The following is a 230,686-nucleotide window of genomic DNA, read 5'->3' on the forward strand; positions in this document are numbered from 1 at the left end:
TTTATTATGAAAAGCATCCGTTTGTTTCAAAATAAAGAAGCTATCCTATAAGTAAGTGAAACCAACTTATAGGATAGCTCTTTTTTCGTAATTCATCACACGTCGAAAAGCCGAAATCCGGGCTCGGATTTCGGTTTTGTTTCTATAAAAGAAACCGTTGTTCCTCCAACATTGCCAAATACAGCTCATCTCCAAAGAGAAAATCTTAAAAGCATTATTTTTTTAATGCATAATAATTATCTAAATTGAATTTCGACATAATGAAAGTTCCTGTTGGCGTTAAAAGTTGTGACATAGATTGTATGACCTGCGGTAATTTCGCTGGCTCAATAGGATGTGATAACAAAATGTACTGGAATTTTTCATCTGTAAATACCTCATGTAACTTGTCATACTCAGCAGAAGTTGTAGGAGCTACCCTATTTGCAAGAGCTGCTGCTTTTTCATTAATTTCCGCTCCGAATAAAGAAACTGCCTGATAACACCCTTTCATTTTTAATAAAGTGGCACCACATCCAGCTCCTATATGAAGAATATTTACTTTATCAGGTGCAAATCGCTCTAAAATCGCTAGTAAATCACAATGAATGTATAAACTTTCACCATAAAATCCCCATTTTTCATACAATTTTATATTATTCGCATGTAAACAAACAGAAAATTTAACACTATCTTCTTTCCATGAGACACTTCCGTAGTGATGAATAAATGTATCTTTACATAAATACAATTTATATCCTTTTTCAAACATTCTTAGTGACAAATCATCATCTTCATAATTCCCCGGTGTAAATCGTTCATCTAATAATCCAACTTCATCTAACACTGATTTTTTTATAAGCATACAGAATCCGATTAATTTCATACGTTCTTCCCATTTATCTTTATCACTTTGATTATATAAAGTTGCAAACTTCTGCATTCCTTCAATATCTTTATAAAAAGTTTGTATAGCAGTATAGTAAGCGGCATTATTAGTTACGGGCCCTACCGCTCCAGCATCCTTACTTTCATATAAACACCGAATTAAGTTGCTTAGCCAATTTTCAGTTACGACCACATCATTATTCAATAATAGAATATTGTCACCTTTTGCCTCTTTAATTCCCTGATTGCATCCCTTTGGAAAACCCATATTCTCCGCATTTTCCACTAGCATAATATCCGATTGTTTTTGTAACCATTCTACAGTACCATCTGTTGACGCGTTGTCCACAACTATTAACTCATACTCTTGTTCCACTGTATAAGTTCTAATACTTTGGATGCATTCTTTTGTATACTGTAATTGATTATGAGTCAATATAATTATACTTGTGAGCATGAATCAAACTCCTCTCAGCAGCCAAAATGATTATCTAGTATTATTAAATATTATTTTTCCGATAAACTATCAAAATATTTTCTATTATATTCAATGCTCGGATTATTAGGTATGAACAGTGCAGCTTGTTCGTTATGATAAATTGCCTTTTCATATTCTTTTATTCGATCATAACAAATACATAGTTGAATATGCGGCAACCATGTATGACACTCTTCTCGGACAAACGGCGAATCCTTTGGCCTGGGCCCGTCAATTGCTGCATGGTACCAATATATCGCTTTAGAATATTCCCCTTGTTGCAAAAATACACGTCCTAAGTGGCAACAAAGTTCTCCTCTAGGCGTGTCATACGTAAATGATTGCAAACAAGACTGTATAGATTTTTTTAAGTCCCCCAATTCTAAATAACATTCGGCTCTTTTTAAACAAGCTTGAATGTTATCTTCAACCCAACCCTTTTCTTCATCTAAAAACCTAGAATACCCCTTAACAGCCTTATCAAATAATCTGTGATCCTTACATTCATTTGCATAATAGTACACATCGCGGGGGCTAAACTCTTTTCCACTCTCAAGATGTTTTTCATATATTTTCAAATTACGATTAGTATATGCTTTTTCTTTTTTATGACTTACCCCTACGTCACTATTTATAAGATTTCCATACACCTCTAAATATTCATGAACAAATCCATACCATTGAAAATTTTTACTTCTGTTGACTAATCGATATCTCCTTAAAGAATGTGTTGGATTTCCTTCTATATCAAAAGTTAAATAATATTTCATAGATACTGCATCCGTACTACGATCTAACGTATGTTTTAACTGCAACAATTTCTTTATATCTTCCGTATCTATTATGTCATCTGCGTCTAGCCAAAGAATATATTCTTTTGTAGCTTTAGAAAACGCAAAATTTCGTGCCGCTGAAAAATCTTCAATCCATTGAAAATCATAAACTTTCGCGTCGTACTTCTTCACAATTTCTTTTGTAGCATCTGTGGAACCTGTATCTACAATAATAATTTCATCCACAACACTTTTAACCGATTCTAAGCATTTTGATATAGTTTGTTCTTCATCTTTTACAATCATGCATAAACTAATAGTAATGGAGTTTTCCATCATATCCCCCCTATCCTTTTGATGTATATGTTTGGAGAGAAATTTATATTTCTTTTGCTTCAAAATTGAGTTTTCATTTTACAAAAGAAACATAATGAGGCGGTGCAGTGAAATTGGATAGGGGAATTTCACTCGAAGATTGCAAATCAATGAAAAAAACCGAAGCCTGAGCAAGACTTCGGTTCTTTATATAGAGAATACATAATTTCGATTCCTTTTTACTCCGCACCTTCCGCGGTCGCAATATCATTCTCTAAGTTTTCTCTTGATAATTCGGCTGCCATAAAATCAGCTGTTTCAGGAAGTGCTAAATGCATATGAGCTTTTTGACAAATTTGGATCGTACAGTTTTCTACAACATAGTCGAAAACATGTCCTCCCCCGCTTCTTTCATCATCAATGTAATGTAAGTGGAAACCAGCTACACCAATACCTTGCGCGTAATCTGGTGTCCAAAATCCAGCTAGCGTACCTTCTGTATCTTTAAATGAAAAGATCGGTTGTGATTTCGTCACTTCAACGAGCGGCGTATACGGTTTTTCTTGTCTTGGAACAGTTCTCGTTCTTACTTCACGGAACGTTCCATCCATTCGAATACCATAAAATAAGTTTTTACTTGGCATTAACTCATGTAATAATGCTTCCACTTCTTCACGATTCATCGGACGCTCTACCGTATAACTCATTTCTTTTTCAAAAAACGTTACAGTCGCAAAAGGTGTTGTTTCTTCCGGTTCTACTTTTTCCGCTGAACCGTCTGAACGTAAATGGTAAAACTCATTATCAAATGCAATCATTTCACCATCTAATTGATCAAATGTGCCGATGCCAAAATCACCACGTTCTTTCAATTCCTCAAAGTTAATAACACCATCATATATACCATCTAATAGCGCAAGCATTGTAGATGTTTGATATACTTCATTATTCGTTTTCGTTCTTTTTGCATCAATATCAATTAATTGCGCAACAGTCATCTCACTCATGCCCCCATCAGTTTAATTGGTTTGGTAATAATTTTTCGCTTAATTTAATGTTGTCACGGTAGTCAATTGGAATATCAATAATGACAGGACCTTCTGCTTCTAACGCTTCTCTCAATACACCTTCTAATTCGTCTGGTGTATTGACACGAAGACCTATTGCTCCGAAACTTTCTGCATATTTCACAAGATCAACATCGCCAAACTCTGTAGCTGATGTTCTACCGTATTTCATCATTTGTTGGAACGCAACCATATCATATGTACCGTCTCTCCAAACGAGATGTACAACCGGTGCATTTAAACGTACCGCTGTTTCTAACTCCATCGAAGAGAATAAGAAACCACCATCACCTGACACTGAAACAACTTTTTTACCCGGCTCAACTAAAGTAGCTGCAATTGCCCAAGGAAGTGCAACACCTAACGTTTGCATACCGTTACTAAATAATAGTCTACGTGGTTCATAAGAACGGAAACATCTTGCCATCCAAATAGAATGGGAACCGATGTCACATGTAACGGTTGTATCGTCACTAATTAAAGAACGAAGTGTACGAATGACTTGAAGTGGATGCGTAACACCTTCTGAAGCACGATTTGGAACTTCTGCTTGCTCTGATAATTTCGAGCGTAATCGTTCTAAAACTGCTTCAGATTTCGTATTTAATACAAGCTTCGGTAATTTCTCCGCAATGCTATTTACAGTTAAAGCGATATCGCCAATTAATTCACGCTCTGGTTGGTAATCATGGTCGATATCTGCTTGGTGATCATCAAGGTGAATAATTGTTCTATCGCCAAGTTTATTCCAGAATTTCGGATCATACTCAATTGGGTCATAGCCGATAGATAAAACAAAATCCGCTTCTTCTAGTAAAATATCACCTGGTTGGTTACGGAATAATCCAACGCGGCCGAAGAAATGATCTTCTAACTCACGTGAAATTGCACCAGCTGCTTGATACGTTTCAACAACAGGAAGTTCTGTACCAGCAATTAACTCACGAACTGCTTTCGTTACTTCATTGGTGCTTGCTCTCATACCGAGTAAAATAACTGGTAATTTTGCTGATTTTATTTTTTCTACTACGTATTCAATATGATTTGTGGGAGCGATTCCAAGCTGTGGCTTAGAAAGCGCACCGATAGATTCTACTGTCGTTTCCGCAGTCATAACGTCTTGCGGAAGACTTACAAGTGTTGCTCCTGGATTTGTAGAAGTAGCACTTCGAAATGCATTAGTAAGTGCTTCTGGTACATTATCAGGATGCTCGACTTCTACGCTATATTTAGTGATTGGTTCGAATAATGCAGCATTATCCATAGATTGATGCGTACGTTTTAATCGATCTGTACGCGGAACTGCACCAGCTAAAGCAACAACGGGATCACTCTCCGCATTCGCAGTAACAAGACCTGTCGCTAAATTTGATGTCCCTGGTCCTGAAGTTACAAGACATACGCCCGGTTTCCCTGTTAATCTACCAATAGCAGCTGCCATAAATGCTGCATTTTGTTCATGACGACAAACAATTAACTCTGGTCCTCTTTCTTGCAGTACATCAAATACAGAATCAATCTTCGCTCCTGGAATACCGAAAACATGTGTAACACCTTGTTTAATTAAACAATCAACAACAAGATCTGCTCCTTTTGTTTTTGTTTTCACGTCGTTTGCTTTTACACCTGTACTCAAACTAATCATCCCTTTATTTTATAATGTGTGTAATAAAGATTTTTAATTTCACCTAGTTAATTAACGTAGTGAAGTATTGTTTATCATTATATTACAAATGCATTATTTTTCCAACGATATGAATTTGACAGTTTTTTGACAACCTCTAAGGAATACGCTTACAACCCTTTGTTTATCCTAAAATAATATTTTTATATCTCCTCTAAAAATGCACGAAAAAATTCCATCTAATCACAGTATTAATAAGATTATAGTACCTTGCAAAGAACACTACTAAATGATATATTTGTAAATATTGGAATACCCAGTAATTGGAACGCACCTTATAATTCGTATCCCCCTTTTCAAAAGATAGGATTCTCAGCTGTAATTCATCATTTTATAAAGGAAAGTGATTGTTATGAACAAAAGTGAATTTTTGGAACAACTTAGTTCTTCCCTACAGAATATGCCTAGTTTAGAAAAGAAAGATATTATTTCAGAGTATGAAACTCATTTTATCAGTGCTAAACAGGATGGGAAATCTGAAGAAGAAATTTCCAGGAAACTAGGAGACCCTAAAACTATTGCTAAAGAACTTAATGTTTCCTATGCAATACAAAACGCGGACAATAAACGAAGCTTCAAAAATATGATAACCGCACTATTTTCTGTTATGAGCTTAAGTTTTTTAAACTTTATATTTATCATTATCGCCTTTTTCTTATTACTCTTTCTATTACCGATTCTTCTAGCACTTATCATTGCCACTCCATTCTTAATCATTTCACCTATTTTATTAATAGGGTTAGGCTTTTTTAAAGGATTTCATCAAATTAGTTATTCCGATGTTTACAATGTGTTCATTGCTTTTTGCAGCGGTTTACTCATATCCGTCATATCTTACCAAATGGTAAAACATCTATACGTAACTTTAGTAAAGTATTTGAAATGGAATATAGCTATTTTACAAAGATAATAATGAATGTAAAAGGAGATTAAAATGAAAAAATATACTTTATATCTACTCATGTTACTTACAATTTTATTTCTATCAGCTTGTTCAAATAGTGCACAACATAAGGAAGAAAACGATGTACAATCTATTAAAGATGTAACGATTAAAATTCCAGAAACTATATTCACTTCCTCAAAAAAGAATGAAACGATTAACGAAGACGAAATGAAACAAAATATAAAAACGTATTTAAATTATAGCGGAGAGTTATACGAAAACATCGTTCCACTTTCGTCAGCCATGTCTGACGAGAATGTCACTGAATCCGACCGAGAGAAATTAAAAAAACTAATAAATTTAGCGAAACAAAATGATGCGAATTTCCATGATTTTATTAGTAACAATACGATCCCTGATGATTACAAAAAACCTTCGAAAGAAATGTATGAATTCATTTCAGCATCTACGGCACTTTCAGTAGAACTAGAGCACGAATTAGACAAAATCGCGCAAGATGGTAACTTATTCAAAACTGATTTTTCTTTTACAAAACGCTTTGAGAAAGTTAATGGTAGGAAGCAAAAAGAAATTGAAAAGTTTTTGAAAGAAAAAAATATTAGAACTGAGTATTTCAACAAGTAATTATATATGTAAAAGAGAAATTGAAAGATACATCATATATTCCCGTCAAAAATAGTCACTAACACATGGCTATTTCGGCGGGGATTTTTTTGTGGAAGGACTATCAAATTCCCCACAAAAAAAACGCCCCCATACTAGGAGCGTCTTCCTTCATTACGCTTGTTGCGCATTATATAATTCTTCAAGTGGCTTCATGATGATTTTGTTAACGTCAGTGATAACGATGTTTAGGCGTTGCTCTGTTTCCATTAACTTTGTAATTTTAGCATCTTGTTGAATGCGAGCTACAACTTCTTGTGCTTTTTGGTTGTCTTCTTCAGTGATTTCTTGGCCTTGCATCATTTTTTGTTGTAAGCCAAGTTGCATCGTGCGGAACTCTTCGAATAAGTTCTTTGACTCTGCATCTCCTTGTACTGCTGCGTAGCTTGCTTTTAATGTTTGGAAATCTTCGTTTTCAGCGATTGTTTTTTGTAATTCATATGCAACATCATGAATGTTTTTTGTCATTTTATTTTTCCTCCTTTAGAAGGCTAGCGCTTTTCGCTCACACTGCCTTTTAAGTGCATTTACATACGCACCTCTTCTTACCATATCAAACTATGCATGAGATGGGAAGAAATTTCACTTTTATTTCTATACACCCATCTTTATTACTTAAGGAACAAGAGTAACAAGCCTTGAATAAATCCAATTGTCCCCCCTAATAACGCCCCTAAATATGTAATCATTTTTAACTCATTTTTTGTAATGGACAATACGAGATCTTCTAGTCTCTCTGTTGAAAATGTAGATACTTCCTGCTGGACAATTTCCGCAAGCTGTAGATTTCCCAATATACTTCCCACATTTTCTGTCCCCCACTTCAAGCCTTTCTCTACTACGCTAGGGACCACTTTTTCAACGATTGTTTCTCGAACTGGCTCACATACTTGCTGAACAGACTGATTTAAAAATCTACTCACTGTTTCCTCTACTTTAACCGCTGACAATATGGAGTTCACAATCATTTCTTTCTCTACGAACGTTTCTAATTCTTTTACGTCTCTTCCTTTTAACTTTTCCCACTCTTTTTGCAGTACATCAGTTAACAGACGCTCTGTTCCATCTTGTCCTAAAAACTTAATGACTTCCGGCTGCACGCGATCAACTAAACTTACATTCCCTAAAAACATACCAACTAAGTTAAGCAGCGTTCCCCTGGAAGCGAAAAAGTCATCAATCATTTTTGAAAGGCGTTCCTTTCCTTCTTCACTTTCCAAAAAGCTAATTCCTCTTTTTAAAATAAAAGATGCTACATTCGGAATCGCATTCTCTACTTTTTCATGAACAGAATGAGGTAACGCCTGTTCCCATGTATATGTATAGTACTCTGCTAAAAATGCATGAATTTTTTCTGTAATAACATGTTCGATTTTCCCGATCGCCTCTTCTTCTACATGTTCTAAATTCCATTTTTCTAACATATCCCGTAACGACTGTTCATTTGTAATTACTTTATCAACTTCCACTTGTGTCCAGCGAATTAAACTGGTTTGAAACTCTTTATTTGTTAGTTTTTTTCCGATTCCTTCTGGTGTTAACAAATGGTCTACAACCATTTTACCTAATTGAACAGCAAGCTCATCGCGGCGCTTCGGAATTAATCCTGGCGTAAATGGAACCTGAAACTTCCCAATATAAATCGGACGATGAGGACGAAATAACATTTTTATCGCTAAATGATTTGTGTATCCTCCAATAATTGCCCCGAGCCCTGTCGTTATTAACATATTTAACCATATATTCATCACAATCAACCTTTCACTTCTCCAAAACTATAGCATATCATCATACGGACAAAAGTATAATGGTATAAAAACGTATTTGCAATATATAGCTTCGCCTATAATGCAAACATCTTATTACTAAAGGAGTGATTTCGTTGGTTCTTGGTCTTTTAACTTCCGGGCTCCATCACGAGCAAACGTATTACACCGAAATCGCTAAGCGAGCTCGTCTTTATCATAACGTCGTTGCCCAATTCACACCGTTTAGCATTGATTCAAAGACAGATCTTGTTTCTGGTCTTATTTACGATACAGATACAGGAAATTGGATAGATCAAACCTTTCCCATTCCTTCATATATATATGATCGTTGTCATTTCAAAGAGGATGAGGAATTCCAACAAGCAAATGCGATTATTCATTCATTACACAAACGTTCTTCCACTACCTTTTTAAACAACACACTTATTAACCCAAGCGATTTACACAATCTTTTTCTTACTAATAAACGTCTTTCCCCTTACGTACCAAAAATAATAAAAGGAACAGTACAAGGAATTTTTAAATTACTACTAGAAACAAGAGATATTATTATAAGACCAATCAATATACACTCCAATGAAAATTTATATCGGGCCACTTACAAAAATAAAACATTTCATATCGATACAATAAATGAACAACATCATACTTCTATTCAATTCAAACGAACAGATAAATTTATATCATGGTGCAAATCGAACATACACTCATTCCGTTATATGATTCATCCAATGTTACAACCTCCAAATCAACTATCATATCCGATTCATATTCGAACCATTATGCAAAAAAATAAAGAACAGAATTGGAAAGTGCTCGGTCAATTTATACAAAAATCTTCATTCCCAGCACAATTTTTACTTTCAGCAACAGAACGTTCTATGTTACATCCATTTTCTAAAATTAAATATTTACTTTCTCCAACTGGCGTTCAATTATTAAAAGATGCTTTACATGATGTTGTAAATGAAGTGTTTAAAACACTCGATCAGTCCTATTCTTCATTATTTGAACTAGAGCTTTCTACCATTATGGATCAAAAAGGTGCCATTTGGCTTATGTACGTCAATACGATGCCATCTTACGATGTTTATACTAGGTACAACGACGAACTGGCTGAACAAATTTTTCATGGTCCATTAAAGTTTAGCCGATTTACACCATAACGAAAGGAGGAAATCCCCGTTGAAAGAGCACATATATACATTAAGTATTTCAGATGAGCATCCAAATAGTATTACTTTACCTTACGTTTTTTCTATTACACCACCAATTACATCCTTTTTCTTTGGCTTACGTTATATTACATGTGAGAATATTAAAATTCATTATTCATTCACGCGAGAAATTATTATTGGCGAACAGATTGCAGCCGATCTTTTACTACCGCATTCAGCAACAATCCATGCCTTCTTACACAATCAAACCATTGTTTTCGGCCCATTAATCGGGATTTTCACAACTGGCTTTAACGATGATTCTAATTCTCCTTTAGGAAGTCGTTCCATCTCTCTCAGTGAGTTATTAACACCACCATTCACATTGCAGCCATTTGTATTTGTCTTTGGCATTCAACATATAAACTGGGAAGAGGAAACAATTGAAGGGTACTTCTTTCAAGAAGGAAAATGGGTAAAAAACAAAGTCCCTTTACCAAATGTCATTTACGACCGATTACCAAATCGGCAAGCAGAAAATTACAAACCTATCGTAAGAGCAAAAAAACGTTTAGAAAGCGACTATGCGATTCCGTGGTTTAATCCGGGATTTTTCAATAAATGGGAAGTGCATCAACTTTTAATGAAAGAAGATTCAATTAAACCATTCTTACCAAATACAGAAGTATTTCAACATTTTGAACAAGTAGAACGACTTCTCGGTACGTATAAGTACATTTATATGAAACCAATACACGGTAGCTTCGGAAGAAATATTCATCAAATACTCTATTCTCAAACTGATAATTGCTACTATTGTCGTTATCGTGAAAATGAACAAAACAAACTAAGAAAGTATCAATCATTAGAAGCCCTTCTTAACCATGTGTTAAAAGGACATGATTTAAAAAAGTTTATCGTACAACAAGGTATCTCACTGCTCCGATTCGAAGGGCAACCCGTCGATTTTCGCATTCATACAAATAAAAACCATTTTGGTAATTGGGTAGTCAGTGCAATCGTCGCAAAAATCGCCGGCAAAGGTAGCTTAACAACTCATGTAAATAGCGGCGGTGATACGAAATTACTTCAGGAACTATTTCCTGATTCAACAAAGCAAGTTCAAATTGAAAATAAACTAAAACAAACAGCCTTACAAATCAGTTATGCACTTGATGGGCAAGTAACCGGGAACATTGGAGAAATTGGTTTTGACATTGGTTTAGACACCACGGAAAACCCGTGGCTATTTGAAGCAAATTCTAAACCGGGGCGAACTGTATTCCAAGATGAAAAGTTAAAAGAACAAAGTGAACTTACGCGCCAATTATTTTATGAATATGCCATCTATTTAACTGAACACTCTTTGCGCGACACGAAAGAAAAAATGTCACAAATAAAATCAGGTCCTTCGTCACATACCGAAAACATCCCTTCCCCTATGATTAACTCACAAATACAAAAACAAAAACTTCCACCTCCTTCATAAGGTGGAAGTTTTTTATTTAAACGAGCTTCACTACAACTTCTGTTTCCACATTACATACTCCGCAATAAAAAACATGATTGCAATACTCCTGTGAATTATTATGTGTTAAACCGTCTACTGCACTTAATAATTCTTGATCCATATATGCACTGTAATCGTCTATGTAATCTACAGTTTTCCCATAATCTTGGAGTATACCTTGGCAATTTTGACAAGAATATGTTTGTGATTCTAGCGCGTTGCAAAGCGGGCAAATTCCCATCATGATTCCTCCATACGTTATCGTTTAAAAACAATTAAAAAGCCCTTTTTTTAGATTGAAGAGAGCATCTAGCCGTGCATAGACGCGGTCAGTTCCTTTTTCTGCCCCATCCTGGGTTAAAACAGAACTATGTAGTTGCTCCCGATTTAATTTTCATTTTACTAAACTGGAATTTGTCTCACTTTAACAAATCATAAGTTAAGTAAGCCAAGCTGGTTATACAAAGAAAAAAACGCATATGATTTCGCTCTTAGTTTAGCCTTCTTTCTTAAAAATACAACGATTACTCTTATTTCATAATTTACGAAATGATGAAATATTTTTTACAAAATTTACAAATTATTTTTTTGTATATCTTTCTAGGTAACATCCATACTATGAGTACAAACTTAATTACCGATGGATTAGCGCCAAACGGGGCGATAATCTGGTTCAAATCCAGCTAGTCCAACCAAAAAAATTTTTATAACTCTAAGGAGGATATATTCCTATGGCAAACCAAAGTTCTTACAATCAATTAGTAGTACCAGGTGCAACAGCAGCAATCGATCAAATGAAGTACGAAATCGCTCAAGAATTTGGTGTACAATTAGGAGCAGATTCTACGGCTCGCGCTAACGGTTCTGTTGGTGGAGAAATTACAAAACGTTTAGTTGCAATGGCTGAGCAAAGCCTTGGCGGATTCCAAAAATAAATATATATGGCAAAAAGGTCTCAGGGCATATGCCCTGAGACCTTCCTTAATTTACTGCAACATTTGTAAAAACTTCTTCGTTCGTTCTTCTTTTGGATTTGTAAATACATCTTCCGGTGTACCTTGTTCGACAACGACACCGCCATCCATGAAAATAACACGGTTCGCAATTTGATGAGCAAAGCGCATTTCATGCGTTACAATGACCATCGTCATTCCTTCTTTAGCAAGTTCTTTCATAACCTTTAAAACTTCTTGAACTAGCTCAGGATCAAGTGCTGACGTTGGCTCATCAAATAGTAAAACTTCCGGCTCCATCGCAAGCGCACGAGCGATTCCAACGCGCTGTTGTTGTCCACCTGATAATTGGAACGGATATAAGTCTACTTTATCCGCAAGACCAACTTTTTCAAGGAAATAGTTTGCTTTTTTCTTCGCTTCTTCTTTCCCCATCTTTTTCACTGTAACGAGCCCTTCCATTACATTGTGAATTGCTGTTAAATGAGGAAATAGATTATGGTGTTGGAATACCATACCTGTTTGCGTACGAAGATTTACAATATCTTTCTTCGATACTTTTTGAGAGAAATCGAGCTCTTTATTGCCGATGCGAATGTTACCAGCGTTCGGCGTTTCTAACACGTTGAGACAACGTAAGAATGTCGTTTTACCAGATCCAGATGGCCCGATAATAACAACCACTTCGCCCTTCTCAACTGATAAGTCTATATGTTTTAATACGGTATTATCTCCGAAACTTTTTTGTAAATGTTGAATTGAAATCATAAAAACAAAAACTCCTTTTATGAAAGGGTTATTTTAGAGTATAACGTTCTGAACGTTTTTCTAATATTTGTTGCACGATAGATAATAAGAAGCAAATTACCCAATAAATTAGACCTGCTTCAAAATAAACAATTAAAAACTCATAGTTCATTGCCGCAATTTCCTGCGCTTTTCGGAACATTTCTGTTACTAAAATTAACGACGCTAATGACGTATCCTTCACTAAACTAATAAATGTATTCGAAAGCGGCGGAATTGATACGCGTGTTGCTTGTGGTAAAATAACACGTTTTAACGCTTGCGGGTATGTCATCCCAATTGTGTAAGCTGCTTCCCACTGTCCTTTCGGGATTGAAAGGATAGAAGCACGAATAATTTCAGATGCATACGCACCTACATTTAATGAAAATCCAATAACTGCTGCTGTATATGGCTCAACTTCAATATTAAGAGTTGGAAGACCATAGAAAATAATAAATAACTGTACAAGAAGTGGCGTTCCGCGAATGATAGATACATAGATACGAGCAATCCATTGTAAAATACGACTACCTGAAATACGTGCGAGCGCTGTTAACGTCGCAAGTATAATACCGATAATAAATGTAATAAGCGTTAACGGAATTGTCGTAAAGACAGCTTCCTTCAGCATAGGCGCGAAGGAAGTCTGCATAATATCTATCCAAGTAGACAATCGATCTGACATCAATGCGCTACTTAGATACATTTTCACCGAACCATTTTTTCGTTATTTTATCGTACGTACCATCTTTTTTCATATCTTCTAACGCTTTATTTACTTCTTGTACAAGTTTGTCGCTACCTTTACGGAATAAGAATCCACTTTGTGACGCTTCTTTTTCTGTATCTACAATTTTAATTTTTGCATCTTTTTTCGTTTCTAAATAGTTTAACACTGATAATTTATCATTGATTGTGAAATCAACGCGGCCAGAACTTAATAATTCTGCTGCTTGGCTAAATCCTTCTACACCTGTGATTTCCGCACCATTTTTCTTAGCAATATCTGCGTAGTTACTTGTTAAAGATTGTGCTGCTTTTAATCCTTTTACGTCAGCAAATGTAGCAGGTTTATCTTTATCTTTCGCAATAACTAATGCTGCTGAAGAAGAAATATATGGACTAGAGAAGTCATATTTCTTTTGGCGATCTTCACGAATACCAACTTCGTTCGCAACCATGTCGAAACGTTTTGCATCTATTCCTGCAAGTAAGCTATCCCATTGTGTTTCTTTAAATACAGGCTTTACACCTAAACGTTTTGCAACTTCTTCTGCTAATTCAACGTCAAACCCAGTTAATTTATCGTTTGTATCGTGGAACGTAAATGGTGGATATGTACCTTCTGTACCAATTACAAGCTCACCGCTTTGTTTTATCTTCTGTAATGCATCTTGATTAGCTGTATCTTTTTTCTCTTCTTTACCGCAGCCCGCTACAATCCCAATCGCTAATGTAGTTACTGCAAGCACTGAAAATAATTTTTTCATGATAGTAGTCCTCCAAGTATTCTGATAGGAATTTAAAAACTATATTGATTGTATGCAATTTCGAACAATTTTTCAATGAAAATGTTCTTATTTAGTTTAACCTTTTTCTTCATAATCAAACAAAATGGAAAAATAGCGCTACATACAAAAAATAAGTAACATTTTTTAATATAGCATTTATAAAGAAAAAGGTAAAACAATACCTACTTATTTATAAGTTTTTCAGCCGGTGAAATATATTAACTTCTAAGCGGACAATCCGATCAAAAAAGAACTTGCGAAAATCGCAAGTTCTTCTAAAAATTAAGCACTCTGGTTTCCTTCCATTTGCGTTTTATACATATCGTAATAACGCCCGCGCTTTTTCATTAATTCATCATGGGAACCTTTTTCCAAAATCGTTCCTCTATCAAGCACAATAATTTGATCAGCGCTCTTAATTGTTGAAAGACGATGAGCGATAATAAACGTCGTTCGTCCTTTCTTCACAACTTCTAGCGCTTGTTGAATCATCGCTTCTGTTTCTGTATCAATACTGGAAGTCGCTTCATCTAAAATTAAAATAGCAGGATCAAAAGCAAGTGCCCTAGCAAACGATATAAGCTGACGTTCTCCGGTTGAAAGTGTACTTCCTTTCTCCGTAATTTTTTCATCTATATTGTTCGCAAACCTTTCCGCACCAACATCACGTAACGCCTTTACGATGCGATCTTTTGAAATTTTTTCATTTTCTAAGCTTACATTGGATGCCACTGTCCCGCTAAATAAAAACGGATCTTGCAATACAATTCCCATATGTTCACGTGTTGCTTGTTTCGGCATCTCTGTTACATCGTGACCATCAATCGTAAGCTTCCCTTTTTGAAATTCATAAAACTGAAAGAGCACATTCATAATGGAACTTTTTCCTGATCCAGTATGACCGACAAGTGCCACTGTCTCCCCTTGTTTCGCTTCAAAAGAAATATTTTTTAATACTTCATCTTTTCCATTGTAAGAAAACGAAACATTATCGAATTTCACATTTCCGGTTAAGCGAGGCATACGTTCTTCTTCTACTGCCTCTCCCTTTTCCTCTAGCAATTCAAAGACGCGCTCTGATGCAACACGCGATTGCTCTAAGTTAGCCAGTTGGTTCACCATGTTCGTAATTGGCGAGAACAATCTCGTTAAATAATCGACGAAAGCATACAGTATCCCTAGAGAAAGGAGGCCAGAAGCACTTAATGAAGCACCACCGAAATACCAAATTACACCTGTAAAAGCGATGTTTCTTAATACAGACACTAAGTTATGCGAAGTTGCTGCATTTAAATTTAAAATTTTATTTTGATATTTAAAATAATCACCATTTAACTCTTCAAATTCCTTCTTCGTTTCATGTTCTTGACGAAATGCTTGAATAATTGGCATCCCTTGAATTGATTCATTCACTGTTCCGTTAATATCCGATAAACGCGAACGCATTTTATGATTGTATACAGACGCATACTTTCTATACATAATCGCCCAAACAATTAAAATTGGGATGATGAGTAAGCATAGTGCCGCCAGTTTTACATCAAGTAAAAATAGCGCAGCGAAAATCCCGATAATATAGATGATACTAGAGACGAATGTCGCAAGCACTGTTACATATAAATCACGAATCGCTTCTGTATCATTCGTTACACGCGATACAATTTTCCCTGCTGGTAAATGGTCAAAATAACGAATTGGCAACGTTTGAATATGGGAAAAGACGTCTTCCCTCATAATTTGAATAATTTTGTTTGCCGCCTTCTGTAAGAAGAACTGCTTTCCGTATGCAAATAATGATACGACTACTAATAAAGCGAAATATCCACCGCCAAGTAGTAATAACCTATTTATTTCTGGTTTATAAAACGCAAATACTTCTTCTTTCGTTAAGGCTTTCGATTTATACACTTGCACTGCCTTACCACTTTGTACTGTAAGCACATCACCCTTAACAGAACGAGTTCCTTCAAGCGTTATTTTATTCGGTACAAAATAGTACTGAAAACCAACTTGAATCACTCGGACTTCTTTCCCTTTTTGCTCACCTTGTTCAAAGCGATCACTTCGCTTATAAAAGGCGCCATTATATGAAACAGCATCCTCACTCTTTTCTGTTTCATACCAGGGTCTCTCTATTCCAACGATATGCTCATCGATCATCGTTTTTGCGACGAAAGGACCCGCGAGTTCTGCAATAACGAAAACAAATAGCATCGCCATCGCTGCAAAAATCGGCCCTTTTACTTTCATCGCGTATTGAAACAATCGTTTTGAAACACTCATATTTTCACCCCACTATCCGTACTTTCACTTTCACCTTGTTGTCTTTCGAACTGCTCTGCATACCAGCCCCCATTTCGAACGAGCGCTTCATGCGAACCTTCTTCAATAACCTCACCGTTATCCATAACGAGAATCCAATCAGCATGCTGCACTGCTGACAAACGATGCGTTGTTATAATCGTCGTCTTCCCGCTTCTTTCTGTTCGTATATTTTCAATAATTGCTGCTTCCGTACGAGCATCAACAGCTGATAAAGAATCGTCCAAAATTAAAATTTCCGGATTTTGAATAACAGCCCTTGCAATTGAAATCCTTTGCTTTTGCCCACCTGATAAAGAAACACCTTTCTCCCCAACAAGCGTTTCTAAACCTTCCGGTAAAAACTCTAAATCTTTTTTAAACGCAGCTATTTCAATCGCTTTTTCAAGCTCTTCTTCAGTCGCTTCTCTATTTCCAAATAAAATATTTTCCTTCGCTGTTTTTGAGAATAAAATGTGTTCCTGAGGTACATACCCAATCCAGCCAAGTACGTTATCATTCGGAATTTTATCTAGCTTCACATCAGAAACTGCAATATCCCCTTCTCCAAGTGGATATTGACGAAGAAGCTGACGAACGAGCGTCGTTTTCCCGCTTCCTGTCTTCCCAACAACTCCAAGTGTCTCTCCTTGTTTTAAAGAGAACGAAACATTTTTCAAATTCGTTTCATTTGATGAAGGATATGAAAAAGTAACGTTATCAAACTGAATGTAATCTGGCTCTTGTACAACCTTTGGATCTTTCGGATTCTTTACATCCGGTTCATAAGCTAACGTTTCATTTACACGGTCGAGCGACGCATTTCCTCTTTGCATAACATTAATCAATTCACCAATTGCAAACATCGGCCAAATCATCATCCCTAAATAGACGTTAAAAGAAACGAGCTCACCAAGTGTCACCTTTGATTGGAATACGAGATATGCACCGTACACTAAACCAATTAAATAGCTAAGACCGACGAGCATTTTTACAGTTGGCTGGAATAATGCATCGATTCTTGCTACTCTCATATTTTTCTCGTATACGTCATCTCCTAAATGATGAAACCTTTCTTGATCAGCGTTCTCCTGTACATACGCACGAATAACGCGTACACCCGCAATTGATTCAAGTACTTTATCGTTCATATCCCCGAACGCATCTTGCGCGACTGTAAATCTTTCATGCAACTTCTTTCCGTATCTATTCATCGCATACGCCATAATCGGAAGCGGTATAAGCGCAGCAAATGTTAACTGCCAACTAATTGAAAAGCCCATCATACAAACGATTGTAAGCATATATAGACTAGAATCAACGAGCGTTAATATACCAAAACCAGCTGTCATGGAGATTGCTTTTAAATCATTTGTCGCTCTCGCCATTAAATCGCCAGTACGATTTTTTTGATAAAACGTCGGTGTCATCTTAAGTAAATGCCCCATAAATTTTGAACGCATCGTTTTCTCAAGTACGAACGCACCGCCAAATAGTTGGTGCTGCCAAATGAAAGTAAGCACATACCCACCAATCGTTACCCCAAGTAAAATAAAAATATATTGCATAATCGCCTCATTCGTTAAGGCTCCCGTTTTAATATTATCAATTGTAATTCCTAACACTTTCGGTGGAATTACCTCTATCACGTTTACAATTAAAAGTACCCCAATTGCGATACTATACCTTTTCCAATGCTCTCTAAAAAACCAGCTTAACTTTAGTAATACTGAAAACAATATAACCTCCCCTTTCTCGTTCCCGTTTGATTCACATTTCTTTACCCGCTATCCAAACCCATCACATTTACATTTCGTAAGCCATACAATTTCATCACATTTTTCCACCTTCCAAATTCTAATTTTTTATAGTAACAAGGAAAACAAACAAAAAAAAGCATACCGCCGCTTGACGATATGCAATAGAATGCATAAAAGCGTACGTTACGATATACGCAACGTACGCTTCTCATAAGACAAAAAGGTCCTATATATCCGCACGGGTTGCGTAATGATATGAATGTTTTCCGCCATTTAACAGAGCTAACCCCATTACATTTACGATTACAATCATTACGCACACCCCCTTCATTTATTTTCCATTTATAATCTTACAACTTTATTGAGTATTCTGTCAATTATTTTTTTCGCTTTAGAATAAAATAATCTTTTATCACAAAAAATAAAAGTGATGCATTCTACTTATAATTCAGTTTGAAATAAGAGAATCTTCTGTAAGAAAGGGCATACAAAACAAAAAAATAGTAAGAAATCGTTTTCACAAACATTTCATTTGAAAAATATTATCAAACCACCTACAATCACCTTATACTCACTCTTACAAGTTGCTATTTTAGGAGGACTAATCATGACAACTAGCAATACGTACAAATTTTATTTAAACGGAGAATGGAGAGAAAGCTCTTCAGGTCAAACAATCGACATTCCATCTCCATACTTACACGAAGTAATTGGGCAAGTACAAGCAATTACTCAAGGAGAAGTAGATGAAGCAATTGCATCTGCAAAAGAAGCTCAAAAATCATGGGCTGAAGCTTCTCTACAAGATCGCGCAAAATATTTATATAAATGGGCTGATGAGCTCGTAAATATGCAAGATGAAATTGCCGATATCATTATGAAAGAAGTCGGTAAAGGCTATAAAGATGCGCAAAAAGAAGTCGTTCGTACAGCTGACTTAATTCGTTACACAGTTGACGAAGCACTTCACATGCACGGTGAAAGCATGATGGGTGATAGCTTCCCTGGTGGATCTAAATCTAAACTTGCGATTATTCAGCGCGCACCACTTGGTGTTGTATTAGCAATTGCACCATTTAACTACCCAGTAAACTTATCTGCTGCAAAACTTGCACCAGCACTTATTATGGGTAACGCTGTTATCTTCAAACCAGCAACTCAAGGTGCAATTAGCGGTGTTAAAATGGTTGAAGCACTTCATAAAGCAGGCCTACCAAAAGGTCTTGTAAACGTAGCTACAGGACGCGGTTCTGTAATTGGTGACTACTTAGTAGAACATCCTGGCGTAAATATGGTATCGTTCACAGGTGGTACAAATACAGGTAAACATTTAGCGAAAAAAGCTGCGATGATTCCACTTGTATTAGAACTTGGTGGTAAAGATCCTGGTATCGTTTGTGAAGATGCAGACTTACAAGAAGCTGCAAAGCATATCGTAAGCGGTGCATTCTCTTACTCAGGTCAACGTTGTACAGCTATTAAGCGTGTACTTGTACATGAAAATGTAGCAGACGAACTAGCTGGTTTATTAAAAGAGCAAGTAGCTGAACTATCAGTTGGATCTCCAGAACAAAACAGCACAATCGTTCCATTAATCGACGACAAATCTGCTGACTTCGTTCAAGGTTTAATTGACGATGCTGCTGAAAAAGGTGCAACAATCGTTATCGGTAACAAACGTGAGCGCAACCTAATTTATCCAACATTAATCGACAACGTAACAGAAGAAATGAAAGTTGCTTGGGAAGAGCCATTTGGCCCAATCCTTCCAATCATCCGTGTTTCTTCTGACGAACAAGCGATTGAAATTGCTAACAAATCAGAGTTCGGTCTGCAAGCAAGTGTCTTCACAAAAGATATTAACAAAGCATTTGCAATTGCTAACAAAATCGACACTGGTTCTGTTCAAATTAACGGACGCACAGAGCGCGGCCCTGACCACTTCCCATTCATCGGTGTAAAAGGTTCAGGTATGGGCGCACAAGGTATTCGTAAGAGCCTTGAGTCTATGACTCGTCAAAAAGTAACTGTATTAAACTTAGTTTAATCTTATATGTAGCAGCTGATTTAATATTTAGGTCAGCTGCTTTTTAGTTAAAACCCTCCGGGACCTAATAACGAATTCTTCTCTATAATCTGATTATTACTATATCCATTGACGTATAAAAATACATTTGTTACTCTTAAACATGTTAATTTAATACATAAATCCTCATTCGTATCTCGGTGAGGTAGAGGTTGCAGTCATTAAGAGTATCATTTCAGGAGATGTAGTGGCATTGATGAAGAAATGAGAAAGGAATGATTGCCGAAGTAAGTCGTGTCCACCATACACGCTTGCTGGGTCTGCATTTAATAAGTGCAGAACTGTCACAAACGTTTCGTTTGTGGAGAGCTATCGAGAGGTATGTCGTGGGTTTCTTATAAGATAGAAAGCATGTAACGGCAAATTACGTGCTTTTTTTGTTTTGTTTGGACCTTCTCTTCCTTATCAGGAAGACATACATATCTCCTCGCTTGACTTGGTTATACTAACTTTGGAGGTATTTTCTATGCAACAAAAAAAATGGGGCTTTTGGGTACTAACAGCTTTCGTTGTCGGTAACATGGTTGGCGCTGGTATTTTCATGGTACCAAGTACGTTGGCACAAACAGCTAGCCCACTCGGTGTCACTTTAGCTTGGTTAACAACAGGGTTTGGTGTTTTAATGCTAGCTCTTGTTTTCGGTAATTTAGCAATTCGTCGTCCTGATTTAACGACAGGACCACAAAGTCATGCATATGCTTTATTCTCAACACCAAAAAGAAAGAAAATGGCTGGTTTCAGCATGGTATGGGGATATTGGGTTGCAAACTGGGCAAGTAACGTTGCCATTATTACATCTTTCGCGGGATATTTATCGCTCTTCTTCCCAATTATGAAAGATACACGACTACTATTTTCAATTGGCTCTTTCAATATAGAAGTTGGAAAACTAATTACATTTACTATTTGTTCCATCTTACTTTGGGGAACACATTTAATTTTAACAAACGGTGTAAGCGGAGCTGGGAAGCTAAACTTCTTAGCAACAACAACGAAAGTGACTGGATTCCTTCTATTCATCGTCGTTACGTTATTTGCGTTCGAAGCTTCAAAATTTGGACAATGGTACACACCAATGATCGATAAAGAAGGCGTATCACACGGTCTACTTTCACAAGTAAACTTAGCTGCTCTTACAACACTTTGGGCATTTATCGGGATTGAATCAGCCGTTCTTTTATCAAACCGAGCTACCTCTCCAAAAACGGTAAAACGCGCAACTGTTGCAGGATTACTTATCACAGTTGCAATTTACTTAGGAATTACAATTTTAACAATGGGTGTACTTCACGTTGATAAATTACAAGCTTCTGAACGTCCATTAGCAGATGCATTAAACGCTGCAATGGGTCATGGCGGCGGGAAACTTATGGCATTACTTGCTCTTACTTCCCTATTCGGTTCAATATTAGGCTGGATTTTATTAAGCTCAGAAGTACCTTATCAAGCAGCAAAAGAAGGTTTCTTCCCTTCCTTCTTCGCAAAAACGAATAAAAAAGGAAGTCCAATTCATTCACTACGATTAACAAACATTATGTCGCAAGTGTTCTTATTCTCAACATTATCAGGTACAATTGCGGAAGCTTATACATTCGTTATTACCGTATCAACACTGGCCTACCTCATTCCATATCTCGTTTCACCAATCTTCCAGTTAAAACTAGTCGCAACTGGTGAAACATATAAGAATGAAATGGGTTCAAGAATTATGGATGGTGTAGTTGCAGTTATCGCACTTTGCTATGCACTATGGGTTATTAAAACCGGCGCATCCGATATAAAAACATTTCTTCTCGGAATTGGTTTATTCGGGATTGGCTTTGCCTTCTATCCATTAATGAATCGTGATCAGAAAAAAAATAAAGAAAAGAAAAACGAGCAAGTTGCGTAACGCAATTTGCTCGTTTTTTACTTTATAAAACATATATAATAGAAAAAAGAGGTGAAAAACACGTCAATCGAATCACTATGGAGCTCTCGCTTTCAACAACATATTCAAAATGCCATCACATACTTTGCACGTATGATTAACGGTTTACTATATAGCTTCATCTTCGTCTCATGTGTAGGTGCATATTATTACGCTAAGTTTCTTAAAACGGATCCTTCTAAAGGAATATCTTTATTACTCATCACGATCGTACTTACACTCATTATAACGAGATGCCAAGTTCGCACATTTATTCAAAAACCGGACGCTGTCTATTTACTTGCATTAGAAGAGAAATTAACATCTTATTTTAAAAAATCTCTTCTATATAATTACATCATTCAGCTTTTCCCGCTTATATTTACGTTCCTTGTTATCGTACCGCTTGCCATGCAATCATTACAACTAACCGTACCTTTCTTATGTACAATCTTTATAATTTTAATGATTCTAAAGGGCTGGAACATATACATACATTGGATGTGGCGTGATAGTTATGAAAAAAGCATATGGTTTATCATTCGCATTGCTTGTAACGCCCTGATCATTTACATGCTGTTTTATACTGCAAATGTGATCGTGTTAGGCGGACTACTCTTACTTCTTGCTTTCCTGCTTCTATACACGAAGAAACAACCTACAAAACGAATACCGTGGGATTACATAATCGAACAAGAAGAAAAAATGGACGTTCGTTTCTATCAATTTGCTAGCATTTTCACCGATGTTCCGCAACTGAATAAGCAAGTAAATAAAAGAAAATGGCTTACAAATTGGATTGAACCTTTATTACATAAAAAACGAGCTACTTTCTTCTATTTACATACACTAGCATTTTTACGCGGTAATGATTATTTCGGTATATATATTCGCTTAGGGTTGATCGGTGCTTTCGCTCTATATTTTATTCCGAATATATATGTAAAAGGTGCTTTCGCTTATATCGTCCTATATATGATTTCTATGCAGCTTCGTTCTCTGTGGAAATATTTTTCGGGAAATATTATTGTAGCATTATATCCAATTGATACTGAAAAACGAATGAATCAATTTCTCCGCTTAATCTTTATATTGCTAAGCATTCAACTCATTGTATTTTCAAGTATTATACTCATTGCTACAGGGCAATTTTCACATAGTCTTATCATTATGATTATCGGGTTAATCTGGATCAAATTTATTATTGTACCAAAAACGAAGCAACGCGTTTCTTCGTTTTAACGAAAAGAATTATCTTAAAAGCCAAGGAGAAAATAAATTATCTCCTTGGCTTTTTTATTTTTCTTCCTCAAACAAGAATCATTGAAACAACCGATATTTTATGATTTTTACATACAAAAACGATAATACATGTTTACGTCCTAATAAAAAGGGTAGTTATTAAATTAACAGGGCAAAGGAACTGGAGGGAATGAAAAAATATGAATTAAAGTTTCACTTTATAAAAGGCGTTGCTCAAGGACGATTCTGGAACCGATTATATAATATAAGGAGCTGATTGCAATGAGTAAAAAAATTGCTATTTTAATAACGGATTATTTCGAGGACACAGAATACACAGAGCCAGTAGAAGCTTTTAATCAAAAGGGATACGAATTAACAACTATTGAAATGGAAAAAGGTAAAACGGTACACGGTAAACAAGGAAAAAGTGAAGTCGTAATTGATAAAAGTATTGATGATGTTTCTCCAGAGAACTTTGATGCCCTCTTTATACCAGGCGGATTTTCCCCAGATATACTTCGTGCAGATGAACGTTTTGTTCGCTTTAGCAAAGCATTTATGGATGCGAAAAAACCTGTTTTTGCTATTTGTCACGGCCCCCAATTACTCATCACTGCACAAGCACTTGAAGGACGCGATGTGACTGGATATAAATCCATTGCGGTCGATTTGAAAAATGCCGGTGGAAATTTTCATGATAAAGAAGTGGTTGTATGCCAAAATCAGCTAGTAACAAGTAGACAACCAGAGGACATCCCAGTGTTTATTGAAGAATCATTGCGTATATTAGGATAGTTATTATAGGTTAACCAAAGTAGCTAAATAACTACTTTGGTTAACCTTTTTATTTGTAAAAAACAAAATTAACACCATATGAAACATTTCTTCATCTTTAATGATTTTTTGAGACAGCCTCTTTTCTCGTCCTAAAATTTATAATCACTTTTCATAGGCATTTCTCATATAGTGAAAATGACTATACAATTCCTATCCATACGTTAATAATGATTTCGCACATATAAATAAAAAAGATAGGAGCTCTATTATGAACAACAATCCGCCTGCAACGCCCCAAAACAACTCAGAAGAAAATAGCCGTGACATTAAATTACAAACATTACGAGTCATCGGACTCATCGTCCTTATTAGTGGTTATATCCTCGTCGCTCTCTCAGAAGTAGGTGAGCTGAAAACCTTATTAACAAACCCTAACGCCAATCCTGATTTAGCTGAAGTTGATCCGTTTTAAAAATTATATAAAAAGCGAGTCCCAGTATAACTGGTTCGCTTTTATATAGTTTCATCCAATCTGAGAAACATTTCCTTCATTCTGATACCTCTCTTTCCCTATCGCCTTCATAAATAATAAAATACTGCTCATGCCCCAAGATGCAATAAATGAACCTCTTACTTCATTTGGTACCATATGTGCCAGAATAGATTGACATACTGGCACATACATCATCTCTCCTACAGTTTAGAAAAGCCCTGCGATTAATAAGATCCATAAACTATAGCTCACTCCGAGTATTGTAAATCCAATTGTATAAATGAATAAGCCTACATATTATGACTGTAATTATTGAATGACTTCTTCTAAATGGTTCTTCAAGTTCTCTAAATACTTCTCAACAGTAGGATTTTTCACCACATCATAACAAGCAAAACTCTTTAACGGACTCATACCAAGAAACTTCTGCACACGATGTAAATGACTAAGTGCTGATTCTAAACTTTCTCCTTCAAAGAACTTCGTCTTATCTCCGAATGCTTTTTCAGGTGCATTCCAAGTTGTAGAAAACATATACTGCTTCTCTTTTAATAAACCACCTGTTCCATATTCATCTGCACCTTTAAAGAACAAACCGTATTCATACACTTCATCCATATATGTTTTAAATAATCCCGGTACACTAAACCAGTAAATAGGTGTTTGATAAATTACAACATCAGCCCATAGAAATTTATCTTGTTCTTCTTTCATACTATATCCATCTTGAATCGTCGTTGTTTTCACATAATGATTCTCACTTAATACAGTTATCATATAATCAACTAACGTTCTATTTAATCGACCTTCTTTCGTACCGTATTTTTCATGTCCATTTATAATAAATATATTTTTCATCACTTTTCTCTCCCTTATTTTATTCCTCAGCTATTAACCCAAGTTGTTGTTTCAGCGTAAGATTATCTTCTAAATGCCAATCTTCCGTTATCTTGCCATCCTTCACATGCAAAATATCAATTGCAAAAAAATTGATTTTCTTATCATTATGAGTTCCTGTAAAAGAAAGACGAGCTGTTACTTTATCACCAACGACTAATAAATCTTCAATCTCGCAATGTATATCAGGAACTACTTTACGAAAGTTTTGCGCCGCAAGCTTTAATCCTTCAGTGCCTTGTGGTCGACCTTTCGGCAGTGTGTTATCGAAAAAATTTTCAGTAACCGTCTGCGGAATAAGCTCCTCTTTACCTGTATCCCAAAATGCATAAAAACGCTGGGCTGCATGAACCATTTCTGTCGCTTCCTTTTTACTTAATGAAGAATCAATTGTCATTGCTTTTGGCTTCGGCATTTCTTTTAATAACTGAATTTCAGTTTTTTGCTCACCACTACATGCTACAAGCACAATACAAATGACAAAAAAACTAAGAAACATAAACAACTTTTTCATACCCATGGAAATCACCTCCTCTTCATACAAACCCTTTGTATTTCGTATTGCTATTGTATATGCATTAACTTCCTTTATGGAAGTAGTGATATTTTTTTCATATAGTTACCAAAAAGATAGTTTTGTGATACGATAAGGCAAATTCATTCAAAAAATTTTTATGGAGGCTATTTCCATGAGCAATATAGATCCAGTTGTATTAACGAAAGGTTTACCTGGTATACCTTGTCCTATCGCTAAAACGCTTGACGTAATTAGTACAAAATGGACATTTTTAATTATTCGAGACCTTCTTATCGAAGGAACGTTACGATTTAGTGATTTACAAAAATCAATGGACGGGATTAGCCCGAAAACATTATCGCTTCGACTAAAAGAATTAGAAGCACAAGGGATTATAACGAGAAAAGTATATCCAGAAGTTCCGCCTCGTGTAGAATACACATTAACGGATAAAGGAAAGCAATTAGAAGGGATTTTTATTGAATTAAAGCGATTTGGATTAAGTTTGTAAAGTGTAGTTTTTGTAAATATGTATAATTTCATAAAGTTTATGAGGAAATGAGAGTATACTTTGGTATTGTGTAATAAAGATAAAGCCCACCTACGGAAATAGGTGGGCTTTTTAATGTATAAAGAAAAGACACGCTAAGGGGGCTTTCTTCTGACTTGGTTTAAGTTTTTTATATAAATTCCAAGTTAATTTATGATTCCAATAAAAGGATAAAAAAACTATAATCCCCAATCGCACACTTCATGAAGTTTCCATTTTTCACAAGTTAATTACATCAAAAAAATGTACAGACAACTATATTTGTATTTTAACCCCATTAATTTCAATATTTGGTTGTAGGGTAAATAAATAGAAATAGAAATAGAAAAATAAAACAAAGCGTTATGTCGTAGGAGGAATTTATTATGAAGAAAAAGATTTTTAAAGGTACAGCATTTGCTGTAGCAGCAACTATTTTATCAGGTACTATTGCAACTTCTGCTAGTCCAGCGGTAGAAGGTAAGAAGTTTAATGCATGACAAGTTTGTTATAGTATTAGCTATTCTAATCTGTATAGTTTTCTATTTTGGTGTTGATTATTTATTGAGTTTAAACACTCCAATAGCAATTATTATTGCAGGATTAGTTATTTTATTTTGGTTTATTATAATGTTTATGACACGCAAAAAATAGATTAATAGCAATTAATGGTCTTGTATTAATGTATAAACCTGACAAACTCCCTTTAGATATCTAAAGGGAGTTTGTCAAATCTATATTTTGTTGTATTTACTTTTTATTCTTTTCTTTAATTTTTTCGACCTCATTTTTTACATCCTCAGATACGGCCACATCTATATTCCCTTTATATTCCTTGTATTCTTGGAATAATATGTTTGCATTTTGGTTAAATGTCATCAGAGTTCCACTAGGAGATTCAGTTTGTTCCTTTTAAGCAGATACAGCAGCTTTATCTTTACGGAAGATACCCATTAATCCGCCAATTAATAATAATACTCCTGGCAATAAGTAAAATATAGAGATACAAACAAATCCACCAATAGCAGCAACAGTCATCATGATACCGCCAACTTTTGCTTTGTTTCTTACCATAACAGAGCCAACGATTCCTAAGATTGATAGGCCTACGGCACCCCATCCCAATCCGATAATCGTATTTGCGCCTTCAGCTTCGAAAGCTGCCCCATACCGCCGATCAGTAAAGCGATAAATGCACAAATAATACCAAAAATCCCACCAATAAGTCCTAATACAAATTCAGCTGTTCTTTTCAATTTAGTGCTCCTTTAAAGTTTATTCTACTTTTAATTTAATTTCTTTACCCATCATACCGCCGCGAGCTTTTAATACTAAGCCTTGTGCGTCAGCAGGGACGTCAAAGATGATTTTTCCTGTTTGAGTTAGTCCAGGATTAAGTTGTTTTAAGAAGAAATCAGATTTACCACCATTTCCAATATCATAAGCCGTCTGAGCTTGTGTAGAGTATGTAAATTCGCGGTCTTGATTGTCCATTAATTTGAAACTATTAGCGTCAACAGTAATTGCATCTTTTTGATTGTTTGTAATAGAAATTTCAACTACTTTAAACACGCCTTGTGCATTTTCTTTTAAATATTCGCCACCAACAGAATCTATTGATTCAACAGAACCTACAGCGATTTTAACTTTAGAAGAATCCCCTTCTTTAGAAAGTTCCTTTTTAGGCTCCTCTTTCTTAGGTTCTTCCTTCTTTTTAGGTTGTTCTTTTTTTGGTTCTTCCTTTTTCACTTCTTCTTTTTTAGGCTCTTCTTTCACCTCTGTAGAAGCTTGTTGGGTTGTTTCTTTCACTTTTGATTTTTCTTCTTTATCTTTTGATGGTATTAATATCATTGCTAACACAAGGCATACAATCGAACTAATAATAAGTTTCGCCTTAGGTTTTTTCTTGAAAATAGCAATTATAAATAATACAAACAGAACAATTGCAGCTAGAAAAATCAGTACTGCTAGTGTTTCCATATTCAATCCGCCTTTTCTGATAATTTTCGGTCAAAATGTAAGATTTCCGAGTTTATCATAGCAAACAATCCATCGCGATATTGTCATATTTTGTCGAATGAAAATAAAAAAGTGAGCCGAAGCTCTCATTGATTGATTTGGTGAATTATGTAAAACCCCACTTTTGTTCAATAGAAAACTCTTCTTCTACAATGCACTTAAATCAGAACGTTTCTCGATTATCTCTAAAAACCCCTTACAATGGTAAGGGGTTTTTCATTACTCACTACATTACTTCGCAAAACTTTGAGCTAGTTGTTTCTCTCTCCACATAAATGTAATGCCGAGACCAACGATTAAAACAACACCTGAAAATGCATATGGATAATTAATGTTTATATCAAATAATATTCCGCCCATCGCTGGTCCTGCGATATTTCCTAAACTCGTATACGTTGAGTTCATACCAGCAACGAATCCTTGCTCTTTTCCAGCTGCTTTTGATAAAAACGTCGTTAAAGCTGGACGAAGTAAATCAAATGCTAGGAAAATAAAGCAAGTAACGAGAAGTACAATCCAATAATTAAAGACTACAGTTGAGACGAATGCTAATACTGCACCTACAATTAAACATATTTGAATTAATACTTTCTCACCGAACATGTCAACCAATTTGCCAAACATAAATACTTGCACAACTACCCCAAAGATGGAGCTAATCGTAATAATTGCAGCAATATCTTTCGGTGTAAAACCAAATTTATGATCAGAAAACAAACTAAAAACAGTTTCATATGCTGATAATCCAAATGCGAGTACAAATACAATAATAAATGCGATTGCATACATTGGATTTAATGATTTCTTTAAATCTCCGATAAAGCTGGATTCTTTCGTATTAGCAGAAATCTCTGCAAGTTCTTCTTTCGTTAACGGCTCTTTCAAAATAAATATAGAAATCACGCATGCTATAAAGGCAATAATGGCTGCGACAAAGAATGGTACACGTATACCATATTCTGCAATAAACCCACCAATTCCAGGTCCTATAATAAATCCGGTACTAATAGCGGCTGAAAGATATCCCATCGCCTTTGGACGTTCTTGAATAGAAGTAATATCAGCAACATATGCCGTAACACCCGGCATAATAAACGCGGCACTAATCCCGCCTAACACCCTCGCTGCATAAAGCATCCACACATCTGTACCTAATCCAAAAAGAAGCTCTGAAACACCAAAAATAAATAATCCAATGATTATCATTTTCTTCCTACCGTAAAGATCGACCCAACGACCCGTAATAGGTGAAGTAATAAGCTGAGCCATTGCAAATACTGCAACGAGATAGCCCATCGTCTTTCCTGTTAAATTCATATCATTCATAAAGGATGGCATAACCGGAATGATTAATCCAATCCCTAAAAAAGCGATAAATATATTACTCAAAAGAATGATCAATACCATCTTTTGTTCTTTTATCGGTTTCTTCAATTTTTAACACCTCTTCCCGTAAGTTCCTCTCAAAAATAATGCCCAAGAAACTTTTTCTTTATCCTGCTATTTGTGGGCTAATAATGAGTGAAGATGCCCCTACTCATTAGAATTTCACTCTATCCTTCCACACATACATAGATACAGGGTGAATGACTATCATTCAGTTTCCCGCAGAAATGAACCTACCTTTTCAGACAGGTTCACCTTACTATTTCTTTATATGTAGTGCGTGTGTTAAAAAATCTAGTACTTCTGCCTTTTGTAGCTCGACTTGCTCATCATCTTTATGATCATATAAATAAACTTGTTCCGCTGCTGATTCAACAAGAGCGATAAATAACTTCGCTGTTCTCTCTGCATGAACCGAATCACGAATTTCACCAGCTTCTTTTGCTTCACTTAAAAATTCACTTAGCCACATATAAAGAGGCTCATATACAGCTTCCCATTCTTTTATATGTTCAGTAGATGCAAGGCCCGCATACATTAATGCTTGTATTTCACGATATTCAGCTATAAAGTTAAACACTGCATCTATTACTTGCGCAACTTTACTTGAAAAAGGTGCATCGTTCTGTACTTTTTCTTTCACTGCAAGTATCATCTTCTCAACCATCACTTCTGCTATTGCAGGCATAACAGATAACTTAGAAGGAAAATATAAATAGAAAGTTCCTTGTGCAATGCCAGCCAATTTTACGATATCAGAAATCTTCGTTTTTTCAACGCCCTTTTCCTGAAACACCTCAATAGCTGCATAGACAATTTTTTCTTTTTTATTCATCATCTAAACCCTTTCACACGCGTATTGAATGACTGTCACTCATTTTATAAAATAACTAGCTGTACTGTCAATCATCGTGCACTTTTCATAATAAAAATCTCCCAACAAATCGTTAGGAGATTTAACTTTAATATCCTTTTCTTATGAAAGAGCCTTTAATCCCGTAACTCCACATACAATAAGAGCTACACTAATCAAACGTGCCTTACTTTTTGATTCACCAAACAGAAACATATTTAATAAAACAGCTCCTGCTGTTCCAATGCCAATCCAAACCGCATAAGCTACACTTACTTGTAAGAACAAGAAAGATGTGTATAAAAATGCGAAGGAAGTTGCAAATCCACCTATATAAATCGCTCCATTTGCTAACGTCTTATCTTTACTATACATTTTAAGGCCTATCACACCGACTATTTCACTAATTGCAGCACAAAATACGAAAAACCAACCCATTTTTAAGCAGCTCCTTCCATAGTTTCTTCCGCGGTTTCTTCTTTATTATCAGCCAATTTTAAACCGATAACGCCCGCTACGACCATCACGATAAAGAATAGTTTTCCTACACTGAAACTGCCGCCGAAAAGGAATACATCCATTAGGAAAGTACCTACCGTACCAGCTCCGGCAAACACAGCATATACAGTCCCTGTTGCAAGATGTTCGCACGCTTTCGATAGGAAGTAAAAATCAACAGCGATAACTCCTACAATAATGACCCAATGCCACCAAGTATGAGCTGTATTAAAACCAAACACCCAAAAGACTTCAAAAATACATGTTAATATGACATATAACCAAGCTTTATTTTTCATATCTCTCACCTTCTATCATTTACTGACTGACCGTCAGTCATTTTTAATTTAAAAATATAATCTCACGCTAACTACTATTTAAAAAACCAATATCATCCTCATTTATCCTTATATTTGTTCCGTTATTAAGCTAACTACATATAAAAGTTGCTTATCTACACCCTTCCACAGAAAAAATGACTGAATGTCATTCATAAATATTCTACATGACCAATTGATAAAGTGTCAACACCCGGATTCTATTAACCAAAAAATATTTTAAATTTCTTAAATTCACATGAATATTTCTTAATAATCTGTCAATAATGGTAGTAACATAATATTTTCTCCATTCCCCCCTTGGAGATCCCTTTGAATCGAGCAGTTGCTTTTAGCTAACTGCTCTTTTTTAATTTATCGGCACATTATAATAAAATACTCATAGATAAATTCCAAAACAAAAACCTGTACTCCCTTTTCAACATGCAACAAAGAACGAAATATTTTGTACGCTATTTACTTTTCAACGAGTCTTTGTATGCAATAATTTTATTTTCGAGCATCTTCTCTGTAATTTCTAAGTTTTCTCTTTGAGTTCGAATAGATTTTTTATGATTTTCTAACAGTTGTAAACGAGCTTCGGTTGTATGCTCTCCTTCTAAATATAATCTAGCATATTCTCTTATTTTCGCTATCGGCATTTGCGTTTGTTTTAATTTCATTACAAACTGCAACCACTTTATATGTGACTCTTCATACAATCTATTCCCATTTGCATCGCGATTTGCAATTAATATGTTCTCCTTTTCATAATAACGTAATGTATGTGTGCTCACTCCTAATAATTTAGCTACCTCGCTAATTGTGTACATAACCATACTCCCTCCGCACGCCATTTACTCTCATATATTTTACTGCCTTATCCAAATTATAAAAAACATTTGACTTAGAGTATACTCTAACAAATACAATCTAACCATGATAAATTAATTTGAATTTAGGAGGCTTTTATATGAAATATACTGTTATTACTGGTGCTAGTTCAGGAATTGGCTATGAATCCGCTTTAGCCTTTGCATCTCGCGGAAAAAACTTAATACTTGTAGCTCGAAGACAAGCAGAATTAGAAGAATTAAAATTGAAAATTAACGAAATGCATCCGGAATTGGATGTTGTCATTCGAAGAACTGATTTATCCGTCACTGAAAATGTTTATAAACTTTATGAAAGTCTACAAAGTTTTCAAATTGAAACGTGGATTAACAACGCAGGTTTTGGTAATTTCGCCTCAATTGCTGAACAAAATTTAAACAAGATAGAAACGATGTTGCATGTAAATATAGAAGCACTAACAATACTATCTTCCCTTTTCGTTCGAGATTATTCAATGACCGAAGGAACACAGCTTATTAACGTTTCATCAGGCGGTGGATACACGATTGTTGCCAATGCTGTTACGTATTGCGCTACGAAATTTTATGTAAGTGCATTTACAGAAGGATTATCACACGAACTGAAAGAACAAGGTGCAAAACTACAAGCAAAAGTTTTAGCTCCTGGTGCAACTGAAACAGAATTTGCGAAACGTTCATTTAATATTGATGAGTTCCAATATGATGGTGTTGTACCGAAATTTCATACTGCAAAACAAATGGCACAATTTATGCTCGATCTTTATGATAGCGATAAAGTTGTAGGACTTGTCGATGGTTCTACTTATAACTATGAGCTTAAAAATCCCATTTTTAATTTTGCAGTAAGACAAACGAATTCAAATTCTTAACAACATCTCATTTCTGATTAAAATATAGATACCCACTATTTCTTAAATAATAGTGGGCCTTTTTTCTCTCTAAAAATTTCATCCAACATACCGTATCATCGCCACCTCATCACAATAATTGACTTTTGGACAATGTCTACAATCAACCCATACTTTCTCTGGCAGCAATTCTTTATTTACAAAATCAAATCCACACTTTTGAAAAAATACTGTTTCATACGTTAAAGAAATCACTCTTTTTACATTTATTTTCGTCGCTTCCTCCATCACATGACTCACGAGCATACGCCCTATCCCTTTTCCTGCATATGTATGCGAAACTACTAACGATCGTACTTCTGCAAGATCCTCTCCTAACACATGTAAACCAGCAACTCCAACGACTTCCTCTCCTTCTTTCATAACATATAAACATTGTAAATATTGATAGAGAGACAAAAGAGAACGCGGCAAAACAACTCCTTCTTTTGCATACATTTCAATGAGATTATAAATTTCTTTCACATCACTTGTAACCGCATTAAAGATTTTCATATTATATCCCCTTGCCCCAAGCATTAATATTTATAACAATGAATGAATTTTAATTCATAATTTCATATAATAATACATCTCTCTTTTCTCTCCGTCAATCACTTTTCTGAATTTTACATAAACAAAAAACCAAGCAACTTAATCGATGCTCGGTTCCTCATTTCGTATCGGCAATACCGTCGAATATTTAATTTCACGAAGTGCTAAACTCGTCTGTATCCGTGTAATCCCTAATTTATTTAGTTTCCTAATAAAAAGCTCTAGTTCCTTACGATCACGATTCGCAACTTTTAATAAATAATCATACTCTCCTGTTAAACAGTGACATTCTAACACTTCAGGCATAGATTCTAATTCTCGTTCTAACACTTCCAGCTTTTCATACTGATGAATATTCGTACTCATAAAAATGAAACATAATAAATCAAATCCAAGCTTTTCTTGATTTAAAATTGCTACTTGCTTATCAATAAAACCTTCCCCATCTAACCTTTTTATTCGTGCATGCATCGCAGCTGGAGATAAATTAACACGGCGTGCAAGCTCTGCATTACTTACTTGTGATTCTTTCTGCAATATATCTAAAATTTTCACATCCAAATCATCAAGCACTTTAATAACAGATGACTCCATCAAAATTCCCCCTTTTTTCTTACCGACGATTATTCGAAGAAACATCTCATAACTTATATAAAACTGAATGTTTTTCTGTAAATAAGATTTCTAACGAAACATTTTATCGAGTTTTTACCATTATACAAAAGAATATATTAGACAATAAAGAAAAATGCTAAAATTACTTACAGTTCATTCTTATTTCAACAAAGGGGTTTTTAGCATGCCTTATTTTTATGTCTTTTTACTATTATTAACAAGCTTATTATGGGGAGGAAATTTTGTCGTTGGGAAATCACTCGTCGATCATGCGTCTCCTATGACACTGACAAGTTTAAGATGGATGATTGCGATTGTTTGTTTATTACCACTCGTATGGTTTAAAGAGAAGAAAATTATTCCACCGCGTGCTGCTATAATCCCGTTAGTAATTATGGGAATTACAGGCGTCGCTCTTTTCAACATTTTTCAATTTTTAGCATTAGAAAAAACATCCGCAACGAATGTAGGTCTTATTTCTACATTGAACGCTATTTCAATTGCATTATTTTCTGTGCTGTTTCTAAAAGAAAAAGTAAATATGCTTCAAATTCTTTCTATGATTCTTTCATTTTTTGGGGTCATCCTCGTTCTTTTAAAGGGAAACTTTGCTCTTTTATTTTCACTACATTTTAATAGCGGAGATTTATGGATGATGGCGGCAGTATGTATTTGGGGTATTTATTCTGTTTCTAGTAAATGGGCGACAAAAACAGTTACACCGCTAATGGCGACGTTATATTCTGGTATTTTCGGCGTCATTTTATTGCTTCCATTTAACATAGGCAACTTCACTGTTTCCAATATTAATTCTTCCTTCATAACATCACTTTTATATACAGGACTCGTTTCAACGGTCCTTTGTATGGTATTTTGGAACATTGGTGTACAGAAATTAGGAGCTACTACATCGGGCGTTTTTCTAAATTTCAATCCAATTTTCACAGCTATTTTAGCATTTATTTTCCTTGGAGAAGAACTAACATGGATTCAAATTTTCGGTACAATCATCGTCGTGACAGGGTGCTATTTATTCTCTCATTTTAAAACTGTTTCTCCTCAGACGACTAGAGCTTTAGTACGAAAGCATTCTTAATGAAAAAGCATCGCCACCAGAGTGGCGATGTTTTTATTTACCTTTCATTTCTTTCACATACTGTTTTTCTTCTTCTGGCGATAAACGTTCTGTTGCCTTTCCGGTATCACCACCTTGAATTTCCCACAAAAAGTTATGCTCCTCAACCGTCTGTGAAAAATCCCCTTTCTCCCAGCGCTCTAAAGTAGAAAGTAGCTTTGATTTATATTTAAAATTAGTACTGCTTTCTACTGCGTTCTTCGCACTACTAATTTCCTTATTTGTCATTTCGATAAATCCCCATTTCTCAGAGGATTTCACTTTTTGATGTACCATCCTATGCATTGTAGAAATAATTTCATCTTCACTAGCTTGTTGCTTCTCTTCCTTTGCTTTCTTCCCTTGTTGCCCCGTTACATTTTGTGCTTTCAGACTCTTCTCTTCTTCTTCTATATAATTAAGAAGTTTCGTAACACCGAATACAGCTCCTATCGCAATTACAATCATTGTAATTGTCCCTATAATCCATTTTTTCATATTATGTATTCCCCATTCCCCTAATAATTACATAAACAAATGGAATCGCCTGCGCACAGCCGATTCCATTTGTTTCCTTATTTCATTTTAAACCTTCATCGCTTCTCGTACAATGTAACTGTCCACATATTGTTTAAATTTCACGATTTTTCCATTTTCAAGCTGCCATACATGAACAAATTCCGCCTCAAATGATTTTCCCGTCTCTTTATAAACTCCTGAGTAAACACCTTCAGCAATAATCACATCTTTTCCGTTTACTTCATGGTACGTATTTACACTCGCTTTATAATCATCCCATTCTGATCCTAAACGACTAAATACATTTTCCATTATAGCTTCTGTACCTATATACGTTCCGCCGTACGGAAAACCTGCTGCCTCTGTCCACTCTACTTTTTCAGAGAGAGCTTCCGCTAAATGTTTTGCATTTGAAGAAGATGGTCCTTCATATGTGCTTCGAACAATTTCTAAATTTGTTTTTTGCTTCATTATTTTTTCACCCCAAACGCGTTTGCCGCTAAAACAAGTCCAATTTCTAACGCTTTAACGTGCGGGAACCGCTCCTTTATTGCCGTTTGAATTTCTTCACTTGAAGGATTTCCTGCAAGAACTTCATCAAATGCAACTAAATATTTACGAGTATGTTTAATCGCGTCTGCTGTATTTGGTACGTCATAATCACGATGACCAGCTACAACAATTTCAGGATGAAGATTTTCAAGTTCACTTAATGTTTCTAACCATTTATGACGAGCTTCAGCATCTGTTTCTAACGTCCATACGAAAGTATTGTTATAAACGATATCGCCTGTAACAACGGCTTTTAATGATGGAATCCATACATAACTATTATTCGGTGTATCACCTTGCAAACCACCTTTAATGATTAAATCATTTCCCTCTAAAATCAATTTCTCTTCTGTTAATTCCTCTGGAACAATTGGTTGATGAGGAACATTATGCCCAATAGATGGTTTCCACTGTTCCACTTTCTTCTCCAATGTGTTACGAATATCTTCAACAGTATTCCGTAATGCAACAATCTTCGCTTCTGGAAATGCTTCATGTAATACATTTAATCCAAAATAGTGATCTGGATGGAAATGAGTCACATAAATATGAGTTAAATTCTTTCCTGTTTCAATAATTTGAGCTGCTAAACGGTGCGCATCACTTAATAAAAATTGTGCATCGATAAGAATTGCATCTTTTTCTCCGTATACAATTGTGGATGTAACTTGAAATGCTTGCTCAGATCCTGTAAAAACCTCTAAATGTAATTTTGACATGTTATTTCCTCCACTTTTTATTTACTCTTTTATATTCCTTTATTCTTTAAGCTTTATTCTAGTTGTAACTAATTTAGTTACAACTAGAATAAAAAAATATATGAATCATTTTATTACTAATCGACTTGATGTAATCATTATAGTTACACCAAGTCGTCAAGTCAACACTTAAAAAATGAAATTTACTTCGTTTTCATTACTTTCTCTTTTAAGAAACGATCTACATATCCTTCTGCTTTTACAACGAATAAATACGCACCCATTGATAATAATGCAAGATCTAATTCATATCCCGGATTCTTTCCATCTCCTAATAAGCCTGCTGCTCCATTTACCTTTACGATAGCTCCAGCCAAAATAAGGGCGAATAACAATCCTACATACCTCACGCCTAAACCGATAATCAATAATATACCACCAACTAATTCAACTGTTGCTACGCCGTATGCAAGACCACCTGGTAAACCGATGCTTGTAAACCATCCTGCTACGTTATCTATACCTGATTGAAACTTTGCTAAACCGTGTGCAAAAAAAGTAACTCCTAATACGATACGAATAATTAAATTCCCAATATATTGATTCATTCTGAACTCTCCTTTTTTGTTTTGTTATGATGAACATTTATTCACAAGACAAAACAATACGGTATTTCTTTTCATTCGTCAAATACTTTTTTAAAGAAACCAAAAAACATTATCCTTTTTGCAGATAATGTTTTTTATAAAATAGTGCTAATTCAAGCTTTCGCTCTATTACTTAGAAAAAAGTTGAAAATTTTTCCCAGCACCTATATAAGACAATAAAGACACATCTTCTTCCATCACCATTCCAACAACATTCACTTTCCTATCTTCAGGTAAATCATTTATAACTATTTGCATTTCACCAGCATATCTACCGTACAATTCATTATCAATTGTAATACTGCCTCGTTTTCTTGAAATTGTATTCATCGGTTGTAATGCAACTTTATTTTCTTCGCGCGATTCTACAGAACGAATTACATCACGAGCCGGATCTAACCTATTTGTATGCACTTGCTCTACCACTTTTAATACTTCACTTGCATTTATAAATGACTCATATCGCACTGGAATAATCCCACCACTCGCACTCGAGATTTCTTGTACACTCTCTAGGCTCCCGCTTATATCTCCAATTAGCACTTTATCAACATCGCACTCTTGCACAAGCTCTAAATATGCTTCAAGCGGGCGCATATAGCGGTGCTTTTCTAAAGTTGGTAAACCCTCAAATAAAGGACCTCGTTTTTCACCATCTCCTGAAATAAATGCCATCGTTTTTATTCCACACTCATGTAAATATTTATTTTGTTTTTGCAAGAATGATTTGGCTAGTCCTGTTTCTGGACGCGGATAAAAATTATGCCACGCTTCTACTCGATCTACTCGTATATTTTCCGCAAGTAACTCTTTCCAAAGTGATTCTGTAATCGTACTCGCGTTTAACGCTACCTTCATCTTATGAGATACACGTGCGATTTCTTTTGGCGTAATACCGTAATCCATTCGTAAACCAGTAATGCCAAAGTCTAATAACTCTTCCACATTTTCATACGTCATCCCTAAATGGTTTAACGATTTTGTAGAGACATCAACCATTAATTCCATTTCATTTTCGAGAGCTTGTTTCCCAAGTATTTGAATTAACTCCTTATACGTATTCGGATCATCTTCTGGAATGTGAAGAGATGTAAAAACAGATGAAAATCCGTTTTCTTTCGCTAGTTTTAACCATGCTTCTTGTTTCTCTACTCGCTCTTTTGAAAGATAAATTGAAACTCCTATCATATAAATCTCTCCTTCTATTAATATAAAAAAAGAGAAAGGAATCCCTTTCTCTATATGTTTTCTGCCATTTCTTCTTTAAAGCCGAAGAAGTACGTAAAGATGAATCCGAAAATATATGCAACTACTAACCCAAGGAAATATAATAAATATTTATTATCAGCAATTAGCGGAATTAATGATAATCCTGATACACCTATTCCGAGTGAAGCCGTTTTCATAACAGCTTGGAATGCACCACCAACAGCCGCTCCTAAACAAGCCGTAATAAACGGTTTCCCAAGTGGCAATGTAACCCCGTATAATAGCGGTTCGCCAATTCCTAAAAATCCTACTGGTAATCCACCTTTAATCACATTACGAAGGCGTTTATTTTTTGTTTTCACATAAATCGCAATTGCTGCTCCTACTTGCCCAGCGCCAGCCATTGCTAATACTGGTAATAAAGGCGTTACGTGCGTTTGATTAATAAATTCCATATGAATCGGTGTTAAACCGTGATGTAATCCGACCATTACGAGAGGTAAAAATGTTCCGGCAAGCACAGCTCCAGCAAATGCTCCGCCAACATTTAAAATTGCATTAATACCGCTTGTAATACCATCAGATAAGAAGCCTGCTACTGGCTGAATCGCTAACATCGTTACTATACTTACAGCTAATACAGTAATGAGTGGTGTCACAATAATATCAACTGCATTTGGCACAGCTTTTCGCACTCGTCTCTCAACTACAACCATAAGCCATGCTGCAAAAATAACTGCAAATAATCCGCCCCGTCCAGGTACGAGCGCTTCACCAAATAATTTTACGTTCGCCATCGCTGGGTTGAAAATTAAAATACCTGCAATTGCCCCAAGAACTGGTGTCCCGCCAAATTCTTTCGCTGTATTCCAACCGACTAAAATTCCTAAGAATGTAAAGATACCGCCGCCAATAAGTAGTAGCATTTGTAGCCACGTTGCATTCGGGTCAGCACCTGCGTTTTTCGCAAAGTTAGCAACCCCATTTATAATTCCTGACGCAACAAGCCCCGGAATTAGCGGAATGAAAATACTTCCTATTTTTCTTAAAAAGTTTTTCACTGGTGTATTATTTTTCTTCTTAATCTCTGACTTCATCTCTTGCCCAAGATCTTCAAGGTGGTGATCTGCCACCTCACCAATTCGCAGTCCCGTTAAACCTTCCATCTCAGCTGCTACTTTATTTACTGTCCCTGGTCCAACAACAACTTGAAGCGTCTCATCTTCAATAACGCCCATAACCCCTTCAACCTTTTTCAAAAGGTCCATATTCACTTTACTTTCATCATGAAGCGTTAATCGCAGTCTCGTCATACAATGAGCAATGCCACGAATATTTTTTACTCCCCCAAGTTGCTCTGAAATCTCTTTGGCCATTCTCTCTTCTTTCTTCATAATAGAATCCCCCTCCCCAAAGTTTAAAGTGCTTTCTTCACAAATCCTTTCGCACCTTTTAATTTTTCTAGTGCTTCCCCATATTCACACTGTAGTAATATCATAACGATTGCAGCTTTCACATTTCGATCTGCTTTCTCATAACACTCTGTAGCTACTTCATAACTAGCGCCTGTCGCTTCAACAATAATTCGTTTTGAGCGTTCTACCAATTTTTCATTTGTAGATTGAACATCTACCATTAAGTTTTTATATACTTTCCCTACACCAATCATAGACGCTGTAGAAATCATATTGAGTACTAACTTTTGCGCTGTGCCAGCCTTCAACCGTGTTGAGCCTGTTAATATTTCTGCGCCTGTTTCCACTTCCACATTTAGTTTTGCATATTTACTTATTTCAGCATTTTTATTACAGGAAATACTAGCTGTACTTGCTCCCACGCTACTTGCATATTTCAATCCGCCAATTACATAGGGTGTTCTACCACTTGCTGTAATTCCAATAACCGTATCTTTCTCGTTTAATCCAATACTTTTTAAATCTTCTTTTGCTAACTCTTCACGATCTTCGGCACCTTCCACCGCCTTAGTAAACGCTTTCAATCCACCTGCTATAAATCCTTGCACCATGTTATCATCTGTTCCAAATGTCGGGGGACATTCTACTGCGTCTAAAATGCCTAAACGGCCACTCGTACCAGCCCCAATATAAATTAAACGGCCTTCTTCTTCAAAAGACTTAGTAACAATTTGTACAACCTTTTCAATTTCTTCTATTTCATTTTCAACTGCTAACGCAACAGTTCGATCTTCTTCATTCATACTTTGTAAAACTTCTTTTATACTCATCTCATCTAGATTCATCGTTTTCTCATTACGGTGTTCTGTCGATAAATTCTCTAACATATTGCCACCCTCTTCGAAATTATATTTCACACTTTTATTATAACTTTAAGAAACTAAAAATCAATAACTCTTTCTTATTTTATGAAATAAAATTTCACAACATGACATATTTGTGTCAAAGATAATAAAAAAGATGAGTCTCCCCATCTTTTTTTCTACTTCAATTTCCGTAACCGTAATGCTTCTTCTCTCGTCTCCATAAATTGATCTAATACTTTATTACCAATTCGATTGAAAGTAATCACATATAAAGCATCAATCATATTCAGTTGCGTCATTCTCGAAGCAATACTCGCAATGCGATGGTCTTGCTCTACATCTGGCATACAAAGGCGAATGTCTGCCGCTTTATATAACGGAGATGATTGGTCTAGCTTCGTAATCGCAATAACTGTAGCCCCTCGCTTCTTCGCATATTGCGCCATTTCGAGCACATCTTTCGTCCGCCCAGAAGTTGAAATCGCCACAAATATATCTCCCTCTTTTAAATTCGTGACGAGTGGCAACATCATATGAAAATCAGATAGCATCATCGCTGTAAATCCGAGCCTTGTAAATTTATAAGCCCCGTCCATCGCCGGAGTAGCCGATCCGCCTACTCCGTAAAATATAATTTTATCCGCATTTACAATACGATCTGCAGCTTTCTCAAGTTCCTTTTTATCTATCGCAGTAACGCTCGCCTCAATTGCAGCTTTATTCACATATGTAACTTTATTAAACAAGTCGTACGGTCCATCTTCCGTATTCATCACTGAAAAATCATTAATATTATAATCAGCAATCGTTAATTCACGAACGAGCGCGATTTTAAATGATTTAAAGCTCCCAATCCCAATCGACTTACAAAAGCGAACAACACTTGCCTCACTTGCGCCTGCATTCGTTGACACTTCTTTCGTCGTTAAGTTCGGAACAATTTCTGCATTCTCCATTATGTACATGGCAACCTTCTTTTCGGCTGGTGAAAATTGATCCATATTACTTTCAATTTTAAATAGTAATGTTGAAGCTTTCACTATTTAACCTCCACTTCTTATGGTTGCGTATATTCTCTAATATCATTTGTATCATATAGATAAAAACCATCATTGCCAGGTGGATGGTGAACAATTACAGTTCGATCCCCTTTTTTATATGACGTTATTTCACCTTCAGATCGCTGTTTTTCCCATCCATGTATCCAAATTGCAAAGTCAGGTACAAAAGCAGTGTACTTATAGTCTTTCGGATTTTCGTCTTCTACATAGGAAGAAAAAATAGAAACTGGAAAATTTTTCACTTTTGACTCTTTCCATGCAGTAAATGGTATACATAGTGCAATAAGTATGATTACACCTATAACTTTCCCCTTTGTAATCTTCACACTTCCCTCTCCTTGTCATATCACATACATAGATTTTATCATAATTACAATCCATTCATGCTACATGACCACTGCATTTTGCAATAAAAAAAGAGCTTACCTACATCAGATAAGCCCTTCCTCTCTATACAAAATACTTCTTCAAAAGCGGCGGCGTAATAATTGTCGTCAATATAACAACAATGACAATCGCTGTGAAATTTTCTTTCGCTAACAAATTCGCCGCAAGTCCATTTGCTGCGATGATAAGCGCCACTTCTCCGCGCGAAACCATTCCCGCACCGATACTAATAGAAGATTGAAGGTTGAATCCTGTCAGTCTTGCTCCTAAACCTGATCCGATTAACTTTGTGAAAATTGCGATGAGCGTCATAATGATAATGAACCAAAGTTGGCTTCCGATACCTTGAAATGTAATTTCCATTCCAATACTTACGAAGAAAACCGGTACGAATATCGCGTAAGCAATCGGTTCAATTTTATGTTCCACTTCATGCTTATACTCTGTTTGCGAAATCGCAATTCCTGCTGCAAATGCCCCAATAATACCTGCGATTCCCATCATTTCACTGTAATACGAAAAAGAGAAACAAATAATAAGTGCAGCACTAATTAACGCTTCTGTTACGCGAAGTGGTACGAGCATTTTCATAATCCACGGAACAACTTTCCAAGCGATGAAAACAATACTTACAAAAAAGATGATTTTCTTTGCAATGACTAGCGTTACATTTACATCTTGTGTGCCTAAAAAACTCATGACAAACGCTAATAAAATAACGACAATTACATCATCAAATACAGCTGCACCTAAAATCGTCGTACTTTCTCTCGTATTCATTTTCCCTAAATCTCTTAGCGTTTGAACAGAAATACTAACCGATGTGGCACAAAGTAATAACCCTAAAAAGATCGCATGCGACTGTAACATTCCAAAAGCAAGCCCTGCTAAATACCCACCAAGGAATGGGAAAATAATTCCTCCCATCGCTACTGCGAATGCAGATTTTAAATTACGATTTAACTCTTCTAAATCAGTTTCGAGTCCTGCCATAAACATAAGTAGCAAAACACCGATTTCGCTAAGCTCATCAATAAGTTCTGAACTATTAATAATACCTAGCACAGCAGGACCGATAATAATACCAACGATTAATTTACCAAGTACAGAAGGCTGGCCGAGTCTTACGCTAATATCACCAGCTAATTTCGTACAAAGTAAAATGACGACAAGTTCAAAATAAAATAACATAACATCTTCTCCTACTTTATAAAGTGAAACTTTAATCAGTGGGGAATTTCCCCATCCTCACTGATTATTAGTTAAACCAATCGGGCATTTACGGGCAGTTAATGCGGGATAAAGTGAAACTTTAATGAGTGGTTTTGTCACTCTGTTAACCCTCGTCCATTCCTGTAAGTAGTTTCCCCTATTCATTCGCATTTTATTTGTCACATTTTCATTTGACAAAATATTCTGAATTATAATAAAATCAATCCAGAAATTTCAAAAAACTACATACCATAACTGTACCTTTATTCACTTACGTACTCTTTTCCAATGGATTCACACTATTCGCAGTTATGGAGATGAAAAATGGGAGGAGAGTCCAAAGTGAAGTCATTATTACGAAAAAAAGCGCTTAGTACTGAATCACCACGACAGCTAGATAGAACATTAACGGCACTCGATTTAACGTTTTTAGGAATCGGCGCCGTAATTGGGACAGGGATTTTTGTATTAACAGGTATCGTAGCGGCAAAACATTCTGGCCCTGGTATTATGTTATCATTCCTTATTGCTGCATTTACTTGTGCTTGTGTAGCCTTTTGTTATGCTGAATTCGCGTCTTCTATACCAGTCTCAGGCAGTGTTTACACTTATGCATACATGACTGTCGGAGAAGTTGTCGCCTTTATCGTTGGTTGGTGTTTAATGCTCGAATATTTACTTGCCGTCGCCGCAGTAGCTGTCGGTTGGTCTGGTTATTTACAATCTTTACTACAAGGATTTAACATCCATCTGCCCGCCATAATAGCCTCGGCCCCTGGTACAGGAAAAGGTGGTCTCATTGATTTACCAGCTGCTTGTATTTTACTTCTCATTACTGGGCTTTTAAGTTTTGGTATACGCGAAAGCGCACGCATTAATAATATTATGGTCCTTATAAAATTAGCAGTTATTATCGCCTTTATCGTAGCAGGTGCAAAATATGTAAAGCCTGAAAATTGGACACCGTTCATTCCATTCGGGTACGACGGTATTATTACCGGAGCTGCCACTGTCTTCTTCGCCTTTTTAGGTTTTGATGCAATCGCAACCGCGGCAGAAGAAACGAAAAAACCGCAGCGTGATTTACCAATTGGCATTATCGGTTCCCTTCTTATTTGTACAGTTTTATACATGATCGTATCTTTCGTTTTAACAGGTATGGTTCCTTATACGCAATTAGACGTTTCTGATCCAGTTGCATTTGCACTACATTTCGTTGGTGAAGATACTATTGCGGGGCTACTTGCAGTTGGTGCGATGACAGGAATGACAACCGTTCTTTTAGTCGTTATGTATGGACAAGTTCGTGTTTCTTATGCAATGAGCCGAGACGGCTTACTCCCAAAAGCTTTATCACGCGTAAATAAAAAAGTAAAAATCCCTTTATTAAACACATGGATTACTGGAGTATTTGCAGCTTTATTAGCAGGACTTTTAGACCTACATTTACTAGCGAATTTAGTAAACATCGGTACGTTAACAGCCTTCACATTCGTTTGCTTTGCTGTACTTATTTTACGGAAAACTCATCCTGATTTAAAACGAGGCTTTCGTACACCTCTCGTACCTGCACTACCGGTTGTCGCTATTCTTTGTTGTTTATATTTAATGACTAATTTGTCCAAAACAACATGGATCAGCTTTGCAATTTGGCTTATAGTCGGTTTATGCGTCTACTTCTTCTACTCTAGAAAACATAGTCATCTAGCTACTAAAAAAACAAATGATGAGAAAAAAGAAGTATAAAAAAATAGCTCGCCTATAATAAAGGCGAGCTATTTTCATTAACGATTGTAAAACGAAAAATATACCGATCAACTTTTGTATACTTATCCCGCTATTTGCCGGGCAGTAAGACTCCCACTGATTAAAGTTTCACTTTATTCTCCCTTACTTCGTCTCTTTCTTTTTCTTTCTCCACGCGTTTACACTATCAAAGAAAAAGTTAATAAATAGCGTTCCTAATCCCGCTAATAAAAATGTCATTAAAAATAGAACCCATATACTTTTCTCTTTTAAGAAATAATATCCTACAAGGAGCACAACCGCGATCCATACATATTCAAGAATTCTTTTTATCTTTTTCTGTTCCAAATTATTCGCTCCCTTTTTCCATGCTATTTTTAGTATAACAAAAAAGAAGCCTATCATGATAAGCTTCTTTTCTTCTACCTTATTTGTTCATGCTTTTCTCAACAAGTGAAATCGCATGCTCTATCGTACGATTCATCGTTTCTACCTGTGCATCTTTTACTTTCACATCTTTTAACACAGCTTCTGCAACTGTAATTTTTTGACTCAATGATTTCACTGAACCGTCTGTTACATTTGCAGCTTGTGCTTTTTTCACTACTGCTTTTGCAGATTCAATATTGATTTGTAATTTTTCTTTCGGTGTTTTCGGCTGTTCTTCTGCCACTTTTGATTGTACAAATGTTTGGTTTGCTGTTTTTAATTCATTATACATTTGAACAACTTGCTCACCTGTACTTGTCATATTCCCAAACACTTTCTTAGCATTGTCATAGTTTTTTTGTAATTCTTTGAAAGCTTCTTGTGAATATTGGCCTGGTTTTTCACCAAATTCATAAGTACCTGCCAATACTTCTTTCACTTTTCCGATTTCTTCATATAACGTATTTACTTGCTCTAATTTTGTACGAGTAGAAAACTCGTTATATGCCGCTACTACTTCTGAAGAACTTAATGCTTTACTATATAATTTTGCTAATGCAATTTGTCCATTTAACGGAATACCGCCATTTCCGTTGCTATCAGGATCTGCACCAAGTGCGAATGGTACGTTCGGGTGATATACTTTCCCTTGAGCTGGCTGACTATTTACTTTTTTACCATCTACATAAATTGCTACTTCACTGCCGTTATATGTTCCTGTTAAATGATACGTTTTGTTTGCTTCTAATTGAACACCCACACGTTTATAGCTTCCACCAATATGAGCCCATAATTCTACATAGCCACTTCCTGTAGACTCAAAACCAATTCCACCGCTCTCTGTATTTTGCAAAATACCTTGTCCACGAATTTCATTCATTGAAAATACAGTTTCTAACGTAAATGAATTTGCTACTTTTTCTTTTTGTGCTGCTGAAAATGGAAGGTATCCAAATGTATTTGCTTTTCCGTTTAACTTCATAACATTCTTTTTCAATGCTTTATCATATTCAATAGTCACATTGCCCTTAACATCACCTTTTGTACCAAATGATGAACTGTCTTTAAATGTACCATCTGCAAAGTTTACATCAAAAACATCTGCCTTTGGTACTTTCACATTCGGGTCAATATTATCTTTTTTCGTAGTAATTTCTGCCGTTAATGGTTGTACACTTTCATTGCCGAATGAATCAATCGCAACAACTTCAAGTGTATATGTTTTCCCGCCATCTAGTCCTGCAAGTGTAAATGTCAGTTCTTTCGGCACTGGATCTCGATAAAACTCTGAGAATGCTAACAATTTATTCTTTATTTCTCCAGTTTGCTTATCTCTAGCTTGTACACGATAAGAGTGAACAAGAAGGTTGTCCAACGCTTGCTGGAATGTTACTGTTGCTGCATTTTCTGTTACATTTGATACAGCAAGCTTTGCATCTTTTGCAAAGTATGGTTTTTCTTTATCACGATCTTCTACATGAGTAAATGTTTCTTTCTTTGATGGTAATTTAATTTTCCAAGGTTCACCTGTCCAAGAATTCGTATGGAAGTCGCGACGATTAATCGTTACTTCTTTATCATCCACTTCTACTAATAAACCTTGGCTTAATGTACTAGCTCCTGGCGGGATATTTCCTTGTACTTTACCACCTTCAACTTCCATATAACTTACAGAAGATGTACCAACTGATGTAAAATCTTTTTGATGAATCGATCTTGGATCATCTAACGGATAATGCGAATGACCTGAAAACGTAATTACTTGTGGGTATTCTTTTAATACCGCATTAACTTTCGCACTATCTTTCGTTCCCCATTCTTGGCTACCGTACACTGTATCTTTAATATGTTGATGTAAAAATACAAAAATTGGTTTTTCTGGATCATCTTTTTGTGCCTTTGCCATTTCTTCTTTTAACCAATTAATTTGCTTGTCCGAATAATAGCCATGTGTTGTCCCATCCTCTGGAGACATAACAAGGAAATGATACCCTTTTACCACTTTATGATAATAAACCGATTCCATTCCTGTCTTTTCTAAGAAACGCTTCTGTGCTCCCTCTACCGATAAACCGTTCCAATAATCATGATTACCTAGAGAATTCATTCGTACCGCATCTTTATTTGCATTTTCGTTATACACTTGCATGAAACGATCATATTGCTTTACTGAACCCGAATCAGTAAAATCACCTACAATGACAAATGCATCTTGCTTTGGTGCAAGCGTATTAAATTGCTCAATCGCTCTTTTCCAGCGGAACGTATCATCTGTTCCACTATCTTTAATATGCACATCACTTACAACTGGAAAAACTATCTTCTTCTCACTTGGTGCCTTTTCTTGCTTTTTCTCTTCCGCTTTAACCGACGTACTCCACGGTAATGATACAAATGCCCATACAAACACCATTAATAATCCAATAAGGCCTTTTACTTTTCGTAAAGCAGTTCTTTCCACGTGAATCCTCCTCATAATAATTGATTCATTACAAGGGCTATTTTATCTTAAACATATTAATATCGTTTAAATAACAAATGAATTTTATTAGATTTTTGTAAATATACAGTTAATTAAGTGTTAAGTCCAACATTACTCGTACTATTGTATACAACCACCTTTTGTCTAAAAGAGTCTGATCATTCTTTTCCCATGTCTATTCACATATAATCTTTTCTATAACATTAATGATAAGTTAAGCTGTAAGCCTATTAGACAATCTTAATTTTAAAAATTTTCTTCTTTTCTTAACACATCGGCCATGCTTCTACATTTAATAGTAGTAAAAGACAACTTAAAAAGGAGGGGTTGTATTGAAGAACAAAAAAAATATTGGCTGTTTCGCTCCTTTATCTATCATTTGTCCAGACCCTTGTCCACCGCCCCCTTCTCCAAATCCAAGTTGTGAGCGAGTAACAAATGAATTTGCAGGGAATTTCCTCATAACTAACAACACCATTCCCTCTACCAAAGATGCACTACAATCAATGATACTGTGGCAAAGTGATGGGATACTGCTTATATCAGGTACTGTCTCGGTTTACAATAGTACTAGCAGCAATGAAACAATTACAATTCAAATCATTGGAGCAGTAACCAATATTTTCACTGTGTTTCCTGGCAATACAATATCTTACACAGGTAAAGATTTAAAATCCGTTAGTATTATTAATATACAAAATAATCCTTCACTATATTTAGAAGGCAAGTACTGTTGCCAATTTACATGTTGCTTATAGAATACCAATTTTATTACTTCCTCAATTTAAAAAAAGCATACCATTTACGGTATGCTTTTTTTATGAAATTGGATAACGTACTGTAATACAAAACTCGCCTTGATTAACAGTTGTTCCTGTCGTAGTAATTCGGACAGTAGTAAAATATCGTACAGTGAAAGTACCACTACTTTGTGGTTGTACAGTAATTGTATCAACTACTGTAGCACCGACTAAAAAATCAACTGTAATGGGATTCGCGCCTACATCATATTTCACATAACCTGAACCATATACTTCTTGTGTAATATTATTCGTATATACAATTTGAGTACCAGCACCTGTAATAGACCAGTCTGTACATACTTGATCTTGCACAAGTGTTTTATTAGAACAACAAGACAAACCGGAACTTCTCATTCCCATTTCGATCCTCTCCTCTTCTACTATGAAAGTGGATAACGTGTTGTAATACAAAATTCTCCCTGATACGTTCCACCAGGTGTTGCAGGTAACACAACTTGTATACTAGCAAAGCGGCGATACGTAAAAGCGATACTCGTTCCTGGGTTTAATGTTTGTGTATCAATTGTAGCCCCAGCAGAATCAAGCGCTTCTACAGTAATTGGACCTGGACCAACATCATATTTAACAAAACCAGTACCAACTACATTTTGGTTAATATTATTTGTATAAAGAACATTATCAATTGCTGTTGCAACTACAGTAGCAGACCACGGACTACACACTTTATCTTGCACATAATTTTTATCTGGACAGCAAGTTAATGCTGACCCTGAGCACTCACAAGACATAGTTGTTTCCCCTCTCTCTTTTATATTCCCTATATGTGTATGTCCCTCAGAGTCTTTTGCCTGTACTATTCATCTATTTTCAAAAAATATGCAAATTCCATTACCAATGACTAGATAGATTCCGATCTGTTTCGTTTTTTCATAAATTTATAGATTAAAATACCACCTACAATAATAAGAACGACCGCTAATATCGGTAGCATATATTGTCCAACAACACCCGCTGCTTTTTCCCAATGCGGACCTAATTTCATTCCAAAATAAATATACAAAGTCGTTAATGGGAACATTGCTACAAATGTATATATGCTAAACTTCCATATGTTCATTTTCGCCATACCACATGGAACAGAAATAAGCGTTCGAACTCCCGGCACAAAGCGTCCAACAAATGCTACAACTGGCCCATACTTCTCGAAGAAATCATCTGCTTTTTGAATTTGTTCTTCTTTAATAAAGAAGTATTTCCCGTATTTTATTAATAGAGGGCGACCACCGTAATAACCTAGTGCGTATAACGTTAATGGTCCTGTCGTTCCCCCTAGTGTTCCAGCTAATACAGCTAACCAAAAATTCATATCCCCCTCGTATACCCAATATCCAACCATGGGCAAAACTACTTCTGCTGGAATAAATTCAAACGTTAATGCTAACACAACTCCAAAATAAGAAAACTGCTTTAAAAACTCGATTATATCTAAAATAATTTGCTCCATATTTTCAACTCCTATCCTACGTTTACGTTATGCTTTTCTTGCAATTGCACTGGCGCCATTTTTACAATTCGATTTAAAATAAATAACACAATTCCAATATCATCTAAAATACCGATAAACGGTAAGAAGTCTGGAATTAAATCGAGCGGCATCGCTACATAACCAACTAAAAAAGCAATAGATAAAATTTTCTTCTTTATGGAAACCTCTTTTGAAGTGAAAAAGTCAAATAGGAATGGAACAAAACGGCGGACATGAAATACAACTCTTAATCTACTAATAAGTTTTTTCATTTTCTAGCTCCTCTCTTTGTATACAAAAAGGACCCTACCAAATATGGTAAGGGTCCTAAAAAAGACAATAAGGGGCCTTTACCATTGCTGGTAAAGGTCTCACTAACAACGAAACGTTGCCAATAAAGCCGAGGGTTTCTCCCTGTAATGACGACTTTACTGTAATAAGTTACTCCCCTTTATATACACAGTTTTATACAATCACATTAAAATATTTACCTAAGCTTGTCAATATTTTTTTCATTCACCATTCAGATTATTACATTGTAAAAGACTCTCTTCCATGTTCTCTATTGAAATAAATTGGAGTGTATAACCATCTGGATCATGAATTATTATTCTAACTTCTTCACCGCGGCGCTTTTCTACAAATGATATTTGATAAAACGCTAACTTTTTCTTTAACCGCTCGATATTTGTAGTTTTTAACAATAGGTCCTTCACTGATGATATAACAGTCTCTCTATGTTCTCCCAGCCCCCTGTTTACAACAAAACAAATTCTCGTTGAACCGATATCATACCACACACCTGTTACACGTATTTGTGGCCTCTCCTTGCTCGGTTTAAACCCTAGAATTCCTTCATAAAAATATAATGTTTCCTTTAAGTTTTTAGACTCTAATACAATACATGTTGTAACACTTTCCATCCGCACTCCCCCTGCCCCTTTTAGTTTTCTATATGAGTCATAATTTGCAATTATGTACGAATACAATACGTAATAATGGATATTTCATTTATAAAGGAGGGTTGTGACATGGATAAATTCATGAAATCCTACATACCTTATCATGGTCCAAACGATCCTTGTCCTCCAATTGGAAAGAAATATTACTCAACTCCCCCGCACTTATATATGGGTTTTCAACCAACTAATTTACCCCAATTCACACCAAAAGAAGCTTTAAGAAAAGGGACTTTATGGCCTGCCTTTTATGATTATTATGAAAATCCTTACAAAAAAGGACGGTGAATAAAGACGTGACACAAACATTGCCTGATGAATATTACAAATGGATTGAAGAACTTCAAGAATTAGACTTTGTATTAGTTGAACTTACTCTCTATTTAGATACGCATCCCGACGATACTGCAGCTATAAATCAATTCAACGATTTTTCTTATAAACGAAGAGTATTAAAACAAAAAATTGAAGAAAAATACGGACCACTTCAGCAGTTTGGAAATAGTTATTCTAACGCTCCCTGGGAATGGAGCAAAGGACCGTGGCCATGGCAAATATAAAGTGAAACTTTAATCAGTTGGGGTTTTGTTCATCCCCCACTGATTATTAGCCTTCACCAATCGGGCGTTTACGGGCAGCAGGACTCCCACCTAACTTTTTTGCCTCAGCCGAATTTTGAGGTGGGAGTCTTACTGCCCTCAAATAGCGGGATAAAGGAGAGAGACTATGTGGATTTATGAAAAAAAATTACAGTATCCTGTTAAGGTGAGTACTTGTAATCCAGCACTCGCAAGATTATTAGTTGAACAGTACGGTGGTGCGGACGGCGAACTAGCTGCTGCTCTGCGCTACTTAAATCAGCGTTATACTATTCCTGATAAAGTCGTTGGCTTACTAACCGATATTGGTACAGAAGAGTTCGCACATTTAGAAATGATTGCTACAATGATTTATAAATTAACAAAAGATGCAACACCTGAACAAATGAAAGCTGCCGGATTAGACGCGCATTATGCGAATCATGATAGCGCCTTGTTTTACCATAATGCAGGTGGTGTTCCTTTTACTGCCACTTACATTCAAGCGAAAGGAGATCCTATCGCAGATTTATACGAGGATATTGCAGCTGAAGAAAAAGCACGAGCGACTTATCAATGGCTAATTGATTTATCAGACGATCCCGATATAAATGATAGCTTACGCTTTTTACGCGAACGAGAAATTGTCCATTCTCAACGTTTCCGAGAGGCTGTAGAAATTTTAAAAGAAGAACGTGATAGGCAAATTTATTTTTAAAACACATATCCTAGCGATATGTGTTTTTTACGTTAAAAGTGAAATTCTTCCTGCATTAACATATAAATAGTATATTTATTCAATTTTACGCATTATTTTAAAATATTTTTAAAATTCCCTCTTGCTTTCTAGTCATCAGACCTTTAAAATAATAACAGTTAATCGACAAATTATTTGAATTTTCGACAAAAAAACGCTCATTAGGAGGCTTTTCTTTATATGCGTACAACTTTAAAACCAGCGCAAATACTTTCGATTAGTTTATTACTATTCGCAGTTTTCTTCGGTGCTGGTAATATGATTTTCCCGCCTCTTCTCGGTCTTTCTTCCGGAGAAAATATGTGGGTTTCCATTACAGGATTTATTATTACAGATGTCGGTTTATCTTTACTAGCTATCGTCGCTGTTGCCCTTGCTGGTGGTAGTTTTAATACTTTAGCGAGCCGTGTTCACCCAAAATTCGCAGCAGTATTCGCTATCATTATTTATCTTTCCATCGGCCCACTATTTGTTATTCCACGAACTGGAACTGTATCTTATGAAATTGGGATTGCACCACTTTTCCCAGATCAATGGTACTCTATGTTAGTTTTTAGTGCGATTTTCTTTATAGTCGTCTACTTCTTATCGTTAAATCCATCCAAATTAGTAGATCATATCGGAAAAATATTAACGCCAATTTTGCTTGGAATTATTGCAATTATGGCAACAAAGGCGATTCTTTCACCAGTATCGTTCGCAGAACCTGTTGGTGACTATAAAGAAATCCCATTTTTCAAAGGATTTCTCGAAGGCTTTTTAACATTAGATGCAATCGGAGCTCTCGTATTATCAACAATTGTTGTAAATGCAATTCGCCAAAACGGTATACAAGATAAGAAATCCATTGCGAAATATACAATTATTTGCGGAAGCATTGCGGCTCTTTTCTTAACAATTGTTTACTTCTTACTAGGTTATATCGGCGCTTCAAACGGAAACTTAGGACAATTTGAAAATGGCGGTCAACTATTAGCAACTATTATGTATCAATTCTTTGGGACAAGCGGTAATGTTTTATTAAGTATCGCAATTATAGCTGCTTGTTTAACGACTGCAATCGGTGTTGTAAGTGCATTCGCCAACTATTTCACAACAGTACTAACAAATGTTTCATATAAGAAGCTTGTACTATACGTTTGTATTTTTAGCTTCGTTATTTCAAACTTAGGATTAAGTTTATTAATCAAAATTACATTACCCGTATTAATTATTTTATATCCAATTACAATCATTTTAATTTTCGTATCATTTATCGATAAATATACGAAACGTAAACCTTCTGTCTATATCGGAGCGATGATCGCAGCATTCATTATTAGCTGTATTCATGCACTTGATAATGTGGGAATGATACCAAGTTTTATCGCTAATATCGTACACACAATTCCTTTTTATAACTTAGGAATCGGCTGGATCGTTCCAGCAATAATCGGTGGTATAATCGGATACTGTATTCCACAAACAGAAGCTGCAGGTGAAGTTTCTGCAAAATAGAAAGAAGCAAGCATTGATTATGCTTGCTTCTTTCTTATTTTCACATCGTATGTTTAAACGTAAATAGCTCTTCTTTTGACTGCACAGCAGGTTGTTCCTTTTCTACATCTGTCTTCTTTATCTCACCGCCTAACCTTACTTTCATCATCGCTTCTTCTATGCTTTTCACAATCATATTTCCTGAAAAAATAGTAAGCCCGAAAAATGTAATTGGGACGAGAGGAATCCATGGATGCACTGTTAATGACCTAAAGTATACTCCAATTAAACCTGACCATTCATGCGTATAAGATTCCACTTCTTCCACCGGCCCCATAAAGTTAACTGTTCCACCAAAGAATACTTCCAGTAACCCTAAGTGCAGTAAAATAGTAAGAGTCTGCGTAAACTGTTGAAGAAATACGAGTATAAACGTCATATAGAGATGCGGAAAAAGATGTTTTATAACAATACGTCTTCTCGATCCGCCTAATATGCGCGCGGCATCAATAAATTCTTCCGTTTGTAATTTACGAACTTCCTTCGCAACATACAGTGCAATAACTGGCATCACAAGCATTACGAGTAATACCACTTGAAATGAAGCTCTTTCAAAAAAAGTTGTTGTCTCCTCTCCACTTCCAAATGTATTTGCAAAGTGAAGAAAAAAATACGCAATCATAACTGTTGGAATAACTGTAAAACTATCAAAAAAAGCCTCAATCTTTGAAAAGCCTCTTTTTACATACGTTCCGATTACAACACCGAAAAAAACACCTATTACCATTCTAAGTGCCGCAATTAAAATAGATATACCAATCGTCCATTTCGCCCCTTCAATGACTAAATGTAAAAGGTCATATCCTTTCCGGTCTGTCCCGAGTAAAAATTGTAATGAAGGTGAGAACGGTGGTACTTCTGGATTTCCAGCCGCGTCATATTGCAATGTAACTTTTTTAATCTGTCCATCATTCCATATCGTATTTCCGATGCTCAAAAGAACTAATATGAGAAGAAATCCAATGCTTATCCAAAATCTTTTATCACGTTTTATATACATCCACATATTATAATCTCTCCTTCATCGCAGCTGGAATGAAATAATAAAACAGCTTAAATAAAATAAATATCGGGATATATATAAGCAGCACACTAACGATGAAAACCTCCACCCTAATACCCTCGTACGATTTTAAAAACATGAAAATACCACCCGTATTAAAAATCCATTCTATAATATATAAATTAGATAACATAAAAAAGATATTTGTTTTCGCAAAGAAAAGTGTACTAAGCAACACATTTCGTAAAACATGACGATTTAAAATATGAATACGATTTAGCCCTTTCGCCTTAGCAAATAGTACATAATCTTTTTCTAGTTCATTTTCAAAACGAAGCACCAACATTTTTACGAACAGAATCGTAGTCGGTATACTCAAACAAAATATCGGTAATCCTCTAATCGACTCGCCTCCAATTGACGCAATTTGAAAAGGTAAAAAACCTGTTTGTTTAAAAAACCATACAACTAAAATTTGTGATACTAAAATAAGAAGAATGTCTGGAATAGATTCTAGAAAGATGAGAAATGATTTAATACGATGTTGTATACGCGGTGAACTACTCATAATTACATAAACAATACAAAATGCTACAAATAATGAAATGAAAAAAGCAGCCAAAAAAATAACAATCGTTTCTTTATAATGGACGAACAACTGCGGAAATAAAAATTTACCTCTCACATATTGCAAATTGGAGATATCCATTAAGTTCACAAACACTTCTTTTAAACTCTGTATGTACTTTGATGCATGCAGCTCAAATCCATAAAATAATTTCGGCAGTGCTCCTATACAAATAATGCCCAAAATCGAAATAATAAATTGAATTGTCACTTCCATCCCATTCAGAAAAACTTTTTTGACCACGTTTTCCCTTCTCTCTATATATAATTTACCCTCTAATTTTATTCTTAATTTTCCGAATTGTAAATATTTATAAAGAAAAATCACTAGGTTATGACCCTAGTGATTCTTTATGCGCATGCCCTTCTCTTTTCGCAAACGGTATATACAAAATGAAACATCCCATAAGCGCAGCTATTTCTAATGAAATAATATAGTAAGGATGCGGGCCTAACATATCGAGTAATGAAGCAGTTTCTGGCTTATGAGCTAAAAACATATAATTGCCACCCGTTTTATAATTAACAAATGAAACGATTGGAATTACTATGTTTAAAAATATCATCGTACGCTTAATCGATTGCAAGGTAGGTCTATATCCTTCTACCCACGTCATAAAGAGCGGTGCCCAAATGAGTAATACATGTGCAATGAAGAATTCTATAAAGCGAAAATGCGGAAAAGTGTATTGCACGTTCGGCGTTAAAATGGCTTGCGATGCACCGATAATTCCTGTAAAAAACACAATCTCATATATTCGATAGCTTTTCGTTACAATCATAATCGATGCTAACAATAAACTAATCGTACATAACTCAAATGGTAATGAAGTGCCTAGCTCAAAAATACCGGCTTTCCATTCCCACATATGAAGTCCAATCTCACTTCCTATAAATAGAAATGCAATCGCATATCGAACCGTTATATTCCACTCACTTTGACGCAATAAATCTTGGTATTGATACAGAAAAAATATCCCCACCAACATAATAAATAATATAATGACATGTTGCCTCGAGTACGGAATAAATGGTTTTAATGGATGCGCACTAAAATAAGCTTCCATCTTCCTTCCTCCTCTCCTTCATACAATATTATTATTAGAAAGAAACAACGAGTCAATTCATTTGCTTAAACTAGGACAACCTCCACCTTACATTTACATATTTATACCTTACAAAACTGTAAGGTTATTGTAAGCTAAAACGATTTGTCATATTCTTCACCTCTTCTATACTTAATGTAGATACTAAAACGAACGAAAAGGTGATAAATAGATGAAGAAGAAAAATAAAGTGTTAATTACTAGTGTAGTAGCGATCGGAATTGCAGCTGGATCATATTTTGCTTTAGCTGGCGGTAGTTCAGAAGTAGCAATGGCATATAGCGGATATAAAGTAACAGAAAAACAAATTGAAAACGCGCAAAAATTTGGCGGTGAAGTCATTCCAAACGGCATCGAAACAATTTCATTTGATCCAACAAAAGGTACGTATGAATTAGCTGTTAAAAAAGGCGATGAAGTTAAGAAAGGGCAGCTTCTATTTAAATATAATGACCCTACTGCTAAACAAGGTGTAACAGAAGCAGAAATGCAAAAGAAAATTGCACAAAAAGAAGTGACATTATATCAAAAACAAATTGATGCAGCGAAACAAAAATTACAAAAAGATAAAAATGCAGGTCTTCCTCAGGAAGCATTAAAGGCATCGGAAGTCGAAGTGCAACAATTAGAATCACAACTTGAAATGAAAAAGTTTGAAGTAGAAAAAGCTGATGAAATGATTAAAGCAGCAAAAGAGAAAGTAAACACACTTTCTGTAACGAGTCCAACCGACGGTGTAATTGATGATATCGTAAAAACTGCTGATGAAAAAACAGGTATGAGTGGCATTACACTTCGTCACGCTGGTCAATTTAAAGTAAAAGGTCAACTTTCTGAATATGAACTTGCTAGTATGAAAGTTGGGCAAGAAGTAACTGTTTCATCAAAAACTGTCGCTGGTAAGACTTGGACAGGAAAAGTAACAGAAATCGGTTCTACACCATTAAAGAGCATGGACGAAAATAAAACTGTTTCTAATTATCAATTCACTGTCACATTAGATAATAGTGAAGAATTACAAAACGGCTTCCATGTTTACGTAACAAGTAAATCTGGCGAAGCAACTGGTACGATTGTTCCGAAAAGCAGCATTGTGAAAAAAGGTGACAAAAATGTTGTCTTCGTTGTAAAAGACGGTAAAGCGAAAGAACAAGCAGTTACTGTTGAATTCGAGACAGATAGCGAAGCAAAAGTTTCTGGAGTGAAAAAAGGAGAGGAAATTATCTCTAAACCTGAAAAAGACTTAAAAGACGGTATGGAGGTTGTCACTCAATGATTAACTTAAAAGGCATCACGAAATCTTTCCAAAATGGTGCAGAGTCCGTTCAAATATTACACGGAATTGATGTAACACTAAACCAAGGAGAATTCACTTCTATTATGGGACCATCTGGTTCTGGTAAATCAACATTAATGAACATTATCGGTTGCTTAGATAAACCAACGACAGGTGCGTACGAACTAGCTGGTCAAAACATTTCAAACATGTCTGAAACAGAACTTGCTCATGTTCGTAATAAAGAGATCGGATTCATATTCCAAAACTTTATGTTATTACCGAGACTTACAGCACTTCAAAATGTAGAACTACCTCTTATTTACGCTGGAGTCGATAAAAAAGAAAGACGTGAGCGCTCATTAGCAGCTTTAACAAAAGTCAGTTTAGCTGATCGTGCTACTCACTTACCAAATGAATTGTCAGGTGGACAAAAGCAGCGTGTCGCAGTCGCACGTGCAATCGTAAATAACCCGAAATTTCTCTTAGCAGATGAACCGACGGGTGCACTTGATACGAAAACAAGTACACAAATTATGGATCTCTTTTACGAATTAAACAAACAAGGCTCAACAATCATTATGATTACCCACGATCGTGAAATTGGGGAAGCGGCAGCACGTCAAATTGTAATTCGTGACGGAAATATCGTCCAAGATTGGAGAGGTTAATTTTGAACACGAGTGAAAATATACGCATGGCCCTTTCCTCTATCTTTGCTCATAAAATGCGTTCTATATTAACAATGCTAGGTATTATTATCGGTATTAGCGCCATTATTACTATCATTTCAATGGGTGATGGTACAAATGCAAAGTTTAAAAAAGAGTTAGGCCAAGGAAAAGATACTGAAGTAACGATTTACTACAACAACCCTGATTATGGAACTGATAGTGCCAAAATCACACCTGATATGCTAAAACGTCTTCAAACTGTACCAGGCGTTAAAGATGTTTATCCAGATGTAAGTATGAAAGTAAAAGCATCTTCTGGTTCAAAAGATGTCTCTCTTGATTTAAAAGGTGGAACAGGCGCCTTTATGACAGATTCGAAAATAAAATTAGTTCACGGTCGTGAATTAAACGACAGCGAATTAAACCAAGCAATTCCTGCTGTTATATTAAATGAAGAAGCTTTCAACAAATTATTTAGTGGTTGGGAATCAAATCTATACACAGATATAAAAGGAAAGCCGTATAAAATAGTCGGTGTATACGAAACGAAAAACGAATTTGGAATGGCTATGCCTGAAGGTTATACATCTCTTGAAAACGCGCCTGTCATTTCAGGAGTAAATGAGTATGACTCTGTAAGATTAATATTAACTTCGCCAGCAGAACGTAAAAGTGTAGAAAAACAAGCTGCTTCTGTTTTAAACGAAATGAAAGCTCCTAAATTTGAGCATAAATTTGAAGCCCAAGATATGGGTGAGTTTACGAAGCAATTAGACGAATCAATCGGTATGATGAAAATGGTATTCGGTGGTATCGCTGCTATTTCATTACTTGTTGGTGGTATCGGTGTAATGAACATCATGCTTGTATCTGTAACAGAACGTACACGTGAGATTGGTATTCGTAAAGCACTTGGTGCAACGCGCGGTAAAGTATTAACGCAATTCTTAATTGAATCTTGTATTTTAACAGGACTTGGTGGGTTCATCGGATTCATGCTTGGTATTTTCTTCGCTTGGATCGTCTCAATCTTTGCCGGATGGCCACTCGTTATCTCAAAAGAACTTGGACTTCTTTCAGTAGGTATCTCAATGCTAATCGGTATTGCATTCGGTTTACTACCAGCAAACAAAGCTGCTAAACTTGATCCAATTGAATGTTTACGATATGAGTAAATAAAAAAACGTAGGAGTTTACACTCCTACGTTTTTTATTTTGTTGAAGGCAAATGTAATTTCATCGACGTTTTGACAAAAATAAGAACCTCTAACTTCTATTATATAAAGTGAAACTATAATCAGTGGGGGTTTTGTTCATCCCCCACTGATTATTAGCCTTCACCAATCGGGCTCTTACGGGCAGTAAAACCCCCACCTAACTTCTTTGCTTCAGCCTAATTTTGAGGTGGGGGTTTTACTGCCCACAAATAGCGGAATAATTCTTCTGCAACTCGCGAACCACTTCATAACGATATCATCCCTTTAAATCATGTTTCTTCTATTATATATATGTTTCATGTTGCGATTATCTTTTTATCCTTGCAACTTTCATTTCGCATTACTACTATCCTACAATCCTATTATTGCAAAAATAATATGTAAAAGAACAAATTCAAGGCGTAATTTTTTCCATACTACAACTTATTTTGTAACAATTATATCTCTATTTCATTAAAATCACCCCTATATATACGACTTCACACACAAGAAGATTATATTTTCATAACTACATTACGATTCAAATAGTTAAATATCCCTTTTTTGTAACGTCGCAGAAACATTTAAGTAACACCACTGATACATTATTAATCTATTAGTAATTAAAAAAGTGTTGATTTTATGAATCGTATGTTCTAATCCCCTCAAAAGCGCAAAGAAAACGCTATCAGGATATTAATGGAATTATTACAGAATATTAATGCCTCGTTACGAATGCTTTGTAGTTTTGTGTTTTCCGCAAATAAGAAAATAATGGTTGCTATAATGAGGTCAACGAAAACAAATGCAATGGAGGCTATTATGAAAAAATTTATGGGTATAGCAACAGCAGCGGTTTTTGGTCTTGGGATTTTCACAACATCTGCTAAAGCAGAAACAATCGTAACGACTGATGTACTAAATGTACGAGAAAACCCAACTACTGAATCACAAGTTGTCGGAAAGTTATTAGATGGATATAAAGTTAACGTTTTACATACAGAAAACGGATGGTCAAAAGTTAAATTAAATAGTGGTAAAGAGGCTTTCATAAGCGCTGACTACACAAAAGATACTTACTACGTAACAGCAAACGTATTAAACGTACGTGCTGGAGCGAATACAGATTCAGCGATTCTTGGTAAATTGAAAAAAGATGATGTAATCGAAACAACACACCAAGTACAAAATGATTGGATCCAATTTGAATATAACGGCCAAACAGCTTATGTACACATTCCTTACTTAACAGGAAAAGCACCAGTTAAAGTTCAGCCAGTAGTTAAAGCTGAAAAAGTAACTAACGTTCAAGATACAGCTAAAGTTCGTGAAGCAGTTAAAGCCGGGGAAGTAGCTGAAACTCAAGCAAAAGCTAAGGCTCAAGAAGCAACTAAAGCTCGTGAAGCAGCTGAAACTCAAGCAGAAGCTAAGGCTCAAGAAGCGGCTAAAGCTCGTGAAGCAGCTAAAGCTCAAGAAGCAACTGAAGCAGCTAAAGCTCAAGCAGAAGCTAAGGCTCAAGAAGCAGCTAAAGCTCGTGAAGCAGCTAAAGCTCAGGCAGAAGCTGAAGCTCAAGCAGAAGCTAAGGCTCAAGAAGCAGCTAAAGCTCAAGAAGCAGCTAAGGCTCGTGAAGCGGCTAAAGCTCAAGAAGCAGCTGAAGCTCGTGAAGCGGCTAAAGCTCAAGAGGCAGCTGAAGCTCGTGAAGCAGCTAAGGCTCAAGAGGCAGCTAAAGCTCGTGAAGCGGCTAAAGCTCAAAAACCAGCTACACAACAACCTGTTGCGAAAGAAACTGAAACAAGTGCACCATCTTCTTCTCGTGAATTAAGAGTTGTAGCAACAGCTTACACAGCAGATCCACTTGAAAATGGTTACAAAGCAGGAGACCAAGTAAAATCAGCTATGGGTCATAACTTAACAGCTAATCCAAACATGAAACTAATTGCAGTTGATCCAAGTGTCATTCCATTAGGTTCAAAAGTATGGGTTGAAGGTTACGGAGTAGCAATCGCTGGTGATACTGGTGGAGCTATTAAAGGAAATAAAATTGACGTTTTAATGCCAGATAAAGGTACATCAAGTAACTGGGGACGTAAAACAGTTACAGTGAAAGTTTTAAACTAATTACTATATAAAAAAGAGTCAGTCTCAGCGTTGAGACTGACTCTTTTTTTATGATTCTTACATTCTTTCTTTCTCTTGAAAGTAACTAATATGATCCCGAAGCCATTTTCTCTCTGACATAAATAAGTTCCCTCGTTTTTTATATACTTTATCAAACGTCTTTAAAACCTCTTCTTGATCAGCAAACTTATGTAAGAAACGAAGAGCAATAACAATCTCTGATTCATCGATAGGTACTACTTCATTTTTACGTCTTCTAGAAACAATCTTATTCATACGTTCACAAATTGGTTTAATCGCCCTTTCGTCTCCATATGCATAAAGAGATCGAACAGCCTCGTATTTCACCATAATATTTCTATCCTTTAAAGCTTCAATATAAACTATTTGTAAGTCCGCTCCCCCTATTTTTGCTAACACTTCAATAACGTTTGAACGAACATAAGCACTATCCCTATATAAAGCTTTGTTAATGGAAGAATCGATTGATTTGTTCCAACCTCAAGCAAAGTATAACAAATATTTGTGATCTCATCTTTATTTTCTTCATCCGCCATCCTCCTTAATAAATCATCTATATACTCTTCCATCTCCTTCTCCCCCGTCCAAGTTAAATCTATCTCTTTGCATTCTATATACGATAGATTACTATTTCAACAGAAAAAAGAGGATGCCATAGCATCCTCTCCTCCCTTCCCTATTTCACACAAGTAAACTGCGTCCAAGCCCCTACATAATCTAGTAAGAACAACTCCTCTTCAGCAATTGTACCGACAATATTTTTCCGTTCATCTATCGGCATTTCTTTCAAGATGATTTGTAGTTCACCTTTATACTTACCAAATGAGTTGTTACCAATTACAACTTGCCCTCTTTCCTGTAGTACACTTTCGCGCACTGGGAAGTCATAGTCTTTATACTTTTTACGTACTTCTGTAGAACGTACCATATATTCTGTTATGTCGCCGCGTCTTACGTGTAATTCTTGCAGTGTTGCTCTCTTCTCTACTTCAGTCGCTTCGTCTACAAATTGTACCTTTAGCTGTAACATGTAACGATTTAAGTTTCCTAGTTTCTCTAACTCTTCTTCACTCGCATAAGCATTTCCGATAATAACATCATCAATAAGCCCTGTTGCCCATAAATGTTTCGCTTGAACTTCAATTGGTAAGTTACGATGTTGTTCTAACGTACATAACCCGTCATTAATATCCCATGGACCGATGTCAGCTGCATGCGATGTAATAAAGGCTGCACTGCGAATACCATGCTTTTTGAAGCGTTCACTACAGCGAATGAAATAATCATACGGAAGACCAGTGAATTTTTGCGGATAAAAATTGTGACAACCAATTAAAGCTGATTTATTCGCTTGATGCGAAAGGATATTTTCTAAATAGGCAATATCATTACTTACATTCAGCTCAATTCTTAAGCCATATGGATTATTCGTCATTTTCGCTTCTGTTAACCCGTCAAACCCTACATCTAAACGAATTCCATCTGCACCTAACTCTGCAAAGAATGATAGATCACTATAACTAATACCAAGTTGATCGAATACAGCCGGAGCTACATCTAAAATAACTTCCATATTATACTCTTTTGCATGCCCAATAATTTCTTTAAATTCAGCTACAATTTCCTCTTTGGGACGATTAACAGACAGTAAACAAGTGAATATTCTTGAAAAACCGTGGCGTGCCGCTGCCGAAATGTATGCCATATCTTGTTCTTTCGTTGAATGCTCTGGATAAAGTGAAATTCCTAATTTACGCTCCATGCTTTTGCATCTCCTTCACACGTTGTATTAATGCCATGCTCGTAAATCTATATTTTGCAGATAAACATGTTGCACATAAAATCGTTGGTACGATTATAAAGTACGGTGATTCTAAACTAAATGCCACATAAGCTCCCATTGAACATCCAATAAATAATATCGACACAAGTAGTAAAACTAATAGCGATTTACTTTGTACCCATTTTGAATAATGTGTAATACACTGCCCCGCCACGAATGTAATTAAGATGATAATTGCTCCGAGCATTCTGTTTTCTCCTCTCCTGCTAATTGTTGCTTCTCATACATTTTGAAGAATGGATAGTAAATAACGAATGAGATAACAAAGTTAACAAGTACAAGTACACCGGCCATAATTGTCCAGTCCGTACTAATGATCGCTGCAATTGGCGCTAACATCGTAAATGGCAGCTTCGCCATCATGAGCGGAATCATACCTGAAACAACTGCGAAATATGATACCGTCGTTGTAACTAACGGTGTAATAACGAACGGAATAATCAAGATTGGATTCATTACAATTGGTGCCCCGAAAATAATTGGCTCGTTAATATTGAATAAACCTGGTACGAATGATAATCTACCTAACTCTTTTAAGAACTTAGATTTAGAGAACATAAACATAATTACTAAAGCTAACGTTGAGCCTGATCCACCGATCCATACGAACCATTGAATAAATTGCTCTGTAAATAAGTTTGGTAACTGATGTGCATTTCCTGTAGCCGTGAATACTTCCATATTTTCAAGAATTGCTGAATCCCACATCGGACGAATGATTGGTCCTAAAATCGCTGGGCCATGTATACCGAACGACCAGAAGAACACGATTAAGAATACTGTTAATAAACCGCCGAATAAATTATTTCCTACTAATACTGATTTTAATGGTGCGATTAAATATGTGATTGTTGTGTTTACATCAAATTTTAAACCGTAACGAATACCCCAGAATAAAAGAATAACTACTAAAGTTGGAATTAATGCTGCAAACGAGTTTGCAACTGCTGGTGGTACACTATCTGGTAATTTAATCGAAATATTATGCTTAATCATAAAGTGATAAATTTCTACTGCAATTAATGCTGTCACAATAGCTCCGAATAAAGAAGTTGCACTTAATGTCCCTACTGAAATATATCTTCCTGCATCAATAACACCTGGTACAGCTTTTGTTATTTGAATTGGTTCAACTGATGCGAGTAAAAAGGCGAGTACAGATAATAATCCTGCACTTAATTGATTGAGCTGATAAAAGTTCGCGAGTGAGGCCCCTACCCCAAATGCTGCGTATAAAGCCATTAAGCCTACTGTAAATCGGAATGGAATATCTAAAATATGACGAAACGGTGCAATCCACTCCATATATGCATCAATTGGTAAGTTTAAAAAGATAACAAAAAATGACCCGACAATCGTTAACGGTAACGTAGAAATAACTCCATTTCGAATTGCTAATAAATGTCGTTGCCCCGCAATCTTTTGCGTTGTTGGCATAATCTTCTCTTCCATAAAACTCATAAAACCATTCATCGATAACCCTCCCTATGTTCAATCTGACAAAAGCAAAAGTTATAACATTATAATGTTTATATTTAAAAAAATATAATTACGCTAAAACTAATTGTTCAGCTTGCTTAAGTACTTTCAAACCATCACACATACCATAATCTCGCTGCTCTATAATTGCAACTGGTATATCGTATGATTTTGCAAGAAACTCTACCGCTGGAAACAAATACTTCACCTGTGGTCCAATTAAAACAACATCAGCATTTTTCATTTCCAGTTTCACAAGTTCTGAATCGACTGCTTTAATTTTATAATCCTTCTCTTGTTTCTTTGCCTCTTCTTGCATTTTTCTTACAACCATACTCGTTGACATACCTGCTGCACAACATAATAAAATGTACATATTACACTGTCACCTTTTCTTCCACTCGTTTATGAAGAGTAATAAATTCTTCAGCAAGTTCTTTCACTGTAATGGCATTCATTAAATGATCTTGTGCATGCACTAATAATAAACTTATTTCTGCATGATTGCCTCTTGCTTCCTCTTGAATTAAATCCGTTTGAATACGATGAGCGGATGATATTTCCTCACTAGCAAGTGTCATCTTTTCACTCGCATTCTGAAAATCTCCTTGTCTTGCAAAAGCGATTGCTTCAAGTGCCGCGCTTCTCGCGTTACCACCATGTAAAATTAACGCAAATGGAGTTTGCATATCAGTCATTTTAAATTCCTCCAAGCTATGTTTTTTCTATATTTTCATCTTATTATGAAAACGCATACAATTAAACATAAAAAACTTCCGTTATGTAACGGAAGTTTTTATATACTTTTCTTATAAAGATAATAATATCTCTTGGAAATCTTCAATTACTTCAGCCTGAGTTAATTTCTCTATCGTATTCTGGCTAGACATAATATCATATAAAAAATCATAAAGCTTTTGTAAATCTTCATTATTATTGCGCTTCACACTAAATATAATGATAACTTGTACTTTTTTATCTCCCCAGTCAATCACCTTATCGAGTGTACAAAACATCAAAAATGTCGTATCGCTTAATAATTGCATCGGATGCGGAATTGCCACTAAGTTTCCAACCGCTGTAGGAGATGTGTTCTCTCTCTCCATAACAGAAGCATAAAAGTTTGCGGGTACATAGTTTTTCTCAGCAGCTTTCTCACATAAAAACTGAATAACCTCCTCTTTCGTAGAAGCACTACGATTTAAGAAGATCAAATCTTCCTTAATATATTGCTGGATACTATCATTCACATGTGTAAATAACTGCTTACCAATTGATTTAATCTCTTTATCATCAAATATTGAGTTTACCTTTATAACCGGAACAGGCAAACCACTCGGTATATGAATCGTACTAATAATACAATCTATTTTATCTTTATAAAGATCTTCCACTTTCAATTGATAGTACCCTGTAATACCTACAATCTCTAGTTTATCTCGGAAATGTGATAGAATTTTATATTTCAGTAGTTGTGCACTCCCTTGACCAGTTGCACAAACTAATAAACATCTTTTCTTTTGATTATTTTCCTGCAAGCGGCTCATCGCCCCACCAAAGTGAATGGCAATATAACCAATCTCACTCTCTGGAATGGATTCACCCGTATATTCACCAATTATATCTCCAACGAGAACTGCAATTTCAAAAGCATATGGATAATTTTTTTTCACTTCTGCCAAAAGAGGATTTCTCGTATTTAACTTATATTTCAAACGATTTAATAACGTTTTTAAATGAACACCAAAACCAAATAATAATTCTTCATCATAATAAAAAGTAAGATTCCGTTCTTCCGCTACTTTGAAAAGAATATGCTGCATGAATGCATATACGTCTTTCCCTAATAGCTCTTCCACATTTTCATAGCGATCTCTCGCTGTAACAGCAGTACTTAATAAATGCATCGTCACATATAAAATTTCTTCTTCTGGAAATTGAAGTTTTAGCTCTTCCCCTAAATTCCCTAAAATCTGTTTCGCAATTTTATATTCTTTCTTTATTATAAGTTCAGATTCCTCTACATGTAGTGCTTGAATGTAATGATCATCCCTGCATCTCTTTAAAGCAATCGCAATATGAATTGATAAATTATCAATTTCTATATCTGATAAATATATCGTTCCTCCCTCGATATACTTTAGTATAACTGAGCGGATGAGAGAAATATGAGGTAACGATAAATATGTGTCCGTCTGCTCATAGTTCTCATGAAACGGAGTATGTTCATACCGCGGTAAACCATATTGTGATAAACAAGAACGAATATTAAATTCTTCTCCTACAATACGTATACCATAATATGGTCTTTTTTCAATTTGTAACTCATAGCGACTACAAATATCCGTAACATCTTTCATAATTAAGTTTACAGTAGATTTACTCACATAAATCTCTTCCGCTAGCTGTGAAAGCTTCACATACCCATCTGTCGTTAAAATACGGTGTAAAATATAAGCTACTCTTTCTTCATAAGAAGTTGGAATCTTTTCTGTCTGTTTTTGAAATACATTTACGCAAAAATCTTCAAACTTCTTAGTTTGTATAATTTCTAGTTCGTACCCATTCCCTCTTTGTGATTCAATTTTCGCTCCGTGTTCTTCCAATATATCATTTAATAATTTTATATCCTTTTGAATCGTCTTCGTTGATACGTGTAAACGGCTCGCTAAAAAAGCTCGATTTAGCATCGATTTCTCTTCTAAAAACTCCTCTAAAATGGAAATTAATCGCTGATGCACTTTTGTCATAGCTCTTCCTCTCGCTCTTTATATAAAAGGGAAAAAGCCACTGAAATCAGTAGTTTTTCCCCTTTTATCCCGCGTTCATTATTTCTTTAGCGTAAATCCAAACTTATCCCAAGCTTGTAAATAATCTAATAAGAAGATTTCTTCCTCTACAACTCGGCCAACTACATTTGTTTTTCCTGTATTCACCATATCTTTTAAAGCAATTTGCAGTTCACCTTTATATTGACCATACTGTTCATTATCAATTAAAAGATCACCGCGCTTAATTTCGCGCGTATTATGCGGTTTAAACTCTTCTTTTTTATATTTCACACGACTTTGTGTAGAACGAATCATATATTCAGATACATCCCCGCGATAAAAATGAGGTTCTTCTAATACGATAATTCTTTCTAAATCTGTTGTTGTATCGTATAGTTCTATATCAAATGTTTGTTTCTCTTTATTTAACGCACCTAGTGCTTGTAATTCTTCTTCTGAAGCATAAGCATTCGCAATAATAACATCATCAATTAATTCTGTTGCAAACAAATGCTTCGCCTGTGTTGTCATCGGTAATTCGCGATGCTGCTCTAACGTACATAACCCTTCTGTTACTGGCCAAGGTCCATATGTTGCATCGAATGATGAAATAAAAGCAGCTGTTCTCATACCGTAATCTTTAAATTGTTTCGAGCATTTAATGAAATGATCGTATGATAATCCTGAATAACGATGCGGATAGAAATTATGACAGCCAATTAAATTTTCACGATTTGGTCTATGACTCATAATGTTATCTACATACTTCGTACCGTTACTCATATTAATCTCAATTTTTAAACCGTATGGATTGTACGTCATAATCGATTCTTCTAATCCTGAGAAACCAACATCTAAACGGATACCGTAAGCTCCTAACTCATGGAAGAACGATAAATCATTATATGAAATACCTAATTGTGTAAAGACAGACGGACTAATATCAACTAATACTTGGAACCCTAATGCATTTGCATGAGAGATCGTTTCTTTAAACTCTTCTATAATTGTCTCTTTTTCGCCATCTACAGATAATAAACATGTGAATACACGTGTAAATCCGTATTTACTTGCTAATGTTACATACTCTTTATCTTTCTCTACTGTCGAATGCTCTGGATAAATAGAAATACCTAATCGTCTCATATGTACACGCCTCTTTCTTCATCATATTGTAAACCCTTTCAAATATATGTAGCGAAAAAGTATGTATCCCCTTCTCTTCCACTACAATTTGAATCCGCTTTCTTTAAAGGAAAAACAATTTCTATCATTCATAACAACTACTAGTCTATACATCTATACTTTACATCTTTTTTTCATAGTTGTGTAGTCTTTCCACAAATTTGTCAGTTTTTTTTCCTTGAAAATTGTTATACGTTTTCAAGGCACCTTCCTTGACTGTTACGTTGACCAATACATATACTCGAAAGAACAGAGATAAAGTGAAACTTTAATCAGTGTGGGGTTTTGTTCATCCCCCACTGATTATTAGCCTTCACCAATCGGGCGTTTACGGGCAGCTGATCTCCCACCTAACTTCTTTGCTCCAGCCGGATTTTGAGGTGGGAGTTTTACTGCCCGCAAATAGCGGGAAAACTTTTATATAGGGGATGAATATATGGGAGAGGCAATACTCGTAAAACGAGAACCGTTATGGACGAAAGAGTTTATTGCGCTAATTCTAGCAAACTTATGTATGTTTTTAGGATTTCAAATGTTAATTCCAACTTTACCTGTTTATGTGAAAGAAATTGGGGGCACAAGTTCAAATATCGGATTCGTTGTCGGCATGTTTACCGTTGCAGCACTTTTTATTAGGCCGCTAACTGGAAATGCCTTGCAGAAATTCAACAAAAAAATCATTTTAATGATCGGTACCGCTATTTGTTTACTCGCTATGGGCAGTTATCTTTTCGCTTCAACCGTTTTCCTATTGCTTGCCGTTCGAATTTTACACGGAGCTGGTTTTGGTATTACAACGACTACATACGGAACTGTCGTTTCAGATTTAATTCCGCAAGCTCGCCGCGGTGAAGGCATGGGGTATTTCGGTCTTTCTGGAACTATCGCCATGGCGCTCGGTCCGCTTATCGGACTTTGGCTTATGCAAGCATATAACTTCACGATTCTTTTTTTATGTGCACTTTCATGCACAATAGTTTCATTAATATTAACGAAACTACTTCAAATCAAAAAATCGCCGCAACCACCACAGCAAACATCTGGTACCTTTCTTGATGGGTTTATTGAGCGTAAAGCTTTACTTCCTTCACTATTAATATTATGTATTACATTAATGTACGGGGGAATTGGGAGCTTTATCACATTATTTGCTACAGAAGTCGGGATTGCTGATATCAGTCTCTTCTTTTTATTTAACGCACTTGCAATCGCTGTAACTCGCCCGTTTTCTGGAAGATTATATGATACGAAAGGCCATACATTCGTCATCATTCCAGGAGTTATTATTACGTTTACAGGTATTATCTTGCTGTCGTATACAACTACAATTCCGAGTTTAATTATTGCCGCAGCGTGCTACGGCAGTGGTTTCGGAGCAATTCAACCGGCACTACAAGCATGGATGATTGACCGAGTAGCACCGCACCGGAGAGGAGTAGCAACAGCAACATTCTTCTCAGCATTTGATCTTGGAATTGGTGCTGGAGCAATTATTTTTGGATTCATTGCACACTTTACCAACTATGCAACTGTATATCGATATTCCTCTCTATTACTTATCGCTTTTCTTTTCATTTACATCACAAGCTTACGGAAGCAAAAACAGGGGGATAAAACAAAAGAAAAAGCCGTTGGGTAATGCTAATTGGTTCTTTTTCGAAGTACTTGGACCAAAAAATCATGTATACACATTTGTAAAAAGCAGTGGATTCCTAAAAAAATCACACTGCTTTTTGCATTGTATTGAAGAGTGAACGCTGTTCTATTTATTCATGTTGTTCGTATGATATTAATATAGAACGAATTGGAGGAAATATTAATGAAAGCAATAGTATATACAAAATACGGTCTCCCCGACGTTCTTCAAATGAAAGAGATAGAAAAACCTGCTCCTAAGGACAATGAAATACTAGTAAAAATAAAAGCGACAACCGTAACAGCAGGAGATATTCGCTCACGAAGTTTTACGGTTCCCTCTTCTGTTTGGCTACCCGCTCGAATCGCACTTGGCTTTAAGCAACCGAAAAAACAAATACTCGGAATGGAATTGGCTGGTGAAGTTGAATCGGTAGGAAAAGACGTCACACGATTTAAAAAAGGAGACCAAGTTTTTGCAGCTACCCAAGTAAATTTTGGTTCTTATGCTGAGTATATCTGTCTACCTGAAGGTGGAGCAGTGTGCATGAAGCCCTCCAATATATCCTATGAAGAAGCCGCAGCCATCCCAATTGGAGCACGTACAGCTTTGTTTTTCCTTAGGAAAGCTAACGTTCAAAGCGGTCAAAACATTCTTATTTACGGAGCTTCTGGAAGTGTCGGAAGTTATGCAGTACAAATTTCCAAGTATTTCGGCGCAACAGTTACAGGTGTGTGCAGTAGCTCCAATTTAGAATTGGTCAAATCTCTAGGAGCTGACGAAGTAATTGATTACACCACAAAAAATTTTTCTACTACAGACGAAACTTATGATGTTATCTTTGAAGCGGTAAACAGGAGCTCCTTTTCAGAGTGTATTAAAATGTTAAAGGAAGATGGTACCTATATAAATATCGTTGAACCGTTACCAAGTGCTCAAATGCTCTGGACTAAATTGACAAGTCACGTGAAACTCATATTAAGTCAAAACGCACCTGAAACTTCCGAAGCATTAAATTTCCTTAAAGAACTTGTTGAGAACGGTAAAATAAAAGTGGTCATTGATAGGCAATACACTTTTGAGGAAATTATTGAAGCTCACATATATGTTGAAAAAGGACATAAGAAGGGAAATGTCGTCATAACTATGGAGCATAATGACGATTCTAAATAAAGAAAAAACACTTTGCATAATTGTTAAAATGCAAAGCACCGAAAGTTTTTAACATAAAAAAGCAGAGCAAATTCATATGCGAATTGCTCTTTTTTTATTGTTGCGAGCATCTCAAAAGAAAACAGTTTAAAATAATTTAATCGTTTTTTACTCTCATTAAATAAATCCATTTCAAACCTCCCCCGTTTCCCTACATATTTTTCTAACTTTAATCAAAAAATATGCAAAGAACCATCATCATAACAAAATAAAATTCCAATCTACATACCCAGTTGGGTAGTTTCCCTTCACCTATTTTTACTATCCACAAATAGTGTGATAAATGTGACTTCTTTACAAACCGATCAGATATATCATCTAAAAAACCAATTAAATCCAGGTGTTTCTTTAAAGATTTGTAAACTTTTTATCCCTTTGTAAATTTAGTGTAAATTTTACTGATAAACCGTTTACAGTGCCTCAAGGTTTAGTTAATAATTACATCGTACATGAAATTTAAGGAGTGGAATGCGTGGAATACAATATTCAAGATATGATCTTCCAGTTCATTGGTGGATTAGGTATTTTCTTATTCGGGATTAAATACATGGGCGATGGACTGCAACAAGCAGCTGGAGATCGTCTTCGCGATATTCTAGATCGTTTTACAACAAACCCTCTTATGGGTGTACTAGCAGGTATGTTAGTTACAGTATTAATTCAATCAAGTTCAGGAACAACCGCTTTAACAGTCGGACTTGTAAGTGCCGGATTTATGACATTAAGACAAGCAATTGGTGTTATTATGGGTGCGAACATCGGTACGACAGTTACTGCATTTATTATCGGGATTAAAATCGGAGAATACGCTCTCCCAATTATGGCAGTTGGAGCAATCTTACTATTCTTCTTTAAAAATAAAAAAGTACATTCTGTAGGTCAAGTTGTATTCGGTTTTGGTATGTTATTCTTCGGTTTAGAATTAATGAGCGCAGGTATGAAACCTCTTCGTTCTTTAGAGTCATTCCAAGAGTTAATGGTTAGCATGAGTGATAATCCAATTTTAGGAATTGTTGTTGGTACAGTCTTCACTTTAATTGTACAAAGTTCAAGTGCGACAATCGGTATTTTGCAAGAACTATTCGGTCAAGGTGCAATCGATTTACAAGCTGCTCTTCCTGTATTGTTCGGTGATAACATCGGTACGACAATTACAGCCGTATTAGCAGCAATCGGTACTTCAATTGCAGCAAGACGTGCAGCATTAGTTCACGTTATCTTTAATATTATCGGTACCATTATCTTTACGATTATATTAATACCATTTACAAGTTTAATTCAATATTTCCAAACGTCATTAAACTTAAATCCAGAAATGACAATTGCATTTGCACACGGGACGTTTAACGTAACGAATACAATCATTCAGTTCCCATTCATTGCAGTATTAGCCTGGATTGTAACAAAAATTATTCGTGGTGAAGATGCATCTATTAACTTCAAACCGCAACATTTAAATCCAATCTTTATTGAGCAATCTCCAGCTATCGCTTTAACAGAAGCTCAAAAAGAAATCATTCGTATGGCTGAGTTTTCATTACATGGATTAAAAGAAGCAAACCAATTTTTAAATACACAAGATAAAAAACATGCTGACATGGCTACTCAATTAGAAGGAGCTATTAACAATTTAGATAAAAAAATTATTGAGTATTTAGTTTTACTATCAGAAAAACCACTTTCACCTACAGACTCTGAAAAACATTCAGTTTTAGCAGGTGTTGTTGGAGATATTGAACGTGTCGGTGATCATGTAGAAAACCTGGTAGAACTTGTAGATTTCCAAATTTCAAACCGCGTTTCACTATCAGATGAAGCACTAGCTGAATTAAATGAAATGCTTGAATTAACAATTTCAACATTACAAGATGCAATCAATGCTTTAACAAACTTTGACACTGAACTAGCTCAAACTGTTATTGCAAAAGAACGTAAAATTGACCAAATGGAACGTGTTTTACGTAAACGCCATGTGTTACGTCTGAACGAACGTAGCTGTTCAGGTGATGCAAGCATCATCTACGTTGATATGGTAAGTAACTTAGAGCGTATCGGTGATCACGCTGTAAATATCGCTGATGGTGTTTTAGGTGAACAAGGAAAAGTAAATTTAAAACAATCATTATAATAGGAAAGAGACGCTAATTTAAGCGTCTCTTTTTTCATTTCATCTTTACAACCGTTCTTCCTTTTAACTTTCCTTGCAGTATAAGTGCAAACTTCTCATCTAATTCTTTTAATGTACATTCTTCTGTATAAGATAATAGCTCTGAATTTTTCCACTCACCTGCTAGCAATGCCCACACGTCTCTTCTCACATCTACTGGACATTGAACTGAATCTATTCCTAAAAGGCTAATCCCTCGTAATATGAATGGGTATACAGTTGTATTTAATTCATGCCCTGCTACGTTACCACACGTTGTTACACAGCCTCCATACTTAACTACCTTTAAAGAACTTTCTAACATGCTTCCGCCTACGGTATCGACAACCCCAGCGTATATTCCTTTAAGCATCGGTCTTCCTGATTCATCACTCAACTCCGCGCGATGAATCATCTTTTTTGCACCTAAACGTAGCAGCATCTGTTCCTCTTCCATTTTCCCAGTTGATCCTACTACGTTATATCCTAGCTTCGCTAAAATGCTAACTGCTACACTGCCTACTCCGCCCGTAGCACCCGTTACTAAAACATCTCCCATACTAGGCGTAATTCCCGCTCTAATAAGCTTATATACCGATAGGGCAGCTGTAAAGCCGGCTGTCCCGTACATCATACTTTCCTTCAAAGACATTTCTTTTGGTAAAGGAACAACCCAAGATGATGGCACGCGAATATATTCTCCGAAACCACCAGAAGTATTCATACCTAAATCATATCCAGTTACAATAACTTGATCGCCTTCCTGAAAGACGTTATTTTCACTACTAACTACCTCTCCCGCTGCATCGATACCTGGTGTATGAGGATATGTTCTCGTTACACCTTTATTACCAGTAGCTGAAAGGGCATCTTTATAATTTAATGAAGAATAATAAACACGTATTAATACGTCTCCTTCAGGTAAACTATTAATTTCTCTCTCAACAAGCTTTCTTTCAAATTGATTATTTTCTTTTTCTTTCACAACAATTGCTCGGAATGATGTATGATTCATTATGCTCTCTCCTTCATCCGTAAAATCTTTCTTTATTATATAAGAAGTATATATACAGCTAATCACATCTTCTTGGCTATATTTCAACAAATCTTACTTCTCTATCACTTTCTCACATTACATATTTTCATTTCTACTAAAACAACTTATACTTATTCTACATCTCAAAAATAAAATATAGAAAATCTAACTTTTTATAAATAAATTGAATTTTTACGAAATGTAAATGATTTGTAATGTTTTTTTTCGCTAAATTTCATTATAATAAGTGGATATGAGTGTCGTATTTCAATCCAAATGAAGGAGTACAAGAAATGGAGCAAAACCCATCTTTACAAGAAAATACACGAACTAAACCGAAAAATAGTAAGAAAAAAACAAAAATTATTATAAGCGTTATTCTATTAGTTTTAATAATAGGTGGCGGTTATACATGGTTTTTAGTAAATAAAGCATCTTCTGCTGTTCGAAATGCCGCTCACGATCTAGCGCGCGGTGATAAATCTGATTTACGTGATAAAGCTGTAAAACCTATTACAAATAACGTCTCTGTCTTAATAATGGGTGTTGATGAAAGCGATGTCCGTGGGAAAGAATATGGTGAAGCTATAAGAACGGATGCACTATTACTTGCAACCTTTAATAAAGATAGCAAAACTGTAAAACTATTAAGTATTCCACGAGACACATATACTTATATTCCAGTAGAAAAGAAAAAAGATAAAATTACACACGCTCATGCATTTGGTTCTACTAAAAACGGAAAAGATGGTGGACCACAAGCTAGTATTGATGCAGTTGAAAAATTAATGAATGTTCCCGTCGATTACTTTGTAAAATTCAACTTTAAATCATTCATGAAAATCGTTGATGATTTAGGCGGCATTGAAGTTGACGTACCAGTTGAGTTTACTGAACAAGATAGTAATGATAACGCCGAAGCAATTCACCTGAAAAAAGGTGTTCAAAAGTTAAATAGTGAAGAAGCTCTTGCTCTTGCTAGAACAAGGCACATTGATAGTGATGCGATGCGTGGTCAACGTCAGCAACTCGTTATCGAAGCCATTTTAAAGAAACTAACAAGCGTCGGATCCGTAACAAAAGTTGGTAACATCATTGATGATATTAACGGACAATTCGTTACAAACTTAACATTCGACGATATGCTTTCATTCTATAAATATGGAGCAGATTCTTCAATTGAGAAATTACAAATTGAAGGTGAAGATTGTTACATGGCAAAAGGTGATGATACATGCAGTAAGTCATCTGGTGGTGGCCGAACTTACTACTACAATCCAGATAAAAAAGAATTAGCTAATGTTACAAACGAACTTCGTAGTCACCTTGGACTACCTGCCTATACAAAATCTGATTCTGATTCTGATTCAAAAAAAACAAGCTCAGAGAAAACAAAAGAATCTAAGTCTGAAAATACGAGTGAACGCGAATCAAGTAACGATAAAACTCAAAATAAGAATAACAGTGAAGATACAGAAACATCGTCTAATGACAATGAATAAAGTGAAGCAGTGCTCTATGGAGGTAGAGCACTGCTTCTTTTTAATGCTTTCAAAACAAAAAATCAGAACTTTCCAACTATCTTTTTTAATATTTTTAAATTATAATAAATAATAGTAATCTATTCCAATTATCAGGGGGCTCACACATATGAAAGCTGCAGTAAAACATAACATTTCAGATTTTAAAGAGTACTTAAAATCAAACGATATATACATGGAAGAAAATATAGATGAAAATGATGGTTCGGTACATTTTTCAGTAGGGTTAGAAACAGAAGCTGGCGCAAAGATTCAACTTATCGCTGCTTTCCAAAGCGAACATCCTGCTGTGGATATATACTGCTTCAATGTTGCTCTTGTACCTGATTCAACATCAAAAAATGACATTTTACATGTCATCAATGAATTAAACACATCTTATCGATTTGCAAAATTCACTTTAAACAAACAAAATGCAATTGATATTTCAACATCTCTTGCATTCTCAGAACCAAACTTTAATCCTGCACTTGTCTTTGAACATACGAGAATGCTATATAAATTGGCAAACGATGAATATAAAAACTTAATGAAAGTTATTTGGGCATAAAATAAAAGGATGGGCTGCAAGCAGCACCATCCTTTTACTTCAATATCATATCGATCCACATCTTTATCGCAGTTCCTACAATTAAAATAGATAATACATACTGCAAAACTTTTTGATTCACTCTCTTCCCTACTCTCACTCCAAGAGGAGCGGCAAATAAACTTGCTATCGCAACTATAAGAGCCGGAATAACAACTATTTGTCCAGTAATCACTTTCCCAGTAGTAATTCCTATCGAGGAAATAAAAGTAATAGCGATAGATGTTGCTATTGTTGTACGTATCGGTAGTTTTAAAACAACTAGCATAATCGGTACTAAAAGAAATGCACCACCAGCCCCAATAATGCCGGAAACACTTCCTACAATAAACGCTAACAAACTAGCGAGCCACTTATTGTACGTAATTCCTTCTGTCCCCTTACGATTGCTTCGCTTCGGTATAAACATCATAATAGCCGCAATAGTAGCTAGTAATGTGTAAACAACGTTTACAGCATGCTCATTTAATAGATTCGCACTAAAACTACCTACAAAGCTTCCTATTAATATACTAGCTCCCATATACACAACTAAAGTTTTATCCATATCGTTACTTTTCCTGTACGCCCACGCGCCTGCAAAAGTTGCAAAGAATACTTGAATCGCTGTAATACCACTCACTTCATGTGATGTATATCCAGCAAATCCTAGCAATACTGGAATGTATAAGATCATTGGATAATTAATGATTGCACCGCCAATTCCAACCATCCCTGATATGAATGACCCTATAAACCCAATAATAAATAGTAGCACTGTTAAACTCATATTGTACCCCTCGCCTTCTAAAAAGAAGGTAATTTAAATAAATAAATTTACATTTCCATCCGAAGCATCTGCTAAATATGCTCCTACCCCAGCAAATTCTACCCCTTCCATAATCTCTTCCTCTTTTAACCCTAATAAATCTACTGTCATTTGACAAGCTACAAGTTTAATTCCCTGTTCTTTCGCCAAATCCATTAAATCTGGTAAAGGCATCGCATTGTGCTTCTTCATAATGCCTTTAATCATCTTTGGCCCCATACCAGCAAAATTCATTTTTGATAATCCCATCTTATCAGCGCCGCGCGGCATCATTTTTCCAAACACTTTCTCTATAAATGTTTTCTTTACTTTCACATGCTCATCTTTCCTAAGAGCATTTAAACCCCAGAAAGTATGAAAAATAGTCACTTCATGATCGTACGCTGCTGAACCATTTGCAATAATATAAGCTGCCATCGCTTTATCATAATCTCCACTAAATAAAACGATTGTTGTTTTCTTCTGTTGTTCCATGTTGTTTTCCTCCTAATTACCTATAGGGGTATTTTTAAAATTGTAAAAAGGCTCAAATTATCTAGCTACACCTGATACTACTTTCCCCTTACAAAACGTTCATACCGCCTGAAACATTGATAACGCGCTGAAACCCTAATTTTTTTAATACTTTTGCTGCTTGCTTACTCCTCATCCCGCTCTGACAAATAACGATTATTTCCTTATTTTTATCTAATTGATTTGCTCTACTAGCTAACTCATTTAGCGGGATATTCTGAAATCCCTTCATATGATTTCCTCTATATTCACCTACTGTACGAACATCGATAAACTGCTTTCCCTGTTTTCCCACTATACTCTTTAATTCTTTTCCATTTATATTTTGAACACCTTTCACCGGTAAAAAACGTGAAATAACAAACCATACAGCAATTACAATGAAAAGCGTACTTAATATTGTATTCATATAAACAACCTCTCCGCCTTTACAAAACTAGTTCTTCACTACGCCTTCTTAATCCAAAACTTCAGCACATCGTCTTCTATATTATGCTTTACTATTTCATGACCGCCTGTTTTTGACCATGCTGGAATATCTTTTACTGATCCTTTATCCGTTACATGTACTTCTAACACTTCTCCAGTTTGTAAAGTATCCATCGCTTTCTTCGTTCTTACAATCGGCATTGGACATGCTAAACCTTTCGCATCTAATACTTGTTTTACATTCATCATCTATTCCTCCAGTTTGTTATTTTATAGTGAATCATGAACTGCACAGCGATTTGGACCAATCTCCATTTCACGCTCTTCTTCCACATTCGGATGAATTTTCCCCATATTCGTTTGACGAATTTCTTCATATGCATTTGGCTGAGGCGGTAAATTCTCTGTCACCGTTTTACGAAACTCTACCTCATCGGCAATATTTAATCCTACATTCTCCTTGAATAGATTTTGTAGGTTCGCACGCACAATACCTTTCTCATCCATTTCACTTATTTTTGAATAATGAGCCGGTAAAACAATTAAATCTTGAGATAATTCCTTATAACGTTTATATAAAGTATTTCGTAAATCACTCACCCAATCTTCAGCCTTTCCAGCAAGATCTGGACGGCCAATTGAATCTACAAATAATATGTCCCCTGATAATAAATACGTCTCATCAATAATAAATGATGTACTTCCAATCGTATGCCCTGGTGAGTATAGCGAATCAATATGAATTAGGGTACCCCCCACCGTAATAACAGTACTTTCTACAAACGGTTCATAAGAGAAAACCACTTCCTCCGCATCTTTTGGAGGTAACCAATACGTACCGCCTACTTTTTCAGCTAACTTACGCCCACCAGAAATATGATCTGCATGTAGATGTGTATCCATTACATTCGTAATAGTAGCTCCGTGCTCTTTTGCAAAATCTTCGTATGCTTCAATCGTTCTCACCGCATCAATGACTGCTGCTTCACCGTTTGAAACTACCATATAAGATAAACATCCTTTTCCAAGACGATTAAATTGATATATACTTCCTCCGCCCTGTACATCTCCTACTTTTAACGGCTTTACATATTCACTCCAAGCTTTCATACCGCCAGCTAAATAGTAAACATTATTGAAACCAGCATGTAACAATTGCTCTGCGACGAACTGAGAAGATCCCTCTTTCGCACATACAACTAAAATCTCTTTCTCTCTCGGCAATTCATCTACAATATGTTCTACACCATCTAATAAATCAAAATACGGTTTATTCATTGAAGAAATTTGTTTCCCTTCAATTTTCCAATCTTCATAATCCGCTTCATTACGAACATCTAAAATAAACAACTCTCCGAATAAAACTTTCTCTGCAACATCTTTTGCATGTAACGGTTTAACACTCATCTTTTTACCCCCCACGGTATATTTCGTTTTAAAAAAATTTACTTCTCTATATTCCCCTGCCACTCTAACATACCTGGAATGACATTTTTTACATTTGAATACCCTTTCTCTTTCAACATTTGGCAAGCTACATCACTGCGGTTACCTGTTCGGCAAATAACATATATTTGCTTTTCCTGATCTAAAACTGCACTGTCTAACTTACCTAATGGCACCGAAATGGCCGATGGAATATGACCAAAAGCAAATTCCGCTTCTTCGCGAACATCTAGTACGATGCACTCTTCTCCGTGAGATAATATAGCTTGTAATTCCGTATTCGTAATTGTATGAGGATACTTCACAACTTCATTTACTTCATGTTCGTGGGCTTTTCGTACATAATGCTTCAATATATCTCCCTCTTGTTTCGTTCCAATATATTGATGCCCTACTTTATTTGACCAACTTTGAATATCTAGCGTAGAACCTTTATCCGTCGCCTCTATTTCAATAACTTGCCCTGATGCCAACCTTTCCATCGCCTTTTTCGTCTTCACAATTGGCATCGGACAAGCCAATCCTTTACAGTCTAAACTCGTATCAACTTTTATACTCATAATCATTTCCTCCCTAATCAATATACATATACCTGTAGGGGTATCTTAGAATGTTTTTGAAAATCTGTCAACACATATGTTTGACAGATTATCGGCTTTTTACAAGTAATTGAACTGCTTCTTTAATTAATTCTTCATTTGATCCATTACCTGTTTCAAACTGCTCGCGCAAACATTGCTCTAAATTTGTTCCCACAACGAGTCCAATTGTACGATCTAGCGCAGAACGGGATGCAGTTAACTGTGTAATAACATCTCGGCAATCTTTTCCCTCTTCCATCATGCGAAGCACACCACGAACTTGACCTTCAATACGTTTCAATCTATTTTTCATATCTTGATTATATTCCACTGTAGACCACCTCCGTAATTATAACTATATTATACATTACTTTATAACTTTGTATAATATCATATACCCTTAAGGGTATATTGCAAAGCGGTTTGTTTTTTTGTCAAACCTTCTAGGGTATAGTAAAAATGCACTGCATTGTAGTCCATCTAATTTATTCTCTTTACCCTTTTCTAACTCTTAATCGACAGCCTTTACTGACTAATAATAAAGTTGTTTAATTTTGAGGGCGTGAATCCGCATTGCTACGTTGTTAAACTGTTCCATTTCAATAATAAAGTTGTTTAAAAATACGGTAGTGTATAGTTTATAATGAAGTGTAAACAAATACTGTTCGACTTATTAAATTATTTAAACTTTGAAATAGAAGATATAAGAATAGCCTACATTTTAAGGAATATAGGCTAAGCAATATAAGTTAATCTGTTATTAATTTTGAATAAATACTTAGATCAATAAACTTTTCATTAGATTTTTCACACTTTCTCATTGTCCCTTCGAATGTAAAGTTTAACTTTTGTAAGACTTTTATTGAATTAATGTTTTCAGATTCAACTTTTGCTTCTATTCTATTGAATTCTAAAGTACTAAACGCATAATCCATTAAAGAGAGAATGGCTTCTGGCGCATATCCCTTACCCCAAAAAGCTTTACTAATATCGTAACCAATTTCTGCTTTGGCGTTTTTGAAATCAAATGAATTATAACCACAAGAACCGATAATTTCATTTGATTCTAATTCAATTATCGAATAACGAATAGCTCTGTTTTCCCGAGATAGCTTATCAAGCATTTCAATCATATCTACCGCTTGGCTTTCATCAGTAAAACTATTGATATTCATAAATTTTGTAACTTCTGGATCAGACCAAATTTTAAACATGCTAGCTGAGTCTGATGCTTTCATTTTTCTTAAAACTAATCTTTCGGTTTGTAGTTCTGTAATCAATATTTTTACCTCCATTATGTTTTTATTTTGGGGTCAAGATATTGATATCTGCGCATAGTTCAGTCCCTTCGTGTTTCAAGATAATATTATTATAAAAGTTATAAAGGATGAAACAATAACTTTTATAAATTTGGTTATGTCACAGTTTATGATAACTGCGTAATAAAGAAAAATGAAACGACCGTATTGTGATTTTTTAAACATCTTTAATTTTATTCTTATTTTCCGTTCGTTGAGAGCAATTATTTTTTAGTTGCTGTATTTCCCATTGCAATAGAAATTCTATTCCAACTGTTGATTTGATTGATTACCAAAACAAGGTCAACATATTGTTTCTCGTCATAGTGTTCACGTACTCGCTTATATAGGTCTTCAGGAACTCTTTTAGTAGGAATTAGAGTAATATGCTCAGATAGTTCAAGAGCAACTTTCTCTTCAGGTGTATAAAAATCACATTCATTCCAAGCATTCAAACAATAAATTCGTTGTTCGGTTTCACCCATCTTACGAGCATCGGATGTATGCATATCTATGCAGAAAGCACAACCGTTAATTTGAGAGACTCTAATCTTTATAAGTTCTCTAGTAATTCGATTAATTGTAGACTTCTTTGTGTACTTCTCCATATCCATCATAATTTTCATGCCATCAGGTGCAACATCATAGTAGGAAATTCTTTGACTCATAAGGCAAGACCTCCTTTAATTTTAAGATACTTATAATTATACCGTCACACGAACATTTGTGCTAATATTTTGTTTGTAAGGCATTCGAAATCAAAGAGAATTTCAGTTGTAGACAGTGTAATTAGTTGTTTCATGGTACGTAAATATCGCAAATGAGTAACCGTATTTTTCAAACAAATATTTTCACTTTTAAATTACTTTATTATTACCATCAGAAGAAATTGAATAACTCTATTAATTTTTAAACGATTTTATTATGACCAAACATTTACTAGCCTCTCTTTGTTAACAAACCCTTGAATAACTTCGTCACCAATAACGAACGTTGGAACAGCCTGAATTTCTACTTCTTTCATAGCATGTTTTATAGCTTCTTGATGTATTTCTCGGTATTTTCGTGATAGTAATGCCTCTTTAAATACATCATGCGAAAGGCCTACTTCCTCCGCCAGTTTTGTTCACACTTCAATATTTTTTCTTCTTGGAAAATGCAATAAATACTCTATGATGGAATTCATTTCCTTTTCCCTGTTCCTTTGCAAATTAATAACCTTCAAATGCAAAGTGCGTATACGGACGCGATAAACGAGGTAATTTCATTTCTATTCCTAATTTTTTAGCAGTAGAATGAATGAACGAGCTCCAAACTTCTATCACATAAGGCAATGTCCATGGATTAACTTTAGGATGCGGGATAGGGCGTAATTCAAGTGGCATCCATTCTATTTCTACATCTTTTTCCTTTGCACCCCATCTAAAGGGGCAGTAGCTAAAAAACAAAATGGACAAATAAAATCAGAATAAACTCTAATTTTCACTGTCATATACATTCCTCACATTTCTTTTTATCCCATATTTGTAACTATACGAGCTTCAAACATGGGGATAATATGACTAATACAATATATCTACTACAAAAAATTCATTTCATTTACGAATGAAGTAACCCCTCGTTCCATTGTCATACTTCCTATAATCTCTTTGCAAAACTATAATCCATTTCTCCACCTAACGCTTCAGGTGTATCACCAGTTTCTCTAAAATCATGTGTATAAATTTGTTCAAATGAACCGAAATCTACTTGCTTATAAAATTCGAAACAAGGGAATCCATCATGTTCTCCTTGAATATTGATACTACCATCCCTGTTCACACATACAGTTAATAAATAGTCCACAGGAGGGGCATACACATTTAACGGATTACTAGCGCTTGCACTCATTTTGAATTGCACACCGTCAGAATTCCATGAAATATCCGTACACACAATATTTTCAGTACTCGCTTTTCCTGTTCTTTTATTCACAGAACCATCTGGATTTGTGACCTTCTCTGTCGTAATACCCGTGTTTGCATATGAAAACACTTCTTCTTTATAAAAGTCCACTACTACCTCTTGCTCAACTCTAGAGCGCATAGTATTTACCGCATGTGGTGTAAATTCACGTGAATCACCTTCGAATTGGATTACTTTCCCTGTTTGTACATCCTTCCGCGGTTCTGTCCAAGACATTGGAATAAATACACTGGCTCTAATTTTAACGATATTCGTCATAAGAAACACCCCTGTAATTCTAATTTTATATACTGCATACTATTGAATAAAATAGACCACAATTTCAATCCTAGAACCAATAGCTTTCTCTTTTACGTTTGCTACTTCCTTCTAAAAAATAGCGCTATATTTATATCTAGATTTTCGTTTTAAAGCTATATTCCATTTCTCCAGCTAGTGCTGCTGGGGTATCATCCGTTTTCCTGAAATCATGTGTATATATTAATTCAAATGAACCAAAGTCGATTTGTTTATAAAATTCATAGCAAGGAAAACCATCATGTAAACCTTCAACATGCACAGTACCACTTTCATTAAATCGTATAGTCAAAAAATAATCAGCTGCAGGTGCTGCCGCGTTTAACGGATTACTTGCACTTGCTTTCATTTCAAATGAAACTTCATCTTCACTCCATACAATATTTGTACATGCAATGTTTTCTGTACTTGTTTCTCCTTTTTGATACTCAATTGAGCCATCTGGATTTGTAATTTTCACAGTAACGATACAAGCATCTGCATATGTGAAAATTTCTCTTTTATAAAAATCAACAACCACTTCTTGTTCTAATCTTGAACGCTTTGTGTTCACAGCGTATGGTGTAAATTCACGTGCATCTCCGGCATATTCAAACACTCTTCCCGTCGCAGGATCCTGAATAGGTTTCAGCAAAGCATACGGTGCAAATACACTCCCTCTAATTTTAACGATATTAACCATGTGAAACCTCCATAATTCATTGATTTTATTTAGATAAATCATTATTTGTTCTATTACTATCATATAGTCAATTTGATTGACTATAAGTAAGGAGGTTATATACATGACTCATCAAACATTTAACGAATTAGATCTTACATCACTTTTATCACTATCTTTCAGCACATTAATTACTGAACTACATGACAAATTAAGTGAATTAGGATTTGAAGATATTAGGCCAGCGCATGGTTTTATGTTCAAACGCATCCTTCCTAATGGAGCAACCGGTATAGAACTAGCTGAATATTTAGGGGTTTCAAAACAAGCCATAAGTAAAATGGTAGATTCTCTTGAGAACAGTGGTTATGTCACGCGCCAAACGCATCCTACTGATAAAAGAGGTAAAATTATTGTTTTAACCGAGCGTGGTTTATCAGTAATGAAAGCAAAAGAAGAAATAGTAGCTGAAATAGAACAACGATGGATTGCAAACATAGGTGCCGAACGAATGCAAATACTTAAAGAGGGTTTAACAACATTCGTTACTAAAGAAAATACCGAAAAATTATCATCGAGCATACGACCTGTTTGGTAAACAAAAACTCCATATAAAAAACGAATCCACTTTGATTATTCTTTTTCAAAATGGATTCGTTTTTTACAGCTTTATTAAAATCATTGATTCCTTTAAATTTTGTTTTAAATATATGGGATACCCATATTTTATGCATTATATAATTCTATAACCCTCTGCATGATCAACCCCGCCGTATTCTCCTCTGGCGGCATCAACAAGTTTGTAACCGGCCCATACACAACAGGATTTAATTCCACTTCATACCCACCATATGCAAACTCTTCTTTTGTCGGTAAGTAACCAATATATCCATTCGTATAGCCACCAAAGAAAGCTAGTTCATTTTGAAGACTCTCTTTCATTTCTAAAGTGGTTTCTGAAAAAGGTTCCATCGGTATTCCAGAGAATATCCCATCATTAATTTGAAACAATTGAACTTCTAAATCAATACTTAAGTGCCTAATGTTTCTCCTATGCTTATCTAAAACGATAGTAAGCCATTCGTCAGTATTCACACCCCACTGCTTCTCAGCTAATTGGGCCATTCTTTTTATCTCTTCAATTTCTGGAATACCCTTTAATTTCATTTGCATCATCGTCGAAATAGTTCTTAGATTTACAATTGGGCTATATGTAACTATTGGCAACATCGTTAATACATGTCCACTAAGCATGTAAGCCATTTGTTTTAATGCTTCCTGTGAACCTCGATACTTCGCATTTACATTTCCAGTGGCACCTTGAACAATAATAACAGGACAGTTTACTATTTTCTCCAGAATCTCTCTCGTCATTCCAGGATAATCTGCTGATAATACATCGCTATCCCCTTTTAAAACATTCGGATGAGCAGTACAAAATACAATGACCCCAGCTAACTCCTTTGACTCAGCATTTCTCATTGCTAAAACACCAATTCTTTTATCTACAATACCCTCTATATTTATGCCCATCTTTGCTTTTCCATCAGGTGTTCTCTCTCTTCGGTTTACTCCAATATCACCTGTCGTAACATCCCACCCAACTTCACATGACCGCATATTATTATTCGCAGTAATAGCACCCTGCACTACATTATTTACTAAAATCGTTTTATACGACTTTACTAAAGGTTGATTACCAACTGTTTCCGGACCAGAGTGTGTATGTGTATAAACAACTGTTATTCGCTCAAATGGCACATGAAGCTCACTAGCTACTCGCTCACGAATAATATTCGTATCTTCTACTAACATCCCAATATTATCAATACTTATAAACACAGTTTTCATTTCATCTTTTTCAAATACAAAAACTGTCCCATAAATACGCTCTTCAATATTATTTATTCCTGTCTCTCTATAATATCCGACAAAATCAATACCTACAGGCGGCGTAATATCCACCTTACATACCCCTATTTTACTCATTTGAATTGCTCCATTTCTATATACAAATCCCTTTCTTCAAGAATAGCATATTTAACTTTGTTCCAAATAAAAAAGAACGGACACAGCATTCTATGTCCGTTCTTTTCATCACACATACTTCCGATGCACCATTTTCCCATCATAAGAAAACACAACGCCCTTACTCTCCACAATCGATTCCATATGCACTGTTCTTCCCCATAGCTGATGAAGGTACGGTAATACCTTTTCTAAGTATTTTAAATCTAGCTCAATTCCTTCGTAACTATGTTTAATGTACAATTCTCCGTTCTTTAAGTAGTCTCCATCTTCTACTACTAAGTACGGGAAACCTCCATTTGTGCGCATATTTACGAGTTGATCACGCACATGCTCCCATTCTTTATCAATTACTTTATATTCTTTTCCTTGGCGCTGGAATAAGTACATATCTTCTCTCATTACAAGTTTTTTATTTAAATAGTTTCTTAGGAACGATACATCCCATTCAATTTCCCGTACTTCAAAGATTTTGTCACGACCAGAACCAGGCTTCACACCGCGTCGCTTCATTTCTTCTGTCGGGTTATTATAGCGCTCTTCAATATCTTCGAACATTTTAATACCTAGGTAGTATGGATTAATACTTGTTTTTGATGGCTGTACGACACCTGCGTTAAGCTTCGCGAATTCGATCGCTTCAGAAGATGTTAAGTCCATTTCACGAAGTATGCGTTGATGCCAGAAGGAAGCCCAGCCTTCATTCATAATCTTCGTTTCAAGCTGTGGCCAGAAATATAACATTTCCTCGCGCATCATCGTTAATATGTCGCGCTGCCACTCTTCTAGCTCACGGCTATATTCTTCAATAAAGAGGAGTAAATCTTTTTCTGGCTGCGGTGGGATTTTCTTCTTTTTATGCATATTAGGTCGTTCCCTCTTTTTGTTTCGATCATCTAAATTCCATAAATCATCGTACTGTGATATCTTTTTCTTTTCTACATCCTCTTCTAAATCTCCAATACTCCAAGCAAGTTTCGGACGCATAAGCGATGGATCAATATGTTCTTGAATGGCAAGTACGGCATCTAAAAATGTTTCTACCTCTTCTCTTCCATACTTATGTTCATACGCCTTCACACGATCTGCTGTCGCTGCCATACTCTCCACCATATCGCGTTTCGTATTAGAGAAACGAATATTATTTTTGAAGAAATCACAATGTGCTAAAACGTGCGCCACGATTAATTTATTTTGAATTAAAGAATTCGTATCTAATAAAAAGGCGTAACATGGATCAGAGTTAATAACGAGTTCATAAATTTTACTAAGTCCCAAATCGTATTGTAATTTCATTCTGAAAAATTGCTTTCCAAAACTCCAATGCGAAAACCTCGTCGGCATCCCATATGCACCAAATGTATAAATAATTTCCGCTGGACATACTTCATAGCGCATCGGATAAAAATCAAGACCAAATCCAGTCGCAATTTCCGTAATTTCAGCAATCGCATATTGTAGTGCTTTATCGTCACTTGCTCTCATTATTTTCCCTCCTTACACTTTCCCTTAAGAAAGTGTATGATAAGGCACAAGCTTTCATGAGGATTGATTGCATAATAAAAAGGCACCCCCGAAAAAACGAGAATGCCTCTTTCTAATTAACCTTCAATAATCTCCATCTTCTCCGTAATCGGCGTACGCGCTTTTCCTTCTGGTGCTTTATCGAAATAGCCGATATGAAGAATTCCAATGATGCGTTGGCCTCGTGTTAAACCAATTCCTTCTATAAATAGTGGATTGTAGTTTAATCCACCTGATTTCCAAACACAGCCTAATCCGCGTTCCCAAGCAAGTAATTGGAAGTTTTGCATAAATGCACATGTTGCAGCGTAATCTTCGTCACGTGGAATTTGACGCGGATCTTCATCAATGTAAACAACGATTTGTGCAGGCGTACTTAAGAAACGATCAGATAAAGTTTTGCCGCGTTTTGCTCTTTCTTCTTCTGTGAAAGAGTTTAATACTGCGTCTACTAATTTCTGACGGCCTTCTCCAATATATAATTTACAATTCCATGGCTCACGATGTTTATGATTCGGTGCCCATGTTGCGTCGTTTAATAGTTCAATTAATAGCTCTTTTTCTACTGCTTTATCTGTAAATGTACGAACAGAACGTCTTTCTTTAATAACATTTGCGATGGAAGTATATGTAGTCATATTTTTCTCTCCCTTATTTTTATCTATATGTATAATTCCGTTATTGATATTGATTTTCAATTTCGATTATAACCTAGTTTTTCACTATTAATCAATGTTTTATGTTGGAAAACAGCTAAAAAATTAATTTCTCGTTGTGAATAAAAAAACTTGGTGTGTTCACAAGTTTTTCACATTTTATGGAAATGATATGTGTAAGTTTTCCACATTACCCATCTAGGAGGAGTTTATATGTACAAGAAAATCGCAGTAAGTATGACTATGGCAGCATTATTGTGCGGGATATCTGTCTTTCCTGCTTCCGCTGCCACGCCAAAAGAAGTAACAATGCACCATCATAAGCCTATTTCAGAAGAAGAAATGCAGTCGCTCGAAAAACTCGGCTATAATAAACATGAAATTTGGAAAGCTGCCCACATTGCAAGAATAAGTAAAAAAGAAATTAAGGACGTTTTAGCTTACTATAAGCAAAATAAATCTTGGGAGAAAACAGCCGAGCATTTCGGTGTAGACCCAAGTAAATTGAAAAAGCATCATATGAATAAAGAAACGAAAAAAGCACTACTGCAAAAATTAGCAAATATGCAAAAGTCCACACCAGATGGACTGAAACAAAAAATGAAAGAATATAACATTGGCTTACGCCAATTTACCGTGTTAACAATCATCTCTCAAAAAAGTAATACCCCTCTTGACGATGTACTAAAAATGAGAAAAGATGGGATGGATATTAAACAAATTGCGGAAAAATTAAATGTTAAAAGAGAAGATATACGAGCAGAGATGATTAAATTAGCGAAGTCCATTAAAGAAAAGAAAACAAATTAACACGCCAAAAAGGAAGAGATATTCAATACTCTTCCTTTTCTTTATGAACTTTCAATTTTCAAGTATAAATTCCCGTCTTTCCCAAAAACTAACATAAGAAAATGATGTAGTAAGGGGTGAGAAAATGTTTCGTTTATCGTCTAAAAAGAAGAAAAAAACAATCTGTTCCATTCCAGAGTTTATCCATACTATGAAAGAATCGAGTGATTTCGTTTCTTATAACATCGTAGAAGATGGGACATTATGTTTGTTTTACTATAAATCTACGGCTGAATCACTCCTCATTAATCGATTCATTTTAACACCTATAAAAAGAGAATTAGATCACATTGAAAATATAAGTGATATAGCAAATATCGTCACACTTGAGGAGATTATCACTGGCCCTACTATTGATGACATTCGTGAAAAATTATTAAGTGGGTATGTACTTATACAACTAAAAAATGATTCTCAAATCGCAGAATATGCACTTATTCGTGCTGAAAGTTCCGTTTTAGGTACACGGCTATATAACGATACTGAAAATGAATATAGTGTCATCGGTCCAAAAGTCGGATTTGTTGAGAATATCGATACAAATATACACTTACTTCGGCGAAATATCGTCACAGAACAATTAGTTTTCAAAGAAGTTATAGTTGGTTCTATATCAAAAACAAAAGTCGTAGTTGCTTACATCGAAGATATTACGAATGAGCAGCACGTTAATACTGCGATGCAGCGCCTACAAGACATTGACTTTGATGTTCCTTTCGATGCAACTATGATTGAACAGTTTATTAGTGATAACAGCAACTCTCCCTTCCCTGTTTTACTCCCTACAGAGCGTTTAGATCGCTCCGTTTATGCATTATTGAATGGAGGAGTCGTCATTTTAACAGACGGTTCACCTTACGCATTAGCTGGACCAGCGACATTACTCGATTTCTTCGTCTCTCCAGAAGATTATTATTTACCATGGATAGCAGGCTCATTTCTTCGAATGGTTCGCTTTTTCGGAGCAGCATTCTCGCTATTTTCATCAGCTATTTATACAGCTGTATTAACGTATCACTATCAAATGATTCCTGCGGATTTACTAGGTCCGATTATTTTTTCAAGAGCTAATGTACCCTTTCCGCCCATTTTAGAAGCACTTTTTTTAGAAATCACAATCGAATTGCTCCGTGAAGCTGGAGCACGATTACCTACAAAAGTTGGACAAACAATCGGCATCGTTGGCGGGATTGTAATTGGCCAAGCATCTGTTCAGGCTGCTTTAACGAGTACCATTTTATTAATTGCAGTTGCTTTATCAGCACTCGCTTCTTTTACAACACCAACTGTAAAAATGTCTTCTACTATCCGGATACTACGATTTCCACTTATTCTTTTAGCTGGTGCATTTGGGGGCTTAGGCCTCATTGTAGGATTCGTATTCATATTAGCTCATTTAATTCGCTTAAAATCACTTGGATCACCTTATTTATTACCTTTATATCCATTTCGCGGTTTAGGGACAGCAGAGGGGCTCCTTCGCTTGCCATTTAGTCAAACTGCTGGACGTTCCTCTTTTCTAAGACCAAAAAAGAAATGGCGCTATGATCCAAACAAAGCGAAAGAAAAACATGATGGTGAAGAGAAATGAAAAATACTTTATTATGCTTTTCCATTATCATTTTAATTTTTCAATCCGGCTGTACACAACCGAATATAGTAGACACACAGCGAATGATTCATGTAGGTGGATTTGATATAACGAAAGACAAACAATTTCGCGGGACGATTTTATATCCCGATTACACAAAAGGCGTTCAATCAAAACCAGAAACTCAGTCAACTACTGCTGGCACGATTGAAACAATATCTTCACGACTAAATGCAAAATCGCCTCATACTATCGCTGTCGGTCAAATGCGTGTTGTGCTTTTTGGAAAATCCATTGGCGAATATGGAATTGGCGATATTATAAATAATTTGCAACGTGATCCTAATATTGGTCGAGATGTTCAACTAGCACTGGTAGACGGTTCTACAGAAAAACTGCTCAAACATATTAAAACAAATGGATCACTCTATCTGTCTGACTTACTGGAGCAAAACATAGAAGCCGAAACGATTCCACGGACTGCTTTAAATATTTTTTTATATAACTTTTATTCATCAGGATGCGATCCATTTCTTCCTTATATTGAAATTGATGAAGACAAGTCTGCTTCCATTAAAGGACTCGCTTTTTTAAAAAAGGATAAAGTGGTTATGTACACAGATAAAAAAGGATCTTTTTTATTGAAATTACTCCTTAATCCAACTACAAATGGTCGTTACGAAGTTCCAATACAGCAAGGTAACCATAAAGGATTAATTGCCACTCAAAACTTATCTGGAAAGAGCGTTTGTTACATTTCCGATACTGGTGACATTCCGAAAGTTAACATCCACTTAAAATTAAATGGACTCATAAAAAGCGCTCCAAGCTGGCTTGATTTAGCGAAAAACGAAAACATAACTTACATAAAAAAACATGTAGAAAAAACAGTTGAGAAACATTTAAACGAATTAATAAAACAATTCCAAGAAAAAGAGGTCGATCCGATAGGGATACGGGAAGAAATTCGTAGTCATTCAAGAAAATGGACTATAAAACAAATTCAAGAAATGTACCCTAATGTAGATGTTGCTGTTCACGTACAAATCAATGTTGTGCAATCTGGTATCGGAGAATAGTGAGGTGTTACAATGGCTGAGCAAAATAAAACAATGACTGTTTCCCCTTATTTCACATTTCTTTTATTACACTCTCTTCAAATTGGAGTAGGCGTGTTAGGATACCAACGAGTTATTGCACAATATGCTGGTTATGATTCTTGGATCTCCCTTATTGTTGCGGGTGTTTTAACTCATATCGTACTGTTTTGTATGTTAAAAATGTTAGATAAAGACAATGATTTGATGACCATTCATACGACATGTTTCGGAAAATGGATTGGAACCTTTTTCTCTATGTGCTTTGCCGCATATCTTCTCTTATTTTGCCTTACTGTGCTTCGTACATATATTGAAGTCATTCAAGTATGGGTCTTTCCTACAATTAAGCCATGGAAATTAACATTATTATTTTTACTCGTGACGTATTACGTAATAAAAGGCGGCTTCCGCTCTGTAACAGGAATGTGTTTTTGGGGCGTCATAATACCGATTTTCGTACTATTCTTCTTAGTTTTCCCTATGAAATACGCACATGTCCGTAATATTTTACCTATTTTCACCCATTCACCTGCAGACATTCTATATTCAGCGAAAGCATCTGCATTAGAGTTTCTTGGATTTGAAGCAATCCTTATCTTTTACCCACTTATTAAAAAGGGAAAATCACTACATAAATGGGCACATGGCGGGATTGCTTTCACAACTATTTTATATGTAGTACTAGCAATCGTTTCCCTTATGTACTATAGTCAGGGCCAACTGCATCATACAATTTGGCCTACTTTAACGATGCTAAAAATTATTAAAGTCCCATTCATTCAGCGATTTGAATACATTATTATTTTCATCTGGTTTCTTATTATTTTACCTAATCTTTGTTTAACCATTTGGTCTTCTTGTCGTATTAGTAAATACTCTTTTCACATACCATTTAACATTACATTACCATTGTTTATCGCGACTATATTTGTTTCATCTCTGTTTTTCACAAACAGGGAAAGCATCAATACATTAAATACCGTACTTTCTCAGGCCGGCTTATATATTGTATACGCTTATATCCCAATTTTATTTCTAATCCATTCACTACGATGGCGCTTCAAAAATCAGTCGAAAAAATCTTCACCCGACACACCATGATATTTGATACAATTTGGTTAATACATTTGTAAAGGGGACAAGCGAATGAAAAAGTATGTATTTTCTTTACTTGCAGTACTGAGCCTAATTCTTGTTGGATGCGGGAGTACTAGTACAAATGACAAAAAATCTTCTGAATCAAAAGAAGAGCATGATCATGCCACGCATACTCAGCAAGCTGACATTCAAGAAAAGACAAAAGGAGTCGACACACTTCCGGCCTTCCTAGACAAGCTTGATCCACAAATGAAAGACATCTATACTGTCGCTGGACAAAATGCTGAACTATTGAATTGGATTCCTTGTTACTGCGGTTGTGGTGAAAGTGTAGGACATAAAAATAATAAAAATTGCTTTATTCGTGAAATCAAAAAGAATGGTGAAGTTGTTTGGGATTCCCATGCAACAACTTGCGTCAATTGCTTAGAAATCGCAGTTGAATCTGCTTCGATGAAACAAAAAGGAAAATCAACGCTGGAAATTCGTAATTATATTGATAATAAATACAAAGAAGGATATGGAAAACCAACACCTACGCCAATGCCAAAAGCTTAAAAAACGAGGAGACTCCTCGTTTTTTCTTTTCATTCACTTTTTTCTTAACAAATTCTTTCAAGTGTATTTCTCCTCGCTTGTCACACACTATATATAACTCTTCGGTAAGGAGGGTACACAGTGCAAACATATAACGACTATGACAAAGCTCTCTATTACACGTATTGCTGTAATTGGGATAAACTACTCGTTTTAATGGTTCAAACGAATGATCAACTATTTTCTAAGCGTATTGAACACTTTTTACACGCTTATCAATACAGTAAAGAATTGCCAGAAGTTGACAAGCAATTGCAGCTCCTATTTCAATATATTGACCATGCATCCCAGAAGTCACATGTAGAAGAAGTAGTAGAGCAAATTCAAATGTAAAATATAGCGCTATTCTCTCTTAGAGAATGGCGCTTTTTTGAACATTTTTATATCAATAAAAGTTTTATTGATAAACATATTTTCTCTTTCTTTTCTGTACTACTTCATACTATAATTTAGTATGTAACTATTATAAGTGAGGTATAAAATATGGGACGAGAAAAAAAGCAAGAATATGCTTTACTTACTGCATGGGGAGCTTCGTTTATTGCTACATTAGGAAGTCTATACTTTTCCGAAATTATGAAATTTGAGCCTTGTGTCCTTTGTTGGTATCAACGTATTTTTATGTATCCATTTGTTTTATGGCTCGGCATCGCTGTAGTAAAGAAAGACTATCGCATTGCAAGTTATTCTTTACCAATCGCAAGTATTGGTGCTTGTATTTCTTTATATCACTATGCAATTCAAAAAATCGCAGCATTTTCAGCTGCTGGGGCAGCTTGCGGTCGCGTACCTTGTACGGGAGAATACATAAACTGGTTCGGCTTTGTGACAATCCCGTTTTTAGCACTTATCGGCTTTATCACAATCGCTGTTTGTAGCTTCATCGTAATTAAAAACAAATAAGGAGATGAAAGAATGAAAAAAATGCTTATATTTGGCGGTATTATTATTGCCTTGTTTGCAGCAATTTTCGCTGTAACACAAATGGAAGAAAAAAATGCTTCAACAAGCCAAAAAATTGATAATGCTACTAGTCAATCAGATGGGCCTGACTACTACACAAACAAAATTTCTCTTTCAGATCTCCAAAAGAATTTAAAAGAGAAAAAAGAACAAACAGTATACTTTTATCAAACATCTTGTGTTCATTGCCAAAAATTATCTCCTATTGTAGTACCAATGGCTAAAGACTTGAATGTTGATATGAAAGTTATGGATATTGAAAAATTAGATGCTCCTTGGGATGAATATAAAATTAAAGGAACTCCAACAATCATTCATTTTAAAGATGGTAAAGAAGTGAGCCGTATTAGCGGCGAACAACCGGAAGACAAATTAAAAGAATGGCTTGAGCAAACGAAGCAGTAATGAGAAAAGGAAACTCCTTCTACACATGAAATGGGCGTAAAATCCCACACTAATGTATAAGGAGGGGGTTTTATGCCAGAAGTGAAATGCTCTGTTTCCAATTGCTCATTTTGGGGACAAGGTAATTTTTGTCAAGCAAGTGCAATCGTTGTTCAACCTGATGCACAAGAAGCAGGTCAAATTGAAAACAGTTCGTATACAAGCGCTACTTTAACAAACGAGACGCTTGAAAGTTCTGTAACAACGAGTGTAGAAACGTGTTGTCATACATTTAAACCGAAATATTAACACTTATTCCACCTCATATACGTGAGGTGGTTTTTTCTTCCTCTCTTCTTGTTTACGTAACCTTTAATTCTCCCTATAATAAAATTAAAAGTTTTTTATGAATATGAAGGTGGAATACTATGGCTAAAACAATTGCAGATATCGCCAAATTAGCTGGGGTTGCAAAAAGTACTGTCTCTCGTTACTTAAATGGTGGCTATGTAAGCAATAAAACAAAAAAGAAAATTGAAGGTATTATTCAAGAAACGAATTTCTCTCCAAATACATTTGCGCAAAGTTTAAAAGCGAAAACAACAAATTTAATTGGCGTTATTATCCCCCGATTAGACTCCTTCGCTACAACCAAAACACTTATTGGTATTGATAATGCTTTACAGGAAAATAACTATCAGATGCTTGTTGCAAATGCGAATCAAAAAATTGAAACAGAAATTCAAGCAATGGAAAACTTTATAAAGCAAAAAGTAGCTGGCATAATTTTATTAACAAAAACTTTAACAAAAGAGCATAAACACATCATCGCTAATTCTACTACCCCTATTTTATTTGTTGGTCAAGAATATGAGAATCAATATTGCCTCATTCACGATGATTTTGACGCTGCTTATGAGCTAGGAGCATACGTATTATCACAAGGACACCGCCATATCGCTTATTTAGGAGTAGAAAAAGATGATATTTCTGTTGGTGTAAATCGAAAAAATGGTTTTCAAAAAGCCATTGAAAATTTAGAACCTACTTGCATCGTTTCTTACTACGAAACAACTTTCAAAATAGAAGATGCGATGAAACAAGTACAACATATTTTAGATAACAACCGTCCTACTATTATCGTATGTGCTACAGATAATATCGCTCTTGGAGCCATGAAAGTAATTCATTCTAATCACCTTTCCATACCAAATCATATATCTGTAGTAGGGTTCGGTGGATATGATATTTCTGAAATGGTCCACCCTAGCTTAACGACAATCGCATTTGACTATGAGTATGCTGGTAAGCTTGCTGCTACTTCCCTTTCGCAGCTTGTTGAAAATAAAACAATCCCTAAAATATTACATTCTCGCTATACATTAAAAATTCAAGAAAGCGTTGACAAAATTTAAAGGCGCTTTATAATAAAATTAAAACCGGTTCCACATTTTAAAAACAGGATTTTCACATCACGTCCCTGTTTTTTATTTTAACCAAAAACGGAACCGGTTCCACAAACTCAAAGTATATAGTAAGGGGGAATTTTTATGGATATGAAACAAATTGCAACTCAAGTCTTACAGAACATCGGAGGAACAGAAAATATTATTCGCGCTACTCATTGTGCTACTCGCCTTCGTCTTGTATTAAAAGATGAAACAAAAATAAACACGTCAGAAATCGAAAACATTGATGGGGTTAAAGGTGCTTTCGCAACGAATGAGCAATACCAAATTATTTTTGGAACTGGCGTAGTAAACAATGTGTATGATGAGTTTTCAAAACTAATCGGAATAACTGAACTTGATTCTACGGTATCAAACGATCTTCCTAAGAAAAAAATGAATCCGATTACTCGCCTAGCAAAAACGTTATCCAATATTTTCGTTCCAATTATTCCAGCCGTCGTTGCAAGTGGTTTACTTATGGGACTACTCGGAATGTTGAAAGCGTTTAAATTAGTTCCTGGCGATCACCCACTTATCCAATTACTTGATATGTTCTCAAGTGCAGCTTTCGTTATTTTACCTATTTTAATCGGTGTTAGTGCAGCCAAGGAATTTGGAGGAAATATTTTCTTAGGTGCAGTTATTGGTGGTATATTAACTCACCCAAACTTAACGAATCCTTGGACTCTTGCAAACGCTAAACCAACTGTTTTACATTTCCTCGGTATGGATATTGATATGATTGGCTATCAAGGCACTGTTTTACCTATTTTATTATGCGTATACGTTATGAGTACAATTGAAAAAGAACTCCGCAAACGAGTTCCGAACTCTTTAGATTTATTAGTTACACCGTTCTTAACAATTATTATAACTGGCTTTTTATCACTTATTATTATCGGGCCAATTGGATATAAAATCGGTGACGGTATTACGTACCTTTTAAATACTATTTATCAATTTGCAGGACCAGTGGCTGGTCTTATATTTGGTGGTCTATATTCAACAATCGTTCTTACTGGCTTACACCATAGCTTCCACGCTATTGAAGCTGGCTTACTTGCTAATAAAGATATCGGTGTCAATTTCTTACTCCCTATTTGGTCAATGGCTAACGTCGCCCAAGGCGGAGCTACTTTAGCAGTTTATTTCAAAACAAAAAACAAAAAAACAAAAGAAATCGCAATTCCAGCAGCAGCGTCAGCATTTTTAGGAATTACAGAACCAGCTATTTTTGGTGTCAATTTAAAGCTTGGTAAACCATTTATTGCAGCTGCTATTGGTGGCGCAATTGGAGGCGCTTACGTTGTTTGGATGCAAGTCGCAGCCAATGCATACGGTTTAACAGGTATTCCAATGCTTACAATTGTTGCACCGCTTGGCATGATGAATGTGATTCATTATGTAATCGGCTTCGCTATTGCAGTTATTACTGCTTTTGTTGCCACTCTCATTTTATATAAAGAAAGTAAATAACAACGAGGTAAAAACCTATGTCGAAATATAAAACAATACTGCAATCCAATAAAGAAGAATTACATTCTTTATATACAATTGCAAATCAAGATTCATGGAAACCGATTTATCATATTCATCCGCCATATGGATTAATGAATGATCCTAACGGTGTATCATACTACAATGATGAATATCATGTTTTTTATCAGTGGTATCCATTTGGCCCGATTCACGGAATGAAACATTGGGGGCATGTAAAATCAAAAGATCTTATTAACTGGGAACGAATGCCTGTAGCCATTATCCCTACCGAAAGCTATGAGTCACACGGCGCATATTCTGGTAGCTCTATTATAAAAGATGGGCTTCTTCACTTATTGTATACAGGGAATATAAAGAAACCTAATGATTCTCGAGATGCTAAACAATGTATGGTAACGATGGATTCTCAATATACGATGACTAAATATAGTAATAATCCTGTTATTGATATGATTCCTGACGGATATACGAAGCATGTACGTGACCCAAAAGTATGGAAAAATAACGATACGTACTATATGTTACTCGGAGCACAACGTGAAAATAAAACGGGTACTCTATTATTATATAAGTCACTAGACCTATACAGTTGGAATTTCCAAGGCGAGGTTAAAACAAATTTAAAAGAGTTCGGATTTATGTGGGAGTGCCCCGACTATTTCCAATTATCAGGGAAAGATATGTTACTCTTTTCACCACAAGGAATCGAAAAAGACGAGGGGAATTTTCAAAATGTATATAATGTCATATATGCAATCGGAAATTTCGATATTGAAAATTTATATTTCCATATTGATTCGTATTACGAAGTTGATAAAGGTTTCGACTTTTATGCCCCTCAAACTTTAGAAGATCAATCTGGACGCCGCCTTTTATTTGCTTGGGCGGGCTCAAGCGAAATAACATACCCTTCTGATGATTATATGTGGGCTCATTGTTTAACGCTTCCACGAGAACTAACGTTAGAAAATAATATATTAAAACAAAAACCAGTTTCAGAACTAACAAAACTAAGAACAACAAAAAAAGAGATTTCAGGTGACATATCAACTGGATTAAACGTACTGGCGACCCTTGGCCATGAATGCTCATATGAATTAATTGTAACTCTTAAAACAGATGATGCGAATAACTTTGGCCTTTCTCTCTTCCATAATGAAGACGATTCTTTCCCTATTACATTTAACCGTGAAAAAGGAACTGTTTCCATAGACCGAAGCAACTTCCATCACCAATTTGGCGGAGAATATGGATATGAACGCTGTAAAAAGATTGATATTCAAGATACGATAGACCTAAGAATATTTGTAGATAATAGCATCGTAGAAATCTTCTTATATGATGGTTCCACTGTCTTTACGTCTAGAGTATTTCCGCGAAAAGACATGAAACATCATATCGCAATCTTTTCAGATGCAAAACTAAACTTTACAATTACACAATATAAACTTAAAAGAGGGATTATATGAGAAATGTTTTTTGTATAGGTGAATTATTAATTGATTTCGTTTGCCGAAATTCCAATGTTTCTTTAGTAGACGGTACAGATTTTGAAAAGAAAGCTGGTGGAGCTCCAGCTAACGTTGCCGCTGCTATTACAAAATTAGGTGGTCATGCTACATTTATGGGACAAGTAGGAAATGATCCATTTGGTGATTTTCTAGAACAAACTTTACAACGTGCTCATGTTGACACTTCAATGCTCATAAAAGATAAACAAACTACGCTTGCTTTCGTATCTATCGATAAAGATGGTGAACGAGATTTTATTTTTATGCGTGGGGCTGATGGTCAATACACCTTTAATAAAATTAATTTAGCAAAAATAAAAAGTAATGATCTAATACATTTCGGTTCGGCAACTGCCTTATTATCAAGTCCATTAAAAGAAACATACTTTCAACTATTACAATTTGCGAAAGACAATAATCACTTTATTTCTTTTGATCCAAATTATCGAGATGCACTTATTACAGATGTAGAACAATTTTCTCAAGATTGCCTATCCTTTATAAAACACGCACATTTCGTAAAAGTAAGCCAAGAAGAAGCAACGATGCTTTCTAAAGAAACTAATCTACAACAATCAGCACTGAAATTATTAAATTACGGGGCTAAAGTTGTAGCTATCACACTTGGAAAAGACGGTACTCTTCTCGCGACAAAAGAAGCTCAAATCATTGTACCTTCTATTTCTATTAAACAAGTAGATACAACTGGTGCTGGTGATGCTTTCGTCGGAGCGATGTTGTATCAAATTTCTAAAAATGAACAAACGCTTCCTCAAAAATTCACATGTTTAGCCGAGTTTGTCTCTTTTGCAAATAAAGTAGGTGCCATAACATGTACAAACTACGGAGCAATCGCTTCACTTCCATCATTGGCAGAGGTAAAAGCATACGATTAGTCGTATGCTTTTTACATTCCCCTCCAAAAATCATGCATCATAAAAAAGTACAAAATAACGAGAAGGACCGTCCCGCACAAAGTAATGCGCCGGTATATACTCTTCTCCCCTTCCCTCGCTTTAACAAATGCCCAAATAAATCCGAAGAACAATATTAAATCAACATATGGAACATAAAAAGAAAAGACAAGAAACGCATACAAATACACGATAAATAAACAGGTCGTTACTAAGAAAATTTTAAATGCAAATTCACTTTTCATAATGTAACCGCCTCCCCAATCTGTAATGTATTATATTCAGCAAAATCTAATAGTTGCTGTTGCTGTTTCATTTTCCACATCACAAATAAGCTACCGCCTATGTACGGTAGCTATTATGGAACATTATATTTTCTTTTATATATATTACTTAAAATCGAATACGGTAATTGCTCATAACGAATTTTTTCTCCCATTTCATCTACAATATACAAATTGTTTCCTATATAATATGTTCCATCTTTTCGTTTGGAATACACTGCGTATTTTTCATTTGGTAATACCGTTTTCACCTTAGTCAACTGCCCATTTGGTTCTTGCCAATATATATTTACACGGTCTACTAACGTAAGCATTCCAATTTGTTCCTCTTCTACTTTACGACCATTCCAGCTCACAACACGATAACCAAGCTTATAAGCTTCATATTCGGGACTCGTATGAAAACGAGAAATAATTACTTTTGTCTGTAATTGTACCCGGTCGTATAACCACTGTATATCGCGATCATGCATTCGAATACAACCATTTGATTCCCGACTTCCAATCGTTCCTTCACGATTTGTCCCATGAATGGCATATTCCTTTTTATCCAGACCTAGCCATCTCGTACCGAGAGGATTATTTGGTGCACCCCCAGGTATTTTTTTACGATGGTATTCTTTATTTTTATATTTAGTTATAATACAAAAATCACCTTCAGGCGTCGGGGTCCTGTCTCTTCCTGTCGTTATCGGAAATGTTCTAGTATAGTTTCCATCTTCAAAAAAAGAAAGCTGATTCGTCGTAAGGTTAACTAATATTAAATGATCTGTATTAGCAAATACGCTAGCTGGTAGGCAGAAAAATAGGATTACGATAAACCAGACTTTTTTCATCTAAATCCTCCCTAGCACTAACATCATGAAAAATACAATTAACTTTACTTTGCTCTTATAAATGAAAACTATCCATTCACAATTACTCCACCATTTACATGTATCATCTGCCCTGTCACATAGGCCGAATCACTAGACGCCAAATATACATATGCAGGCGCTAATTCATACGGCTGACCAGGCCTTTGCATAGGAACATTGCTCCCAAACTGTGATACTTTTTTCTCATCAAAACTGGATGGAATAAGCGGTGTCCAAATTGGGCCTGGTGCAACACCATTTACACGAATTCCCTTTTGTACTAACGACTGAGATAGCGATCTTGTAAAAGCGACAATCGCTCCTTTCGTTGCAGAATAGTCGATCAACGTTTCATTTCCTTCATACGCAACGATAGATGCCGTGTTTATAATTACATCCCCTTGCTTTAAATGAGAGAGGGCTGCTTTTGTAACATGAAAATAAGAAAAAATATTAATACGGAACGTTTTTTCTAGCTGTTCCGCTGTAATATACTCTAGTCCTTGCTGCGGATATTGCTGTGCGACGTTATTCACAAGAACATTTAGCCCCCCTAGCTGCTGGGCGGTCTCTTCTACAATCTCTTTACAATGTTGTTCATTACCCAAATCTCCCGGCAATAATACACAATTCACGCCTTCTTTTTCCACAAGTTGTTTCGTCTCATTTGCATCTTCGTCCTCATCTAAATAAGCAATCGCAATATTTGCTCCCTCTTTTGCAAAAGCGATGGAAACAGCTCTCCCAATCCCACTATCTCCCCCTGTAATTAATACATTCTTTCCTTTTAACTTTTCGCTTCCTTTATAATTAGGATCTTCAAACTTTGGACGAGGATTCATTAACGATTCAATACCAGGCTGTTTATTTTGATGTTGCGCTGGCATCGTTAAAAAGTTTTTTTGCTGCGGCATAACTTCCTTCAACTCCTTTCCCCTTATAATGCGCACAATAAAAAAAACTACTTACACATTAAAAAACCGCAATTCACACACAGTTTTACGGTTAATATTCGAATTTACGACATAAAATAGGAATTGTTCTAAAGTTTTTATGCAAAACTATTGCAAAATAGTTAAAAAACGAATATTATATATAACTGTTGTGAAAATTATTCGTAAAAAGAAAGGATGTTTATATGTTTAACCTTTCAAAACATAAAACTTCTATTAAAACTGAAATTATGGCAGGTATTATTACCTTTTTAACAATGGCATATATCATTGTCGTAAACCCTGTCATCCTTGGGGATGCAGGCGTTCCATTTGAACAAGCATTTACAGCTACAATTATCGCCGCTGTTGTCGGAACATTATTTATGGCAATCTTTACAAACTTACCAATCGCAATTGCACCAGGTATGGGATTAAATGCTTACTTCTCTTATTCTGTTGTAAAAGCACATGAAGGCATGACTTTCGCAATTGCATTCTCTGCTGTATTCGTAGCAGGTATGATTTTAATTTTGTTATCATTCACATCTTTCCGTACGAAATTAATGGAAGTAATTCCTGAAAACTTAAAACATGCACTTACTGCTGGTATTGGTCTTTTTATTGCTTTTATCGGTTTGCGCTTAACAGGAATTGTTACAAAAAATGATGCAAACCTAGTTGGGCTTGGCGATCTTCACTCTGCTCCAGTTCTACTAGCATTAGCTGGCCTTGGAATTACAATTATCCTTATGTCTTTAAATATAAACGGGGCACTATTTATCGGAATGTTATTAACTGGTATTATCGCTTACTTCACAGGTCAATTAACATTCTCAAGCGGCGTTACATCAATGCCTGGATTACCAGAAGGAATTATCGTTTCAAATCCAATTACTGCTGTATCTGATGTAATTAACTACGGATTATACGGCGTTGTGTTCTCATTCTTCCTTGTTACACTATTTGATACAACAGGTACACTACTTGGCGTTGCACAACAAGGTGGATTTATGAAAGATGGAAAGCTTCCAAAAGCAGGACGAGCTCTTCTATCTGACTCATTCTCAGCAACAATTGGAGCTATGTTCGGAACAACACCATCAACAGCTTACATTGAATCATCTGCTGGTGTTGCAGCTGGTGGTCGTACTGGTTTAACAACTGTTACAGTAGCTGTTCTATTTGCATTAGCAGCATTCTTCGGACCGTTAGTGAGCGCTGTTTCTGGCGTTTCAGCTATTACAGCACCATCACTAATTATCGTTGGTAGTCTTATGATGGGCTCAGTTCGCCACATCGATTGGGATACATTCGATGAAGCATTCCCAGCATTTTTAGTAATCTTAAGTATGCCACTTACATCAAGTATCTCAACAGGTATTGCACTTGGATTTATTTCATACCCACTTATGAAAGTGGCAAAAGGACAATTCCGTGCTGTTCACCCACTTGTGTATTTATTCGGGATCTTGTTCGCTTATCAATTAGTTTTCTTACCACATTAAAATCCCTCATAAAGAGGGATTTTTTTATAAATAAAAAAGCCCCCTCCAAATATAAAGGGAGCTTACAATCCGTTAATACTTCTCTTCCACCTGTAATTCTTTACTATACTTTTGAATAAAAACCGATGAAACAACCATCATCAGTCCTACACTAAATCCAATAAGCTGATCCATTAGCATTTCATCATGAATCAACAAGCGAAGTAGAAATACACCACCAAAAATAAGCATTGCAGTAAATCCAGTATGTCTAAGTCCTTTATATACATTTTTCATATGTATCATTCCTCCACACACTTTTATCCATATTATACCATAAAAATTATTGAATATTGCCATCAAGCAAACGTATCGTCCTCTGGCAATATTCAGCTACCTTTTGATCATGTGTAACAACTAGTACCGTTTTTCCTTGTTTATTAATTTCTTTTAAAATGCTCATAATTTTTTTCCCATTTTCTTGATCAAGAGCACCAGTCGGCTCATCCGCTAAGATAATTTTTGTATCTTGCGCTAATGCTCTTGCTATCGCCGTTCTTTGCTGCTCTCCTCCTGATAACTCGTAGGGATATTTGTTAATATGTCTCTCAAGCCCTACCATTTCCAGCATTTCTTTTGATATTTGCATACGTTTCTTATGAGAAATCCTTCTATATACAAGTGGAAGCATTACATTTTCAATGATTGTATAATCATCTAGTAGCGAAAAGTTCTGAAACACAAATCCAACTTCCTTATTTCTATACTTATGATAGTTTGATTTTAATGTACTAGTATCCATGCCATCTAAAAAATACTTTCCTGTAGAAGGGCTATCAATTAAGCCAATAATGTTGAGAAGAGTAGATTTCCCCGAACCAGATGGCCCCATAATAGCTATCATTTCACCTTTCTCTATTGTAAGATTAATATCTTTTAAAGCACTAAAATTACTCTTTCCGAAGTCCTTAACCACATTTGCGAGCTGAATCATCTATAACACCTCTTTCATATATGTATTTTTTATTTTTAATACATTGAAGTAAATGATTGCATATATAATAAGCATCATTATAATTGATAACGCACTTATAGCAATTAATGATTCTTTAGAAACTTTTAACGTTCCAAAAAAGATACCGTGCTATTCTCGAAATCTTTCTGAATATCAATTATTCCGCTATTATCCCATTGAAAATACATAGTTCCTATACATATTGATAAGATGAATAGCAACATATACTCAATAATAAACGGAAGACATATTTGAAAAGTACTTGCTCCTAATGCTGATTTAATAGAAATATTTTTACGCTCCATATAAAGCGCTGCCATTGATGTTAATAAAATAGATATAAATGAAAAGGATAAGACTGTACCGCTTAATAATAAGGGGTATGACATATTATCAATGCCTTGCTTTTCGTTTTCTAACAATTTATTCGGATTTGTAACATAATACGAATACCCCTTACCTTCTGTTACCTTTAATACTTTCTTTTGAAATTCATTTATATCCATTTTCTCATTTATTTCTATAATTAACCCATTATATAAAAGTTCTACACTGTGGCATTCTATTTCTTCTGTTCCAATTGGTAAAATAGCCATGTCATCTAATAATGTAATACGATTGTCTAATATTTCACCACTCCTAGGATGTATAAATGGTGAGTTTTTTTCTAAAAAACCAATTACTTTTAGTTTCGTTTTTCCAGATGGTATGACATCACCAATAGATACTTTTTCTTTATAATTAGCACCTAATATAACAGGCCTAATATTAAATACTGATTTATGAAATTCCCATTCCTCAAAATATCTTCCTTGTGAAAGTCGTATATGAAAATATTTATTAATACCTTTATCAACAAGCAGAGTCTTTATCGTTTCATTTTCTTTATTTAAGGTAAATGAATATTCACGAAACAAATAATTTGTTGTATTTGTAATTGATATCGTATTAGATAAACCTTGAATGAAATGTTGATAATCATTTTTTGCTTTTTCTTCGCTAAACAACGTTATATCTTGTGTTGCATAAAGTTCATAGAAATTTTCATTAGTCGATAAACTGTTTGCTACTGTCATCATTTTTCGATATCCCGAAAGGTTACTAATAAATTCTATAGCTGAAGAAAATGCAATAACTAAAGAAATTACTATAATCACATTCGGTAACAGCCGTTTTTTCATAGACCGTATAGAATCAAATATAAAAAACATGTAGACCTCCTATGTTCTTAAATGTTTTCCGGGATATATATTTATAATGTGCTTGATTGGAATTAAAGTAACAAACATTGTAAGAAATATTATAAAACCAACATTACATATCAATACATATAGTGTTAACGGTTTTAATAAGTATGTCTGAAAATACGTATGAATTGTTCCAGATAATATTTCTAAAGTAAGAAAAACCAACAACATCGCTGCTAGAGAAACAAACAAAATTTGAATATATAGTTCGCAGTAAATAGATCTATTAGACGCACCTACTGCTTTTTTTAATGAAATCTCCCTTTGTTTCTTATAAATCCAAAATAAGACTGCGGAAATGCCAGAAACTATTGCAACAAGAATAAACTTATAATAATACTTATTTGCTGAATCTATACCTGTTACATTTAGTTCCTGAAGATCTCGTTCATTCAGTATTTGAACCTCTCCCGAAAGCACTTCTTTGCTCCTATTTATAAACATTTTTATTTCGTTATGAATAGATGATGTAGGGTTAACAACTGTTAATTGTAATTGTTTACTAGCGATAATACCTTTTTTAGATATATTAGGTAAGTTTTGAAGTGGAATGTATATGTCTGATACACCGACATCACTGTCTTTCCTCGATACAGTTCCTATTTTTTTATATGTATCATCAAATTCATATAATTCCTCTACATTTGTTTGATCACCAACAACCATATCACTTGAATTTCCACGATGAAAATATTGCCCTTCAGAAATATATGGCGTCCAATAATAATCATCTTTTAAGTTCAAAGCTATGATTTTTATTGCACCTGAACTATTCAATGCTTTTAAATTCTCTACGTAAATATCACTTTTTACAAAAGTATCTTGAATGAAAGGAATGATTGATTCAAGCTCTGTTTCATTATCTATAGGAACTGTTAACATTTGATTCTTTTCTGGAAAGCCGATTTGAAAGGCAGATATAAAGTTTCGTTTCGACTCTGTTAAAAGCGCGGCAACTGATATAGAAAGAAACGAAATAAAAAATGACATAAGAAGAATTATGGAAAACAGTTTGTTGCTTTTTATATTTTTAAAAGCTAAATACATACTTTGGCTCCTTTTAAATAAGAAGGAGATGATATACATCCCCTTCTCCTTATCCAAATATTTATAAAGACAACTGTTTAATGTTTTTTACCACTGTAATCGTAAGTTACCATTACTATCAAAAGTACCTTTGTGTGTATCTTCTTGATAGTCATTATTCTCATTAGCATAATGCTCAGAGTAGAGTCCTTTTGCACCAAAGGCGTTATATGCACCATTACTCACAGTAGCATTTAATGCTCTTCCAGATTCATGGGATCCTAACTTATCCGAGGCGCTTTCAATATATGAATAGCTTCCTTTTGAATTAATAAAAGAAATCGCTACTGAACAGCGAGATGCATTTTGATTCGTAGTCGTTTGAGCTCTGTAAGATAGTAGATTACCGCTTTTGTGACCACTTAAAGTTGGATAGAATGCACTTGTTGAGATTGATGTTGCTAATAATACTAAAGTCGTAATTGAAAAAACCTTTCCTTTCATTAACAATCACCTCATAAATTAAATAGTTTAGTAGCGCTACATCGTCATAATACCCTTCAAGCAAATTTTTCTCAATAATAAACCCATATGTTTTACAAACTCTTTAAACACTTAAACATTAGTACATTTTTAAAAAGTAACGTATAAGTAGCAATATAAAAAGGCTGCGGAGAAAATCTTCTCCACAGCCTAATACTTATTTTTGTAAAAACGACTGTAAATCTGCAAACTGTCTCTTTGCATCTTCATAGCCTTGCTCATATAGATTTTGTAGTTTTGCCGTATCTTTTTCCATACGATCTACTTGAAGCTGTACTTCTGGACGAATAACAAATAAGTTCCCAGCTTGCTCTTCTTTTTCAATGTAGTGAAGTGTTTCATTATATACTTCATAACGATTCAACATCGTATTAACAAGTTTCGGATATTTTTTATAAGCTTTCGCTGCCACCCATCCAAACTTTGATTTTTTCTTAGCATAACCATGATTTCTCGTTAAAATAACGACTGATTTTTTAAATCCATCTTCTTGCGCTTTACGAACTGGAATCGGATCAGAAATTCCTCCATCTAATAACTGCTTACCACGGTAATTTACTACAGGTGCAATGAAAGGTAATGAACTAGATGCTTGTAATAAATTTAGTGCATCATCATTCGTTCCTTCTTTTTCAAAATAAACAGACTGTCCTGTTTCACAATCTGTTGTGCCTACAAGGAAACGCTCTGGACTATTAAAATATGTTTCAAAGTCAAACGGGACATGTTTTTCTGGAATTTCATGAAAAATAAACTCCATATCAAACAATTGGCGTTTTCTCCATAAATTTTTATACGATAAATATTGTGGGTGTGATGCATAATCAATATTTACTGTTTTATTTCTATTTCTTTGTCTGGAAAGATACGACGCTGCATGACAAGCACCAGCTGATACACCAATTACATATGGAAAATATAAATCTTGTTCCATAAAATATTCTAATATCCCGCCCGTATATACACCACGCATACCGCCGCCTTCTAATACTAATCCCGTATTTTCAAGCATGTTATTCTCTCCTCTTTATATATTGACTCTTTAATTATTCACTATGTTAAGTATCTTCCTCTATTATATATGAGTTTTTTTAGAAATTATATTCAAAAGGCTTGAAAAAAAGAAAAATAGAGACTCCTCAACAATCCGGTCTCTATTTTAAGCTCTTTGATCAGCAACGATATGAATATCAATATACTTCGTTTGTCTCATAATTTCATTTACAATTGAACCTTTTCGTATTTCTTCCCAACGTGTTCTTGCCGATTGCCCAAGTAAAACTTGTGTCACCTGTAGTCTTTTTGCAACTTCAATAATAACATCAGCGGGCTTTCTTCCCTTTGCTTCTTCTAATACAAAGCTCGCATCAAATTGATTCGTTAGCGATTTCCATTCTTCAATCGTCTGCTTTTTGCCTGCTGAAATAGAATCTATATTTTCTCTTTCAACGTTTAACACATACAATTCAGCATTTAGCCGATCAGCCATGCGCCAACCTCTCCGTATTAATTTCTCTGCTGTTGAACTGTATTGTACACAAACGAGAATTTTTTCTTTCACACCTATCGGTTCTATTACTGTTTGGCTAATTTTCTCATCCATATCATCTGCAACTTCTCGAAGTGATAACTCTCTTAATGCCCCTAAATTATTTATCGTAAAGAAGTTTTGTAAGCTTTGTTGAATTTTTTCTTCCTTATATATCTTTCCATCTATTAATCTCTTTCGGAGTACCTCAGGTGTTGCATCAACAAGCTGAATTTCATTTGCTTTTTGTAAAATAAAGTCTGGAATACGCTCTCGTACTTTGACATTCGTAATTTGAGCTACAATATCATGAACGCTTTCTAAATGTTGAATATTAAACGCTGATAATACAGATATACCGGCATCTAACAATTCCTGCACATCCATGTAACGTTTCTTATTTTTCGACCCGGGAATATTACTATGCGCAAGTTCATCCACAACAACAATTTGTGGTGCCCGCTTTATAATTTCTTCTACATCAAGTTCATAAAATACTTTCCCTTTATAATCTATTTCTTTTAAAGGAACTTTTTCTAAATCAGCAATTGCTTCTTCCGTCTCTTTTCTACCGTGTGTTTCAATTAAACCAACTACAATATCAATACCGTCTTTTTTCATCTCTCTTGCATCAAATAGCATTTTATAACTTTTCCCAACTCCAGGTGCAGCCCCTACGTATAGCTTTAACTTTCCGCGATTTTGCTGCCGAATATATTCTAAATACTCTTCTGGCGTTCGCCTTTGAAACGTCGGTTTATAGTCATCCGCATACAAAACACTCACAACCTTTCTTTCGAAACAACGCTACCTCAATCCGTTAGATTGAGGTAGCACTGTTACTATTTCATTAGTTTCTGTAATTCTAAATTTAACTTTAAGACGTTCACGCGATCTTCTCCAAACAAGCCAAGCGCTGCACCTTCCGTTTGATCCTTAATCAATTGATCTAGCTTTTCTTTCGGAATATTCGTTAATTTCGAGATGCGATTTACCTGTACGGAAGCCGCCTTCGGACTAATGTCAGGATCAAGCCCTGAACCTGAATTCGTCACTAAATCTATCGGTACTTCTGTAACTGGAACAGTTGGATTTTGTTCCTTCCACTCTGCAATACTTTTCTCAACTCTTTTTGCTAAATCTGGATTAGACGGTGCATAGTTATTTGAACCAGATGCTTCTGCTTTATATTCTATACTAGAGACACGTCCATGAAAATAACGTGGATCTGTGAAATTTTGACCGATTAATTTTGAACCAACTACTTCATCTTTATCATTATATATAAGACTTCCATCCGCATTATCCTTCATTACCGCTTGCGCAATACCAGTTACAATAAGCGGGTATACGAGGCCGCACAAAACTAGAAATGTAAAAGTAATACGAATAATTGGTGAAAGTATACTTTGTTTCTTCGCCATCTTTTTTCCCCTCTTCCTTATATGAACAAGCCGACAATCATATCAATTACTTTAATTCCAATGAATGGAACGATAACTCCACCAAGCCCATAAATGAGTAAGTTTCGGCTAAGCAATGCATTAGAACTCATCGGTTTATACGCAATACCTTTCATCGCTAACGGAATTAGTAGTGGAATAATAACTGCATTAAATATTAATGCTGATAAAATCGCTGAAAGTGGCGATGCTAATTTCATAATGTTCAATGCTTCCATTTGCGGAATTGCTAATGTAAACATCGCTGGAATGATTGCAAAGTATTTTGCTATATCGTTTGCAATACTAAACGTTGTTAACGCACCACGCGTCATTAACAATTGCTTACCAATTCCTACAACCTCAATGATTTTTGTTGGATTCGAATCTAGATCAATCATATTCGCTGCTTCTTTCGCAGCTGTCGTACCACTATTCATCGCTAATCCAACATCCGCCTGCGCTAATGCCGGGGCATCATTTGTACCATCACCTGTCATCGCTACAAGTTTCCCTTTGTCTTGCTCTGCTTTAATAACCGCAATTTTATCTTCTGGTTTACACTCAGCAACGAATTCATCTACTCCTGCTTCCTTTGCAATTGTTGCTGCTGTTAACGGATTATCACCTGTACACATAACCGTTTTAATCCCCATTTTGCGCAATTGTTCAAAACGTTCACGCATACCAGGTTTCACTGTATCCTTTAAATATATTAAACCGTAAATACGATTATCTACTGCAACTACAAGTGGTGTTCCGCCTTCTTTTGAAATCAAATCTGCTTTTTGATTCACATCTTTTGGAATCATCCCGCCTTGCGATTGAACCCATTCAATCACGGCACCAACAGCACCTTTTCTCACTTTCGTTCCATCCTGTAAATCAACACCGCTCATTCTTGTTTCTGCTTTAAATGGAACAAATTCACCTTGTTCTGCAATTTCTCTATTATATGATATAGATTTCGTTTGTACATATTCTATAACAGATCGACCTTCTGGTGTTTCATCTAAAACTGAGCTAATCGCAGCCCATTTTCCTACTTGCTCAATCGTTTCATTTCCTACTGGTAGCAGTGTATGTGCCATCCGGTTCCCGAAAGTAATCGTACCTGTTTTATCTAAAATAATCGTATTAATATCGCCCGCAGCTTCTACTGCTTTCCCTGACATCGCTAATACATTAAACTTTGTTACGCGGTCCATCCCAGCAATACCAATCGCTGATAATAACCCACCAATTGTCGTTGGAATTAAACAAACTAACAATGCTACAAGTACAGCTGTATCAATTTGAAACCCTAAATAGTTTGTAAAAATCGGCAACGTCACAACGACGATTAAGAAAATTAGAGTTAAACTCGTTAATACTGTGTTTAAGGCAATTTCATTCGGCGTTTTTTGACGCGCAGCTCCTTCTACTAAAGAAATCATTTTATCAATAAATGATTCGCCAGGGTTACTCGTAATTACAATCGTAATCTCATCACTTACGACCATCGTACCGCCTGTTACTGAACAAAAATCGCCACCCGCCTCTTTTATTACAGGAGCTGATTCCCCTGTAATTGCAGATTCATCGACAGACGCTAAACCTTTAATTACTTCACCATCATTTGGAATCATTTCTCCTTGTTTTACAATAACAATGTCACCTTTTCTCAGATCAGTTGCTGAAACTTGAACAATATCTCCATTTTCTTTTACAACATTTGCAAACACATCTTTCTTCGATTGTTTTAAAGAATCGGCTTGCGCTTTACCACGCCCTTCAGCTAAAGCTTCTGCAAAGTTAGCAAATAAAACTGTAAATAATAGAATGAGAGAAACTGTTATATTAAACCACCCTGGTACACTACTAGAACTACTTGGAAGAAAGGATAAAATGAACGTAATGATAAATCCAATTTCCACAACGAACATAATCGGATTCTTTATCATTACTTTCGGATTCAATTTCGCAAAGGATTGTTTCATCGCATGTGTCACGATATCACGATCCATCGTTTTTGCTTGTCTAACCTCATCTTCTACAGCATGTATTTGTGACTGATTTATTTGTTTTTCTTTTACCACTACCGGTCTCATCATTTACCCTCCATTACTTCAATGTAAGAAATTCTGCAATTGGGCCGAGTACTAACATCGGGAAGAATGTTAACGCACCAACAATTACAATCGTTCCGATAAAGATCCCTCCAAATAAACCATTATCTGTACGGAACGTTCCGACTGTTTCTGGCACTACCGTCTTCTCTTTCAATGAAGCTGCCACAGCTAACATTGTAATTAAGCTGAAATAGCGCCCTAAAAACATAACTAAACCAGTTGTAATATTCCAAAACGGTGTATTATCTGCTAATCCTTCAAATCCTGATCCATTATTCGCAGCTGACGATGTATACTCATATACAACTTGCGTTAAACCGTGGAAACCTGAATGAGAAATTGCATCCGTCCCTAAATTTGTTGAAAGAGCTAATGCTGAAAACCCTAAAATAAGTAATGGATGAAATAATATCGTTACCGCAATTAATTTCATTTCCTTACCTTCAATTTTCTTACCTAAAAACTCTGGTGTCCGTCCAACCATTAACCCAGATATAAAGACTGCAATAATTGCATACATGATAATGTTGACAAAGCCTGCTCCAACACCGCCGTATACTGTATTTAACATCATATTTACGAGTGGTACTAAACCGCCAATCGGTGTTAATGTATCATGCATCGTATTAACGGCCCCTGTTTCAGCAGCTGTCGTTACTGTTGCGTATAGCGAAGAAAATACTGTTCCAAATCGTACTTCTTTTCCTTCTGTACTTCCTTGTACATGTTCGATACCCATTCCATTTAACGCTGGATTCCCATTTAATTCCGCTGTAGTAATCGTTATAAACCCTAGTAAAAACACCATAAATAGTGAAACGAAAAGGATACGTCCTTGTTTTTTATTTCCTACCATTCGTCCGTACGTAAATGGTAGTGCTGTTGGCAATAACATCATAAGCATCATTTGCAAAATATTACTCATTTGTCCTGGATTTTCGAAAGGATGTGTAGAGTTTGCCCCGAAAAATCCACCGCCGTTATTTCCAAGTTCCTTAATGGAAACGAATGATGCAACTGGACCACGCAAAATACTTTGCTTCGCACCATCAATTGTTTGTGCTGTAACCGCCCCATCTAACGTTTGTGGTACACCAAGTGCGACAAAGACTAACGCCGCAATAAATGCGATAGGAAGAAAAACTCTCGTTAACGCTCTCGTAAAATCAACGAAAAAGTTACCAAGTTCTTTTCCAGCGAGTCCTCTAATAAATGCCATAACGATGGCTAACGTCGTTGCTGGTGCCGCAAACATTAAAAATGTAATCCCGATTAATTGTGATAAATAAGATAAACCATTTTCACCGCTATAATGCTGTAAGTTTGTATCAGCCATAAAACTAATCGCTGTATTAAAAGCAAGCGTAGGCTCCATTCCCTCAATATGCGCTGGATTTAGCGGCAGCACACCTTGTAATCTGAAAATGAAATATACAACGACAATCATAAATCCATTGAGTAGAACTAATGATAATGCATACTGTTTCCACGTTTGATTGTATCCTTTTACACCTGTAATTTTAAAAATAAGTTTCTCAAAAGGCCCGAATACTTTATCTAGCGTTTTGCTACCTTGAAAAGCTTTTTCTAAATAAATCCCCGTTGGCTTTGCTACTAAAATAAACAAGAGCATTGTAATAATGACTGCAACCCAAATCATAATGAATGATTCCCCCTAATTAAAACTTTTCTGGATTTAATAATGCGTATACTAAGTACACCGTAATCGCTGCAACAATAACCGATAAGGCAATCATCATGATTGCTTCCCTTCTTTCACAACTTTATCTGACCAACTTGCAAGACTTGCCATTGATGCGACTAACCCAACAAAAATCCCGATCATTACAACATCTAACATAACTACCCCTCACTTCTGTTAAAATTTACCATCTTATTATCAAAAAAAGAACACTAAGCTCTACTTAGTGTTCGAAACGAACAACACAAAGTAAACCTCCTCTCTAAACGCTTACGAGGTTAGCTGTCGGATTCGGGCCTAAAGAGTAGCCCTACTTTCAAAATTGAAAGATTCACCCCAAGTGACAATGCACAAAATTGGTTCCCCCGCTCCATTTCTGGAACTCAGCGATTTTAGGTTTTTTTTTGGAAATTTTATGAATGATTTATGAGAGTAAATATACTCCTCTAAATTTAACTTGTAAAGGGGTAAATTACTGAAAATAAGAAAATATCCATCTATTTAAGCGTTTACATTAGTTATTATTAATATTTTTTCATCTGTTTTCTCGTCTTTCCTTTCTTTTTCACAGAAATGATCTTTTAAATACGAAATAAAAAGAGCGAATTACATGAAGTGCATAGCTTGTTGCACTCAGCATTCGCTCTTTTTTCATTCAACCTTTATTCTCCACGCAAAAAAGCACGCAAATTTCTCCCTCGAATATAAACTTGTGATAATTCCGCATGTAACTGCTCATATTCGGTAATATCCGCCTCTAAATACAAAACATCTTTTGATGGTAATATAATATATGGACCTGGAAAAAGAGGATCGAGCACTACCAATTCGTGAACTCTCTCTACCGATATCGCCCAACGATTCGCTATATCTCCTAGTAACAACACTTTCATCTTCATTTCCCCCACCTTATTCAAAAAATAAAAAAGAAATATTATCACAGTTCGTAAACACTACAAATTTAGCTCCAATTGTTTCATAGAGCCTGGCCGGATAGCGTTTATTCTTTGTAACAACAGTAATAGGCGCTTGAAAAGAAAAACGAATGTGTTCTGTGAAGAAACTAACTATCGGAAGCTCATCCCCTAGTAAAATCACCTTCTTAATACGTGTGCAAATACTAGTAAAATCCTTCTCCTTATTACAGCTATAAGCTGATTCAAACCCATACTCTCTAACTTCAGCCGCTATCTCTTCATTGGCTGTAAAAATAATTAACTCATGCTGAAATGCTACTAGCTCTCTTAAACTCTTTACCTTGTTTTTTTCTCCAACACAAATAAGTGTTAGTTCCATGTACCTCATCCTCCTTAGCATAAAAGAACTCAAACATAGATTGATATTCTCCTATACTAATCAGATCGACGAAGTGATATATCCATCATGGCACCGCCCTCTCTCAAGACGCTTACGAAGTTAGCTGTCGGATTCGGGCTTTGAGAGTAGCCCTACTTTCAAAATTGAAAGATTCACCCCTAGTGACGACGCACAAATTGGTTCCTCCGCTCCATACATTTGGACTCAGCGTATTACAAAAAATGTATTCTGGCTGATATATTACTCCTGAATTTAGAAAAAGTAAACACAAAAAAAAGCCAGTTAACAAACTGGCTTCTCGTATCTTTATACATGCGTCTTATTCAATTTATATGCAAAATGATTCGTCGGCCCATGACCACTTCCAATATTCAATGGCTCTTCAATTGCTATACTAATAAATCGTTTTGCTTCTTGAACTGCCTCTTCCATCAAGTAGCCTTTCGCAAGTCCTGCTGTAACCGCTGAAGCAAATGTACACCCACTTCCGTGCGTTTGCTTCGAAGGAATTCGTTCACTTCTAAATTCAATAAACTGCTCACCATCAAAGAGTAAATCAATTACTTCATTACCTTGATATTCTGCATGTCCGCCCTTCATAAGCACATATTTAGCTCCTAATTCATGCAATACTTTTGCAGCTTCTTTACTATCTTCTATATTTTGAATCTCCATCCCAGTTAACACTTCTGCTTCAGGAACATTCGGTGTTACAACAGTTGCTACTGGCAATAAATATTCTTTTAATGCTTGTACTGCTTCTTGTTGTAATAATGACGCACCGCCTTTAGCAATCATAACTGGATCTAGCACAATATTATTCCAGCCAAATTTTTTAATATGTTCTGCAACAATTTGAATAATTTCACTGCTAAATAGCATCCCTAGTTTCACAGCATCTGGCGTTAAATCCGTACCAATTGAATTCAGCTGTTCCGTAATTCCTTCTAAAGAAACAGGATATACCCCTTGAACGCCAAGCGTATTTTGAGCAGTAATTGCTGTAATAGCCGTCATTCCATACACACCAAGCTCTTGGAATGTTTTTAAATCCGCCTGAATCCCAGCGCCGCCTCCGCTATCAGACCCTGCAATCGTTAAAGCTTTATTCACTTTCATTCCACTCATCCTTTTCTACCCAAAATAGCGATGATAAATTGTTTTCGCTTCGCTTATATCTTTCGTTCCATGTACAAGGACACGGCCATCTTTAAAAGCAACTAATCTCTTTTCTTCAACCGAAAATGATAATAAATATGGATTTACATTTAAATCAGTCACACGATCATTCAACAATTTTTTATATTGTTCAAAATCCATTTCCTCTTTATGAGGTGGTCTAATTTGAACTGTATTTCTCCCGCATAACACTGCTGTTTTTGAAGTGTTTTCCTTATTTAAATACGGATATACTGCCCGTTCACCACACGATAGACAATTATGTTTACGAAGCTTTTGCACATTCATACATGAATATTCATTTTTCCATACATCAAATGATACAAGTCCCTCTCGAAGTGATTCGTAATCTTCTACTAACAGTTTAAGTGTTTCCGTTACTTGATGAGAAATGACAAGAGATACAGCAGGTGATATAATACCCGCTGTATCACATGTCGCTCCGCCAAGCGGAATCGATTGTAATAAACAAGATAAACATGGCGTTTTTCCTGGAAGAATAGTATAAGAAAGCCCGTAACTTCCTACACATGCCCCGTAAACCCATGGAATAGAATATTTTTGCGATATATCATTCACAATGAAACGTGTTTCGAAATTGTCAGTCGCATCGATGATTACATCAACATTTGTAACGAGTTCTTCTAACTCTTCAGCCGTTACATCCTGAACGAGAGCTTCTACTCTTACTTCACTATTAACCTCTTCTAGACGTTTTTTTGCCGCTACAGCCTTCGGAAGATTATTCTCTACATCACTCTCTGCATACAATTGTTGTCTTTGTAAATTACTCCAATCGACATAATCACGGTCAACAATTGTTACTTGACCAACGCCTGCTCTTACAAACATCTCTGCGTTTGCACTACCTAATGCGCCTGCACCGATAATAAGTACATGCTTTGTTCTTATCTTTTGTTGCCCTTCTTCCCCAATTGGAGAAAATAGCTCTTGGCGAGAATATCGATTATTCAACTATGCTCATTCCTTCTAAAGGACTACTTGCTGTTGCACAACGTTTACGTGCAATACGACCTGCTTCAAACCCTAATCGTCCTGCCTCAATACTTAATTTCATTGCGTATGCCATTTTAATAGGATCGTTCGCTCCAGATACTGCAGTATTTAATAACACACCATCTGCTCCTAATTCCATCGCAAATGCCGCATCAGCTGGGCTACCAATACCAGCATCCACGATAACTGGTACTGTCGCTTGTTCAATAATGAAACTTAAATTTAATGGATTTACAATACCAAGCCCTGAACCAATCGGTGATGCACCTGGCATAATGGCATGCACGCCAAGTTCTTGTAATTTACGCGCTAATACAACATCATCAGATGTGTACGGTAGAACGATAAATCCTTCTTCAAGTAACATTTCAGATGCTTTTAACGTTTCTACTGGATCAGGTAATAACGTTCTATCATCACCAATAACTTCTACTTTTATCATGTCACAAAGTCCAGAAGCTTTTGCTAATTTTGCAATACGAACAGCTTCTTCAGCATTTTTTGCTCCTGCTGTATTCGGTAGTAACGTATATTTTTTCACATCAAGTTTCTCTAATAAATTAGGCTGCTTCGCATCAAATATATCCATACGACGTACTGCGAATGTTAAAATCTCAGCCTCAGAAACATCAATTGCCTTTTGCTGCACATCAAAATCAGGGAATTTCCCTGTTCCTAATAAAAGTCTAGAATGAAATGAAAATTGTCCAATGTTTAACATAATCAACCGCCTCCTACGAAAGTTACAATCTCAATTTGGTCCCCATCAAAAACAGATGTATCGTTATGATCATCTTTTTGTAAAATATCTTTATTACGTTCTACTACAACAATTCTGTTATCTAACTCTAAATGTGTAAGTAGCCCAGCTACTGTTTTTATACTCTCTGGTACTTCAATTTGGTTACCATTAATTTTTAAATTCAAACTTCCATCCCCTTTCTAAACCGTTTTAGAAAGCAATGAATCTAGCAAGTGATTCTCCTGCTTTCCTTCTATTAAATCAGCCATATACTGACCAGAAACAGGACTTAATAAAATGCCGTTTCGATAATGGCCCGTACAAGCATATAAACCTTTTATTTCTTCATGCTCTCCCATATAAGGAGCTTCATGATTAGACTGCGGTCTTAACCCAGCCCACGTACTTTCCCATTCTGCTTCTTTTAAAGCAGGCAATATTGTGTAGGCACGCTCTAATATGGAAGTAATACTTTCTGGTTGTACAGACTTATTAAACGTATGAGGCTTCATTGTTGCCCCAATTACGTAACGGCCACCACGTTTCGGTGTGATGTAAAATCTTTCTTGGAAAATAGGAGCTTTCAAGAGAGGTTTCCTGCTTCTTACTGCAACAACTTCACCCTTCACAGGATACGTGCCCCAATCACTATGGAAATAATGTAGTAATTTCGTACTCCATGAACCACCCGCAATAACAACTTTCTCACATGTGATAACACCTTCGCTCGTAACAATTCCAGTCACTTTATTATTTTCAATACGAATATCAAACACTTCTGTTTGTTCATATATATCAGCACCGGAAATTGCTGCAGAATGTGCGAATGCTTTCGTAAGCTCTGGTGCAATAACGTGACCATCTTTCGGATAATATACCGCTCCTATAATTGACTCGGAAAGAAACGGCTCTTTTTCCCGTAAATGGTCCCCCGTTAGAAATCGGGAATCTTCACCTGTTTTCTGCTGCCAATCCATAATATGAAGAATTCTTTTCTTCTCATCTTCATTTTGAGCGATGCGATAAATGCCCTTTTCTTCATACCCAATATCGATGCCTGTTTTTTCACGTAAAACTGCTGCAAGTTGTGGAAATATAGCACGGCTTTCTCTAGCAAGCTCAAACAACGGATCATATGCATCCCATTCTGCCTGAACACCGAGCAAACCAGCAGCTGCTTTCGAAGCTTCAGATGCGATTCTTTGCTTCTCTACAATCGCTACTTTATGCCCTCCTTCTGCTAGAAAGTGTGCAACTGAACTACCAATTACACCTCCGCCAATAATCGCTACATCATACTTCTTACACATGTTTTCCCGCCCACTTTCTTATTGATTCCTTATAAGATTTCGCCTTGCTATACGGATTACTACTGCTTATAATCCCGGACATAACAGCAATGCCACTTACACCATTTGCAAGAACATCACCTGTATTTTCAGGGGTAATCCCACCAATTGCAGTTATTGGTATGGATAAACAACTTGCCATATGAGCAATTTCTTCTAATCCTCTCGCTGGCACACCTTTTTTACAATCTGTCGGAAATACATGACCATAAACGAGTGAATCTGCTCCATTTTTAAATGCTACTATCGCTTCATCTAGCGAATGTACTGAATAACCGACATGCAAATAAGAAAATTTTTCTTTCACTAACCTTACATCTGCGCTTCTGTATCCTAGTTGAACACGAGGAATATTTAATAGAATGGCGATATCAATTCGATCATTTATAACAAGCTTAGATGGCGGAAAGCCTTTTTTAAAAAGACTTTCCACACCTTCATACAATTCCTTCGTACTCTTCTCACGCTCACGAATATGCAAATAATCAATCTCACTCTCAATTTGCATCGCTACATTCACTAATTCTTCAAATGGCATATGGCCATTTGAGATTACATGAAGCTCATTTTTCATATTCATTCGCCTACTTTAAAATGTTTTCAAATAATTCATCGGCTGGAACAATTTCTTTCGCCATTCCTTTGTCTTTCAACCATTTATTTTGTTTCTCCCATGACTCTTTTGAATCCGATAAGAATGGCTCATCTTTCGTTTCCATCTTCTCTAATAAAATTTTCATACTTTCTTTTTCAACTTCTGGTACAAGTGGGAAGTTTTCTTTTTCTTGATGATCTAATAAAATATTTAATGCTTCATCAGGGTTTTTCTTCATAAAGTCATACCCTTTTTGTGCCCCACGTAAAAAGGCTTGCAATGCTTCTTTATCTTTTTTCAACGTTTTATCACCCGTTACAAACACAAGCTCATGATAGTTCGGTACACCATAATCTGCTGGATTAAAGTATGCTGGTTCATGACCTTCATGACGCATAACAGGTACTTCATGGTTAATGTATGCCCCTGTTACCGCATCCACTTTTTTCGTAATTAATGCTGGTACTAAATCAAAGCCAACATCGACTACTTTCACTGTATCTGGATTACCACCAGCTTCTTTTACCATCGTTTTTAAATACATCTCACTTAAAGGTGTTCCAGAATATCCAACTGTTTTCCCCTCTAAATCTTTTGGCGATTGAATGCCTGCTGACTTCAGTGATACAACATGATTCAACGGTGAACGTACGACAGCTCCAATTGATTTCACTGGAATTTGTTCATTTGCTTTTGCCATGACAACATCTGGTTGATAATACAAACCAACTGTCACTTTCCCTGCTGCCGCTAGCGTTAATGGATCAGTCGGATTAGAAGGGAATTTAATATTCACCTTGACTCCTTCTTCTTTAAAGTATCCTTTTTCAATTGCCGTATAAATAAAGCTATGTACCGCATTCGGGTACCAATCAAGCATTACTGTTATTTCTTTTTCTGATTTATTCTTATCTGATGCCGAGTTACTCGAACATCCTGCAATCATTGCAACTAATAATGTAAACACAAAGATGCGTTTTAATAATTTCATGAATGTTTCCTCCAACTAATAAATTTCTTTTCTAATATCGAAACAAGTATGACGAAGAAAATAGCTAATAATGATAACAATACAATTGGTGCAAATACACCAGCTCCGTCTAACTGCGTCATCATTCTTTTACTGAAATATCCAAGCCCAGCTTGTGCACCGAGCCATTCACCAATCGCTGCCCCAATAACGCTAAGTGGTATCGCAATTTTTAACGCTGAAAAAAAGTAAGGAAGAGCAGATGGCAACTTTAGCTTTAGAAAAATATCTTTTTTCGTTGCACCATATGTAACTAATAGCTCCTCCCATTCTTTTTTCGTACTGCGCAGTCCATCATACGTATTGACCGCAATTGGGAAAAACGTAATTAAAACGGTAACAACAACCTTACTCCAGATGGTATATCCAAACCATAAAACGAAGAGCGGCGCAAGCGCAGTAATCGGGATTGTTTGTGAAGCAACTAATAACGGATAAAATGCTCTTTCCATCCACGTACTCGCATTCATTAACATTGCTAGCCCTACGCCCAGTACGATAGAAATAACAACGCCTATTAAAACGACGTACAACGTTGCAGGTAAATGAACCGTAAATAATATATCTTTCAGCGCCCATATCTTCATTACAATTGCAGAAGGTGATGGCAAAATGTACATCTCATCTACAATTCTTGCTCCTACTTCCCACAGAGCAAGTAAAATTCCACTTAATATAAGGGCAGGTAATAACTCCTTCAAGCGATTCATCATACGAGTACCTGCCTTTGTAACATACTAAGGAGCTCTTCTTTAAGCGCTAACACTTCAGGCTTATATAAATCTTTTCTTGTTCGGTTACGATCAAGCGGCACAATTCGCTCAGTTAAAGTTGCTATCGGTTGATTTTCTACAACCAAAATTCGATTAGAAAGAAACAATGCTTCTTCAACATCATGAGTGATAAATAAAATTGTTTTTTCCCACTCTTTCCATTGTTCAAACAACCATTCTTGCAAAGATGCCTTCGTTAAAGCGTCCAATGCGCTAAACGGTTCATCTAACAATAATATCTCCCCGCCTGTTAATAAAGTTCGGATAAAAGATACGCGTTGCCTCATACCACCAGATAAATCTTTCGGATATTTTTTCTCGTACCCTTGTAAACCAAATTTATGTAACAGTTCTTTCGCTTTTACTTGCGCTTCTTTCTTCTGCACACCTTGGCACTCTAGCGGCAGGGCCGCATTCTCAATAATCGTCCTCCACGGCAAGAGCATATCTTTTTGGGGCATATACCCTACAGAATGACTCTTTGTTTCTGTCAGCTCTATCTGTCCAGTACTTGCCTCTTCTAAGCCTGTAATAAGGCGAAATAAAGTACTTTTCCCGCATCCACTCGGTCCGATAATACTTACAAACTCTTTATCTTGTATAGAAGCATTTAATTCATTGATGATTGGTTTCTCATCATAATGAAAGGAAACATTATGAAACTGTAGTATGTTCTTGCTCCTCAAAACCCCACATCTCCTTACGATAAGCCATATCCCAGAATAAATATTCAAATCGGCTGGAATATAAGAAAATCTCCTCTAATCGGTCTAGCTCTTTCTCTGACTTTCCAACTGCCATTTCATTTAATAAATCTATTAACCAAATACAAAGGTTACCGTATTCTTCAGAACTATATCCTTGAATCCACTCTCCAAAGAACTCATGATCTCTTGCTCCAGGAATATCATTTAAACGCTTTCCAATCTCCCAATAACTCCACATACATGGAAGTAAAGCTGATATTAATTCAGCAATTGTGCCATTTTGAGATACAGACATCATGTAATTTGTATATGCTAAATTTTTAGCAGATGGTTTCGCAGATTCCATCTCTTGTACAGAAATGCCAAGTCTTTTTGCATACTGTTTATGAATCGTCATTTCACCATTTAAAATCCCATCAATTTGCTCTGCAAATTTTGCCATAACTTGTGGATTCGTTGCCTTTACAACCCCAATTGCATATAGCTTTGCATAATCTAACAAATATAAATAATCTTGAATAATATAGTACTGGAATTTGTCTTTTTCCAACGTACCATCCCCCATACCTACTACAAACGGATGATTATGACTTTTCTCCCAAACAGGCTGCACCGTATCAAATAATCTTTCACAAAATTTCATTAATAATTCCCCTTCCTATATATCTGTTTATCTCAATAAAAAAACCACTTCTGTATAAAAGAAGTGGTTACAGCAAATAAAATTATAATTTATTCGTTGTTCCACTTCCCTTCGCTAGTATTATCTAGATCAGGTGTTGTAAGGGTTAAGGATTATTCCTCTCTCAGCACGAAAAGCACCCCTAGTGGTGTTAATATGAAATTTTCAAATAAAAAAGCCCCGTTTCTATACGCAAAGAAACGGGGACTCATTGTTAATGTCCGAATTGCTTCCCTACGCTAGCATAATCTAGATCAGGTAATAAAAAGGATCAAAGGCTTACGGCCCTACTCTCAGCTGGCAACACCAGCCCTCCTAGCAAACTATAAAATTATCACTGTCAGTATAACACCGCCATAAGACATCATCAACTATTTTAATTTTCTTAATTAAGAATTAATTCTTAACATGTTAAACAAATATAAATGCGACCTCACAAATGATATATACAATATTTATATACGAATCTCTCTTCTGACATTATTTTTATTGATTTCATATTACATTTATGTGAATACGACCAATATATTATATCTTTATACTATAATAAAATTACAACTATACAACTAGAGGAGGTCTTTATTACATGAATATGAAAGCCACAGCTTTAACAGCAACTACTATCGCAATTGCTTCTTTACTTCCTTCTATGGGAGAATCCGATATACAAACAGCGGCTGCTAAGCAACCATCTACAGTAAAAACTGGATATGTAAAAATTGACAACGTTGCACTACATCAAAATAGCCATACAGACAGTGCAATAATTGATACCATTCGATTTAATAGCCCGGTTACTATTCTTGAAACAGTTCAAGATTGGTATAAAGTATCTGTTAACAACAAAACAGGCTATATGAAAAAAGATGCAATTCTATTCAAAAAAAATGTTCAACCAAAGTCTCAATATATCGTAAATGCAAACGCATTAAACGTTCGTTCTGAACCTAATACAGAGTCTTCTATTCTAGATATATTACCAAATGGTCAATTCATTACCATTCAAGGTGAACAAGGAGATTGGTACAAAATATTACATAACGGTCAAATTGGTTACGTACAAAAAACATTTGTATCTAATGGATCCACACCTCTAGTAAAAGGTGTAACAGTACAAGGTTCTCCTTCGTATACTGTTGCAACACCAAAATTAAATGTACGTAGCAATGCTAGCACAAGTGGCACTCTACTTGGCTCATTACAAAATGGTACACAAGTACAAGTAGTAGAAACGGTAGGTACTTGGTATAAAATTCGTTTTGGCACAGGATACGGATATGTAGCAAAACACTATGTAGTGCAAAATCAAAATCAAGCACACGCTAAAACAGCTCCACCTGCATCAATTCCAGCAGTTTTCAAATTCCCTACTCAAGGGAAAATCAGCTCCACTTTTGATATGCGCTGGGAGCAAATGCATTATGGTATAGATATAGCAGCACAAGGAAATGTCTCTATTCAAGCTGCTGCTGCAGGTAAGGTTGTGAAATCTTATTATTCGGCTAGCTACGGCAATGTCGTGTTCATCGCCCATCAAATAAATGGGAAATTATATACAACAGTTTATGCTCATATGAAGGATCGCACTGTACAAGCTGGTGATCAAGTACAAACTGGACAATTAGTAGGTCATATGGGAAACACAGGTCATTCATACGGGCAACATCTCCATTTTGAATTACATAATGGGGAATGGAATTTTGAAAAAACAAATGCAGTAAACCCACTGCCATATTTAGTTAGGTAAATTATATGCCACGCAATATACCTCTCTTTATTGAATACCTGGCCTTTTTAGGTTTAATCTGTTGTTTAATCATTTATAATACGAACACTGTATTTTTATCTATTATTATTGCTTTTGTTGCTTTAGAAATCATTATGGAAGCATTACAAATGCGGCTAAAACAAAAAATTGCCCATATTTATAATGTAATTTTTCTTTTAAGTGCTCTTATAACAAATATAATTAGTAATGGTTTTTATTTATCTACCGTACTTCCTGTATTCTTTATAGGTGTTTTATTATTCATAGCTAGATACGTTCATGTTCCTAATAACCAAAAACATGAACAAGAAGCTTAGAAAGAGGAGACACTGTGTACCAATCTTTCAAAGATAATCCAATGAAATATATATTGAATTTATATGAAAAAATGAATACTTTTTTTGGTATACAAGGAAGTTATACTGCACAATTTCTCCTTTATGGAATGTTATTTCTTATCTTAGTTACTTTCTCCTTACTTTACTAACAAAAAAAGGATCTCACATAAACTTGAGATCCTTTTTAATTTATATTAATTTTTAATATGTAAAATATGGTTTATCCGCAAGCATATTTTTCATAAATGAAACTAAGATTATATTTTTTCTCTAAGCTCATTCTTTGTTCATCGTCGCACCAATAGAAAAGAATATCATGAATCGTTGCATAACGCTTATTTTTAAGAAATAGTTTAAAGAATGATGGTAAACAATCATGTAATTGTATAAATATATAATTGCGTAGTATTTCTTCTTTGTATTCAATTCCCTTACAAATATACAGTAATTCTTCACAATAATATGCATGCTGTGGAACTTGGATCATTTCGAAAAATGGTACATATGATAGTAGCTTTCCAATAAAATGACCATACCGATCCATTACCCCTATCGTCATATGCTCCATCATTTCTTTCATCACATATAAATAATCATCTACATGAGTTGTCTTTAAAGGGTCTAATCGATCGGAAATTTGTGAAAGTACAGCTCTTTGACAAGCTAAAACTGCTTGACTAGGTCCATAATATGATAGGAAGTCTGTACACTTACGATACTTTCGTAATAAGTCATGTGTATATAAATCATACACAAAAGTATTACAATACATTGCCAGACTCATCATATCACTATTTAATTTCTCTTTTGACAGTGTTTTCGCTCTCTTACACATATAAAAGAATGTAAATTCCAATACTTCTTTATGAGATAATAGATGTTTGCAATCTGTTATACATTTCTCACTAAATTTAACTCGATCCCAAATTTCTACATCCTCAGCTGTTAATTCACCAATACGATATTTAATAATTAAATAGTTTAAAGCAACTGCTTTCGTCAAAAGATCCCATGTTTCATACTCCAATGAAGTTCGGACAAATTCATCTAGCCCTTGGGTTATCATAAAAGCATTTGCCTCTTCATACCAACCAATCCCTTGACATAAACGAAGAATACGTACTAGAGTTGGAATTTCATCTTTATGAAACTGCGGTAAATTCTTTACTTTATTCATGCCATATACGATAAATGCCGCTAAATTTTCTTCTTTATAAAATTCTTTTTCTTTCCATACTAATATAGTTCGCTCTTTCCTTTCACCTTTTGGATGACAAGGTACAAGCAAAGAAAATAACTCAGCGAAATTATTTGGTTCTATATATGTATCTGTAACCAAATTCCAATTTGGATCGCCCTGTGCAGCCCTCATATAATTCCCCTTCCCTTTTTATCCCGCTATTTGCGGGCAGTAAGACTCCCACCTCAAAATTCTGCGAATGCGAGGAAGTTAGGTGGGAGATAAAACTGCCCATAAAAGCCCGATTGGTTCAACTAATAATTATTGGGGGATGGACATCCCCCAATAATTAAAGTTTCACTTTATCTACGTAGGAAATATTAATTCATTATTACATCATTAACGATAAATATTGTTATATTCAAAATCTATAATAACACTTATATCTCTCAGTATATCATTTTTTCTCTTATTAAAAATTAGGAATGACAAATTTAAAAAAACTGTCAAAAATATTGACTCTATACTTATTATATAATGTCTCAGATACATCACGCTAACATATTAGTTTAATCCGTATATACTAGAATAATGTATCTGATCTTTATACATAATTTATTCCATATGCTCTGAGATTTCACTTAAAGCAAACCCTGCTTGATCATCTGCTGATTTTCTTATAGCTAAATCGCCTAGTGCTAGCATCCCAACAAGTTGACCGCTCTCAACAACCGGTAACCGTCTAATTTGATATTGTGCCATTAATTCTGTAGCTTTTTCAATAGAATCGTCTGGAGAAACTGAAACAATGTTTGTTGTCATTACATTTGTAATTTGATTAGATCCAGGATGTTTTTCAGCAATCCCACGAACAACTAAGTCTCGATCAGTAACAAGCCCAACAACTTGTTTATTTTCAATAACAGGAATCAATCCAACCGATTCTTCCTTCATTTTTACAGCTGCCTCATATACATTGTCTAATGGTGTACAATGTACGATATGAGTACTCATAAGTTCTCTAACTTGCGTCATTTTTCATCTCCTCCTTTTAATACATACCATAGCTTTTCCTAAATCCCTTTATTTATTTCGGGAAAATAAGGTGATAAAAAGAGGCTTATACATAATAAAAAAGAGTCAGCAATATGCTGACTCTTTTTTTATGACCCGTACGGGATTCGAACCCGTGTTACCGCCGTGAAAGGGCGGTGTCTTAACCACTTGACCAACGGGCCATGGCTCCGCAGGTAGGACTCGAACCTACGACCGATCGGTTAACAGCCGATAGCTCTACCACTGAGCTACTGCGGAATATATATGGTGGGCCTAAATGGACTCGAACCATCGACCTCACGCTTATCAGGCGTGCGCTCTAACCAGCTGAGCTATAGGCCCATATATACTTTACAGGGGCAGTAGGAATTGAACCCACACTGGAGGTTTTGGAGACCTCAGTTCTACCTTTAAACTATGCCCCTAAATGGTGCCGGCTAGAGGACTTGAACCCCCAACCTACTGATTACAAGTCAGTTGCTCTACCAATTGAGCTAAGCCGGCATAAAAAAAAACAAAAAAATGGTGGCTCGGGACGGAATCGAACCGCCGACACGAGGATTTTCAGTCCTCTGCTCTACCGACTGAGCTACCGAGCCAACATAAAATGGCGGTCCCGACCGGGGTCGAACCGGCGATCTCCTGCGTGACAGGCAGGCATGTTAACCACTACACCACGGGACCATTGGTTGCGGGGACAGGATTTGAACCTGCGACCTTCGGATTATGAGCCCGACGAGCTACCGTACTGCTCCACCCCGCGACGATATTATGTTTTAAAAATAAATGGAGGAGGTAGAGGGATTCGAACCCCCGCGCGACTCTCGCCGCCTGTCGGTTTTCAAGACCGATCCCTTCAGCCGAACTTGGGTATACCTCCATGAAGGAAAAATTACTATCTTATTCATTTTTATATGTAACTAAACCACTTTTTTAAAAAATGGAGGAGGTAGAGGGATTCGAACCCCCGCGCGACTCTCGCCGCCTGTCGGTTTTCAAGACCGATCCCTTCAGCCGAACTTGGGTATACCTCCGACATATAAAAAATAAAGTGGAGCCTAGCGGGATCGAACCGCTGACCTCCTGCGTGCAAGGCAGGCGCTCTCCCAGCTGAGCTAAGGCCCCATGTTTTTGGGAAAATCGGGAAGACAGGATTTGAACCTGCGACCCCCTGGTCCCAAACCAGGTGCTCTACCAAGCTGAGCCACTTCCCGTTAATAAAAGCGCGCCCGAGAGGAGTCGAACCCCTAACCTCTTGATCCGTAGTCAAACGCTCTATCCAATTGAGCTACGGGCGCATATGGTGCCGAGGGCGGGGGTCGAACCCGCACGGTGGTCACCCACCGCAGGATTTTAAGTCCTGTGCGTCTGCCTGTTCCGCCACCCCGGCATGTCATACTGAAAATTGGAGCGGAAGACGGGATTCGAACCCGCGACCCCAACCTTGGCAAGGTTGTATTCTACCACTGAACTACTTCCGCAAGACATGTTTGAGTTATTTTATTAAAAGTGCGGGTGAAGGGAGTCGAACCCCCACGCCAAAGGCGCTAGATCCTAAGTCTAGTGCGTCTGCCAATTCCGCCACACCCGCATATTTTTTAAGAAAATGGTGAGCCATGAAGGATTCGAACCTTCGACCCTCTGATTAAAAGTCAGATGCTCTACCAACTGAGCTAATGGCTCTTAATGGCTGGGCTAGCTGGATTCGAACCAGCGCATGACGGAGTCAAAGTCCGTTGCCTTACCGCTTGGCTATAGCCCAATAATTAAGAAATGGTGGAGGGGGGCAGATTCGAACTGCCGAACCCGAAGGAGCGGATTTACAGTCCGCCGCGTTTAGCCACTTCGCTACCCCTCCGACATATATGGTGGAGGATGACGGGATCGAACCGCCGACCCCCTGCTTGTAAGGCAGGTGCTCTCCCAGCTGAGCTAATCCTCCATTTTGCCTGGCAACGTCCTACTCTCGCAGGGACAAGGTCCCAACTACCATTGGCGCTAGAGAGCTTAACTTCCGTGTTCGGTATGGGAACGGGTGTGACCTCTCTGCCATCATTACCAGACTATATTCGATTGAGACAAACATTATTATACTTGATTCACTTAGAAAGTCAATAAGTTTTTTATATTCTCTCAAAACTAGATAACGTTGCTTCATATTATATGGTTAAGTCCTCGATCTATTAGTATTCGTCAGCTCCACATGTCACCATGCTTCCACCTCGAACCTATCAACCTGATCATCTTTCAGGGATCTTACTAGCTTACGCTATGGGAAATCTCATCTTGAGGGGGGCTTCATGCTTAGATGCTTTCAGCACTTATCCCTTCCGCACATAGCTACCCAGCTATGCCCTTGGCAGAACAACTGGTACACCAGCGGTGCGTCCATCCCGGTCCTCTCGTACTAAGGACAGCTCCTCTCAAATTTCCTGCGCCCACGACGGATAGGGACCGAACTGTCTCACGACGTTCTGAACCCAGCTCGCGTACCGCTTTAATGGGCGAACAGCCCAACCCTTGGGACCGACTACAGCCCCAGGATGCGATGAGCCGACATCGAGGTGCCAAACCTCCCCGTCGATGTGGACTCTTGGGGGAGATAAGCCTGTTATCCCCGGGGTAGCTTTTATCCGTTGAGCGATGGCCCTTCCATGCGGAACCACCGGATCACTAAGCCCGACTTTCGTCCCTGCTCGACTTGTAGGTCTCGCAGTCAAGCTCCCTTATGCCTTTGCACTCTACGAATGATTTCCAACCATTCTGAGGGAACCTTTGGGCGCCTCCGTTACACTTTAGGAGGCGACCGCCCCAGTCAAACTGCCCACCTGACACTGTCTCCCGGGTCGATAAGACCCGTAGGTTAGAATTTCAATACAGTCAGGGCGGTATCCCACCAGCGCCTCCACCGAAGCTAGCGCTCCGGTTTCAATGGCTCCCGCCTATCCTGTACAAACTGTACCAAAATTCAATATCAGGCTACAGTAAAGCTCCACGGGGTCTTTCCGTCCTGTCGCGGGTAACCTGCATCTTCACAGGTACTATAATTTCACCGAGTCTCTGGTTGAGACAGTGCCCAAATCGTTACACCTTTCGTGCGGGTCGGAACTTACCCGACAAGGAATTTCGCTACCTTAGGACCGTTATAGTTACGGCCGCCGTTTACTGGGGCTTCAGTTCAGAGCTTCGCTTACGCTAACCCCTCTCCTTAACCTTCCAGCACCGGGCAGGTGTCAGCCCCTATACTTCGCCTTACGGCTTCGCAGAGACCTGTGTTTTTGCTAAACAGTCGCTTGGGCCTATTCACTGCGGCTTTCCGTTAAGAAAGCACCCCTTCTCCCGAAGTTACGGGGTCATTTTGCCGAGTTCCTTAACCAGAGTTCTCTCGCACACCTTAGGATTCTCTCCTCGCCTACCTGTGTCGGTTTGCGGTACAGGCACCTTTTATCTCGCTAGAAGCTTTTCTTGGCAGCGGGGAATCAAAGACTTCGCTCCATAAGGAGCTTCCCCATCACAGCTCAGCCTTCACGATAAGCGGATTTGCCTACTTATCAGCCTAACTGCTTGGACGTGCACAACCAATCGCACGCTTCTTCTATCCTTCTGCGTCCCTCCATTGCTCAAACGATAAAGAGGTGGTACAGGAATATCAACCTGTTGTCCATCGCCTACGCCTGTCGGCCTCGGCTTAGGTCCTGACTAACCCTGAGCGGACGAGCCTTCCTCAGGAAACCTTAGGCATTCGGTGGACGGGATTCTCACCCGTCTTTCGCTACTCATACCGGCATTCTCACTTCTAAGCGCTCCACCAGTCCTTCCGGTCTGACTTCACTGCACTTAGAACGCTCCCCTACCACTGATACCATTGGTATCAATTCGCAGCTTCGGTGGTGTATTTAGCCCCGGTACATTTTCGGCGCAGAGTCACTCGACTAGTGAGCTATTACGCACTCTTTAAATGGTGGCTGCTTCTGAGCCAACATCCTAGTTGTCTAAGCAACTCCACATCCTTTTCCACTTAATACACACTTTGGGACCTTAGCTGGCGATCTGGGCTGTTTCCCTCTTGACTACGGATCTTATCACTCGCAGTCTGACTCCTAAGGATAAGTCATTGGCATTCGGAGTTTGACTGAATTCGGTAATCCGATGAGGACCCCTAGTTCAATCAGTGCTCTACCTCCAAGACTCTTACACTTAAGGCTAGCCCTAAAGCTATTTCGGGGAGAACCAGCTATCTCCAGGTTCGATTGGAATTTCTCCGCTACCCACACCTCATCCCCGCACTTTTCAACGTGCGTGGGTTCGGGCCTCCATTCAGTGTTACCTGAACTTCACCCTGGACATGGGTAGATCACCTGGTTTCGGGTCTACGACCACGTACTAAACGCCCTATTCAGACTCGCTTTCGCTGCGGCTCCGCCTCTTCAGCTTAACCTCGCACGGGATCGTAACTCGCCGGTTCATTCTACAAAAGGCACGCCATCACCCATTAACGGGCTCTGACTATTTGTAGGCACACGGTTTCAGGATCTCTTTCACTCCCCTTCCGGGGTGCTTTTCACCTTTCCCTCACGGTACTGGTTCACTATCGATCACTAGGGAGTATTTAGCCTTGGGAGATGGTCCTCCCAGATTCCGACGGAATTTCACGTGTTCCGCCGTACTCAGGATACATTCAAGAGAGAACGAAGTTTCGACTACGGGGTTATTACCCTCTGTGACGGACCTTTCCAGGTCGCTTCGTCTACCTCGTTCCTTTGTAACTCCGTATAGAATGTCCTACAACCCCAAGAGGCAAGCCTCTTGGTTTGGGCTAGATTCCGTTTCGCTCGCCGCTACTCAGGAAATCGCATTTGCTTTCTCTTCCTCCAGGTACTTAGATGTTTCAGTTCCCTGGGTCTGTCTTCCATACCCTATGTATTCAGGTAAGGATACCATACCATTACGTATAGTGGGTTTCCCCATTCGGAAATCTTCGGATCAAAGCTTACTTACAGCTCCCCGAAGCATATCGGCGTTAGTCCCGTCCTTCATCGACTCCTAGTGTCAAGGCATCCACCGTGCGCCCTTTCTAACTTAACCAAACTAAAATTAAAAAAATATGAGCTACACTGTTATCTAGTTTTCAAAGAACATACATTTAAACTTGAGAGATAGTTCTCTCAAAACTGAACGAAACAAAACAAGTCAACGTTTATTGATGAACTGCGTTCATCAATTCTCCATAGAAAGGAGGTGATCCAGCCGCACCTTCCGATACGGCTACCTTGTTACGACTTCACCCCAATCATCTGTCCCACCTTAGGCGGCTGGCTCCATAAAGGTTACCCCACCGACTTCGGGTGTTACAAACTCTCGTGGTGTGACGGGCGGTGTGTACAAGGCCCGGGAACGTATTCACCGCGGCATGCTGATCCGCGATTACTAGCGATTCCAGCTTCATGTAGGCGAGTTGCAGCCTACAATCCGAACTGAGAACGGTTTTATGAGATTAGCTCCACCTCGCGGTCTTGCAGCTCTTTGTACCGTCCATTGTAGCACGTGTGTAGCCCAGGTCATAAGGGGCATGATGATTTGACGTCATCCCCACCTTCCTCCGGTTTGTCACCGGCAGTCACCTTAGAGTGCCCAACTTAATGATGGCAACTAAGATCAAGGGTTGCGCTCGTTGCGGGACTTAACCCAACATCTCACGACACGAGCTGACGACAACCATGCACCACCTGTCACTCTGCTCCCGAAGGAGAAGCTCTATCTCTAGAGTTTTCAGAGGATGTCAAGACCTGGTAAGGTTCTTCGCGTTGCTTCGAATTAAACCACATGCTCCACCGCTTGTGCGGGCCCCCGTCAATTCCTTTGAGTTTCAGCCTTGCGGCCGTACTCCCCAGGCGGAGTGCTTAATGCGTTAACTTCAGCACTAAAGGGCGGAAACCCTCTAACACTTAGCACTCATCGTTTACGGCGTGGACTACCAGGGTATCTAATCCTGTTTGCTCCCCACGCTTTCGCGCCTCAGTGTCAGTTACAGACCAGAAAGTCGCCTTCGCCACTGGTGTTCCTCCATATCTCTACGCATTTCACCGCTACACATGGAATTCCACTTTCCTCTTCTGCACTCAAGTCTCCCAGTTTCCAATGACCCTCCACGGTTGAGCCGTGGGCTTTCACATCAGACTTAAGAAACCACCTGCGCGCGCTTTACGCCCAATAATTCCGGATAACGCTTGCCACCTACGTATTACCGCGGCTGCTGGCACGTAGTTAGCCGTGGCTTTCTGGTTAGGTACCGTCAAGGTGCCAGCTTATTCAACTAGCACTTGTTCTTCCCTAACAACAGAGTTTTACGACCCGAAAGCCTTCATCACTCACGCGGCGTTGCTCCGTCAGACTTTCGTCCATTGCGGAAGATTCCCTACTGCTGCCTCCCGTAGGAGTCTGGGCCGTGTCTCAGTCCCAGTGTGGCCGATCACCCTCTCAGGTCGGCTACGCATCGTCGCCTTGGTGAGCCGTTACCTCACCAACTAGCTAATGCGACGCGGGTCCATCCATAAGTGACAGCCGAAGCCGCCTTTCAATTTCGAACTATGCAGTTCAAAATATTATCCGGTATTAGCCCCGGTTTCCCGGAGTTATCCCAGTCTTATGGGTAGGTTACCCACGTGTTACTCACCCGTCCGCCGCTAACTTCATAAGAGCAAGCTCTTAATCCATTCGCTCGACTTGCATGTATTAGGCACGCCGCCAGCGTTCATCCTGAGCCAGGATCAAACTCTCCAATAAAGTTAGTTTATCTAGCATCTAAAAATAAAAATTGACGTTCACGTTGTTTGTTTCGTTCAGTTTTCAAAGAACTTGTCTGCCGCTTCAAAAGCGACTTCATCATATTAACATCTTCATTTTTCGATGTCAACTATGTTTTCAAATTTCTTTTTTGTCGTTTTCTGCGTTTCCGCATCAGCGACGTTTATTAATATACCATCATGGTTTTTAAATAACAAGTATTTTTTATAAAAAAATACAAAAAGTTATCTATCCTACTTTCTTCTATAGAAAGAACCCTTATCCTTTCTACTAAAAACATTCATTTTGATTGTATACAAGTTACTATACACTATCATCAACCAGGCAGTATTTCACAATAACTTCCTAACCTTTAGTCTTCTCCTTTTTTAATTTTATAATTACCATAGTTCTACTTAAGAAGGACAAATAATTATTTAAATGTAGAGTAACAAAAAACGTGGCCACTATACTAGGGAAAAACTTTAATTCCTGATTTTTCTCTCCAATCAGGAATTTTGCTTCCACAAATAACAAACTTCCCCTCGAAATATTAATTTAAGATTATTGTTAGAATTTTTTTACATTTAATTAATGAAAGATATCCAATTTTTGTTATATAGTAAGAAAGTGCCCACAAAACTATAAATAAACTAATGGAGGAATTATTTTATGGATAGGTTAACAAAATTTTCATTAAAAAACCGAGCCGCTATTATTATCATGGTTTTTCTCATTTCCATACTCGGTGTTTATTCCGGCTCTAAATTACCTATGGAATTTTTACCAAGCATCGATAACCCTGCAATAACTGTTACGACATTATCTCAAGGGCTCGATGCTGAAACGATGACCAAGGACGTAACTGATCCCCTTGAAAAACAATTTCGTAATTTAGAACATATCGATGGCATCACTTCTTCCACACATGAGGGATTATCACGCATCGACATTGCATATACATCCAAGGCAAATATGAAAGACGCGGCACGCGAAGTCGAAAAAACAATTAATACGATTAAATTACCTAAAGATGTAACTAAACCTGTTGTTAGCCAATTAAACACTTCTATGATTCCACTCGCTCAAATTACCATCCAGAAGCAAAACGGATTTTCAAAAGCCGACGAAAAACAAATTGAGAAAGAAATCGTACCACAACTCGAAAGCATTGATGGTGTTGCCAATGTTATGTTTTTCGGAAAATCAACTTCCGAATTATCCATCGTACTTGATCCTAACCAACTAAAAGATAAAAACGTAACATCACAGCAAGTATTAACAGTTTTACAAGGAAAAGAAACTTCCACTCCAGCCGGAGCAATTACCGTTAATAAGGCAGAATACAATCTTCGTGTCATCGGGGATATAAAAAATGTAAATGACATAAAAAACATCACCGTTACACCTCAAGTAAAATTACAAGATGTTGCTCAAATTGAATTAAAACAACATTACGATACAATCTCGCACATAAACGGGGAAGAAGGAACAGGATTAATCATCATGAAAGAGCCGAGTAAAAATGCGGTTGCAATCGGAAAAGAGATTGATAAAAAGATTAAAGATATAAGCAAGCAATATAAAGATCAATTCTCTATTAAACTTTTAGCTTCAACTCATGAGCAAGTTGAAAATGCTGTTACTAGTATGGGAAAAGAAGTAATCCTTGGGGCAATTGCTGCAACTCTCATTATCTTAATCTTTTTACGCAACTTCCGAACAACACTCATCGCTGTCGTTAGTATTCCATTATCTATTTTATTAACACTATTTTTACTCCATCAATCTAACATCACACTTAACATTCTAACTCTTGGTGGCTTAGCCGTTGCAGTTGGACGTCTCGTCGATGATAGTATCGTTGTCATCGAGAATATTTTCCGTCGTTTACAAAAAGAATCTTTCTCTAAAGATATTATTCTCGATGCAACAAAAGAGGTCGCCGTCGCAATTACCTCTTCTACTTTAACAACAGTCGCCGTTTTTTTACCTATCGGTCTCGTATCGGGAGTAATCGGAAAACTAATGTTACCTATGGTGTTAGCAGTTGTATATTCTATACTTTCTTCTTTAATTGTGGCATTAACAGTCGTTCCACTTATGGCTTTTTTACTGCTCAAAAAAACAAAACGTCGCAATTCACATTCTTCACCGCGATATGTCGCTACATTAAAGTGGGCTCTTTCTCATAAGTTTATCATTCTACTCACTTCTTTTTTATTATTTGCAGGATCAATTGCAGCCTACATACTACTTCCGAAAGCTAACATAAAGTCTGAGGACGATACAATGCTTTCCGTTAACATGACATTTCCAGGTGATTATGATTCTGAAGCTAAAAAACAAAAAGCCTTTGATTTCGAAAAGAAACTCCTCTCTAATTCTGATGTAACAGATGTTATTTTGCGAATGGGATCTAGCGCAGAAGATGCACAATGGGGACAGACAACTCAAAACAATCTTGCAACTATATTTGTAGTCTTTAAAAAAGGATCTAATATCGACCAATATATTAAAGAATTAAAAAAGGATCATAATACTTTTGAACCAGCTGAACTTGATTATATAAAAACGAGTTACTCTGACTCTGGAGGCGGAAACAACTTACAATTTAACGTAACCGCTACTAACGAAACAAATTTAAAAAAGGCCGCTAACATCGTCGAAACAAAACTAAAAGGTATGGACGATCTCTCTAAAGTAAAAACAAATATAGAAGACTCTAAAAAAGAATGGCAAATTCATATCGATCAAACAAAAGCGGAACTACATGGTTTAACACCAGAATTAGTAGCACAACAAGTATCATTCCTTATGAAGAAATCTCCTCTTGGGGAAATCTCAATCAATAATGAAAAAACAACCATTATGATAGAACATAAAAAGGCATCCATTAACAAACAAGAAGATATTTTAAATACAAACATACTATCACCTATTAACGGACCAATTCCTTTAAAAGACATTGCAACTATTTCAGAAAAACAACTTCAAACGGAAATCTTCCATAAAGATGGGAAAGAAACGATTCAAATTACCGCAGAAGCTTCAAATGAAGATTTAAGTAAAGTAAGCGCAGAAGTAAACAAAGCTATAGCCGACTTAGATTTACCTACCGGAGCAAAAGTAAATATCGCAGGTGCTACTGAATCTATGCAAGAGAACTTCACAGATTTATTCAAAATTATGGGGATCGCAATCGGGATTGTATATTTAATTATGGTTATCACATTCGGGCAAGCACGTGCTCCTTTCGCGATTTTATTCTCTTTACCATTAGCTGCTGTCGGCGGTATTTTAGGATTAATCATTTCAAGAACACCTGTTGACGTAAATTCATTAATCGGCGCATTAATGTTAATCGGGATTGTCGTTACAAATGCTATTGTATTAATAGAAAGAGTGCAGCAAAATCGGGAAAACGGTATGGAAACAAGAGAAGCCTTACTAGAAGCAGGGTCTACTAGATTACGCCCAATTATTATGACAGCTATAACAACAATCGTCGCTATGCTACCACTCCTCTTCGGGCAATCTCAAGCAGGAAGTATGGTATCGAAAAGTCTGGCCGTCGTTGTAATCGGTGGTTTGGCAGTCTCAACCGTTCTTACATTAGTAGTCGTTCCCGTTATGTATGAACTATTAGATAAAATCGGGAGAAAAAGACGCTCCCGCAGAAAAATAAGCACTTCTACAGAAACACCTGATATTTAAACTAAAAGGCGTTATCTTCATAATTGAAGATAACGCCTTTTAGAATTCCCTACCTATCGATATAATCCAGCACTTTTTTCGTATATCGCTCTAGTGGCTTACCAGAATCTACAAGAAGATATTCATCATTTAAAAGCCTTTTACTGCCATCTAGCCACTTTTTTCAAACGCTACTCCTGATTCTACTGACTTATCTTATGTTCACGTGTTTGTAACCTACGATTAATTTCTTCTATATTATTAAGATAACATTCAATATATTTATATGTAGCCCCATACTTCCGACATAAACCTATTCCTTTTCAAGCATCCCCTCATAGAGACATGGGCTATCTAATATAACACTATGTTCTTGTTCCAACAAAAAACCTATCAGTTTCCACTCAATATCATAGGAGACTCCCCCAACAACTGTCGATTCACTCCCTCTTACCGTTAATGATTTTAATAAATGTCCGTAAAAAAACTCCCTGTTTATAAACAGAGAGTTCTTTTACGGACATTTATGCCGCTTTTACCTTCTTCGTCGTTTTACGACTTTTTTTCGCTCCTGTAAAACGCTTGTGTAATACAGATGCTACGAAACGAGAAATGATATTAAAGAGTAATACCATAATAATTAATACAGCTGCAGATTTTGTTGCAATTAACTTCGCATCTGGGATAATCCCTTCAGAGTTTAATTTCCAAATGTGAACAGCTAACGTTTCAGCTGGTCTAAATGGATTTAAAGGATGTGAGGGGCTCGAGAAGTCCGCTGCTGAATTTAAAATAGGTGATGTTAAACCCGCTGTATAAATTAACGCCGCAGCTTCACCGAATATACGGCCTGCCGCTAAAATAATACCTGTAATGATTTGCGGTAACGAAGACGGGATAATGATGCGGGCAATTGTTTGCCATTTTGTTGCACCTAGTCCAAGACTCGCCTCTTTTACATTATGAGGAACTTCAGAAATCGCATTTTCACAAACACGTGTTAAACCAGGCAAATTCAAAATAGTTAAAGCAAGAGCTCCACCCATTACTGTATATCCCCAGCCTGTCATGGTAACAAATACTAATAAGCCAAATAGTCCAACAACAATAGAAGGTAAAGACGCCATTGTTTCAATACATAAACGAACAAAACTTAAAAAACGACCTTGTTTTGCATACTCCGCTAAATATATTCCAGCCCCTAGTCCAAGAGGAATAGATATAATAAGTGTTATAACAAGCATGTAGAAAGAATTGAATAACTGTGGACCAATTCCCCCACCAGCTCTTGTATTGCTTGGTTCTCCGAATAAGAAACTAGGATCCCAAAATCCCCATCCCTTTTGCAGAATTTCGTACATTAAAAAAGCCAGCAAAGCTACAACTAAAGCTGCAACCCCATAAAAGATACCTGTCCAAACTTTATTTACCGTTCTTGCATTCATTATTATCGCTCACCTCTTTGACCAATCGCTCGAATTACTAAAATAAACAGGAATGAAATAACAAGTAAAATCATCGCTAACGTCCATAGCGCATTGTTCCAAGCTGTTCCGTTCAATGTATTCGTCATATCCATTGTCAGAATACCTGTTAACGTTGCTGTTGGACTATATATTCCTTCCGGTAATTTAATCGTGTTCCCGATTACCATTTGAACCGCTAACGCTTCACCAAAAGCACGCGCTAAGCCTAAAACTATACCTGTTAAAATTCCTTGTTTTGCAGCAGGAACAATAACTCGGCTAATCGCTTGCCATTTCGTCGATCCTAGACCGTAAGAAGCTTCCAAGTAATCAAACGGAACAGAGCGTATTGCATCAGAGGCAATACTAGCAATAGTAGGTAAAATCATAATACTCAGGACAATAATACCCGCAATTAAACTAAATCCCACTCCACCGAACGAATCCCGTAATAGAGGAACCAAGATCGTAACCCCTAATAATCCGTATACAACTGATGGAATACCAACTAATAATTCTAAAACAGGCTTTAATACTTTATTCCCAAACTTCGGCGAAATTAAATTCATGAATATAGCAAGAGCTATAGCAATTGGTGCACTAATGACAACAGCACCTAACGATACAAGCGTCGAACCAACAATAAAGATGACAGCACCATACGTACCTTGATCAGCATTTGGATTCCATTTTGTCGAAGTTAACACCTCAGAAAATGAGATACCACTTTGCGTGAAAGATTGAATTCCTTTGCCGCAAATAAACGCAATAATAGCTAATGTAATAAAAACAATAAAGATACCGCAAAACGTAACAAGTGATCTACCTATATATTCACTCTTTACGTAATTAATTTGTTTTTTCCCCTTCATCACAGGACAGACCCCACTTCATAGATTGCATTGAACAGGACTGGCCTTGCAGCCAGCCCCATAAAATTTTATTACTTATCTAATTTAGACATTGGGATGTAACCCATATCTTCTACTTGTTTTTCAAAGTCTTTACCTTTTACATAGTCGATGTAAGCCTTAGTTGCTTCCTTCGCCTCACCTTTAGTTACCATGTACTCGTAAGACCAGAATGGATATTTACCAGCAGAAATATTTTCAACTTTCGGTTCAGATCCATCAATTTTAACCGTTTGTAACGCACCTTTTTTCTCACCAACCATGTAAGACATTGCTAAGTAACTAACTGAACCTGGAGTAGAGTTAATCGCTTGCTCTACAGCACCATTAGAATCTTGTGTTGTACCAGTTCCATCATTAATCTTCGCGTCTTTCATCACTGTCTTTTCAAAAGTAGCACGTGTACCAGATGAAGCCGGTCGGTTAATTACATTGATTTTTTCATCTTTTCCGCCTACTTCTTTCCAGTTCGTTACTTTTCCAGTGAAGATATCTTGCACTTGTTTTACTGTTAAGTTATCAACTTTTACATCTTTATTTACGACAAGTGCGAATGCGATACCCGCAACTTTGTTATCTACTAATTCTTTTGCTTTTTCAGCATCTTTTATTTTATCTCCAGCTGGAACATCTGAGTTACCAATTTGTACCGCACCAGATGCTACTTGGTTGATCCCAGTTCCACTACCGCCACCTTGAACTTGAATAGAAACTTTTGAATTTTTCTCCATGAATTTCTTTCCAGCTTCCTCCGCAAGAGGTTGAAGAGCTGTAGAGCCAGCCGCTGCAATCGTACCTGATAATTCTTGTTTTGCATCGCTACCTTTAGCAGCTTCCTTATTATCCGTACTTTCTGCTTTTCCACATCCAACTAATGCACCTGCAACAACTAAAGCCGCTAAAGAAAATTTAATACCCTTTTTCATAACCATGTCTTGTACCCCCATTTGGATTATCACTTTTCGAATTCATCTTCTTTCGAACACAAATTCATTGTAGGACAACAATATTATGTGAGTGTTAAGCAATTTTTAAGTTTAAGTAAATAGAGATAACATCCCCTAAAAGCTAGACATTCCAACATTTACAGTTGAAAAAGCCAACAAAACCCACACTAAACACGTAGTATTGTAAATTTAATCTTAACAATGTAAATTCAATGTAAATATTTTTCTTTATTTTGCCCTTTAAGTTAAAGCTATATTTACAAATCCACTATATTTTTTAAATTTTACACTCTTACTTTATTTACATTAAGAAGAATTTCAGTAATATTTTTCGGTACAACTCAATAAATTGGAACAATTCTAAAAATAATTGAATATTTTTAAAGTACTAATTGACAGCATCATTAAATGTAGTCTACTATATTAGTATCAAAAAGTTTACCTAAGGAAACTTTTTAAACTTAAACTAAAAATATAGAGATGAGGTAACTTTTATGGTATCGGCTAATACAAAACCACTTTCTGAATTTAAAACAGGAGAGTTTGTACAAATTGAGAAGATACAATTAGAAGGAACTATGAAACGACGTTTATTAGATTTAGGCTTTTTTCCTGGAGCGACAATTAAAGTATTACAACGCAGCCCACTTGGAGACCCAGTCGCTTATCAAGTAAGCAACACAACTATTGCACTGCGTAGTGAAGAAAGCTCCCTTATTTTCGGGGTATTAATAGGAGATGATTTCAGATGAGTAACCATCGCATTGCGTTAGCTGGTAACCCGAATACCGGGAAAAGTACATTATTTAATACTTTAACAGGCTTAAAACAACATACTGGAAACTGGACGGGGAAAACTGTTTTAAAGGCTGAAGGGGAATATAAGCATGGCGGAAATATATATACAATAATAGATTTACCTGGAACTTACTCACTGTATTCAAATTCGGCAGATGAAGAAGTCGCACGAGATTATATTATATTTGAAAAACCAGAAGTAACTGTAGTTGTTATAGACGCAACTGCAATGGAAAGAAATTTAAATTTAGCACTCCAAGTGATGGAAATGACAAACGATGTGGTCATTTGTATTAACTTAATTGATGAAGCGGAGAAAAAAGGAATCATTATTGACGAAAAGAAATTAGCAAAATCACTCGGTGTACCTGTAGTGAAGATTTCTGCTCGCAATCGAGTAGGCATTGGTCATTTGCTAAATGTCATCGCTAAAGTAGCAAATAAAAAACTAATTCCAACACCAATTAAAATTACTTATAACGATAAAATCGAAAATATGATTCAGGAATTAGAACCACAAATTTATAAAGTATTCGGTGATACGTATCCAGCACGTTGGATTGCATTACGTATATTAGATGGAGATAAGAATTTCTTAACTACACTTCAAAAACACCATAACGAACCACTTGTAAGGGAGGTTATAATCAATGGAATCTCACTCAGCCAGTAAAGCTCTTCCACTGGACTATATTGTTCAACATGCACAAACACTTTCAAAAGAAGATATACGAGATGATATTGTCGGAGATATTTATCGAACCTCCGCAAGTATATGTAAAGAAGCTGTTCAATATACAAATACCGATAAATTGTATCGTTCTGAAAAACTAGATAAAATTTTCACATCTCCAATCTGGGGATTCCCAATTATGCTCGGTATTTTATCTATTATTTTTTATCTTACAATTGCAGGCGCTAACGTACCTTCTGATATGATCGCTAAGTTCTTTGGCTGGGTAGAAGGATATTTAACATCTTGGTTCCAAGCAATGCATGCACCAGAATGGCTACATGGCATTTTAATACTTGGTTTATTCCGCGGTATCGGTGCTGTTATTAGCGTTATGTTACCACCTATGGCAATCTTTTTCCCTATGTTCGCGCTATTAGAAAACTACGGATATTTACCACGTGTCGCATTTAACATGGACCGCTTATTCAAACGATCTGGTGCACATGGCAAGCAATCTTTAACAATGGCAATGGGATTCGGTTGTAATGCAGCTGCCATCATGTCAACACGTATTATTGAATCACCACGTGAACGTATGCTTGCAATCTTAACAAACAACTTCGTTCCTTGTAACGGTCGCTGGCCTATGTTAATTTTAATGGCTTCATTATTTATGGCTGCTGGTTATACAGGTAGTATGCAAACACTTGTTACTGCTGGCGTTGTAGTTGGAATGGTTGTAATTGGTGTCATTATGACATTAACCGTTTCTTGGGTACTATCAAAAACAGCTTTAAAAGGTGTTCCGACTCACTACACACTTGAGTTACCACCGTACCGTAAGCCAAAAGTTTGGAATACAATTGTACGCGCAACACTCGATAAATCAATATATGTTTTAAAACGAGCTGTAGTTGTAGCTGCCCCTGCAGCTGCATTAACTTGGTTACTTGCTAATATTTTCATCGGTGACACAAGCTTACTTATGTATTTTGTAAACTTCCTAGATCCATTTGCTAAAATGTTAGGACTTGACGGATTTATTCTAGCAGCGTTTATTCTTGGACTACCAGCTAATGAAATTGTTATTCCGATTTTATTAATGTCTTACTTATCAACTGGTGCTTTAACTGAAATAGATGATTTTAATCAAATTAAAAATCTATTCTTAGAACACGGTTGGACTTGGTTAACCGCGTTAAACACAATGTTGTTCTCTCTTCTTCATTTCCCATGTGGAACAACACTAGTTAACATATATAAAGAAACAAAAAGTGCAAAATGGACATTCTTATCGTTCGCAATCCCTACTGTTATCGCAATTGTTGTTACATTCCTCTCTACACAATTGGTACATTGGTTAGGACTTGTATAAAAAACAAAGCATACATAGAAGGTATCCCCCTTCACCATATGCTTTGTGCATAAAAGAAACCTGAAACTCATTCAGGTTTCTTTTTATCTTTCCACGGCTGAGCTCCATACGTTGTGATTTTTTTATGAATAAAATATATGGTCCCTGGAAGAACCGCCATTAATATCGTGCAACTAATTCCTAATCCAGTAAACAAATTTAATCACCCTTATTTCACTCTCTTCGGTAAAGCCGAACCCGAATGTTCAATTGTTGGATGAACATGAACAGTAATTTCAGCATTACTAAAATAATTTTCACCTTGATCCCAATTCTTATCTATCTTCTTCCATTCTTTATAATTATGCCGCTTATATACTTCTCCTAACGCTAATACATCTACCTTATATTTTTTTTGAACAAGCTTAATCGATTTTTGGATTCGCTTCTCCATTTCCTCCGCAATGGTTTTCTTTAATCGCTTTTCATTCATAATTTGTTTATGATCACTAAAATGCAACTCTGCTAAGGTCCCTTCCAAAGATAAATGGATATCAAACTTCGGTTTTGTAGCATTTTCCGTAGATACTTTAATCTTTCGGTGCATCTTATGAATTTCGTATGTAACAAGCTGACCTTGTTTACGGATAGTATAGAACCCTCCAATTTTTTTACCTATTACATAATTCATTCCTAATGTTTCTTCTCCATTCAAACTGCCTACACACTTATTATCTTTTCCACGAAACAACGCTGCCCCGTTCATTTGTACCCCCTGCTTTGTTAGTTCGAGAATAGGTAATACGAAACTTTGGTTAGTAATCATTTTTTGCTGTACCTCACCAATTCTTGCAGCTTCAATCATTTGAGCATTTTTCGGAGGATGCTCAGCTAACATATCAATATACTGTGCCGGTAAGTTCTCAGGCTTGGCACTCTGCTTTAAAATAGCTTCTGCATTTTTCTTAGAAACGAACAAACGAATATTTCTTCTCATCTCGTGATCACGAATATATACATCTAACGTATTTTGTAAAACATATGGATTCGCTAGTAAATCTTTAGAAAAAATTATCACTTGTATATGCGGAAAGAATAATGAGCGACTAATTTTTTTAGCGATAATTCGTATTTGCTCAAAGACACTATCTGCTTTCGCACTAACATTAATATAATTTTCACTATCTCCACCACCTTGGCCACCTTGTTGCGCTAACTTACTGGGAAGTACCATCTGATACGTCCCTTTCATAATTGGATTTGATTTCTTTGCCTTCACAACATCGTAAGCTGCGCCTACTACAAATCCTCTTTCTTCTATTTCTTCTAGCTCAGAGCACCCACTTATAGATCCAGCTAAAACCATAACCATTATAATTTTAAGAAGGTGTTTCATTTCTACCATTCCTTCTTTTTATTTTATATACAATAAAAACTAACAAAGGCGCTAGCACGACAAACCCCATATCTATCCAAGCTAAATAAGTCCCATAACTTGACAAAGTATTCAAATTACTAGGTATCATATTCGCCATAAAAATAATCGGGGCACTTACAAAAATGAAAATATGTTTCTTCACTTTCGGAAACATAGCACAAAATAATAAAGATGCGACGTCATAATACATTGCTGTAGTGTTATAAATAGTAATAATCCAAGTAGTAAAAAAAATGGCATCAAATCTTTCTAAAAAACCTCCACCAATTTCAATTTCTTTACCCAATTCAATTGTTGGATACGTCAATCCACGGGTTGTCATATACGTAAAAACGCTAATACAAGTTACATAAATTAAAATGTATGACAGCACATTTACCATCACTGCTTTTGCAACTGCCATTGGCGCTTTTTTCGCTGTCTTATCGTTCAACATCACAGCATAAAACAGAGCTACCTCAAATCCAATAAATGTGAAAATAGAATTTTTAACTCCTACAGCATATTGACTTGCGTTCGTTTGAAAAGCCGGTAGTAAATTGTTTATTTCCATTAAATTCACATTCAATAAAGAAAGCAACACTATCGCAATGAACACGATAGGTAAAAATAGAACATTTAACCTTACTAAAGCCGCTCTCGATCCTGCTACTCCATAAATAACAACTAATAAGAAGAAGAAAGAGAGTAGCTGTATTGGTGTATCACTAAATAAATATGTTTGTGAAATAATTGCAATCATTCGCGATTCATATGCTGTCAAAGCAGCAAATGTTAATACTAAAATGCTACTAATTGTGTATGCAACAGGCTTCGTCAAATGTGCACTTGTATATTGAACAAAGTTTTGTTTTGGGAATAAAATAGCTACCCTCGTTACAAACCAACCTAAAACCGCACATATCAATCCACCCAAAAGTAAAATAATCCAACCGTCCGAAAATAAAGTTTGCGTAGCAATATCTCGCGGCATAGATAATGCACCTATACCGATAATTGTTGACGATACCGCAAAACCAAGTTCCCGAGATCCAATTTCTTCATCCCCATATTCAAATGGCTTCAATTACTCTCGCTCCTTTGGACGTAATGTAGAGTCTTTCGTTTGTAAATATTCTGGTCTCTCTTTTAACATTGATTTTGGTAAGCGAACCAATTCTTCTTCCCAATCTTTATAAAAAGCAGGAGCAATAGGTGTTGTATACGGAACCCCAACACTCTTTAAATTTGTAATATGAACCGCAAGTGCAATAAGAGCTAAAATTATTCCGTACAACCCAAAAGCAGTTGCAGCTAACACGAAGACGAAAAGTAAAATCCGAAACGTAATCGTAATGCTATATACAGGAAGTGAAAATGTAGCAATTGCCGTAACCGCAATAATAATTACTAAAAACGGATTTACAATCCCCGCATTTACTGCCGCTTCTCCAATTACAAGACCACCTACGATACCAATTGTTTGCCCCATCGGTTTCGGAAGCCTAATCCCGGCTTCTCGTATTAATTCCATCGTTAATGCCATCATTAGGGTTTCAATATAAGCAGGAAATGGCACCCCTTCTCTCGCTCCCGCAATAGAATAAGCTAATTTAGAGGGAATAAGCCCTTGATGATACGAAACAAGCGCTACATATGTGGCAGGTAGTAAAACAGCAGCAATACCTGATCCCATACGCAAAATTCTTAATAACGTACCAATTACCCAGCGCTCATAATGATCTTCTACAGATTGAAAAATATCAACAAACACTAGTGGAGCGATAAGAGCAAATGGTGATCCGTCCACTAAAATGGCCGCTTTTCCTTTCGCTAGTGCAGCCACTATATTATCAGGTCTTTCTGTATTCAAAAATTGCGGGAATGGTGATAAATTATTGTCTTGAATTAATTGCTCAATCGTTCCTGTCTCAAGAATAACGTCTGTCACTATTGATTGAAGCCGTCGATCTAATTCGTCTACAATATAAGGGTTAATAATATCCTCTATATAGACTAAAGTTACTTCTTTTTGCGATCGCTTCCCCATAATATAGGATTGAAACCTTAACTTCGGATCACGTAAGCTGCGGCGAATTAACATCTTATTTACGTTAATATCTTCATTCAATCCAATTCTTGGTCCACGTATTAAATCTTCTGTTACTGGAGATTCTAGACTTCTTTTTTCCCATGCTCGGCTATTAATGACAATAGCGGTTTGAATATTATCAATTAATATAACTGTGTCTCCTGCTAAAATCGCATTTATAATGTCTGGAAACGTTGTCTTCATACCGACTTCTGCAATAGAAATAAAACGATCCAATAATGTTTGAACCACAGCTGTTTCATTTGGTATTTCTTCATATTGAAGTGTACGAACTACGTATTTATAAACATTATCCTTATCTGTCAATCCACATAAAAAAACAACCGCACAACGTGTAATGCTACCAGCAAGAGCAACTTCTCTAATTGTTAAATCATTAGGTGAACCTAACTCATCTCTAATTTCCTTCATAACTTCAAACAAGTTACCTTTTAGCTCTAACAATTTCCCCACCTAACTTCCTTTTCAACAAGTTTTTAGTTAGATTCCGCTAATAGAAGAAAATATATACAAAAAAGAGCTATCTCTTTTCGAAGATAGCTCTAACACGCGGGTTACTTTTCTACTATTATATTGTCTGTCTTTATAGATACACTTTTCGTAAATTCACTAACTATAAACATCACAATAATATTAATTAACAATGCGACTATACCTACATTCAAATCTTTTATATATTGCGGGAAACCCGGAAACATTGTAGCTATAGTAGAACCAGATAAGGTGATATATGCAACAACTAACAGCCCAATCCCCATCCCTGCAATCGCTCCTTGCTTCGTAATAATTTGCCGAGGAAACAAACTACATACAAGCGCAGGGAAAAGTTGTGTCACTATACTGTATCCCATTAAAAGAAGTGCCCCTATTGTTTCTCCTCCTTTAAATGTAAACAATACTGCTACGAGCGTTACTACAGGCACAAATAATTTTGCAGCTTTAGCAACTTGTCTATCTGAAGCAGATGGCACCATTGTTCGATAAATATTTTTTGCCAATAGTGTGGAAGCGGCCATAACAAGCATGGAACCTGGAACTAACGCCGTTAATACCCCCGCACTACCAATAATCCCAATAAACCAAGGATCAAAAGTTTGAAGAGCAAGACGGAATAACGAAAGGTCTACATCCGCTCCCTTTAATCCTGGAACTTGTAATATAGCAGCAAACCCTGCAAAGAATACGAAAAGCAAAACTAAAGAATACAGTGGCATGATTGCCGCATTTTTACGAAATACTTTTTCATTTTTTGCAGAGAAAGCAGAGGCAAATGTATGAGGCCACATGTAGAAACCGAGGGCCGTTAATATAATAGTAGAAACAAACCAAGAAATACTCATTCCTTCTTCAGGTAAAGATAAAAACCCTGGTTTCGCAGCTTCTACAGCTTCGAACATCGGCTGAAATCCTCCATAATAATGATACGGTAAATATATACCTAAAAACATAACGATGAATAGTATCATAATATCCTTCAAAGCAGCTGTCCAAGCCGAACCATGTATACCTGAAACCATTACATATATAGTTATAACAATAGCACCAATCCAAACTGCAACAACCGGTGATACTCTGCCATAAGATGCCTCCGAAACGATAATTCCTAATCCCTTTAGCTGCAAAACAAGATATGGAATGATAGAAACAACACCAATAATTGAAACGATTATTCCAAGTGCCTTACTCTTATATTTCTTCGCAAAAAAATCCGACTGTGAAACAAGGTTATGCTCTTTCGCATACTTCCAAACTGGCGGCAATAAAAAATACGATAAAATATAAGCTAGTGCTCCATATCCTAAAATATAAAAAGTAGGAGCTCCTTTACTATACGCCCAGCCACTTCCTCCTAAAAATGTAAATGTCGTATAAATTTCTCCTGCCATAAGGAGAAATACGAAAATGGTCCCAAACCCTCTTCCCCCAACTGACCATTGCTCTAAATTCATATCTTTTCCATGTTGTGCCCGAATCCCTAAAAATAGTGCTAGAAATAAAAATAAAATAATGATAAGTAATGCTGTCATTTTACATCCCCCTTATTAGCAGGATCGAATACGTACACAAGACCCATACAAAGAGACGTAATGAGCACTGATAATAGTACCCAAAATAATAAAAATGGCATCCCCCATACGTAAGGAGTGACCGAATTTGCAAATATTGGTCCAACTACTAAACAAAGAACTGGAATAAGTGCTAGCACGTGTATTTTTTTCATCTCATTCTCCTTTACTTATAAAATTCATAATAGATGATACAAAGACTTCCACTCCAATTGGTAATGCGTCTTCGTCAATTGTAAAACGAGGGTGATGATGCGGATATATAATTCCCTTCTCTTCATTTCCTGCCCCTATAAAAAAGAACGTCCCTGGTGCCTTTTGTAAAAATGCTGAAAAATCTTCCCCTGCCATCGTTGGCTGTAAACGAACAACTCTTTCTCTTCCATACAGCTGTAATGCTGTATGTTCAATAAGCTCTGTAACTTCATAATCGTTCACAACTGGGCGATATCCATATTCATAAGAAAATGTATACTTAGCACCGTAGGATTCTGTAATATGTTTTACAATCCTTTCAAGCTTCTTCTTTGTTTCTTCTCTTAATTCATGCCTTAAACTTCTCACTGTCCCTTCAATCTCCGCTTGTTCCGGGATAACATTATGAGTTGTCCCAGAATGAAATTGCGTAACAGATACTACGAGAGAATCTAACGGATTCGTGAGGCGAGATACAATTTGCTGAATTTGCGAAACTACTTGCGCACCAATGGCGATACTATCAACTGTTTCATGCGGAATTCCAGCATGCCCACCTTTTCCCTCTATCGTAATTTTAAAAACGTCCGGCGCCGCCATCGCAGGACCATAAATTACACCCACTTTTCCAACCTCCAATGACGCCCAAAGATGAGCACCAATAATGTAATCCACACCTGTCATCACTCCCGCTGCGACCATTTCCTCTGCACCGCCCGGAAAGTTTTCTTCTGCATGTTGAAATAAAAAGCGAATCTCTCCTTTAACTTTCTCTCTTTCCTCTACCAACTTATGTACTACACCAAGCAATATTGCCATGTGACCATCGTGACCACACGCATGCATCACACCTGGATATATAGAAATAAAATCAAACTTATTTTCTTCATGAATAGGAAGAGCATCCATATCAGCACGAACCGCGATAGTTTTACCAGGCTGCCTACCAATTAACCTTGCCATTACACTATATTTAGTAGGCCTTGAGACTTCTAAATACGGGATTTCCCGAAGTATGTCGAATACAAATTGAGATGTTTTTTCCTCTTGAAAAGATAACTCTGGATACTTATGAAAATGCCTTCTCCACTCAATCAACTGATTCTTTGATAAAACAAGTTCCTTTGCGACATCCATTTCTCTTCTCCCCTTCTTTACCAAGTTAAATGTTATTATAGCGTGAATTGTTAACTTCTGAAAGAATTTTCAGAATTTTCTATAACGAATATTCAAAAAGAAAAAGCCATCTCAAGATGACTTTTCATTTTATAAAATAGTAATTGCTTGTTTCCCCATTTGCTCCCATGCCTTTTCAAATTCAGCACGAGGAACAGCTTTTCGTGGATTGTTTGCAAGAGGATCATTTACGTATACAAAGTTTTGATCATATCCAATTACTACAACACTATGCTCATAATATGTAATTTTCACTTCACCTGAACTCGTATTCCATGTTTCAAAACTACTTTCGGCTAATGGTTTAAACGTTGTATTAATAATTACCCATACTGGAGAACCAGAACTAATTACTTTATATAGATCTTGCACGTCTCTACCCGTTAAATTAATTACTTTTTCAGGAACATACTTTTCTGCTAAATTAAAAATCGGTTGATTATATACACCGTATCCCGGCTCAGCTTTCGTGTAAATATTTCCAACGAATCCCTCATACGGATTTCCATGCAAACCATCTTGTTTAAATGGAACGCGATGAATTTCACTAGCAAGTTGCATCTTATCTACTTGTACACCTTTATGTTGTAGTAGCATAGTTAAACTTGTCACTTCACAACCTCTAGGTAATTCAGGTAACTGTCTAATAAACGGAACCTCTGTAATCATTGCACTTTCTTTCATCTCAGAGAAAAGGTCTAACCGAAATTCTTGTGCCTTTTTCATAATTTTATCTTTCTCGAAAAAGAACACGACAGCAAATATAATACCGAAAATAAAAATATATTTTAACTTTTTCATCATAAACCAAACTCCATTATATCAATTATTTTAAAGGCACAACTCCTATCATTGTACCTTTCTTCTTACTAGTTTGCTAGAAAGATTCTGTGAATTATTATTCACAAATACCTTTTTAAAATTCCGATTGTTTGAAATAGAAAGAAAAAATATATTTTTTCGGAATTTTTTACTAAAAAACAAAATTATTAACCTAGTGAAAGAATCACATTTCCTTCACTAGGTTAATAAACATTCTAAGGTATTTAGTCATAGTTAGTTTTTCCTTTACATACTCAGTTCACAACAAAATAAACCAAGTATGTTTTTCACCCCCACTAATGATTAAAAGCACCGAATAAAATCTAGTTAAAACATACAAAAAAATATGGGGGGAGGGACATATGAATCAACAAGTAGAACAAGCAGAATTAAAATACCGCACACCACTTTATCCAATAGTTCCAATCGTAGCTTTCTCACTCAATTTCCTTACATTTGTTAGTTTAGCTTTCATTCCAGATCAGAGAATTGCTCTTTATTGCTGGGTTCCATTTATGATCATTTGTTACATTTTATACCGAGTTAAAGTTTCGGAAAGTTGTCACATTTGAGCAAAAAAGAAATATAACTTAGGTAATAAACTGAATATATTAAAAATTCAGTATTTTTCCTTATGATAAGATAATTTTTTTCTATTTATTGGGTATGTTGGTATAACTTTATTTATCTTAAAATTCCCACAATCACGTTTTTATCTGGAAAATAGTTTACAATGTTATCAAGTTACAAATGATATTCACCTTAAAAAGCGTGCATTTGTGTCTATTTTTTAACAATATAACAAAAACTATTGCCATCTATAAATTAATAGGTTTATATTGTTTTATTGGCATAGTTTCAATCCAAGGAGAAAGGAGATTTTCAATCGTGCAACTAAAGAAAGCATTTTGGAAGTTGGCTTCGCTTCTTCCGTTATCATTACTTCTGTTCCTCGGTGGCTGTGATAAAAAACTCGCAGTATTAAATCCGCAAGGACCTGTTGCAAAAGCACAGTATGATTTAATTGTTTGGTCATTCTTGCTTATGTCATTAATTATCGCAATTGTATTCATCTTGTTTACAGTCATCTTGATTCGTTATCGTGAAAAACCAGAGAATATGGACTATGAGCCACCTGATCAACATGGTAACACATTATTAGAAATCATTTGGACAATTATTCCTGTTATTATCGTTATCGCATTATCGATTCCAACAGTTAAAGCAACTTATGCTTCGGAAGAGGTTCCGCAAGAGTCCAAACATATTAAACCAGTTGAAATTTATGTTACATCTGCAAACTGGAAATGGTTATTTAGTTACCCGGAGGAAAAAATTGAAACCGTTAACTATTTAAACATCCCAGCTGGTGTACCAATTCAATTTAAACTGACTTCTGTAGGTCCAATGAATGCTTTCTGGGTACCAGAACTTGGTGGTATGAAGTATACAATGGATGGCATGATCATGGACTTATATTTACAAGCTGACAAACCAGGTTCTTACCTAGGTCGTAGCTCGAACTTCTCTGGTGAAGGATTTACTCACATGGAATTCGAAGTTGAAGCAAAAACTAAAGAGAAATATGATAAGTGGGTAAAAGAAGTACAAGAAACTGCCCCTAAATTATCAGAAAAGAAATATAACGAAATTATTAAACCTGGTGTAGTGGGGCGTATGACGTTCTCTAGTCACCACTTAAGTTATGTAGATCCAAAATCACTTGAATATTGTGATTACAACTACTACAAAAACAAAAAATAATAGCTATTATTCCAACAGATTGGAGTGAACACAGTGAAGCTTGATGAATTTTTTGTCACAGGTGACCCGATTATTTACGGAGCTGACGCTTCTATCGTTCTTGTGACATTAGCGATTCTTTTCGTACTAACAAAGTACAAAAAATGGAGATGGCTTTGGGATGAGTGGTTGACAACTGTTGACCATAAAAAAATAGGGACCATGTATATTATCTCTGCCGTTATAATGTTATTCCGTGGTGGTATGGATGGTTTAATGATTCGTGCCCAGTTAACATTCCCGGAAACAACTTATTTAAACGCTGAACACTATAACGGAATCTTTACAACACATGGTACGGTAATGATTCTTTTCATGGCAATGCCATTCGTTATGGGATTAATGAACCTTGTAGTACCATTACAAATTGGTGCTCGTGACGTTGCATATCCGTTCTTAAATGCTTTAAGTTTCTGGTTATTCTTTGTCGGAGCAATGTTATTCAACATCGCTTTCGTAATCGGTGGTTCTCCAGACGCTGGGTGGACTTCTTACTTCCCAATGGCAGGTACAGAGTTTACTTCTGGTGTAGGAAATAACTACTACGCAATTGCATTACAGATTTCAGGTCTCGGTACGCTGATGACGGGTATTAACTTCCTTGTTACTATCTTAAAAATGCGTACACCTGGTATGAAATTAATGAGAATGCCAATGTTTACTTGGTCAATCTTAATTACAACAATTATCATTATTTTCGCTTTCCCAGTATTAACAGTTGCTCTTGCATTAATGACATTTGACCGTCTATTCGATGCTCACTTCTTTACGATGGCGAGCGGCGGTATGCCAATGTTATGGGCCAACCTATTCTGGGTATGGGGTCACCCTGAAGTATATATTGTTATTTTACCGGCATTCGGTATTTTCTCTGAAATCATTAGTACATTCTCACGTAAACGTCTATTCGGTTACAGTGCGATGGTGTACTCGATGGTTGCAATTTCTTTACTAAGTTTCGTCGTATGGCTTCACCATTTCTTCACTATGGGTGCAGGTCCAGCGGTTAACTCATTCTTCTCGATTTCGACAATGGCGATTTCGATTCCAACCGGTGTTAAGATCTTTAACTGGTTGTTTACACTGTATAAAGGACGTATTCGTTTTACAGTTCCAATGCTTTGGTCATTGGCATTTATTCCAAACTTCGTAGTTGGTGGAGTTACAGGGGTTATGCTTGGAATGGCAGCAGCTGATTATCAATACCATAACAGCTACTTCCTAATTGCTCACTTCCACTACGTATTAATCGCAGGTACAGTATTCGCTATGCTTGCTGGATTCACATACTGGTATCCAAAAATGACAGGTCATATGTTAAATGAACGCCTAGGTAAATGGACATTCTGGATCTTTATGAGCGGATTTAACATCTGTTTCTTCCCAATGTACTTCTTAGGTTTAGACGGTATGACTCGTCGTATGTACACTTACTCTGAAAGTCTTGGATGGGGCTGGCTAAACCAAATCGCATCTGTTGGTGCTGTAATGATGGCTATTGGCTTCCTAATCCTTTGCTATAACGTAATTTGGAGTGCACGTCACGGTGAGCGTGACACAACTGGAGATCCATGGGACGGCCGTACACTTGAATGGGCAACTCAATCTCCTGTACAACATTACAACTTCGCGAAACTTCCTGAAATTAAAGAAGCTGATGCTTTCTGGTTCATGAAAAAACGTGGAGAAACAATTACACCAACAGCAGATGAATTAAAACCAATTCACATGCCAAGTAATTCTGGTGTGCCTATTATTGCGTCTTTATTCTTCGGTCTTGCAGGTTTTGCATTAGTATTTAGCTGGTTCTGGATTGCAGCAATCGGTGGTATTGGTATTTTAGGTTGCTTAATCTATCGTTCATTCGATTATGATGATGGCTACTACGTAAGCGTTGATGAAATTAAAGAAACAGAACATATAGCATGAGAGGTGAAATGACATGGCGGCTTTAGATAAAAGCTTACCTTTGGAATATCAATCCGAGCAAAGCAGATTGAATATCCTAGGATTCTGGATTTTTCTTGGGGCTGAAATTATGCTGTTCGCAACACTTTTCGCCTCTTATCTAGTCCTTGCTGGTCGTACGGCAGATGGCCCAACACCAGCGCAACTGTTTGAACTTAAAACGCTTTTAATTCAAACACTACTACTTTTAACAAGTAGTTTCACATGTGGTATCGCAATTCATGAAATGCGTAAACACAATCAAAAAGGAATGTTAGCCTGGTTTATCCTAACTTTACTTTTAGGTGCAGGTTTCCTATTCTTCGAAATCGAAGAGTTCATTATGTACATTGGTGAAGGTGCAACAATTCAAACAAGTGCTTTCTTATCGGCATTCTTCGTTCTTCTTGGAACGCATGGTGCCCACGTAACAGGTGGTATCATTTGGGCAACTTGTGTTATTATCCAAATTTTAAAACGAGGTTTAACACCAGTCACAGCTCGTAAAGTATTTATTATCAGCTTATACTGGCATTTCCTTGATCTTGTTTGGGTCTTTATTTACACACTAGTTTACTTGAACGGGATGGTGGCGTAAATGGGTCAAAATAACAATCAAGCAAATGGGCATGCGCATAGCGGATTCCCATGGTCACACGTTTTCGGATTTATTTTATCGCTTGCACTAACGTTTCTAGCTTTATACGTGGCACTTTATACAACCCTGCCACTTTCAACGATATTAACAACTATTATCATAATGGCTGTTGCGCAAGCTTTATTACAATTAATTATGTTCATGCATTTAAAAGAAGGAGAAGGAAGAATTCAAATTCTTACAATGATATACAGTTTCTTCGTTGCAGCTGCAACAGTTGGTCTTACTGTATGGATCTTCTTCTCAATGTAATTTGCATGAAAAGACTGCTGGGATTCCTCAGCAGTCTTTTTTTATCCCGCATTAACGAGCAGTAAGACCCCCACATCAAAATTCAGCGGAAGCAAAGAAGTTAGGTGGGGATCGGGCTGCCCGTAAAAGCCCGATTGGTGAAGGCTAATAATCAGTGGGTGATGAACAAAACCCCCACTGATTAAAGTTTCACTTTATCCCCTCCCCTATTACATCCACATTACGGAATTAACAACAAAATCATGCAAAATATACTTATTATGACAAATGTTAAGAAAACTCTTTCTTTATGAAATCGAAACCATATCCGTTGCTTTTCTTCCTATTATATGGCTAAATAGTTACTATATTTATTTGAAGGGAGAGAACGCAATGGAACATCATTCTTCTGTTCTATCACTTATGGTTGTCGTCGCAATCGCGTTTTTCGTTCCCCTTTTGTTACAGCGCTTTAAATTAAAAGCACTTCCTGTCGTTGTTGCAGAAATTATCGCAGGAATCTTTGTAGGTAAAAGTGGATTTAACATCATTGAGCCAGATATGTGGCTTCAAGTCTTATCAACACTAGGGTTTATCTTCCTAATGTTTTTAAGTGGTTTAGAAATTGACTTTTCGCTCTTTAAACAAAAAGGGAAAAAGAATACGACAAACGAACCGAACACATTCCAAGCAGCAAGCATTATCTTCTTGTTTATTTTCATTTTATCTTATGCCCTATCATTACTATTCGTATGGCTAGGATTCGTAGACAATGCAATGTTCATGACTTTAATTATTTCAACTATTTCTTTAGGTGTTGTCGTACCAACATTGAAAGAAAATAACTTAGGAAAAACCGCAATCGGGCAAATCATTTTATTAGTCGCTGTTATTGCAGACTTAGTTACAATGATTTTACTCGCTGTATTCGTCGGATTAAATTCCGAAAGTGGCCAAAGCATGTGGCTTCTACTTCTTCTATTCGGTGCTGGTATTGTAATTTACTTTGTCGCAAGACGGTTTAAAAATATTCCATACCTAGAAAGCTTAAAAGCCGGTAGTGTACAAATTGATACACGAGCTGTTTTTGCACTCATCTTAATATTAGTTGGATTATCTGAATCTGTTGGAGCAGAAAATATTTTGGGAGCCTTTTTAGCAGGTGTACTCGTATCTTTATTATCACCAAATGAAGATATGGTTGAAAAACTTGATTCCATCGGATATGGCTTCTTCATTCCTATTTTCTTCGTAATGGTTGGTGTAAATCTAGAAGTATGGTCTATTTTTAACGAGCCTTCTAGTATGCTAATGATCCCAATTCTAATTGTGGGACTCTTTATTTCAAAACTGTTGCCATCACTCGTCTTACGAAAATGGTACCCACGCAATATCGTACTCGGAAGTGCTATTTTGTTAACATCAACACTTTCTTTAGTTATTGCGGCTGCACAAATCGGTGAAAAGCTAGGCATCATTAGCCCAAGTTTATCAGCATCTCTTATTTTAAGTGCGGTTATTACTTGTATTTTTGCACCTATATTATTTAAAAAGATGTTTCCAAAAGTGGAAACACCAAAACCGAAAGTATCTATTATTGGTGCAAGCAGAATTACCCTTCCGTTATCACTTGATTTAAAACGTGAAGATTATAACGTAACACTATATATGATACGTCAAAATAAAATAAATGATGAGGAAGCGAAATCTCATGACTTCCCTATTGTAAAATTAGATGAGATTACTATTCAATCTTTAATGGGGCAAAAAGCTTTCGAAGCAGACCGTGTTGTTGTTGCGACAAGTGATGATGAACAAAACTTATTATTAGCAGAACACGCAAAAGAATTAGGTGTTGAACACGTCATTGCAAGTGTAGAAGATCCCCTTCTACAAGAAAAAGCGACTCAAGAACATATCGCTGTATTCTCGACTATTAACTCTACACGTATTTTATTACGTGCACTTATTGATAAACCGAGTCTCGTTCGCTTGATTACAACAGCAAATGAAACGGTGCGTGAGGTTGAACTACGAAGTAATAAATATAACGGCTTAGCACTTCGTCGCCTTCCGTTTCTAGGTGATGTACTTGTCATTCAAATTTACCGTGGTAATAAAGCATTAATACCACATGGTGATACGAAGTTACAGCATGGCGATACTTTACTTGTAACGGGTTCAAAAGAACATATTGATACAATGAAAAACATATTAGAATAGAAAATGTCCCTCACATAAATGAGGGGCATTTTTTCAATTTCATATGGTAAAATGTTACTATCACATATTATGGGGATGAATCACATTATGTCTATTTCAACTTTAGCTCTCTTATTATTAGCAGAAGTACTCGTCGCCATTATTCTCATCGGTATTAGCATTGAAATTTGTAGTTATGGATGGAAAAAATCGAATGGAATTAAGTACTTTTGTCTCTTAATTTCACTCCTTCTCGGAACAGCTAGCATACTAGGACTTCTCGTTGCACCCGCATATTTCTTCTTACAACTTATAGAAAAAGGCTTATAAGAAAGGGCGATATTATGATTACAGTGAAACATATTGATGCATCTGAAACATACTTATTACGTCAAAAGGTTTTGCGTCCCAATCAATCATTAGAAGATTGTAAATACGATTCAGATTACGAAACAGACGCCTTTCATTTAGGTGCATTTTTATATGATGAACTTGTTAGTATCGCCTCTTTCTCTAAAGAAATACATCCTGATTTACAAGCTGGTACCCACTATCGTCTACGAGGAATGACAACATTACCTAATTTCCGAAACCAGCATGCTGGCAGCTCCTTAATCCGTAAAGCTGAACAATTCCTCCAAGAACGCGAAGCGAATATTCTATGGTGTAATGCCCGAATTACCGTAGCGGATTATTACAAACGATTAGGTTTCCATGAGCATGGTGAAATCTTCGAGATTGATCCAATAGGACTACATAAAGTAATGTATAAATAAATATAAGAAAAGCTTTCTGCATATTGCAGAAAGCTTTTCTTATATTTCATTTTCACTTTTTATTTTTTTCATATATATGTATATAAACAAACTAGGAATTAAAAAGCAAACAAAGATAATAAGTCCTGTTATACTAATTTCCTTTATCGAAATACCTGGTGTTACAATGATACAAATAGCTAACAGTCCAATAACAATCCCTACTGGAATTAATAATAGTTTCATGAAATAACTACGCGATACTCCACCTGTATGCTCATACACTTCCACCGAATTTTTTAAGTTTAAAAAGTTAATAACTATTATCCCGCCCATAAATACCATTAATAAATCCGAAACACTTTCATACCCTGCCCCTTGCAAGACGTAACGGTAAAAAACAATGCCTAGTATGACGACATTTTGTAAGATGAAAGCCAATCTAATATGTTTTAATCCCTCAATCATTAAACGTTCATCTTTCACGATTTTCACCCTATCACTCCTTTTCCTCCCAAAACAAATCATTCAATGTTTTATCTACCGCATAACAAATTTTCAAACATAAATCTAAAGACGGGTTGTATTTCCCCTTCTCAATTAAACTAATCGTTTGCCTTGTAACGCCTACTTTTTCTGCTAATTGTTGTTGTGTTAAATCTAACTGAACACGTGCGACTTTTATTTTACTTACAGCCATTCATGTTCCTCCTCTGCCTTTATTGTAACATATATATTCCATTAAGCAATTTATATTTTACGTAATTGATTTGTTTTTTTCACTTTATTATACACAAAAAAGGAGCCTCTCATAAGAAGCCCCCTTTCCTATCTCTATACTATAAGAATAAATGACATCCAAATAAAATTGTAAATAAATATAGTAACGGATGTACTTCCATCCCTTTCCCCTTCACAATTTTTAATACTGGATACACTAAAAATCCAATTGCAATTCCATTTGCAATACTAGACGTTAACGGAATACCAACGAAAATTAAAAATGCTGGTAATGCATCTTCAAATTCATTCCAATTAATATCACGAATGCTTTGTGCCATTAAACTACCTACAATAATTAATGAAGGAGCTGTAATAGCAGCTACACTTGATAAAGACGCGATAACAGGGCTGAAAAATGCCGTTATAATCGTTAGACCAACAACTACAATACCTGTTAATCCAGTTTTACCACCTGCAGCAATACCAGCTGACGATTCAATCGTTGCTGCTGTTGGGCTTGTTCCGAAGATAGAACCTGTCGTTCCGCCAATCGCATCTGCAATAAACGCTTTGCCAAAACGTTTCTCTGTATTATCTGTAATTAAACCAGCTTGTTTAATTAAACCGAGTAATGCACCTGTCGTATCAAATAAAAGTACAAGTAAAAATGAAAATACAACACCATATAATCCATACTGAATTACATCTGAAAAAGCATTGATTGGATTTGAAACGATAATACCCTCTGGTAAATGAGGCATCGCTACAATTTTATCCTCAAACTTCAGTTGCCCCGTAAAGAAGGCGATAATTCCTGTCACAATCATACTAATAAATAATGCACCACTCACACGTAATACCATTAATACTGCCGCTAAAATTAAACCAATTAAAGTTAAAATAACGGCTGGAGAATGAAAATCACCAATCGTAACTAAGTTAGATGGATGATCCACGATAATTCCAGATAGACGTAATCCAATAAAAGCAATAAATAGTCCAATTCCACCTGCAATTGCATGTTTTAAACTGTCAGGAATTGCGATAATTAGCTTTTGCCTAAATGAAGTGAAAGATAATAAAAGAAAAATGATACCTGTTACAAATACTGCCGAAAACGCAATGACATACGTAATCCCCTCTGCCTGTTGAACGACAGAATAAGCAAAATATGCATTCATCCCCATAGCTGGAGCAATAACAATTGGATAGTTAGCTAAAAACGCCATACATAGCGTCCCAATAACTGTCGCAATAATAGTTGCCGTAAACGCTTGATCAAATGGTACACCTGCATCAGATAATATTTTCGGATTGATGACAAGAATATACGCAAATGTAAAAAAAGTTGTGATGCCCGCTAAAAGCTCTCGCTTCACAGAAGTGTTATATTTTTGTAATTGAAACATGGCTATGTACCCTTCCTACACCTGAATTATTATCACACATTCTTTTCTTACTAGTATGTGAGAAAATATAATACTTAATCTTAACAATCAATAAAAAGAAGAGTCAATATATTCTCTAATAGTGAGAATTTTAAGTTTAAGTCTGACAAGTTCAGATGTAGTACAGTTCATTTTGATTATTTTTGTAGCATAACAGATAGAAATGTTTTATAATTTGAAATAGTTAAATATTTAGGTAGCTCATTCTACAAGGGGGATTCTTCTTATGCAGCACACAAACAAATCTGGAACTTTAAATCGAGGTTTAAAAGAACGACATATTACTTTAATGTCACTCGGTTCGGCTATTGGCGTTGGGCTATTTTTAGGATCTGCTTCTGCTATTAAACTAGCTGGTCCTTCCATCTTACTAGGTTATATGATCGCTGGACTCGTTATTTTTTTCATTATGCGAGCGCTCGGAGAAATGGCAATTGAACAACCGGTTGCCGGCTCTTTTAGTAAATATGCTAATGATTATATCGGCCCACTTGCTGGCTATATTACTGGTTGGAACTACTGGTTCTTATGGGTTGTTACTTGTATGGCTGAAATTACGGCGGCTGGAATTTACATGCAGTACTGGTTCCCAGATATCCCGCGCTGGACTTGGGCACTACTCGCTCTATTATTAATGAGCGCTTTCAACTTCTTATCAGTAAAAGTATTTGGAGAACTTGAGTTTTGGTTTGCTCTCATTAAAATTGTCACAATTATCTGTATGATAGTGATTGGCTTTGGTATTATTCTATTCGGATTTGGAAATGGCGGCGTTGCAACTGGTATTTCAAATCTTTGGGAACATGGGGGCTGGTTCCCAAATGGCTTCTCTGGATTATTGCTTTCCTTACAAATGGTATTATTCGCTTATCTAGGCGTTGAACTAATTGGTGTTACAGCTGGTGAAGCTCAAAACCCGAAGAAAACACTCGCAAAAGCTATCGATAACGTATTTTGGAGAATCCTAATCTTTTACGTCGGGGCATTATTCGTTATGATGGCAATTTATCCATGGAACGAACTTGGCGAGAAAGGAAGTCCATTCGTATTAACATTCCAACAAATCGGCATTGCAAAAGCAGCAGGTATTATTAACTTTGTTGTATTAACAGCTGCACTTTCTTCTTGTAACGGTGGTTTATTTAGTACAGGGCGTATGCTATTTACACTAGCACAACAAAAGAAAGCACCTGAACGATTTGGACGTTTAAATAAAAATGGCATTCCGAGTCAAGGAATTGTAGCAACGGCTATCGTTTTACTTGTTGGTGTTATATTAAACTACCTTGTGCCTGCAAAAGTATTTACATGGTTAACTAGCATTTCAACTTTCGGGGCAATTTGGACTTGGGGTATTATATTAGTCGCTCAAATTAAATTCCGTAAAGGATTACCAACTGAGAAAAAAGACAAGCTAACGTATAAAATGCCTTTACATCCATTAAGCTCTTACTTCTCACTTGGCTTCCTCGCACTTGTACTAGGTATTATGGCGTATTCAGAAGATACACGAATTGCATTAATCATTGGCCCAATTTGGCTTATCGGCTTAGCTATCGTGTATTACATGAAAGGGTTTCATAAGATCGATGAAACACCTAATTCAAAAATTAGTTAAACAAGCTATCCCTTCCTTATTAATTGGAAGGGATTTTTTATTGTCTATATAAATATTTCTCAACAAAATTCACTTTATTTTTACAATTTTTTAATATTTTTTACGTTTTCTGTCTTTATTTTTTCAGAAAAATAAATTACATTATTAAAGCACATATATTTATTATTAGGGGGATTCTTCTATGAAGAATAAAAAATGGATTACATTTTCTTTAGCAACAGCAATTACACTTAGTATGGGGAGTTCGTTCATACCGTCTACTTATGCCGAAAGCTCTGTAGACCCAGCTCCTGAAATTGCTGCAAAGGTTGTAAATCAAAACAATGGGAAGAAAGTATTATTTGATAATACGCACGGTCAAACTGCCGGGACAGCTGATTGGGTTATTGATGGCGGTTTTTCTGATTTCGGAAACGGCATTGCCCAGAACGGATATCATGTAAAAGAACTTCGTAAATCAACACCTATTACATACGACGACTTAAAAAATTACAACGTGTTTATCGTTCCAGAGGCAAATATTCCTTACAAAAAATCTGAACAAGACGCAATGTTACAATACGTGAAAAATGGCGGCAGCATTTTCTTCATTGCCGATCATTATAATGCAGATCGTAATAAAAACCGCTGGGACTCCTCAGAAGTGTTCAATGGATATAGACGCGGGGCATGGGATAATCCAGCAAAGGGAATGTCTAATGAAGAAACAACTTCACAAGCTATGCAAGGAGTAGAAAGCTCTGATTGGCTATCCAATAATTTCGGTATTCGCTTCCGTTACAATGCACTTGGTGATGTTTCAGCTAAAAATATTGTCTCACCTGCGCAATCATTCGGAATTACAACTGGCGTTTCATCTGTAGCAATGCATGCCGGCTCTACTCTTGCGATTACAAATCCAAAACTAGCGAAAGGCCTTGTATATCTTCCAGAAAATCCATCAAAATGGAATAACGCTGTTGATAGCGGCGTTTATAACGGTGGTGGCGTTGCAGAGGGGCCTTATGCTGCTATTTCGAAAGTTGGCCTTGGAAAAGCAGCCTTTATTGGTGATTCTTCTCCTGTTGAAGATGCTACGCCAAAATATGTTCGCGAAGATTCAGGTCAATCAAAGAAAACTTATGATGGTTATAAAGAAGAAAACGATGCTGTTCTATTAGAAAACATCGTGAATTGGTTAGCGAAGCAAGAAACATTTACAAGCTTAGATCAAGTGAGTGGTTTACAGCTTGATGCACCTACAGCTCTACAAACATTTGAACAACCAAGCTTATCAACAGAACCACAACCAGAACCTTGGAGCGCACCAAGTCAAGGTTACCAGTGGTTCAATACCAATACTTTCAAACCAGGTTCATACGGCTATAACGGCGCAGTGACAACGAGTGATTACGTAATTACTCACCCTAGCATTCTACCAAACAATGAAGTGTTCCAAATGAAGATTCAAGTAAATAACTTATTACCAAATACAACATACAATAATTATTCTTTAGGTATCTTCACAACTGGCGGAACACAGGTGGCAAAAGTTCAAAATACAAATGGCACTTGGCCGTCTTCTTTCGGATATAGCAGTACATTCTCTTTCATAACAAATAACCAAGGATCTGCTGAAAAAATTGTGAACGTACAACTTGATCCAAATACAACTGGACAGGCAACACTTCGTCTAAGACAAAACACAACAGCTAAATATAATGAGGCTGTAACGATTGGTAAGAAGTAAAGTAAAGTAAAGTAAAGTAAAGTAAAGTAAAAGAAAAGGCAATCCGTAAAGGGATTGCCTTCTTCTCACTTCTCTTCTTTTGAGAAAAACATTCTTGAAATAACGATACCTATACTACCTACGATTAAGAATAACACCGCTCTAATCATCATCGACACCTCTGGTAGGTCGAGAAGGAATAACTTCCCTACTGTTACTACTAATACGACTAATCCAGCATATAATATTTCGTTCATCTGTCTATAACGGCCAAACCAAACTGCAAATAAAGCATATACCATCCATAATAATGATACAGATACGCTAATTATACTTCCATCTGTAGAAAGAACTTCACCGATCCTAGTAATTGTAATAAATACAATAACCATTAACGAGTAGAGCGCTATAGAATAAACATATTTACCTAAACTCGCTAACACTTCTTTTGCTTGTATCATGCAATAATAGAACGTTCCTATTAAAATAATATGAGCGACAAACCCTGCTGAAATGAACTCATCAAACGGGCTAAAAATCGTCTGTACCATTCCAATCGCATAAATCGTTGCACCTACATACAACTTAATATTTTGCTTTACTTTAATAGCAGTAACCATACCGAGGAAACCTTGTAACAATAATACGATCGCTGCATTCACCAAACTATACTCGTATAAAATCGCTAAACTAAATGACCCCATTGCAAAGCCAAATATTAGATTTGAAAATACCGAATGTTTATTCTTCCTATATTCAAGTACAAACATAACAGTATGCACAAATGCACTTATAACTATTCCCCACGTTGTAAATTCAGGAATTTGAGAAATAGCTAAAATAAAGAAAACTGCATTCGCACTAAATATCGCCAATCTTGCTTCTTGTATAAAACTTCTCTCCGAAAACATATGCCAAAATAATAGTAAATGAATTGCACCGTATACAACTGTTAACTGTACTTGCACATTCTCTACTAATATTGACATAACAACAAAGAAGACAAATAGGACAATTGCCGCAACAACATAAGAAATCATATACAAGTACTTATAAAGGTTTCTCAATGCATACCATAATAGGCTAATTGTTAATATCGTCTCATAACTAAAGAAAATACACGTATTAGGAGTCGTACTATTTAACAAGAAAGGAACAAAAAATGCTCCCACCGCCACGAAAATAGCGAGGTATTCCGATCTATATCTTTTCGCTAAATAAATCCCTAAAATAACCCATACAATATTACAGATAAACGCAATACTTGCAGGAATAAACTCATATAAATAATGTGCCGCAAACGTTGTTAAAACAATTCCCGTAATACTTCCTCCAGCTAATACTAACCCTAACGCTTGCCGCTCTCTTTTAATTTGTATATCTCCTACGTAATACAAACCGACAGATAGTACTATACCAAACACAACCCGTATCGCTGGTGTCAATAATCCGGCATCTACCCCTGCTTTGAATAACCAAATAACGCCAAGTAGCATAATACCGACAAATATGCGTGGTAACCACGTTTGACAAAACTTTATAATATTAAATGGTTCTGGTTTAAATGCAGATATATCTACTTGTTTCACCTCTGGCTCTTGCATGGACTTCCTCGTCTTAACTACATCTTCTTGTAACTTTTCATTACTTACCGCTTCAATATATTCTTTCTTTTCCTTATTAACATTTTGTTGAACTTTATCTACTTCTATTTTTCTTTGTTTCGCTTTCAATTCATAAAGTGCCTCTTGCATCGTTTCAATTGCCGTTTCGAGTGCTTCTATTTTCTTATTCAAATCCTCATTCATACGCTCCCCCCTCATCACTCATGTAAAACCTATATATTACCAATTACCTTTATCATACTCTTAGTCTATTCATTTTCAATACTATTTTTCCAAAAAAAGAAAGGTGTTTTCCGAAATAGGAAAACACCTCTTACTTATTTATTCTTATTTATAGCAATACTAACAATTACACCGAGGCAGACACCTACAAATGCCGGAACAATCCACCCTACACCTTCTGAATAAAACGGAAGCATTTTTAGTAGTGGTGTCCATTTATTCATCAGTACACTTTTGTTTAAAATATCAATCGCACTAAATACCGCTACGAGTCCAATCGTTACCGAATATACGTATACATACTTTCCAATATACTTATGGAATAACCCTAAAATAATAAGCGTTAGTGCAACTGGATAAATAAATCCAAGAATCGGTACCGATACTTTTAAAATTTGCGTTAATCCTAAATTAGCTAAAACCATACTAACAAAACTTAATATAAATGCCCAAACTTTATAAGATACTTTCGGAAATACACTTGCAAAAAACTGACTACAAGACGTAACCAGCCCAATTGAAACACATAAACATGCGATAGTAAAAATAAGGCCTAATAATACTACTCCGCCTTGTCCAAATAATGTCGTCATAACTTGTGCTAACACTTTCGCACCGTTATCAAATGTACCCAATGAACCACTAATTGAACCAACATATCCAAGAATGACATAAATAATAGATAATAAAAGCCCTGCTCCAATACCAGCAATACTCATATATTTTGCTAAACCTTTATCATCCGCTACACCTTTTGCACGCAGAGCATTTGCAATAACAATCCCAAATATTAAAGCTGCTAACGCATCCATCGTTAAATATCCATCTAAAAATCCTTGGAACATAGGAGCTTGTCCATAATTTCCTGAAGGCTCTTTCACACCGCCTACTGATGTAAACATACTTTTTATAAATATAATAGCAATCATACATAATAATAAAGGCGTTAACACCTTTCCAAACAAGCCCATTAATTTAGACGGTGATAAACTTAACCAGTAAACAATACTAAAGAAAATAGCCGTGTACAATAACAAAACTACGCTACCCGCTTCTGGGAACAACTGGCCTGGCCCTATTTCAAAAGCTAAACTTCCTGCACGTGGTATACCAAGACCTGGTCCAATAAATAAGTACACAATACACGGAAAAATAATTGCAAATGAAGAATGAACCCTGCCCGCTAACGTTTGAAAACTCCCTGCTTTCGCAATAGCGATAACACCTAATATAGGAAGCCCTGTTGCTGATATAATAAAACCTAACAATGCAATCCATACATGTTCTCCTGCTTCATATCCAAGGAAAGGTGGAAATATAAGATTTCCGGCCCCAAAGAACATAGAGAATAACATAAGACTAATAAGCAAAATTTCTTTTTTCTGTAACAATTTCATTTCTTTCTCCTTCTTCAATTTCACCTTACATGAAATCAATTCCACAAATAAAAAAATGCGGTAATCCGCTTCCTTACAAAGAAAACATAGTCCATAGTCTATCACAAAAGAAACACCCATTCTATAGCTATTTCCCTTTTCAAATTTCTTCTGAAAAATCAACCTTTATTGACTTATAATAGTTAATAAGGTAAAATATTAATCATACAATACTATTAACTTTGTTTTTTGCTTGTGTCAGGAGGAAACTATTATGGAATCAGCGATACAACTAGAAAGAGAACAACAAAGAAAAAAGAAACATCCTCCAGGTTTATACTTACTCTTCTTTACAGAAATGTGGGAAAGATTTAGTTACTATGGATTACGAGGATTATTAACATTATATTTAACAACAGCTTTAGTAAGTGGTGGTCTTGGGTTTAGTCCCGCTTGGGCACTCTCTATTTACGGATTTTATACTGGTGCTTGTTATTTCACACCATTGATCGGTGGATACTTAACGGACCGTTTTCTAGGCAAACGAAAAGCCATCACAATTGGTGGTATAACAATGGCAATCGGTAACCTTACACTATTTGCCTTGCAAAACCAAGTCGGTCTATACCTCGGATTAGCGCTTATTATTATCGGTAATGGATTCTTCAAACCGAATATCTCTACACTTGTTGGAGAATTATACGAAGAAAATGATCCAAAACGTGATAGTGCATTTACAATTTTCTATATGGGTATTAACGTCGGTTCATTTTTAGCTCCACTCGTTTGCGGGTTTTTATCAGAAAATTTATTCAAAACAACAGTAGATGGCGTTGTTCATTTCGGATTCCGTTACGGTTTCTTAGCCGCTTCAATCGGAATGATCATTGGACAAATTTTATTTACAACACTATCAAATCGCTTCCTTGGTGATATCGGTAAAAAACCAACTCGCGATTTGCAAACGGATGCTGGACAACAAACAATAGGAAATACACCGTTAACAAAAAAAGAAAAACAACGTACAACAGTTATCGTCATTTTAACATGCTTCGTTGTCTTCTTCTGGGCCGGTTTTGAACAAGCTGGTAGTTCGTTAACATTATATACAAATAAATTCGTTGACCGCTCCGTATTCGGATGGGAAGTACCAACGTCTTGGTTCCAATCGGTCAATCCATTATTTATTATTTTACTTGCACCAGCCATTTCAGCATTATGGGCGAAACTGGCAACTAGAAAAAATGGTGACATGAAAATCCCAACAAAAATGGGACTTGGTATGATCTTACTCGGTATCGGTTATATTGTTCTTGTTATCGCTACATTAAAAACAGGCAGTGACGAACATAACATTACAGAAAAAGCAAACTTACTATTTATCGTCTTTACGTATCTTTTCCATACGTTAGGTGAGCTATTCTTATCACCTGTCGGGCTATCAATGGTTAGTGCTCTCGCTCCAGTAAAACTAGCCTCTTTATTAATGGGCGTATGGTTAGCAAGCTCAGGTATTGCTAATATTTTAGGCGGACAGCTTGCAAGCTTCACAACTTCACTTGGATATGCTGAAGTATTCACAGTTATTGGCGCTGTGGCGATCGTTTTAGGTTGTGTTTTATTATCAATTTCTAAGAAATTAGTGAAATGGATGGATTAAAAAAAGATGAGGAATTTTCCTCATCTTTTTTTACGCTTTCTTTCCCTTTTCTATTGCTTGTTCATACAAGCCTTTATGTTCTTTATATTCACTTGGCACGAAACTCTTATAGAAGAACGAAAGCCAGCTGTCTCCTTTTTTATATCCTTCTTCTCGAATTTCCGCTGCCTTTTTATTTGATTTAAATCCTTCAGTAAACCATTTCTTTAATGTTTCATTCTTTTCATACTTAGCAGGAACTTTTAAGTCGTAGTTTTCAAATGCATATGTATATCCAGCTTTTTCCGCTGCCTTTTTAGCAGACTTATATCCTTTTTCATACGCGGTTTCATATACTTTCACATATGTATCCTTTTCAGTATTTCCAGGTTTCTTTTCAGCTAATTCTTTACCAGCCTTTTCACCAAGTTCCGCTTGTTCTTTTTCAATCTTTTCGGTTCTCTCTTTATTACCTACTTGGAAACCTTCTGCAAAGCTCCCCTTAAACTCAGGAGTAATTTGACTATCGTCCATTGCTTCTTGTGTTAACCCTTGCTCTTTACCTTTTTCAAAATGTGCTTTTTTCTGTTCTTCTAAAGACCATGCCGCAGCATACGCAGTTGTAAATGCTTGTTTATATGCGTCTGACTTTCCAGCTACATATCCTTCTGCATTATTCTTTCCTGCTTTAAAATCTGTCTCTCCACTTTTTTGACCTTCAGCTTGTCCCTTTTCAGCCTCAGCTTTACGCTGCGCTTCCTCTGCTTTGCGTTGTTCTTCTGCAGCACGCTGTCTCTCTTTCTCTACTTTGCGCTGTTCTTCTGCAGCACGCTGTCTCTCTTCCTCTGCTTTACGCTGTTCTTCTGCAGCACGCTGTTTTTCTGCCTCTGCATTGCGCTGCGCTTCTGCAGCACGTTGTTTTTCTGCCTCTGCATTGCGCTGCGCTTCTGCTTGTCTTTCAGCTTCTACAGCACCATTATTATTTTGGCTAGGAGCTGGACTCGTTGTACCACTACTAGAAGCTGGTTTATTGTGATAATGATATTCCCCGTACTGCAATCCCCATTTCTCACAGTTTGTACGGCACGTATGTCCACCATTAGCATCTGTACGTCCTGGATGTGCATAAGCAGAAATTGGCGCTACCAATAACGCTACACTTGTTGTTAAAAGAAGTTTTTTTACTTGCTGTTTCACTTTTGTTCCTCCCAAAATCTAGAATCATTACTTTATTATATAAAAATAGAAAAATATTTAAATACCAACTAAAATATTCTTTTATTTCTCAACATTGGATAAAAAAGAAGGTTCACTCTTTAAAGAGTGAACCTTCTTTTTCTTTATTTCTTACCCTTTGTTCCTACTAAATCACCCGTAATAACAAAACGCTTAGAATTATCCTTAACAGATACACATGTAATAAGTGTTATCTCATCTTTCCCATGATCCTCTACAACTTCCCATTTATCAGGAGTCACTTCAGATACACCGGTAACAGTATACTCATACTCATTTGCATTGTCATACAAATAAATTTTATCGTTCTTCTTTAAAGTTGATACATCACTAAATAAAACACCTTTTTTTGACATATTATGCCCTGCAAGTGCATAATTCCCTTGTCCCATTACTTGATTTTCTCTTACAGTTGCCGCACCTGATAATAAATTCTTTTCAGTCGACGCTTTTAAAACAGGAAGTTCTAATGAGATGCTCGGAATTGAAATACGACCGATTACTTGTTTTTTATCTAACGATGCACTCGCTACTTCTGCCAAGTCTGGTTGATTAATTTTTGAAGCATCTACAAATTCTGTATCATGCTTTTCATATTCCATCTTTTGAACAGCTTGTACATTCGCTGTCTGCTTCTTCTCTGCATTATATCCATCATAAAATGGCTTTCCGATTAATACACCACCTACAACAAATAGAAGGATTGCTACTATACTATAAATTTTTTGCTTATTCATATACAATTCCTTTCCGTTACAAAATCTTACTCTATATAAAATGATAAGACAATATTGCTATATGTACAAGTGTAAGCTGAAAAGAAACCTTCTTGCACGTGCAAGAAGGTTTCTTTCTAAGCTAATTTATTTCTGTATAGTGATACGTGAAAGACCGTCATTTGAATTAAATAAATCAAATACACAACATATAAAGGGTATGCCGAAATATATAAATTTGCTACAGGTGTAAATATTAATAATCCTAGTGCACAAGGTAATACAAACCACAATGATACAAATGTTGTTCGACATGCTCTATCTGTAATATCCTTCTCGCGTTCATCTTCTTGGGGAAATAATAACGGATACAATTGCAATGATGATTTTTTATATTTCTTCTTATGCAATCTTTTAAAGAACGCTATTATGATAGCTACAATAAATAGTAATACCGCAGGTGTCAAACTCATTGTTATTTTGGATGGCAAACTCTCATTTTTAATAATATCAGCAAACCGGATACAAAAATCATAAAACTCTACAAATGCCCAGCATGCCAATACACTGTAAAATAAATTTATGATATACGAAGCGACAATTCTATTCATCCTCTTCCCCCTCCTTATTTAAAACAAACACATCTTCCATCTTTAACTGGAACACATCACAAATTGTAAGCGCTAATAACAACGAAGGAACGTAATCCCCTTTTTCAATTGCAGCGATCGTTTGTCTCGTCACTCCGACTTTTTCCGCTAATACACTTTGTGTAAAATTAAAACGAGCTCTTAATTCCTTCACTCTATTTAAAATGGTCAAATTTACCACCTCTCACTATTATTGTATGATACTCTTAACAAAATGTAAACTCAACTTAACATTATTTTTACAAAAAAATCCAACTTTACGTTTTGTAAAGTTGGATTACGTTTTAGTTTAAAATTGTAACTTTAACATTTTTTCTGCCCCAATTACTAGACGAAGCTTTATCCGGCATTAAAACATCGATTTTGTGACCTTTAATCGCGCCACCAGTATCTGCTGCAATTGCAATTCCATAGCCTTCAACATTTACAGTAGATCCTAATGGAATAACAGATGGATCCACCGCAATTAATTTCATTCCTGGGTTTGCAGTTAAGTTATAAGGCTTACCACCCGGTCCCCATGCAGAATATACTTGTTGACCTGCTGCATAACCATTTTCAGATGGATCTGCTGTATAAGCTGTTGCGTGTACATACATTTCTTTTCCGCCAGCAGTTACTTTAGGCTGTTCAGGCTCTACTTTCGAACTATTATTAGCAACTGGTTCAGCTGGTTTATTAGCTTTTTCTTGCTTTTGCTTTTCAGCAACTTCCGCTTGCGCTTTCGCTAAAGCTTCTTGCTCAGCCTTTGCAGCTGCTTCCGCTTTTGCACGCTCTTCCGCTGCAATTCTTGCTGCTTCTTGTTCACGAGCGATTGTTTCCTGTACTGCCTTCATATTTGATTCAATTTTAGCCTTTTCTTCTGCTGCTAAATTAAGTTGGCTTGCAACCTGATTATATTTAGCTTGAACTGTTTGTAAGTTATCTTGACGTTTTTTCAAGTTATCTTGCAAATCAGCTTGTGCTTTTGCTAATTTTTGTTTATCTACTACTAAAGATGCTTCTTTTTCATCAATCTCTTTTTTATCTTCTTCAATTTGACGAAGATCTTGTTCTTGTAGACGTAAAATTTCTTTATCTGCTTCTAGAATAGTCGTAACTGCGTTCATACGTTGTATGAAATCTGCAAAGTTTTTTGATTCTACAACAACTTCTACTACTAAACTCGTATTTGAGCTATTTTGAACAGAAACCATACGTTTTTTCATAATATCCTTACGAGCAAGGACTTTATCTTCTAAAACGACAATTTCGTTCTTTTTTTGTTCAATCTGCTTATGTGTTTCATCGATTTTACGTTGAATAGCAGCTTGATCCTCTTTATTTTTTGCAATTGTATTATTTAAATTATGTAGTTCATTTTCGATACCTTGAATTTCTTTACTAACAGCTTGCTTCTCTTGCTCTTTCTTCTGCATATCTGCATCGTTTTGCTGCAATTGCTGTTGCATGTTGTTAAGTTTCTCGTCGTTTGACTCTGCTTTTACAGCGACTGTACTAGAAAGAACGATAATTCCTGCTAATACTAGACTACTGATTCGCTTAAAATAGTTCATAATCCGACTCCCTTCTTATACAGTTATACATGATTTATTTTACAGTTTGTTTACAGAACCATTAAATACAGTTTATTTTTCATGACAAAAAAAGAGAATTGTGAACAAAATGTAATAGATTCTTAAATATTTAACAATTCCTATATTTAAAAATTATAAAAGATGCTAAAATCCAAATATAGAGAAATTAAAAATCCTAAAGGCGGTTGAATTAAATAAAATGTTTACTCAAAAGAAATCACTCCAACATAAAATTGATCAACTAGAAACTCATATACATGAACTAGAAGCAGAATTAAAACAAAAAGATGTGGAAAAACAAGAAATTATATCTTCTATCCATAATCGTGTAAAAAGCGTTATGCAAGAGCACGAACTTGTAAATAGCCAACATCATACACTCCAAAACTTAATTCAACAATTGAACGCATGCTTTGAAAATGTTTCTACGCGTACTACACATTCCAACGAATTAAATAACGAAATGCTACAAAAAGAGCAAAACTTAATTCAATCTATTGAAGAAATTATCGATTGCTCTAATGAAGGAAAAGAATCCGTTCATCGCTTACTCATTGTAATTAATAGATTAGGTGAACAATCTCAACGTACTTCTAATAGTATGAATCATTTAAGCGAACGCTCTAAAGAAATTGAACAAATTGTAGAAGTGATTCAAAACATTGCAGCACAAACAAATTTACTAGCGTTGAATGCAAGTATTGAAGCTGCACGTGCTGGAGAACACGGTAAAGGATTTGCTGTTGTTGCTAATGAAGTAAGAAAACTAGCTGAAAGTACAGCTGAAAGTACAAAAAACATCGGTAACTTAACGAAAAAAATTCAAGAAGAAATTGAAAAAGCATACGATAACACAAAAGATAATTTGCATTTAGTTGATGAAGGTGTAGAAATGAGTGCCGATACAAACGCTAGAATTGAAAACATTTTAATTATGATTCAAACGTTACAAAGCGGTGCTACAAATGTTATTAAAGCTATCGAAAACCAAAAATCTTGTAATGATGATATATTACGTGAATTCGCTAATACACAACAAATGTTCCAAAAGTTAAATACTACTATTATGAATCATATTCATGATGCTGAGAAAGTCGATGTTCAATTAACGAAAAGTCTTGAAGAAACAGTAGTTTCTCATTAATAATAAAAATCCCTTATACTGTTATAAGGGATTTTTATTATATTTCGAATATTTATTTCTTCTCAATATTCATCCGTATTCTTGTTATAATGGACAAGTTGTTTCTTTCGACTAATAAACAAGGAGGTTATTATGGAACAATTTTACTACATTTTAAAATATTTAATTCTTGGTCTGTTCCAAGGACTAACAGAACCAATTCCGATTTCTTCAAGTGGTCACCTCGTTTTAGCACAGCATTTGCTAGGACTAAAAATAGAAGGGTTTAGCTTTGAGCTACTTGTTAATTCAGCTTCATTATTAGCTGTATTACTTATTTATAGAAATGACTTAATTCGTCTAACGAAGAATGGTCTATCTTATATATTCACAAGAGCAGAAGATGCAAAATCAGATTTCTTCTTTATTATTTACCTTGTTATTGCAACCATTCCAGCAGGTGTAATTGGAGTTTTATTTAAAGATTATATCGACCACTATTTAAAAGGTGTTAAAATGGTTGGGATTTCCCTTCTTATTACTGCTATCGGCCTTTGGATTATTCGAAACTTGCGTGGACGTAAAAATGATGGCGACCTTTCTATGAAAGATGCAATCATTATTGGTCTAGCACAAGCTTGCGCACTAATTCCTGGTATAAGCAGATCAGGTGCTACAATTGTGGCAGCAATGTTACTTGGTATGAAGCAAGAAACAGCTCTTCGCTTCTCATTCTTACTATACATTCCTGTTAGCTTAGGTGGTTTATTGTTAAGTATTACAGACATTGCAAACGATCCAAATTTAGATACATTATTTGTACCTTATATTGTTGCTTTCATCGCAACATTTGTCATGACATATATTTCATTAAAATGGTTTATGAACATTATGGTAAAAGGAAATTTAAAATACTTCTCTTTCTACTGTATTATCGTAGGTGTGCTAACTATCATTTTCTTATAAAATGAAACTTTAATCAGTGGGGGGTTTTGTTCATCCCCCCTGATTATTAGCCCTCACCAATCGGGCTTTTACGGGCAGCAGGGCTCCCACCTAACTTCTTTGCTCCACTTGAATTTTGAGGTGGGAGTTTTACTGCCCACAAATAGCGGGATAAAAAACCACTTACTGCCCTCATACAGTAAGTGGTTTTTCCTTATGCATAAACTTTCTTTTCCTGACAATACAAGCGAATAACATGTGTATTTTTTTGAAATAAATCATGTGTTAAGCGAATAATAATAAAATTTCGTTTTGTATTATCATCATGAACAAAAATCTGTTCCCCCTCTTGAAAACGCCATGTGCTTTCAAAAGTTGTAATATGATCCCCGCTTACCGAAAAAAGCTCATATTGCATATCATGTACCCTCTTTCAACTTGTATAATCATAATATCTTTATATTAAACTTATTATAACTTAATCTATTTTAAATTTGTAATTTTTTCTATTTCGAGCTATTTCAACTTTGTTTTACATTCTTTTAAGCGCTATAATGATAAACGAAATTTCATTGAAAGGAGCTTCATTTTGACTGCATATTTATTTCCAGTAAAAACAGCTTTTATTTTATTTCCTATTTTAGCAATGTTTCTATTAATTCCTTTTTTAATATTTAATTATCGAAAATACGGTTATTTAAATAAATGGCGCTCATTTATTTTATACTCATTATTACTTTACTTATTAAATGCCTATTTTCTTGTTATTTTGCCGTTACCACAAACGTATGATACTTGTAGCCTACAACCCGCTAATACACAGCATATGCAACTCTCACCATTTTATTTCATACAAGAGATTAGTAATCATACATCGGCAATTTTAACGAAACCTACTACTTATTTCTTGTTATTAAAAGAATCTGTATTTTTACAAGTTGCTTTTAACGTTCTATTAACCGTTCCATTCGGTATTTACTTACGTTATTATTTCCGACGTAGTTTCTTCCAAACAGTGTGCATTTCTTTTTGCCTTTCACTGTTCTTTGAATTAACACAAGTAACTGGATTATATGGTATTTATAATTGTGCATATCGCTTATTCGATATCGACGATCTGTTTTTAAACACACTAGGCGGCGTAATCGGTTTTATCATTGCACCAATATTTACGTACTTCCTGCCAAAAACAAGCGAATTAGATAGTCATATTGATTTGGAAACGAAACCAGTCGGATTCGTTCGTCGTCTCCTCGCTATGCAAATTGATTGGATTTTCTTATCTATCGTTGTACCTTTCATTAAAAACAAAGGAAACTTACTATTTATTTCTAACATCCAATCTTATACAAATGTATACGAACTCCTTTTCATTACATGTTCAATCTTAATTTACTTTATTATCATCCCATATTTTACAAATGGAAGAACAATAGGGAAAGCGTTGCTTCGTATTTACATTAAAGGACAAGCAGAGCGTATTACACTAAAAGAATTATTCATTCGTTACGGTATATTCTATTTCATTTTAGGTGGAATCAATTACATTCTTTCTAGTAGCTCTATTTTAAATCATACAGAGCCTTTAGTATTACTAGTTATACTGTTATTCCAATTTGTAATTAACGGGCTATTTATTATTCATGTTTTATTACATGTATTTAGCAGTGATAAATTACTATTTTACGAGGATATTAGTCATACAAGAAATGCAATTACACTTAAAAAAGCTGACAAATACTAATTTGTCAGCTTTTTTTCATAATCGTAAATAACTTTTCTGTATAAGGGCTTAAAAATATTCCTGTTTCATCTAGTGACTTCCTCACTTTTAGAAACGAATGCAATTCTGGATATATATTTTGCAATTTTTCGTACGTTAACGTATGCATTTTCCCCCAATGTGGGCGCCCTTCATACTTTAGAAAAATTTTCTCCACTTCACCAAAATAAGCGGCATACTTCATACCTTTATACATATGAACAGCTATATACGCTGAATCTCTTCCATATGCTGGACTGAGCCATATATCATCACCTCTCACGTAGCGGCATTCAATCGGGAAGTGCACCTTATACTTTTTCTTTTCAATAAGATTTGAAATTTCTTCTACAACAGCCCTCATATCCTTTGAAGGGACACTGTACTCCATTTCATAAAATGGAACTGTACGTGATGTAGCGAACACTTCATAGCTTGGTCCAATTATTTTCGTGTTCGGTACAGCCTTAGCTGATAATCGGCTTACTCCTTTACTTATAGAAGGAAACCATTTACACCCTTTAGATAATAAAGAGAACATCCTATTTTCCAGTAACTCCACCTTTAGTTTATGCCATTTCAAATCACTTTCTTTACTCGTTGTTTTGTTTGTAAATTTCACTTGCACTTCATCTGAATAAGGAAAAACGAAAAATTCAAAATGACGATTCTTCTTATATTCTTCTAGTTTCTTCATTACAGTAGACAATGATTGTTTTTCACTTTCATAAACAAGCGAATACGCTGGGATAACCTTCAATTTTATCTTTACAATGATACCTAGCATTCCAAGCGACAACTGAAATGCTTTCCAATATTCGGCGTTCTCGGCTTCTGAACAAACTATACTCTCACCTGTTGATAAAACTGCCGTGATCTCTATAACTTGTGTTGATAAACTCCCAAATGTAACACCTGTCCCATGAGTCCCCGTACTAATCGCTCCTGCAATAGATTGTGAATCAATATCCCCTAAATTTTCTTGCGCATAACCTTTTTCCTGAAGTAACTTCCCTAAATCATGTAGCTTTGTTCCCGCCCATACTTCGGCAACCTTCTTCTCTGCATCAATATTCACAATGCCCTTCAATTCATCTAAAGAAACTAAAATTTCTTCCGTTTGCACAAGAGGTGTAAACGAATGACCTGAACCGACAACACGAATTTTCTTTCCTTTTTTTCGTGCAAGCCCCACAACTTCTACTACATCTTGTATACTTTTTGGATACATCGTATAATGCGGCGTTCCTTCTACATTCCCTGTCCAATTTCTCCATTTTTGTCCCTTTATAGAAAGCATTGGCCATCCCCCCGATATGTTGAATACTCCCCAACAATCTCTTCTTCTTTCACACGATATAAAAAAGGAAACCGCTCACATAATTCTCCAGCTTTACTATGGCGAAACAAGATAGAATCTCCTATCTCTACTCGTTCCTCGCCGTTATAAAAAATCGGTGTTTGTACCTCGCCTGCACCTTCTAAAGCTAATAGTTTGGCACCATTTGGCCTCCAAACCTCAGGTTCTTTATCTTTCCCAGTTGCGCCTGAGGCAATATATCCACCACCTAGACAAGTGTAAATAGTTGGGGCTGGTTTACGCACAACTGGTAAAGCAAATCCGACAGCTGGATGAAATTGCACTTCTTTATAATAATCAAACAGCTTCGGGGCATAAAAAGCAGAGCCTATCGTAATCTCTGAAACTGAATGATCTTGCTCAGTTGTTTTTATACTTCCTGTGCCTCCCCCATTTACAAACCTTAGTTCAATACCTAGATTTTGTATTTCTTTTACGATACGTCCTCTTCTTTCTTTAACCTCTAACACTGATTTCTTCTTTAAATACGAAACCACTTTACTTTTCATCCATTGATTCGGTATATGATCCCCCACCCCGGCAATTTGAGCTTCATATCCCATTACACCATCTAGTATTAAATATGATGAGCCCTTCACCTTTTCTACTATTTTCAAAGCGCTCTGCACATCTTTTACCGGGGATCTTTTTACACCAAAATGAAATTGAAAAAAACGACTACTCATATCAATATCTAAACAAACACGAAAACAGCCTTTAGACTTCTCAGCAATTTTTTCTAAATAAACAATATGGTCTTCACAATCCACCATACAAGTTATGATGTGTCCTTGCTTTGTTAGCAAACTAATTTCATATAAAGCTCTTTCATCATAAGCAGGATATCCGAGCAATAAATCATTAAATCCTTGTTCAATTAAAAACAAAGCTTCTCTAGGAGAAAAACACATAATACCTTGAAACCGATTATTTGCAGCTAAAATCTTTTTCATAACTGGAACAGAGCGTAATGACTTACTCGCTATACGAATTTTCTTATCTCCACTTAACTCTATAATCGATTGAATATTCCTCTCTAAAGCCACTTCATCTAAAAATGCACACGGTAATGGAACTTCCTTAAAAATTCCTCTATCCACATTTTTCTCTCCTCTTCTATATATGTCTTATACATATTGGAAAGAAAAAATGATTTTCCTGTTTGCAAATAAAAAAAGTTTCTTCTTCACGAAGAAACTTTTTTAAGACTACTCTACTTCATAGAAATAGTCGCCTCTACTGGATAATGATCAGAATAATCATCATACGTATATTTTTTGAACCATGATGTAACAGACCACTTTGGAGATTTCACTTGTAATACGTTATTCTCTACGAATGATGGATTCGCATGATCTTTACTCGCAATAATATAATCTAAATGTTCAGCAGGTGCATCTGGATAATTGTATTTCGCAATACTGTTTGTCGTCGCATCCCAAGTTGCTGTATGTCCCGTATAAGATGGAATTGACGCATGTAATGTTTTAAACATGGATGCGTACTCTGAATCACTATTGTTCTCGGCATTTATTCTATTCACGTTCATATCGCCACCAAATAGGACGTACTCGTCATTTGGTATATTCTTATTTTTAATAAAATCTTGAATTTCTTTTAACTGGTTTGTACGTACAGATGCAGGTGAATTTTTTCCGCACATACTATCTTCAGCCTGCAAATGCGTCCCAATTACATGAACGAAACGATCATCTTTCTTAATTTTCGTGTATACAAATCCTTTATTCGATAAGTTATCTGGCCCACATCCTTTTGCAAATACATATTGAATCTTTTCAACGATCGGCCATTTGCTCACGATTGCAACGCCTCCATCTTCAGGAGTTGAAGATGAATAGCTACCTAACGTCTTATCCCACTCGCTTCCACTACTACGACCTAATACTGCCGTTTGATTTGGATATTCTTTCTTCAAATTTCCTAATAAACGATTTGAAGCACTATTATCAAACACTTCATTTAATATAACAACATCTTGATTCTTTATATAATCTGCCGCTCCAATTAAATCAGCACGCTCACTTTGTCCCCAGTTGGGATATAGGTTTGTTGATAGCATGTACACATTATGCGTCATCACTTTCAAAGTATTATTTTGATTTGTAGACGTTTCTGCTTGAGCTGAAAATCCTCCGTATAAAACTCCTAAACCAATCCCAAAGCTAAGTACACCTTTTAGCAATTTACCTTTCACGTTTCATACCTCCATGTACTGTATAGTGATAAAAAGGCCAAATACTCTATTCTGAGATTTGACCTTTTTCAAATACTTAACGATTTCCGTACGTATCAAACCAAAGCTGGATGTATCCAGCAGTAACACGTTGTGCATCCATTAAACGCTTACCTGTCATTGGTGTAACTTCAGCGCGCCATTTATCTGCGTAGTCTTGTGATACAGCTGCTTTCACGAACCAATCTGTCGTATTATCATTTACAATACCAGAGTAATCTTGTTTCGCAGCTACTGCCGCTCCGTGAATCCAATCTTCTGGATTTGTACCTTTCCAGTTCCAATATCCATCTCCATCCGTTACTTTATAATTATCTTTTATCGTATCTACAAAGTTTTCATATTTAGAATGGAATCCTTGTGGGTACGAAAGATTTGTAAAGTTTGCCGCATGCATCGGTTGGTTTACATCTCCTAAATAATGAAGAGATAATCCTAAATAGAAGAATGCTTGTTTCATATCTTTATTTTTATATGATTCACCAGCTAATTTAAAATATTTAGCGCCAGTTTCTTTTGCCTGCTTTGCAAATGGAATATAAGTCTTCCCATTGTCTGGGTCATAGAAGTGTGAAGCAAATGTGCTATTATCATAATAAGGATTTTCATAGTCAGCAGCATAAATACCGTTCTCTAACTCCGTACGCCATTCATTTAATAGTGCAACTTGATCTTGTTTTACAAGTGTCGTATTACGAGACATAATATCCATTGCACGGTTTACAATCCATAAATGAGAGTTTACGCCTTCTTTATGTTTATCTTCAGCAGACCAGCGATGAACTATTTTTATTTTACTTCCCCCATCGTTTTCATGAGCAAATGCAACACTTTGTAATGGCGCTACTAATGTAATAGCTGCTGCTAAAGCAAGTACTTTCTTTTTCATCTGAAATCCTCCATTTTATAATTGAATTATTGTAAACTTTTTGTTAGGATCCTATGATATCGTCCGGTTAACCTATGACTAGAATATCCCACCTTTCATGAAATTTCTATCAATAAATTAAAATATGCAAATGTTCATATCATTATAACTTTATACATAGTGAATATAATGAATGAATGCACTTATATTGTAATAAAGTATTGTTAAGCTACTACGAATGATTGTCTAAACTAATGTAAAAAAAGAGTAAAGCATCCACATGCTTTACTCTTTTTTTCTATTCGATAATATACTTGGCAGTTGTACATTAACTGCCAACTTATGAATAAATCCAAACACTAATCCAATCCCAATAAATATGTATAAGATTGTAAATATCTTTCCGAAATCAGTTTGCGGACTAAACTCCCCATCACCGACAGTCGTCAACGTGACCACACTAAAATATAAAGCGTCAAGAGGACGTAATCCTTCAACTGTACTATAAAAAATTGTACCAGATGTTAATGTTAAAAATGTTAATACGAATAATACTTGAAATTCTTTATCTTTCCACGCTCGTAAACAAGCTTTTAGCATCCGTTTCAATGTCAACATAAATGAAAGCATTAGACTTCCCCTTCCAAACAAAATACCTTTAGTTAAAGGAAAGTTTATCACCTTTCTGTATAGAAAAAAAGTAGCCCTCTTCTATTTCTAGAAAAGGGCTACTTTTTACTATTCTCTATTATTTAGGTGAAACAAGAATTTTCACTTGTGTTTTATCTTTTACAAGTGCTTCAAATCCTTCTTCAACAACTTGATCCACTGTGATTTTTTTCGTAATTAATTTCTCTGCTTGAATTTGGCCAGAGCTAATTAATTTAATAACAGCTGGGAAGATATGACGGTATCCAAGAATACCGATAACTTCTTTTTCTTTTAGTACAAGGTTGTTTGGCGTAATTGTCGCATCTTTTTCCCACACACTAACAATTACAGTTTGTCCTTCAAAACTTGTACTTTCAATCGCTTGACGAAGTACTACTTCGACACCTGTTACTTCAAAGCTCACATTTACACCTAAACCATTTGTTAAGTTACGAATTTCTGCTAGTACATCTTGAGTTGCTGGATTTAATACGTAATCAGCACCTGCTAATTTAGCTAGCTCTTGACGTTCTTTAGAAAGTTCCACTGCGATAACAGGAGTTGCTCCTGCTGCTTTTGCTGCTTGGATTACAAGAAGCCCAATCGGACCACAACCAAATACCGCTACAGCTTCTCCCTCTTTTAATTTACTTTGACGTACTGCATGAACTGCTACTGCTGCTGGTTCTACAAGTGCACCTTGTTCATACGTCATTTCATCAGGAATATGGTGGACCATATCTTCTGGTACTACTGTATATTCAGAGAAACCGCCGCCTTCTCCGCCAAGACCGTGGAAAACAAGTTGTTCACAAACATTGTAATGTCCGTGTTTACAAGCTTCACATTTACCACAAGAATAAATTGGTTCTACAACGACGCGATCTCCCACTTTATGAGAAGTAACGCCTTCACCGATTTCAACTACCTCACCACTAAACTCATGACCTAAAATAACCGGTGCTTTTACGTGTGTTAATGGGTGCTCTTCTGTTGGAATAAAAATAGGTCCTGCTAAATATTCATGCAAGTCTGTTCCGCAGATACCACACCATTTAACTTTAATCTTAACTGCTCCTGGTCTTACAGTTGGTTCTGGTACTTCTTCTACTCGTACATCACGTTGATTATGCCAAAGTAGTGCTTTCATTTTATACATCCCTCTCTACGTATATACTTAACCTGGTGAAGTTTACAAATCTATTATAATACTTCCATCCATATATTTCAAAAAAACAATCTCATTTCCACTAAATTTTAACAAATAACGTTCAATATTTTGTCACTTTGTACTTTTTTCCACATCTGTTAATGCTAATTTCATTGCGGTTGAAATTAGCATTATGCCATAATAGCATAGGAGAGGTGAATATCGCTTGAAATATTTTATTTACTTTATTGTTATCGTAGCGTTTTTAGATACGTTTTCACAATTACCTATTATGAGTACTTTCGCTCAAAGTCTTGGAGGAACCCCTCTTGTTATCGGGCTAGTTATCGGTATGTACTCATTCGCTAATATGATCGGTAATATTATCGCTGGAGCCGCTGTCGATAAATTTGGTGCAAAAAAAATCCTTTATATAAGCATGGGAATTACGAGTTTCATAGTCTTGTTATACACCGTTGTTCAAAGTGGTGAACAACTATTAGTTGTGCGCTTTATGCACGGTTTTAGTGACGGATTTTTAATTCCTGCTGCCTTTACGTTTTTATCAAAGCAAACGAATTCAGCAAGGCAAGGTAAAGCAATGGCTCTATCTGGTGCCGCTGTTGGAACAGCTGCAATCGTAGGACCTGCTTTCAGCGGCATTATGAAAGCAACAGCTGGTATAGAGTGGGTGTTCATTACTATTTCTATTTTAATGGTCCTTGGTACAATCGTATCTCTATTCTTCTTACCAAATAACGTATCAAGAAAAGATACATCAAGAACACAAATGATGAACAAAGAAGATATGATTGAACTATTGAAATCAGAACCGTTATTACAAGCATATATTGGTGCTTTCACACTAATGTTTTCACAAGGGATTGTCACTTATATGTTACCAGTAAAAGTTGAGGCATTAGCACTTAAAGCATCTACAACAGGCATGATGTTAAGTGTATTCGGAATTACCGCTATCCTCTTCTTCTTACTGCCAACAAATCGCATTTACGATCGATTTAATCGTTCCAAACTAATGCTAATCGGGATTGCAGTAATGGCACTAGCGTTATCTTTACTCGGATTATTCGCAACAAAAGGCATGCTCTTTATCGTTATGATGATTTATGGCATTGGATTCGCTATCCTCTTCCCAGCAATTAATGCTTTACTTGTTGAAAATACAACAGATAGTAACCGAGGGAAAGCATTCGGATTGTTTTATGCATTCTTCTCGTTAGGAGTTGTTGCTGGATCCTTTACAGTTGGAGCAATCGGAGCATCACCTAGCGCTAGCTTCGTTATCGGAACTGCATTCTTGTTAACATTTGCTGGAATGATTTTTGTAAGAAGCAAAGTAAAAAAGACAATGATGGGTTAATTCCATCATTGTCTTTTTTTCGCCTAATATATATTACTTTTGCATATAACCAAGTAATACTGTAAATAAACTTATGTATAAAAGCAATACTACATTCTTCCTTTAAAAAAGAAAGTCTATAAATACCAACGATACTTCGACAATTTCCTCGGAAATATTTCTTTTCCCCACATAATTTGCTACACTATATATGAACAGACGATTGTATTACATAAGCTGAAATAATAACTTACTGTACAAATATAAAAGCACACTCTTCATATGAAGAATGTGCTTTTACTTTATTAACGTCTAATCCAAACAGCGCCTGCCGACTTATCCTCTGCCTGTCCAACAACTTGGAATTTAAGTCCAAGGTTTGGAACTTTTCGTCCTGCGTCAGCAATTTGCTTATTACTGTATACCTTTGAATCATCAAACGTTGTAACACCTTGTAATCCAGTATAATTAAACTGTCCTCGTGTAAATGAATTTACACTCCATGAAGGTGTTTGATCAAATGAAAATGCAGCATCTGCAATTTGAATTCCAGTATTACCGTATGCTGGTTTCCCACCTAAATTTCCAACAATCGCTTCTGGATGAGAATCTACAACACCAAGGAAGCCTTCACCTGGATGTAACCCAACCCAGTTATCTTTGAAACTATCATCTGCATACCAAACGACAAGACCTGTATTATACACCGGACCTTTTCCCGCTTTTAATCCATTATCTGATCCAGCATAGTTTCTCCACTCTAAATAATAATAATGTTGTTTCTTCTCTGTCCCATCAGAAACAACGAATCCATTTAACTTCATTTTAGACTGTCCTTCTGCGTCATCTGAAAATACTACTTGTCCATCAACTGTTACATTTACATTATCCATTGCGAAACCTTTATATGTTAAAGCTGGATCTGTAATATAGTCGAATTGTAGTTTAACTTTCTTCCCTTTAAATTGACTTAAATCGTATGATTTATCAATCCATTTTCCATCTGTTGTATCTTTATCTTCTTGGACTATGTTTTCTCCCAATCTATCAATTAATGTTTTCGTTCCATCTTCAGTTACAGCATGTACTTCGATGAAATCACACTCTGCTTCTAGTTCATAATTCGCTTTATAATCAAATTTCGCATTTGTTCCTTTTGTTAAATCGAAGAATGGTGTTTCTAATGTCGTATGAATATCATCGCCTCTTGTACTATAGTATGCACGCTTTCCAAATCCAGGCTTAATTGTTTCAATACTCTTACCTGGTAAGTTGACACGTACGACACCTGGACGATTTGATTTTGTAACACTTTGATCAATATATGTAGGAACGCCTACACCACTCTTAATTTTATCGTAATCTACTTCTAAAATTTTTGCCCAGTTGCCGCCCATATTCTTTTGTAAGAAGTCTTTATTTTGTGGTGAGAAACTAGTTGGCTCTGTTCCTGCAATTTTCCCTGTCCAACTACCTCCACTCATTAATGACCACGCTTCAACAGGTGATCCCATTCCAGTATAATTCGTATCATACTCATCTGGTAAACCAAGGTCATGTCCAAATTCATGTGCAAACACACCTACTGCACCGTCTTCTGGTTCAATTGTGTAATCATGAGCCGCTACTTTTCCATCCCAATAAGGTACTTTAGCTGTTGTTCCTTCAATCGCTACTGGATCCCTTGCTAATTTAGATCGATGTGACCAAATTGCATCATCTCCTAATTTACCACCGCCAGCTTCTTGACCAACACCAGCATGGATTACCATTAAATGATCAATTACACCATCAGATTCATTTTGATTACCATCACCATTTGTATCATATCTGTCAAATTGATCAAATTGAGATAAATCTAATCCCTTTTCAGCTGCCACATTTAAAGCTTCCTTCACTAAATCACGTGCGCCTTTTGGTCCTTTATTATCGTGACCACTACTACCATCAGCACCGTAGTCAGACGCTTTTCCTGGAACAGTTAGCCACTCCGTTACATATCCATCTGTCGTATAACTTCCACCAGACTGCTCTTCATAATATTGTTTAAACGTTTTTACTTTTGAACCATCAAATAATGTGTACGGTTCATTACCAAATAACATTTTTTGATAATGCTCTCTACTAAAGTCATTCGAATACATATATCCTGGTGTTTGATCAATATTATTATGTTTATAATCACTAAATTCAACGAGTAATACTAATACTTTATCAGTTCGAACAGACCCTTTATATGGCGCTTGCTTTGCTTTAGAAGTTGGGACTTGTCCATTCAGTTGTTTTTTATTTGGTTCTGGTTTTTGCTCAGGACTCACATTTTTTTCAGGTTTCTTTACTTTCTCCTTTTCCTCCATTTTCTTCTCTTTTACTTTTTTCACGAAATCAGATGCCTCTTTAGCAGTATCCGCTGGAAGAATTTCTTTATTTGCCTGATCCCCTTGCTTCTTTTCAATATATTGCTCTACAGCCTTTTTCGTCTCTTCTTTAGAAGAGGCTGGATTAATCGTTCCTCTTTCTTTCAGCGCTTCTGCTAAACGATCTTCTTGAATTAAATTATGATCAATTGGCGTTGTAGACACACTTTCTTTTGCTGGCGTTTCTGCGTATGCTAACGGAGCACTCATTACAGCTGAGCATCCGATGATTGTCGCGATCGTTAATGATGACAACACTTTAAATGGCGCTTTTTTTCTCATTTTACTCATCCCCTTGTATCAATCTTAAACTTCAGATAAAAATATGTAATCTATCCTCCCTTGTATAATAAAAGACATGATTCTATAAGAAATAAGCTTTCTGTTATAGAATCATGCCCTCCAGTTTTCTGGTCAGACCCTCTATCTTTTTTATGTCGAAATGTGAAAAATAAAGAGTGATTTGTATATATTAAATAGCTTATATTAAAAATTTAAAAGACAATATGCACAATTGCATGAAAATTCTTTCAAACAAAAAAAAGAACCCAAGTTAATTAAACTTGGGTTCTCCATTTCGTATTATTTCTCTTGTGTTTTTTCCCAATCAGCTAAGAATTTCTCAATTCCTTGATCTGTTAATGGATGCTTCACTAATGAAGCGATTACGTTTGCTGGGATTGTTGCAATATGTGAACCGTTTAATGCTGCTTCTGTTACATGAACACTGTGACGTACAGATGCTGCAATGATTTCTGTTTCAATGCCGTGAATTGCAAAGATTTCTGCGATTTGGCGAATTAAGTCCATACCGTTATGACCGATATCATCTAGGCGACCTAAGAACGGTGAAACGTATGTCGCACCAGCGCGAGCTGCAAGTAATGCTTGCACTGCTGAGAATACTAATGTAACGTTTGTACGAATTCCTAAATCTGAGAATGCTTTTACTGCTTTTAAGCCTTCTGTTGTCATTGGAACTTTTACAACAACGTTTGGAGCGATTTTTGCTAACTCTTTTCCTTCTTCAATCATTTTATCAGCTTCTAGGCTAATTACTTCTGCGCTTACCGGTCCTTCAATAAAGCTGCAAATTTCACGAATACGCTCATGGAAATCTACGCCTTCTTTTGCTACAAGTGATGGGTTTGTCGTTACTCCAGCTACTACGCCTAATGCATTTGCCTCTTTAATTTCGTTAATGTTTGCTGTATCAATAAAAAATTTCATTTGTTATTCTTCCTTCCTAATTTTCATTTTATATTTATTTATTTTTTCTTAATAAGCTCTAATTCAATCGGAATAAATTTGTCCACTTTTTTACCTTGTGTTATCTCTTTCGCTGTTTCCATCGCCTTCTCTCCGATTAATTCCGGTTTTTGAGCAACTGTTGCTGCCATACGCCCATCTTTAACCGCTTTTACAGCATCATCTGTTGCATCAAATCCAACAACAACCACATCTGTTTTACCAGCAGATTTCAATGCCTCAATTGCGCCTAATGCCATTTCATCGTTATGAGCAAACACTGCTTTTATATCGCTATTTGCTTGCAAAATATTTTCCATAACGGATAATCCTTTTGCACGATCGAAATCAGCTGCTTGTTTTGCTACTACTTTTAAAGACTTATCAGCTACGTTATGGAATCCTTTCCCACGCTCACGAGCAGCAGACGATCCAGGGATTCCTTCTAACTCAGCAACATTTGTTCCTTCACCAACTACTTCCCGAATGTAATCACTAGCCATTTGACCACCTTCTATATTGTTGGAAGCAATATGAGAAACAACTTTACCTGAATTCGCAACCCGGTCTACTGTAATAACAGGAACATTGGCTGCATTAGCTGCACTTACCGCTGAAGCAACAGCATCTGAATCGGTTGGATTAATAACAATTACATCGACACCTTTTTGAATTAAATCTTCAACATCATTTGTTTGCTTCGCCGCATCATTTTGTGCATCAACAGCAATTAATTCAATGCCGCTATCTTTTGCCTTCTTTTCTGCACCTTTTTTCAACGTGACGAAAAATGGATTATTTAAAGTTGAAACAGAAAATCCAACTTTAATAGTTTTATTTCGACCTTTATCGCTAGAATCCTTTGCCCATTCTGGTGGTTCCATTGAACAACCAGCAGTAACTACCATGATGCATGCAACGAGTATCAGTAACCATTTTTTCATGAATTGCCCCTCCATTACGCTTCTTTTCGACGATCAATTAGTACAGCTAGTAAGATTACAAGTCCTTTTACAACTTGTTGGAAGAAAGAAGATACACCTAATAAATTTAAACCGTTATTTAGTACACCAATAATAAGCACACCGATGAATGTACCAACAATCCATCCTCTTCCACCTGAAAGACTCGTTCCTCCTAACACAACTGCAGCAATTGCATCCAATTCGTAAGAAGTACCAGCAGTCGGCTGTGCAGAATCTAACCTTGATGTTAAGACAATACCTGCAAACGCTGCCAAAATTCCGGAAAGACCGTAAATCATTACTTTAATTCTCGTAACATTAATACCTGATAAAGCTGCTGCTTCTTCATTTCCACCAATCGCAAACGTACGGCGACCAAACGTTGTTTTCTTTAAAATAAAGTACAATACTGCAAAAGCAATCATCATTGTAACGGCTGGCACAGGAATACCAAGGAAATAACCACGGCCAAACATTTGGAACATTAAATGATCACCAAGACCAGTGATCGGACGTCCGTCCATATAAACAAGCGTCAACCCGCGAAAAATAGTCATTGTTGCTAAAGTTGCAATAAACGGAGCTACTTTTCCCTTCGCAATAATGATACCGTTTACAATCCCCATTGCAAGACCTGCTAATAATCCAACTACCATTGCAAGGAACGGATCCATGCCACTTGCCATCATTCCGGCAACAAGTGCACTTGATAATGCTAAAATAGAACCTACCGATAAGTCAATACCCCCTGTTAAAATAACGAAGGTCATTCCAAATGCAATGAGTGCATTAATCGATACTTGGCGCAGTATATTAAATAAATTTGGAATTTCAATAAATGCTGGATTTAAAGCTGTAATTACTACGATAATTAATACTAATCCAATTAAAGAACCAAGTTGTTGTAATACATTCCCCTTCTTAGCCATATCTTACTCTCCCCCTGTAGCTAGTGCCATAATAGACTCTTGCGATGCCTGATCCTTCTCTAAAATACCACCGATTTTCCCCTCATGAATGACGAGAACACGATCACTCATTCCTAAAACTTCTGGAAGCTCAGACGATACCATAATAACGGAATCTCCTTGCTCGGTAAGCTTATTCATAATAGAGTAAATTTCTTTTTTAGCCCCAACATCTACACCTCTCGTTGGTTCATCTAAAATGAGTAACTGCGGATGAATACCTAACCATTTTGCAATTACAATCTTTTGCTGATTTCCACCAGAAAGAGATTTTACAGCTTGCTCTCCGTTTGCTGCTTTCACATTAAGAAGCTTCATCATATCCTCTGTAAATTGCTGTTCTAAACCTTTATTAACAACGCTTCCTTTTGAAAGACTTTCTAAATTTGGTAAAGCTAAATTTTCACGAATCGAAAAATCTAACACAAGCCCTTCAGATTTTCTATCCTCTGTAATAAAGGCAATTCGTTGTCTAATCGCATCAATTGGACTATCAATTTTTACTTCTTGTCCATTCATAAAAATTTGTCCTGAATCAAGTGGTTCATATCCAAATATTGCTTTCATAATATCCGTGCGACCAGCTCCCATCAAGCCCGCAACACCAAGGATTTCACCTTTTCTAACTTGAAACGAAACATTTTCAAATTTCCCCTTTTTCGTTCCGTTACGCATTTCAAAAATCACTTCGCCAATTTGACTATTTCGTTCTGGATAACGTTCACCAATACTACGACCCACCATCATGCTAACTACTTCATCAAATGATGTCTCCGGAATTAATCTTTTCCCTACATATTCTCCATCACGCAAAATCGTAATAGCATCACATATTGAAAAAATTTCTTCCATCCGGTGTGAAATATAAACGAATGAAACGCCCTCTTTACGTAATTTATTAATAACAATAAACAGAGTTTCAATTTCGCGATCTGTTAATGCTGCTGTAGGTTCATCCATAATAATAACGCTCGCATTTGTCATTAATGCTTTAGCAATTTCAATAATTTGCTGTTGTCCAACAGATAATTCACCCGCTAGCATAGCGCCTTTCACTTGTAGACCAAGGTTCCCCAATTGCTGCTGGGCAATCGCATTCATTTGACGCGTACGTAAAATGCCCGTTTTCCCATACATTAACTCTTTTCCAAGAAACATATTTTCAGCTACCGTTAAATTCGGTAATATGTTCAACTCTTGATGGATAAATGCAATACCGTACTCTTCCGCTTCTTTCGCATTTTTAAAAGTTCGTTCTTGTCCATCAATTGTGACTGCTCCACTGTCTTTTTTATATACACCTGTTAGAATCTTCATGAGCGTCGATTTCCCCGCTCCGTTTTCCCCCATCAATGCATGGACTTCTCCTGTTTCAATCATAAACTGTGCGTTTTTTAGAACAGGATTACCACTGAACGCTTTTGAAATGTTCTTCATTTCAATATGCATTCTCATCACATCCCTTTATTAAAAAATCACGCCTGCATGTAAAATAACATTCGCATAAGGCGTTGCTTCTCCTGTACGAATAATCGCCTTCGCTCTCTTTGTATACTCTTTAAATTCCTTATGAGACACATATTCAAATGCTGGCTCTATTAAACGCATCTCAACTTCTTTGTTTACCAGCGCATTATTCATAATGACTTCTTCTGCTAACGTCACTTTCTCAATTGCCATATCATCAGCAACAACTTGTAATACGTCTAAAAAGCTAGGCTTTCCGATTTCAACTGCTAAATCAATTCGTTTTACTCCATCAGGAATAGGTAACCCGCAATCAGCAATTACAATCGTATCTGTATGTCCAAGTGAAGCAAGGACTGCCGCAATTTCGCTATTTAATACACCGTGCTTTTTCATCCGACAATCACCTGCACTTCACGTACTCTATCTCTCGTTGGCATACCGCCCTGTGCCCCAAGTTTCGTTACAGAAAGACCACCAGCAATATTTGCAAAACGAATTGCCTTTTGAAGTGTTGCTCCTTCAGAAAGCGCAACTGCTAACGCACCGTTAAATGTATCACCTGCTCCAGTCGTATCTACTACGTCTACAGCAATACTTGGAACTTGAACAACTTCCGTTCCGTTATGGAAACGAACACCGTTAGACCCTTCCGTCATCAATAGCTTATTTGGATATTTCGCAAGTAACTCTTCAATTGGTGATGTGAAATCATTTAATACGATGCGACATTCATGTTCATTCGGCGTAATATAAGTCGCTTTTTCTAAAATATCTTCTGATAAAAATTGTGCTGGAGCCGGATTCAACATAACTGGAATTTTATGCTCCTCACAAATAGACAGAACGTATTTTACTGTTTCAAGCGGAATCTCTAGTTGAAGAACAACCATATCTGCTTTTACAAGAAGGTCTTTTGAACGATCTACAATCGACTCATTTACAAGAGCATTTGCTCCTTGTACGACAACAATACTGTTATCCTCTTCTGCTAAAACGATATGAGCGATTCCTGTCGTCCTATCTGTAACCGGTACCACATAGTCGATAAAAATGCGTTCGTTCTCCAAATTTTTTCTAACTACTGTTCCGTAATCATCATTTCCTACTGCACCAACCATCGCTACATTTGCTCCTAATCTAGCTGCAGCAACTGCTTGGTTGGCCCCTTTTCCTCCTGGTATCGTATGAAACGCTTCACCAATTACTGTTTCTCCTGCTTTCGGCCGTATTTTTGAAACAGCCACTAAGTCCATTGAAATGCTACCTACTACTGCAATATTTGGCATCTGTCTCATCTCCTTACTTCGTTGTATTTCGTTCTATAATTTCAATCGGTAAACGATAGTGTTTCTCTTCTAATGGATTTCCTTCCATCTGCTCTAACAACAATTCTGTTGCAATTTTCCCCATTTCATAAATTGGCTGTGCAACAGTCGTAATAGATGGATACATCATTTCAGTTAAAGAAATTCCATCGAATCCAATAATTTGTAAATCGTCTGGAATAGAAATTCCCTTTTGAAGTGCAGCCTTTACAACGCCGATTGCAATTAAATCATTCCCAGCAACAATTCCATCAATATGCGGATATTCTTCCAATAATTCCACCGTGACCTGTTCACTATTAGCTGGATCGAATGTACTCTCTGCAATCATATAAGAAAGATTATTTTGCGTAATAACGTCTACAAAACCTTCAAAACGTTCATTAGCTGTGCTCACATCACGCGGTCCGCGAATATGTGCAATATGTTTACACCCTTTGTCTATTAATAACTTTGTCGCCGCCTGACTCCCTGCATAGTTATCTGCATATACAGTAGGAATGCGCTCATTAAACATACGGTCAATCGCAACAACTGGAATAGACAAATTCATGTAATTAACACTATTTTGTGGATTCGTTGCCACAATAAACCCATCCACATTATTTTGTCTAAGCACATCAATGTATTGTTTCTCTTTTTCTAAACTTTCATCAGAGTTACAAAGGACAACTGTGTAACCTTGCTTATATGCTACATCTTCTACGGCACGTGCAACTTCTGGAAAGAATGGATTCACGATATTTGGAACAACTAAGCCAATTAAACGAGACTTTTTATTATATAAAGAACGTGCTACTGTACTAGGTTTATAATCTAGCATTTCAATTGCTCGCTCTACTTTTTTTAATGTATCCTCATGAACATATCCATTTTTATTTAACACTCTGGAAACGGTCGCAACAGATACCCCTGCTAATTTTGCAACGTCTTTAATCGTACTCATTCTCTTTCCCCTCATTTCATGTAACCGTTTACAGAAAATAATATAACGCATTTATAAAAATACGTCAATCATTTCTAACTAAAAAGCTTTTAAGGTTATACTCAAAAAAAGCATCGCCATAAGGCGATGCTTTTTCATTACGAATATGATACAGTTTTTTCCTTTTCTTCTACAGCAGGTTCTTCTGCAACTTTTTTACGATCAGACAGTTTAATTTTCTGTAAGAAAATCGTAAAGATTGCACCCACTACGATAAATACTAATCCTGTTAAAAATACAGTATGCAGCGAATCTACTAAAGAACTTTTCAAAACCGGTACGATGCTATTAGAAAATGCTTCTGGCATTTGTTTTAAAGCCTCTGGACTAAATAGCATAGAATATAAACTTTGTGGATCTGTATGAATCATATCTTTAAATTTTGTTACCATTTGTCCCGCTTCTTTTGGGAATGTGTCTAATACAGGTACTAATTTATTTGTTAACGTTGTACCTGAAGTGTTATTCATAATTGACCCTAAAATTGTAATCCCAAACGTTCCACCGATTTGACGGAAGAATTGACTTGATGATGTTACAACACCAAGATCTTTTTTCGGGAAGCTTTCTTGTAATGCTAATGTTAATATCGGCATAACAAGCCCCATTCCTAAACCGATAATCATCATATAAGAAGTAGCGGTAAGCTTAGTTGTGTGCATATCCATCGTTGTTAATAACCAGAAACCACTAGCCATAATAAGCATCCCTGTAATAATTTGTGGTTTCACACCAACTTTTAATACAAGTTGACCACCGATAATACTCATAACGATCATTGTGATCATCATCGGTGTCATAATCGTTCCTGATTCAGCAGCACTTACGCCTACAATTCCTTGCATAAAGAACGGTACGAACATAATTGCTCCAAACATTCCGATACTCATAAAGAAACCGATCGCATTCAGTAGTGTAAATGTGCGGTTTTTAAAGAAGTGCATCGGTAAAATTGGTTCTTCAGCCTTCGTTTCAACAATAACAAAGCTAACAATACCAATGGCAGCTAGTGCAAATAACCCGATAATTTGCCAAGAACCCCATGCATAATCTTTCCCGCCAAACGTTAATGCAAGTAATAAACTTACAACACCGAGAATCATCGTGAAGATTCCAGCGATATCAATTTTAATTGGTCCTGTTTGTTTATGTGCTTTTAATCCCATTGCAATAAAGATTGTCGCTAAAATACCAACTGGTAAGTTAATATAGAATACCCATCTCCAGTCCACTGCGTCTACAATCCAACCACCAACTTGTGGTCCAATTACAGAGGCAAGACCATATAGAGCTCCAAAAATACCTTGCCATTTAGCACGTTCTTTTCCCGTGAACATATCTCCGATAATAATCATAGCCATTGGCATCATAATACCGCCACCAAGACCTTGAATACCACGGAAAATAATTAATTCTGTCATACCGTTTGCCATACCACATAAAGCTGAACCAGCCATAAAGATAATTAATCCTGCTATATATACGTTACGACGCCCAAGTAAATCCGCTAATTTACCTGCAATCGGTACAACCGTTGTTGATGTTAACATGTAAGCTGTTGTTAACCATGTCATTAAACTTAATCCGCCTAGTTCACCGACGATACGAGGCATTGCTGTACCAACGATTGTTCCGTCCAATGCAGCAAATAGCATCGCGATTACTAAACCGATTAACAACAACTTTCTATTCTGATTTTCTTGTTGCTCCATGTAATCTCCTCAATTCCTCTTAGTTTTTCTCTTTTTTCTCTTTTTTCTCTGGTTTCCCGCAAATAATTGTTTCTAGCTTTTCAAAGAGGCGCAACAAATCTTCCCTCTCTTGTAATTCTAAGTGTGAGAAGTATTTTGCAATATGCTCATTACGAGCCGCCATCGCTTCTTCTACTGTAGCTTTCCCCTTCTTCGTTAGCTCAATGACAACAACGCGGCGATCATTATCGTCGTGATAGCGCTCTACTAACCCATGATCAATTAAACGATCAGTCATTACTGTAATCGCACTCGGTTTCACGTACATTTTCTCCGCCAATTGTGTCGCTCTTGAAGCTCCGTAATGATCTAAAATCTTTAAAATATAAAACTGCGGTGGTGTAAGTCCTGATGCTTGCATTTGTTCTAATAGCTCTGTTTGCATTTTCTTTCCTATAGCGAATGTAAGAGCTTGAATCTTATCAATATGAGTCATATCATTTGGCATGTTATCCACCTCTTATTTAAGCAATAAAATATTTAACGTATTTAAATATTAATCCCACAAACAAAATACGTCAACAACTTTCTTTATGAAAACGTTTACATTTTTGTCACAAAGTTGTATAATTTTCGTCGAAGTTAATATTGACAGTCACGGAGAATCGGAGTATATGGCTATGAATCATAAAAAAGGGAACTTTTTTATATTTCATAGCCTTTTTGTATTCTCTCTGTCTTAAAACGCTTCCAATTAATTAGGGGAGGATTTTCATTTTATGTTTTTCACACAATTATTTAAACCTGCGCCCCACGCAGAACGCTTACCAGCTGATCGCACTGATAGCGAATACCGCAAATTGCGTTTGCAAGTATTCTTAGGCATCTTCATCGGTTATGCGGGTTACTACTTTGTTCGAAAAAACTTTTCACTCGCAATGCCATACTTAATCGAACAAGGCTTTAGTAAAGGGGAACTTGGGGTTATCCTTTCAGCAGTATCTATCGCTTACGGATTAAGTAAATTTCTTATGGGTATCGTATCCGATCGTTGTAATCCTCGCTACTTTTTAGCAGCTGGGCTATTTTTATCCGGTATCATTAATATTATTTTCGGCTCATTTTCTTTCATTACAACGAGCATTATACTTATGTTTGTACTTCAGTTTTTAAATGGATGGGTACAAGGTATGGGATGGCCTCCTTGTGGTCGTACGATGGTTCACTGGTTCTCCGTTAGTGAACGTGGTACAAAAATGTCTATTTGGAACGTCGCTCATAATGTCGGCGGCGCGCTTATGCCTTCTCTCGTTACATTAGGCTTATATTTCTTTGCAAATGACTGGAAAAGTATATTTTACTTCCCAGGTATTCTTTCAATTTTGGTGGGGATTTATGTATTAATTACGATGAGAGATACACCTCAATCTTGCGGATTACCTTCTATTGAAGAACATACTGGGGAATATCCATCAGATGAAAAAGTAGCGGACCGTGAACGCGAACTTTCGGTAAAGGAAATTTTATTTACATACATATTAAACAATAAGTTTTTATGGTACATCGCTATCGCTAACGTCTTTGTTTATTTCGTTCGTTACGGCGTTGTAGACTGGGCTCCTACTTATTTAGTAGAAGAAAAAAGCTTTACTCACAGTAGCTCACGTACAGCTTATGCTCTATACGAATGGGCTGGTATTCCAGGTACACTTCTTTGCGGATGGATGAGTGATAAACTATTTAAAGGGCGCCGCGCACCTGCTGGCATTCTATTTATGGTCGGTGTATTCATTGCCGTTCTTGTTTACTGGCTAAATCCTGCTGGGCATCCAATCATTGATAGTATCGCACTTGTTTCCATTGGATTTTTAATTTACGGACCTGTTATGTTAATTGGCCTACACGCTCTTGACTTAGCACCAAAGAAAGCTGCTGGAACTGCCGCTGGGTTAACTGGGTTCTTCGGTTACCTAGGCGGAGCTACTTTTGCTAGCGCAGCTATGGGCTTTATCGTAGATGCATTCGGATGGGATGGCGGATTCATCTTATTACTTGTATCTTGCGTACTTGCAATGCTCTTCCTTGCTCTTACTTTAAATACAGGATCTACTAAATCAAAAGAAGTTTAAACAAAATATAATGTGTAGAAAAAATAAACATAAAAATAGCTCTCAGCATTTACTTACATGCTAAGAGCTATTTTTTATTTATCGTTCTTCTCTTGCTATTTATATTAATCATTTCCCTTCTATTCATACGATTAAAACATTTGCTGAAACATCTTTATTAAAACAGCTAACATAACAGATCCAGCAAATCCACCTAAACAAATTAAACTTACTCCTTGACTATATGATAAATTTTGCAATGATTTCATTACTTCCATCCTCCCTATCTCCCCTTTGATACTCTTATTTTACCAATGGGAAAAATTTCATAACATCGATTTTTCTGACAACAAACTTACAAATTTGTAAGTTAACAATTTCCCTTTAAACTTATATCTAGTATTTCCATAATCTCCCCCTCTATACATCAAAAAAGACCTCGAATTATATCAAGGTCCTGCTTACACTACATAATATCTCACTCAACTTATTTTATCCTGCTATTCGCCGGGCAGTAAGACCCCCACTGATTAAAGCTTCACTTTATAATCATAACCGGGCATTTCACACGCTTTGCTATTTTATGACTTACACTACCAAGCACCATCTCTTGCAGTGTATTTAGCCCTCTACTCCCAGCAATAATAAGATCTATATCTCCTGTATTTACATATTGAACAATCGTATCTCCTGGATCGCCATGTAGAATCGTAATTTTGTAGGAAATGTTCTCTTTCTTTAATAAACCCTCAATCTCTTTTAATTTATCTTTTCGACTAGCTGATATTGTTTCTAAATCCGTTTGTCCTTGTATAATATCTGACTTTGCCGTTCTATTATCTACTACGTACACAACTTCAACATGTGTTTCTTCGTTAAATTTCGCAATATATGTTGCATGCTCGGCTGCTCGAAGTGCATGTTCAGAACCATCGCATGCTAATAAAATTTGTTTGTACATATGCTGAATCCCCTTTTCGTTATCCTACCCGTATTATATAATAAAGCCCCCTAAAAAGGAGGCTTCTAACTAGCAATTCTCTTATTATAAGTAGCTAAATTCGCAACGAGCTTCGAGCTACGTTCATTTAACCCTGTGATCCTTACTTTCACACCGTTCTGTTCATATTTCATGATAACTTTATCAATTGCCGCTACTGCTGAATCATCCCATACATGTGCGTTAGTAAAGTTCATCTCAATTTCTTTCACATCTTCATTGTATGAAAAAGCATTTATATACTCTGCCGTAGATGCGAAGAATAGTTGGCCGTGAATTTCGTATATTTTCTTATTTTCAATATACAAATGTTTCACGTGAATCTTTGCCATATTGAATGCAAATAAAACTGCACTCATTATCGTTCCGATAATTACACCTAATCCTAAATTATGTGTAATTAGGACAATCACAACTGTTACGATCATAACAAATGCATTTCCTTTCGGTACTTTATGAATCGTCGCTACAGAGTTCCAATCAAACGTCCCAATCGAAACCATAATCATAACAGCAACTAAAGCAGCCATCGGAATATGAACAACGTAATCACCTAAAACAAATAGCAATACGATTAAAAAGCCACCGGCTACAAACGTCGATAATCTCCCTCGACCACCTGATTTAATGTTAATAACAGATTGTCCAATCATTGCACATCCTGCCATTCCTCCGAAAAACCCAGCAACAACGTTCGCAATCCCTTGTCCACGTGCCTCTTTATGCTTATTACTTTCCGTATGTGTCATATCGTCTAAAACCGAAGCTGTTAATAATGACTCTAGTAAACCGATAATTGCAAGCATAACTGAGTACGGTAAAATAATACGTAATGTCTCAAGTGTAAACGGTACATCAGGAATACTAAAGAACGGTAATTCTTTCGGTAAGCTTCCCATATCCCCTACTGTTTTCAACTGTAATCCGCTCATAAGTGCAATACTTGTCACAATAATAATTGAAATCAATGTAGACGGTACAGCCTTCGTAATACGTGGAAATAAATATATAATTGCAAGTCCTAATGCAACAAGTGCATACATTTGCCAAGTTGCATTTTTAAAATGTGGCAATTGTGCTGTAAAAACTAAAATTCCAAGTGAATTTAAAAAACCACTCATAACGGATTTAGGAACAAACTTCATAAATGAACTCAGTTTGAACACTCCAAAAATAATTTGGACAATACCTGTTACTATTGTCGCAGCAAATAAATATTGTAAACCGTGATCCTTCACAAGAGTGACCATTAATAAAGCCATCGCACCCGTTGCCGCCGAGATCATCCCTGGTCTTCCACCAACAAACGAAATTGTAACCGCAATACAAAAGGCCGCGTACAATCCAACCGTCGGATCTACACCTGCAATAACAGAAAAAGCTATCGCTTCAGGAATTAATGCTAAAGCAACGACAATTCCTGATAGTACGTCCCCTTTCACATTAGAAAACCATTCATTTTTTATCTTTTGAAACAAGCTACCACCCTCTACTCTTTTATCATTTGATTTTCTCCGTAAGAAAATCTAGGCCGACTGCACGAAGGCTATTATATAACGAGCAAAGGATGTTGTGCTATGTAAAAGTTTCCTAAAGAAAAGACGCTACCTTAGCAGCGTCTTTTCTCATTTCATCCCGCATTAACGGGCAGTAAGACCCCACCTCAAAATTCAGCGAAAGCAAAGAAGTTAGGTGGAGGTCAACTGCCCGTTAATGCGGGATTGGTGAGGGCTGATAATCAGTGGGGGGTGAACAAAACCCCCACTGATTAAAGTTTCACTTTATTAATGTCCACCATGCCCCTTACCACTTTCCTGAACAATCTCTAACCTCTCATCCAATATACCTTGCGTTTCAAATGAAATATCACTAGTACTTCCTAATAAGAAAGCATGGTTATACGGTCCAAGTGTTGGATCATCTTTAAACTTCGGCTGAATAGTAGCAAGGAAGTCATAAACTGGTTGTGAAGCTTTTCCTTCCTCAAGCAAAACAACAGGGGCATGTTTACCCATATGTGAAAACGGTGCTCCCGCAATTGCTAAGTCTGGTGTTTTGCTTGAAACAAATGACAAACCGTGACCTGGTTTTGTGAACCCCCAGCCAAATTTTGTTTTTTCATCTTTAAATTTCGCAAACGCAACCGAATTTTCTGTTGGCGTCTCCCCACTAATACGTGTTACTTTTCCGTATTTGCTTAGTTCTTTTTCTACTTCTTTTGAAATGATTTTTTCTGGTCCTAATACATATATATTGGCTTTATCTTTTCTCATCTTTAACGACTCAATTGTCGCTTCTGGCACCGTTTCTTTTTCTACATATAATAGAGGTTCTGGCATATGAGAAATCCAGTTTACAGCTGGTGTTGTATATAAACGTCCTTCTTCTTCAGACGAACCGATAATAACGCTATTTGGATAATTTCCTGTTATATTGGCATATTCTTTATCAACATCTTTAGCAAATTTAGCTGGGTCCGTTTCTTTTATTTGCTTTACTTTATATTCTTTTAATTGCTCTAGGCTAGATGCCCCTATATCCCCCATCACCATAATTTGCGTTCCATCTTTCGTTCCGAGCGGATTTAATCGTTTTATTTCTTTTAACGTCATTTCGGGTACCTTTTCTTTTTCTATAAATAAAATCGGTCCGTTATTCGGATGATGAATAAGATCCGCACTTGCAATACCTAATTGCCACTCATTCACTGGCACTAAAATAATAGCGCCTGGCTGATTCTCTTTATGCGTTGCTGGCCATATCGTTTGCGAAGTTAATACTGCCATTTGCAGAGGATCATTTGTATTTAATCTCGTTACATTTTTTAAACTTGTCGTTAATAAATCATTCGATGCACCTTGATTCATTTCTTTCGGCGCAGTTACCTTCTGATTCATTTTCATTTCCTTTTGCTCTGTTTTCTTCTCTTCTGTAGATTCATGATTTTTATGATCTGTATTCGTTTGTCCGCATGCCGCAAGACCGACTGCTGCAATTATTGTTATCCCCAAAATTCGGGTCATCTTTTTCACTATATCGCCTCCGTATTATTCGTTTTCGAGCCAATATTATTACCTAAAATGGAATTTCAACTTTACAATAACAAGCAATTCTGAAGAAATGGTGCAGATGCATTATAATCTGCACCATTTCTTCATGATTTTGACTTACAATTTAAGTAATAACTACAAATGCGGAGGTACTCTATGATCGATATACTACTCGTAGATGATGAACCGAGAATGCTTGAATTATTAACGCTTTATCTTACTCCAATCGGATATAACTGCGTATGTGCAGTATCCGGAGAAAAAGCTATTTCACATATAGAAAATCGAAACTTCAAATTTGTTTTACTCGATATTATGATGCCAAAGATGGATGGGTGGGAAACTTGCAAAAGAATTCGATCATTTAGTAACGTTCCTATCATTATGGTAACTGCTCGTGATCAAACGGTAGATGTCGTTCAAGGGTTAAAACTTGGAGCAGATGATTACGTGACGAAACCATTCCACGAAGAGGAGCTCTTCGCAAGAATTGAAGCTGTTTTACGCCGAACCAATCAACATGCACAAATCCAATATCACGGCATTTTATGGGATGAGGCCAAGCATTTCATTTCTGTCCATAATGAAGAACTTCTTCTCACCCCAATCGAATTCTCTTTACTCGGATTATTTTTACGTCATGTGAACTACGTATTAAGCCGTGATCAGCTCATTGAACGAATTTGGGGATTAAATACAAATACAGAAGATAGAACAGTCGATTCACATATTCGTAATTTACGTGATAAATTACGAAAAGTAAATTTCCCCATTGATCACCATTTAAAAACTGTTTACGGAGTAGGATATCGATGGATTGATATTGAAAACTAAGGAGCAAAACGATGAAGCGAATTTCTATTCAACTCGGATTTTATTTTCTAATTGTTACACTTTTAATCGAAAGTGTTCTATTTGTCTTGCTCTATTATAGCCTTGTAAACAATAGAGTGAATGAAGAAATGACTGCTTTATTAAAGCGTGGAAATAGTCACCGAGATGTCCTTGAAAAATATTTTGACAGGCAAACAATCTCCCATGTTGCTTTAATGGAATCCGAAGCTGAAACAACTGTTATTATTACAAATGCAAATAAGGAAATACTAGCTAAATCCAACGAAATAAATACTACTATAAAAAAACATATTGAAGGAATGCAAACACGAACAGATCATGATGGAGCAATTATAGAGAATCATTGGAAAACATCTAATTATATATGTACAGTTAGCCCAATTGTAGTGGCAGGAAAAACGGAAGGCTATGTATATATGTTTCTCGGAACGGAATCAATCGAAGAAATGGTTAACGGGCTAACAAGACAATTCATTATCGCAGGAGTCATTACTTTTCTATTAACAGCCATCACCATTTTTCTATTATCACGTTTGTTAACAAAACCATTGTTACACATGAAACAAGCGACTGAAAAAATGAGCAAGGGCGATTTATCCGTTTCATTAACAACTACTCGAAATGACGAAATTGGTGAACTAGCACAATCTATCCAAACTCTCGCAAATGATTTACATTATATGAAAACAGAGCGAAGTGAATTTCTAGCAAGTGTTGCTCACGAATTACGAACACCATTAACGTACGTAAGAGGTTATGCTGACATTGCATTAAAAGAAAACACACCCCCAGAGCAACGTTTACGATACTTATCCATTATAAAAGACGAGTCTGATTATATTACAAACTTAGTTCAAGATTTATTTTCACTCGCTCAAATGGAAAAGCATAACTTTTTCATTCAAGTACAGGAAGTGCATTTACACACCTTCCTTACTCGCATCACTGAAAAAATAAATGTGATGTACGGAGAAAAACAAATTAAAGTTGTTTTCACATGTCCTTCCTCACTCTTAGTAAAGCTAGATGAGCAACGCTTTGAACAAGTTATGGCTAACATTTTAAATAACGCGTATAGACATTCAAAAGAACATTCTCATATTAATATTTCTGTTACAGAAGAACATAAACATATTTCCATCAAAATTAAGGACAAGGGAGAAGGTATTCCCCCTGAAGACCTCCCTCACATTTTCGATCGCTTTTACCGTGTTGATAAAGCGCGCTCTAGAGCTACAGGAGGCACTGGTTTAGGGCTCTCCATCGTAAAAGAAATCGTAGAACTACACGGCGGGAATATTACTGTCACCAGTGAAATTGATCACGGATCTTGCTTTACAATTTCATTGCCATCTATATAGAAACACGACTATCATCAATAGTCGTGTTTTCTTATCCTTTAAGACTTTACTTTATAATATAAATTTACGAATTGGCCAAAACGTTTCGTATCCGTTAAAGTTAAATGAATTTCCGGGTTCTTTTCTTTAAATAACGGAACTCCAGAACCTAATATGTGAGGTGTAATCGTAACAACATATTCATCAATTAAATTATTCTTAAAAAATCCTCTCAGTAGACTCCCTCCACCGACCATCCATATTTTGGATCCTTCCTGCTCTTTCAACCTTTTTGTAAACTCTAATACATCTTCATTTACAAACTCTACATGTTCGTTTGAACCTTTTTCTGAATTAGAAAAAACATAACATTTTTTATCTAGGTACGGGAATGTTTCCGTATGCTCTACCACATAATCGTACGTTCTCTTTCCCATAATTATCGTATCAATTGTTTCGTACATTTCTGTATAACCGTTGTCTCCCTCACCTTCTGTTTCCATTAACCACTCTAAATCATCATCTTCTTTCGCGATAAATCCATCTAAGCTCGCTGCAATAAATAAAACAATTTCACGTGACATATCTTTTCCTCCTTACAGCTTCTATTGATAAAATCATCTTATAGGCACTATACTAACCATAAAACATGACAACTTATGTCATGTTAAAAAAGAAAAGGTGATATCCTTGTCAAAAGCAAAACGTTTACTAGACATTCTTATATTTGCTTCTACGAAAAAAACATTTACAGCTCAAGAAATAGCTGATGAATTTAATATTTCCGTTCGTACGGTCCATAGATATATTTTAGATTTAAGTGATATGGGATTACCCATTTACGCTGAACAAGGTCGTAATGGAGGATATAAAGTATTAACAAGCAGCATGCTTCCCCCCATTTTATTTACCGAAGAAGAAGCGGTCTCCATCTTTTTTGCTTTCCAATCTTTAAGCTACTATCGTAACTTGCCTTTTAATACAGAAATCAATTCTGTTACTCATAAACTGTATAGCTCTCTACAAAATGATGCGAAAGCTAAAGTTGATAAAATACGTTCTTATATCGCTTTTTGGAATCCGAAGAGAACAATTGATACACCTCTTTTAAACGAAGTATTAACCGCGGCTATTGAAAATAAAAATTTACACTTTCAATACGAATCTAAATCAGGGATTAAAACAAAACATGTTCATCCTATCGGTGTATATGCTCACGACGGTTTATGGTATTTGCCATCCTATGACTTTAGTAGAAAAAAGGTATTACTGTATCGCGTTGATCGTATTCTTTCTATATTATCAACAGAAGAAAATAAAGATACGTTCATGAATTTAGAAGAATGGTTCGAATCTAACTCTAACGTAGTACACACTCCTATCCAATTCCATGTTTTATTAACGACAGAAGGCGTGCGCCAATGTAAAAGCGTTCCTTACCTTGAAGAATTCGTGGTAGTAAACGAAGATGGGACAGGATATATACATTCAACAATTGATAAAGGTGAAATTAATTTTATTACGCCTCTATTTTATCGGCTTGGAAAAGATGCACGAGTTTTAGAACCGAAAGAATTAATAGATGGTTTACGTATACGTGCGAAAGAAGTTTTAAATATGTATGGAGACGAAAAAAGCTGCTAAATATAAGCAGCTTTTTTGTATTTGTTCCTATTGTTTTGACTGTTGACGAATATCGAACCACCAACGATATTCCGCATTCATATTTTCAGTGCCCCCATTCCCACTGTAATGGAAAGCATCAAGAAAGATTGAATCTAGTTTATCCTCATCTACAAAATAACCTAAGTTAACTTTTACTGTTTCCCCTGGTGTGATACTGCCAATATTGTAAAAGCTTTTCCCATCTCCGTGAGGTTCCAAGTAATCAACTTCGCCCGTCATAATACGCGTTGCGTCCATTCCCTCTTCTTTAGCGTAGTTCCATGCATTCCCTTCAAATTTAAGCTGTTTTATGGATGGATGCATATAGATTTCTTCTGTCGCCTGTTTACCAATATTTTTCACTGTTGTTGTCAAGTAGACAAATTTAACATTAACTAATTTCGAATCTACTAATGTATCAATTGAATCTTTACCATTCCCTAATTTATATACATCCCGTCTGTATGATAGCAATTTTCCCGTCTGATCTAAAGCCTTCTTCTTGCTTAATATCCCTAGGCCAAGTTCATTAAAGTTCTCTTGTTTAAAATCTTTAATCGAATCAAAAACTTCAACTTTTTCTATCACATATTCAATTTGGCTGTTATCCATAGATATCGTTACTGGAACCTTTTGCCCTATATGAAATAGTCGTTTACTATCTTTTTTCAAAGGAATAACCTTAGTTTCTTTCGGTTCAGCTGCTTTGCTAAAACGATTTTCATCATAATCTGCTATATGTGATGCTTTTTCTTTTGAAGTAGGCTCCAGTGAAATATTCCCTAACACATCTATCATTTGTTCTTCATTTACATCGGATCCAATATAGCTTTCTAACATAATCCCTTCTTTCTCAAAAAAGAGAAAGACCTTCCTGTCAAACATTACATTGTTGTTTCCAGTTTCTTTATGAACAATTACTGCTTTCCTACCATTTATCTCTTTTTCTTCATAGCTTTTTGAATATAAATTTTGAAAGTCCGCATTTTCCCCTACTCTCCAGAGACTAAATGAAAATCCACCCATTGCGTAGTTATCTTTAAATGAATATTTCATAGCAGAGTCATCGATTGCTTCCATATTTTCTGGTAATTTACCAACCTTCAACTTATACCACTTATCAATATTTTTCGATTCCTTATTCGTTACTGAAACATTTACTTCGTAATTTTGTTTTTGAACAATCATATTATAGACTTTTACTGCACCAAAAACGGTTGTCGGCATACCAATCAATAAGCAAGCAGCAGCGATTAACATACGATGTCTTTTTCGCTTTGTCTGTGGTTTTCCATCTTTCAGCTTCATTTCCTCCATAAACAATTTCTTTTTGCGCGTATATGTATGTGAAAATTCATGTTGTTCTTCGAGTTTATCAAAATCATCTAAAGCAATTTTTTCAGCAAGTTCATATATTTTTTTGGAGTTCTTTGAATTCGTCATGTTGTATACCTCCTATAATATTTTGGACTCGTTTTCGAGCGCGTTCAAACTGCTTGCGGGCATTAGCCTCGGTTATTCCCATAACACTTGAAATCTCTTGATACGTTAAGTTATAGAAGACTTTATACTTAAACACCTGTCTGTTAGATTCACTTAATTCTGTTAGCAATGTATCAATTTGAACCTCAGACATTTTACGTTTTTCCCACTCTTCAATATTTTCATCTACTGCTTCTATTGATTCTCTTTCATATTCTTCTAAAAATGTTTCATGTCGTTTATTTTTCCGGTAACTATCAATCGCCTTGTTTTTCGCGACCCTCAAAATGTATCGTTTAAGCTCTTCTGTGCTCAAGCTATCGAGCTTTTCCAAGTTCTTATAAAGAGTAATAAACGTCTCTTGAACCGCATCTTCAGCCTGCTGAATATTATTTAAAATAGAATAAGCTACATAATAAATTTTTTGTTCGTACAACTCATATAGCTCTTCCATCTTTTCGTAATCTTTGTTTGTAACTTTCATATAATTCCTCCTCTCATTCTATATAACGAATGAGCGATATACTTTGTGACACTGCAGAATTCTTTAATAGATAAAATTAAATAATAGAATAAAGAAAAGCCCAATTTCTCTATTTTAACTGAGAAATTGGGCTTTTCTTTATTAATATTTCCCTAACTGTCCCCCTAAGAAAACTCCTCTTACACCTTTTCGCTATGTATTATTTTCTCTATTGCTTCTTTTAATAAATTCTTTGTCTCTTCAAAGTTATGATTCTGCTGTTCTCCAGGTTGTACCGTATAAAACTCAGCAAACGAACGCTCTTTATATCTCGGCACAACATGCATGTGATAATGAGTTAACTCGTTAAAGATTCCACCATTTTGATAAATTGTAATTCCATCTGGTTTATACAGTAATTTAATAGCCTTTGCGATAACCTTAGAAGCATCCATAATCGCTTTTGCTACACAATCATCTAATTCGTCCACTTCTACAACATGCTGCTTTGGAACGATTAAAGTATGCCCTGTATAGAAAGGCGCATGATCTAAAAAACAAGTTACATAATCATCTTCATACACTTTATATATAATTTCTTCTTCATTTGCTAATTTACAACCTAAACATTCCATCATTCTTCCCCCTCTGCCAAAAACATAAAAACGTGAGCGCCCTATTCTCACGTTTTTATGTTTCACTTTACTAATTCAATTGTTTCTGTAACTTTTATACTATCCTTTACAGATTGAACAATTGTGCAATTTTTCACCGCAAGTTGCAGTGCCTTGTCTAATTGTTCTTCTGTAATGTTTTGCGCTTTAATTTTATAGTGCAAATGAACACTTTCAACTGGTTTTGATAAAGCTTCACTTCTACCAATTTCAGTTTCAATTGTAAACGTATCGTATGCAATACGTTTCTTTTCTAAAATCGTTCGAAAAACAATTGCACTACATCCTGCGATAGAAGAAACGAGTAATTGTAACGGTGAATACCCATTTTCTTTTCCAATCGCTAATTGACCATACGATAAATCCGCCTGTATATCATCGTGTTTGATTGTTAGTTTCATTTGGTGTCTCCATCTCCACTTTCATCGGTTTCTGCCGTTTCTTATTTATATAATAATATATGTAGCAGAAAATGATAAATGGAATACCACAATATAACGCCATTCGTTGTTCTGGAATAAACGCTAAACTAATAACAACGATGCTATTTGTAATTAAAGCTAAAATTGGAACAAGCGGGTATAGTGGTGTTCTATACTTTAAGTCCTCTAATTTTCCTCCGCCTTTTAAATACTGACTTCTAAAGCGAAGTTGTGATAAAGCAATAATGATCCAACTTGAAACAGCCGATAAACCAGCTATAGATAATAAATACATATATACTGTATCTTCTGCAAGGAAACTTGTTAATAAAGATAACGCCGCTACAGCAATCGTTACGACTAACGCTGTAATCGGAATACCACGTTTATTTACTTTCTTGAAAGAAGCTGGTGCCATTCCTTCATTTGCAAGTGACCATAGTATACGCGTTGCTGCATATAACCCTGAGTTCGCTACAGATAGAAGAGCTGTAATAATAACGAAGTTCATAATATCAGCTGCATATGGAATACCGATTTTATCAAATACAACTACGAATGGGCTTTCAATTATCCCTGCTTCTTTCCAAGAAATTAACCCTACTAAAATTGTCATTGTTAAAATGAAGAATAACATAATGCGCCATACTGTATTACGAATCGCACGTGGAATTGTTTTTTCAGGATTCTGACTCTCTCCTGCTGCAATCCCGATTAACTCTGTTCCTTGGAAGGAAAAGTTAACTGTAATCATCGTAAGAAGCACTGCGGCTAGTCCATTCGGGAATAGCCCACCATCACTTACAAAGTTAGAGAAAAGAGGCGCTGCTTCTTTTCCATCGTATGGTAAGAATCCTAGTAATGCGCTACCACCAAGTAGAATGAATGCAATAATTGTAACTACTTTAATACTAGAGAACCAAAACTCTAATTCAGCATAACTCTTCGCTGATATTGCATTTGAAGCATATAAAATAACTCCGAATACGAGACACCATACCCAAACATCAACATTCGGAAACCATCTTTTCATCATTAAACCGATCGATGTTAATTCTAATCCTACTGTTACTGCCCATCCAATCCAGTATAGCCAACCGATCATAAATCCAGTTCCTGGTCCAATAAACTTCGTCGCATACTTTTGGAAAGATCCTGAAACTGGCATTGCTACCGTTAGCTCTCCAAGACAAAGCATTGTTAAATACATAATAAATCCGCCCACTAAATATGAAAGGATGGCTCCCCCTGGTCCAGCCTGATTAATGGTGTAACCTGAACCTAGAAAAAAACCAGTTCCGATTACACCACCTAGTGCGATCATAAATAAATGTCTACTCTTCATCGTACGATGTAATTGCTCATTCGTTGTTTGCTGCATCTTAATCCTCCCCCTACAAGTACCCCTATCTCTTTTTAAAATTTTCTGATAATAAAAATATACACGAAAGCGATTACAATTTCTATATAAAATTAAAACTTTTCTGATAAAACAATATAAAAATTCAAATATTAAGAGCTCACAATACTAATTTGAGGAAAAAAGGATTTATAAGGAAAAAACTCTTACATTTTTTTGTAAGAGTTAACGTATTTCTAATCTTCTAGATAAAATTGATAAACCGTAGTTTACAACAAAATACATACAGGCTGCTAGTATAAATGTCGGAATCATATAATTTACATTCTGCCCGCTAATAATTTGAGCATTATGCATAAGCTCTGGCAATGATATAACAACCGCTAATGACGTATCTTTTAACAATGAAATAAATTGACTAACAAGCGGGGGGACCATTCTTCTTAATGCTTGCGGCAAAATAATATGCCAAAGCGCTTGCACATACGTTAATCCAGAAGACCTTGCAGCCTCAATCTGCCCTTTTTCGATAGATAATAGACCGCTTCGAACAATTTCAGATATCATTGCCGCTTCAAATATTGTTAAAGCAACAATTGCAGCTGTTATAATTTCTAACTTCAATCCCACTTCCGGAAGTGCAAAATACGTAAAAAATATAATTAAAAGTAGCGGTAAATTTCGAATGACTTCCACGATAAAGCCTAATATTTGTGAGACGACAGGTATTTTCGTATAGCGCAATATTCCTATTACACTACCAATAATAAAGCTAAGTACAATTGCTATGAGCGCTACCTCTAACGTTATGAGTAATCCTTTTAATAAAAAGAGGATATGATCACCTGTTATCGCTCCTTTAAAATCCATTTATACCGCCTCCTTTGCCAAGCGTTTTTCTAAATAACGCACTAGCATACTTAGCGGAATTGTTAATACTAAATAAAACATCCCGACAAATATATATACATCAAACGTAACGAACGTCTTCGTTGAAATTAAGTCTCCTTGATACATTAAATCCGTTCCAGCAATGATTCCGAGTATTGAAGAGTTTTTTACTAAATTGAGAAATTGATTTCCTAGAGGAGGAATGACGATTTTCATCGCTTGAGGTAAGACGACATGATACATCGCTTGCGTATAAGTTAATCCTGAAGAACGTGCTGCTTCCATTTGACCTTTCGCGACTGATAAAATACCAGCACGAATTACTTCCGCAATAAAAGCCGCTGTATAAACTGTAAGCGCAACTGTCCCTGCTACAAAACCGTTGAAAGTAATTCCTATTACAGGCAAAGCAAAATAGAAAATGAATGCAATTAATACGAGTGGAATATTTCTAACAAACTCTACATAGGCAGAGCCAATCCAATTCAAAATACGAATAGGTGAAATTCGCATCACTGCCATAATAATTCCTAAAACAAAACTTCCTATTAGTGCAACTACACTAGACATAACCGTATATTTAAATCCTTCTAAATACATATCAATGTTATTCGTTAATATAGAAAAATCAGGCACATATTCTCCCCTCTTTCTTTACAAGAAGAGGATGAGTACTCTCATCCCCTCACTCTTACTATTTATCACGAGAAATAAAGTTTCATTTTACTTCTCTTGTTTTTGACCAATCCATTTTTCATACAATTTATCGTATTCTCCATTCGCTTTCATATCTTTTAATAAACTATTAATCTCTTTCGTTAAATCGTCTGCACCTTTTTGTACTGCAATTCCATACGGTTCATCCGTGAAAATTTTCCCTACAACTTCATAATTAGAATCTTGTTTTGCCATTCCGTAAAGAATCGCATTATCTGTAGTTAAAACATCGCCTTTACCTGCTTTTAACGCTGTAAATGCCTCACTATAATTCTCAAACTCTAATACTGTTGCTTCTGGTGATTTTTGGCGAATGTTGTTTGTAGATGTTGATCCTTTTACAGCTAATACTTTAACGCCTTGTTTTATATCATCAATGCTCTTAATATTGCTTCCTTTTTTCACAAGTAACGATTGTCCTGCTTTAAAATATACATCTGAGAAATCTACTTCTTTTTTGCGTTCTTCCGTAATTGTCATTGTCGCAATAATTGCATCAATATCACCATTTTTCAGCATCGGAATACGTGTTTTAGACGTTACTTCTTTCAGCTCTAGTTTCTTTTCATCACCAAGAATTTTTTTCGCAAGTGCCTTCGCGATATCAATATCGAATCCTTCTACTTGCCCTGTTGAAGGGTTTTTCAATCCAAATAAATTCGTATCATTCTTCACTCCAACTACTAACTTCCCGCGCTTCTTAATTTGCTCAACAGCTCCGCCTTGCTTCGTATTCGTTTCTTTCGCCTCGTCTTTTTTCCCCCCGCACCCAGCAACAATAAACACGAATAAACATGAGAATACAATTATGGTAAACAACTTTTTCATCTTAAGCATGAAATTCCTCCTTTAATGATTTAATACCCGGCTTAAAAATAGACGTGCTCTTTCTTGTTCAGGATTTGCAAAAAATTGTGATGGTGTTGTATCTTCGATAATTTGACCGTCATCCATAAATAAAATTCTATCTGCTACCTCACGTGCAAATCCCATCTCATGTGTGACGACGACCATCGTCATTCCTTCTTTAGCCAGCGCTTTCATAACATCAAGCACCTCTCCGATCATCTCTGGATCAAGAGCGGACGTAGGCTCATCAAATAGCATAATTTTCGGTTGCATCGCGAGCCCTCTAGCAATAGCTACCCTTTGCTGTTGACCTCCGGATAATTGATGAGGATATACACCTGCCTTCTCCGGGATTCCTACTTTCTCTAAATAAACCATCGCTGTTTTTTCTGCTTCTTCTTTTGAAGTTTTATTTACTTTAATTGGTGCTAGTGTAATATTTTGCAGAACTGTTTTATGTGGGTATAAGTAAAAATGCTGGAAGACCATACCAATATTTCGGCGTAATTCATTCATATCTGTTTTTTTATTGTGTACGTCTGTATTTTGTACGATTAACTCTCCATCAGTAATCGCCTCTAACTGATTTATACACCGAAGCAATGTACTTTTTCCTGATCCTGAAGGACCAACAACTACTACCACTTCACCTTTTTTCACTTGCACATTAATATTTTTCAAAACTTGGAAGTTACCATAATATTTATTTACATTACGAAACTCTATCACCATACTCCCCCCTCCCCTAAACAAAGCATGTACATTCTTTTTATATTCAAAAATAGGCAAAAAAATAACTTTCATCTTCATTTTGTCCATAAAAAAGAGCAAAGGGATCTCCCTTTGCTCCTTCATTTCTATTCTCTTAAGATACTTCTTCTTTCTTGTCTTTCCCGTATTCATGCTCCCAGAAATCAGCATTTTTAATTCCTAGTTTCTGCGGATCGAACACTGGATCTTTTCTTTCTTTTTTCTGCTTTTCATAATCCTTTAATGCGATCAATGCCGGTTTTTGTAATAATAGAATCGCAATAATGTTAACCCATGCCATAATTCCTACACCAATATCCCCTAAAGCCCATGCTGTTTCTGCTGTTTTTACACAACCGTAGAATACAACTCCTAAGAATACAAACTTTAGTACGATAGACATCCAAGGACGGTCTTTATCACGATTTAAGTAAGCTATATTCGTTTCTGCAATGTAGTAATAAGCCATAATTGTTGTAAATGCGAAGAATAGTAAAGAGATTGCTACGAAACCGTTTCCAAATCCAGGGAAAACAGATTCTACTGCTGCCTGTGTATAACCAGGACCTGGCTGTGCACCATTTAATTTATTGACGATAAAGTTTTTTCCGCTTGCATCAAATACGTTATACATGCCTGTAATAATCATCATAAATGCTGTTGCTGAACAAACAAATAATGTATCAATGTAAACGGAAAATGCTTGTACTAACCCTTGTTTAGCTGGATGCGATACTTCAGCAGCTGCTGCTGCATGGGCCCCAGTTCCTTGCCCTGCTTCGTTTGAATAAATACCACGTTTTACACCCCAAGAAATTGCTAAACCAATAATCCCGCCAAAAGCTGCTTCTAATGCAAATGCACTTTTTAAAATTAACATGAAAGCGTCTGGTAATTTTTCAATATTCATAGCTACAATTACACAAGCTACTAAAATATAGCCAAGTGCCATAAACGGTACTACAACTTGTGCTACGTTAACAATTCGCTTAACTCCACCAAAAATAATAAGTGCTAATGCCGCTACTAATACCGCCCCTGATACAGAAGTATTAATACCAAAAGCTGTTTCTAGACTTACAGCAATACTATTCGCTTGAACACCTGGAAGCAGCATTCCTGTTGCAAGAATTGTCGCTGCGACGAACACTAATGCGTACCATTTAACACCTAGTCCTTTTTCAATGTAATAAGCAGGACCACCGCGGAATTGCCCTTGATGCTTCGTCTTATATATTTGTGCAAGCGTCGATTCTACATATGCAGAACCAGCTCCTAGAAAGGCTACCGCCCACATCCAAAATACAGCGCCTGGACCACCAAAGGCAACAGCCGTTGCAACACCGGCAATATTTCCGGTTCCAACGCGCCCAGATAACGAAAGTGCTAACGCTTGGAACGAAGAAACACCCGCATCCGATTTTTCCCCTTGAAATGTAAGTTTCACCATTTCTCCTACATGTCTTACTTGTAAAAACCTTGTTCGAATGGAAAAATATAGACCTACTCCTAAACATAAATAGACAAGTGCTGGACTCCAAACAATATTATTTATCCAACTTACGATAGCTTCCAACTTTCCCCCTCCTTCTTTATAAAGAATATTCAGAATATATATAAAATTATAAGTGTATACCGAATCTATAACAATATTATTTTAATAAAGTAAACATATTTTTGTATAAAAAAACAAAGTATATATTTATTTTATATACTTTGTTCCCTTATCTCTGTATTATATATTCACTATTGCCTCTTGCTTTATAATTCTTTCATACAACTCATCTGATAACTTTTGAAAATCCTCTGGCATATCTTTCCCCTTAAATTTCTTTTGAATCGTACCGTATAGGCCTATATCACGTAACCGTAAAAATAACGGTAACGATTCATACCAACTATCCGCCAGCCTGTACTCATATTCGTACCCCTTTCTTAACACTTGTAACTGTTTACGAGCAAATTCCGTCTTTTTCTCCAATGTCCACGGTGTAAAAAGAACAGAGTAATAAAGAACCATTGCCAAATCATGAATGAAGTAATTATAGGCAGCGTCATCAAAATCAAAGATTGTTAGCCCTTTTCCATCATAATGAAAATTACCTGGATGAATATCGCCATGCATAAGGCCAAACGTTTCTCTTTCGATTGGAAGAGCCTTTATTTCATCCATTAATACAGTGGCAATCCCTTTCACCTTCTCATCTTCTAATCCATTAACAATGCTACTTTCATCCTCTTCCCACGTATCACGGTAGTCTGTTTTAGGATAATCCATTGTAAGGCGGTGTAGTTGTCCAATCGCTTTTCCCCACGCTTCAAAGTAAGCATCTCCCCAATAAGGCGATTCTTCTCCTTTTACTTGCTCACCTTGTGCATATGTAAATAAAGACGCGAAAAAGAAAGTGCCATCTTCCGCTCCAATTTCTTCTACAAGGTTTTGAGATATTGAATTACGAGGTCCCGCCACTTTTGCCCCATACTCTGCAACATACCGTAAAAAATCTAGTTCGGCCTCTACCTCTTTTTTAGACCGATGAGAAGAATGGGTTAAGCGTAATACGTAATCTTCATTATTTTTACCCTTCGCCTTAAAAATATAATTTTCAAAATCACCAAGTGGCTTTTCTTCCACCGTTACATGATATGCCTTTGCTGCTCTTGCTAAAATTTCATTCGTAAAAACACGTTCTACCGCTATTTCCATTTGTATCCCTCCTATATATCTTCTTAATTCGACATAAATGTAAGAAGTACTGCTATGAAATTAAATAGTGCGTGTGCAATAATAGCCGATAAAATAGAATTTGTTTTTTCATATAACCACGCGAATACTACACCGCTTAAAAAATTCACCGGTAATGTGTTATATGTTGGAATATGAACAACGGTAAATATTATTGAACTTATAATCACCCCGCCCAATATGCCATATCTATCACGAAAAAACGTATAAAAAACACCTCTATATAAAATTTCTTCATAGATTGGTGATATAACTGCTGCTCCAATTACCGCGATACAGAACGCATATATTGATTTATCATTTTGGATCGTCTCCGTTTTACTATTTTCGAAAGAAATCCCCAGTTTCTCCATTATCATTAATACTCCAACACTCACTACAATCAAAGAAATAACCGCTACAAATGTCCACAATAAATCTTTCCATGAAAGCTTCCGAATTCCAATATCTTTCCACGACAGTTTATATCTTTTTATGCAAAAAAGATAAACTAAAAATGTAAATATCACTGCCATTATAAGTCCCATTAATACTCCAGCATATAATGAGTTCCCTATTATTTTTAAAGCATAATCATAAAAAAGAGATTCAACCATTACTGGTACAATCAGAAATACAAAAACAAATAAATATAAAATTTCTTTCCATCCCCACATACATTTTAAAGTCATCTACACCATCCCCCTATATCCTATTTTCTTTAGTATAAAAGATGACGTAACGTAACTTTCAAGCTACTTTTTTAAAAAGAATATAAGCATAATTTTTTCATAAAAAGCAAAAATTAACAGTGATAATTCAATTCTAAAAGGGTGGGCCTTATGACAGAGCAAAGCAATAATCAACAAAAAAATAAAAAAAAGCATATGTTTCCATCACTTCCGGAAAATATTAATTACATTGAAAATAAGCTCTGTCATTCAGATGATATAAAAAAATTAGATGTCCCTTTCCAAAATGGAAAAGGAACAATCTTATATATCGAATCTTTAGCAGATCCAAATTTAATTCATCAATTAGCTCTTGAACCATTATTAACTCGATCTGATTTGTCTTTAGAAAAAGCTTTTTCTACATTGAATATGAAAAAAGAAACAAATTTAAATTATGGTGTGCAACTTTTATTACAGGGTAAATCATTGTATTTCCATGAACATGTCGAAAGCTTTTGTATTTTTGAAACGGCTTTATCTTTAAAAAGAGATATAACAGAGCCTGATAATGAAGGGGTTGTACGTGGACCACATTCTGGTTTTGTAGAAGATTTAGCTACAAATTTAGCTTCCGTACGGAAACTAATTAAAAGCCCAAATTTAGTCGTTAAGTATTTTACACTCGGTGAAGAGATGCACACGAAAGTGGCAATTGTTTATATGCAAAATATAGCTAATGATGATCTCGTCACAGAAGTAAAAAGAAGATTAGAAACGATTAAGACCGATGCACTAATGCCACCAGGTTACATACAAGAATTTATAGAAGACACTTCTTTCTCACCATTTCCGCAACAATTAAATACAGAGCGTCCCGATAGAACTGCGGCTAATTTAATGGAAGGGCGCGTTGCCATTTTATCAGATGGAGATCCAACAGCACTTATCGTTCCTGTCACTTTATTTACTTTTTATCAATCACCTGATGATTATAATAATCGGTGGATTGTTGGTTCTTTCGTACGAATGATTCGGCTCGTTAGCTTTTTAATCGCATTTCTCTTACCAGCTATATATATCGCAACCGTCGCTTTTCATCCTGATGTATTGCCACTCGAACTCGTTTATACAATTAAAGCTTCATTAGAAAAAGTACCTCTTCCTCCTATATTTGAAGCTTTATTAATGGAATTAATCTTCGAATTATTAAGAGAAGCTGGTATTCGTCTGCCGAGTCGCGTTGGACAAACAATCGGTATCGTAGGAGGTTTAGTAATTGGTGATGCGATTGTAAAGGCTGGGCTTGTCTCTTATACGATGATTATCGTTGTAGCTTTAACTGCAATTGCGTCTTTTCTCGTTCCATCAAATGATATGAGTTCAGCCGTTCGAATTCTTCGGTTTCCATTAATGATTTTAGCTGCTCTATTTGGCTATGTTGGAATTTCTTTCGGTTTAATTATTACTTTCGTTCATTTATGTCAGTTGCATTCTTTTCATACACCTTATCTTTCTCCTATCGCTCCCCTGCGAATAAAGGATATGAAAGATTCTTTTGTAAGGCTTCCCATTTGGTCATTTTGGGAGCGCCCCCATGATCCAAAGCCCCAAAAAATGCAAAGACAGCATGTAACGAGAGAGGATGAGAACGGTGACAAGCACGCAAAGTAAGGTTTCACTTACCCAATTTACCTTCTTCGTCGTTCAGTGCCAAATTGGTGTAGGTATACTCTCTCTTCCTAATCGTCTTCATCCAATTGCTAAAGGCGCTGGATGGATTTCTACACTTATAGCTGGACTAGCTATTCAAATTATCATTTTACTTATGTGGTTTTTACTAAAGAGATTTCCCGATAAAAATATATATGAAATTGTTTGTACAATGTTCGGAAATAAGATGGGGAAACTATTAGGATTTTCTTATATTGTCTACTTTATCATCATCGGGATGACTGTTATGTTAAATGCTTGTAACGTCATTAAAGTATGGATTTTACAAGCAACACCTTGGTCTGCAATTCTCATTTTATTTACAATCTCTTGTTGTTTTTTAGCCAATAACACATTCAAAGTCATTGTCCGCTTTTATGTCATGGCCTCTATCCTAATTATTCCTATGGCTCTTTTAATTGCTCTTGGATTAACACGTGCTGATTTTTCATATATTTTTCCACTTACAGAAGCTGGATGGGGGAATATTATTCAAGCATCCAAAGAAACCATTACAGCAATGTATGGTTTTGAAATTATTCTCATTGCTTATCCGAAAGTAAATGGTAATCCGGTAGGAAGACTAAAGGCAATTTCTATCGCTAACGGATTAGTAACACTATTTTATGCTTTTACAGTTTGGATTTGTTTTATCGTATTTAGTCCGAAACAAGTGGAACTTATCCCTGAACCAGTTGCTTATTTGCTGCGCTCTCTTCATATCGGAATTGTAGACCGGACTGACTTAATTTTCATTCCAATATGGATGATAACCGTTGTAGCTTCTATCGCTAGTTATTATTGTGCAGCTTCAATAGGAATCGGTCATATATTCAATATAGCTAATCATAAGAAAGCTGTTCCAATTGTTGGTCTCATCTCCTTTTTTGTTGCAATATTTATAAACACACCAGAACAACTAAAAATGCTGGCGAATTTCACAGATAAATTCACTTATATTTTCATTGTCGTCCTTCCTTTTTTATTTCTTCTCTATTCCTTATTAAGAAATAAGAAAGGAGAACAGTATGTACAAAAGAACAATTAAACTATGTACAGTGTTATGCTTTAGCATATTCCTTTCTGGTTGTTGGGATCAAGAACCCTTAAGGGAAGCGAGATTAGCTTATAGTCTCGGATATGACATTACAAAAGATAATAAATTACAACAAACAATTGAGCTCGTAAAAAGCTCGAGTGGTGAACAATCCTCATTTGAAAATGAAGTTCATTCAGCAACTGGCTATAACGTACGTGATACGAGTGATTCTTTGAAAAAAAACGTAACCGGTAATATTCGTTATTTCAAATATGGTGTACAACTATTAGGAACTAAAATTCAAAAGAAAGGAATACTTCCCTATTTAGATGTTGGATTTAGAGACCCAACAAATCCAACTGCATTAGTAAAACTCATTTCAGTAGATGGTGAAACAGCTAAAATACTTATGAAAAAGAAGGTAGGCAATTTATTAATTGGAGACTTTTTAAAGAAAAAAGTAAAGAGTTTAGAAGACATGAGCGTGTTCCCAAAAGAATCCTTAGAAACAGCCGCTACAAAAATGTTAGACCCTGGTAAAGACTTCACCCTCCCATCTATAAAGCTAAAAGGAAAAGAAGTTATAACCAATGGGATAGCGCTATTTAACAATGATAAATTAACTGGACTTTTACCTTTGAGACAATCGGTACTCTTCGTATTACTAACTGAAAAAATGGGGAAAAGCGCTCGTATAACCCAAAAACTTACAAATAGTGATTCATCTAATACATCTGATTATCTCACAATTGAAGTGAGCAATCGAAAGTTAAAACGAGACTTAAAAATAACAACAGATAAAAAAGGGAATGTTTATGCTCACATTAAGCTCCAACTAAAAGTGATAGTACTTGAGGCTCCAAGAGATAATATTTACAAAATGGAAGAAAGGAAAAAATTAAATGAAAAATTATCTAAACAACTCACAAAAGAAGCAAAACAAATAACGAAAAAGCTACAAAAAGCAAATTGTGACGCTTTCGGTATAGGTAGAAATCTTATCGCTTATCATCCAGAGTTATGGAAGAAAAAGAATTGGAATAAAGATTATGCAAAGGTAAAATTTAAACCGGAAGTAGAAGTAAAGATTTTATATAGTGGCGTCTTAAAATAAAAAGGTTGGATGCCAAGCCGGCATCCAACCTTTTATTTCATATAACGATATACAATTGACTCATACGGTCTTAAGTTAAGATTGGTAATATCTTTACTTGAATCTTTGTAATTTGATAATAATACTTCTTGTTTCATTCCATCCAATTGAACATTCACTGGTGCAGAATACGTTATTTCTTCTCCGTAGAAGTTATTGATAACAAGTAATACTTCATTATTTACAGTACGTGTATACGCCCAAATGCTAGGATGATTTCCATCTAAAATAGCATATTTCCCTTCTCTAAGGACATCGTATTTTTTTCTAAGTTCAATTAGCTTTTTATAATGATAAAATACAGATTCTCTATCTTCTAATGCCTTCTCTACGTTTATTTCTTTAAAGTTTTCAGCCACAGAAATCCAAGGTGTACTTGTTGTAAAACCACTATTCACCTCTTCATTCCACTGCATCGGAGTACGGGAATTGTCACGAGATTTTTGTTTTAAAATCCCGATAATCTCTTTTTTTGATAATCCTTCTTCTAGCTTTATATCATATATATTTAACGATTCTACATCACGATATTGCTCGATGGACTCGAATTTAGGATTCGTCATACCGATTTCTTCACCCTGGTAAACGTAAGGCGTTCCTTGCAACATATGCATAGCTGTCGCTAACATTTTCGCAGATTCATTCCGGTACTTCTCATCATCACCAAACCGTGAAACGATACGAGGCTGGTCATGATTACACCAGAATAACGCATTCCATCCTCCGCCCTTTTGCATTTCAATTTGCCAATTAGACATAATTTCTTTTAATTTAATGAAATCAAAATCAGCTTTCGTCCACTTATCACCATTCGGATAATCTACTTTTAAATGATGGAAACTAAACGTCATGCTTAGTTCATTGCGCTCAGGATTCGAATATTTAATACAATTATCAATTGTCGTAGATGACATTTCTCCAACTGTAATTACATCTTTCCCTTCAAAAACATTTTGGCTCATCTCTTGTAAATATTCATGGACGCGTGGACCATCTGTGTAATATTTACGCCCATCATTTGTAGCCGTGGTGCCTTCATCACTTAAAAATCTTTGATCTTTTGAAATTAAGTTAATAACATCAAGGCGGAATCCTTTTACACCTTTCTCCAACCAAAAGCGCATCATATCGTACACTTCTTCACGAAGCTTTTCATTTTCCCAGTTTAAATCAGCTTGCGTCTCATCAAATAGATGTAAAAAATATTGCCCTGTTTTCTCATCATATTTCCAAGCAGATCCTCCAAATTTAGACTGCCAATTATTCTTTTCATCACGCCAAATATAATAATTTCGATACGGACTATTCTTATCTTCTTTTGCTTCTTTAAACCACTTATGCTCCGTTGAACTATGATTTACAACGATATCAAGCATGATTTCAATGTCACGTACTTTCGCTTCTTTTAAAAGCTCTTCAAACTCTTCCATCGTCCCGTAAGATGGATCAATGCTGTAATAATCACTTACATCGTATCCATTGTCATTTTGTGGTGATCGGTATATCGGTGTTAACCAAATATAATCCACTCCAAGTTCCTTTAAATAATCTAATTTCTCTGTAACTCCCTTTATATCACCGGTTTCTTTATTATAGTAACTATTAAAGCTCTTCGGATAAATTTGATAGACTACACTTTTATGCCAATCTTTCATGCTTAATTTCCTCCTACTTCTGTTTTACTCGTTTCGCAAATAACCATGTTAATGTAAATGGAATTACTACTGCGATTATCATCCCTACAATAAACATTGGAATCGATTTCGGAATGATAGAAATAAATGCTGGCAATCCGCCAATTCCGATTGCTGGTGCTAATACACCATTTAATGTAATAAATATCGCTGCTATAGCAGACCCAATAATCGCTGCATAGAACGGGAATTTATTTCTTAAATTCACACCGAACATCGCTGGCTCTGTAATACCGAAGTACGCTGAGATTGCTGATGTTGATGCCATACTTTTATCATTTTGATTTTTAGAAATCCAGAACATCGCTAGTGCCGCACTACCTTGTGCAATGTTAGAAAGAGCAATCATCGGCCAAATAAATGTACCGCCGTGCTGTGCAATTAGCTGTAAATCAATTGCAATAAACATATGATGCATTCCTGTAATTACGAGCGGTGCATATAATGCTCCAAATAATACTGCTCCAAGTACTGGTACCGTTTCATATACGCCAACTAATCCAGCCGTTAATAAATCGCCAATATGACGTGTAACTGGACCGATAATTCCTAACGCTAACACACCCGTTACAACGATTGTTGTAATTGGTACAACTAATAATTGAATTGCGTTTGGCACATGTTTCTTTAAGAAGATTTCAACTTTACTTAATACGAATGCTGCTACTAAAATGGGTAAAATTTGGCCTTGATATCCTACCTTTTCAATTTGGAATAGCCCTAAAATATCGAAGTACTCAATCTTTTGTCCCTCTAAACCAGTCGCTGCTTTTCCATAATCCCACGCGTTTAATAAGGCCGGATGCACAAGCATTAATCCCATAACAATCCCTAGTATTGGACTACCACCAAAGCGCTTCGTTGCTGACCAACCAACAAGTGCCGGTAAGAATACGAATGCTGTATTGGCCATCATATTAATTAAATCCCAAAGCCCACCTAAGTTCGGATATACTTCTAATAAATTTTTCCCATCAAAAAATAAGTCCTTTGCCCCTAACAGGTTATTAATCCCCATTAGTAAACCTGCCGTAATAATTGCTGGCAAAATCGGCATAAATACATCTGAAAATACTTTTACAAACTTTTGAACTGGATTTAATTTTTTATCCCCTGAACCTTTTACGTCAGCTACTGTCGATTCTTCCATACCTGCAAGCGTTATCAATTCAGCGTATACTCGATCGACATCACCTGGACCAATTACAATTTGAAATACCCCAGCGTTATGAAACGCTCCCTTTACTAATGAAACAGACTGTAATTTATCATTATCTATTTTATTTTCATCTTTTAAAGCGATACGTAGCCTCGTTACACAGTGCGCAGCTTGTTCAATATTGTCTTTCCCACCAATATACTGCAACACTTCTTTTGCTGTTTTACGATAGTCTTTCCCCATATTCCCATCCCTCTTTTCTTTTTTTGATACCGTTTACACTTACATATTAACTCGTATATATAAGTTAGTCAACACTCGTATATATAAGTTGAAGGTTTTTTTATAAAGTGAAACTTTAATCAGTGGGGGTTTTGTTCATCCCCTGCTGATTATCAGCCCTCACCAATCGAGCGTTTACGGGCTGCCTGACTCCCACAAATAGCGGGATAAATAAAGAGATGGAACGATTATTTCGCTCCATCTCTTTATTTTCTTCGCGCCACATCCGAAAAGTGAAAAATATCTAAACGGTGACGTGATTCCGTATATTCGAACTGACTCCCATCGTATAAATGAGTAAAGTTTTTTACAACGACAACATAGTCTGTTCCATTTAAATCCAAATACTTTCGGTCATCCTCTGTACATGGTTGCACTTCAATTACCCGCTGTGAATAGCTAATATGTAGCCCTAATTCTTTCTCAATGTATTTATAAATCGATGCAGTTGCAATTTCTCTCGTTAATCCTGGAATATATTCCGATACAAAATGGTTTATATCTAAAATTACTTTTTCTCCATCAATATTTCGTACACGTTTAATATGATTTATTTCCGTTTTTTCTTTCACGTTTAATAACTTTGCTACATCTTGTGTCGCTTTCATTTTCTCTATTTCCACGACTTCTGTAATACAATGACGTCCTAAACGTTCATTTTCTTCTTGAAAACTTACAATACCACCAAAGTTAAATTCAATGTTTTTGCGCTTTAATACAAAAACACCTTTTCCGTGTATTTTTTGAACATATCCACGCTCTTGCAATAAATCTACAGCTTTTCTTACAGTACCCCTACTTGCCTCATACTGCTTCATTAATTCCGTTTCTGATGGGATTTTACATCCTTCTTTTAATTGTTTATTATCAATAGACTTGCTGATTTCTGTATAAATTTGTTCATACTTACTCATCATCTACAATAGCCCCTTGTCACCTTCTAGTTCTATATATATTATACCACGCTATACTCTTCTGCCAATCTCTCACTTATTTTCCAGTACAAGAAAACTATAGGTAAATATTTAGTCTCTAAAACGTATTTTTATAAATTTTTCTTTTCATTCAAAAAAACATGTAGTATACTAACTTCAAAATCAGAGGAGAAAGGGAGCAAAGAACTATGCTTACTTATACAACAATTGTAGTTACATTTGCACAAAAACATCATCATCATACTTAACCCTTGAAACCTAGCGGAAAAATTACGCGTAGGTACAAGGGTTATTCCCGTTGTACCTACGCTTTGGCAAAGAGCCATGTAGGTATTTTTTATCTACATGGCTCTTTTTTTATTGCCAAAAATGCTAGTAAAAAATGATATTTAAGCAAAACTTACTACAAAGGAGTTAACAAAAATGGAAACGAAAAAATGGGGATTATGGATTTTAACAGCTTTTGTTATCGGGAATATGGTTGGCGGTGGCGTATTTATGCTCCCAGCAAATTTAGCACACGTATCAGGTCCAATGGGATCTACACTGGCATGGAGTATTACAGGACTTGGTGTATTTATGATTGCACTCGTATTTGGAAATTTAGCAATCCGAAAACCAGAATTAAAAGCTGGACCACAAAGTTACGCTCAAGCAATGTTTACTTCTCAAAAGACAGGTAAAGTTGCAGGATATAGTATGGCTTGGGGATACTGGGCTGCTAACTGGGCTGCTACAGCATCTGTAATTATTTCCTTTGCAGGATATTTATCAACATTCTTCCCAGTTTTACAAAGTAAGCAAATTCTCTTTTCAACAAACGGATTTTCATTAGAACTTGGAAAAGCTTTAACCTTCATAGTATGTAGTATGATGCTATGGGGAATTCAATATATTCTTTCTCAAAATATTGATAGAGCAGGAAATATGAACCTTCTTGCAACAATCGCAAAAATCATCGGATTTACAATGTTTATTGTAATCACATTATTCATTTTCAATGCCTCTAATTTCGGGGACGGTCAAACATTTATGAATGAAGCTGGACAACCTATTTCGTTGGGTGGACAAATAAATTCCGCTGCTATTGCAACACTTTGGGCGTTTATCGGTATTGAGTCAGCAGTTATGCTCTCTAACCGTGCAAAATCTCAGCACGATGTTAAGAAAGCTACGATTTTCGGATTAATCATCGCTCTTCTTATTTACATGGCAATTACTCTACTAACAATGGGCGCTCTTCCACAAGACGCTTTAAAAGAGTCTCAAAAACCATTAGTAGATGCATTAAATTTAGCAATTGGTACCAAAGGTGCTTATATAATGGCCTTACTTGCACTCGTATCTTTATTCGGCTCTACTGTAGGATGGATCGTTGTTAGCTCAGAAGTACCTTACCAGGCTGCTAAAAATGGACTTTTCCCTAAGTTTTTCAGTAAAACAAATAAAAAAGGTAGTCCTTCAAAATCATTATTTATTACAAATGTGATGACGCAAATTTTCTTATTCTCAACGATTTCTGGTACTGTTTCAGAAGCATATAATTTCGCTATTGTTGTAGCGACATTAGCATATTTAATCCCGTACCTTGTTTCTACCTTGTATCAGTTAAAATTAGTTATTACGGGGGAAACGTATGATATAA

Annotated in this window: 222 protein-coding genes, 20 tRNA genes, 3 rRNA genes, 8 pseudogenes and 5 riboswitches (2 of these 258 running past the window's edge); of the genes and pseudogenes, 73 read left to right on the forward strand and 180 right to left on the reverse strand. The window is 36.1% G+C overall.

Translation table 11 applies throughout. The annotated features are described in order from the left end of the window. Window positions 1–35, forward strand: partial view of a DNA-3-methyladenine glycosylase gene (locus JFU20_RS10780; protein WP_201038618.1) — the 3' end only. Its footprint begins 580 nt before the window's first position; 35 of the gene's 615 nt are visible here — the last part of the coding sequence; the start codon falls outside the window, past its left edge; the stop codon is at window positions 33–35. A 179-nt stretch (window positions 36–214) separates the two neighbouring features. Here JFU20_RS10780 and JFU20_RS10785 read toward each other — a convergent pair whose 3' ends face one another. The 4 genes from JFU20_RS10785 to alsS form a co-directional block, all read right to left on the reverse strand. Beyond that, window positions 215–1,324, reverse strand: coding sequence for a glycosyltransferase (locus tag JFU20_RS10785; protein ID WP_201038619.1), 1,110 nt, complete (start codon window positions 1,322–1,324; stop codon window positions 215–217). Window positions 1,325–1,374: 50 nt separating this feature from the next. Continuing rightward, on the reverse strand, window positions 1,375–2,454 hold the full coding sequence (locus JFU20_RS10790) for a glycosyltransferase (RefSeq protein WP_002125520.1): 1,080 nt from the start codon (window positions 2,452–2,454) through the stop codon (window positions 1,375–1,377). Window positions 2,455–2,672: 218 nt separating this feature from the next. Next, window positions 2,673–3,431 (reverse strand): alpha-acetolactate decarboxylase, encoded by a 759-nt coding sequence (gene alsD, locus JFU20_RS10795; RefSeq protein WP_002010862.1) that lies wholly within the window; start codon window positions 3,429–3,431, stop codon window positions 2,673–2,675. A gap of 16 nt (window positions 3,432–3,447) precedes the next feature. Beyond that, entirely contained in the window at window positions 3,448–5,136 is a 1,689-nt protein-coding gene (gene alsS / locus JFU20_RS10800; protein ID WP_002125517.1) for an acetolactate synthase AlsS, read from the reverse strand. Between the two features lie 400 nt (window positions 5,137–5,536). On the opposite strand from alsS, the gene JFU20_RS10805 reads away from it, so the two are divergent. Further along, window positions 5,537–6,094 (forward strand): HAAS signaling domain-containing protein, encoded by a 558-nt coding sequence (locus JFU20_RS10805; RefSeq protein WP_201038620.1) that lies wholly within the window; start codon window positions 5,537–5,539, stop codon window positions 6,092–6,094. Window positions 6,095–6,118: 24 nt separating this feature from the next. Next, window positions 6,119–6,715 carry an NDxxF motif lipoprotein gene (locus JFU20_RS10810; RefSeq protein ID WP_002166311.1) on the forward strand — a complete coding sequence of 199 codons (597 nt, stop codon included), beginning with the start codon at window positions 6,119–6,121 and terminating at the stop codon, window positions 6,713–6,715. 153 nt (window positions 6,716–6,868) lie between these two features. On the opposite strand, the gene JFU20_RS10815 is transcribed toward JFU20_RS10810, so the two are convergent. Beyond that, window positions 6,869–7,222 carry a YlbF/YmcA family competence regulator gene (locus JFU20_RS10815; protein WP_002010854.1) on the reverse strand — a complete coding sequence of 118 codons (354 nt, stop codon included), beginning with the start codon at window positions 7,220–7,222 and terminating at the stop codon, window positions 6,869–6,871. A 143-nt stretch (window positions 7,223–7,365) separates the two neighbouring features. Then, complete coding sequence (locus JFU20_RS10820; protein WP_201038621.1) at window positions 7,366–8,511, reverse strand: DUF445 domain-containing protein; 1,146 nt, start codon at window positions 8,509–8,511, stop codon at window positions 7,366–7,368. 125 nt (window positions 8,512–8,636) lie between these two features. Between JFU20_RS10820 and JFU20_RS10825 the strand changes: the two genes are divergently transcribed. Further along, window positions 8,637–9,689, forward strand: a complete 1,053-nt coding sequence (locus JFU20_RS10825; protein WP_201038622.1) for a YheC/YheD family protein — start codon at window positions 8,637–8,639, stop codon at window positions 9,687–9,689. A 19-nt stretch (window positions 9,690–9,708) separates the two neighbouring features. Then, window positions 9,709–11,169: a YheC/YheD family endospore coat-associated protein gene (locus JFU20_RS10830; RefSeq protein WP_002010847.1), complete on the forward strand. Its 1,461-nt coding sequence runs from the start codon at window positions 9,709–9,711 to the stop codon at window positions 11,167–11,169. Between the two features lie 16 nt (window positions 11,170–11,185). Here JFU20_RS10830 and JFU20_RS10835 read toward each other — a convergent pair whose 3' ends face one another. Beyond that, on the reverse strand, window positions 11,186–11,431 hold the full coding sequence (locus JFU20_RS10835) for a hypothetical protein (RefSeq protein ID WP_002087367.1): 246 nt from the start codon (window positions 11,429–11,431) through the stop codon (window positions 11,186–11,188). Between the two features lie 490 nt (window positions 11,432–11,921). Here JFU20_RS10835 and sasP point away from each other — a divergent pair, with 490 nt between their 5' ends. After that, window positions 11,922–12,125 carry a small acid-soluble spore protein, SasP family gene (sasP, locus tag JFU20_RS10840; RefSeq protein WP_000013349.1) on the forward strand — a complete coding sequence of 68 codons (204 nt, stop codon included), beginning with the start codon at window positions 11,922–11,924 and terminating at the stop codon, window positions 12,123–12,125. Between the two features lie 51 nt (window positions 12,126–12,176). Here the strand turns inward: sasP and JFU20_RS10845 are convergent, their stop codons facing one another. The 5 genes from JFU20_RS10845 to JFU20_RS10865 form a co-directional block, all read right to left on the reverse strand. Then, entirely contained in the window at window positions 12,177–12,911 is a 735-nt protein-coding gene (locus JFU20_RS10845) for an amino acid ABC transporter ATP-binding protein (RefSeq protein ID WP_002010843.1), read from the reverse strand. A gap of 28 nt (window positions 12,912–12,939) precedes the next feature. Continuing rightward, entirely contained in the window at window positions 12,940–13,638 is a 699-nt protein-coding gene (locus JFU20_RS10850) for an amino acid ABC transporter permease (protein ID WP_033706449.1), read from the reverse strand. Continuing rightward, window positions 13,625–14,422 (reverse strand): amino acid ABC transporter substrate-binding protein, encoded by a 798-nt coding sequence (locus JFU20_RS10855; protein ID WP_002030008.1) that lies wholly within the window; start codon window positions 14,420–14,422, stop codon window positions 13,625–13,627. Before JFU20_RS10855 ends, JFU20_RS10850 begins: the two co-directional genes overlap by 14 nt. Window positions 14,423–14,725: 303 nt before the next feature. Then, on the reverse strand, window positions 14,726–16,726 hold the full coding sequence (locus tag JFU20_RS10860; protein ID WP_002140515.1) for an ABC transporter ATP-binding protein: 2,001 nt from the start codon (window positions 16,724–16,726) through the stop codon (window positions 14,726–14,728). Further along, complete coding sequence (locus JFU20_RS10865; protein WP_002010836.1) at window positions 16,723–18,483, reverse strand: ABC transporter ATP-binding protein; 1,761 nt, start codon at window positions 18,481–18,483, stop codon at window positions 16,723–16,725. The genes JFU20_RS10860 and JFU20_RS10865 overlap by 4 nt, the downstream gene beginning before the upstream one ends. 628 nt (window positions 18,484–19,111) lie before the next feature. On the opposite strand from JFU20_RS10865, the gene gapN reads away from it, so the two are divergent. The 5 genes from gapN (at window position 19,112) to JFU20_RS10890 (ending at window position 24,993) form a co-directional block, all read left to right on the forward strand. After that, window positions 19,112–20,551, forward strand: coding sequence for an NADP-dependent glyceraldehyde-3-phosphate dehydrogenase (gene gapN / locus JFU20_RS10870; RefSeq protein WP_002010835.1), 1,440 nt, complete (start codon window positions 19,112–19,114; stop codon window positions 20,549–20,551). A gap of 177 nt (window positions 20,552–20,728) precedes the next feature. Beyond that, window positions 20,729–20,910, forward strand: a riboswitch (Lysine riboswitch). A gap of 146 nt (window positions 20,911–21,056) precedes the next feature. Next, window positions 21,057–22,481: an amino acid permease gene (locus tag JFU20_RS10875; protein ID WP_002010833.1), complete on the forward strand. Its 1,425-nt coding sequence runs from the start codon at window positions 21,057–21,059 to the stop codon at window positions 22,479–22,481. A gap of 51 nt (window positions 22,482–22,532) precedes the next feature. Continuing rightward, window positions 22,533–23,741 (forward strand): ABC transporter permease, encoded by a 1,209-nt coding sequence (locus tag JFU20_RS10880; RefSeq protein ID WP_201038623.1) that lies wholly within the window; start codon window positions 22,533–22,535, stop codon window positions 23,739–23,741. A gap of 282 nt (window positions 23,742–24,023) precedes the next feature. After that, entirely contained in the window at window positions 24,024–24,539 is a 516-nt protein-coding gene (locus JFU20_RS10885) for a type 1 glutamine amidotransferase domain-containing protein (RefSeq protein ID WP_002010829.1), read from the forward strand. Between the two features lie 250 nt (window positions 24,540–24,789). After that, window positions 24,790–24,993, forward strand: coding sequence for a hypothetical protein (locus JFU20_RS10890; RefSeq protein WP_002010828.1), 204 nt, complete (start codon window positions 24,790–24,792; stop codon window positions 24,991–24,993). A gap of 51 nt (window positions 24,994–25,044) precedes the next feature. Here JFU20_RS10890 and JFU20_RS10895 read toward each other — a convergent pair. From JFU20_RS10895 to JFU20_RS10905, 3 genes and pseudogenes are all read right to left on the reverse strand, one after another. Next, window positions 25,045–25,311, reverse strand: a pseudogene (locus JFU20_RS10895) (MDR family MFS transporter); the annotation flags it as partial. A 12-nt stretch (window positions 25,312–25,323) separates the two neighbouring features. Beyond that, on the reverse strand, window positions 25,324–25,872 hold the full coding sequence (locus tag JFU20_RS10900; protein WP_002125484.1) for an NAD(P)H-dependent oxidoreductase: 549 nt from the start codon (window positions 25,870–25,872) through the stop codon (window positions 25,324–25,326). Between the two features lie 19 nt (window positions 25,873–25,891). Next, window positions 25,892–26,431 carry an ester cyclase gene (locus JFU20_RS10905; RefSeq protein WP_002166315.1) on the reverse strand — a complete coding sequence of 180 codons (540 nt, stop codon included), beginning with the start codon at window positions 26,429–26,431 and terminating at the stop codon, window positions 25,892–25,894. Window positions 26,432–26,600: 169 nt separating this feature from the next. Here JFU20_RS10905 and JFU20_RS10910 point away from each other — a divergent pair, with 169 nt between their 5' ends. After that, entirely contained in the window at window positions 26,601–26,939 is a 339-nt protein-coding gene (locus JFU20_RS10910; RefSeq protein WP_002166316.1) for a winged helix-turn-helix transcriptional regulator, read from the forward strand. A 930-nt stretch (window positions 26,940–27,869) separates the two neighbouring features. On the opposite strand, the pseudogene JFU20_RS10915 reads toward JFU20_RS10910, so the two are convergent. The 7 genes and pseudogenes from JFU20_RS10915 to JFU20_RS10945 all read right to left on the reverse strand — a co-directional run bounded on the left by JFU20_RS10915 (window position 27,870) and on the right by JFU20_RS10945 (window position 32,863). Beyond that, a pseudogene (locus tag JFU20_RS10915) lies at window positions 27,870–28,213 on the reverse strand (DUF4064 domain-containing protein). A gap of 19 nt (window positions 28,214–28,232) precedes the next feature. Then, window positions 28,233–28,937, reverse strand: coding sequence for a DUF4352 domain-containing protein (locus JFU20_RS10920; RefSeq protein ID WP_002166321.1), 705 nt, complete (start codon window positions 28,935–28,937; stop codon window positions 28,233–28,235). Window positions 28,938–29,207: 270 nt separating this feature from the next. Continuing rightward, a complete protein-coding gene (locus JFU20_RS10925) occupies window positions 29,208–30,410 on the reverse strand; it encodes an MFS transporter (RefSeq protein ID WP_002166322.1) in 1,203 nt (400 codons plus the stop codon). Window positions 30,411–30,621: 211 nt separating this feature from the next. Further along, window positions 30,622–31,200, reverse strand: coding sequence for a TetR/AcrR family transcriptional regulator (locus tag JFU20_RS10930; RefSeq protein WP_002010815.1), 579 nt, complete (start codon window positions 31,198–31,200; stop codon window positions 30,622–30,624). Between the two features lie 138 nt (window positions 31,201–31,338). After that, the gene (locus JFU20_RS10935) at window positions 31,339–31,653 is read right to left on the reverse strand and encodes a DMT family transporter (RefSeq protein ID WP_000539672.1); all 315 of its coding nucleotides are present in this window, start codon (window positions 31,651–31,653) and stop codon (window positions 31,339–31,341) included. A gap of 2 nt (window positions 31,654–31,655) precedes the next feature. Further along, window positions 31,656–32,012 carry a DMT family transporter gene (locus JFU20_RS10940; protein WP_002010813.1) on the reverse strand — a complete coding sequence of 119 codons (357 nt, stop codon included), beginning with the start codon at window positions 32,010–32,012 and terminating at the stop codon, window positions 31,656–31,658. Between the two features lie 491 nt (window positions 32,013–32,503). Next, entirely contained in the window at window positions 32,504–32,863 is a 360-nt protein-coding gene (locus JFU20_RS10945; RefSeq protein WP_002087388.1) for a MerR family transcriptional regulator, read from the reverse strand. A 140-nt stretch (window positions 32,864–33,003) separates the two neighbouring features. Here JFU20_RS10945 and JFU20_RS10950 point away from each other — a divergent pair, with 140 nt between their 5' ends. Beyond that, entirely contained in the window at window positions 33,004–33,774 is a 771-nt protein-coding gene (locus tag JFU20_RS10950) for an SDR family NAD(P)-dependent oxidoreductase (RefSeq protein ID WP_002010810.1), read from the forward strand. 78 nt (window positions 33,775–33,852) lie between these two features. On the opposite strand, the gene JFU20_RS10955 is transcribed toward JFU20_RS10950, so the two are convergent. Further along, on the reverse strand, window positions 33,853–34,308 hold the full coding sequence (locus JFU20_RS10955; RefSeq protein ID WP_002166324.1) for an N-acetyltransferase: 456 nt from the start codon (window positions 34,306–34,308) through the stop codon (window positions 33,853–33,855). Window positions 34,309–34,446: 138 nt separating this feature from the next. After that, entirely contained in the window at window positions 34,447–34,941 is a 495-nt protein-coding gene (locus JFU20_RS10960; protein ID WP_002125468.1) for an Lrp/AsnC family transcriptional regulator, read from the reverse strand. Between the two features lie 205 nt (window positions 34,942–35,146). Between JFU20_RS10960 and JFU20_RS10965 the strand changes: the two genes are divergently transcribed. Beyond that, on the forward strand, window positions 35,147–36,058 hold the full coding sequence (locus tag JFU20_RS10965) for a DMT family transporter (RefSeq protein WP_002010804.1): 912 nt from the start codon (window positions 35,147–35,149) through the stop codon (window positions 36,056–36,058). A gap of 33 nt (window positions 36,059–36,091) precedes the next feature. Here the strand turns inward: JFU20_RS10965 and JFU20_RS10970 are convergent, their stop codons facing one another. The 10 genes from JFU20_RS10970 to JFU20_RS11015 form a co-directional block, all read right to left on the reverse strand. Then, complete coding sequence (locus JFU20_RS10970) at window positions 36,092–36,574, reverse strand: PRK06770 family protein (protein WP_002010803.1); 483 nt, start codon at window positions 36,572–36,574, stop codon at window positions 36,092–36,094. 87 nt (window positions 36,575–36,661) lie between these two features. Then, a complete protein-coding gene (locus JFU20_RS10975; RefSeq protein ID WP_002166327.1) occupies window positions 36,662–37,066 on the reverse strand; it encodes a nuclear transport factor 2 family protein in 405 nt (134 codons plus the stop codon). Beyond that, window positions 37,066–37,866 carry an MBL fold metallo-hydrolase gene (locus JFU20_RS10980; protein WP_002010801.1) on the reverse strand — a complete coding sequence of 267 codons (801 nt, stop codon included), beginning with the start codon at window positions 37,864–37,866 and terminating at the stop codon, window positions 37,066–37,068. Before JFU20_RS10980 ends, JFU20_RS10975 begins: the two co-directional genes overlap by 1 nt. A 182-nt stretch (window positions 37,867–38,048) precedes the next feature. Then, the gene (locus JFU20_RS10985) at window positions 38,049–38,453 is read right to left on the reverse strand and encodes a DoxX family protein (RefSeq protein WP_001077751.1); all 405 of its coding nucleotides are present in this window, start codon (window positions 38,451–38,453) and stop codon (window positions 38,049–38,051) included. Window positions 38,454–38,621: 168 nt separating this feature from the next. After that, window positions 38,622–39,680, reverse strand: a complete 1,059-nt coding sequence (locus JFU20_RS10990) for a DUF871 domain-containing protein (protein ID WP_201038624.1) — start codon at window positions 39,678–39,680, stop codon at window positions 38,622–38,624. 50 nt (window positions 39,681–39,730) lie between these two features. Beyond that, on the reverse strand, window positions 39,731–41,095 hold the full coding sequence (locus tag JFU20_RS10995; protein WP_002010797.1) for a PTS transporter subunit EIIC: 1,365 nt from the start codon (window positions 41,093–41,095) through the stop codon (window positions 39,731–39,733). Between the two features lie 23 nt (window positions 41,096–41,118). Continuing rightward, window positions 41,119–42,003, reverse strand: a complete 885-nt coding sequence (gene murQ, locus JFU20_RS11000) for an N-acetylmuramic acid 6-phosphate etherase (protein WP_201038625.1) — start codon at window positions 42,001–42,003, stop codon at window positions 41,119–41,121. A 155-nt stretch (window positions 42,004–42,158) separates the two neighbouring features. Then, window positions 42,159–43,022, reverse strand: a complete 864-nt coding sequence (locus JFU20_RS11005; RefSeq protein WP_002010793.1) for a MurR/RpiR family transcriptional regulator — start codon at window positions 43,020–43,022, stop codon at window positions 42,159–42,161. A gap of 17 nt (window positions 43,023–43,039) precedes the next feature. Beyond that, window positions 43,040–43,369 (reverse strand): hypothetical protein, encoded by a 330-nt coding sequence (locus tag JFU20_RS11010; protein WP_000704964.1) that lies wholly within the window; start codon window positions 43,367–43,369, stop codon window positions 43,040–43,042. A 124-nt stretch (window positions 43,370–43,493) separates the two neighbouring features. Beyond that, the gene (locus JFU20_RS11015; protein WP_002010790.1) at window positions 43,494–44,621 is read right to left on the reverse strand and encodes a cation:proton antiporter; all 1,128 of its coding nucleotides are present in this window, start codon (window positions 44,619–44,621) and stop codon (window positions 43,494–43,496) included. Between the two features lie 363 nt (window positions 44,622–44,984). On the opposite strand from JFU20_RS11015, the gene bcaP reads away from it, so the two are divergent. Further along, a complete protein-coding gene (gene bcaP / locus JFU20_RS11020) occupies window positions 44,985–46,388 on the forward strand; it encodes a branched-chain amino acid transporter BcaP (protein ID WP_033716190.1) in 1,404 nt (467 codons plus the stop codon). 144 nt (window positions 46,389–46,532) lie between these two features. Here the strand turns inward: bcaP and JFU20_RS11025 are convergent, their stop codons facing one another. Together JFU20_RS11025 and JFU20_RS11030 are read right to left on the reverse strand one after the other, a co-directional pair. Continuing rightward, entirely contained in the window at window positions 46,533–46,736 is a 204-nt protein-coding gene (locus JFU20_RS11025; RefSeq protein WP_033716189.1) for a hypothetical protein, read from the reverse strand. A gap of 79 nt (window positions 46,737–46,815) precedes the next feature. Beyond that, entirely contained in the window at window positions 46,816–49,278 is a 2,463-nt protein-coding gene (locus tag JFU20_RS11030; RefSeq protein ID WP_002010786.1) for a LamG-like jellyroll fold domain-containing protein, read from the reverse strand. A 353-nt stretch (window positions 49,279–49,631) separates the two neighbouring features. Between JFU20_RS11030 and JFU20_RS11035 the strand changes: the two genes are divergently transcribed. Beyond that, window positions 49,632–50,057, forward strand: a complete 426-nt coding sequence (locus tag JFU20_RS11035; protein WP_201038626.1) for an S-Ena type endospore appendage — start codon at window positions 49,632–49,634, stop codon at window positions 50,055–50,057. Between the two features lie 60 nt (window positions 50,058–50,117). Here JFU20_RS11035 and JFU20_RS11040 read toward each other — a convergent pair whose 3' ends face one another. The 5 genes from JFU20_RS11040 to JFU20_RS11060 all read right to left on the reverse strand — a co-directional run bounded on the left by JFU20_RS11040 (window position 50,118) and on the right by JFU20_RS11060 (window position 52,511). Then, entirely contained in the window at window positions 50,118–50,462 is a 345-nt protein-coding gene (locus JFU20_RS11040; protein ID WP_000525803.1) for a DUF3992 domain-containing protein, read from the reverse strand. A gap of 20 nt (window positions 50,463–50,482) precedes the next feature. Continuing rightward, window positions 50,483–50,851, reverse strand: a complete 369-nt coding sequence (locus tag JFU20_RS11045) for a DUF3992 domain-containing protein (protein ID WP_002087413.1) — start codon at window positions 50,849–50,851, stop codon at window positions 50,483–50,485. 110 nt (window positions 50,852–50,961) lie between these two features. Next, the gene (locus JFU20_RS11050) at window positions 50,962–51,567 is read right to left on the reverse strand and encodes a DedA family protein (RefSeq protein WP_002010780.1); all 606 of its coding nucleotides are present in this window, start codon (window positions 51,565–51,567) and stop codon (window positions 50,962–50,964) included. A gap of 11 nt (window positions 51,568–51,578) precedes the next feature. After that, a complete protein-coding gene (locus JFU20_RS11055; RefSeq protein WP_000733844.1) occupies window positions 51,579–51,860 on the reverse strand; it encodes a YkvA family protein in 282 nt (93 codons plus the stop codon). Between the two features lie 240 nt (window positions 51,861–52,100). Beyond that, window positions 52,101–52,511 (reverse strand): VOC family protein, encoded by a 411-nt coding sequence (locus JFU20_RS11060; RefSeq protein WP_002010778.1) that lies wholly within the window; start codon window positions 52,509–52,511, stop codon window positions 52,101–52,103. Between the two features lie 108 nt (window positions 52,512–52,619). Here JFU20_RS11060 and JFU20_RS11065 point away from each other — a divergent pair, with 108 nt between their 5' ends. The 4 genes from JFU20_RS11065 (at window position 52,620) to brnQ2 (ending at window position 55,379) form a co-directional block, all read left to right on the forward strand. After that, on the forward strand, window positions 52,620–52,835 hold the full coding sequence (locus JFU20_RS11065) for a spore coat associated protein CotJA (protein WP_000357172.1): 216 nt from the start codon (window positions 52,620–52,622) through the stop codon (window positions 52,833–52,835). Between the two features lie 8 nt (window positions 52,836–52,843). Then, window positions 52,844–53,107 carry a spore coat protein CotJB gene (locus tag JFU20_RS11070; RefSeq protein WP_002140482.1) on the forward strand — a complete coding sequence of 88 codons (264 nt, stop codon included), beginning with the start codon at window positions 52,844–52,846 and terminating at the stop codon, window positions 53,105–53,107. A 166-nt stretch (window positions 53,108–53,273) separates the two neighbouring features. Then, window positions 53,274–53,843 carry a spore coat protein CotJC gene (cotJC, locus tag JFU20_RS11075; protein WP_002140479.1) on the forward strand — a complete coding sequence of 190 codons (570 nt, stop codon included), beginning with the start codon at window positions 53,274–53,276 and terminating at the stop codon, window positions 53,841–53,843. Between the two features lie 219 nt (window positions 53,844–54,062). Continuing rightward, window positions 54,063–55,379, forward strand: coding sequence for a branched-chain amino acid transport system II carrier protein BrnQ2 (gene brnQ2, locus JFU20_RS11080; RefSeq protein ID WP_002010773.1), 1,317 nt, complete (start codon window positions 54,063–54,065; stop codon window positions 55,377–55,379). 40 nt (window positions 55,380–55,419) lie between these two features. Here the strand turns inward: brnQ2 and JFU20_RS11085 are convergent, their stop codons facing one another. The 3 genes from JFU20_RS11085 to JFU20_RS11095 all read right to left on the reverse strand — a co-directional run bounded on the left by JFU20_RS11085 (window position 55,420) and on the right by JFU20_RS11095 (window position 58,115). Continuing rightward, complete coding sequence (locus JFU20_RS11085) at window positions 55,420–56,424, reverse strand: ABC transporter permease (protein WP_002010771.1); 1,005 nt, start codon at window positions 56,422–56,424, stop codon at window positions 55,420–55,422. Between the two features lies 1 nt (window position 56,425). Next, a complete protein-coding gene (locus JFU20_RS11090) occupies window positions 56,426–57,292 on the reverse strand; it encodes an ABC transporter permease subunit (protein ID WP_002166334.1) in 867 nt (288 codons plus the stop codon). 88 nt (window positions 57,293–57,380) lie between these two features. Further along, window positions 57,381–58,115 (reverse strand): YwaF family protein, encoded by a 735-nt coding sequence (locus JFU20_RS11095; RefSeq protein ID WP_002010768.1) that lies wholly within the window; start codon window positions 58,113–58,115, stop codon window positions 57,381–57,383. Between the two features lie 211 nt (window positions 58,116–58,326). On the opposite strand from JFU20_RS11095, the gene JFU20_RS11100 reads away from it, so the two are divergent. The 4 genes from JFU20_RS11100 to entC all read left to right on the forward strand — a co-directional run bounded on the left by JFU20_RS11100 (window position 58,327) and on the right by entC (window position 63,418). Next, on the forward strand, window positions 58,327–59,430 hold the full coding sequence (locus tag JFU20_RS11100) for an efflux RND transporter periplasmic adaptor subunit (RefSeq protein ID WP_002010766.1): 1,104 nt from the start codon (window positions 58,327–58,329) through the stop codon (window positions 59,428–59,430). After that, window positions 59,427–60,101, forward strand: coding sequence for an ABC transporter ATP-binding protein (locus tag JFU20_RS11105; RefSeq protein WP_002087431.1), 675 nt, complete (start codon window positions 59,427–59,429; stop codon window positions 60,099–60,101). The genes JFU20_RS11100 and JFU20_RS11105 overlap by 4 nt, the downstream gene beginning before the upstream one ends. Before the next feature lie 26 nt (window positions 60,102–60,127). After that, on the forward strand, window positions 60,128–61,279 hold the full coding sequence (locus JFU20_RS11110) for an ABC transporter permease (RefSeq protein ID WP_002010763.1): 1,152 nt from the start codon (window positions 60,128–60,130) through the stop codon (window positions 61,277–61,279). Window positions 61,280–61,999: 720 nt separating this feature from the next. Then, the gene (gene entC / locus JFU20_RS11115) at window positions 62,000–63,418 is read left to right on the forward strand and encodes a cell wall-binding protein EntC (RefSeq protein WP_201038627.1); all 1,419 of its coding nucleotides are present in this window, start codon (window positions 62,000–62,002) and stop codon (window positions 63,416–63,418) included. Between the two features lie 57 nt (window positions 63,419–63,475). On the opposite strand, the pseudogene JFU20_RS11120 reads toward entC, so the two are convergent. The 8 genes and pseudogenes from JFU20_RS11120 to JFU20_RS11155 form a co-directional block, all read right to left on the reverse strand. Then, window positions 63,476–63,969, reverse strand: a pseudogene (locus tag JFU20_RS11120) (HEAT repeat domain-containing protein); the annotation flags it as partial. A gap of 146 nt (window positions 63,970–64,115) precedes the next feature. Continuing rightward, on the reverse strand, window positions 64,116–65,201 hold the full coding sequence (locus tag JFU20_RS11125; RefSeq protein WP_002010755.1) for a DUF871 domain-containing protein: 1,086 nt from the start codon (window positions 65,199–65,201) through the stop codon (window positions 64,116–64,118). Next, a complete protein-coding gene (locus tag JFU20_RS11130; RefSeq protein WP_201038628.1) occupies window positions 65,191–65,469 on the reverse strand; it encodes a hypothetical protein in 279 nt (92 codons plus the stop codon). Before JFU20_RS11130 ends, JFU20_RS11125 begins: the two co-directional genes overlap by 11 nt. Continuing rightward, window positions 65,445–66,755, reverse strand: a complete 1,311-nt coding sequence (locus tag JFU20_RS11135; protein WP_002010754.1) for a PTS sugar transporter subunit IIC — start codon at window positions 66,753–66,755, stop codon at window positions 65,445–65,447. Before JFU20_RS11135 ends, JFU20_RS11130 begins: the two co-directional genes overlap by 25 nt. 76 nt (window positions 66,756–66,831) lie before the next feature. Continuing rightward, window positions 66,832–67,137, reverse strand: a complete 306-nt coding sequence (locus JFU20_RS11140; protein ID WP_002010752.1) for a PTS sugar transporter subunit IIB — start codon at window positions 67,135–67,137, stop codon at window positions 66,832–66,834. 1 nt (window position 67,138) lies between these two features. Then, on the reverse strand, window positions 67,139–67,459 hold the full coding sequence (locus JFU20_RS11145) for a PTS lactose/cellobiose transporter subunit IIA (protein ID WP_002134544.1): 321 nt from the start codon (window positions 67,457–67,459) through the stop codon (window positions 67,139–67,141). A 111-nt stretch (window positions 67,460–67,570) separates the two neighbouring features. After that, window positions 67,571–69,511 carry a BglG family transcription antiterminator gene (locus JFU20_RS11150; RefSeq protein ID WP_002010749.1) on the reverse strand — a complete coding sequence of 647 codons (1,941 nt, stop codon included), beginning with the start codon at window positions 69,509–69,511 and terminating at the stop codon, window positions 67,571–67,573. A 78-nt stretch (window positions 69,512–69,589) separates the two neighbouring features. Next, window positions 69,590–70,678 (reverse strand): DUF871 domain-containing protein, encoded by a 1,089-nt coding sequence (locus JFU20_RS11155; protein ID WP_002010748.1) that lies wholly within the window; start codon window positions 70,676–70,678, stop codon window positions 69,590–69,592. A 475-nt stretch (window positions 70,679–71,153) separates the two neighbouring features. Between JFU20_RS11155 and JFU20_RS11160 the strand changes: the two genes are divergently transcribed. The 3 genes from JFU20_RS11160 (at window position 71,154) to JFU20_RS11170 (ending at window position 75,693) form a co-directional block, all read left to right on the forward strand. Continuing rightward, window positions 71,154–72,356 (forward strand): MFS transporter, encoded by a 1,203-nt coding sequence (locus tag JFU20_RS11160; RefSeq protein ID WP_002010745.1) that lies wholly within the window; start codon window positions 71,154–71,156, stop codon window positions 72,354–72,356. A 180-nt stretch (window positions 72,357–72,536) separates the two neighbouring features. Next, window positions 72,537–73,526, forward strand: coding sequence for an NAD(P)-dependent alcohol dehydrogenase (locus tag JFU20_RS11165; RefSeq protein WP_002010743.1), 990 nt, complete (start codon window positions 72,537–72,539; stop codon window positions 73,524–73,526). Between the two features lie 511 nt (window positions 73,527–74,037). Then, window positions 74,038–75,693, forward strand: coding sequence for a Na/Pi cotransporter family protein (locus JFU20_RS11170; RefSeq protein ID WP_002010739.1), 1,656 nt, complete (start codon window positions 74,038–74,040; stop codon window positions 75,691–75,693). A gap of 34 nt (window positions 75,694–75,727) precedes the next feature. Here JFU20_RS11170 and JFU20_RS11175 read toward each other — a convergent pair whose 3' ends face one another. After that, the gene (locus tag JFU20_RS11175; protein WP_002166338.1) at window positions 75,728–76,726 is read right to left on the reverse strand and encodes a YhdH/YhfP family quinone oxidoreductase; all 999 of its coding nucleotides are present in this window, start codon (window positions 76,724–76,726) and stop codon (window positions 75,728–75,730) included. A gap of 314 nt (window positions 76,727–77,040) precedes the next feature. On the opposite strand from JFU20_RS11175, the gene JFU20_RS11180 reads away from it, so the two are divergent. After that, window positions 77,041–78,249 (forward strand): LCP family protein, encoded by a 1,209-nt coding sequence (locus tag JFU20_RS11180; RefSeq protein WP_201038629.1) that lies wholly within the window; start codon window positions 77,041–77,043, stop codon window positions 78,247–78,249. 148 nt (window positions 78,250–78,397) lie between these two features. Further along, the gene (locus tag JFU20_RS11185; protein WP_002010734.1) at window positions 78,398–78,838 is read left to right on the forward strand and encodes a hypothetical protein; all 441 of its coding nucleotides are present in this window, start codon (window positions 78,398–78,400) and stop codon (window positions 78,836–78,838) included. Between the two features lie 34 nt (window positions 78,839–78,872). Here the strand turns inward: JFU20_RS11185 and JFU20_RS11190 are convergent, their stop codons facing one another. The 12 genes and pseudogenes from JFU20_RS11190 to JFU20_RS11245 form a co-directional block, all read right to left on the reverse strand. Further along, complete coding sequence (locus JFU20_RS11190; protein ID WP_002010733.1) at window positions 78,873–79,646, reverse strand: sulfite exporter TauE/SafE family protein; 774 nt, start codon at window positions 79,644–79,646, stop codon at window positions 78,873–78,875. A 33-nt stretch (window positions 79,647–79,679) separates the two neighbouring features. After that, a complete protein-coding gene (locus JFU20_RS11195) occupies window positions 79,680–80,159 on the reverse strand; it encodes a DsrE/DsrF/DrsH-like family protein (protein ID WP_002010731.1) in 480 nt (159 codons plus the stop codon). Between the two features lie 88 nt (window positions 80,160–80,247). After that, complete coding sequence (locus tag JFU20_RS11200) at window positions 80,248–80,607, reverse strand: rhodanese-like domain-containing protein (protein WP_002010729.1); 360 nt, start codon at window positions 80,605–80,607, stop codon at window positions 80,248–80,250. A 38-nt stretch (window positions 80,608–80,645) separates the two neighbouring features. After that, a complete protein-coding gene (locus JFU20_RS11205) occupies window positions 80,646–80,876 on the reverse strand; it encodes a sulfurtransferase TusA family protein (protein WP_002010727.1) in 231 nt (76 codons plus the stop codon). A 21-nt stretch (window positions 80,877–80,897) separates the two neighbouring features. After that, a complete protein-coding gene (locus JFU20_RS11210; protein ID WP_201038630.1) occupies window positions 80,898–82,034 on the reverse strand; it encodes an MBL fold metallo-hydrolase in 1,137 nt (378 codons plus the stop codon). A 38-nt stretch (window positions 82,035–82,072) separates the two neighbouring features. Next, on the reverse strand, window positions 82,073–82,633 hold the full coding sequence (locus JFU20_RS11215; RefSeq protein ID WP_002166340.1) for a sulfurtransferase TusA family protein: 561 nt from the start codon (window positions 82,631–82,633) through the stop codon (window positions 82,073–82,075). An 88-nt stretch (window positions 82,634–82,721) separates the two neighbouring features. Next, a complete protein-coding gene (locus tag JFU20_RS11220; protein ID WP_000456201.1) occupies window positions 82,722–82,985 on the reverse strand; it encodes a metal-sensitive transcriptional regulator in 264 nt (87 codons plus the stop codon). Window positions 82,986–83,403: 418 nt separating this feature from the next. After that, window positions 83,404–83,934, reverse strand: coding sequence for a GNAT family N-acetyltransferase (locus JFU20_RS11225; protein ID WP_078179829.1), 531 nt, complete (start codon window positions 83,932–83,934; stop codon window positions 83,404–83,406). A 242-nt stretch (window positions 83,935–84,176) separates the two neighbouring features. Next, on the reverse strand, window positions 84,177–84,620 hold the full coding sequence (locus JFU20_RS11230; protein ID WP_002010721.1) for a carboxymuconolactone decarboxylase family protein: 444 nt from the start codon (window positions 84,618–84,620) through the stop codon (window positions 84,177–84,179). A gap of 254 nt (window positions 84,621–84,874) precedes the next feature. Further along, window positions 84,875–85,444: pseudogene (locus JFU20_RS11235) on the reverse strand (DsbA family oxidoreductase). A 146-nt stretch (window positions 85,445–85,590) separates the two neighbouring features. Further along, window positions 85,591–86,175 carry a DUF3238 domain-containing protein gene (locus tag JFU20_RS11240; RefSeq protein ID WP_002010717.1) on the reverse strand — a complete coding sequence of 195 codons (585 nt, stop codon included), beginning with the start codon at window positions 86,173–86,175 and terminating at the stop codon, window positions 85,591–85,593. A gap of 136 nt (window positions 86,176–86,311) precedes the next feature. Then, window positions 86,312–86,896 carry a DUF3238 domain-containing protein gene (locus JFU20_RS11245; RefSeq protein WP_002010716.1) on the reverse strand — a complete coding sequence of 195 codons (585 nt, stop codon included), beginning with the start codon at window positions 86,894–86,896 and terminating at the stop codon, window positions 86,312–86,314. 103 nt (window positions 86,897–86,999) lie between these two features. On the opposite strand from JFU20_RS11245, the gene JFU20_RS11250 reads away from it, so the two are divergent. Beyond that, complete coding sequence (locus JFU20_RS11250) at window positions 87,000–87,473, forward strand: MarR family winged helix-turn-helix transcriptional regulator (RefSeq protein ID WP_002010714.1); 474 nt, start codon at window positions 87,000–87,002, stop codon at window positions 87,471–87,473. Between the two features lie 128 nt (window positions 87,474–87,601). Here the strand turns inward: JFU20_RS11250 and JFU20_RS11255 are convergent, their stop codons facing one another. The 3 genes from JFU20_RS11255 to JFU20_RS11265 form a co-directional block, all read right to left on the reverse strand. Beyond that, a complete protein-coding gene (locus JFU20_RS11255) occupies window positions 87,602–88,864 on the reverse strand; it encodes a neutral/alkaline non-lysosomal ceramidase N-terminal domain-containing protein (RefSeq protein WP_201038631.1) in 1,263 nt (420 codons plus the stop codon). A gap of 108 nt (window positions 88,865–88,972) precedes the next feature. Next, window positions 88,973–90,388, reverse strand: coding sequence for a stage V sporulation protein SpoVR (spoVR, locus tag JFU20_RS11260; RefSeq protein ID WP_001202725.1), 1,416 nt, complete (start codon window positions 90,386–90,388; stop codon window positions 88,973–88,975). A 116-nt stretch (window positions 90,389–90,504) separates the two neighbouring features. Continuing rightward, window positions 90,505–91,065, reverse strand: a complete 561-nt coding sequence (locus JFU20_RS11265; protein WP_002166344.1) for a nitroreductase family protein — start codon at window positions 91,063–91,065, stop codon at window positions 90,505–90,507. A gap of 231 nt (window positions 91,066–91,296) precedes the next feature. Here JFU20_RS11265 and JFU20_RS11270 point away from each other — a divergent pair, with 231 nt between their 5' ends. From JFU20_RS11270 to JFU20_RS11330, 13 genes are all read left to right on the forward strand, one after another. After that, window positions 91,297–91,893 carry a hypothetical protein gene (locus JFU20_RS11270; RefSeq protein WP_002010709.1) on the forward strand — a complete coding sequence of 199 codons (597 nt, stop codon included), beginning with the start codon at window positions 91,297–91,299 and terminating at the stop codon, window positions 91,891–91,893. 124 nt (window positions 91,894–92,017) lie between these two features. Continuing rightward, window positions 92,018–93,523 (forward strand): spore germination protein, encoded by a 1,506-nt coding sequence (locus JFU20_RS11275; protein WP_033715639.1) that lies wholly within the window; start codon window positions 92,018–92,020, stop codon window positions 93,521–93,523. Then, the gene (gerYC, locus tag JFU20_RS11280; protein WP_002166346.1) at window positions 93,520–94,602 is read left to right on the forward strand and encodes a spore germination protein GerYC; all 1,083 of its coding nucleotides are present in this window, start codon (window positions 93,520–93,522) and stop codon (window positions 94,600–94,602) included. Before JFU20_RS11275 ends, gerYC begins: the two co-directional genes overlap by 4 nt. 12 nt (window positions 94,603–94,614) lie before the next feature. Beyond that, window positions 94,615–95,724 (forward strand): GerAB/ArcD/ProY family transporter, encoded by a 1,110-nt coding sequence (locus JFU20_RS11285; RefSeq protein WP_002010702.1) that lies wholly within the window; start codon window positions 94,615–94,617, stop codon window positions 95,722–95,724. Between the two features lie 45 nt (window positions 95,725–95,769). Next, window positions 95,770–96,279 carry a PCYCGC domain-containing protein gene (locus JFU20_RS11290; RefSeq protein ID WP_002010700.1) on the forward strand — a complete coding sequence of 170 codons (510 nt, stop codon included), beginning with the start codon at window positions 95,770–95,772 and terminating at the stop codon, window positions 96,277–96,279. Window positions 96,280–96,399: 120 nt separating this feature from the next. Next, window positions 96,400–96,651: a YhdB family protein gene (locus JFU20_RS11295; RefSeq protein ID WP_002150460.1), complete on the forward strand. Its 252-nt coding sequence runs from the start codon at window positions 96,400–96,402 to the stop codon at window positions 96,649–96,651. Between the two features lie 150 nt (window positions 96,652–96,801). Next, complete coding sequence (locus JFU20_RS11300; protein ID WP_000532269.1) at window positions 96,802–97,221, forward strand: disulfide formation protein C; 420 nt, start codon at window positions 96,802–96,804, stop codon at window positions 97,219–97,221. A 12-nt stretch (window positions 97,222–97,233) separates the two neighbouring features. Then, window positions 97,234–97,686, forward strand: a complete 453-nt coding sequence (locus tag JFU20_RS11305; protein WP_002010695.1) for a thioredoxin family protein — start codon at window positions 97,234–97,236, stop codon at window positions 97,684–97,686. 72 nt (window positions 97,687–97,758) lie between these two features. Further along, the gene (locus JFU20_RS11310) at window positions 97,759–97,974 is read left to right on the forward strand and encodes a DUF1540 domain-containing protein (RefSeq protein ID WP_002010693.1); all 216 of its coding nucleotides are present in this window, start codon (window positions 97,759–97,761) and stop codon (window positions 97,972–97,974) included. A gap of 119 nt (window positions 97,975–98,093) precedes the next feature. Then, window positions 98,094–99,080 (forward strand): LacI family DNA-binding transcriptional regulator, encoded by a 987-nt coding sequence (locus JFU20_RS11315; protein WP_002010691.1) that lies wholly within the window; start codon window positions 98,094–98,096, stop codon window positions 99,078–99,080. Window positions 99,081–99,215: 135 nt separating this feature from the next. Continuing rightward, the gene (locus JFU20_RS11320; protein WP_201038632.1) at window positions 99,216–100,592 is read left to right on the forward strand and encodes a sucrose-specific PTS transporter subunit IIBC; all 1,377 of its coding nucleotides are present in this window, start codon (window positions 99,216–99,218) and stop codon (window positions 100,590–100,592) included. 17 nt (window positions 100,593–100,609) lie between these two features. After that, entirely contained in the window at window positions 100,610–102,085 is a 1,476-nt protein-coding gene (locus tag JFU20_RS11325; RefSeq protein ID WP_002010687.1) for a glycoside hydrolase family 32 protein, read from the forward strand. Further along, window positions 102,082–103,023, forward strand: coding sequence for a carbohydrate kinase family protein (locus tag JFU20_RS11330; RefSeq protein WP_002166348.1), 942 nt, complete (start codon window positions 102,082–102,084; stop codon window positions 103,021–103,023). The genes JFU20_RS11325 and JFU20_RS11330 overlap by 4 nt, the downstream gene beginning before the upstream one ends. Before the next feature lie 11 nt (window positions 103,024–103,034). Here the strand turns inward: JFU20_RS11330 and JFU20_RS11335 are convergent, their stop codons facing one another. The 3 genes from JFU20_RS11335 to JFU20_RS11345 form a co-directional block, all read right to left on the reverse strand. Next, a complete protein-coding gene (locus JFU20_RS11335) occupies window positions 103,035–103,286 on the reverse strand; it encodes a hypothetical protein (protein ID WP_002010684.1) in 252 nt (83 codons plus the stop codon). Between the two features lie 113 nt (window positions 103,287–103,399). Then, window positions 103,400–104,161 carry a L,D-transpeptidase gene (locus JFU20_RS11340; RefSeq protein WP_002166349.1) on the reverse strand — a complete coding sequence of 254 codons (762 nt, stop codon included), beginning with the start codon at window positions 104,159–104,161 and terminating at the stop codon, window positions 103,400–103,402. A 68-nt stretch (window positions 104,162–104,229) separates the two neighbouring features. After that, entirely contained in the window at window positions 104,230–105,096 is an 867-nt protein-coding gene (locus JFU20_RS11345) for an SDR family oxidoreductase (RefSeq protein ID WP_002166350.1), read from the reverse strand. Between the two features lie 224 nt (window positions 105,097–105,320). On the opposite strand from JFU20_RS11345, the gene JFU20_RS11350 reads away from it, so the two are divergent. Beyond that, window positions 105,321–106,622: an NCS2 family permease gene (locus tag JFU20_RS11350; protein ID WP_002029878.1), complete on the forward strand. Its 1,302-nt coding sequence runs from the start codon at window positions 105,321–105,323 to the stop codon at window positions 106,620–106,622. A 72-nt stretch (window positions 106,623–106,694) separates the two neighbouring features. Here the strand turns inward: JFU20_RS11350 and JFU20_RS11355 are convergent, their stop codons facing one another. The 24 genes and pseudogenes from JFU20_RS11355 to tenA all read right to left on the reverse strand — a co-directional run bounded on the left by JFU20_RS11355 (window position 106,695) and on the right by tenA (window position 126,567). Continuing rightward, window positions 106,695–106,907 carry a hypothetical protein gene (locus JFU20_RS11355; RefSeq protein ID WP_002010678.1) on the reverse strand — a complete coding sequence of 71 codons (213 nt, stop codon included), beginning with the start codon at window positions 106,905–106,907 and terminating at the stop codon, window positions 106,695–106,697. A gap of 37 nt (window positions 106,908–106,944) precedes the next feature. Then, the gene (locus tag JFU20_RS11360; protein ID WP_002010676.1) at window positions 106,945–107,595 is read right to left on the reverse strand and encodes an ABC transporter ATP-binding protein; all 651 of its coding nucleotides are present in this window, start codon (window positions 107,593–107,595) and stop codon (window positions 106,945–106,947) included. Next, window positions 107,596–108,827, reverse strand: a pseudogene (locus tag JFU20_RS11365) (ABC transporter permease). Between the two features lie 9 nt (window positions 108,828–108,836). Next, window positions 108,837–109,910, reverse strand: a complete 1,074-nt coding sequence (locus tag JFU20_RS11370) for an ABC transporter permease (RefSeq protein ID WP_033715638.1) — start codon at window positions 109,908–109,910, stop codon at window positions 108,837–108,839. A gap of 87 nt (window positions 109,911–109,997) precedes the next feature. Continuing rightward, window positions 109,998–110,393 carry a hypothetical protein gene (locus JFU20_RS11375; RefSeq protein WP_000676986.1) on the reverse strand — a complete coding sequence of 132 codons (396 nt, stop codon included), beginning with the start codon at window positions 110,391–110,393 and terminating at the stop codon, window positions 109,998–110,000. 196 nt (window positions 110,394–110,589) lie between these two features. Further along, on the reverse strand, window positions 110,590–111,444 hold the full coding sequence (locus JFU20_RS11380) for a patatin-like phospholipase family protein (protein ID WP_002010670.1): 855 nt from the start codon (window positions 111,442–111,444) through the stop codon (window positions 110,590–110,592). Window positions 111,445–111,591: 147 nt separating this feature from the next. Beyond that, window positions 111,592–112,746: a KdpD-like non-kinase potassium sensor gene (gene kdpDN / locus JFU20_RS11385; protein ID WP_087946251.1), complete on the reverse strand. Its 1,155-nt coding sequence runs from the start codon at window positions 112,744–112,746 to the stop codon at window positions 111,592–111,594. A gap of 56 nt (window positions 112,747–112,802) precedes the next feature. After that, the gene (gene kdpC / locus JFU20_RS11390) at window positions 112,803–113,384 is read right to left on the reverse strand and encodes a K(+)-transporting ATPase subunit C (protein WP_002010667.1); all 582 of its coding nucleotides are present in this window, start codon (window positions 113,382–113,384) and stop codon (window positions 112,803–112,805) included. 17 nt (window positions 113,385–113,401) lie between these two features. Next, window positions 113,402–115,492, reverse strand: coding sequence for a potassium-transporting ATPase subunit KdpB (gene kdpB, locus JFU20_RS11395; RefSeq protein ID WP_002166354.1), 2,091 nt, complete (start codon window positions 115,490–115,492; stop codon window positions 113,402–113,404). A gap of 13 nt (window positions 115,493–115,505) precedes the next feature. After that, window positions 115,506–117,173 (reverse strand): potassium-transporting ATPase subunit KdpA, encoded by a 1,668-nt coding sequence (kdpA, locus tag JFU20_RS11400; RefSeq protein WP_002010664.1) that lies wholly within the window; start codon window positions 117,171–117,173, stop codon window positions 115,506–115,508. 19 nt (window positions 117,174–117,192) lie between these two features. Then, complete coding sequence (gene kdpF / locus JFU20_RS11405; RefSeq protein WP_000972378.1) at window positions 117,193–117,273, reverse strand: K(+)-transporting ATPase subunit F; 81 nt, start codon at window positions 117,271–117,273, stop codon at window positions 117,193–117,195. Next, window positions 117,270–117,374, reverse strand: coding sequence for a SipW-dependent-type signal peptide-containing protein (locus JFU20_RS11410; RefSeq protein WP_000887888.1), 105 nt, complete (start codon window positions 117,372–117,374; stop codon window positions 117,270–117,272). Before JFU20_RS11410 ends, kdpF begins: the two co-directional genes overlap by 4 nt. Before the next feature lie 94 nt (window positions 117,375–117,468). After that, window positions 117,469–117,614, reverse strand: a riboswitch (cyclic di-AMP (ydaO/yuaA leader). Between the two features lie 263 nt (window positions 117,615–117,877). After that, complete coding sequence (locus JFU20_RS11415) at window positions 117,878–118,108, reverse strand: hypothetical protein (protein WP_016101779.1); 231 nt, start codon at window positions 118,106–118,108, stop codon at window positions 117,878–117,880. 16 nt (window positions 118,109–118,124) lie between these two features. Beyond that, window positions 118,125–118,511 (reverse strand): hypothetical protein, encoded by a 387-nt coding sequence (locus tag JFU20_RS11420; protein WP_002010661.1) that lies wholly within the window; start codon window positions 118,509–118,511, stop codon window positions 118,125–118,127. Between the two features lie 93 nt (window positions 118,512–118,604). Further along, window positions 118,605–118,752, reverse strand: a riboswitch (cyclic di-AMP (ydaO/yuaA leader). A gap of 86 nt (window positions 118,753–118,838) precedes the next feature. Further along, window positions 118,839–119,651, reverse strand: coding sequence for a bifunctional hydroxymethylpyrimidine kinase/phosphomethylpyrimidine kinase (gene thiD / locus JFU20_RS11425; protein WP_002166355.1), 813 nt, complete (start codon window positions 119,649–119,651; stop codon window positions 118,839–118,841). A gap of 15 nt (window positions 119,652–119,666) precedes the next feature. After that, complete coding sequence (locus JFU20_RS11430; RefSeq protein ID WP_002166356.1) at window positions 119,667–120,686, reverse strand: thiazole biosynthesis adenylyltransferase ThiF; 1,020 nt, start codon at window positions 120,684–120,686, stop codon at window positions 119,667–119,669. Continuing rightward, window positions 120,679–121,449 carry a thiazole synthase gene (gene thiG / locus JFU20_RS11435; protein WP_002010654.1) on the reverse strand — a complete coding sequence of 257 codons (771 nt, stop codon included), beginning with the start codon at window positions 121,447–121,449 and terminating at the stop codon, window positions 120,679–120,681. Before thiG ends, JFU20_RS11430 begins: the two co-directional genes overlap by 8 nt. Window positions 121,450–121,451: 2 nt before the next feature. Beyond that, window positions 121,452–121,655 carry a sulfur carrier protein ThiS gene (thiS, locus tag JFU20_RS11440; RefSeq protein ID WP_002010653.1) on the reverse strand — a complete coding sequence of 68 codons (204 nt, stop codon included), beginning with the start codon at window positions 121,653–121,655 and terminating at the stop codon, window positions 121,452–121,454. Between the two features lie 15 nt (window positions 121,656–121,670). Further along, entirely contained in the window at window positions 121,671–122,780 is a 1,110-nt protein-coding gene (gene thiO, locus JFU20_RS11445) for a glycine oxidase ThiO (RefSeq protein WP_002166357.1), read from the reverse strand. Next, complete coding sequence (tenI, locus tag JFU20_RS11450; protein ID WP_002166358.1) at window positions 122,773–123,393, reverse strand: thiazole tautomerase TenI; 621 nt, start codon at window positions 123,391–123,393, stop codon at window positions 122,773–122,775. The genes thiO and tenI overlap by 8 nt, the downstream gene beginning before the upstream one ends. A 10-nt stretch (window positions 123,394–123,403) precedes the next feature. Beyond that, a complete protein-coding gene (locus JFU20_RS11455; RefSeq protein WP_002166359.1) occupies window positions 123,404–124,405 on the reverse strand; it encodes an ABC transporter substrate-binding protein in 1,002 nt (333 codons plus the stop codon). Further along, the gene (locus tag JFU20_RS11460) at window positions 124,402–125,154 is read right to left on the reverse strand and encodes an ABC transporter permease (protein WP_002010646.1); all 753 of its coding nucleotides are present in this window, start codon (window positions 125,152–125,154) and stop codon (window positions 124,402–124,404) included. Before JFU20_RS11460 ends, JFU20_RS11455 begins: the two co-directional genes overlap by 4 nt. After that, window positions 125,154–125,903, reverse strand: coding sequence for an ABC transporter ATP-binding protein (locus JFU20_RS11465; protein WP_002134471.1), 750 nt, complete (start codon window positions 125,901–125,903; stop codon window positions 125,154–125,156). The genes JFU20_RS11460 and JFU20_RS11465 overlap by 1 nt, the downstream gene beginning before the upstream one ends. Next, entirely contained in the window at window positions 125,872–126,567 is a 696-nt protein-coding gene (tenA, locus tag JFU20_RS11470) for a thiaminase II (RefSeq protein WP_002010642.1), read from the reverse strand. Before tenA ends, JFU20_RS11465 begins: the two co-directional genes overlap by 32 nt. 89 nt (window positions 126,568–126,656) lie before the next feature. Continuing rightward, window positions 126,657–126,760: riboswitch (TPP riboswitch) on the reverse strand. Between the two features lie 60 nt (window positions 126,761–126,820). After that, a riboswitch (TPP riboswitch) is annotated at window positions 126,821–126,933 on the reverse strand. 259 nt (window positions 126,934–127,192) lie between these two features. Here tenA and JFU20_RS11475 point away from each other — a divergent pair. Then, entirely contained in the window at window positions 127,193–128,353 is a 1,161-nt protein-coding gene (locus JFU20_RS11475; protein WP_002010641.1) for an SH3 domain-containing protein, read from the forward strand. Between the two features lie 5 nt (window positions 128,354–128,358). Further along, a complete protein-coding gene (locus JFU20_RS11480; protein ID WP_002010638.1) occupies window positions 128,359–128,691 on the forward strand; it encodes a hypothetical protein in 333 nt (110 codons plus the stop codon). A 241-nt stretch (window positions 128,692–128,932) separates the two neighbouring features. On the opposite strand, the gene JFU20_RS11485 is transcribed toward JFU20_RS11480, so the two are convergent. The 26 genes from JFU20_RS11485 to JFU20_RS30425 all read right to left on the reverse strand — a co-directional run bounded on the left by JFU20_RS11485 (window position 128,933) and on the right by JFU20_RS30425 (window position 137,861). Beyond that, entirely contained in the window at window positions 128,933–130,084 is a 1,152-nt protein-coding gene (locus JFU20_RS11485; protein WP_201038633.1) for a DUF3965 domain-containing protein, read from the reverse strand. A gap of 423 nt (window positions 130,085–130,507) precedes the next feature. Next, window positions 130,508–130,927: a CBS domain-containing protein gene (locus JFU20_RS11490; protein WP_002010634.1), complete on the reverse strand. Its 420-nt coding sequence runs from the start codon at window positions 130,925–130,927 to the stop codon at window positions 130,508–130,510. A 131-nt stretch (window positions 130,928–131,058) separates the two neighbouring features. Then, window positions 131,059–131,130, reverse strand: a tRNA-Glu gene (locus JFU20_RS11495). A 1-nt stretch (window position 131,131) separates the two neighbouring features. Then, a tRNA-Asn gene (locus JFU20_RS11500) sits at window positions 131,132–131,206 on the reverse strand. A gap of 7 nt (window positions 131,207–131,213) precedes the next feature. Further along, window positions 131,214–131,290, reverse strand: a tRNA-Ile gene (locus JFU20_RS11505). Between the two features lie 12 nt (window positions 131,291–131,302). Further along, window positions 131,303–131,373: transfer RNA gene (locus JFU20_RS11510), tRNA-Trp, on the reverse strand. A 3-nt stretch (window positions 131,374–131,376) separates the two neighbouring features. After that, window positions 131,377–131,452 (reverse strand) — tRNA-Thr (locus JFU20_RS11515). Window positions 131,453–131,471: 19 nt separating this feature from the next. Further along, a tRNA-Phe gene (locus JFU20_RS11520) sits at window positions 131,472–131,547 on the reverse strand. 9 nt (window positions 131,548–131,556) lie between these two features. After that, window positions 131,557–131,632 (reverse strand) — tRNA-Asp (locus tag JFU20_RS11525). Window positions 131,633–131,634: 2 nt separating this feature from the next. Further along, window positions 131,635–131,711 (reverse strand) — tRNA-Met (locus JFU20_RS11530). A gap of 24 nt (window positions 131,712–131,735) precedes the next feature. Then, window positions 131,736–131,828 (reverse strand) — tRNA-Ser (locus tag JFU20_RS11535). Between the two features lie 61 nt (window positions 131,829–131,889). After that, window positions 131,890–131,982, reverse strand: a tRNA-Ser gene (locus JFU20_RS11540). An 18-nt stretch (window positions 131,983–132,000) separates the two neighbouring features. Next, window positions 132,001–132,073: transfer RNA gene (locus JFU20_RS11545), tRNA-Ala, on the reverse strand. A gap of 15 nt (window positions 132,074–132,088) precedes the next feature. Beyond that, a tRNA-Pro gene (locus JFU20_RS11550) sits at window positions 132,089–132,162 on the reverse strand. A 10-nt stretch (window positions 132,163–132,172) separates the two neighbouring features. Continuing rightward, window positions 132,173–132,246, reverse strand: a tRNA-Arg gene (locus JFU20_RS11555). Between the two features lie 3 nt (window positions 132,247–132,249). Continuing rightward, window positions 132,250–132,338: transfer RNA gene (locus JFU20_RS11560), tRNA-Leu, on the reverse strand. Window positions 132,339–132,354: 16 nt separating this feature from the next. Further along, window positions 132,355–132,429 (reverse strand) — tRNA-Gly (locus JFU20_RS11565). A 29-nt stretch (window positions 132,430–132,458) separates the two neighbouring features. Continuing rightward, window positions 132,459–132,539: transfer RNA gene (locus JFU20_RS11570), tRNA-Leu, on the reverse strand. Window positions 132,540–132,555: 16 nt separating this feature from the next. Beyond that, a tRNA-Lys gene (locus tag JFU20_RS11575) sits at window positions 132,556–132,631 on the reverse strand. Window positions 132,632–132,635: 4 nt separating this feature from the next. Continuing rightward, window positions 132,636–132,710, reverse strand: a tRNA-Gln gene (locus JFU20_RS11580). Window positions 132,711–132,722: 12 nt separating this feature from the next. Then, window positions 132,723–132,806 (reverse strand) — tRNA-Tyr (locus tag JFU20_RS11585). Between the two features lie 8 nt (window positions 132,807–132,814). Further along, window positions 132,815–132,890, reverse strand: a tRNA-Val gene (locus tag JFU20_RS11590). Between the two features lie 5 nt (window positions 132,891–132,895). After that, a 5S ribosomal RNA gene (gene rrf, locus JFU20_RS11595) occupies window positions 132,896–133,011 on the reverse strand. 100 nt (window positions 133,012–133,111) lie between these two features. Continuing rightward, window positions 133,112–136,033: ribosomal RNA gene (locus tag JFU20_RS11600) — 23S ribosomal RNA — on the reverse strand. A 146-nt stretch (window positions 136,034–136,179) separates the two neighbouring features. Next, window positions 136,180–137,731: ribosomal RNA gene (locus JFU20_RS11605) — 16S ribosomal RNA — on the reverse strand. The 16S, 23S and 5S rRNA genes sit together here with 20 tRNA genes alongside, the layout of an rRNA operon. A 7-nt stretch (window positions 137,732–137,738) precedes the next feature. Further along, window positions 137,739–137,861 carry a hypothetical protein gene (locus tag JFU20_RS30425; protein WP_274606595.1) on the reverse strand — a complete coding sequence of 41 codons (123 nt, stop codon included), beginning with the start codon at window positions 137,859–137,861 and terminating at the stop codon, window positions 137,739–137,741. Window positions 137,862–138,403: 542 nt separating this feature from the next. On the opposite strand from JFU20_RS30425, the gene JFU20_RS11610 reads away from it, so the two are divergent. Next, window positions 138,404–141,448, forward strand: a complete 3,045-nt coding sequence (locus JFU20_RS11610) for an efflux RND transporter permease subunit (RefSeq protein WP_002167125.1) — start codon at window positions 138,404–138,406, stop codon at window positions 141,446–141,448. A 49-nt stretch (window positions 141,449–141,497) separates the two neighbouring features. Here the strand turns inward: JFU20_RS11610 and JFU20_RS30180 are convergent. From JFU20_RS30180 to JFU20_RS11625, 4 genes and pseudogenes are all read right to left on the reverse strand, one after another. After that, window positions 141,498–141,902: pseudogene (locus JFU20_RS30180) on the reverse strand (P-loop nucleotide/nucleoside kinase family protein); the annotation flags it as partial. Between the two features lie 49 nt (window positions 141,903–141,951). After that, window positions 141,952–142,872, reverse strand: coding sequence for a phosphate ABC transporter permease PstA (gene pstA / locus JFU20_RS11615; RefSeq protein ID WP_002010630.1), 921 nt, complete (start codon window positions 142,870–142,872; stop codon window positions 141,952–141,954). Between the two features lie 2 nt (window positions 142,873–142,874). After that, on the reverse strand, window positions 142,875–143,765 hold the full coding sequence (gene pstC, locus JFU20_RS11620) for a phosphate ABC transporter permease subunit PstC (protein ID WP_002090872.1): 891 nt from the start codon (window positions 143,763–143,765) through the stop codon (window positions 142,875–142,877). A gap of 71 nt (window positions 143,766–143,836) precedes the next feature. After that, the gene (locus tag JFU20_RS11625; protein WP_002167124.1) at window positions 143,837–144,736 is read right to left on the reverse strand and encodes a phosphate ABC transporter substrate-binding protein PstS family protein; all 900 of its coding nucleotides are present in this window, start codon (window positions 144,734–144,736) and stop codon (window positions 143,837–143,839) included. A 509-nt stretch (window positions 144,737–145,245) separates the two neighbouring features. On the opposite strand from JFU20_RS11625, the gene JFU20_RS11630 reads away from it, so the two are divergent. From JFU20_RS11630 to JFU20_RS11640, 3 genes are read left to right on the forward strand one after another with little or no spacing between them, the layout of a single operon-like run. Next, complete coding sequence (locus JFU20_RS11630; protein ID WP_002134462.1) at window positions 145,246–145,503, forward strand: FeoA family protein; 258 nt, start codon at window positions 145,246–145,248, stop codon at window positions 145,501–145,503. After that, on the forward strand, window positions 145,500–146,222 hold the full coding sequence (locus JFU20_RS11635; RefSeq protein WP_002010621.1) for a FeoB small GTPase domain-containing protein: 723 nt from the start codon (window positions 145,500–145,502) through the stop codon (window positions 146,220–146,222). The genes JFU20_RS11630 and JFU20_RS11635 overlap by 4 nt, the downstream gene beginning before the upstream one ends. Next, window positions 146,200–147,600, forward strand: a complete 1,401-nt coding sequence (locus tag JFU20_RS11640; RefSeq protein WP_002125307.1) for a nucleoside recognition domain-containing protein — start codon at window positions 146,200–146,202, stop codon at window positions 147,598–147,600. Before JFU20_RS11635 ends, JFU20_RS11640 begins: the two co-directional genes overlap by 23 nt. A 67-nt stretch (window positions 147,601–147,667) precedes the next feature. On the opposite strand, the gene JFU20_RS30430 is transcribed toward JFU20_RS11640, so the two are convergent. The 8 genes from JFU20_RS30430 to JFU20_RS11675 form a co-directional block, all read right to left on the reverse strand. Next, window positions 147,668–147,796 carry a hypothetical protein gene (locus JFU20_RS30430; protein WP_002010618.1) on the reverse strand — a complete coding sequence of 43 codons (129 nt, stop codon included), beginning with the start codon at window positions 147,794–147,796 and terminating at the stop codon, window positions 147,668–147,670. A gap of 12 nt (window positions 147,797–147,808) precedes the next feature. Further along, on the reverse strand, window positions 147,809–148,975 hold the full coding sequence (locus tag JFU20_RS11645; RefSeq protein ID WP_002167123.1) for a Ger(x)C family spore germination protein: 1,167 nt from the start codon (window positions 148,973–148,975) through the stop codon (window positions 147,809–147,811). Further along, window positions 148,959–150,083, reverse strand: a complete 1,125-nt coding sequence (gene gerLB, locus JFU20_RS11650) for a spore germination protein GerLB (RefSeq protein ID WP_002010615.1) — start codon at window positions 150,081–150,083, stop codon at window positions 148,959–148,961. The genes JFU20_RS11645 and gerLB overlap by 17 nt, the downstream gene beginning before the upstream one ends. Next, complete coding sequence (gene gerLA, locus JFU20_RS11655) at window positions 150,084–151,562, reverse strand: spore germination protein GerLA (protein WP_002010614.1); 1,479 nt, start codon at window positions 151,560–151,562, stop codon at window positions 150,084–150,086. Between the two features lie 101 nt (window positions 151,563–151,663). Continuing rightward, entirely contained in the window at window positions 151,664–153,136 is a 1,473-nt protein-coding gene (locus tag JFU20_RS11660) for a sodium:solute symporter family protein (protein WP_002010612.1), read from the reverse strand. Continuing rightward, a complete protein-coding gene (locus tag JFU20_RS11665) occupies window positions 153,133–153,330 on the reverse strand; it encodes a DUF3311 domain-containing protein (RefSeq protein ID WP_002167121.1) in 198 nt (65 codons plus the stop codon). Before JFU20_RS11665 ends, JFU20_RS11660 begins: the two co-directional genes overlap by 4 nt. Before the next feature lies 1 nt (window position 153,331). Then, window positions 153,332–154,507: an amidohydrolase gene (locus JFU20_RS11670; protein ID WP_002167120.1), complete on the reverse strand. Its 1,176-nt coding sequence runs from the start codon at window positions 154,505–154,507 to the stop codon at window positions 153,332–153,334. 129 nt (window positions 154,508–154,636) lie between these two features. Then, entirely contained in the window at window positions 154,637–155,347 is a 711-nt protein-coding gene (locus JFU20_RS11675; protein ID WP_033708611.1) for a C39 family peptidase, read from the reverse strand. A 407-nt stretch (window positions 155,348–155,754) separates the two neighbouring features. On the opposite strand from JFU20_RS11675, the pseudogene JFU20_RS11680 reads away from it, so the two are divergent. From JFU20_RS11680 to JFU20_RS11715, 8 genes and pseudogenes are all read left to right on the forward strand, one after another. After that, window positions 155,755–155,962, forward strand: a pseudogene (locus JFU20_RS11680) (amino acid permease); the annotation flags it as partial. Window positions 155,963–156,256: 294 nt separating this feature from the next. After that, on the forward strand, window positions 156,257–157,132 hold the full coding sequence (locus JFU20_RS11685) for a cytochrome aa3 quinol oxidase subunit II (protein WP_002010605.1): 876 nt from the start codon (window positions 156,257–156,259) through the stop codon (window positions 157,130–157,132). A gap of 33 nt (window positions 157,133–157,165) precedes the next feature. Beyond that, on the forward strand, window positions 157,166–159,100 hold the full coding sequence (gene qoxB, locus JFU20_RS11690) for a cytochrome aa3 quinol oxidase subunit I (protein ID WP_002063826.1): 1,935 nt from the start codon (window positions 157,166–157,168) through the stop codon (window positions 159,098–159,100). Window positions 159,101–159,113: 13 nt separating this feature from the next. Further along, window positions 159,114–159,716, forward strand: a complete 603-nt coding sequence (gene qoxC / locus JFU20_RS11695; protein WP_002010602.1) for a cytochrome aa3 quinol oxidase subunit III — start codon at window positions 159,114–159,116, stop codon at window positions 159,714–159,716. After that, window positions 159,717–160,028, forward strand: coding sequence for a cytochrome aa3 quinol oxidase subunit IV (gene qoxD, locus JFU20_RS11700; RefSeq protein ID WP_002010600.1), 312 nt, complete (start codon window positions 159,717–159,719; stop codon window positions 160,026–160,028). It abuts the gene before it with no gap. Between the two features lie 372 nt (window positions 160,029–160,400). Then, window positions 160,401–162,230, forward strand: a complete 1,830-nt coding sequence (locus JFU20_RS11705; protein ID WP_201038634.1) for a monovalent cation:proton antiporter family protein — start codon at window positions 160,401–160,403, stop codon at window positions 162,228–162,230. An 18-nt stretch (window positions 162,231–162,248) separates the two neighbouring features. Continuing rightward, window positions 162,249–162,539 (forward strand): DUF4022 family protein, encoded by a 291-nt coding sequence (locus JFU20_RS11710; RefSeq protein WP_002090894.1) that lies wholly within the window; start codon window positions 162,249–162,251, stop codon window positions 162,537–162,539. A gap of 14 nt (window positions 162,540–162,553) precedes the next feature. Continuing rightward, a complete protein-coding gene (locus JFU20_RS11715) occupies window positions 162,554–162,985 on the forward strand; it encodes a GNAT family N-acetyltransferase (protein WP_002167118.1) in 432 nt (143 codons plus the stop codon). A 39-nt stretch (window positions 162,986–163,024) separates the two neighbouring features. On the opposite strand, the gene JFU20_RS11720 is transcribed toward JFU20_RS11715, so the two are convergent. The 3 genes from JFU20_RS11720 to JFU20_RS11730 all read right to left on the reverse strand — a co-directional run bounded on the left by JFU20_RS11720 (window position 163,025) and on the right by JFU20_RS11730 (window position 165,096). Further along, window positions 163,025–163,459 (reverse strand): hypothetical protein, encoded by a 435-nt coding sequence (locus JFU20_RS11720; RefSeq protein ID WP_002125294.1) that lies wholly within the window; start codon window positions 163,457–163,459, stop codon window positions 163,025–163,027. Between the two features lie 4 nt (window positions 163,460–163,463). Beyond that, window positions 163,464–163,664: a helix-turn-helix transcriptional regulator gene (locus JFU20_RS11725; protein ID WP_000301182.1), complete on the reverse strand. Its 201-nt coding sequence runs from the start codon at window positions 163,662–163,664 to the stop codon at window positions 163,464–163,466. A gap of 139 nt (window positions 163,665–163,803) precedes the next feature. Next, on the reverse strand, window positions 163,804–165,096 hold the full coding sequence (locus JFU20_RS11730) for an NCS2 family permease (RefSeq protein WP_002010534.1): 1,293 nt from the start codon (window positions 165,094–165,096) through the stop codon (window positions 163,804–163,806). A 265-nt stretch (window positions 165,097–165,361) separates the two neighbouring features. On the opposite strand from JFU20_RS11730, the gene JFU20_RS11735 reads away from it, so the two are divergent. Both JFU20_RS11735 and JFU20_RS11740 read left to right on the forward strand, forming a co-directional pair. Continuing rightward, window positions 165,362–166,753 carry an amino acid permease gene (locus JFU20_RS11735; RefSeq protein ID WP_002010536.1) on the forward strand — a complete coding sequence of 464 codons (1,392 nt, stop codon included), beginning with the start codon at window positions 165,362–165,364 and terminating at the stop codon, window positions 166,751–166,753. 181 nt (window positions 166,754–166,934) lie between these two features. Further along, entirely contained in the window at window positions 166,935–168,482 is a 1,548-nt protein-coding gene (locus JFU20_RS11740) for a hypothetical protein (RefSeq protein ID WP_002010537.1), read from the forward strand. Between the two features lie 65 nt (window positions 168,483–168,547). Here the strand turns inward: JFU20_RS11740 and JFU20_RS11745 are convergent, their stop codons facing one another. Both JFU20_RS11745 and brnQ1 read right to left on the reverse strand, forming a co-directional pair. Beyond that, window positions 168,548–170,269 carry a DUF2339 domain-containing protein gene (locus JFU20_RS11745; RefSeq protein WP_002167117.1) on the reverse strand — a complete coding sequence of 574 codons (1,722 nt, stop codon included), beginning with the start codon at window positions 170,267–170,269 and terminating at the stop codon, window positions 168,548–168,550. A gap of 134 nt (window positions 170,270–170,403) precedes the next feature. Next, window positions 170,404–171,705 carry a branched-chain amino acid transport system II carrier protein BrnQ1 gene (gene brnQ1 / locus JFU20_RS11750; protein WP_483862164.1) on the reverse strand — a complete coding sequence of 434 codons (1,302 nt, stop codon included), beginning with the start codon at window positions 171,703–171,705 and terminating at the stop codon, window positions 170,404–170,406. Between the two features lie 253 nt (window positions 171,706–171,958). Here brnQ1 and JFU20_RS11755 point away from each other — a divergent pair, with 253 nt between their 5' ends. Then, complete coding sequence (locus tag JFU20_RS11755; RefSeq protein WP_002167113.1) at window positions 171,959–173,344, forward strand: peptide MFS transporter; 1,386 nt, start codon at window positions 171,959–171,961, stop codon at window positions 173,342–173,344. Between the two features lie 30 nt (window positions 173,345–173,374). Here JFU20_RS11755 and JFU20_RS11760 read toward each other — a convergent pair whose 3' ends face one another. The 5 genes from JFU20_RS11760 to JFU20_RS11780 all read right to left on the reverse strand — a co-directional run bounded on the left by JFU20_RS11760 (window position 173,375) and on the right by JFU20_RS11780 (window position 177,481). Next, the gene (locus JFU20_RS11760; RefSeq protein ID WP_033715630.1) at window positions 173,375–174,520 is read right to left on the reverse strand and encodes a YHYH domain-containing protein; all 1,146 of its coding nucleotides are present in this window, start codon (window positions 174,518–174,520) and stop codon (window positions 173,375–173,377) included. Window positions 174,521–174,663: 143 nt separating this feature from the next. Continuing rightward, a complete protein-coding gene (locus JFU20_RS11765) occupies window positions 174,664–175,296 on the reverse strand; it encodes a class A sortase (protein WP_002010547.1) in 633 nt (210 codons plus the stop codon). Window positions 175,297–175,412: 116 nt separating this feature from the next. After that, complete coding sequence (locus JFU20_RS11770; RefSeq protein WP_002167110.1) at window positions 175,413–175,886, reverse strand: DUF2178 domain-containing protein; 474 nt, start codon at window positions 175,884–175,886, stop codon at window positions 175,413–175,415. Continuing rightward, a complete protein-coding gene (locus tag JFU20_RS11775; protein ID WP_000154019.1) occupies window positions 175,879–176,097 on the reverse strand; it encodes a helix-turn-helix transcriptional regulator in 219 nt (72 codons plus the stop codon). Before JFU20_RS11775 ends, JFU20_RS11770 begins: the two co-directional genes overlap by 8 nt. A 112-nt stretch (window positions 176,098–176,209) precedes the next feature. Continuing rightward, window positions 176,210–177,481 (reverse strand): 3D domain-containing protein, encoded by a 1,272-nt coding sequence (locus JFU20_RS11780; RefSeq protein ID WP_002010551.1) that lies wholly within the window; start codon window positions 177,479–177,481, stop codon window positions 176,210–176,212. Window positions 177,482–178,142: 661 nt separating this feature from the next. Between JFU20_RS11780 and JFU20_RS30710 the strand changes: the two are divergent. Next, window positions 178,143–178,646, forward strand: a pseudogene (locus JFU20_RS30710) (methyl-accepting chemotaxis protein); the annotation flags it as partial. A 132-nt stretch (window positions 178,647–178,778) separates the two neighbouring features. Next, entirely contained in the window at window positions 178,779–179,591 is an 813-nt protein-coding gene (locus JFU20_RS11790) for an undecaprenyl-diphosphate phosphatase (protein ID WP_201038636.1), read from the forward strand. Between the two features lie 193 nt (window positions 179,592–179,784). Here the strand turns inward: JFU20_RS11790 and JFU20_RS11795 are convergent, their stop codons facing one another. Continuing rightward, window positions 179,785–179,988, reverse strand: a complete 204-nt coding sequence (locus tag JFU20_RS11795) for a hypothetical protein (protein ID WP_002010557.1) — start codon at window positions 179,986–179,988, stop codon at window positions 179,785–179,787. A gap of 171 nt (window positions 179,989–180,159) precedes the next feature. Between JFU20_RS11795 and JFU20_RS11800 the strand changes: the two genes are divergently transcribed. Beyond that, window positions 180,160–181,314 carry a VanZ family protein gene (locus JFU20_RS11800; protein ID WP_201038637.1) on the forward strand — a complete coding sequence of 385 codons (1,155 nt, stop codon included), beginning with the start codon at window positions 180,160–180,162 and terminating at the stop codon, window positions 181,312–181,314. A gap of 4 nt (window positions 181,315–181,318) precedes the next feature. On the opposite strand, the gene JFU20_RS11805 is transcribed toward JFU20_RS11800, so the two are convergent. The 6 genes from JFU20_RS11805 to bdhA all read right to left on the reverse strand — a co-directional run bounded on the left by JFU20_RS11805 (window position 181,319) and on the right by bdhA (window position 187,615). After that, complete coding sequence (locus JFU20_RS11805) at window positions 181,319–182,632, reverse strand: D-arabinono-1,4-lactone oxidase (RefSeq protein WP_201038638.1); 1,314 nt, start codon at window positions 182,630–182,632, stop codon at window positions 181,319–181,321. Continuing rightward, window positions 182,620–183,792, reverse strand: coding sequence for an amino acid deaminase/aldolase (locus JFU20_RS11810; protein ID WP_002010565.1), 1,173 nt, complete (start codon window positions 183,790–183,792; stop codon window positions 182,620–182,622). Before JFU20_RS11810 ends, JFU20_RS11805 begins: the two co-directional genes overlap by 13 nt. A gap of 113 nt (window positions 183,793–183,905) precedes the next feature. Beyond that, window positions 183,906–184,907, reverse strand: a complete 1,002-nt coding sequence (sph, locus tag JFU20_RS11815; RefSeq protein ID WP_201038639.1) for a sphingomyelinase C — start codon at window positions 184,905–184,907, stop codon at window positions 183,906–183,908. A 76-nt stretch (window positions 184,908–184,983) separates the two neighbouring features. Next, window positions 184,984–185,835 (reverse strand): phospholipase CerA, encoded by an 852-nt coding sequence (gene cerA / locus JFU20_RS11820; RefSeq protein WP_002010569.1) that lies wholly within the window; start codon window positions 185,833–185,835, stop codon window positions 184,984–184,986. A 264-nt stretch (window positions 185,836–186,099) separates the two neighbouring features. Beyond that, window positions 186,100–186,444, reverse strand: a complete 345-nt coding sequence (locus JFU20_RS11825) for a potassium channel family protein (RefSeq protein WP_002010570.1) — start codon at window positions 186,442–186,444, stop codon at window positions 186,100–186,102. Window positions 186,445–186,562: 118 nt separating this feature from the next. After that, window positions 186,563–187,615: a (R,R)-butanediol dehydrogenase gene (bdhA, locus tag JFU20_RS11830; protein ID WP_000645834.1), complete on the reverse strand. Its 1,053-nt coding sequence runs from the start codon at window positions 187,613–187,615 to the stop codon at window positions 186,563–186,565. Window positions 187,616–187,841: 226 nt separating this feature from the next. Between bdhA and JFU20_RS11835 the strand changes: the two genes are divergently transcribed. Next, entirely contained in the window at window positions 187,842–188,996 is a 1,155-nt protein-coding gene (locus tag JFU20_RS11835; RefSeq protein WP_002010574.1) for an MFS transporter, read from the forward strand. Between the two features lie 284 nt (window positions 188,997–189,280). Here JFU20_RS11835 and inhA2 read toward each other — a convergent pair whose 3' ends face one another. The 10 genes from inhA2 to JFU20_RS11885 form a co-directional block, all read right to left on the reverse strand. After that, window positions 189,281–191,674 (reverse strand): M6 family metalloprotease immune inhibitor InhA2, encoded by a 2,394-nt coding sequence (inhA2, locus tag JFU20_RS11840; protein WP_201038640.1) that lies wholly within the window; start codon window positions 191,672–191,674, stop codon window positions 189,281–189,283. Window positions 191,675–191,974: 300 nt separating this feature from the next. Further along, window positions 191,975–192,622, reverse strand: a complete 648-nt coding sequence (fsa, locus tag JFU20_RS11845; RefSeq protein ID WP_000667669.1) for a fructose-6-phosphate aldolase — start codon at window positions 192,620–192,622, stop codon at window positions 191,975–191,977. Window positions 192,623–192,660: 38 nt separating this feature from the next. Then, complete coding sequence (gene rbsB / locus JFU20_RS11850) at window positions 192,661–193,584, reverse strand: ribose ABC transporter substrate-binding protein RbsB (RefSeq protein WP_033715632.1); 924 nt, start codon at window positions 193,582–193,584, stop codon at window positions 192,661–192,663. 14 nt (window positions 193,585–193,598) lie between these two features. Further along, window positions 193,599–194,534, reverse strand: a complete 936-nt coding sequence (locus JFU20_RS11855; protein ID WP_002010578.1) for an ABC transporter permease subunit — start codon at window positions 194,532–194,534, stop codon at window positions 193,599–193,601. Between the two features lie 3 nt (window positions 194,535–194,537). Beyond that, window positions 194,538–196,022 (reverse strand): ribose ABC transporter ATP-binding protein RbsA, encoded by a 1,485-nt coding sequence (gene rbsA, locus JFU20_RS11860; protein ID WP_002010581.1) that lies wholly within the window; start codon window positions 196,020–196,022, stop codon window positions 194,538–194,540. A gap of 18 nt (window positions 196,023–196,040) precedes the next feature. Then, on the reverse strand, window positions 196,041–196,436 hold the full coding sequence (gene rbsD / locus JFU20_RS11865) for a D-ribose pyranase (protein WP_201038641.1): 396 nt from the start codon (window positions 196,434–196,436) through the stop codon (window positions 196,041–196,043). Beyond that, the gene (rbsK, locus tag JFU20_RS11870; RefSeq protein ID WP_002010585.1) at window positions 196,433–197,329 is read right to left on the reverse strand and encodes a ribokinase; all 897 of its coding nucleotides are present in this window, start codon (window positions 197,327–197,329) and stop codon (window positions 196,433–196,435) included. The genes rbsD and rbsK overlap by 4 nt, the downstream gene beginning before the upstream one ends. 13 nt (window positions 197,330–197,342) lie before the next feature. After that, window positions 197,343–198,329: a ribose operon transcriptional repressor RbsR gene (gene rbsR / locus JFU20_RS11875; RefSeq protein WP_201039227.1), complete on the reverse strand. Its 987-nt coding sequence runs from the start codon at window positions 198,327–198,329 to the stop codon at window positions 197,343–197,345. A 122-nt stretch (window positions 198,330–198,451) separates the two neighbouring features. Beyond that, the gene (locus JFU20_RS11880; protein ID WP_002167100.1) at window positions 198,452–200,065 is read right to left on the reverse strand and encodes an MDR family MFS transporter; all 1,614 of its coding nucleotides are present in this window, start codon (window positions 200,063–200,065) and stop codon (window positions 198,452–198,454) included. A 19-nt stretch (window positions 200,066–200,084) separates the two neighbouring features. Beyond that, window positions 200,085–200,552 (reverse strand): MarR family winged helix-turn-helix transcriptional regulator, encoded by a 468-nt coding sequence (locus JFU20_RS11885; protein ID WP_002029807.1) that lies wholly within the window; start codon window positions 200,550–200,552, stop codon window positions 200,085–200,087. A 271-nt stretch (window positions 200,553–200,823) separates the two neighbouring features. On the opposite strand from JFU20_RS11885, the gene glpT reads away from it, so the two are divergent. Beyond that, complete coding sequence (gene glpT, locus JFU20_RS11890; RefSeq protein WP_002167099.1) at window positions 200,824–202,173, forward strand: glycerol-3-phosphate transporter; 1,350 nt, start codon at window positions 200,824–200,826, stop codon at window positions 202,171–202,173. 131 nt (window positions 202,174–202,304) lie between these two features. Here glpT and JFU20_RS11895 read toward each other — a convergent pair whose 3' ends face one another. The 4 genes from JFU20_RS11895 to JFU20_RS11910 form a co-directional block, all read right to left on the reverse strand. Next, complete coding sequence (locus JFU20_RS11895; RefSeq protein WP_002167098.1) at window positions 202,305–202,421, reverse strand: DUF4027 family protein; 117 nt, start codon at window positions 202,419–202,421, stop codon at window positions 202,305–202,307. Between the two features lie 269 nt (window positions 202,422–202,690). Next, complete coding sequence (locus tag JFU20_RS11900; protein ID WP_002010593.1) at window positions 202,691–203,113, reverse strand: universal stress protein; 423 nt, start codon at window positions 203,111–203,113, stop codon at window positions 202,691–202,693. A gap of 65 nt (window positions 203,114–203,178) precedes the next feature. Continuing rightward, window positions 203,179–204,630: a SulP family inorganic anion transporter gene (locus JFU20_RS11905; RefSeq protein ID WP_002167097.1), complete on the reverse strand. Its 1,452-nt coding sequence runs from the start codon at window positions 204,628–204,630 to the stop codon at window positions 203,179–203,181. 306 nt (window positions 204,631–204,936) lie between these two features. Continuing rightward, a complete protein-coding gene (locus JFU20_RS11910) occupies window positions 204,937–206,184 on the reverse strand; it encodes a cell wall-binding repeat-containing protein (RefSeq protein WP_002167096.1) in 1,248 nt (415 codons plus the stop codon). 174 nt (window positions 206,185–206,358) lie between these two features. On the opposite strand from JFU20_RS11910, the gene JFU20_RS11915 reads away from it, so the two are divergent. Together JFU20_RS11915 and JFU20_RS11920 are read left to right on the forward strand one after the other, a co-directional pair. Continuing rightward, window positions 206,359–207,036 carry a response regulator transcription factor gene (locus tag JFU20_RS11915; protein WP_002167095.1) on the forward strand — a complete coding sequence of 226 codons (678 nt, stop codon included), beginning with the start codon at window positions 206,359–206,361 and terminating at the stop codon, window positions 207,034–207,036. Window positions 207,037–207,047: 11 nt separating this feature from the next. Beyond that, window positions 207,048–208,418, forward strand: a complete 1,371-nt coding sequence (locus JFU20_RS11920; protein WP_002167094.1) for a sensor histidine kinase — start codon at window positions 207,048–207,050, stop codon at window positions 208,416–208,418. Between the two features lie 38 nt (window positions 208,419–208,456). Here JFU20_RS11920 and JFU20_RS11925 read toward each other — a convergent pair whose 3' ends face one another. Further along, window positions 208,457–208,981, reverse strand: a complete 525-nt coding sequence (locus tag JFU20_RS11925) for a dihydrofolate reductase family protein (protein WP_002010525.1) — start codon at window positions 208,979–208,981, stop codon at window positions 208,457–208,459. 106 nt (window positions 208,982–209,087) lie between these two features. On the opposite strand from JFU20_RS11925, the gene JFU20_RS11930 reads away from it, so the two are divergent. Next, window positions 209,088–210,041 carry a helix-turn-helix transcriptional regulator gene (locus tag JFU20_RS11930; RefSeq protein WP_002010526.1) on the forward strand — a complete coding sequence of 318 codons (954 nt, stop codon included), beginning with the start codon at window positions 209,088–209,090 and terminating at the stop codon, window positions 210,039–210,041. Between the two features lie 27 nt (window positions 210,042–210,068). On the opposite strand, the gene JFU20_RS11935 is transcribed toward JFU20_RS11930, so the two are convergent. From JFU20_RS11935 to JFU20_RS11990, 12 genes are all read right to left on the reverse strand, one after another. Next, on the reverse strand, window positions 210,069–211,505 hold the full coding sequence (locus JFU20_RS11935; protein WP_002167093.1) for a DUF4367 domain-containing protein: 1,437 nt from the start codon (window positions 211,503–211,505) through the stop codon (window positions 210,069–210,071). Continuing rightward, window positions 211,471–212,028 carry an RNA polymerase sigma factor gene (locus tag JFU20_RS11940; RefSeq protein WP_002167092.1) on the reverse strand — a complete coding sequence of 186 codons (558 nt, stop codon included), beginning with the start codon at window positions 212,026–212,028 and terminating at the stop codon, window positions 211,471–211,473. Before JFU20_RS11940 ends, JFU20_RS11935 begins: the two co-directional genes overlap by 35 nt. A 179-nt stretch (window positions 212,029–212,207) precedes the next feature. After that, window positions 212,208–212,642 (reverse strand): HIT family protein, encoded by a 435-nt coding sequence (locus JFU20_RS11945; RefSeq protein ID WP_002167091.1) that lies wholly within the window; start codon window positions 212,640–212,642, stop codon window positions 212,208–212,210. Window positions 212,643–212,704: 62 nt separating this feature from the next. Further along, window positions 212,705–213,082 (reverse strand): OsmC family protein, encoded by a 378-nt coding sequence (locus tag JFU20_RS11950; RefSeq protein WP_002125220.1) that lies wholly within the window; start codon window positions 213,080–213,082, stop codon window positions 212,705–212,707. Continuing rightward, window positions 213,057–214,484, reverse strand: a complete 1,428-nt coding sequence (locus JFU20_RS11955; RefSeq protein ID WP_002010506.1) for an amino acid permease — start codon at window positions 214,482–214,484, stop codon at window positions 213,057–213,059. The genes JFU20_RS11950 and JFU20_RS11955 overlap by 26 nt, the downstream gene beginning before the upstream one ends. Before the next feature lie 204 nt (window positions 214,485–214,688). After that, window positions 214,689–215,333 (reverse strand): amino acid ABC transporter permease, encoded by a 645-nt coding sequence (locus JFU20_RS11960; protein ID WP_002010507.1) that lies wholly within the window; start codon window positions 215,331–215,333, stop codon window positions 214,689–214,691. Further along, window positions 215,334–215,990: an amino acid ABC transporter permease gene (locus JFU20_RS11965; RefSeq protein WP_002010508.1), complete on the reverse strand. Its 657-nt coding sequence runs from the start codon at window positions 215,988–215,990 to the stop codon at window positions 215,334–215,336. 87 nt (window positions 215,991–216,077) lie between these two features. Continuing rightward, window positions 216,078–216,908, reverse strand: coding sequence for a glutamine ABC transporter substrate-binding protein GlnH (gene glnH / locus JFU20_RS11970; RefSeq protein ID WP_201038642.1), 831 nt, complete (start codon window positions 216,906–216,908; stop codon window positions 216,078–216,080). Between the two features lie 12 nt (window positions 216,909–216,920). After that, the gene (locus JFU20_RS11975; RefSeq protein ID WP_002063777.1) at window positions 216,921–217,775 is read right to left on the reverse strand and encodes an amino acid ABC transporter ATP-binding protein; all 855 of its coding nucleotides are present in this window, start codon (window positions 217,773–217,775) and stop codon (window positions 216,921–216,923) included. 10 nt (window positions 217,776–217,785) lie between these two features. Beyond that, on the reverse strand, window positions 217,786–219,246 hold the full coding sequence (locus tag JFU20_RS11980) for an alanine/glycine:cation symporter family protein (RefSeq protein WP_201038643.1): 1,461 nt from the start codon (window positions 219,244–219,246) through the stop codon (window positions 217,786–217,788). A 159-nt stretch (window positions 219,247–219,405) separates the two neighbouring features. Continuing rightward, window positions 219,406–220,377 (reverse strand): phosphotransferase enzyme family protein, encoded by a 972-nt coding sequence (locus tag JFU20_RS11985; RefSeq protein WP_201038644.1) that lies wholly within the window; start codon window positions 220,375–220,377, stop codon window positions 219,406–219,408. A 23-nt stretch (window positions 220,378–220,400) separates the two neighbouring features. Further along, window positions 220,401–221,087 (reverse strand): CPBP family intramembrane glutamic endopeptidase, encoded by a 687-nt coding sequence (locus JFU20_RS11990; RefSeq protein WP_002167089.1) that lies wholly within the window; start codon window positions 221,085–221,087, stop codon window positions 220,401–220,403. A 150-nt stretch (window positions 221,088–221,237) separates the two neighbouring features. On the opposite strand from JFU20_RS11990, the gene gerKA reads away from it, so the two are divergent. The 3 genes from gerKA to JFU20_RS12005 are packed head-to-tail and all read left to right on the forward strand — an operon-like array spanning window position 221,238 to window position 224,932. Beyond that, window positions 221,238–222,740 (forward strand): spore germination protein GerKA, encoded by a 1,503-nt coding sequence (gene gerKA / locus JFU20_RS11995; protein WP_201038645.1) that lies wholly within the window; start codon window positions 221,238–221,240, stop codon window positions 222,738–222,740. Next, complete coding sequence (locus tag JFU20_RS12000; RefSeq protein ID WP_002167088.1) at window positions 222,721–223,827, forward strand: GerAB/ArcD/ProY family transporter; 1,107 nt, start codon at window positions 222,721–222,723, stop codon at window positions 223,825–223,827. The genes gerKA and JFU20_RS12000 overlap by 20 nt, the downstream gene beginning before the upstream one ends. Continuing rightward, the gene (locus JFU20_RS12005) at window positions 223,808–224,932 is read left to right on the forward strand and encodes a Ger(x)C family spore germination protein (RefSeq protein WP_002167087.1); all 1,125 of its coding nucleotides are present in this window, start codon (window positions 223,808–223,810) and stop codon (window positions 224,930–224,932) included. The genes JFU20_RS12000 and JFU20_RS12005 overlap by 20 nt, the downstream gene beginning before the upstream one ends. A 32-nt stretch (window positions 224,933–224,964) precedes the next feature. On the opposite strand, the gene treC is transcribed toward JFU20_RS12005, so the two are convergent. From treC to treR, 3 genes are all read right to left on the reverse strand, one after another. After that, entirely contained in the window at window positions 224,965–226,626 is a 1,662-nt protein-coding gene (gene treC / locus JFU20_RS12010; protein ID WP_201038646.1) for an alpha,alpha-phosphotrehalase, read from the reverse strand. 13 nt (window positions 226,627–226,639) lie between these two features. After that, entirely contained in the window at window positions 226,640–228,067 is a 1,428-nt protein-coding gene (treP, locus tag JFU20_RS12015; protein ID WP_002010521.1) for a PTS system trehalose-specific EIIBC component, read from the reverse strand. A gap of 245 nt (window positions 228,068–228,312) precedes the next feature. Beyond that, on the reverse strand, window positions 228,313–229,023 hold the full coding sequence (gene treR, locus JFU20_RS12020) for a trehalose operon repressor (RefSeq protein WP_002010502.1): 711 nt from the start codon (window positions 229,021–229,023) through the stop codon (window positions 228,313–228,315). A 441-nt stretch (window positions 229,024–229,464) separates the two neighbouring features. Here treR and JFU20_RS12025 point away from each other — a divergent pair, with 441 nt between their 5' ends. Beyond that, on the forward strand, window positions 229,465–230,686 hold the 5' portion of the coding sequence (locus tag JFU20_RS12025; RefSeq protein ID WP_002010500.1) for an amino acid permease. The gene runs 176 nt beyond the window's last position; 1,222 of the gene's 1,398 nt are visible here — the first part of the coding sequence; its start codon is at window positions 229,465–229,467; the stop codon falls past the right edge of the window.

Origin of the sequence: Bacillus sp. TH30, from assembly GCF_016650875.1 — a bacterium.
Taxonomy (GTDB): Bacteria; Bacillota; Bacilli; order Bacillales; family Bacillaceae_G; genus Bacillus_A; species Bacillus_A mycoides.

Bases quoted from the DNA above. Each gene is read 5' to 3' on its own strand.
- JFU20_RS10805 (WP_201038620.1), top strand. From the start codon at position 5,537: ATGAACAAAAGTGAATTTTTGGAACAACTTAGTTCTTCCCTACAGAAT.
- JFU20_RS11100 (WP_002010766.1), top strand. From the start codon at position 58,327: ATGAAGAAGAAAAATAAAGTGTTAATTACTAGTGTAGTAGCGATCGGA.
- JFU20_RS11240 (WP_002010717.1), bottom strand. From the start codon at position 86,175: ATGACGAATATCGTTAAAATTAGAGCCAGTGTATTTATTCCAATGTCT.
- JFU20_RS10910 (WP_002166316.1), top strand. From the start codon at position 26,601: ATGAGCAATATAGATCCAGTTGTATTAACGAAAGGTTTACCTGGTATA.
- JFU20_RS11095 (WP_002010768.1), bottom strand. From the start codon at position 58,115: ATGGAAGCTTATTTTAGTGCGCATCCATTAAAACCATTTATTCCGTAC.
- JFU20_RS11200 (WP_002010729.1), bottom strand. From the start codon at position 80,607: ATGAATACAATATTAAGTACGCTTTTCATTGTAATTGCTGTATGGTTT.
- JFU20_RS11715 (WP_002167118.1), top strand. From the start codon at position 162,554: ATGATTACAGTGAAACATATTGATGCATCTGAAACATACTTATTACGT.
- JFU20_RS11375 (WP_000676986.1), bottom strand. From the start codon at position 110,393: ATGAAAGGAAAGGTTTTTTCAATTACGACTTTAGTATTATTAGCAACA.
- JFU20_RS11065 (WP_000357172.1), top strand. From the start codon at position 52,620: ATGGATAAATTCATGAAATCCTACATACCTTATCATGGTCCAAACGAT.
- JFU20_RS10850 (WP_033706449.1), bottom strand. From the start codon at position 13,638: ATGTATCTAAGTAGCGCATTGATGTCAGATCGATTGTCTACTTGGATA.
- tenI (WP_002166358.1), bottom strand. From the start codon at position 123,393: ATGAAAAATGAGCTTCATGTAATCTCAAATGGCCATATGCCATTTGAA.
- JFU20_RS11355 (WP_002010678.1), bottom strand. From the start codon at position 106,907: ATGATACATATGAAAAATGTATATAAAGGACTTAGACATACTGGATTT.
- JFU20_RS12005 (WP_002167087.1), top strand. From the start codon at position 223,808: ATGTACAAAAGAACAATTAAACTATGTACAGTGTTATGCTTTAGCATA.
- JFU20_RS11630 (WP_002134462.1), top strand. From the start codon at position 145,246: ATGGTATCGGCTAATACAAAACCACTTTCTGAATTTAAAACAGGAGAG.
- JFU20_RS11485 (WP_201038633.1), bottom strand. From the start codon at position 130,084: ATGAGGGCTGCACAGGGCGATCCAAATTGGAATTTGGTTACAGATACA.
- JFU20_RS11765 (WP_002010547.1), bottom strand. From the start codon at position 175,296: ATGAATAAGCAAAAAATTTATAGTATAGTAGCAATCCTTCTATTTGTT.
- JFU20_RS11740 (WP_002010537.1), top strand. From the start codon at position 166,935: ATGAAGAATAAAAAATGGATTACATTTTCTTTAGCAACAGCAATTACA.
- kdpF (WP_000972378.1), bottom strand. From the start codon at position 117,273: ATGATGATTGCCTTATCGGTTATTGTTGCAGCGATTACGGTGTACTTA.
- JFU20_RS11770 (WP_002167110.1), bottom strand. From the start codon at position 175,886: ATGAATAGAATTGTCGCTTCGTATATCATAAATTTATTTTACAGTGTA.
- JFU20_RS11215 (WP_002166340.1), bottom strand. From the start codon at position 82,633: ATGAGTATAAAAGTTGATACGAGTTTAGACTGTAAAGGATTGGCTTGT.
- gerKA (WP_201038645.1), top strand. From the start codon at position 221,238: ATGACAGAGCAAAGCAATAATCAACAAAAAAATAAAAAAAAGCATATG.
- tenA (WP_002010642.1), bottom strand. From the start codon at position 126,567: ATGAAATTTTGTGAAAGATTATTTGATACGGTGCAGCCTGTTTGGGAG.
- JFU20_RS11140 (WP_002010752.1), bottom strand. From the start codon at position 67,137: ATGTACATTTTATTATGTTGTGCAGCAGGTATGTCAACGAGTATGGTT.
- JFU20_RS11945 (WP_002167091.1), bottom strand. From the start codon at position 212,642: ATGGAATGTTTAGGTTGTAAATTAGCAAATGAAGAAGAAATTATATAT.
- JFU20_RS11165 (WP_002010743.1), top strand. From the start codon at position 72,537: ATGAAAGCAATAGTATATACAAAATACGGTCTCCCCGACGTTCTTCAA.
- JFU20_RS10935 (WP_000539672.1), bottom strand. From the start codon at position 31,653: ATGGGTTGGTTTTTCGTATTTTGTGCTGCAATTAGTGAAATAGTCGGT.
- JFU20_RS11360 (WP_002010676.1), bottom strand. From the start codon at position 107,595: ATGATTCAGCTCGCAAATGTGGTTAAGGACTTCGGAAAGAGTAATTTT.
- JFU20_RS10950 (WP_002010810.1), top strand. From the start codon at position 33,004: ATGAAATATACTGTTATTACTGGTGCTAGTTCAGGAATTGGCTATGAA.
- JFU20_RS11920 (WP_002167094.1), top strand. From the start codon at position 207,048: ATGAAGCGAATTTCTATTCAACTCGGATTTTATTTTCTAATTGTTACA.
- JFU20_RS11350 (WP_002029878.1), top strand. From the start codon at position 105,321: ATGTTTAACCTTTCAAAACATAAAACTTCTATTAAAACTGAAATTATG.
- JFU20_RS11175 (WP_002166338.1), bottom strand. From the start codon at position 76,726: ATGAATCATACATCATTCCGAGCAATTGTTGTGAAAGAAAAAGAAAAT.
- treR (WP_002010502.1), bottom strand. From the start codon at position 229,023: ATGATGAGTAAGTATGAACAAATTTATACAGAAATCAGCAAGTCTATT.
- JFU20_RS11710 (WP_002090894.1), top strand. From the start codon at position 162,249: ATGAGGGGCATTTTTTCAATTTCATATGGTAAAATGTTACTATCACAT.
- spoVR (WP_001202725.1), bottom strand. From the start codon at position 90,388: ATGAGAGCAAGTGACGATAAAGCACTACAATATGCGATTGCTGAAATT.
- JFU20_RS11610 (WP_002167125.1), top strand. From the start codon at position 138,404: ATGGATAGGTTAACAAAATTTTCATTAAAAAACCGAGCCGCTATTATT.
- JFU20_RS11150 (WP_002010749.1), bottom strand. From the start codon at position 69,511: ATGACAAAAGTGCATCAGCGATTAATTTCCATTTTAGAGGAGTTTTTA.
- JFU20_RS11270 (WP_002010709.1), top strand. From the start codon at position 91,297: ATGTACAAGAAAATCGCAGTAAGTATGACTATGGCAGCATTATTGTGC.
- JFU20_RS11960 (WP_002010507.1), bottom strand. From the start codon at position 215,333: ATGGATTTTAAAGGAGCGATAACAGGTGATCATATCCTCTTTTTATTA.
- brnQ1 (WP_483862164.1), bottom strand. From the start codon at position 171,705: ATGAAATTGTTACAGAAAAAAGAAATTTTGCTTATTAGTCTTATGTTA.
- JFU20_RS11410 (WP_000887888.1), bottom strand. From the start codon at position 117,374: ATGTTAGATGTTGTAATGATCGGGATTTTTGTTGGGTTAGTCGCATCA.
- JFU20_RS11160 (WP_002010745.1), top strand. From the start codon at position 71,154: ATGGGAGAGGCAATACTCGTAAAACGAGAACCGTTATGGACGAAAGAG.
- JFU20_RS11825 (WP_002010570.1), bottom strand. From the start codon at position 186,444: ATGCTTTCATTTATGTTGACATTGAAACGGATGCTAAAAGCTTGTTTA.
- JFU20_RS10810 (WP_002166311.1), top strand. From the start codon at position 6,119: ATGAAAAAATATACTTTATATCTACTCATGTTACTTACAATTTTATTT.
- JFU20_RS11310 (WP_002010693.1), top strand. From the start codon at position 97,759: ATGCCAGAAGTGAAATGCTCTGTTTCCAATTGCTCATTTTGGGGACAA.
- pstA (WP_002010630.1), bottom strand. From the start codon at position 142,872: ATGAATGCAAGAACGGTAAATAAAGTTTGGACAGGTATCTTTTATGGG.
- brnQ2 (WP_002010773.1), top strand. From the start codon at position 54,063: ATGCGTACAACTTTAAAACCAGCGCAAATACTTTCGATTAGTTTATTA.
- JFU20_RS11795 (WP_002010557.1), bottom strand. From the start codon at position 179,988: ATGCAATATGAGCTTTTTTCGGTAAGCGGGGATCATATTACAACTTTT.
- rbsD (WP_201038641.1), bottom strand. From the start codon at position 196,436: ATGAAAAAGCACGGTGTATTAAATAGCGAAATTGCGGCAGTCCTTGCT.
- JFU20_RS11490 (WP_002010634.1), bottom strand. From the start codon at position 130,927: ATGACGCAAGTTAGAGAACTTATGAGTACTCATATCGTACATTGTACA.
- JFU20_RS11245 (WP_002010716.1), bottom strand. From the start codon at position 86,896: ATGGTTAATATCGTTAAAATTAGAGGGAGTGTATTTGCACCGTATGCT.
- rbsB (WP_033715632.1), bottom strand. From the start codon at position 193,584: ATGAAAAAATGGTTACTGATACTCGTTGCATGCATCATGGTAGTTACT.
- JFU20_RS11790 (WP_201038636.1), top strand. From the start codon at position 178,779: ATGGAACAATTTTACTACATTTTAAAATATTTAATTCTTGGTCTGTTC.
- alsD (WP_002010862.1), bottom strand. From the start codon at position 3,431: ATGACTGTTGCGCAATTAATTGATATTGATGCAAAAAGAACGAAAACG.
- JFU20_RS10930 (WP_002010815.1), bottom strand. From the start codon at position 31,200: ATGATGAATAAAAAAGAAAAAATTGTCTATGCAGCTATTGAGGTGTTT.
- JFU20_RS11370 (WP_033715638.1), bottom strand. From the start codon at position 109,910: ATGTATTTAGCTTTTAAAAATATAAAAAGCAACAAACTGTTTTCCATA.
- rbsK (WP_002010585.1), bottom strand. From the start codon at position 197,329: ATGCCAAATATTGCAGTAGTAGGTAGCATTTCAATGGACTTAGTGGCT.
- JFU20_RS11475 (WP_002010641.1), top strand. From the start codon at position 127,193: ATGAATATGAAAGCCACAGCTTTAACAGCAACTACTATCGCAATTGCT.
- JFU20_RS11255 (WP_201038631.1), bottom strand. From the start codon at position 88,864: ATGAGTAAAATAGGGGTATGTAAGGTGGATATTACGCCGCCTGTAGGT.
- kdpA (WP_002010664.1), bottom strand. From the start codon at position 117,173: ATGATTTGGGTTGCAGTCATTATTACAATGCTCTTGTTTATTTTAGTA.
- JFU20_RS11645 (WP_002167123.1), bottom strand. From the start codon at position 148,975: ATGAAACACCTTCTTAAAATTATAATGGTTATGGTTTTAGCTGGATCT.
- JFU20_RS11040 (WP_000525803.1), bottom strand. From the start codon at position 50,462: ATGGGAATGAGAAGTTCCGGTTTGTCTTGTTGTTCTAATAAAACACTT.
- JFU20_RS11055 (WP_000733844.1), bottom strand. From the start codon at position 51,860: ATGAAAAAACTTATTAGTAGATTAAGAGTTGTATTTCATGTCCGCCGT.
- JFU20_RS10860 (WP_002140515.1), bottom strand. From the start codon at position 16,726: ATGAGTGTTTCAAAACGATTGTTTCAATACGCGATGAAAGTAAAAGGG.
- JFU20_RS11460 (WP_002010646.1), bottom strand. From the start codon at position 125,154: ATGAATCGCTTGAAGGAGTTATTACCTGCCCTTATATTAAGTGGAATT.
- sasP (WP_000013349.1), top strand. From the start codon at position 11,922: ATGGCAAACCAAAGTTCTTACAATCAATTAGTAGTACCAGGTGCAACA.
- JFU20_RS11725 (WP_000301182.1), bottom strand. From the start codon at position 163,664: ATGGCTGTAAGTAAAATAAAAGTCGCACGTGTTCAGTTAGATTTAACA.
- JFU20_RS10845 (WP_002010843.1), bottom strand. From the start codon at position 12,911: ATGATTTCAATTCAACATTTACAAAAAAGTTTCGGAGATAATACCGTA.
- cotJC (WP_002140479.1), top strand. From the start codon at position 53,274: ATGTGGATTTATGAAAAAAAATTACAGTATCCTGTTAAGGTGAGTACT.
- JFU20_RS11855 (WP_002010578.1), bottom strand. From the start codon at position 194,534: ATGGCTAAGAAGGGGAATGTATTACAACAACTTGGTTCTTTAATTGGA.
- JFU20_RS11935 (WP_002167093.1), bottom strand. From the start codon at position 211,505: ATGACGAATTCAAAGAACTCCAAAAAAATATATGAACTTGCTGAAAAA.
- kdpC (WP_002010667.1), bottom strand. From the start codon at position 113,384: ATGGCGAAGAAACAAAGTATACTTTCACCAATTATTCGTATTACTTTT.
- JFU20_RS11940 (WP_002167092.1), bottom strand. From the start codon at position 212,028: ATGAAAGTTACAAACAAAGATTACGAAAAGATGGAAGAGCTATATGAG.
- JFU20_RS10960 (WP_002125468.1), bottom strand. From the start codon at position 34,941: ATGGAGTCATCTGTTATTAAAGTGCTTGATGATTTGGATGTGAAAATT.
- JFU20_RS10965 (WP_002010804.1), top strand. From the start codon at position 35,147: ATGCCTTATTTTTATGTCTTTTTACTATTATTAACAAGCTTATTATGG.
- JFU20_RS11190 (WP_002010733.1), bottom strand. From the start codon at position 79,646: ATGAGTTTAACAGTGCTACTATTTATTATTGGGTTTATAGGGTCATTC.
- JFU20_RS10885 (WP_002010829.1), top strand. From the start codon at position 24,024: ATGAGTAAAAAAATTGCTATTTTAATAACGGATTATTTCGAGGACACA.
- fsa (WP_000667669.1), bottom strand. From the start codon at position 192,622: ATGAAATTTTTTATTGATACAGCAAACATTAACGAAATTAAAGAGGCA.
- JFU20_RS11250 (WP_002010714.1), top strand. From the start codon at position 87,000: ATGACTCATCAAACATTTAACGAATTAGATCTTACATCACTTTTATCA.
- JFU20_RS11185 (WP_002010734.1), top strand. From the start codon at position 78,398: ATGAAAGCTGCAGTAAAACATAACATTTCAGATTTTAAAGAGTACTTA.
- JFU20_RS10920 (WP_002166321.1), bottom strand. From the start codon at position 28,937: ATGGAAACACTAGCAGTACTGATTTTTCTAGCTGCAATTGTTCTGTTT.
- qoxD (WP_002010600.1), top strand. From the start codon at position 159,717: ATGGGTCAAAATAACAATCAAGCAAATGGGCATGCGCATAGCGGATTC.
- JFU20_RS11275 (WP_033715639.1), top strand. From the start codon at position 92,018: ATGTTTCGTTTATCGTCTAAAAAGAAGAAAAAAACAATCTGTTCCATT.
- JFU20_RS11265 (WP_002166344.1), bottom strand. From the start codon at position 91,065: ATGACTACATATACTTCCATCGCAAATGTTATTAAAGAAAGACGTTCT.
- JFU20_RS11285 (WP_002010702.1), top strand. From the start codon at position 94,615: ATGGCTGAGCAAAATAAAACAATGACTGTTTCCCCTTATTTCACATTT.
- JFU20_RS10945 (WP_002087388.1), bottom strand. From the start codon at position 32,863: ATGTACACAATTAGCGAGGTAGCTAAATTATTAGGAGTGAGCACACAT.
- JFU20_RS11895 (WP_002167098.1), bottom strand. From the start codon at position 202,421: ATGAAATCATTGCAAAATTTATCATATAGTCAAGGAGTAAGTTTAATT.
- JFU20_RS11195 (WP_002010731.1), bottom strand. From the start codon at position 80,159: ATGGAACAACAGAAGAAAACAACAATCGTTTTATTTAGTGGAGATTAT.
- JFU20_RS11780 (WP_002010551.1), bottom strand. From the start codon at position 177,481: ATGAACTATTTTAAGCGAATCAGTAGTCTAGTATTAGCAGGAATTATC.
- JFU20_RS11230 (WP_002010721.1), bottom strand. From the start codon at position 84,620: ATGAGTCAAAGAATTTCCTACTATGATGTTGCACCTGATGGCATGAAA.
- JFU20_RS11455 (WP_002166359.1), bottom strand. From the start codon at position 124,405: ATGAAATTATTAAAACGCATCTTTGTGTTTACATTATTAGTTGCAATG.
- qoxC (WP_002010602.1), top strand. From the start codon at position 159,114: ATGGCGGCTTTAGATAAAAGCTTACCTTTGGAATATCAATCCGAGCAA.
- JFU20_RS11050 (WP_002010780.1), bottom strand. From the start codon at position 51,567: ATGGAGCAAATTATTTTAGATATAATCGAGTTTTTAAAGCAGTTTTCT.
- inhA2 (WP_201038640.1), bottom strand. From the start codon at position 191,674: ATGAGAAAAAAAGCGCCATTTAAAGTGTTGTCATCATTAACGATCGCG.
- JFU20_RS11885 (WP_002029807.1), bottom strand. From the start codon at position 200,552: ATGCCAAATGATATGACTCATATTGATAAGATTCAAGCTCTTACATTC.
- JFU20_RS10980 (WP_002010801.1), bottom strand. From the start codon at position 37,866: ATGTCAAAATTACATTTAGAGGTTTTTACAGGATCTGAGCAAGCATTT.
- JFU20_RS10985 (WP_001077751.1), bottom strand. From the start codon at position 38,453: ATGAATCAATATATTGGGAATTTAATTATTCGTATCGTATTAGGAGTT.
- JFU20_RS11880 (WP_002167100.1), bottom strand. From the start codon at position 200,065: ATGGAGCAACAAGAAAATCAGAATAGAAAGTTGTTGTTAATCGGTTTA.
- JFU20_RS11675 (WP_033708611.1), bottom strand. From the start codon at position 155,347: ATGAAAAAGTTAAAATATATTTTTATTTTCGGTATTATATTTGCTGTC.
- JFU20_RS10890 (WP_002010828.1), top strand. From the start codon at position 24,790: ATGAACAACAATCCGCCTGCAACGCCCCAAAACAACTCAGAAGAAAAT.
- JFU20_RS11305 (WP_002010695.1), top strand. From the start codon at position 97,234: ATGAAAAAAATGCTTATATTTGGCGGTATTATTATTGCCTTGTTTGCA.
- JFU20_RS11950 (WP_002125220.1), bottom strand. From the start codon at position 213,082: ATGAAACTAACAATCAAACACGATGATATACAGGCGGATTTATCGTAT.
- JFU20_RS11975 (WP_002063777.1), bottom strand. From the start codon at position 217,775: ATGAAGGAGCAAAGGGAGATCCCTTTGCTCTTTTTTATGGACAAAATG.
- JFU20_RS11755 (WP_002167113.1), top strand. From the start codon at position 171,959: ATGGAATCAGCGATACAACTAGAAAGAGAACAACAAAGAAAAAAGAAA.
- JFU20_RS11635 (WP_002010621.1), top strand. From the start codon at position 145,500: ATGAGTAACCATCGCATTGCGTTAGCTGGTAACCCGAATACCGGGAAA.
- JFU20_RS10990 (WP_201038624.1), bottom strand. From the start codon at position 39,680: ATGATAGGAGTTTCAATTTATCTTTCAAAAGAGCGAGTAGAGAAACAA.
- kdpB (WP_002166354.1), bottom strand. From the start codon at position 115,492: ATGAGACCGGTAGTGGTAAAAGAAAAACAAATAAATCAGTCACAAATA.
- JFU20_RS11060 (WP_002010778.1), bottom strand. From the start codon at position 52,511: ATGGAAAGTGTTACAACATGTATTGTATTAGAGTCTAAAAACTTAAAG.
- JFU20_RS10900 (WP_002125484.1), bottom strand. From the start codon at position 25,872: ATGAAAAATATATTTATTATAAATGGACATGAAAAATACGGTACGAAA.
- JFU20_RS11085 (WP_002010771.1), bottom strand. From the start codon at position 56,424: ATGTGGATGTATATAAAACGTGATAAAAGATTTTGGATAAGCATTGGA.
- JFU20_RS11665 (WP_002167121.1), bottom strand. From the start codon at position 153,330: ATGAAAAAAATACACGTGCTAGCACTTATTCCAGTTCTTTGTTTAGTA.
- JFU20_RS11145 (WP_002134544.1), bottom strand. From the start codon at position 67,459: ATGACTGATATGCAAACTCCATTTGCGTTAATTTTACATGGTGGTAAC.
- JFU20_RS11320 (WP_201038632.1), top strand. From the start codon at position 99,216: ATGGATATGAAACAAATTGCAACTCAAGTCTTACAGAACATCGGAGGA.
- JFU20_RS11480 (WP_002010638.1), top strand. From the start codon at position 128,359: ATGCCACGCAATATACCTCTCTTTATTGAATACCTGGCCTTTTTAGGT.
- JFU20_RS11900 (WP_002010593.1), bottom strand. From the start codon at position 203,113: ATGTACAAACAAATTTTATTAGCATGCGATGGTTCTGAACATGCACTT.
- JFU20_RS10940 (WP_002010813.1), bottom strand. From the start codon at position 32,012: ATGAAAAATAAAGCTTGGTTATATGTCATATTAACATGTATTTTTGAA.
- JFU20_RS11130 (WP_201038628.1), bottom strand. From the start codon at position 65,469: ATGCTCGGAGCAATTATCATCTTAATTACATTCGTGGCGGGGCAGTGT.
- JFU20_RS11735 (WP_002010536.1), top strand. From the start codon at position 165,362: ATGCAGCACACAAACAAATCTGGAACTTTAAATCGAGGTTTAAAAGAA.
- JFU20_RS11745 (WP_002167117.1), bottom strand. From the start codon at position 170,269: ATGAATGAGGATTTGAATAAGAAAATAGAAGCACTCGAAACGGCAATT.
- JFU20_RS11205 (WP_002010727.1), bottom strand. From the start codon at position 80,876: ATGATGAATGTAAAACAAGTATTAGATGCGAAAGGTTTAGCATGTCCA.
- JFU20_RS11415 (WP_016101779.1), bottom strand. From the start codon at position 118,108: ATGAAAGTGTTGTTACTAGGAGATATAGCGAATCGTTGGGCGATATCG.
- thiG (WP_002010654.1), bottom strand. From the start codon at position 121,449: ATGTTAAACATTGGACAATTTTCATTTCATTCTAGACTTTTATTAGGA.
- gerYC (WP_002166346.1), top strand. From the start codon at position 93,520: ATGAAAAATACTTTATTATGCTTTTCCATTATCATTTTAATTTTTCAA.
- JFU20_RS10975 (WP_002166327.1), bottom strand. From the start codon at position 37,066: ATGAAGCAAAAAACAAATTTAGAAATTGTTCGAAGCACATATGAAGGA.
- JFU20_RS11345 (WP_002166350.1), bottom strand. From the start codon at position 105,096: ATGCCGCAGCAAAAAAACTTTTTAACGATGCCAGCGCAACATCAAAAT.
- JFU20_RS10785 (WP_201038619.1), bottom strand. From the start codon at position 1,324: ATGCTCACAAGTATAATTATATTGACTCATAATCAATTACAGTATACA.
- JFU20_RS11135 (WP_002010754.1), bottom strand. From the start codon at position 66,755: ATGAATGGTTTTATGAGTTTTATGGAAGAGAAGATTATGCCAACAACG.
- JFU20_RS11705 (WP_201038634.1), top strand. From the start codon at position 160,401: ATGGAACATCATTCTTCTGTTCTATCACTTATGGTTGTCGTCGCAATC.
- JFU20_RS11325 (WP_002010687.1), top strand. From the start codon at position 100,610: ATGTCGAAATATAAAACAATACTGCAATCCAATAAAGAAGAATTACAT.
- JFU20_RS11300 (WP_000532269.1), top strand. From the start codon at position 96,802: ATGGGACGAGAAAAAAAGCAAGAATATGCTTTACTTACTGCATGGGGA.
- JFU20_RS11640 (WP_002125307.1), top strand. From the start codon at position 146,200: ATGGAATCTCACTCAGCCAGTAAAGCTCTTCCACTGGACTATATTGTT.
- JFU20_RS11730 (WP_002010534.1), bottom strand. From the start codon at position 165,096: ATGTTTCAATTACAAAAATATAACACTTCTGTGAAGCGAGAGCTTTTA.
- JFU20_RS11625 (WP_002167124.1), bottom strand. From the start codon at position 144,736: ATGGTTATGAAAAAGGGTATTAAATTTTCTTTAGCGGCTTTAGTTGTT.
- JFU20_RS10970 (WP_002010803.1), bottom strand. From the start codon at position 36,574: ATGAAAAAATGGATTATAGGGACAATTACAATGATTGTAATTGCGATA.
- JFU20_RS11290 (WP_002010700.1), top strand. From the start codon at position 95,770: ATGAAAAAGTATGTATTTTCTTTACTTGCAGTACTGAGCCTAATTCTT.
- JFU20_RS11340 (WP_002166349.1), bottom strand. From the start codon at position 104,161: ATGAAAAAAGTCTGGTTTATCGTAATCCTATTTTTCTGCCTACCAGCT.
- JFU20_RS11335 (WP_002010684.1), bottom strand. From the start codon at position 103,286: ATGAAAAGTGAATTTGCATTTAAAATTTTCTTAGTAACGACCTGTTTA.
- JFU20_RS10835 (WP_002087367.1), bottom strand. From the start codon at position 11,431: ATGGGAATTTGCCCGCTTTGCAACGCGCTAGAATCACAAACATATTCT.
- bdhA (WP_000645834.1), bottom strand. From the start codon at position 187,615: ATGAAAGCACTACTTTGGCATAATCAACGTGATGTACGAGTAGAAGAA.
- treP (WP_002010521.1), bottom strand. From the start codon at position 228,067: ATGGGGAAAGACTATCGTAAAACAGCAAAAGAAGTGTTGCAGTATATT.
- JFU20_RS11155 (WP_002010748.1), bottom strand. From the start codon at position 70,678: ATGAGACGATTAGGTATTTCTATTTATCCAGAGCATTCGACAGTAGAG.
- JFU20_RS11955 (WP_002010506.1), bottom strand. From the start codon at position 214,484: ATGCAGCAAACAACGAATGAGCAATTACATCGTACGATGAAGAGTAGA.
- JFU20_RS11915 (WP_002167095.1), top strand. From the start codon at position 206,359: ATGATCGATATACTACTCGTAGATGATGAACCGAGAATGCTTGAATTA.
- JFU20_RS11330 (WP_002166348.1), top strand. From the start codon at position 102,082: ATGAGAAATGTTTTTTGTATAGGTGAATTATTAATTGATTTCGTTTGC.
- glpT (WP_002167099.1), top strand. From the start codon at position 200,824: ATGTTTTTCACACAATTATTTAAACCTGCGCCCCACGCAGAACGCTTA.
- thiO (WP_002166357.1), bottom strand. From the start codon at position 122,780: ATGTGTAAGAAGTATGATGTAGCGATTATTGGCGGAGGTGTAATTGGT.
- JFU20_RS10815 (WP_002010854.1), bottom strand. From the start codon at position 7,222: ATGACAAAAAACATTCATGATGTTGCATATGAATTACAAAAAACAATC.
- JFU20_RS11420 (WP_002010661.1), bottom strand. From the start codon at position 118,511: ATGGAACTAACACTTATTTGTGTTGGAGAAAAAAACAAGGTAAAGAGT.
- JFU20_RS11180 (WP_201038629.1), top strand. From the start codon at position 77,041: ATGGAGCAAAACCCATCTTTACAAGAAAATACACGAACTAAACCGAAA.
- cerA (WP_002010569.1), bottom strand. From the start codon at position 185,835: ATGAAAAAGAAAGTACTTGCTTTAGCAGCAGCTATTACATTAGTAGCG.
- JFU20_RS11015 (WP_002010790.1), bottom strand. From the start codon at position 44,621: ATGTTATTTTATTTTGAACTTGTCGTCATTTTACTTTGTACGAAATTA.
- gapN (WP_002010835.1), top strand. From the start codon at position 19,112: ATGACAACTAGCAATACGTACAAATTTTATTTAAACGGAGAATGGAGA.
- rbsR (WP_201039227.1), bottom strand. From the start codon at position 198,329: ATGAGGGGAAAGAGAATGAGTACGATTAAAGACGTTGCAAAATTAGCA.
- JFU20_RS11990 (WP_002167089.1), bottom strand. From the start codon at position 221,087: ATGACTTTAAAATGTATGTGGGGATGGAAAGAAATTTTATATTTATTT.
- entC (WP_201038627.1), top strand. From the start codon at position 62,000: ATGGAATTATTACAGAATATTAATGCCTCGTTACGAATGCTTTGTAGT.
- pstC (WP_002090872.1), bottom strand. From the start codon at position 143,765: ATGAAGGGGAAAAAACAAATTAATTACGTAAAGAGTGAATATATAGGT.
- murQ (WP_201038625.1), bottom strand. From the start codon at position 42,003: ATGTTAGAGAATTTATCGACAGAACACCGTAATGAGAAAACGATGAAT.
- JFU20_RS10955 (WP_002166324.1), bottom strand. From the start codon at position 34,308: ATGAAAATCTTTAATGCGGTTACAAGTGATGTGAAAGAAATTTATAAT.
- JFU20_RS11210 (WP_201038630.1), bottom strand. From the start codon at position 82,034: ATGAGTGTTAAACCGTTACATGCAAAAGATGTTGCAGAGAAAGTTTTA.
- JFU20_RS10905 (WP_002166315.1), bottom strand. From the start codon at position 26,431: ATGGGTATGAAAAAGTTGTTTATGTTTCTTAGTTTTTTTGTCATTTGT.
- JFU20_RS11805 (WP_201038638.1), bottom strand. From the start codon at position 182,632: ATGCTTTCTATAAAGGGACAAAAATGGAGAAATTGGACAGGGAATGTA.
- JFU20_RS10875 (WP_002010833.1), top strand. From the start codon at position 21,057: ATGCAACAAAAAAAATGGGGCTTTTGGGTACTAACAGCTTTCGTTGTC.
- rbsA (WP_002010581.1), bottom strand. From the start codon at position 196,022: ATGCATATTGAAATGAAGAACATTTCAAAAGCGTTCAGTGGTAATCCT.
- JFU20_RS11380 (WP_002010670.1), bottom strand. From the start codon at position 111,444: ATGCTTGAAAATACGGGATTAGTATTAGAAGGCGGCGGTATGCGTGGT.
- JFU20_RS10995 (WP_002010797.1), bottom strand. From the start codon at position 41,095: ATGAAGAAAGAAGAGAGAATGGCCAAAGAGATTTCAGAGCAACTTGGG.
- JFU20_RS11670 (WP_002167120.1), bottom strand. From the start codon at position 154,507: ATGGATGTCGCAAAGGAACTTGTTTTATCAAAGAATCAGTTGATTGAG.
- thiD (WP_002166355.1), bottom strand. From the start codon at position 119,651: ATGAAAGTGAATAAAGCTTTAACGATTGCAGGGTCTGATAGCGGAGGC.
- JFU20_RS10790 (WP_002125520.1), bottom strand. From the start codon at position 2,454: ATGGAAAACTCCATTACTATTAGTTTATGCATGATTGTAAAAGATGAA.
- JFU20_RS10855 (WP_002030008.1), bottom strand. From the start codon at position 14,422: ATGAAAAAATTATTTTCAGTGCTTGCAGTAACTACATTAGCGATTGGG.
- JFU20_RS11110 (WP_002010763.1), top strand. From the start codon at position 60,128: ATGGCCCTTTCCTCTATCTTTGCTCATAAAATGCGTTCTATATTAACA.
- JFU20_RS11105 (WP_002087431.1), top strand. From the start codon at position 59,427: ATGATTAACTTAAAAGGCATCACGAAATCTTTCCAAAATGGTGCAGAG.
- treC (WP_201038646.1), bottom strand. From the start codon at position 226,626: ATGAAAGATTGGCATAAAAGTGTAGTCTATCAAATTTATCCGAAGAGC.
- JFU20_RS11925 (WP_002010525.1), bottom strand. From the start codon at position 208,981: ATGTCACGTGAAATTGTTTTATTTATTGCAGCGAGCTTAGATGGATTT.
- JFU20_RS11660 (WP_002010612.1), bottom strand. From the start codon at position 153,136: ATGACAGCATTACTTATCATTATTTTATTTTTATTTCTAGCACTATTT.
- JFU20_RS11985 (WP_201038644.1), bottom strand. From the start codon at position 220,377: ATGGAAATAGCGGTAGAACGTGTTTTTACGAATGAAATTTTAGCAAGA.
- JFU20_RS11315 (WP_002010691.1), top strand. From the start codon at position 98,094: ATGGCTAAAACAATTGCAGATATCGCCAAATTAGCTGGGGTTGCAAAA.
- JFU20_RS11045 (WP_002087413.1), bottom strand. From the start codon at position 50,851: ATGTCTTGTGAGTGCTCAGGGTCAGCATTAACTTGCTGTCCAGATAAA.
- JFU20_RS11125 (WP_002010755.1), bottom strand. From the start codon at position 65,201: ATGGAGCGTAAATTAGGAATTTCACTTTATCCAGAGCATTCAACGAAA.
- glnH (WP_201038642.1), bottom strand. From the start codon at position 216,908: ATGCTTAAGATGAAAAAGTTGTTTACCATAATTGTATTCTCATGTTTA.